The 223,121-nt window shown below is 66.0% G+C and carries 215 protein-coding genes, 1 tRNA gene and 2 riboswitches (2 of these 218 cut by a window edge); of the genes, 93 read left to right on the forward strand and 123 right to left on the reverse strand.

Annotated elements, in window-relative coordinates; translation table 11 throughout:
- Positions 1-488, reverse strand: partial view of a hypothetical protein gene (locus KKQ75_RS09010; protein WP_213361669.1) — the 5' portion only. It extends 58 nt beyond the left edge of the window; only the first 488 of its 546 coding nucleotides appear in the window; its start codon is at positions 486-488; the stop codon falls past the left edge of the window.
- Between the two features lie 353 nt (positions 489-841).
- Here KKQ75_RS09010 and KKQ75_RS09015 point away from each other — a divergent pair, with 353 nt between their 5' ends.
- The 4 genes from KKQ75_RS09015 to KKQ75_RS09030 all read left to right on the forward strand — a co-directional run bounded on the left by KKQ75_RS09015 (position 842) and on the right by KKQ75_RS09030 (position 3,963).
- On the forward strand, positions 842-1,309 hold the full coding sequence (locus tag KKQ75_RS09015) for a Spy/CpxP family protein refolding chaperone (RefSeq protein ID WP_213361671.1): 468 nt from the start codon (positions 842-844) through the stop codon (positions 1,307-1,309).
- 26 nt (positions 1,310-1,335) lie between these two features.
- Positions 1,336-1,857: a cytochrome b gene (locus KKQ75_RS09020; RefSeq protein WP_213361672.1), complete on the forward strand. Its 522-nt coding sequence runs from the start codon at positions 1,336-1,338 to the stop codon at positions 1,855-1,857.
- Positions 1,858-1,885: 28 nt separating this feature from the next.
- On the forward strand, positions 1,886-2,587 hold the full coding sequence (locus KKQ75_RS09025) for a response regulator transcription factor (protein ID WP_213361674.1): 702 nt from the start codon (positions 1,886-1,888) through the stop codon (positions 2,585-2,587).
- A 62-nt stretch (positions 2,588-2,649) separates the two neighbouring features.
- Positions 2,650-3,963, forward strand: coding sequence for a HAMP domain-containing sensor histidine kinase (locus tag KKQ75_RS09030; protein ID WP_250131050.1), 1,314 nt, complete (start codon positions 2,650-2,652; stop codon positions 3,961-3,963).
- 17 nt (positions 3,964-3,980) lie between these two features.
- On the opposite strand, the gene KKQ75_RS09035 is transcribed toward KKQ75_RS09030, so the two are convergent.
- The 5 genes from KKQ75_RS09035 to KKQ75_RS09055 form a co-directional block, all read right to left on the reverse strand.
- Positions 3,981-4,283, reverse strand: coding sequence for a helix-turn-helix domain-containing protein (locus tag KKQ75_RS09035; RefSeq protein ID WP_213361681.1), 303 nt, complete (start codon positions 4,281-4,283; stop codon positions 3,981-3,983).
- Positions 4,267-4,587, reverse strand: coding sequence for a type II toxin-antitoxin system RelE/ParE family toxin (locus KKQ75_RS09040; RefSeq protein ID WP_213361683.1), 321 nt, complete (start codon positions 4,585-4,587; stop codon positions 4,267-4,269). Before KKQ75_RS09040 ends, KKQ75_RS09035 begins: the two co-directional genes overlap by 17 nt.
- Before the next feature lie 217 nt (positions 4,588-4,804).
- Positions 4,805-6,283: a glutamate synthase subunit beta gene (locus KKQ75_RS09045; RefSeq protein ID WP_213361686.1), complete on the reverse strand. Its 1,479-nt coding sequence runs from the start codon at positions 6,281-6,283 to the stop codon at positions 4,805-4,807.
- A gap of 47 nt (positions 6,284-6,330) precedes the next feature.
- Positions 6,331-11,277: a glutamate synthase-related protein gene (locus KKQ75_RS09050; RefSeq protein WP_250131051.1), complete on the reverse strand. Its 4,947-nt coding sequence runs from the start codon at positions 11,275-11,277 to the stop codon at positions 6,331-6,333.
- Positions 11,278-11,484: 207 nt separating this feature from the next.
- Positions 11,485-12,183, reverse strand: coding sequence for a transposase (locus KKQ75_RS09055; protein ID WP_213361688.1), 699 nt, complete (start codon positions 12,181-12,183; stop codon positions 11,485-11,487).
- Between the two features lie 68 nt (positions 12,184-12,251).
- Between KKQ75_RS09055 and KKQ75_RS09060 the strand changes: the two genes are divergently transcribed.
- Genes KKQ75_RS09060 through KKQ75_RS09070 form a run of 3 tightly spaced genes read left to right on the forward strand, consistent with a single transcriptional unit; the run spans position 12,252 to position 15,033 of the window.
- Positions 12,252-13,358, forward strand: coding sequence for a diacylglycerol/lipid kinase family protein (locus tag KKQ75_RS09060; RefSeq protein ID WP_213361689.1), 1,107 nt, complete (start codon positions 12,252-12,254; stop codon positions 13,356-13,358).
- Entirely contained in the window at positions 13,355-14,200 is an 846-nt protein-coding gene (locus KKQ75_RS09065) for a metallophosphoesterase family protein (RefSeq protein WP_213361690.1), read from the forward strand. The genes KKQ75_RS09060 and KKQ75_RS09065 overlap by 4 nt, the downstream gene beginning before the upstream one ends.
- Positions 14,197-15,033, forward strand: a complete 837-nt coding sequence (locus KKQ75_RS09070) for a phosphatase PAP2 family protein (protein WP_213361691.1) — start codon at positions 14,197-14,199, stop codon at positions 15,031-15,033. The genes KKQ75_RS09065 and KKQ75_RS09070 overlap by 4 nt, the downstream gene beginning before the upstream one ends.
- Before the next feature lie 113 nt (positions 15,034-15,146).
- On the opposite strand, the gene KKQ75_RS09075 is transcribed toward KKQ75_RS09070, so the two are convergent.
- Positions 15,147-17,189: a sigma-54-dependent Fis family transcriptional regulator gene (locus KKQ75_RS09075; protein ID WP_213361692.1), complete on the reverse strand. Its 2,043-nt coding sequence runs from the start codon at positions 17,187-17,189 to the stop codon at positions 15,147-15,149.
- 328 nt (positions 17,190-17,517) lie between these two features.
- Here KKQ75_RS09075 and exaC point away from each other — a divergent pair, with 328 nt between their 5' ends.
- Both exaC and KKQ75_RS09085 read left to right on the forward strand, forming a co-directional pair.
- Positions 17,518-19,038: an acetaldehyde dehydrogenase ExaC gene (gene exaC, locus KKQ75_RS09080; RefSeq protein ID WP_213361694.1), complete on the forward strand. Its 1,521-nt coding sequence runs from the start codon at positions 17,518-17,520 to the stop codon at positions 19,036-19,038.
- 52 nt (positions 19,039-19,090) lie between these two features.
- The gene (locus tag KKQ75_RS09085) at positions 19,091-20,239 is read left to right on the forward strand and encodes an iron-containing alcohol dehydrogenase (protein WP_213361696.1); all 1,149 of its coding nucleotides are present in this window, start codon (positions 19,091-19,093) and stop codon (positions 20,237-20,239) included.
- 128 nt (positions 20,240-20,367) lie between these two features.
- Here the strand turns inward: KKQ75_RS09085 and KKQ75_RS09090 are convergent, their stop codons facing one another.
- The 6 genes from KKQ75_RS09090 to KKQ75_RS09115 are packed head-to-tail and all read right to left on the reverse strand — an operon-like array spanning position 20,368 to position 25,036.
- Positions 20,368-21,111, reverse strand: a complete 744-nt coding sequence (locus KKQ75_RS09090) for a lysophospholipid acyltransferase family protein (protein ID WP_213361697.1) — start codon at positions 21,109-21,111, stop codon at positions 20,368-20,370.
- Positions 21,112-21,132: 21 nt separating this feature from the next.
- On the reverse strand, positions 21,133-22,449 hold the full coding sequence (locus KKQ75_RS09095; RefSeq protein ID WP_213361698.1) for a dihydroorotase: 1,317 nt from the start codon (positions 22,447-22,449) through the stop codon (positions 21,133-21,135).
- Between the two features lie 12 nt (positions 22,450-22,461).
- Entirely contained in the window at positions 22,462-23,427 is a 966-nt protein-coding gene (locus tag KKQ75_RS09100) for an aspartate carbamoyltransferase catalytic subunit (protein ID WP_213361699.1), read from the reverse strand.
- A 33-nt stretch (positions 23,428-23,460) separates the two neighbouring features.
- A complete protein-coding gene (gene pyrR, locus KKQ75_RS09105; protein WP_213361701.1) occupies positions 23,461-23,979 on the reverse strand; it encodes a bifunctional pyr operon transcriptional regulator/uracil phosphoribosyltransferase PyrR in 519 nt (172 codons plus the stop codon).
- On the reverse strand, positions 23,976-24,440 hold the full coding sequence (gene ruvX / locus KKQ75_RS09110) for a Holliday junction resolvase RuvX (protein WP_213361704.1): 465 nt from the start codon (positions 24,438-24,440) through the stop codon (positions 23,976-23,978). The genes pyrR and ruvX overlap by 4 nt, the downstream gene beginning before the upstream one ends.
- Complete coding sequence (locus tag KKQ75_RS09115; RefSeq protein ID WP_213361705.1) at positions 24,440-25,036, reverse strand: YqgE/AlgH family protein; 597 nt, start codon at positions 25,034-25,036, stop codon at positions 24,440-24,442. The genes ruvX and KKQ75_RS09115 overlap by 1 nt, the downstream gene beginning before the upstream one ends.
- Positions 25,037-25,113: 77 nt before the next feature.
- Here KKQ75_RS09115 and KKQ75_RS09125 point away from each other — a divergent pair, with 77 nt between their 5' ends.
- Positions 25,114-26,712: a cryptochrome/photolyase family protein gene (locus KKQ75_RS09125; protein WP_250131052.1), complete on the forward strand. Its 1,599-nt coding sequence runs from the start codon at positions 25,114-25,116 to the stop codon at positions 26,710-26,712.
- A 118-nt stretch (positions 26,713-26,830) separates the two neighbouring features.
- On the opposite strand, the gene KKQ75_RS13145 is transcribed toward KKQ75_RS09125, so the two are convergent.
- Positions 26,831-28,579 carry a hypothetical protein gene (locus KKQ75_RS13145; protein ID WP_213361707.1) on the reverse strand — a complete coding sequence of 583 codons (1,749 nt, stop codon included), beginning with the start codon at positions 28,577-28,579 and terminating at the stop codon, positions 26,831-26,833.
- A 95-nt stretch (positions 28,580-28,674) separates the two neighbouring features.
- Positions 28,675-28,839 carry a rubredoxin gene (locus KKQ75_RS09135; RefSeq protein WP_213362749.1) on the reverse strand — a complete coding sequence of 55 codons (165 nt, stop codon included), beginning with the start codon at positions 28,837-28,839 and terminating at the stop codon, positions 28,675-28,677.
- Between the two features lie 218 nt (positions 28,840-29,057).
- Here KKQ75_RS09135 and hemL point away from each other — a divergent pair, with 218 nt between their 5' ends.
- The 4 genes from hemL to KKQ75_RS09155 all read left to right on the forward strand — a co-directional run bounded on the left by hemL (position 29,058) and on the right by KKQ75_RS09155 (position 33,916).
- Positions 29,058-30,353: a glutamate-1-semialdehyde 2,1-aminomutase gene (hemL, locus tag KKQ75_RS09140; RefSeq protein ID WP_213361709.1), complete on the forward strand. Its 1,296-nt coding sequence runs from the start codon at positions 29,058-29,060 to the stop codon at positions 30,351-30,353.
- A 55-nt stretch (positions 30,354-30,408) separates the two neighbouring features.
- On the forward strand, positions 30,409-31,329 hold the full coding sequence (locus tag KKQ75_RS09145; RefSeq protein ID WP_213361710.1) for an acyltransferase: 921 nt from the start codon (positions 30,409-30,411) through the stop codon (positions 31,327-31,329).
- 21 nt (positions 31,330-31,350) lie between these two features.
- Positions 31,351-32,553 carry an MFS transporter gene (locus tag KKQ75_RS09150; RefSeq protein WP_250131053.1) on the forward strand — a complete coding sequence of 401 codons (1,203 nt, stop codon included), beginning with the start codon at positions 31,351-31,353 and terminating at the stop codon, positions 32,551-32,553.
- 190 nt (positions 32,554-32,743) lie between these two features.
- Positions 32,744-33,916, forward strand: coding sequence for a c-type cytochrome (locus KKQ75_RS09155; RefSeq protein ID WP_250131054.1), 1,173 nt, complete (start codon positions 32,744-32,746; stop codon positions 33,914-33,916).
- Between the two features lie 220 nt (positions 33,917-34,136).
- Here the strand turns inward: KKQ75_RS09155 and KKQ75_RS09160 are convergent, their stop codons facing one another.
- The 5 genes from KKQ75_RS09160 to dusB form a co-directional block, all read right to left on the reverse strand.
- The gene (locus KKQ75_RS09160; RefSeq protein ID WP_213361711.1) at positions 34,137-36,254 is read right to left on the reverse strand and encodes a TonB-dependent copper receptor; all 2,118 of its coding nucleotides are present in this window, start codon (positions 36,252-36,254) and stop codon (positions 34,137-34,139) included.
- 91 nt (positions 36,255-36,345) lie between these two features.
- Positions 36,346-36,696 (reverse strand): DUF2946 family protein, encoded by a 351-nt coding sequence (locus KKQ75_RS09165; protein WP_213361712.1) that lies wholly within the window; start codon positions 36,694-36,696, stop codon positions 36,346-36,348.
- 177 nt (positions 36,697-36,873) lie between these two features.
- Positions 36,874-38,463: a bifunctional phosphoribosylaminoimidazolecarboxamide formyltransferase/IMP cyclohydrolase gene (gene purH / locus KKQ75_RS09170; RefSeq protein ID WP_213361713.1), complete on the reverse strand. Its 1,590-nt coding sequence runs from the start codon at positions 38,461-38,463 to the stop codon at positions 36,874-36,876.
- Positions 38,464-38,507: 44 nt separating this feature from the next.
- Positions 38,508-38,759 carry a helix-turn-helix domain-containing protein gene (locus KKQ75_RS09175; RefSeq protein ID WP_213361714.1) on the reverse strand — a complete coding sequence of 84 codons (252 nt, stop codon included), beginning with the start codon at positions 38,757-38,759 and terminating at the stop codon, positions 38,508-38,510.
- Positions 38,760-38,801: 42 nt separating this feature from the next.
- Positions 38,802-39,845, reverse strand: a complete 1,044-nt coding sequence (gene dusB, locus KKQ75_RS09180) for a tRNA dihydrouridine synthase DusB (protein WP_213361716.1) — start codon at positions 39,843-39,845, stop codon at positions 38,802-38,804.
- A gap of 176 nt (positions 39,846-40,021) precedes the next feature.
- Here dusB and KKQ75_RS09185 point away from each other — a divergent pair, with 176 nt between their 5' ends.
- Positions 40,022-40,516 (forward strand): YqaA family protein, encoded by a 495-nt coding sequence (locus KKQ75_RS09185; RefSeq protein WP_213361717.1) that lies wholly within the window; start codon positions 40,022-40,024, stop codon positions 40,514-40,516.
- Positions 40,517-40,612: 96 nt separating this feature from the next.
- On the opposite strand, the gene KKQ75_RS09190 is transcribed toward KKQ75_RS09185, so the two are convergent.
- The 5 genes from KKQ75_RS09190 to KKQ75_RS09210 form a co-directional block, all read right to left on the reverse strand.
- Complete coding sequence (locus KKQ75_RS09190; RefSeq protein WP_213361718.1) at positions 40,613-40,837, reverse strand: glycine zipper 2TM domain-containing protein; 225 nt, start codon at positions 40,835-40,837, stop codon at positions 40,613-40,615.
- A gap of 228 nt (positions 40,838-41,065) precedes the next feature.
- Positions 41,066-42,778 carry an AAA family ATPase gene (locus KKQ75_RS09195; protein ID WP_213361720.1) on the reverse strand — a complete coding sequence of 571 codons (1,713 nt, stop codon included), beginning with the start codon at positions 42,776-42,778 and terminating at the stop codon, positions 41,066-41,068.
- 65 nt (positions 42,779-42,843) lie between these two features.
- Positions 42,844-43,197, reverse strand: coding sequence for a hypothetical protein (locus KKQ75_RS09200; RefSeq protein WP_213361721.1), 354 nt, complete (start codon positions 43,195-43,197; stop codon positions 42,844-42,846).
- Positions 43,198-43,215: 18 nt separating this feature from the next.
- The gene (locus KKQ75_RS09205; RefSeq protein ID WP_213361722.1) at positions 43,216-44,541 is read right to left on the reverse strand and encodes an NAD(P)/FAD-dependent oxidoreductase; all 1,326 of its coding nucleotides are present in this window, start codon (positions 44,539-44,541) and stop codon (positions 43,216-43,218) included.
- Between the two features lie 53 nt (positions 44,542-44,594).
- On the reverse strand, positions 44,595-45,296 hold the full coding sequence (locus KKQ75_RS09210) for a class I SAM-dependent methyltransferase (RefSeq protein WP_213361724.1): 702 nt from the start codon (positions 45,294-45,296) through the stop codon (positions 44,595-44,597).
- Between the two features lie 158 nt (positions 45,297-45,454).
- Positions 45,455-45,560: riboswitch (glycine riboswitch) on the forward strand.
- A gap of 12 nt (positions 45,561-45,572) precedes the next feature.
- Positions 45,573-45,684, forward strand: a riboswitch (glycine riboswitch).
- 53 nt (positions 45,685-45,737) lie between these two features.
- Between KKQ75_RS09210 and gcvT the strand changes: the two genes are divergently transcribed.
- The 9 genes from gcvT (at position 45,738) to KKQ75_RS09255 (ending at position 56,714) form a co-directional block, all read left to right on the forward strand.
- Positions 45,738-46,859, forward strand: coding sequence for a glycine cleavage system aminomethyltransferase GcvT (gene gcvT / locus KKQ75_RS09215; RefSeq protein WP_213361726.1), 1,122 nt, complete (start codon positions 45,738-45,740; stop codon positions 46,857-46,859).
- A 76-nt stretch (positions 46,860-46,935) separates the two neighbouring features.
- Complete coding sequence (gcvH, locus tag KKQ75_RS09220; protein ID WP_213361728.1) at positions 46,936-47,307, forward strand: glycine cleavage system protein GcvH; 372 nt, start codon at positions 46,936-46,938, stop codon at positions 47,305-47,307.
- An 82-nt stretch (positions 47,308-47,389) separates the two neighbouring features.
- Positions 47,390-50,281, forward strand: a complete 2,892-nt coding sequence (gene gcvP, locus KKQ75_RS09225; protein WP_213361731.1) for an aminomethyl-transferring glycine dehydrogenase — start codon at positions 47,390-47,392, stop codon at positions 50,279-50,281.
- 225 nt (positions 50,282-50,506) lie between these two features.
- A complete protein-coding gene (locus tag KKQ75_RS09230; protein WP_213361734.1) occupies positions 50,507-53,452 on the forward strand; it encodes a monovalent cation/H+ antiporter subunit A in 2,946 nt (981 codons plus the stop codon).
- Positions 53,452-53,796, forward strand: a complete 345-nt coding sequence (locus KKQ75_RS09235) for a Na+/H+ antiporter subunit C (protein ID WP_213361736.1) — start codon at positions 53,452-53,454, stop codon at positions 53,794-53,796. The genes KKQ75_RS09230 and KKQ75_RS09235 overlap by 1 nt, the downstream gene beginning before the upstream one ends.
- Positions 53,793-55,586: a monovalent cation/H+ antiporter subunit D gene (locus KKQ75_RS09240; RefSeq protein WP_250131055.1), complete on the forward strand. Its 1,794-nt coding sequence runs from the start codon at positions 53,793-53,795 to the stop codon at positions 55,584-55,586. The genes KKQ75_RS09235 and KKQ75_RS09240 overlap by 4 nt, the downstream gene beginning before the upstream one ends.
- Positions 55,583-56,074: a Na+/H+ antiporter subunit E gene (locus KKQ75_RS09245; RefSeq protein ID WP_213361737.1), complete on the forward strand. Its 492-nt coding sequence runs from the start codon at positions 55,583-55,585 to the stop codon at positions 56,072-56,074. Before KKQ75_RS09240 ends, KKQ75_RS09245 begins: the two co-directional genes overlap by 4 nt.
- Complete coding sequence (locus KKQ75_RS09250) at positions 56,071-56,349, forward strand: K+/H+ antiporter subunit F (protein ID WP_213361740.1); 279 nt, start codon at positions 56,071-56,073, stop codon at positions 56,347-56,349. The genes KKQ75_RS09245 and KKQ75_RS09250 overlap by 4 nt, the downstream gene beginning before the upstream one ends.
- On the forward strand, positions 56,346-56,714 hold the full coding sequence (locus KKQ75_RS09255) for a Na+/H+ antiporter subunit G (RefSeq protein WP_213361742.1): 369 nt from the start codon (positions 56,346-56,348) through the stop codon (positions 56,712-56,714). The genes KKQ75_RS09250 and KKQ75_RS09255 overlap by 4 nt, the downstream gene beginning before the upstream one ends.
- 46 nt (positions 56,715-56,760) lie before the next feature.
- Here KKQ75_RS09255 and gshA (KKQ75_RS09260) read toward each other — a convergent pair whose 3' ends face one another.
- The 8 genes from gshA (KKQ75_RS09260) to KKQ75_RS09295 all read right to left on the reverse strand — a co-directional run bounded on the left by gshA (KKQ75_RS09260) (position 56,761) and on the right by KKQ75_RS09295 (position 67,957).
- The gene (gene gshA / locus KKQ75_RS09260; RefSeq protein ID WP_213361743.1) at positions 56,761-58,305 is read right to left on the reverse strand and encodes a glutamate--cysteine ligase; all 1,545 of its coding nucleotides are present in this window, start codon (positions 58,303-58,305) and stop codon (positions 56,761-56,763) included.
- 211 nt (positions 58,306-58,516) lie between these two features.
- A complete protein-coding gene (locus KKQ75_RS09265; RefSeq protein WP_284069728.1) occupies positions 58,517-59,860 on the reverse strand; it encodes a TIGR03862 family flavoprotein in 1,344 nt (447 codons plus the stop codon).
- 160 nt (positions 59,861-60,020) lie between these two features.
- Positions 60,021-61,400, reverse strand: coding sequence for a TolC family protein (locus tag KKQ75_RS09270; RefSeq protein WP_213361744.1), 1,380 nt, complete (start codon positions 61,398-61,400; stop codon positions 60,021-60,023).
- Positions 61,401-61,404: 4 nt separating this feature from the next.
- Positions 61,405-61,839 carry a thioredoxin TrxC gene (gene trxC, locus KKQ75_RS09275; RefSeq protein WP_213361745.1) on the reverse strand — a complete coding sequence of 145 codons (435 nt, stop codon included), beginning with the start codon at positions 61,837-61,839 and terminating at the stop codon, positions 61,405-61,407.
- Between the two features lie 28 nt (positions 61,840-61,867).
- On the reverse strand, positions 61,868-62,077 hold the full coding sequence (locus KKQ75_RS09280; RefSeq protein ID WP_213361746.1) for a YgaP family membrane protein: 210 nt from the start codon (positions 62,075-62,077) through the stop codon (positions 61,868-61,870).
- Positions 62,078-62,121: 44 nt separating this feature from the next.
- Positions 62,122-63,411: an NAD(P)/FAD-dependent oxidoreductase gene (locus KKQ75_RS09285; protein WP_213361747.1), complete on the reverse strand. Its 1,290-nt coding sequence runs from the start codon at positions 63,409-63,411 to the stop codon at positions 62,122-62,124.
- Positions 63,412-63,438: 27 nt separating this feature from the next.
- Complete coding sequence (locus KKQ75_RS09290; RefSeq protein ID WP_213361750.1) at positions 63,439-66,846, reverse strand: efflux RND transporter permease subunit; 3,408 nt, start codon at positions 66,844-66,846, stop codon at positions 63,439-63,441.
- Between the two features lie 19 nt (positions 66,847-66,865).
- Complete coding sequence (locus KKQ75_RS09295; protein WP_213361751.1) at positions 66,866-67,957, reverse strand: efflux RND transporter periplasmic adaptor subunit; 1,092 nt, start codon at positions 67,955-67,957, stop codon at positions 66,866-66,868.
- Between the two features lie 187 nt (positions 67,958-68,144).
- On the opposite strand from KKQ75_RS09295, the gene KKQ75_RS09300 reads away from it, so the two are divergent.
- The 5 genes from KKQ75_RS09300 (at position 68,145) to KKQ75_RS09320 (ending at position 72,869) form a co-directional block, all read left to right on the forward strand.
- On the forward strand, positions 68,145-68,522 hold the full coding sequence (locus tag KKQ75_RS09300; protein ID WP_213361753.1) for an ArsR/SmtB family transcription factor: 378 nt from the start codon (positions 68,145-68,147) through the stop codon (positions 68,520-68,522).
- A 73-nt stretch (positions 68,523-68,595) separates the two neighbouring features.
- Entirely contained in the window at positions 68,596-69,597 is a 1,002-nt protein-coding gene (moaA, locus tag KKQ75_RS09305; protein ID WP_213361755.1) for a GTP 3',8-cyclase MoaA, read from the forward strand.
- 1 nt (position 69,598) lies between these two features.
- Positions 69,599-70,279, forward strand: coding sequence for a carbonic anhydrase (locus KKQ75_RS09310; RefSeq protein WP_213361756.1), 681 nt, complete (start codon positions 69,599-69,601; stop codon positions 70,277-70,279).
- A complete protein-coding gene (locus KKQ75_RS09315) occupies positions 70,276-72,192 on the forward strand; it encodes a type IV pili methyl-accepting chemotaxis transducer N-terminal domain-containing protein (RefSeq protein ID WP_213361758.1) in 1,917 nt (638 codons plus the stop codon). Before KKQ75_RS09310 ends, KKQ75_RS09315 begins: the two co-directional genes overlap by 4 nt.
- 2 nt (positions 72,193-72,194) lie before the next feature.
- Positions 72,195-72,869 carry a response regulator gene (locus KKQ75_RS09320; RefSeq protein WP_213362754.1) on the forward strand — a complete coding sequence of 225 codons (675 nt, stop codon included), beginning with the start codon at positions 72,195-72,197 and terminating at the stop codon, positions 72,867-72,869.
- Positions 72,870-72,973: 104 nt separating this feature from the next.
- On the opposite strand, the gene KKQ75_RS09325 is transcribed toward KKQ75_RS09320, so the two are convergent.
- The 13 genes from KKQ75_RS09325 to KKQ75_RS09385 form a co-directional block, all read right to left on the reverse strand.
- Positions 72,974-73,795, reverse strand: a complete 822-nt coding sequence (locus KKQ75_RS09325; RefSeq protein ID WP_213361760.1) for a TOBE domain-containing protein — start codon at positions 73,793-73,795, stop codon at positions 72,974-72,976.
- A 28-nt stretch (positions 73,796-73,823) separates the two neighbouring features.
- Positions 73,824-74,348, reverse strand: a complete 525-nt coding sequence (locus tag KKQ75_RS09330) for a nitrogen fixation protein NifQ (protein WP_213361763.1) — start codon at positions 74,346-74,348, stop codon at positions 73,824-73,826.
- Entirely contained in the window at positions 74,311-75,081 is a 771-nt protein-coding gene (locus KKQ75_RS09335; protein ID WP_213361765.1) for an ATP-binding cassette domain-containing protein, read from the reverse strand. The genes KKQ75_RS09330 and KKQ75_RS09335 overlap by 38 nt, the downstream gene beginning before the upstream one ends.
- 4 nt (positions 75,082-75,085) lie before the next feature.
- Positions 75,086-75,763 carry a molybdate ABC transporter permease subunit gene (modB, locus tag KKQ75_RS09340; RefSeq protein ID WP_213361766.1) on the reverse strand — a complete coding sequence of 226 codons (678 nt, stop codon included), beginning with the start codon at positions 75,761-75,763 and terminating at the stop codon, positions 75,086-75,088.
- A gap of 24 nt (positions 75,764-75,787) precedes the next feature.
- Positions 75,788-76,549 carry a molybdate ABC transporter substrate-binding protein gene (gene modA, locus KKQ75_RS09345; RefSeq protein ID WP_213361767.1) on the reverse strand — a complete coding sequence of 254 codons (762 nt, stop codon included), beginning with the start codon at positions 76,547-76,549 and terminating at the stop codon, positions 75,788-75,790.
- Between the two features lie 94 nt (positions 76,550-76,643).
- Positions 76,644-77,204 (reverse strand): carbonate dehydratase, encoded by a 561-nt coding sequence (locus KKQ75_RS09350; protein ID WP_213361770.1) that lies wholly within the window; start codon positions 77,202-77,204, stop codon positions 76,644-76,646.
- A 325-nt stretch (positions 77,205-77,529) separates the two neighbouring features.
- Positions 77,530-78,219 (reverse strand): respiratory nitrate reductase subunit gamma, encoded by a 690-nt coding sequence (narI, locus tag KKQ75_RS09355; RefSeq protein WP_213361772.1) that lies wholly within the window; start codon positions 78,217-78,219, stop codon positions 77,530-77,532.
- A gap of 17 nt (positions 78,220-78,236) precedes the next feature.
- Positions 78,237-78,896 (reverse strand): nitrate reductase molybdenum cofactor assembly chaperone, encoded by a 660-nt coding sequence (gene narJ / locus KKQ75_RS09360; protein ID WP_213361775.1) that lies wholly within the window; start codon positions 78,894-78,896, stop codon positions 78,237-78,239.
- 10 nt (positions 78,897-78,906) lie between these two features.
- Entirely contained in the window at positions 78,907-80,457 is a 1,551-nt protein-coding gene (gene narH, locus KKQ75_RS09365; protein WP_213361777.1) for a nitrate reductase subunit beta, read from the reverse strand.
- Positions 80,458-80,518: 61 nt separating this feature from the next.
- Positions 80,519-84,208 (reverse strand): nitrate reductase subunit alpha, encoded by a 3,690-nt coding sequence (locus tag KKQ75_RS09370; protein WP_213361778.1) that lies wholly within the window; start codon positions 84,206-84,208, stop codon positions 80,519-80,521.
- 154 nt (positions 84,209-84,362) lie between these two features.
- Entirely contained in the window at positions 84,363-85,748 is a 1,386-nt protein-coding gene (locus KKQ75_RS09375) for a NarK family nitrate/nitrite MFS transporter (protein WP_213361779.1), read from the reverse strand.
- A gap of 59 nt (positions 85,749-85,807) precedes the next feature.
- Positions 85,808-87,055 (reverse strand): MFS transporter, encoded by a 1,248-nt coding sequence (locus KKQ75_RS09380; RefSeq protein ID WP_213361782.1) that lies wholly within the window; start codon positions 87,053-87,055, stop codon positions 85,808-85,810.
- A gap of 258 nt (positions 87,056-87,313) precedes the next feature.
- Positions 87,314-87,634 carry a DUF1840 domain-containing protein gene (locus KKQ75_RS09385; protein WP_213361784.1) on the reverse strand — a complete coding sequence of 107 codons (321 nt, stop codon included), beginning with the start codon at positions 87,632-87,634 and terminating at the stop codon, positions 87,314-87,316.
- A 257-nt stretch (positions 87,635-87,891) separates the two neighbouring features.
- Here KKQ75_RS09385 and KKQ75_RS09390 point away from each other — a divergent pair, with 257 nt between their 5' ends.
- From KKQ75_RS09390 to KKQ75_RS09415, 6 genes are all read left to right on the forward strand, one after another.
- Positions 87,892-88,269, forward strand: coding sequence for an ArsR/SmtB family transcription factor (locus tag KKQ75_RS09390; RefSeq protein WP_213361786.1), 378 nt, complete (start codon positions 87,892-87,894; stop codon positions 88,267-88,269).
- A gap of 43 nt (positions 88,270-88,312) precedes the next feature.
- Positions 88,313-88,840 carry an arsenate reductase ArsC gene (locus KKQ75_RS09395; RefSeq protein ID WP_213361788.1) on the forward strand — a complete coding sequence of 176 codons (528 nt, stop codon included), beginning with the start codon at positions 88,313-88,315 and terminating at the stop codon, positions 88,838-88,840.
- Entirely contained in the window at positions 88,837-89,910 is a 1,074-nt protein-coding gene (gene arsB, locus KKQ75_RS09400; RefSeq protein ID WP_213361789.1) for an ACR3 family arsenite efflux transporter, read from the forward strand. The genes KKQ75_RS09395 and arsB overlap by 4 nt, the downstream gene beginning before the upstream one ends.
- A 90-nt stretch (positions 89,911-90,000) precedes the next feature.
- Positions 90,001-91,005: a permease gene (locus KKQ75_RS09405; RefSeq protein ID WP_213361791.1), complete on the forward strand. Its 1,005-nt coding sequence runs from the start codon at positions 90,001-90,003 to the stop codon at positions 91,003-91,005.
- Positions 91,006-91,032: 27 nt separating this feature from the next.
- A complete protein-coding gene (locus KKQ75_RS09410) occupies positions 91,033-91,275 on the forward strand; it encodes a thioredoxin family protein (RefSeq protein ID WP_213361792.1) in 243 nt (80 codons plus the stop codon).
- A 148-nt stretch (positions 91,276-91,423) separates the two neighbouring features.
- Positions 91,424-91,741, forward strand: a complete 318-nt coding sequence (locus KKQ75_RS09415; RefSeq protein WP_213361794.1) for a DMT family transporter — start codon at positions 91,424-91,426, stop codon at positions 91,739-91,741.
- A gap of 38 nt (positions 91,742-91,779) precedes the next feature.
- Here KKQ75_RS09415 and KKQ75_RS09420 read toward each other — a convergent pair whose 3' ends face one another.
- From KKQ75_RS09420 to KKQ75_RS09440, 5 genes are read right to left on the reverse strand one after another with little or no spacing between them, the layout of a single operon-like run.
- Positions 91,780-92,433: a hypothetical protein gene (locus tag KKQ75_RS09420; protein ID WP_213361797.1), complete on the reverse strand. Its 654-nt coding sequence runs from the start codon at positions 92,431-92,433 to the stop codon at positions 91,780-91,782.
- The gene (locus KKQ75_RS09425; RefSeq protein WP_213361798.1) at positions 92,430-93,146 is read right to left on the reverse strand and encodes an SCO family protein; all 717 of its coding nucleotides are present in this window, start codon (positions 93,144-93,146) and stop codon (positions 92,430-92,432) included. The genes KKQ75_RS09420 and KKQ75_RS09425 overlap by 4 nt, the downstream gene beginning before the upstream one ends.
- Positions 93,147-93,159: 13 nt before the next feature.
- Positions 93,160-93,774 (reverse strand): c-type cytochrome, encoded by a 615-nt coding sequence (locus KKQ75_RS09430; protein WP_250131056.1) that lies wholly within the window; start codon positions 93,772-93,774, stop codon positions 93,160-93,162.
- Between the two features lie 11 nt (positions 93,775-93,785).
- Positions 93,786-94,391 (reverse strand): cbb3-type cytochrome c oxidase subunit II, encoded by a 606-nt coding sequence (locus KKQ75_RS09435; RefSeq protein WP_213361799.1) that lies wholly within the window; start codon positions 94,389-94,391, stop codon positions 93,786-93,788.
- Positions 94,388-96,034: a cbb3-type cytochrome c oxidase subunit I gene (locus tag KKQ75_RS09440; RefSeq protein WP_213361803.1), complete on the reverse strand. Its 1,647-nt coding sequence runs from the start codon at positions 96,032-96,034 to the stop codon at positions 94,388-94,390. Before KKQ75_RS09440 ends, KKQ75_RS09435 begins: the two co-directional genes overlap by 4 nt.
- A gap of 202 nt (positions 96,035-96,236) precedes the next feature.
- Here KKQ75_RS09440 and KKQ75_RS09445 point away from each other — a divergent pair, with 202 nt between their 5' ends.
- Positions 96,237-96,998, forward strand: coding sequence for a Crp/Fnr family transcriptional regulator (locus KKQ75_RS09445; protein ID WP_213361804.1), 762 nt, complete (start codon positions 96,237-96,239; stop codon positions 96,996-96,998).
- On the opposite strand, the gene KKQ75_RS09450 is transcribed toward KKQ75_RS09445, so the two are convergent.
- The 25 genes from KKQ75_RS09450 to rplN form a co-directional block, all read right to left on the reverse strand.
- Positions 96,941-97,618, reverse strand: a complete 678-nt coding sequence (locus tag KKQ75_RS09450; RefSeq protein WP_250131057.1) for a uracil-DNA glycosylase family protein — start codon at positions 97,616-97,618, stop codon at positions 96,941-96,943. The two genes, KKQ75_RS09445 and KKQ75_RS09450, sit on opposite strands and share 58 nt — an antisense overlap.
- A 60-nt stretch (positions 97,619-97,678) precedes the next feature.
- A complete protein-coding gene (locus tag KKQ75_RS09455) occupies positions 97,679-98,389 on the reverse strand; it encodes an ABC transporter ATP-binding protein (protein ID WP_213361805.1) in 711 nt (236 codons plus the stop codon).
- 2 nt (positions 98,390-98,391) lie between these two features.
- Positions 98,392-99,594, reverse strand: coding sequence for an ABC transporter permease (locus KKQ75_RS09460; protein WP_213361807.1), 1,203 nt, complete (start codon positions 99,592-99,594; stop codon positions 98,392-98,394).
- Positions 99,591-100,745, reverse strand: a complete 1,155-nt coding sequence (locus tag KKQ75_RS09465; protein ID WP_213361808.1) for an efflux RND transporter periplasmic adaptor subunit — start codon at positions 100,743-100,745, stop codon at positions 99,591-99,593. The genes KKQ75_RS09460 and KKQ75_RS09465 overlap by 4 nt, the downstream gene beginning before the upstream one ends.
- A complete protein-coding gene (locus tag KKQ75_RS09470; protein ID WP_213361810.1) occupies positions 100,736-101,404 on the reverse strand; it encodes a TetR/AcrR family transcriptional regulator in 669 nt (222 codons plus the stop codon). Before KKQ75_RS09470 ends, KKQ75_RS09465 begins: the two co-directional genes overlap by 10 nt.
- Before the next feature lie 2 nt (positions 101,405-101,406).
- The gene (locus KKQ75_RS09475) at positions 101,407-101,886 is read right to left on the reverse strand and encodes a hypothetical protein (RefSeq protein ID WP_250131058.1); all 480 of its coding nucleotides are present in this window, start codon (positions 101,884-101,886) and stop codon (positions 101,407-101,409) included.
- A 201-nt stretch (positions 101,887-102,087) separates the two neighbouring features.
- Positions 102,088-102,164, reverse strand: a tRNA-Met gene (locus tag KKQ75_RS09480).
- A 24-nt stretch (positions 102,165-102,188) separates the two neighbouring features.
- Entirely contained in the window at positions 102,189-102,590 is a 402-nt protein-coding gene (rplQ, locus tag KKQ75_RS09485) for a 50S ribosomal protein L17 (RefSeq protein WP_213361811.1), read from the reverse strand.
- A gap of 118 nt (positions 102,591-102,708) precedes the next feature.
- Positions 102,709-103,698 (reverse strand): DNA-directed RNA polymerase subunit alpha, encoded by a 990-nt coding sequence (locus KKQ75_RS09490; RefSeq protein WP_213361813.1) that lies wholly within the window; start codon positions 103,696-103,698, stop codon positions 102,709-102,711.
- A 149-nt stretch (positions 103,699-103,847) separates the two neighbouring features.
- A complete protein-coding gene (gene rpsD / locus KKQ75_RS09495) occupies positions 103,848-104,471 on the reverse strand; it encodes a 30S ribosomal protein S4 (protein ID WP_213361815.1) in 624 nt (207 codons plus the stop codon).
- Positions 104,472-104,566: 95 nt separating this feature from the next.
- A complete protein-coding gene (gene rpsK / locus KKQ75_RS09500; RefSeq protein WP_091812826.1) occupies positions 104,567-104,965 on the reverse strand; it encodes a 30S ribosomal protein S11 in 399 nt (132 codons plus the stop codon).
- A 19-nt stretch (positions 104,966-104,984) separates the two neighbouring features.
- On the reverse strand, positions 104,985-105,350 hold the full coding sequence (gene rpsM, locus KKQ75_RS09505) for a 30S ribosomal protein S13 (RefSeq protein ID WP_091812825.1): 366 nt from the start codon (positions 105,348-105,350) through the stop codon (positions 104,985-104,987).
- A gap of 22 nt (positions 105,351-105,372) precedes the next feature.
- Complete coding sequence (gene rpmJ / locus KKQ75_RS09510) at positions 105,373-105,486, reverse strand: 50S ribosomal protein L36 (protein WP_076342701.1); 114 nt, start codon at positions 105,484-105,486, stop codon at positions 105,373-105,375.
- A gap of 18 nt (positions 105,487-105,504) precedes the next feature.
- Positions 105,505-105,723 (reverse strand): translation initiation factor IF-1, encoded by a 219-nt coding sequence (gene infA, locus KKQ75_RS09515; RefSeq protein WP_091812823.1) that lies wholly within the window; start codon positions 105,721-105,723, stop codon positions 105,505-105,507.
- A gap of 6 nt (positions 105,724-105,729) precedes the next feature.
- Positions 105,730-107,040 (reverse strand): preprotein translocase subunit SecY, encoded by a 1,311-nt coding sequence (gene secY / locus KKQ75_RS09520; RefSeq protein ID WP_213361817.1) that lies wholly within the window; start codon positions 107,038-107,040, stop codon positions 105,730-105,732.
- 28 nt (positions 107,041-107,068) lie between these two features.
- Entirely contained in the window at positions 107,069-107,500 is a 432-nt protein-coding gene (gene rplO / locus KKQ75_RS09525) for a 50S ribosomal protein L15 (protein WP_213361822.1), read from the reverse strand.
- A 9-nt stretch (positions 107,501-107,509) separates the two neighbouring features.
- Positions 107,510-107,692: a 50S ribosomal protein L30 gene (gene rpmD, locus KKQ75_RS09530; RefSeq protein WP_091812817.1), complete on the reverse strand. Its 183-nt coding sequence runs from the start codon at positions 107,690-107,692 to the stop codon at positions 107,510-107,512.
- A gap of 11 nt (positions 107,693-107,703) precedes the next feature.
- Positions 107,704-108,225 (reverse strand): 30S ribosomal protein S5, encoded by a 522-nt coding sequence (gene rpsE / locus KKQ75_RS09535; protein ID WP_091812816.1) that lies wholly within the window; start codon positions 108,223-108,225, stop codon positions 107,704-107,706.
- A 15-nt stretch (positions 108,226-108,240) separates the two neighbouring features.
- On the reverse strand, positions 108,241-108,606 hold the full coding sequence (gene rplR, locus KKQ75_RS09540) for a 50S ribosomal protein L18 (RefSeq protein WP_091812814.1): 366 nt from the start codon (positions 108,604-108,606) through the stop codon (positions 108,241-108,243).
- 11 nt (positions 108,607-108,617) lie between these two features.
- Positions 108,618-109,151, reverse strand: coding sequence for a 50S ribosomal protein L6 (rplF, locus tag KKQ75_RS09545; RefSeq protein ID WP_213361823.1), 534 nt, complete (start codon positions 109,149-109,151; stop codon positions 108,618-108,620).
- A gap of 22 nt (positions 109,152-109,173) precedes the next feature.
- Complete coding sequence (rpsH, locus tag KKQ75_RS09550; protein ID WP_091812810.1) at positions 109,174-109,569, reverse strand: 30S ribosomal protein S8; 396 nt, start codon at positions 109,567-109,569, stop codon at positions 109,174-109,176.
- 18 nt (positions 109,570-109,587) lie between these two features.
- On the reverse strand, positions 109,588-109,893 hold the full coding sequence (rpsN, locus tag KKQ75_RS09555; RefSeq protein ID WP_213361826.1) for a 30S ribosomal protein S14: 306 nt from the start codon (positions 109,891-109,893) through the stop codon (positions 109,588-109,590).
- 8 nt (positions 109,894-109,901) lie between these two features.
- On the reverse strand, positions 109,902-110,441 hold the full coding sequence (gene rplE, locus KKQ75_RS09560) for a 50S ribosomal protein L5 (protein ID WP_213361828.1): 540 nt from the start codon (positions 110,439-110,441) through the stop codon (positions 109,902-109,904).
- 2 nt (positions 110,442-110,443) lie between these two features.
- Positions 110,444-110,764 carry a 50S ribosomal protein L24 gene (gene rplX / locus KKQ75_RS09565; RefSeq protein WP_213361829.1) on the reverse strand — a complete coding sequence of 107 codons (321 nt, stop codon included), beginning with the start codon at positions 110,762-110,764 and terminating at the stop codon, positions 110,444-110,446.
- Positions 110,765-110,777: 13 nt separating this feature from the next.
- Positions 110,778-111,146, reverse strand: a complete 369-nt coding sequence (gene rplN, locus KKQ75_RS09570; protein ID WP_213361830.1) for a 50S ribosomal protein L14 — start codon at positions 111,144-111,146, stop codon at positions 110,778-110,780.
- A gap of 415 nt (positions 111,147-111,561) precedes the next feature.
- Here rplN and proC point away from each other — a divergent pair, with 415 nt between their 5' ends.
- The gene (proC, locus tag KKQ75_RS09575) at positions 111,562-112,395 is read left to right on the forward strand and encodes a pyrroline-5-carboxylate reductase (RefSeq protein ID WP_213361833.1); all 834 of its coding nucleotides are present in this window, start codon (positions 111,562-111,564) and stop codon (positions 112,393-112,395) included.
- A 6-nt stretch (positions 112,396-112,401) separates the two neighbouring features.
- Entirely contained in the window at positions 112,402-112,884 is a 483-nt protein-coding gene (locus tag KKQ75_RS09580) for a methyltransferase family protein (protein ID WP_213361835.1), read from the forward strand.
- 4 nt (positions 112,885-112,888) lie between these two features.
- Here the strand turns inward: KKQ75_RS09580 and KKQ75_RS09585 are convergent, their stop codons facing one another.
- The 3 genes from KKQ75_RS09585 to KKQ75_RS09595 form a co-directional block, all read right to left on the reverse strand.
- The gene (locus KKQ75_RS09585; protein WP_213361837.1) at positions 112,889-113,572 is read right to left on the reverse strand and encodes a BON domain-containing protein; all 684 of its coding nucleotides are present in this window, start codon (positions 113,570-113,572) and stop codon (positions 112,889-112,891) included.
- Positions 113,572-114,234 (reverse strand): SIS domain-containing protein, encoded by a 663-nt coding sequence (locus tag KKQ75_RS09590; RefSeq protein ID WP_213361838.1) that lies wholly within the window; start codon positions 114,232-114,234, stop codon positions 113,572-113,574. The genes KKQ75_RS09585 and KKQ75_RS09590 overlap by 1 nt, the downstream gene beginning before the upstream one ends.
- Positions 114,235-114,325: 91 nt before the next feature.
- Positions 114,326-114,736: a YraN family protein gene (locus KKQ75_RS09595; protein ID WP_213361840.1), complete on the reverse strand. Its 411-nt coding sequence runs from the start codon at positions 114,734-114,736 to the stop codon at positions 114,326-114,328.
- A gap of 55 nt (positions 114,737-114,791) precedes the next feature.
- Between KKQ75_RS09595 and rsmI the strand changes: the two genes are divergently transcribed.
- The 9 genes from rsmI (at position 114,792) to KKQ75_RS09640 (ending at position 124,162) form a co-directional block, all read left to right on the forward strand.
- A complete protein-coding gene (gene rsmI / locus KKQ75_RS09600) occupies positions 114,792-115,736 on the forward strand; it encodes a 16S rRNA (cytidine(1402)-2'-O)-methyltransferase (protein WP_213362759.1) in 945 nt (314 codons plus the stop codon).
- On the forward strand, positions 115,733-116,332 hold the full coding sequence (locus KKQ75_RS09605; protein ID WP_213361842.1) for a hypothetical protein: 600 nt from the start codon (positions 115,733-115,735) through the stop codon (positions 116,330-116,332). The genes rsmI and KKQ75_RS09605 overlap by 4 nt, the downstream gene beginning before the upstream one ends.
- Positions 116,333-116,363: 31 nt before the next feature.
- Complete coding sequence (radA, locus tag KKQ75_RS09610; protein WP_213361846.1) at positions 116,364-117,758, forward strand: DNA repair protein RadA; 1,395 nt, start codon at positions 116,364-116,366, stop codon at positions 117,756-117,758.
- A gap of 418 nt (positions 117,759-118,176) precedes the next feature.
- Complete coding sequence (gene proV, locus KKQ75_RS09615; protein WP_213361847.1) at positions 118,177-119,490, forward strand: glycine betaine/L-proline ABC transporter ATP-binding protein ProV; 1,314 nt, start codon at positions 118,177-118,179, stop codon at positions 119,488-119,490.
- A 135-nt stretch (positions 119,491-119,625) separates the two neighbouring features.
- On the forward strand, positions 119,626-120,912 hold the full coding sequence (gene proW / locus KKQ75_RS09620; RefSeq protein WP_213361848.1) for a glycine betaine/L-proline ABC transporter permease ProW: 1,287 nt from the start codon (positions 119,626-119,628) through the stop codon (positions 120,910-120,912).
- Positions 120,913-120,977: 65 nt separating this feature from the next.
- Complete coding sequence (proX, locus tag KKQ75_RS09625) at positions 120,978-121,994, forward strand: glycine betaine/L-proline ABC transporter substrate-binding protein ProX (protein WP_213361850.1); 1,017 nt, start codon at positions 120,978-120,980, stop codon at positions 121,992-121,994.
- Positions 121,995-122,222: 228 nt separating this feature from the next.
- The gene (locus KKQ75_RS09630; protein WP_213361852.1) at positions 122,223-123,158 is read left to right on the forward strand and encodes a branched-chain amino acid transaminase; all 936 of its coding nucleotides are present in this window, start codon (positions 122,223-122,225) and stop codon (positions 123,156-123,158) included.
- 25 nt (positions 123,159-123,183) lie between these two features.
- A complete protein-coding gene (locus tag KKQ75_RS09635) occupies positions 123,184-123,390 on the forward strand; it encodes a zinc-finger domain-containing protein (RefSeq protein ID WP_213361854.1) in 207 nt (68 codons plus the stop codon).
- 16 nt (positions 123,391-123,406) lie between these two features.
- A complete protein-coding gene (locus KKQ75_RS09640; RefSeq protein ID WP_213361855.1) occupies positions 123,407-124,162 on the forward strand; it encodes a glycosyltransferase family 2 protein in 756 nt (251 codons plus the stop codon).
- Between the two features lie 184 nt (positions 124,163-124,346).
- Here the strand turns inward: KKQ75_RS09640 and KKQ75_RS09645 are convergent, their stop codons facing one another.
- The gene (locus KKQ75_RS09645) at positions 124,347-126,017 is read right to left on the reverse strand and encodes an AmpG family muropeptide MFS transporter (protein ID WP_213361856.1); all 1,671 of its coding nucleotides are present in this window, start codon (positions 126,015-126,017) and stop codon (positions 124,347-124,349) included.
- Positions 126,018-126,106: 89 nt separating this feature from the next.
- On the opposite strand from KKQ75_RS09645, the gene KKQ75_RS09650 reads away from it, so the two are divergent.
- Positions 126,107-126,985, forward strand: a complete 879-nt coding sequence (locus KKQ75_RS09650) for a M48 family metallopeptidase (RefSeq protein WP_213361858.1) — start codon at positions 126,107-126,109, stop codon at positions 126,983-126,985.
- 68 nt (positions 126,986-127,053) lie between these two features.
- Here the strand turns inward: KKQ75_RS09650 and KKQ75_RS09655 are convergent, their stop codons facing one another.
- Entirely contained in the window at positions 127,054-127,692 is a 639-nt protein-coding gene (locus tag KKQ75_RS09655) for an MBL fold metallo-hydrolase (RefSeq protein ID WP_213361860.1), read from the reverse strand.
- A gap of 2 nt (positions 127,693-127,694) precedes the next feature.
- Complete coding sequence (locus KKQ75_RS09660) at positions 127,695-128,486, reverse strand: exodeoxyribonuclease III (protein WP_213361863.1); 792 nt, start codon at positions 128,484-128,486, stop codon at positions 127,695-127,697.
- A gap of 44 nt (positions 128,487-128,530) precedes the next feature.
- On the opposite strand from KKQ75_RS09660, the gene pyrE reads away from it, so the two are divergent.
- Positions 128,531-129,229 (forward strand): orotate phosphoribosyltransferase, encoded by a 699-nt coding sequence (gene pyrE, locus KKQ75_RS09665; RefSeq protein WP_213361865.1) that lies wholly within the window; start codon positions 128,531-128,533, stop codon positions 129,227-129,229.
- A gap of 78 nt (positions 129,230-129,307) precedes the next feature.
- Here the strand turns inward: pyrE and KKQ75_RS09670 are convergent, their stop codons facing one another.
- The 13 genes from KKQ75_RS09670 to sucC form a co-directional block, all read right to left on the reverse strand.
- Positions 129,308-130,213 (reverse strand): phosphatidate cytidylyltransferase, encoded by a 906-nt coding sequence (locus tag KKQ75_RS09670; protein ID WP_250131129.1) that lies wholly within the window; start codon positions 130,211-130,213, stop codon positions 129,308-129,310.
- A gap of 83 nt (positions 130,214-130,296) precedes the next feature.
- Positions 130,297-130,986, reverse strand: a complete 690-nt coding sequence (locus KKQ75_RS09675; RefSeq protein ID WP_213361870.1) for a lysophospholipid acyltransferase family protein — start codon at positions 130,984-130,986, stop codon at positions 130,297-130,299.
- 36 nt (positions 130,987-131,022) lie between these two features.
- On the reverse strand, positions 131,023-131,616 hold the full coding sequence (locus KKQ75_RS09680) for a CDP-alcohol phosphatidyltransferase family protein (protein ID WP_213361873.1): 594 nt from the start codon (positions 131,614-131,616) through the stop codon (positions 131,023-131,025).
- A gap of 186 nt (positions 131,617-131,802) precedes the next feature.
- Positions 131,803-132,561 carry a sulfite exporter TauE/SafE family protein gene (locus tag KKQ75_RS09685; protein ID WP_213361877.1) on the reverse strand — a complete coding sequence of 253 codons (759 nt, stop codon included), beginning with the start codon at positions 132,559-132,561 and terminating at the stop codon, positions 131,803-131,805.
- Positions 132,562-132,625: 64 nt separating this feature from the next.
- A complete protein-coding gene (secF, locus tag KKQ75_RS09690; protein ID WP_213361879.1) occupies positions 132,626-133,579 on the reverse strand; it encodes a protein translocase subunit SecF in 954 nt (317 codons plus the stop codon).
- 6 nt (positions 133,580-133,585) lie between these two features.
- Positions 133,586-135,487 (reverse strand): protein translocase subunit SecD, encoded by a 1,902-nt coding sequence (gene secD / locus KKQ75_RS09695; RefSeq protein ID WP_213361881.1) that lies wholly within the window; start codon positions 135,485-135,487, stop codon positions 133,586-133,588.
- Positions 135,488-135,580: 93 nt separating this feature from the next.
- Entirely contained in the window at positions 135,581-135,907 is a 327-nt protein-coding gene (yajC, locus tag KKQ75_RS09700; protein ID WP_213361883.1) for a preprotein translocase subunit YajC, read from the reverse strand.
- A 118-nt stretch (positions 135,908-136,025) separates the two neighbouring features.
- Positions 136,026-137,786: a PglL family O-oligosaccharyltransferase gene (locus tag KKQ75_RS09705; protein WP_213361884.1), complete on the reverse strand. Its 1,761-nt coding sequence runs from the start codon at positions 137,784-137,786 to the stop codon at positions 136,026-136,028.
- Between the two features lie 68 nt (positions 137,787-137,854).
- The gene (locus tag KKQ75_RS09710; protein ID WP_213361887.1) at positions 137,855-138,436 is read right to left on the reverse strand and encodes a pilin; all 582 of its coding nucleotides are present in this window, start codon (positions 138,434-138,436) and stop codon (positions 137,855-137,857) included.
- A 60-nt stretch (positions 138,437-138,496) separates the two neighbouring features.
- Entirely contained in the window at positions 138,497-139,321 is an 825-nt protein-coding gene (locus KKQ75_RS09715) for a 3',5'-cyclic-nucleotide phosphodiesterase (protein ID WP_213361889.1), read from the reverse strand.
- A gap of 154 nt (positions 139,322-139,475) precedes the next feature.
- A complete protein-coding gene (locus tag KKQ75_RS09720) occupies positions 139,476-141,797 on the reverse strand; it encodes a CHASE2 domain-containing protein (protein WP_213361891.1) in 2,322 nt (773 codons plus the stop codon).
- Between the two features lie 241 nt (positions 141,798-142,038).
- Positions 142,039-142,932: a succinate--CoA ligase subunit alpha gene (gene sucD, locus KKQ75_RS09725; RefSeq protein WP_213361896.1), complete on the reverse strand. Its 894-nt coding sequence runs from the start codon at positions 142,930-142,932 to the stop codon at positions 142,039-142,041.
- Between the two features lie 32 nt (positions 142,933-142,964).
- Positions 142,965-144,131, reverse strand: coding sequence for an ADP-forming succinate--CoA ligase subunit beta (sucC, locus tag KKQ75_RS09730; RefSeq protein WP_213361897.1), 1,167 nt, complete (start codon positions 144,129-144,131; stop codon positions 142,965-142,967).
- Between the two features lie 152 nt (positions 144,132-144,283).
- On the opposite strand from sucC, the gene argC reads away from it, so the two are divergent.
- The 6 genes from argC (at position 144,284) to KKQ75_RS09760 (ending at position 154,175) form a co-directional block, all read left to right on the forward strand.
- The gene (argC, locus tag KKQ75_RS09735; protein WP_213362760.1) at positions 144,284-145,195 is read left to right on the forward strand and encodes an N-acetyl-gamma-glutamyl-phosphate reductase; all 912 of its coding nucleotides are present in this window, start codon (positions 144,284-144,286) and stop codon (positions 145,193-145,195) included.
- A 78-nt stretch (positions 145,196-145,273) separates the two neighbouring features.
- Positions 145,274-146,863, forward strand: coding sequence for a chloride channel protein (locus KKQ75_RS09740; RefSeq protein ID WP_213361898.1), 1,590 nt, complete (start codon positions 145,274-145,276; stop codon positions 146,861-146,863).
- Positions 146,860-148,323, forward strand: coding sequence for a Trk system potassium transporter TrkA (gene trkA, locus KKQ75_RS09745; protein ID WP_213361900.1), 1,464 nt, complete (start codon positions 146,860-146,862; stop codon positions 148,321-148,323). Before KKQ75_RS09740 ends, trkA begins: the two co-directional genes overlap by 4 nt.
- Before the next feature lie 7 nt (positions 148,324-148,330).
- Entirely contained in the window at positions 148,331-149,797 is a 1,467-nt protein-coding gene (locus KKQ75_RS09750) for a TrkH family potassium uptake protein (RefSeq protein ID WP_213361901.1), read from the forward strand.
- Between the two features lie 159 nt (positions 149,798-149,956).
- Positions 149,957-151,255, forward strand: coding sequence for a glutamate--cysteine ligase (gshA, locus tag KKQ75_RS09755; RefSeq protein ID WP_213361902.1), 1,299 nt, complete (start codon positions 149,957-149,959; stop codon positions 151,253-151,255).
- 73 nt (positions 151,256-151,328) lie between these two features.
- Positions 151,329-154,175, forward strand: a complete 2,847-nt coding sequence (locus tag KKQ75_RS09760) for a cation-translocating P-type ATPase (protein WP_213361904.1) — start codon at positions 151,329-151,331, stop codon at positions 154,173-154,175.
- Positions 154,176-154,275: 100 nt separating this feature from the next.
- On the opposite strand, the gene fumC is transcribed toward KKQ75_RS09760, so the two are convergent.
- On the reverse strand, positions 154,276-155,709 hold the full coding sequence (gene fumC / locus KKQ75_RS09765; RefSeq protein WP_213361906.1) for a class II fumarate hydratase: 1,434 nt from the start codon (positions 155,707-155,709) through the stop codon (positions 154,276-154,278).
- Positions 155,710-155,791: 82 nt separating this feature from the next.
- Here fumC and KKQ75_RS09770 point away from each other — a divergent pair, with 82 nt between their 5' ends.
- The 4 genes from KKQ75_RS09770 (at position 155,792) to ahpF (ending at position 159,054) form a co-directional block, all read left to right on the forward strand.
- Entirely contained in the window at positions 155,792-156,088 is a 297-nt protein-coding gene (locus tag KKQ75_RS09770) for a toxin-antitoxin system TumE family protein (protein ID WP_213361909.1), read from the forward strand.
- Complete coding sequence (locus KKQ75_RS09775; RefSeq protein WP_213361911.1) at positions 156,085-156,459, forward strand: HTH domain-containing protein; 375 nt, start codon at positions 156,085-156,087, stop codon at positions 156,457-156,459. The genes KKQ75_RS09770 and KKQ75_RS09775 overlap by 4 nt, the downstream gene beginning before the upstream one ends.
- A 282-nt stretch (positions 156,460-156,741) precedes the next feature.
- Positions 156,742-157,308 (forward strand): alkyl hydroperoxide reductase subunit C, encoded by a 567-nt coding sequence (gene ahpC, locus KKQ75_RS09780; protein WP_213361915.1) that lies wholly within the window; start codon positions 156,742-156,744, stop codon positions 157,306-157,308.
- Positions 157,309-157,494: 186 nt separating this feature from the next.
- Positions 157,495-159,054, forward strand: a complete 1,560-nt coding sequence (gene ahpF, locus KKQ75_RS09785) for an alkyl hydroperoxide reductase subunit F (RefSeq protein ID WP_213361916.1) — start codon at positions 157,495-157,497, stop codon at positions 159,052-159,054.
- 136 nt (positions 159,055-159,190) lie between these two features.
- Here ahpF and KKQ75_RS09790 read toward each other — a convergent pair whose 3' ends face one another.
- Entirely contained in the window at positions 159,191-159,745 is a 555-nt protein-coding gene (locus tag KKQ75_RS09790; protein ID WP_213362761.1) for an adenine phosphoribosyltransferase, read from the reverse strand.
- A 299-nt stretch (positions 159,746-160,044) separates the two neighbouring features.
- Here KKQ75_RS09790 and KKQ75_RS09795 point away from each other — a divergent pair, with 299 nt between their 5' ends.
- A complete protein-coding gene (locus KKQ75_RS09795; RefSeq protein ID WP_250131059.1) occupies positions 160,045-161,124 on the forward strand; it encodes a L,D-transpeptidase family protein in 1,080 nt (359 codons plus the stop codon).
- Positions 161,125-161,137: 13 nt separating this feature from the next.
- Complete coding sequence (locus tag KKQ75_RS13090; RefSeq protein WP_250131060.1) at positions 161,138-162,073, forward strand: M23 family metallopeptidase; 936 nt, start codon at positions 161,138-161,140, stop codon at positions 162,071-162,073.
- 60 nt (positions 162,074-162,133) lie between these two features.
- Here KKQ75_RS13090 and KKQ75_RS09805 read toward each other — a convergent pair whose 3' ends face one another.
- On the reverse strand, positions 162,134-164,125 hold the full coding sequence (locus KKQ75_RS09805; RefSeq protein WP_213361920.1) for a monovalent cation:proton antiporter family protein: 1,992 nt from the start codon (positions 164,123-164,125) through the stop codon (positions 162,134-162,136).
- A 183-nt stretch (positions 164,126-164,308) separates the two neighbouring features.
- Between KKQ75_RS09805 and KKQ75_RS09810 the strand changes: the two genes are divergently transcribed.
- From KKQ75_RS09810 to arsC, 3 genes are all read left to right on the forward strand, one after another.
- Positions 164,309-164,698 (forward strand): BLUF domain-containing protein, encoded by a 390-nt coding sequence (locus tag KKQ75_RS09810; protein ID WP_213361921.1) that lies wholly within the window; start codon positions 164,309-164,311, stop codon positions 164,696-164,698.
- 40 nt (positions 164,699-164,738) lie between these two features.
- Complete coding sequence (locus tag KKQ75_RS09815) at positions 164,739-165,653, forward strand: LysR family transcriptional regulator (RefSeq protein ID WP_213361922.1); 915 nt, start codon at positions 164,739-164,741, stop codon at positions 165,651-165,653.
- A 140-nt stretch (positions 165,654-165,793) separates the two neighbouring features.
- Positions 165,794-166,222 carry an arsenate reductase (glutaredoxin) gene (arsC, locus tag KKQ75_RS09820; RefSeq protein ID WP_213361924.1) on the forward strand — a complete coding sequence of 143 codons (429 nt, stop codon included), beginning with the start codon at positions 165,794-165,796 and terminating at the stop codon, positions 166,220-166,222.
- A 12-nt stretch (positions 166,223-166,234) separates the two neighbouring features.
- On the opposite strand, the gene KKQ75_RS09825 is transcribed toward arsC, so the two are convergent.
- Together KKQ75_RS09825 and KKQ75_RS09830 are read right to left on the reverse strand one after the other, a co-directional pair.
- Positions 166,235-166,582, reverse strand: coding sequence for a phage holin family protein (locus tag KKQ75_RS09825; protein ID WP_213361925.1), 348 nt, complete (start codon positions 166,580-166,582; stop codon positions 166,235-166,237).
- Positions 166,583-166,618: 36 nt separating this feature from the next.
- Positions 166,619-168,334 carry a long-chain-fatty-acid--CoA ligase gene (locus KKQ75_RS09830; protein ID WP_284069735.1) on the reverse strand — a complete coding sequence of 572 codons (1,716 nt, stop codon included), beginning with the start codon at positions 168,332-168,334 and terminating at the stop codon, positions 166,619-166,621.
- 267 nt (positions 168,335-168,601) lie between these two features.
- Between KKQ75_RS09830 and KKQ75_RS09835 the strand changes: the two genes are divergently transcribed.
- Positions 168,602-169,615 (forward strand): hydrogen peroxide-inducible genes activator, encoded by a 1,014-nt coding sequence (locus KKQ75_RS09835; RefSeq protein ID WP_213361927.1) that lies wholly within the window; start codon positions 168,602-168,604, stop codon positions 169,613-169,615.
- 142 nt (positions 169,616-169,757) lie between these two features.
- On the forward strand, positions 169,758-170,639 hold the full coding sequence (gene ubiA, locus KKQ75_RS09840) for a 4-hydroxybenzoate octaprenyltransferase (RefSeq protein ID WP_213361932.1): 882 nt from the start codon (positions 169,758-169,760) through the stop codon (positions 170,637-170,639).
- Positions 170,640-170,651: 12 nt separating this feature from the next.
- Here ubiA and KKQ75_RS09845 read toward each other — a convergent pair whose 3' ends face one another.
- The 4 genes from KKQ75_RS09845 to KKQ75_RS09860 all read right to left on the reverse strand — a co-directional run bounded on the left by KKQ75_RS09845 (position 170,652) and on the right by KKQ75_RS09860 (position 175,793).
- The gene (locus KKQ75_RS09845) at positions 170,652-171,299 is read right to left on the reverse strand and encodes a LysE family translocator (protein ID WP_213361934.1); all 648 of its coding nucleotides are present in this window, start codon (positions 171,297-171,299) and stop codon (positions 170,652-170,654) included.
- 54 nt (positions 171,300-171,353) lie between these two features.
- Positions 171,354-172,094, reverse strand: coding sequence for a class I SAM-dependent methyltransferase (locus tag KKQ75_RS09850; protein ID WP_213361936.1), 741 nt, complete (start codon positions 172,092-172,094; stop codon positions 171,354-171,356).
- Positions 172,091-174,403: an NADP-dependent malic enzyme gene (locus KKQ75_RS09855; protein WP_213361941.1), complete on the reverse strand. Its 2,313-nt coding sequence runs from the start codon at positions 174,401-174,403 to the stop codon at positions 172,091-172,093. The genes KKQ75_RS09850 and KKQ75_RS09855 overlap by 4 nt, the downstream gene beginning before the upstream one ends.
- A 172-nt stretch (positions 174,404-174,575) precedes the next feature.
- Positions 174,576-175,793 (reverse strand): lytic murein transglycosylase, encoded by a 1,218-nt coding sequence (locus KKQ75_RS09860; RefSeq protein WP_213362763.1) that lies wholly within the window; start codon positions 175,791-175,793, stop codon positions 174,576-174,578.
- A 244-nt stretch (positions 175,794-176,037) separates the two neighbouring features.
- Here KKQ75_RS09860 and KKQ75_RS09865 point away from each other — a divergent pair, with 244 nt between their 5' ends.
- From KKQ75_RS09865 to KKQ75_RS09885, 5 genes are read left to right on the forward strand one after another with little or no spacing between them, the layout of a single operon-like run.
- Positions 176,038-177,057, forward strand: coding sequence for a KpsF/GutQ family sugar-phosphate isomerase (locus tag KKQ75_RS09865; RefSeq protein ID WP_213361945.1), 1,020 nt, complete (start codon positions 176,038-176,040; stop codon positions 177,055-177,057).
- A 1-nt stretch (position 177,058) separates the two neighbouring features.
- Positions 177,059-177,625, forward strand: a complete 567-nt coding sequence (locus tag KKQ75_RS09870; protein WP_213361947.1) for a KdsC family phosphatase — start codon at positions 177,059-177,061, stop codon at positions 177,623-177,625.
- Positions 177,622-178,329, forward strand: coding sequence for an LPS export ABC transporter periplasmic protein LptC (gene lptC, locus KKQ75_RS09875; RefSeq protein ID WP_213361948.1), 708 nt, complete (start codon positions 177,622-177,624; stop codon positions 178,327-178,329). The genes KKQ75_RS09870 and lptC overlap by 4 nt, the downstream gene beginning before the upstream one ends.
- A 17-nt stretch (positions 178,330-178,346) precedes the next feature.
- Positions 178,347-179,249 (forward strand): SDR family oxidoreductase, encoded by a 903-nt coding sequence (locus KKQ75_RS09880; protein WP_213361949.1) that lies wholly within the window; start codon positions 178,347-178,349, stop codon positions 179,247-179,249.
- A complete protein-coding gene (locus tag KKQ75_RS09885; RefSeq protein ID WP_213361950.1) occupies positions 179,246-179,863 on the forward strand; it encodes a chorismate--pyruvate lyase family protein in 618 nt (205 codons plus the stop codon). The genes KKQ75_RS09880 and KKQ75_RS09885 overlap by 4 nt, the downstream gene beginning before the upstream one ends.
- Before the next feature lie 73 nt (positions 179,864-179,936).
- Here the strand turns inward: KKQ75_RS09885 and KKQ75_RS09890 are convergent, their stop codons facing one another.
- The gene (locus KKQ75_RS09890; RefSeq protein ID WP_213361954.1) at positions 179,937-180,443 is read right to left on the reverse strand and encodes an RNA recognition motif domain-containing protein; all 507 of its coding nucleotides are present in this window, start codon (positions 180,441-180,443) and stop codon (positions 179,937-179,939) included.
- Between KKQ75_RS09890 and KKQ75_RS09895 the strand changes: the two genes are divergently transcribed.
- The 4 genes from KKQ75_RS09895 (at position 180,442) to metW (ending at position 183,205) form a co-directional block, all read left to right on the forward strand.
- Positions 180,442-180,672, forward strand: coding sequence for a hypothetical protein (locus KKQ75_RS09895; protein ID WP_213361956.1), 231 nt, complete (start codon positions 180,442-180,444; stop codon positions 180,670-180,672). The genes KKQ75_RS09890 and KKQ75_RS09895 overlap by 2 nt on opposite strands.
- Positions 180,673-180,756: 84 nt before the next feature.
- Complete coding sequence (locus KKQ75_RS09900) at positions 180,757-181,314, forward strand: TMEM165/GDT1 family protein (protein WP_213361958.1); 558 nt, start codon at positions 180,757-180,759, stop codon at positions 181,312-181,314.
- Positions 181,315-181,469: 155 nt separating this feature from the next.
- A complete protein-coding gene (gene metX, locus KKQ75_RS09905; protein ID WP_213361965.1) occupies positions 181,470-182,621 on the forward strand; it encodes a homoserine O-succinyltransferase MetX in 1,152 nt (383 codons plus the stop codon).
- Entirely contained in the window at positions 182,618-183,205 is a 588-nt protein-coding gene (gene metW / locus KKQ75_RS09910) for a methionine biosynthesis protein MetW (RefSeq protein WP_213361967.1), read from the forward strand. Before metX ends, metW begins: the two co-directional genes overlap by 4 nt.
- Before the next feature lie 83 nt (positions 183,206-183,288).
- Here the strand turns inward: metW and KKQ75_RS09915 are convergent, their stop codons facing one another.
- A complete protein-coding gene (locus KKQ75_RS09915) occupies positions 183,289-183,549 on the reverse strand; it encodes a DUF2061 domain-containing protein (protein ID WP_213361968.1) in 261 nt (86 codons plus the stop codon).
- A gap of 267 nt (positions 183,550-183,816) precedes the next feature.
- Here KKQ75_RS09915 and KKQ75_RS09920 point away from each other — a divergent pair, with 267 nt between their 5' ends.
- Entirely contained in the window at positions 183,817-184,086 is a 270-nt protein-coding gene (locus KKQ75_RS09920) for a GlsB/YeaQ/YmgE family stress response membrane protein (RefSeq protein WP_213361969.1), read from the forward strand.
- Between the two features lie 153 nt (positions 184,087-184,239).
- The gene (locus KKQ75_RS09925) at positions 184,240-185,433 is read left to right on the forward strand and encodes an AI-2E family transporter (RefSeq protein ID WP_213361971.1); all 1,194 of its coding nucleotides are present in this window, start codon (positions 184,240-184,242) and stop codon (positions 185,431-185,433) included.
- A gap of 54 nt (positions 185,434-185,487) precedes the next feature.
- Here KKQ75_RS09925 and KKQ75_RS09930 read toward each other — a convergent pair whose 3' ends face one another.
- Together KKQ75_RS09930 and KKQ75_RS09935 are read right to left on the reverse strand one after the other, a co-directional pair.
- A complete protein-coding gene (locus KKQ75_RS09930) occupies positions 185,488-185,901 on the reverse strand; it encodes a rhodanese-like domain-containing protein (RefSeq protein WP_349772154.1) in 414 nt (137 codons plus the stop codon).
- Between the two features lie 17 nt (positions 185,902-185,918).
- Complete coding sequence (locus KKQ75_RS09935; RefSeq protein ID WP_213361973.1) at positions 185,919-187,424, reverse strand: CHASE3 domain-containing protein; 1,506 nt, start codon at positions 187,422-187,424, stop codon at positions 185,919-185,921.
- A gap of 259 nt (positions 187,425-187,683) precedes the next feature.
- Here KKQ75_RS09935 and KKQ75_RS09940 point away from each other — a divergent pair, with 259 nt between their 5' ends.
- Both KKQ75_RS09940 and KKQ75_RS09945 read left to right on the forward strand, forming a co-directional pair.
- Entirely contained in the window at positions 187,684-187,851 is a 168-nt protein-coding gene (locus KKQ75_RS09940) for a DUF3149 domain-containing protein (RefSeq protein WP_213361975.1), read from the forward strand.
- A 157-nt stretch (positions 187,852-188,008) separates the two neighbouring features.
- Positions 188,009-188,230: a YdcH family protein gene (locus KKQ75_RS09945; protein WP_213361976.1), complete on the forward strand. Its 222-nt coding sequence runs from the start codon at positions 188,009-188,011 to the stop codon at positions 188,228-188,230.
- Between the two features lie 49 nt (positions 188,231-188,279).
- Here the strand turns inward: KKQ75_RS09945 and KKQ75_RS09950 are convergent, their stop codons facing one another.
- Positions 188,280-189,050 carry a 16S rRNA (uracil(1498)-N(3))-methyltransferase gene (locus tag KKQ75_RS09950; protein WP_213361978.1) on the reverse strand — a complete coding sequence of 257 codons (771 nt, stop codon included), beginning with the start codon at positions 189,048-189,050 and terminating at the stop codon, positions 188,280-188,282.
- Positions 189,051-189,078: 28 nt separating this feature from the next.
- A complete protein-coding gene (locus tag KKQ75_RS09955) occupies positions 189,079-190,167 on the reverse strand; it encodes an aminoglycoside phosphotransferase family protein (protein WP_213361979.1) in 1,089 nt (362 codons plus the stop codon).
- 311 nt (positions 190,168-190,478) lie between these two features.
- Here KKQ75_RS09955 and KKQ75_RS09960 point away from each other — a divergent pair, with 311 nt between their 5' ends.
- The 3 genes from KKQ75_RS09960 to rsmA are packed head-to-tail and all read left to right on the forward strand — an operon-like array spanning position 190,479 to position 194,835.
- Positions 190,479-192,917, forward strand: coding sequence for an LPS-assembly protein LptD (locus KKQ75_RS09960; RefSeq protein ID WP_213361980.1), 2,439 nt, complete (start codon positions 190,479-190,481; stop codon positions 192,915-192,917).
- A 14-nt stretch (positions 192,918-192,931) separates the two neighbouring features.
- Positions 192,932-193,996: a peptidylprolyl isomerase gene (locus tag KKQ75_RS09965; protein WP_213361981.1), complete on the forward strand. Its 1,065-nt coding sequence runs from the start codon at positions 192,932-192,934 to the stop codon at positions 193,994-193,996.
- Positions 193,997-194,052: 56 nt separating this feature from the next.
- A complete protein-coding gene (rsmA, locus tag KKQ75_RS09970; protein WP_213362765.1) occupies positions 194,053-194,835 on the forward strand; it encodes a 16S rRNA (adenine(1518)-N(6)/adenine(1519)-N(6))-dimethyltransferase RsmA in 783 nt (260 codons plus the stop codon).
- A gap of 67 nt (positions 194,836-194,902) precedes the next feature.
- Here rsmA and KKQ75_RS09975 read toward each other — a convergent pair whose 3' ends face one another.
- The gene (locus tag KKQ75_RS09975; RefSeq protein WP_213361982.1) at positions 194,903-195,685 is read right to left on the reverse strand and encodes an amino acid ABC transporter ATP-binding protein; all 783 of its coding nucleotides are present in this window, start codon (positions 195,683-195,685) and stop codon (positions 194,903-194,905) included.
- Positions 195,666-196,319: an amino acid ABC transporter permease gene (locus KKQ75_RS09980; protein WP_213361984.1), complete on the reverse strand. Its 654-nt coding sequence runs from the start codon at positions 196,317-196,319 to the stop codon at positions 195,666-195,668. The genes KKQ75_RS09975 and KKQ75_RS09980 overlap by 20 nt, the downstream gene beginning before the upstream one ends.
- 276 nt (positions 196,320-196,595) lie before the next feature.
- Here KKQ75_RS09980 and KKQ75_RS09985 point away from each other — a divergent pair, with 276 nt between their 5' ends.
- Positions 196,596-197,174: a TetR/AcrR family transcriptional regulator gene (locus tag KKQ75_RS09985; protein ID WP_213361985.1), complete on the forward strand. Its 579-nt coding sequence runs from the start codon at positions 196,596-196,598 to the stop codon at positions 197,172-197,174.
- 43 nt (positions 197,175-197,217) lie between these two features.
- Here the strand turns inward: KKQ75_RS09985 and KKQ75_RS09990 are convergent, their stop codons facing one another.
- The 6 genes from KKQ75_RS09990 to KKQ75_RS10015 form a co-directional block, all read right to left on the reverse strand.
- Positions 197,218-198,042 (reverse strand): amino acid ABC transporter substrate-binding protein, encoded by an 825-nt coding sequence (locus KKQ75_RS09990; RefSeq protein WP_213361986.1) that lies wholly within the window; start codon positions 198,040-198,042, stop codon positions 197,218-197,220.
- 214 nt (positions 198,043-198,256) lie between these two features.
- Positions 198,257-199,777, reverse strand: a complete 1,521-nt coding sequence (locus KKQ75_RS09995) for an acetyl-CoA hydrolase/transferase family protein (RefSeq protein ID WP_213361988.1) — start codon at positions 199,775-199,777, stop codon at positions 198,257-198,259.
- 333 nt (positions 199,778-200,110) lie between these two features.
- The gene (dnaN, locus tag KKQ75_RS10000) at positions 200,111-201,217 is read right to left on the reverse strand and encodes a DNA polymerase III subunit beta (protein WP_213361992.1); all 1,107 of its coding nucleotides are present in this window, start codon (positions 201,215-201,217) and stop codon (positions 200,111-200,113) included.
- Between the two features lie 172 nt (positions 201,218-201,389).
- On the reverse strand, positions 201,390-202,865 hold the full coding sequence (locus KKQ75_RS10005) for an efflux transporter outer membrane subunit (RefSeq protein ID WP_213361995.1): 1,476 nt from the start codon (positions 202,863-202,865) through the stop codon (positions 201,390-201,392).
- 8 nt (positions 202,866-202,873) lie between these two features.
- The gene (locus KKQ75_RS10010) at positions 202,874-204,817 is read right to left on the reverse strand and encodes a MacB family efflux pump subunit (protein WP_213362767.1); all 1,944 of its coding nucleotides are present in this window, start codon (positions 204,815-204,817) and stop codon (positions 202,874-202,876) included.
- A gap of 146 nt (positions 204,818-204,963) precedes the next feature.
- Positions 204,964-206,169: an efflux RND transporter periplasmic adaptor subunit gene (locus KKQ75_RS10015; protein WP_213361997.1), complete on the reverse strand. Its 1,206-nt coding sequence runs from the start codon at positions 206,167-206,169 to the stop codon at positions 204,964-204,966.
- Between the two features lie 320 nt (positions 206,170-206,489).
- Here KKQ75_RS10015 and minC point away from each other — a divergent pair, with 320 nt between their 5' ends.
- The 4 genes from minC to KKQ75_RS10035 are packed head-to-tail and all read left to right on the forward strand — an operon-like array spanning position 206,490 to position 208,695.
- Positions 206,490-207,254 carry a septum site-determining protein MinC gene (gene minC, locus KKQ75_RS10020; protein WP_213361999.1) on the forward strand — a complete coding sequence of 255 codons (765 nt, stop codon included), beginning with the start codon at positions 206,490-206,492 and terminating at the stop codon, positions 207,252-207,254.
- 47 nt (positions 207,255-207,301) lie between these two features.
- On the forward strand, positions 207,302-208,117 hold the full coding sequence (gene minD, locus KKQ75_RS10025) for a septum site-determining protein MinD (protein ID WP_091812675.1): 816 nt from the start codon (positions 207,302-207,304) through the stop codon (positions 208,115-208,117).
- 3 nt (positions 208,118-208,120) lie between these two features.
- Positions 208,121-208,384: a cell division topological specificity factor MinE gene (gene minE / locus KKQ75_RS10030; protein WP_213362001.1), complete on the forward strand. Its 264-nt coding sequence runs from the start codon at positions 208,121-208,123 to the stop codon at positions 208,382-208,384.
- Complete coding sequence (locus KKQ75_RS10035; RefSeq protein WP_284069729.1) at positions 208,384-208,695, forward strand: monooxygenase; 312 nt, start codon at positions 208,384-208,386, stop codon at positions 208,693-208,695. The genes minE and KKQ75_RS10035 overlap by 1 nt, the downstream gene beginning before the upstream one ends.
- Positions 208,696-208,786: 91 nt before the next feature.
- On the opposite strand, the gene KKQ75_RS10040 is transcribed toward KKQ75_RS10035, so the two are convergent.
- From KKQ75_RS10040 to KKQ75_RS10050, 3 genes are all read right to left on the reverse strand, one after another.
- Positions 208,787-210,343 carry an acyl-CoA synthetase gene (locus tag KKQ75_RS10040; protein ID WP_213362003.1) on the reverse strand — a complete coding sequence of 519 codons (1,557 nt, stop codon included), beginning with the start codon at positions 210,341-210,343 and terminating at the stop codon, positions 208,787-208,789.
- Between the two features lie 106 nt (positions 210,344-210,449).
- Positions 210,450-211,643 (reverse strand): thiolase family protein, encoded by a 1,194-nt coding sequence (locus tag KKQ75_RS10045; RefSeq protein WP_213362004.1) that lies wholly within the window; start codon positions 211,641-211,643, stop codon positions 210,450-210,452.
- 38 nt (positions 211,644-211,681) lie between these two features.
- Complete coding sequence (locus tag KKQ75_RS10050; RefSeq protein WP_213362005.1) at positions 211,682-212,833, reverse strand: acyl-CoA dehydrogenase family protein; 1,152 nt, start codon at positions 212,831-212,833, stop codon at positions 211,682-211,684.
- A gap of 209 nt (positions 212,834-213,042) precedes the next feature.
- Between KKQ75_RS10050 and KKQ75_RS10055 the strand changes: the two genes are divergently transcribed.
- The gene (locus KKQ75_RS10055; protein ID WP_213362006.1) at positions 213,043-214,062 is read left to right on the forward strand and encodes an AraC family transcriptional regulator; all 1,020 of its coding nucleotides are present in this window, start codon (positions 213,043-213,045) and stop codon (positions 214,060-214,062) included.
- Positions 214,063-214,145: 83 nt separating this feature from the next.
- The gene (locus KKQ75_RS10060; RefSeq protein ID WP_250131063.1) at positions 214,146-214,979 is read left to right on the forward strand and encodes a DUF3883 domain-containing protein; all 834 of its coding nucleotides are present in this window, start codon (positions 214,146-214,148) and stop codon (positions 214,977-214,979) included.
- Between the two features lie 89 nt (positions 214,980-215,068).
- Here the strand turns inward: KKQ75_RS10060 and mnmE are convergent, their stop codons facing one another.
- Positions 215,069-216,463, reverse strand: a complete 1,395-nt coding sequence (gene mnmE, locus KKQ75_RS10065; protein ID WP_213362007.1) for a tRNA uridine-5-carboxymethylaminomethyl(34) synthesis GTPase MnmE — start codon at positions 216,461-216,463, stop codon at positions 215,069-215,071.
- Positions 216,464-216,732: 269 nt separating this feature from the next.
- On the opposite strand from mnmE, the gene KKQ75_RS10070 reads away from it, so the two are divergent.
- The 4 genes from KKQ75_RS10070 to KKQ75_RS10085 all read left to right on the forward strand — a co-directional run bounded on the left by KKQ75_RS10070 (position 216,733) and on the right by KKQ75_RS10085 (position 222,655).
- Positions 216,733-218,382, forward strand: coding sequence for a GMC family oxidoreductase (locus KKQ75_RS10070; protein ID WP_213362008.1), 1,650 nt, complete (start codon positions 216,733-216,735; stop codon positions 218,380-218,382).
- Positions 218,366-221,041, forward strand: a complete 2,676-nt coding sequence (locus KKQ75_RS10075) for a flavin-containing monooxygenase (protein ID WP_213362009.1) — start codon at positions 218,366-218,368, stop codon at positions 221,039-221,041. Before KKQ75_RS10070 ends, KKQ75_RS10075 begins: the two co-directional genes overlap by 17 nt.
- 46 nt (positions 221,042-221,087) lie before the next feature.
- Positions 221,088-221,873, forward strand: coding sequence for an SDR family oxidoreductase (locus tag KKQ75_RS10080; RefSeq protein WP_213362010.1), 786 nt, complete (start codon positions 221,088-221,090; stop codon positions 221,871-221,873).
- 107 nt (positions 221,874-221,980) lie between these two features.
- A complete protein-coding gene (locus KKQ75_RS10085) occupies positions 221,981-222,655 on the forward strand; it encodes a DUF938 domain-containing protein (RefSeq protein ID WP_213362011.1) in 675 nt (224 codons plus the stop codon).
- Between the two features lie 90 nt (positions 222,656-222,745).
- On the opposite strand, the gene yidC is transcribed toward KKQ75_RS10085, so the two are convergent.
- On the reverse strand, positions 222,746-223,121 hold the end of the coding sequence (gene yidC / locus KKQ75_RS10090) for a membrane protein insertase YidC (RefSeq protein WP_213362012.1). It continues 1,265 nt past the right edge of the window; only the last 376 of its 1,641 coding nucleotides appear in the window; its start codon lies beyond the right edge, outside the window; its stop codon occupies positions 222,746-222,748.

Consider the following 223,121-nt stretch of genomic DNA (forward strand, 5'->3'; position numbering starts at 1 on the left):
TTGCCGCCTTTCCATTGCAAGGGGCGCCAGCAAACCTCTGCCTCGGCACGCGAACGGAACTGCGTCTGACCGCACAGCGGCCCGCCTACGCCCAGCCAGACGCGCGCGGTTTGCCCGCTTCGCTCCAGGTAAACGCCCGACACGCCGTGGGTGAAGGCCTGCTTGGCAGAGCCGGCCGCATCGCTGACATAGACGCTGACGGAAGCTCCGCCGGATCCCCCGGAGAAGTGCGAAGCCGCACCATCGCAGTCGAACTCGCCTTCATTGATCACGTAGTCCGCCCGGCCATCGCCGGTGATGTCGGCAGTCTGCAGCAGGCGCGGTGAGCGCTCCGGACGCCCTCCCACGTCCTTGCACTGGGCTCGCATGTCGGCAATGTGGGCCTTGACAGGGGCTGGCAGAGCGGGAGCCGCCATGGCCGCGGAAGCGCCCAGTCCCAGCCCCCATACCGTCAACAACAACCCGCTCGCCCATTGATTTTTGCGCATGAGCATCTCCTTGGAAATAAATTGTTTGAATTATATTGGCACTACTGTGTAAATTGAACGGGCGTTTTTCGTCATATAGATAGACATAAAGATCAAGGTCTTCTGACGTTTTCCGGAGTAACCGCTCTCTGGATTCCATCTGGGCCCCTTCTCGCCGCTGAGCCCGCCCAAGGCCGGCCAGCTGGTCACGGTGCGCTAGGACGGGTTGCCCGGCGCCCGTCCGGTGACGGTGAATTTCCGCTGACGGATTGCGCTGAAATATAACGAAACACAGCGAAACCCCGCCGAGATGACCGCGGCGGGATGCCCCGGCACCATGGAAGCATGTTCCACCCTCTCCTGAAGGAGCTTCCATGAAACCCTGGATCAAACGCATCGTGCTGGGCTTTGCCGGCATCACCCTCGTCGTTGGCGGCCTGACGGCCTGCGGCGTTTCCCGCTATCACGGCACGGGCAGCATGAGCGAGGCCGACGCCACCGCCTGGCGAGCCAAGCAGATCGAACGTGTGGCCGATCGCCTGGATCTGGATGCCGCGCAGAAAGCCAAGCTCGCCGCCCTGGGCGAAATGATGGCGCTGCAGCGCAAGGCCCTGCGCGGCAATGCGGACAACCCGCGTGCCGAATTCCAGGCGCTGATTGCCGGCCCGAAGTTCGACCGCACCGCGGCCCAGAATCTGGTGCAGCAAAAGACCGACGCCATCCGCGCCGGCAGCCCGCAGGTGATTGCCGCCATGGGCGACTTCTATGACAGCCTGCGCCCCGAGCAGCAGCAGAAGGTGCGCGATTTCATGCAGAAGCAGAAGCGCTTTCGCCGCATGTAAGGCAGGGCATCATGGAAAACGCAAGCATGCAACGCCATAGTTCCCGCATCATCGCCCTGCACTGGCTCACGCTGGCGCTGCTCGGCGGTGCCTTCGTCCTCGGCAAGGCCGTCACGCAGGCTCGCGAAAGCGGCAGTGTCACCTTGACCGATTACCAGTGGCATCTGGTGGCGGGCCTGCTGGTGCTGGCCGCCACTGCGCTGCGCCTGTTCTTTCGCCGGCGCGACGGCGTGCCGGCTCCGGCGCTGCAGCCGCGTCTGTACCAGGCGCTGACGCGCTGGGTGCATCGTGGCCTGTACGCAGTGCTGATCCTGGTGCCGCTGAGCGGCATGGCCACGGTGCGCAGCAGCGCCATCGGCCAGGCCCTGTCTGCCGGCAATGCCGCGCTGCTGCCGGCCAGCCTGCAAAGGGTGACCATGCTGGGTGTGCACAAGACGCTGATCGGCGTGCTGGTGCTGCTGGTGACGCTGCATGTGCTGGCGGCGCTCAAGCACCAGTTCGTCAATCGCGACCGCCTGCTGGCTCGCATGGGGCTGGGACGTCCCTGAGCGTGTGTGCGGTGTCACAATGAGCGCCATGGCACGCATCCTGCTGATCGATGACGATACGGATCTGGGGCCGCCGCTGGCGGCCTATTTCCGTCGCTTCGGCCTGGAGCTGGTGCAGGCATTTGCGCCCTCCGAAGGGCTTGGCTTGCTGCGTTCCGGCGGCTTCGATGCTGCCATTCTCGACGTGATGCTGCCGGAAATGGACGGTTTCGAACTGTGCCGCACCATCCGGCGCGAGAGCGATCTGCCGATCGTGATGCTGACGGCACGCGGTGATGTGATGGACAGGGTGGTCGGGCTGGAGCTGGGGGCGGATGACTATCTGCCCAAGCCGTTCGAGCCGCGCGAACTGGTGGCGCGCTTGCAGACCGTGCTGCGGCGCCTGCGTGTACCCGCGCCCGCTTCGGCTGCTTTGGAGGGTCCGTTGCGTTTCGAGGGGCTGGAAGTCGATCCCGTCACACGCACGGCAAAACGTCAGGGCGAGCCGCTGGAACTGACCAGTACCGAGTTCGACCTGCTTTTGCTGCTGGCCCGCGCGCCGGCGAAAGTGCACAGCCGGGACGATATCCTGGCCGCGCTGCGCGGACACGATGCCGACCTGTACACCCGCGCGGTGGACATCGTGGTGAGCCGCCTGCGCAAGAAGCTGGAACCGCTCGACTGCATTCGTACTGTGCGTCATGCAGGCTATTCGCTGGCGCTGCCACCCTTGCCGCAGGTGTCGCCATGAAATCTGCCTCGCCTGCTCCCGGCGCGACATCCGCAACTCCTCCTTCTTCAGGCCCCTCAAACGTGTCCGGTCGCCCCTGGCTGCGCTGGCGCCACTCGCTGCGGCTGCGGCTGGTATTGCTGTTCCTGCTGCTCGGTCTGGCCATTGCCGCCGTGTTTGTCAGCGGTATCCGCAAGGGCTTCAACCAGGGCTGGGAGAACGCCGTGCGCCCGCTGGCGATGGACTATGTGGATCGCCTTGCGGCAGAGATCGGCAGCCCGCCCGACGTGGTGCGTGCGCAGGCGCTGGCGCAGAAGTTGCCGATCGCCATCCATATCAGCGGGCCGGTCACCAATTGGGATTCCCAGCCCCAGCGCGAACGCCGTTTCGGGCCGCGCAACGAGCGCGATGCCTCGCTGTTCACGCGGCAGACGGCGGACGGGCATCGCATCGTGTTCCGACTGAGTTTCCCCGGAGCACGGGCAGATGGGCCGCCGCCGATCCTCTGGTACACCCTCGCGGCGCTGCTGCTGCTGACGGCGCTGGCCTACTGGCGCGTGCATCGCATGCTGCTGCCGCTGCAGGGCATCAGCGCGGGAGCAAGGCGCTTCGGTACGGGCGATTTCGCTACACCGATTGCCACCGGAAACGGGCGCGGCGCTGACGAACTGACAACCCTGGCGCAAGATGTGAACGGCATGGCTGACAACCTGCGCCACATGCTGGACGCGCGACGCGACCTGTTGCTCGCGGTGAGTCATGAACTGCGCAGCCCGCTGACCCGCGCGCGGCTCAATATGGAATTGCTGCCCGAGCCGGATGATGCCGAAGCGCGCGCCGCACACAGCGCGCTGTTGCGCGATCTCGCCCTGATGCGCGACCTGATCCAGGATCTTCTGGAGAGCGAGCGCCTGTCCAATCCCCATGCGCTGCTGCAGCGCGAACCCACCGATCTGGCGCTACTGGCCCGCAGTGCAGTGGCCGAAATGGCACGTGCACAGCCGGCCGCGGCGGCAATTGCAGTCAACGCCGACTCACAGCTGCCGCTACTCGATCTGGATCGCACCCGCATGCAGCTGCTGCTGCGCAACCTGCTGGACAATGCGCTGCGGCACAGTCCGCCTGGCACGGCGCCGACTGTATCGATTTCGCGCGACGAGGGCCACAAAGTCGTGCTGGAAGTGCGCGACTACGGCAATGGCGTGCCCGAGACGCAATTGCCGCATCTGGCACAGGCCTTCTACCGCCCCGATAGCGCACGACAGCGCAGCAGCGGTGGCGTCGGACTTGGGCTCTATCTCTGTCGGCTGGTGGCGGAGGCACACGGCGGACAGTTTGCGATACGCAATGCAAACCCCGGGCTGGCCGTGCGCATCACCCTGCCGATCAACTCCTGAGCGGCAGGCTGCCGTCGTCAGAGGATGGCCTGCAAGCCCTTGTCGGCAATGATGTTCAGCAGCTTGAGGGCCGGGCCGGAGGGATGGGTTTCGCCTTGCTCCCACTTGCGCACCGTCGATGCAGAGGTATGCAGATGGAGCGCAAATACGGGCTGGCTGAATTTCAATGTTTCGCGCAAGCGCTTGATGTCGGCCGCGCCAAACTGCCGAACAGGAGCCGGACAAATCGCGTCGAACTCTCGCATGGTTACCTTGTCGATCGCTCCCGCTTGCTGCAACGCGGCCAGGTCGCCACGCAGCGATTCAATGATCTTGCTCACAATGCACCTCCAACAACACGCCTGCCTTGAGCGCTTTCGTCAACGCTTCCGCAGAGAGCTCCAGAAACACCTTGCCGGCAAACTGCAGCGCCTTGCGCTCCTCCTGCGTCACGTTTGCCTTGTCGCTCTTGAAAAGAAAGCCCCCAAGATCCGCATCCACCAAACCAAGCTCCATCTCCTCCACGGCCCTGCACAGCGCCGTATCCGGGAGCCTCTCGCTCGATTGCCATCGTGCAAAGTCTTTTCTTTTGAGGACAGCAATCTGCCTGCCAGAAGTGTACCCGATACGGGTATATTTATCCATTGGCTGAATTCCAGGTAAAGATGACTCGGGCCGGGATCGATTCGTCGTGCACTACTCCCAGCGGCACACGATTGGGGCCTTTTTCGACCGAAATTCTAGAACCAATATATTACTTTTATTTTCTCTACCCCTTCCATCAGCACGCCACTCAACAAAAAAAGGGCCGCGTACCAACGCGGCCCGAAGGAGGGATGCAATGAAGAAACCAAATCAATAATCAGCGCGGCAGGTCGCTCGAACCCATCAGGTACTGGTCGATGGCTCGCGCAGCCTGGCGGCCTTCGCGGATCGCCCACACCACCAGCGACTGGCCACGGCGCGCATCACCCGCAGCAAACACGCCCTTGACGTTGGTGGCGTAGCCGCCCTCTTCCTCGGTCGTGGCCTTGGCATTGCCGCGCGCATCGAGCGCCACGCCAAAGGATTGCAGCAGCGACGCCACCGGATTCACGAAGCCCATGGCCAACAGCACCAGATCGGCCTTGAGCACCTGCTCGCTGCCGGGCACTTCGGTCATCTTGCCGTCGGTCCAGTCCAGGCGCACGGTCTTGACTGCCACCACGCGGCCCTTGTCCTTGCCGGTGCCGGCGATGAATTCCTTGGTGGCGATGGCAAATTCGCGCGTGCAACCTTCGTCGTGGCTGGAGCTGGTGCGCAGCTTGATCGGCCAGTAGGGCCAGGTCAGCGGGCGGTTTTCTTCCACCGGCGGCTGGGCCAGCAGTTCGAACTGGGTGACGCTGGCGGCGCCGTGGCGGTTGCTGGTGCCCACGCAGTCGCTGCCGGTGTCGCCGCCGCCGATCACGATCACGTGCTTGCCATCGGCGCGCAGTTGCTTGGCCAGTTTGTCGCCGGCGTTGACCTTGTTCTGCTGCGGCAGGAATTCCATGGCGAAATGCACGCCGTCCAGCTCGCGGCCCGGCACGGGCAGGTCGCGGCTCTGCTCGGAACCGGCGGCGATCAGCACCGCGTCATAGTCCTTCTGCAGTTGCCTGGCGCTGACGGTTTCCTTGGCCCAGTTGGTGACCTTGCTGTCCTTGGGCCAGTCGCCCACCACCACGCCGCGGCGGAATTCCACGCCCTCGGCCTGCATCTGCTCGATGCGGCGGTCGATGTGGGATTTTTCCATCTTGAAGTCGGGGATGCCGTAGCGCAGCAGGCCACCGACGCGGTCGTTCTTCTCGAACACCGTCACCTTGTGGCCGGCGCGCGCCAGTTGCTGGGCCGCGGCCAGACCAGCCGGGCCGGAGCCGACGATGGCGACTTTCTTGCCCGTCTTGTGCGCAGCCGGTTGCGGCTTGACCCAGCCTTTTTCCCAGGCCTTGTCGATGATGGCGTGCTCGATCGACTTGATGCCGACCGGCGCTGCATCGATGTTCAGCGTGCAGGCTGCTTCGCACGGCGCCGGGCAGATGCGGCCGGTGAAGTCCGGGAAGTTGTTGGTGCTGTGCAGCACCTCGATGGCCGCCTGCCAGTCGCCTTCATAGACCAGATTGTTGAAATCCGGAATGATGTTGTTGACCGGGCAGCCGTTGTTGCAGAACGGCGTGCCGCAGTCCATGCAGCGCGCTGCCTGGACCTTGGCCTGCTTGTCGTCCAGACCGATGACGAATTCCTTGTAGTGCTTGAGGCGTTCGGCCACGGGCTTGTAGCCCTCTTCCAGACGCTCATACTCCATGAAGCCGGTGATTTTTCCCATGATCGTGTTCCGTTATAGCTAGTGACTGTTCAGGGTCGGTTCAGGATTCAGTTCGCCTTTTTGGCGACGGGCTTATTGACGGCAGCAGGCTTGGCTGCGGCTTTCGCCGTGCGCTTGGGCGCTGCAGCGGCTGCCTTCGCGGCCACCGGCTTGGCGGCATCGGCCTTGGCCGTAGCCGTCTGGCCCGGCGCACGGCGCACGGCAGTCTTGCGGGTCGCTTTCGGCGGCTCGACTTCGGTGTGGATGGCCGCAGAAGCCGACACCAGCGAGTCGTCCGGGATACCGCCCTTGCCGGCGTCGGTCTTGCCCTTGGCGTGGATCTCGGCCAACGCGCGCTTGTACTCGGTCGGGAACACCTTCACGAATTTCGGCAGGCTGGCTTCCCAGTTCTCGAGCAGGTCGCGGGCGCGGCGGCTGCCGGTCCAGCGGCTGTGGTCCAACAGCAGTTTTTTCAGCTGTTCTTCGTCGCTCTGGCCGCGGTGCCATACGCCCACATCGACCGTAGCCTTCTGCTGTGCGGCGCTCAGCACCGGCTCCAGCGTCACCATGGCGGTGTTGCAGCGGCTGGCGAACTGGCCGTCCTCGTCATAGACGTAGGCCACGCCGCCGCTCATGCCGGCCGCGAAGTTGCGGCCGGTCTTGCCCAGCACGGCAACAGTGCCGCCGGTCATGTATTCGCAGCCATGGTCGCCCGTGCCTTCCACCACCGCAGTCGCACCAGACAGGCGCACGGCAAAGCGCTCGCCCGCCACGCCGGCAAAGTAGGCTTCACCCGTGGTGGCACCGTACAGCACGGTGTTGCCCACGATGATGTTCTCGGCCGCCACGCCCGGGAATTCCAGGCTCGGGCGCACCACCACACGGCCGCCGGAGAGGCCCTTGCCGGTGTAGTCGTTGGCTTCGCCGATCAGGCTCAGCGTGATGCCCTTGCACAGGAAGGCGCCGAAGCTCTGGCCGCCCGTACCCTCGAGCTGGATGTGGATGGTGTCATCCGGCAGGCCCTCGGGGTGCACCTTGGTCACCGCGCCGGACAGCATGGCGCCGACGGTGCGGTTCACGTTGCGGGCGTGCTCGATGAACTTGACCTTCTCGCCCTTCTCGATGGCAGGCTTGCACTTGCGGATCAGGGTTTGATCGAGTGCTTTCTCCAGACCGTGCTCCTGCGTTTCGGCGTGCAGGCGGGCCACTTCGGCCGGCACCTGCGGCTGGGCGAACAGGCGGCTGAAATCCAGGCCGCTGGCCTTCCAGTGTGTCAGGCCCTGCTGCATGTCGAGCAGGTCGCTGCGGCCCACCAGGTCTTCGAACTTGCGGATGCCGAGCTGGGCCATGATCTGGCGCACTTCCTCGGCCACAAAGAAGAAGTAGTTGACCACATGCTCGGGCTTGCCGCTGAACTTGGCGCGCAGCACCGGGTCCTGCGTGGCCACGCCCACCGGGCAGGTGTTGAGGTGGCACTTGCGCATCATGATGCAGCCTTCCACCACCAGCGGCGCGGTGGCAAAGCCCACTTCGTCGGCGCCCAGCAGCGCAGCAATCGCCACGTCGCGGCCGGTCTTCATCTGGCCGTCGGCCTGCACGCGCACACGGCCGCGCAGGCGGTTCAGCACCAGCGTCTGCTGGGTTTCGGCCAGGCCGATTTCCCAGGGGCCGCCAGCGTGCTTGATGGAGCTCCAGGGCGAAGCGCCGGTACCGCCGTCGTGGCCGGCGATCACCAGATGGTCGGCCTTGCACTTGGTCACGCCGGCAGCAATCGTGCCCACGCCCACTTCGCTCACCAGCTTCACGCTGATGTCGGCATGCGGCGCCACGTTCTTCAGGTCGTGAATCAGCTGGGCCAGATCCTCGATCGAGTAGATGTCGTGGTGCGGCGGCGGCGAAATCAGGCCGACGCCCGGCACGCTGTGGCGCAGGAAGCCGATGTAGTCGCTCACCTTGCCGCCCGGCAGCTGGCCACCCTCGCCCGGCTTGGCGCCCTGGGCCATCTTGATCTGAATCTGGTCGGCGCTGCTCAGGTATTCGGCCGTGACGCCGAAACGGCCCGACGCCACCTGCTTGATCTTGCTGCGCAGGCTGTCGCCGGCCTGCACCGCGATGTCGGCCTCGACCTTGTCTTCACCGATGATGGCGCCGAGCGTGGTGGCCTGCTTGATCGGAATGCCCTTGAGCTCGTTGCGGTAACGCGCCGGGTCCTCGCCGCCCTCGCCGGTGTTGCTCTTGCCGCCAATGCGGTTCATGGCCAGCGCCAGCGTGGCATGCGCCTCGGTGGAGATGGAACCCAGCGACATGGCGCCAGTGGCAAAGCGCTTGACGATCTCGGCCGCGGGTTCCACTTCTTCCACGGCAATCGCCTTGGACGGATCAAACTTGAACTCGAACAGGCCGCGCAGCGTCATGTGGCGCTTGTTCTGGTCGTTGATGATCTGCGCGTATTCCTTGTAGGTGTTGAAGTTGTTGGCGCGCGTGCTGTGCTGCAGCTTGGCGATGGCGTCCGGCGTCCACATGTGCTCTTCGCCCCGGACACGCCAGGCGTATTCGCCGCCAGCCTGCAGCTGGCTGGCCAGCACCGGATCCTTGCCGAAGGCAGCCTTGTGCATGCGCAGGGCTTCCTCGGCGATCTCGAACACGCTGATGCCTTCCACGCGGCTGGCGGTGCCGGTGAAGTACTTCTGCACCGTCTCGGTGTTCAGGCCGATGGCCTCGAACAGCTGGGCGCCGCAGTAGCTCATATAGGTGCTCACGCCCATCTTGGACATGATCTTGGACAGACCCTTGCCAATCGCCTTGATGTAGTTGTAGATGGCCTTCTCGGCGCTCAGCTCGCCCGGCAGCTCCTTGTGGATGCTCTGCAGGGTTTCCATCGCCAGGTAGGGGTGCACGGCTTCGGCGCCATAGCCGGCCAGCACGGCGAAGTGGTGCACTTCGCGGGCGGAGCCGGTTTCCACCACCAGGCCGGTGGTGGTGCGCAGACCTTCACGCACCAGATGCTGGTGAATGGCGGACAGCGCCAGCAGCGCCGGCACGGCCACGCGATCGGCGCCGATGGCGCGGTCGCTGATGATCAGGATGTTGTGCTGGCCCTGCACAGTGTTGTTGCCGGCCTTGATGGCATCGACCGCTTCGGCGCACAGCGAGGCCAGCTTGGCTTCGACGCCCGCGGGGCCCCAGGCCACCGGGTAGGTGATGTCCAGCGTGTAGCTGCGGAACTTGCCCTGGGTCTCGTCGGCAATGGCGCGCAGGCGGGCCATGTCGTCAAAATCCAGGATCGGCTGGCTCACCTCCAGGCGCAGCGGCGGGTTCACCTGGTTGATGTCCAGCAGGTTGGGCTTGGGACCGATGAAGCTGACCAGCGACATCACAATCGCCTCGCGGATCGGGTCGATCGGCGGGTTGGTCACTTGCGCGAACAGCTGTTTGAAGTAGTTGTACAGCGGCTTGCTGCGGTCGGACAGCACGGCCAGCGGGCTGTCGTTGCCCATGGAGCCGATGCCTTCCTCGCCGTTGGCGGCCATGGGCGCCATCAGGAACTTGATGTCTTCCTGGCTGTAGCCGAAGGCCTGCTGCGCATCGAGCAACGACACACCGACGTTGGTCTGGCCACGCACTACCTTCTGCAGCGGCAGGTCGGCCAGGCGGATGCGCAGGTTCTCGATCCACTGCTTGTAGGGCTTGCTGTTGGCCAGTTGCGCCTTCAGTTCCTCGTCGTCGATCATGCGGCCCTGGTCCAGGTCGATCAGGAACATCTTGCCGGGTTGCAGGCGCCACTTCTTGACGATCTTGTGGTCGGGCACCGGCAGCACGCCGGATTCGGAGCCCATGATGACGAAGCCGTCATCGGTCACGCAGTAGCGCGCGGGACGCAGGCCGTTGCGGTCCAGCGTGGCGCCGATCTGGCGGCCGTCGGTGAACACCAGCGAGGCCGGGCCGTCCCAGGGCTCGAGCATGGCGGCGTGGTATTCGTAGAAGGCACGGCGGCGCGGATCCATGGTGGTGTGCTGTTCCCACGGCTCGGGAATCATCATCATCACGGCCTGGCTGATCGGGTAGCCAGCCATGGTCAGCAGTTCCAGGCAGTTGTCGAAAGTGGCGGTGTCGGACTGGCCGGCAAAGCTGATCGGGTACAGCTTCTGCAGGTCTTCGCCCAGCACCGGCGAGGACATCACGCCTTCGCGCGCCAGCATCCAGTTGTAGTTGCCCTTGACGGTGTTGATCTCGCCGTTGTGCGCCACGTAGCGGTAGGGGTGCGACAGCGGCCACTCGGGGAAGGTGTTGGTGGAGAAGCGCTGGTGCACCAGGCCCAGGGCGGAGACGCAGCGCTCGTCGTTCAGGTCGTCGTAGTACTGTCCCACCTGGTCGGCCAGCAGCAGGCCCTTGTACACCACGGTGCGGCTGCTCATGCTGGGCACATAGTATTCCTTGCTGTGCTTGAGCTTGAGGCCCTGGATGTTGGCACTGGCGGTCTTGCGGATCACGTACAGCTTGCGCTCGAGCGCGTCCTGCACGATGGTATCGGGGCCGCGGCCGACGAAGACCTGGCGGATCACCGGCTCCTTCTCGCGCACGGCGGGCGACATGGGCATGTCGCGGTTGGTCGGCACGTCGCGCCAGCCCAGCAGCACCTGGCCTTCGGCCTTGATGGCGCGCTCCATCTCCTGCTCGCAGGCCAGGCGGCTGGCGTGCTCCTTGGGCAGGAAGATCATGCCGACGCCGTATTCGCCGACCGGGGGCAGCTCCACGCCCTGCTTGGCCATCTCTTCACGGTACAGCGCATCGGGAATCTGGATCAGGATGCCGGCGCCGTCGCCCATCAGCTTGTCGGCACCGACGGCACCGCGATGGTCGAGGTTTTCCAGGATCTTGAGCGCCTGGGTGACGATGGCATGGCTCTTCTCGCCGCGGATGTGGGCCACGAAGCCGACGCCGCACGCATCATGCTCGTTGGATGCGCAGTACAGGCCGTTCTGTTCCAGATGGTTTTTTTCTGCTGTAGAGGTCATAGGAAAGTCCCGTTCAGAAAGTGGGTGGATCGGGGATCCATTTACAGATCGAAGAATACGGCAAAACCCTCTACCGTGCATCAGGAATAATTGGGGTCAGATTCCTATTCATTTCCATCCATGAAATTGTCGCCAATTAATTGGGGACATATTCAAATTGCTGTTTTTCAAGGACGATTGTGGATAGAAGCAACGATTCCGGCCCCTTCAGGTGGCGCTCACAGGCTTGGTGCGCGGTCTTCCTGCGTGTGACTTTTGCAATCTTCTGCCAGTCAATTGTTGCAGCTTCATGACGAAATCGTCCGAACCCCAGGCCCAGCCGCCCAGGGCGGCCTCCTCGAAGCGCGCGCAATCCTGTCCCGCCTCATGGCTGTGGAGCAGGTTGCGGTAGGCGCTTTCGCGCGCAAACGGCGTATTGCCCAGCTGCCAGATCTGTGCTGGGGGCGTGACCATGCGTTCGCTGCGCTCACCGGTGTAGTGAGCGCTGCTGCTCCAGGGATAGGCCTCGGGGCTGCGCGCGAGATGCTCGCGTACCGGCAGGCTGTCCAGGCAGGCCATGGCGTGCAGCAGCAGGTCCGGATCGACCACGGTATTGCGATAGCGCCCTTCCCAGAGCGTGCCGCTGCGCAGGTGGCGGTTGTTGAAGGCGCGTACGTAGGCGCGGCCCACGTCCTGCATCATGCGCGGCAGGCTCTCGGCATCCGGCGGCGTGGCCAGCAGTTGCAACTGGCCGGGCAGCAGCACCCAGGCATGCAGTCCTACACGGTGTCGCGCACTCGCCTCGCGCAGCAATTGCAGCATGCGCTCATAATCAGGCTCATCCAGAAAAATGGCCTGGCGGTTGTTACCCCGCTGGATGACGTGATGCGGATAGCCCGCCACACTCAGCCTTGCCAATCGCGCCATGCCTGTCACTCCGTTTCTGGGATGTTTTGCCACAAGAACAAGATAAAGTGTATCGCCCGGGTCTGCCCATGACACCTGTTCCCGACGCTCCCTTGCTGGTTCTGTTCAATGCAGGCGCAGGGCGCCATGCAGAGGACGATGCCGCGCGGCCCATTCGTGCCGCACTGGGGGCGTCCGGGCGCGCATTTCGCCTGATCGCGCTGGAGCCGGGCCGCACGCTGCCGCAGCAGATCCGTGCCGCCGTGCAGCAGGCCTGCGAGCAGGGCGCCATCGTGGTGGCCGCCGGCGGCGATGGCACCATCAGCACGGTGGCGCATGAGGTGGCCGGCAGCGGCTGCCTCCTGGGCGTGATTCCGCAGGGCACCTTCAACTATTTCTGCCGCGCGTATGGCATTTCTTCAGATCCCGCAGAAGCCGTGCAGCAAATGCTGGACGGCATCGTGCACGCCGTACAGGCTGGGCGGGTGAATGGCCGGCTGTTTCTGGTGAATGCGAGCGTGGGGCTGTATCCGCTGGTGCTGGAAGACCGCGAGCGCTTCAAGGCCACGCTGGGCCGCAGCCGTTTCGTTGCCGCGCTGGCGGCGCTCTACACCCTGCTGCGCCGCCCGGTGCAACTGACGCTGCGCCTGAGCGGCGAAGGCCATGACACCGTGCGCAGGACGCCCACCCTGTTCGTCGCCAACAATGCGCTGCAGCTGCAGCAAACCGGCCTGCTGGACAGCGAAGATGGGGGCGAGCCCGAGCTGCCGGCCGAACTCGACGGCCGCCTGCGCGCCGTGCTGCTGGCGCCGGTCAGCACGCCGCGCCTGTTCGGACTGGCCCTGCGCGGCGCCTTCGGAACGCTGGGCGAAGCCGACGATGCGGTGCTGCACTTTCCGTTCCAGCAACTCGACGTACAGGCGCGCGGCTATCTGGGCGGACGCCGCATCAAGGTGGCGACCGATGGCGAGGTGCACTGGATGCGCGCGCCGCTGCGCTTCGAGGTGGAGCGTGACGCACTGCAACTGATCGTGCCGACGCCGCTGCGCGCGCCGGTGGACGAGGAGCCGACCTCCCTGCTGGCCGACCTGATTCCCCAAGGCCTGTTGCAGCCGGCAGCGGCAGCAGTACAGGCCGCTAGCGGCTTGAGTCTGGCCAGCACGCCACCCCAACCCTCTGCCGGAGGCGGCGCATGAGCAGCCTGCTGCAGATCTCCGACACCCACTTCGGCACCGAACAGCCCGCCGTGCTGCAGGCCCTGCGCGCATTGGCCGAAGCCGAGCAGGTGCAGCATGTGCTGCTCGCCGGCGACATCACCATGCGCGCCCGGCGCGGCCAGTTCGCGGCCGCCCGCGCCTTCATGGACAGCCTGCCGGTGCAGACGCGCATGGCCCTGCCCGGCAACCATGACATCTCGCTGTGGTTGCCCTGGCGCCGCTTTCTGTGGCCCTATCGCCTCTTCCAGAAGTATTTCCCCACCGCCTTTGATGCCGACGGCGTGATCCACTGGGATCTGGGCCCCATCCAGCTGATCGGCGTGCGCACCACGCGGCGTTACCGGCATATCCAGGGTGAGGCTTCGCAGGCACAGATCGCCAACGTCAGCCGGCGTCTGCGCGCACTGCCCGACACGGCGCTCAAGCTGGTGGCCGTCCACCAGCCGGCGCTGGTGATCGAAGAAGAGGAGCGCAAAAACCTGTTGCGTGGCGCCGCGCACGCCAATGCGACCTGGCGCGCCGCCGGGGCACTGGGTGTGCTCGGCGGCCACATCCATGAACCGTATGTGGAGCTGATCCCGCCCGGGCCGGACGATGCGCCCGGCGCGCTCTGGGCCCTACAATCCGGCACGGCTGTTTCCGACCGCATCCGCGACAACTACCCGAATTCCGTGAATCTGCTCCGCCCTGCCACCGCCGCCCCGCAAGGCCATCTGCACAATCCCCTGCAACTGCTGGAGCCGCAATGGCAGGTCGAGCGCTGGGACTTCGACGCCAGCCTGCAGGCCTTTACCTGCGTTGCCACCACCTGGCTGCGATGAACAGCGCCCTGCCGCCCAACAGCCCCGATGCCCTGGCCACGCAGAGCGCGTTCTGGACCTCGGTGGCCCTGCAATGGGGACAGGCGCCGGGCATGGTATTCATTCTCTGGCTGCTGCTGGTGGCCGCCACCGCCTTGCCCCTCTGCGCATTCATGCAACGCGACAGCGCCATCCGCAGGCCGCTGCATGCACCGCTGGGCAGTGCCGCCATCGTCTGGATGGTGCTGGCCGCCACACTCTGGAGCGCCCTGGCCTGGCAGGTGACGCACGACGGGCCGGTCACGCGGCTGGACACCGCTCTTGCCCATACGCTCAGCCTGCACGTGCATCCGGCGCTGTTGACGTTGTTCGGTACGGTGAGCCATCTGGCGGATACCCCGGTGCTGACGGCCGCCTGCATTGTCGGTGCCGTACTCCTCGCCTGGCGCGGCGAGCGGAAGATGGCGGCGGGCTGGGTCTGGGCCATCGCAGGCAATGCCCTGCTCAACGTGATGCTCAAGCAATGGGTGGGCCGCGTGCGGCCCTCGCATGTGGAGGGCTACACCATGGCGGGCGGCCTGAGCTTTCCGAGCGGCCACAGTTCGGGTTCGCTGGTGGCCTACGGCATGCTGGCGTGGATGCTGCTGCACCTGCACCCCGGCTGGCCCTGCCGGCTACGCGTTGCCGTGCTCACCGCTGCTGCGCTGGCAGTGGCCGCCGTGGGCTACAGCCGCATCGGGCTGCAGGTGCACTATCTGACCGATGTGCTGGGCGGCTGGCTTTCCGGGAGCCTGTGGCTGGCAGGCAGCATGGGACTGGTGCGGGCGCTGGAGCGGCGCGAGAGGGCCGCCTGATCTGGGCGCCGTTCGTCCAAGCGTCTCGCACGTGTGTCAGCCAGGGATTGCGGGCGGAATGTTCGTGCGCTTGCTGTAACGCAGTCCACACGCGCCTGCCAGCGCCCCTTCGCTCACGCCCCGTCCGGGCGCTTTCGCATAATCCTTCGGTAAAAGGTATTGCGGCTGATGCCGAGCCGGCGCGCTGCGAGCGAGAGATTGCCCTCTGCCTCGCGCAAAGCCTGCTCCATCACGTCACGCGTGTACTGCGCCAGCGGCACGCAACCCGCGCGCAGGCGAGATAATTCGCCCTCCTCGATGACTGGCGTTCGTGTTGTGGCAAAACCCGGGTCGGCGCTCCGGCGATGTCCGTATGGCATATCCTGTGGCGCGCCAGCGCCCGGGGCCTGCCGCGCCTCCTGCAGCTCCTGCACCAGATCGTCCGGCAGGTGCTCCATGCCGATCACGCAGGCATCATCGAGCAGCGCCACCGTGGTGCGCAGCGTGTTGTCGAGCTGGCGCAGATTGCCTGGCCAGGGATGCTGGCGCAGCACGCGCGCCAGCTCCGGATCCAGTTCGATCGCACGATGCGGCGCATGCCGTTGCAGCATGCGCTGCACCAGCACATCCCAGTCGCTGCGCTGGCGCAGCGCCGGCAGATGCAGGGTCAATCCATTCAGGCGCCAGTACAGGTCGGCACGGAAACGCCCTGCAGCCACCTCTTCCTTCAGGTCGCGGTGCGTGGCACACACCAGCGCAAAATCCACCGCCACCGGCTGGCCACCCCCCAGCGGCACTACCTGACGCTCCTGCAACACGCGCAGCAGCCGCGTCTGCATGGCCAGCGGCATATCGCCGATCTCGTCCAGAAACAGCGTGCCTCGGTGCGCCTGGCGAATGCTTCCCGGCGCGCCCTCGCGCCGCGCACCGGTGTAGGCGCCAGGAGCATAGCCGAACAGCTCGGCCTCGATCAGATTTTCCGGCAAGGCCGCGCAATTCACCGCCACAAAGGCCTGCTCACGCCGCTGGCTGCTGGCGTGGATGGCCTTGGCCAGCACCTCCTTGCCCGAACCGGATTCGCCATGCAGCAGCACGGCAATCGGCTTGTCCAGCACCTTGCGCGCCTTCTCCAGCACGCCGTGCCAGGCTGCATCGCCGGTATCCAGCGCCTGCAACGCATCCGGCTCGCGGCTGATGCTGCGGCTCGGCATATCCAGCGTGGCCGCACGCGACCAGCCCTGTTCCACCCGCACATGCAGCACCGGCACCGCAGGCGCGCTCAGGCAGCGCAGCCGCAAGGGCGCCGGGCTGCGATGGCTGGCGCGCAGCAAGTGTTCGCGGTCCGCGTCCACCACCTGCTCCAGCCGCACCCGACCCAGCTGACTGGCACGCAGGTTGAGCAATGCCAGCGCCGCCTGGTTGGCACCCACCAGCACGCCTTCTTCCGACAGTGCCAGCACACCCTCGGCCAGCGTGCCGATGCCTTCGGCCAGCGGATGCACGTGCAGCCGCATGTGCCGCCCGTGGCAGGCGTCGAACAGGCGGTTCTCGATCATCTGGGTGGCCGCACGCACCATGCTGAAGGTGTGCGGATGCCGGCTGCTGCGCTCGCCGGACATGTTGAGCACGCCCAGCACACTGCCATCGGGCGCCACCACGGGCGCCGCTGCGCAGGTCAGAAAAGTGTTGCACTCCAGAAAGTGCTCCGCCCCGTGCACCACCACCGGCACGCCTTCTGCCAGCGCAGTTCCCACCGCATTGGTGCCGCGGTACTGCTCGTGCCAGCTCGCTCCAGGCATCAGTGCCACGCGCTCGGCCCGCGTCATGAAACCGGGATCGCCCAGCGCATGCAGCAGCAGGCCATCGGCATCGGCCAGCAGCAGCACGCTGCCGCTGCCGCGCGTCTGTCCGTGCAGGTATTCCATCACCGGGCGCGCGTGGGCCAGCAGCTCATGCTGGCGTTCGGTAGCACGCTCCACCTCGAAGCGCGAGAGATGCGGCACGTGCGGGCGCATGCCGAAGGCATCCACGCCAGCCGCGAGGCTGCGCCGCCACGAACGCGACACGTGCGCCAGCGATGCGGGCAGCAGATCCTCGGGCTGCGCATCGCGCGCGTACAGCGCGTGGCGGGCCCGGCGCAACAGGGCGTCTGATTCGACAGTGCCAAGTGCGGTCATGGCTGTCTCCTTGTGCAGGACGGTACGGATCCTGCTTTTTCTGTCATTGAGCAGTCGATGCTAGCACGCAAGGCCTCGGCGCCGTGTTGGCGTTTGCACTGTGCCAAAACGGAACACCTGGTACACCGGGGACACGTCCGGGCTGGTACAGATGGCACACCCTGGCGCAACCACCGGGTACTCCGGAGCACCACAAACAGCCATCCAGGCCGCCAGATCTCCGGACAAACCCGCAGGTCCGCGAAGTTGGCACATCGCTTGCAAGAAGCAGGTCCACGGCGCAACTGCCGCCGTTGCAAACCACAACCGACATCCAAGGAGACACCCCATGATCTATCCCGCACCCGGCCAGGCAGGCGCCCCGCTGCAATTCAAGGCCAAGTACGACAACTTCATCAACGGCCAGTGGACGCCGCCGGTGAAAGGCGAATATTTCGACAACATCACCCCGATCAACGGCCAGGCCTACTGCCAGGCGGCCCGCTCCACCGCCGAAGACATCGAGCGCGCCCTCGACGCCGCCCATGCCGCAGCCGACGCCTGGGGCAAGACTTCCGCCACCGAGCGCAGCAACATCCTGCTGAAGATCGCCGACCGCATCGAGGCCAACCTGGAAAAGCTGGCCTACGCCGAAACCGTGGACAACGGCAAGCCGATCCGCGAGACGCTGAACGCCGACATTCCTCTCGCGGCGGATCACTTCCGCTATTTCGCCGGTGCCCTGCGTGCGCAGGAAGGCCACATGTCGGAAATCGATGCCACCACCGTCGCCTACCACTACCAGGAACCCCTGGGCGTGGTCGGCCAGATCATTCCGTGGAACTTCCCGATCCTGATGGCCGCCTGGAAACTCGCGCCAGCCCTCGGCGCTGGCAACTGCGTGGTGCTCAAGCCCGCAGAATCCACGCCGACCAGCATTCTGGTGCTGACCGAGCTGATTGCCGACCTGCTGCCGCCGGGCGTGCTCAACGTGGTGAACGGTCTCGGCCGCGAAGCCGGCATGCCGCTGGCGACCAGCAACCGCATCGCCAAGATCGCCTTCACCGGCTCCACCGCCACCGGCCGCGTGATTGCCCAGGCCGCTGCCAACAACCTGATTCCGGCCACACTGGAACTGGGGGGCAAATCGCCCAACATCTTCTTTGCCGACATCATGGACAAGGACGATGCCTTTCTCGACAAGGCGATCGAAGGCCTGGTGCTGTTCGCCTTCAACCAGGGCGAAGTCTGCACCTGCCCGTCACGCGCCGTGATCCAGGAGTCCATCTACGACCGCTTCATCGAGCGCTGCCTGCAGCGTGTGGCAGCGATCAAGCAGGGCAACCCGCTGGATACCGAAACCATGCTGGGCGCACAGGCCAGCCAGGTCCAGCTCGAGAAGATCAGCTCCTACCTGGAACTGGGCAAGCAGGAAGGCGCGCAGGTGCTGATCGGCGGCGCTCCGGCCAAGCTCGAAGGCGACCTGGCCGGCGGCTACTACGTGCAGCCCACGCTGTTCAAGGGCCACAACAAGATGCGCATCTTCCAGGAAGAAATCTTCGGCCCCGTGCTGGCCGTGACCACTTTCAAGGACGAGGCCGAGGCGCTGGAAATCGCCAACGACTCGCTGTACGGACTGGGCGCCGGCGTGTGGAGCCGCAACGGCAACGTGGCCTACCGCATGGGCCGCGGCATCAAGGCCGGCCGCGTCTGGACCAATTGCTACCACGCCTATCCGGCGCACGCTGCCTTTGGCGGCTACAAGGAATCGGGGATCGGCCGTGAGAACCACAAGATGATGCTCGACCACTACCAGCAGACCAAGAACCTGCTGGTGAGCTACAGCGAAAACAAGCTGGGCTTTTTCTGATCCCCTGCAGTACCTTCCCTCTGGCCTATTTACTACCTACAAGGAGACTCCCATGTCCGTATCCCATTTCTTCATGCCCGTGCAGAACATCATTGGCCCCGGCGCGCTCGACGAAGCGCTGCAGATCGTCGGCAAAATGGGCTTTCGCAAGGCCCTGATCGTCACCGACCCGGGTCTGAGCAAGATCGGTGTGGCCAACACCGTGTCCGACAAGCTGGCGGCGCAAGGCATTCCTGCCACCGTGTTCGATGGCGCCCAGCCCAACCCGACCGTGAGCAACGTGAATGCCGGGCTGGAAGCGCTCAAGACAGCACAGGCCGATCTGGTCGTGTCGCTTGGCGGCGGTTCCTCGCATGACTGCGCCAAGGGCATCGCGCTGGTTGCCGCCAACGGCGGCAAAATCGAGGACTACGAAGGCGTGGACAAGTCCGCCAAGCCGCAACTGCCGCTGCTGGCGGTCAACACCACGGCCGGCACCGCCTCGGAGATGACGCGCTTCACCATCATCACCGACGAGACACGCCACGTGAAAATGGCCATCGTCGACAAGCACGTTACGCCCTTCCTGTCGGTGAACGACTCCGGCATGATGGAAGGCATGCCGGCCGCGCTGACGGCTGCCACCGGCATGGACGCGCTGACGCACGCCGTCGAATCCTATGTCTCGACCGCAGCCACGCCGCTCACCGACGCCTGCGCCGTCAAGGCGATCGAGCTGATCGCGCGTTACCTCCCCACCGCCGTGAGCGAGCCCAATAACCAGGAGGCGCGCGAGAAGATGGCCTATGCGCAGTTCCTGGCAGGCATGGCCTTCAACAATGCCTCGCTCGGCTACGTGCACGCCATGGCGCACCAGCTCGGCGGTTTCTACGATCTGCCGCACGGCGTCTGCAACGCACTGCTGCTGCCGCATGTCGAGGCCTTCAACATGGGCGCAGCCTCCGGCAAGCTCAATGAAGTGGGTGCCATCCTGCAGGCCAACAACCCGCAGCTGGCCGGCCTGGACCCCGTGGCTGCCATCAAGAAGCTGGCCGATATCGTCGGCATTCCGAAGTCGCTGGAGGAGCTGGGTGTGAAGCGCGAGGACTTCGACGTGCTGGCCGAGAACGCGCTCAAGGATGTGTGCGGCCTGACCAACCCGGTGCAGGCCAGCCACGCCGAAATCGTCGGCATCTTTGCGGCGGCCTTCGGTCCGCGCTGAGCCGAGTACCGGCTCCTGTTACCCTGGCCTGAGAGGCCAGGGCTTGTGCCCCGTTGCGGTGCCTGATGGCATGGCGCACGGGGCTTTTTTGCAGAAACAGCATGGCCCGGCCCCCGAGCGCCGCTGGCTCAGCGCCGCAGTTCCGCCACGGTTTGCCGCAAGTCCTGCGCCCACTGCTGCCGACTGCGCCCCTTTGCGCGCTCGGGTTCGCCAAAGGTCACCCGCGCCACCACGCCTTCGGCACGTACCGTGCGCCAGAGCGACTCGAGCAGCGTGTCGTCCCCGATATAGCAAGGCGCCTGGTTCAGCCGGCCCTGCGCATCCAGAAACTGCAGCGCCACCGGCTGCACCGGCGCATCCACGCTGATGGCCGCCTGCAGGAGGTTGGCATGGAATGGCAGCAGATCGATGCCTTCGCTGGTCGTGCCCTCGGGGAAGAAGGCCAGCACATCGCCCTGCTGCAGGCGCTCCGCCATGGTGTGCAGCACCCGGTGTGCATCCCGGCGCGAGGTGCGCTCCAGATACAGCGTATCGGCCGAATCGGCCAGCCGGCCGATCACCGGCCAGCGCTTCACTTCCGACTTGGAGATGAAGCGGCAGAAGCGGATCGCGTGGATGGTCGGGATGTCGACCCAGGAGATGTGGTTGGCCACCAGCATCAGGCCGTCCGGCCCTGCCTCGGCCGGCGTGCCGCGCACCTGCAGCGTGATGCCGCAGCGGCGCACCGCCTCGGCCGCCCAGCGCTGTACGGTGGCGCGGCGCTCGGCCTCGCCCAGGCGCGGGAAGCGCGCGTAGACGATCCAGAAGCCTGCCAGGATATGGGCCACCAGGCGCACGAGACGCCCCAGGCCACGCCAGGTACTGGTTTGCATAGACAGGTCGAGAAGACTGGATCAGGCCGGCTGTGCCGCCCGCTGGCTGGCCTCGAAGGCGATCTGCCCGTCCACTACGGTGGCGCGCACACGGCCCTGCAGACGCATGCCCTCGAACGGCGTGTACTTGCCCTGGCTGAGCAGCTCGTCCGGCGTTACCTCCCATTCGGCAGCCGGATCCCAGATGCACAGGTCGGCCACGCCACCAGCCACGATCTGGCCGGCACTGGCCGCCAGGGTGCCCAGGGAATCACCCAGCACGCCTGCGGCGCGGCTGGTGACCGTGGCAATGGCCTGCAGCAGCGGTACGCCGTCTTCCTGCGCCCATTTCAGCGCCAGCGCCAGCAGCAGCTCCACGCCGGTGGCACCGGGCTCGGCCTCGGCAAACGGCAGCACCTTGTGGTCCTCGTCGATGGGGTTGTGGTCGCTCACCAGCGCGTCGATGGTGCCATCGGCCAGCGCGGCACGCAGCGCGGCACGGTCGCCCTGCTGGCGCAGCGGCGGGTTCAGGCGCGCGCGGCTGTCGAAGTAGCCCATGTCCACATCGGTCAGGTGCAGCGAGTTGATGCTCACGTCGCAGCTCAGCGGCAGGCCGGCGGCCTTGGCCTGGCGCACCAGTTCCACCGCCGCGGCGCTGGACAGACGGCACAGGTGCACGCGCGCGCCGGTCACCTTCATCATTTCGACGATGGTCATGATGGCGATGGTTTCGGCCAGAACCGGCACGCCGGACAGGCCCATGCGCTGCGCCAGCGCGCCGCTGGCGGCCACGCCGCCGCCCAGCCAGGCGTCCTCGGGGCGCAGCCAAACGGTAAAGCCGAACGTGCTCGCGTACTGCAGCGCACGCTGCAGCACCTGGGTGTTGCGGATGGTGACATCGGCCTGCGAGAAGCCGACGCAGCCCGACTCGGTCAGCTCGACCATCTCGGTCAGGACTTCACCCTTGAGCTGGCGCGTCAAGGCCCCGAGCGGGAACACCCGCGCCTGGCGCAGCCGTGCTGCACGGAAACGCAGCATTTCCACCAGGCCGGATTCATCCAGCACCGGTTCGGTATCGGGCGGGCACACCAGGCTGGTGACGCCCCCGGCTACGGCCGCATGCATCTCGCTCTCGAGCATGCGCGCGTGTTCCTGTCCCGGCTCGCGCAGACGCACGGCCAGATCGACCAGCCCCGGCAGCACGTAGCAGCCGCTGGCGTCGAGCGTGCGTTGCGGCACGAAATCGGCCGGCACCGTGCCGACGGCGATGATGCGGCCGGCCGCAATGGCGATATCGGCCTGCTGGTCAGAACCATCGGCCGGGTTGAGCAGGCGTGCGCCCTGGATCAGTGTCTTCATGTCGGTTCTCCCTCAGGCGTCATGGCTGGCAACGATGCTCATCACGGCCATGCGCACCGCGATGCCGAAGGTCACCTGCGGCAGGATCACGCTGTGCTTGCCATCGGCCACGGCGGAGTCGATCTCCACGCCGCGGTTGATCGGGCCCGGGTGCATCACGATGGCATCGGGCCTGGCATGGCGCTGCAGCTTCTCGGGCGTGAGGCCGAAGCTCTTGAAGTATTCCTGGCTGCTCGGCAGCAGCGCGCCACTCATGCGCTCGTTCTGCAGGCGCAACATGATCACCACGTCGCAATCCTGGATGCCCTCTTCCAGGTTGTTGAACACGCGCACGCCCATCGGGCCGAAGCTGTCCGGCGCCAGCGTCTGCGGCCCCACCACGCGCACTTCCGGGCAACCCAGGATGTTGAGCGCATGGATGTCGCTGCGCGCCACGCGCGAGTGCAGCACGTCGCCCACGATGGCCACGCGCAGCTTGGTGAAATCGCCCTTGTAGTGGCGGATGGTGAACATGTCGAGCAGGCCCTGCGTCGGGTGCGCATGGCGGCCGTCGCCGGCGTTGATCACGTGCACGTGCGGTGCCACGTTCTGCGCGATCAGGTAGGGCGCGCCGCTTTCGCTATGGCGCACCACGAAGATGTCGGCCGCCATCGCGCTCAGGTTGGCAATGGTGTCCAGCAGGCTCTCGCCCTTGGCGGTGGAGGAGCGCGCGATGTCGAGGTTGAATACGTCCGCGCTCAGGCGCTTGGCCGCGATCTCGAAAGTGGTGCGCGTGCGCGTGCTGTTCTCGAAGAACAGGTTGAACACGCTCTTGCCGCGCAGCAGCGGCACCTTCTTGACCTCGCGGTCGCTCACGCTGACAAACTGCGCGGCGGTGTCGAGAATGTGGGTGAGGATGTCGCGCGAAAGGCCTTCGGGCGACAGCAGATGGATCAGCTCGCCGTTCTTGTTGAGCTGCGGGTTGCGGGACGGGCGCATCGGAAGAGGCTCCTGGAGACTTTGCGGAATGCTTTATTTGCTGGGCTTGAGACGGAAGCTGAAGCTGCCATCGTCGGCACGTGCCAGCGCCAGCGACTGGCCGGGCGCGAGCTGCAGGCGGGCGGCGGCAATATCGGCCTCGACGGGCAGCTGGCGACCACCACGGTCGACCAGCACGGCCAGCTTCACGCTGGCGGGGCGGCCGTAGTCGAAAATTTCGTTGAGCGCCGCGCGCACCGTGCGGCCGGTGTAGAGCACGTCGTCCAGCACGATGATGTGGGCGCCGTCCACCTCGAACGGCATCTGCGTCTGCGCCGTCACCGCCAGGCCGCGCTTGGCAAAGTCATCGCGGTGCATGGCGGTGGAGATGGTGCCGACCGGGCCCAGGCCCCAGTCCTGCTGCAGGCGCTGCGCCAGCCAGGCGCCGCCGGAGGTGATGCCGGCAAACTGCGTTTCGGGCGTGCGGATGCGCTCGATCTGGCGTGCCAGGGTCTGGTACAGGGCTTCGGCGTCGAGCATCAGGGCGCCGGTGGCGGGGGTGGAATCGGTCATGGCAGGGTGTTGAAAAACTGTTCGAGGATGATACAGGCGGCCGTCGCGTCAGCATCGGCCGCGCCGCTGGCAAGCGCCTCGGTGGTGCTGTAGCGCTCGTCCACCGTGTAGACCGGCAACTTGAAGCGTTGCGACAGCTGGCGGCCGAAGTTGGTGGCGCGGCGCGTGTTCTCGTGCGCGGCGCCGTCGGGATGGTAGGGAATGCCGATCACCAGTGCCTGCGGCTGCCACTCGGCGATCAGGGCGGCCACGGCAGCAAAGCGGGCGTCGCCGGTGGCGGCGATGCTCTTGCCTGGAGTGGCGCGGCCCAGCATGCGGTTGCCGGTGGCCACGCCGGTGCGCTTCTTGCCGTAGTCCAGTGCCAGAAAGCTCTGGAACGGCTGCGGATCGACCAGCGGCGGCTGGCCCGGCACCTGGAACAGGTCGTCCACCGTCACGCCATGGATCAGGGGCTGCGCCATCAGGCCCTCCCCGCAGCAGAAGACAGCATGCCGGGATGGATGCCGAGCAGTTCCATCGCCTTCTCATAGCGCTGCGACACCGGGGTGTCGAACATCACGGCGTGCGACGCGGGCACGGTGAGCCAGCTGTTGCGCTTGAGCTCATCTTCCAGCTGGCCGCCATCCCAGGCGGAATAGCCCAGCGTGACCAGCAGGCGCTCGGGGCCGCGGCCTTCGGAGAGTTCCTGCAGGATGTCGCGCGAGGTGGTGAGCTGCAGGCCGTCGGCCATGGTCATGGACGAGTCGTAGGCGGAGAGTTTGGATTCTGGGTCTTCCACGCGCGGGTGCAGCACGAAGCCACGCTCGGTCTGCACCGGCCCGCCCCAGAGGATGGAACTTCCCTGCAGATCCTGGCGCCCCAGCGGCATGGCCACCTGCTCGAACAGGTCGTCGAGCAGCAGATCGGCCGGCTTGTTGATGACCAGACCGAGCGCGCCATGGGCGCCGTGCTCGCAGATGTAGACCACGCTTTGCGCGAACAGGTCATCCTCCATGCCCGGCATGGCGATCAGGAAATGCTGCGCCAAATCCAGCGTTGAGGCAGAATCGGAAGACATGCCGTCATTCTAGAGGCTTCGCGTCGGCCGTGCGTGCCCGGCGCCGGCTTCCGGCCCCCTTCTCCTGCGGATTTCCGATGCACGCTCCCGAACAGTTCGATGCCGGCCTGATGTGGTTCCGCCGCGACCTGCGCTGCCAGGACAACGCGGCGCTGTTTCACGCCCTGCGCAGCTGCCGGCGGGTGTATTGCGTGTTCGTGTTCGACAGCGAATTGCTCGACCCACTGCCGCGGGCGGATCGGCGGGTGGAGTTTATCCACCACAGTGTGCGAGCGCTGGATGCGGAGTTGCGGGAGCTGGCTGCTGCCAGCTTGGGGTCGGGCACCGGCGCTGGCCCGGGGATGGCCGCGGGTGCTGCAGGCGCAAACGGCACGGGCAGTGCCGGAACCGTCCCCGATCCGACTGATTCGAGCGCCCCCGGACAGCCGGCACACGGCCTGATCGTGCTGCACGGCCCCGCGCGCACCCTGCTGCCCGAACTGGCGCAGGCGCTGCACGTGCAGGCCGTGTTCACCAACCACGACTACGAACCCGCCGCGATTGCGCGCGACAACCAGGTGCGCGGCGGCCTGGCCAACGCCGGCATTTCGCTGCGCACCACCAAGGACCATGTGGTGTTCGAACGGGACGAGGTGCTGAGCCCCAGCGGCACGCCGCACGCGCAGTTCTCCAGCTATTGCGCGCAATGGCTGGCACAGCTCACGCCCTTCCACCTTCGTGCCTACGAAGTCGAGGCCCATGCCGCGCATCTGGCGCCCCGCCCGGCCGCCTGGCGCCAGCCCCTGCCCAGCCTGCAGGACCTGGGCTTTCATGCCACCAACCTGAGGCAGCTTGCGCTCTATCCCGGCAGCGCCGGCGCGCAGGCGCAGTGGCAGGAATTTGCCGCCCGCATGGACCACTATCACCTCACCCGCGACTACCCGGCTGTGCGCGGGCCGAGCTATCTGGGCGTGCACCTGCGCTTCGGCACGCTCGGCATCCGCGAAGTGGCGCGGCTGGCCTGGGAGCGCTACCGCCAGGGCGACCCCGGCGCCACCAAATGGCTGGTGGAACTGGTCTGGCGCGAGTTCTACATCCAGCTGCTGGCGCATTTTCCGCATGTGGTGGAGCATGCCTTCCAGAAGGACATGGACCGCCTGCCCTGGGACCATGGCGCGCATGGCCGCAAGCTGTTTGCCGCCTGGTGCGCCGGCCAGACCGGTTTTCCGCTGGTGGATGCCGGCATGCGCCAGTTGCACGCTACCGGCTACATGCACAACCGGCTGCGCATGGTGGCAGCCAGCTTTCTCACGCGCCAGCTCGGTGTGGACTGGCGCTGGGGCGAGCGCCACTTTGCCGAGCATCTCAACGACTACGAACTGGCCAGCAACAACGGCAACTGGCAATGGGCGGCAGGCACCGGCTGCGACGCGCAATCGTGGTTCCGCATCTTCAACCCGACGGCGCAAAGCCTGCAGTACGACGCGCAAGGCAAGTTCCTGCGGCGTTACCTGCCGGAACTGGCGCGATTGCCGGATGAGGAAATCCACGCGCCGGAGCGCGCGTCGCCGATCGAGCTGGAGGCGGCGGGGATTACGCTGGGGGTGGACTATCCCGCGCCTATTGTGGATCTGGGGGAAGCGCGGCGGGCGGCGTTGCAGCGGCATGCGGCCTTGCGGCAGGAGCGACGACGCTGAACATGGACCAGCAGACACCGTGGGCCGAGGCAGTGGCCCTCACGAGATTTCCGGACTAGGCAGGCGTCATTCAGACAATGCTGCGCGCCGGGCAGCGCGGGCTCCGTCAGACCCGGTTTCAGGCTGACTCGGCCAGACTGTTCCGGAAACCGTTCTCCAGCCCCTGCACCGCCTGTTGCAAGGGCTGCAGCCGATCCGGCGCCTCGACATCCCGCACCCGCAACAGCGCACGTTCCGACAGCGCAACCTGCACCAGCGGCAGCAGCGAGGCAGCCCCGGCCTCGCGAGCGGATTGCTGCAAGCCCTGCAACAAGCGCAGACATTCACTGCTGGCCCCCGCATTGTCCGGCCGCGCCTCCCACTGCTTGAGCACGGCCTGCACCTGCTGCACCTGCGCCAGCCCGCTGGCAAGAAAGGCACGCCATTCCTCGCCCTGTTTCTGCTCGGGCAAGGCCTGCACATCCACGGCGGTTACTCCCAGCGCCGGTTCCGGCAAGGGCAGCACCACCCGTTCGCGGTCGGGCGCCTGCGCCAGCGCGGCCAACTGCTCCAGCAGCGCCCCCGGCACCGGCCGCACGAAATCCACCGCCACCTGATGCAGCTCATGCCCCAGCACCGTGGCGGCCTGATGCAGCAGCTCGGCCTCTTCCCCGCGCGCCATGCGCACCTGCAGCGCCACCAATGCCCGCTCGATGGCATGGCCCAGCGTGGCCAGTTCATCCAGCCCGATCTGGGCGGAAGCACGCGCCAGCTGCGCCGATAAACCCAGCGCCGAGGCGGGCACCGGATGCGCCGGCTGGCGCGCCCAGCGGTTGAGTTGCTGCACCAACTCGCGCGACCAGGCATCGGCCGACTGCAGATAGGCGTTGTACATGTCCTGCGGCATGCGCAACTCGCCCAGCGTCTTGACGGCGTCCTCCGGCAGACCCTGCGCAGATTCCGCCAGCAGCGCACGCGCCTGCGCGGTATCCACCCGCACCACCACCGGCGGCTGCGGCAGCACGCCATAGGCATCCGCCAGCGCCCGCGCCAGCGGCTGTTCGCCCTCCGGCAGCAACGGCACGCCTTGGGCCAGCAGAAACAGCATGTCCTGCGCCAGCGCCTCCAGCTGCGCCGCATCTGCGGGCTGGCCGCGACGCGCCCGCGCATGCTGCGCCACCATCCCGGAAACGGCACGCTGCAGCAAGCGATCCCATTCCAGCGCCCCTGCCGCGCGCAACTGCAGCACGGCAGCCAGCAACTGCCAGCAGGTCGTCAGAGAAGCCCCACCAGCCACTGCCGCCTGCGCTCCGGCCACATTCGCCAGCGCCAGCAGCGCCTGCGGCTCCTGTTCGCGGAACACGCGCAGGGCACACTCGTAGAGATCGCCCGCCTCCACCGCCGGCAGCAAGGTCGCAGATACCGGCTTCCACGGAAACGGATGCCAGCGCCACAGATCCGCCGGCTCGCAGCGGTCCAGCCTCGCCAGCGCCGCCACCGGCTGGTACACCGGGAACAGCGCGCGCGCATCCTCGGGGCAGGCATTGCGGGTATGATCCACATAGCTGCGCAGCGCCACGCTGGCCTGCTGGATCAGGCTGGCGTTGTCCATGGTGCGCAGTTCGGGCTGCGCGGCCACGCGCGCCACGGCACGCTCCATGGCACGTACCAGCCGGGCCGGGGCCGGGCGTCCGGCCTGTTCCATGGCTTGCACCGCCTGGCCCAGCCGCTCCGCCGCCAGCACCCAGGCATCGGCCTGTTCGGCCCCCTCCCCCAGCCAGGACGGCAGTGCCGATTGCACTCCATCAAACAGGCGTGCCAGCACGCCGCGTTGGGGAGTCTGCCAGCTGGCTGGCGCTTGGGGGGAAGCCGGGTCGTTCTGCGTCATGGAAGGTGCTTTCGCTCACGCGGTCGGATCGGATTGCCGGCCGCAGCCGGCGCGGACAGGCCGGGCTCCCGCGCCCTGCCTGCAATGGCACAGTGTCAGAACTGCGCCATCTGGAAATCGGCCTTGCCGGCGCCGCATTCCGGACAGGTCCAGTCGACGGGCACGTCTTCCCAGCGGGTGCCGGGGGCAATGCCATGTTCGGGGTCGCCGGCCTCTTCGTCGTAGATCCAGCCGCAGATCAGGCACATCCAGGTCTTCATTTCGGGCACAACTCGTCTCCGCAATCAGGCAAATAAAAACCGATTCTATCCAGTCTCTCCATGCGAAGGGAGATGGCGCATGCCCCTCTTAAGAAGCCGGTCAGGCTACCCGAATACCTGCCAGCGCGGTAAACTCGCTGCTTTGCAGCCCCCTGGCTGCCCTTGCCCTTTCATTGCCATCGGCGGCCCCATGCGCGGCGCCCCGGCCCCGGAAAACGATGCAAACCTCCACTCCTGACCAGAACCAGATCCTGTTCGAGCGCGCCCAGCGCGTGATTCCCGGTGGCGTGAACTCGCCCGTACGCGCCTTCCGCGCCGTCGGCGGCACGCCGCGCTTCGTGCAGCGCGCCCAGGGCGCCTATTTCTGGGATGCCAACGACCAGCGCTATATCGACTACATCGGCTCCTGGGGCCCGATGATCCTGGGCCACGGCCACCCCGCCGTGCTCGAGGCGGTGCAGAAGGCCGTGCTGGAAGGCTTCTCCTTCGGTGCGCCGACCGAGCGCGAGATCGAGCTGGCCGAGGAAATCATCAAGATCATGCCCAGCGTGGAGATGGTGCGTCTGGTCTCTTCCGGCACCGAAGCCGGCATGAGCGCCATCCGTCTGGCCCGTGGCGCTACCGGCCGCAACCGCATCATCAAGTTCGAAGGCTGCTACCACGGCCATGCCGATGCCCTGCTGGTGAAGGCCGGCTCGGGTCTGGCCACCTTCGGCGCGGCCACCAGTGCCGGCGTGCCCGAAGCCGTGGTGCAGGACACCGTGGTGCTCGAGTACAACAACCTGCAGCAGCTGGAAGAGGCCTTTGCCCTGCACGGCAGCGAGCTGGCCTGCGTGATCATGGAACCGATTGCCGGCAACATGAACTTCGTGCGCCCGACCCAGGCCTTTGCCCAGCGCATCCGCGAACTGTGCACGCAGCACGGTGCTCTGCTCATCATCGACGAGGTGATGACGGGCTTCCGCGTGGCGCTGCATGGCGCCCAGTCGGTGCTCGGCGTGGAGCCGGACATCACCGTAATGGGCAAGGTGATCGGCGGCGGCATGCCGCTGGCGGCCTTCGGCGGCAAGCGCGCCGTAATGGAACACATCTCCCCGCTGGGCGGCGTGTACCAGGCCGGCACCCTGTCCGGCAACCCGGTCGCCACCGCCTGCGGCCTGGCCACGCTGCGCGAAATCCAGAAACCCGGCTTCTACGAGGCGCTCTCGGCCAAGACGCAGCGCCTGATGCAGGGCCTGCAGGCTGCGGCCGATGCGGCCGGCCTGCCCTTCTGCACCGACAGCCAGGGCGGCATGTTCGGCTTCTTCCTGATGAACGAACTGCCGCAGAACTACCAGCAGGTAATGAAGACCGACGGCGCCCGCTTCAACAAGCTGTTCCACGGCCTGCTCGATGGCGGCGTCTACATCGCTCCCGCGCTGTACGAAGCCGGTTTCGTCAGCGCCGCCCATACCGACGCCGATATCGACCAGTCCATCGCCGTCGCCGCCGAGGTGTTCCGCACCCTGGCCTGATTGCCGTGCCGGCCCGGTGGCCGGCCTGCTGTTTCCTTACTGACTGACGAAGTCCATGTCTGCAATCTACACGGTGCTGGCCAGCCTGCTGGTGGCCCTTAATACCCTGGCCGGCGCGCTGCTGATGCTGCCGTTCGCCCTGCTCAAGTTCCTGCTGCCGTTCAAGCCCGTGCGCGCGCTGTGCGACCACGCGCTCAACAGCATCGCTACCGGCTGGGTCAGCGTCAACGGCGCCTGGATCAATGCCATCAACCGCACGCGCTGGAAAGTCTCCGGCCTGGACGGGCTGAACACCAAATCCTGGTATCTGGTCATCAGCAACCACCAGAGCTGGGTCGACATTCTGGTGCTGCAGACCATCCTGAACCGCCGCGCGCCCTTCCTGAAGTTCTTCATCAAGCATGAACTGATCTACGTGCCCGTGATCGGTCTGGTGTGGTGGGCGCTGGACTTTCCGTTCATGAAACGCGGCGGCGCCGCCACCGTGCAGCAGGATCTGGAAAACGCCCGCAAGGCCTGCGAAAAGTTCCGCCTGATCCCCACATCGCTGATCAGCTTTGCCGAAGGCACGCGCTTCACGCCCGAAAAGCATGCGGCGCAAAAGTCGCCCTACAAGCACCTGCTCAAGCCCAAGAGCGGCGGCGTGGGCATGGCACTGGAAACCATGGGCGACATGTTCACCCAGGTGCTGGACGTGACCATTGCCTATCCCAACGGCGTGCCCACCTTCGGCGACGTGCTGGCCGGCCGCCTGAGCGAGGTGGTGGTGCAGGTGCAGCAGCTGCCGGTGCCGCACAACCTGCGCCCGGCGCCGGATCAGCCGATCTCCCCCATCGGCCTGCAGCGCTGGATCCAGCGCATCTGGAAGGCCAAGGACGCGCAGCTCGAGCAGATCCTGCATGGCGGCGCACCTGCCGCAGCCGAAGCCCCCGCCGACTCCGACCTGCCGCCCCCATCCCGCCCCGAAGCGGCCTGAGCGTCCGCGTTCCGCAGTTCCATGTCCCGTTCCCCGGCATCCTCCTCCGCATCCCCCGCCGATGCGAATCCGGGGCCCATGCTGCTGCTCACCTTCGGCCTGATCGGCGTTTTCGCCTTTGTGCAGGTCTATTCGGTGCAGGCCATCCTGCCGCTGCTGGTGCGCGATTTCCAGGCCAGCGCGGTGCAGGTGGGCACCACCGTGGGCGCCACCGTGCTGGCCGTGGCACTCACGGCGCCATTCACCGGCATGCTGTCGGATGCGCTCGGGCGCAAGCCCATCATCGTGGGTTCGGTGTTCTTCCTTGCCCTCCCGACGGCGCTGATGTATTTCGTGACGGACATCCAGTGGATGGTGGTGCTGCGCTTTCTGCAGGGCCTGGCGGTGCCTGGCATCACCGTGGTCACCATTGCGTACATCGGCGAGGAATTTCGCGCCCGTGCCATGGCACGCGCCATGTCGGTGTATGTGGCGGGCACGGTGCTGGGCGGTTTCCTGGGCCGCTTCCTGCTCGGCCACCTGAGCGCCGTGATGCACTGGCAGCAGGCCTTTGTCCTGATGGCGCTGATGAATCTGCTGGGTGCCGTGCTGGTCTGGCGCATCCTGCCCGCATCACGCCATTTCGTCGCCAACCCGCAGGTACGCAGCGGCCTGCAGATGCTGGGCCGGCACCTGCGCAACCGCTCGGTGCTCACCGCCTGCGCGCTCGGCGTGTGCGTGCTGTTCGCGCTGGTGGGCTGCTTCACCTACATCAACCTGTACCTGGCCGATGCGCCCTACCACCTCGACACGGCAGCGCTGGGCAATATCTTCGCCGTGTACCTGCTGGGGGTGGTGGTGACGCCGATTGCCGGGCGCCTGCTGCCGCGGCTGGGTTTTCGCCGCACCATCCTGCTGGCACTGGGCACCTCGCTGCTCGGGCTGTGGCTCACCCTGCTGCCCGGCGTGCCGCTGATCGTGCTGGCTCTGGCCATCATGTCCAGCGGCATCTTCATCACCCAATCTGCCACCATCAGCTTCATCGCACACAAGGTGGAAACGGGGCGCTCGCTCGCCTCGGGGCTGTACTACATGGCCTATTACAGCGGCGGCTTTCTCGGCGCCTGGCTGTGCGGGCTGGCCTATGCGCAGGGCCACTGGCGCGGTGCCGTGGCCGCCGTCAGCGTGGCGCTGCTGGGCGCACTGCTGGCCGGCTACCGACTGCTGCCGCCCAAGGCAGCCTGAGCGCCCGGAACGCCCGAAAGCGCCCGTAGCACGCCGCTTCCTGCGCCGGCACACCACGTCCGGCTGGACACAATCCGGGCATGCCCTTACTATCGAAATGGTGTTCGATGCGATAATTTACAAAAAGATAAATCACTAACGGGCAGGGACAGAGCACGTAGTTTTTCCCTTGAACACAGGAGTAGTATTGATGTCGACCCGTTTCTATCTGGCCCCCACCCTGATGGCCGTGGCTGCCATGCTGGCCGCATGTGGCCAATCCGAATCCCCCGCACCGACCACGCAAGCCGCCAGTGCGGCTGCCGAGACGGCGTCGGCCGCAGCGCAAACCGCATCTGCGGCGGCCTCCACCAGCGTGGCTGCAGCTTCTGCCGCTGCATCGGCCCCCGCTGCCGCACCGCAGGTGGTCAACGGCGAAATGGCCATGAAGCCGGCTGCCGCCTACGATCCCGCCAGCCTGCCTGACGACGCCTACGGCAAGATGGTCAAGTACGGCAAGGAGCTCACCGAGCGCACCTACGCCCACATCGGCCCCGAGGTGAAGGACGTGAAGATGCGCTATGCAGGCAACAACCTGTCCTGCACCTCCTGCCACCAGGCTTCGGCCACCAAGCCGTTTGCCATGTCCTGGGTCGGCTCGCACTCCACCTTCCCGCAGTACCGCGGCCGTGAAGACACCATCAGCACCATCGAGGAGCGCGTGAACGGCTGCATGGAGCGCAGCATGAACGGCAAGTCCCTGCCCTTCGACAGCAAGGAGATGAAGGCTTTCGCGACCTACATCCACTTCCTGTCCAAGGATGTGCCGGTGGGCACCAAGGTGGTTGGTCAGGGCCTGATGAAGTACACCCCGCCCAACCGCAAGGTCGACCTGGTGGCCGGCGAGGCCATCTACAAGCAGACCTGCGCCGTCTGCCATGGCCCGGAAGGCCAGGGCGTGCGTGCTGCACCGGCCAAGCCGGGCGAGCCGGCCGGCTACACCTTCCCGCCGCTGTGGGGCAAGGACACCTTCAACAACGGCGCCGGCATGAACCGCATGCTGACGGCCGCCGCCTTCATACGCGCCAACATGCCGCAGGGCACGGCCCACGACAAGCCCCAGCTCACCGAAGAGCAGGCATTTGACGTGGCCGGCTACGTGCTGAGCAAGCCGCGCCCGATCAAGGCCGGTCTGGACAAGGACTTCCCGGCCCGCTGGAACAAGCCGGTCGACGCCGCCTTCCCGCCCTATGTGACAGGCGCCACGGCTGAAGACCACCGCTTCGGTCCGTTCCAGCCGCTGCAGGAGAAGATGAAGGAGCTGAAGGACGAGCTGAAGAAGAAGTCCGACGAAGCCAAGGCGCAGAAGGTCGCGGCACGCTGATCTTCCTCTGACGCTCCGGCCGCACCCGCAGGCGGCCGGCCTTCAGGCCATGCCCAGCATCCCGAAGGACTGACGCGCAGCCGCAGCGACGATGGCGCTGCGGCTTTTTGCTGGTGCGCCCAGCACGGGCGCTCCAGCAAAAAAGGAAGCCCGAAGGCTTCCTCGCACTGTACGCGGCGGGCCGGCGTACAGCTGTGACGATCGGTGACCGCGATTGCCGTCAGTCCAGCGCCACCGTGGTCTTCAGCCAGAAGTTGCGGCCGGGCTCGTTGATGCGGCCGGTCTGGATGTAGCCCGGGATCATGCTGCCGGAACGCGACAGGTGTTCGGCATAGGTCTTGTCGAACACGTTGTCCACGCCGGCAATCACGCGCACGCGCTTGTTGACCTTGTAGCTGCCGTTGAGCGACAGGGTGCCGAAGCCCGGCGTGGCCGTTGCCACGTCCTGGCCGGCGATGTTGCCCTTGCCCGGATCGACGCGGTCCTGACGCGCCACCAGGCGCCACAGGGCGCCGGCGCTCCAGGTGCCATTGCTCCAGTTCAGGCCCAGCTTGCCTTCCAGCGGCGGCATCTGTGCCAGCGGCGTACCGTCCGTGCGGTTCTTGCCGCGCACATGGGCGACGCTGGCATCCAGCTTCCACTGGGGCGTGAGCGCATAGCTGAGCGCTGCTTCCAGCCCGTAGCTGCGAGCGTCGATATTGCGCACCACGGCGGGGTTGCCCGCCGGCTTGCCAAAGCGCGCCGAGGTGTTGAAGGCATCGATCAGGATGTAGTCATCGATGTGGTTGTAGAAGGCCGACAGGCTGGTGCTCAGACGGTCATTCTTCCAGTTCACGCCCACATCCAGCTGGGTGGTTTTTTCCGGGCGGGTGTTGAAGGCGCTGTTGCTGGTTTCGCTCTGGCGGTTGCCGCCCACGGTTTCCCAGAAATCCGGGAAGCGCTGCACATGGCCCAGACCGGCGTAGACCGTGCCATTGCTCTGGTCGAAGTCACGCTCCCAGCGCACAAAGCCGCTGGGCAGGGTGTCGTCGCGCTGGAGGCCGCGCGTGGCCAGGCCGGGCGTCATGCGCTGGTCGGTGGCATCCCACCAGTCCACGCGCGCACCACCGATCAGGCGCTGCTTGTCGTCCAGATTGTGGTGCACTTCACCAAACAGGCCGATCTGGCGGAACTTGCCGTCCTCCGTGCGCGGCATGGACTCGTAAGCGCTGCCGGCCAGCATCCCCTTGGACATGCGCAGGGTGTGCTGGTTTTCCTGCATATCCACGCCGGTGATCACGCGGGTGGAGTCGACCGGCTGCAGCGTCACGGCCACGCGGCCACCGATGGTTTCGCGATCCGGATTGCTCACGGCGCGCATGGCCGCGGGGGTAGCCGGGCGCATGCTGAAGTTGTCCATCACGTGATCCACGTAGTTGCGGTAGGCGTTGGCCTCGATCTTGCGCACCAGCGGGGAGATGTTGCGCTTCTCGAAACGCAGGCCGATGTTCTCGCGGTCGAACTTGGTGCCGTCCATCATGCGATCGGCGTAGGCGGCCTCGCCGTCGCTGCGGCCATAGGTCAATTCGTACAGCGTGTTGGCGTCGGGCGTCAGGCCCAGCGCCACCCGGCCGCTCCAGCGTTCGTAGGAGGAATGCACGGGGTTGCCGCTGCCGTCCTTGTAGTCATCCGAACGGGTGTGGGTGCCGGTGCCGCGCACATACAGGTCGGGCGTGGCGTAGTTCACATCGCCCATCACGTCGCGGCGGCCGAAGCTGCCGACGGTGCCGCTCAGGTTGGCCTTGAGGCCGGGCTGCTCGGGGCGTGCTTCACGGTCGCGCTCGAACAGCACGGTGCCGGCCGAGTTGCCGGGGCCGTGCAGCACGGTCTGCGGGCCCTTGAGCACGGTCAGGCGGTCATAGGAATCGGGGAAGACGTAGGCGGTGGGCGGGTCCATGCGGCCGCCGCAGCCGCCGAGGATGTGCTCGCCGTCCAGCAGCACGTTCAGGCGCGAGCCGGCCATGCCGCGCAGCACCGGGTCGCCATCGGTGCCGCCCTTGCGGATCACGGAGAAGCCGGGGACGGTCTTGAGGATGTCCGCACCGTCCTGGGCCGGGATCGGCTGGCGCGCCTTGCGTGGATCGGTGACGATGGCGAGCGGCTTGCTGGCACCAGTGCCGGCGCCAGTCACGACAACGCGGTAGTCGGTGCCTTCGCCGTCCGGGGCCGCGGGCGTCGCCTGGGCGACTTGCACGGGGGCGGATGCATCCTGCACCGGTTCGGCAGCAACAGCAGGCAGCGCCAGCACGGCGCAGGCAACGGGAGTCAGGGCGAAGGAAAGAAAAGTACGGGAATCCATGAGAACAACTTCCTGAAGAGGGGCAAGCCGAGACAGGCCCCGGATACAGCACGGCCGGGGAGCAGTCAGAGCGGAAAAAAGAGGGAGAACTTCAGGAAAGCTGCGGCGGAGCCCGCGCCAGTGGTAAGCCCACCGGCGGCCCGCTGGCTGGCCACCATTGCGGGGCCGGAAGAGGTGCAAACGTGATGGCCGACAGCGCAGGGAGCGGCGAGGCGATCTCCGGCAGCAGCGGCAGGAAGGCCGCCGCCGCACAAACCACGCACTGCGACTGGGCAGCGGGAACCGGATCCGGCTCGTCGCCGCCCTGGGCATCTGCCGCCACCCAGGTGATGCCGGTCGGCGTACAGACCGCCAGCAGATCGGCCTGCCCCGCCATGCCCACCTGGTGCTGCAGGCTCTGCATGCCCATGGCCAGTTGCAGCAAGGCTGCGAACAGGGCCATCAGCCACGCAGGGCGCGAACGACGGAGGGATTGCAGGCGGGACAGTTTCACTGGATCGCAATTATAGAAACAAAGCGGTACAAGTTGTCACACCGTATGACACGCCCATGAAAAAGGGAAGCCCGAAAGCTTCCCCTCACGATCAGAGCTTGATCCGTCTCAAGCCGGCATGGCGGATCAGTGGCGGAAATGACGCACGCCGCTGAACACCATCACCACGCCGCGCTCGTCGGCGGCATCGATCACTTCCTGGTCACGCATGGAGCCGCCCGGCTGGATCACACAGGTGGCACCGTGGTCGATCACCACGTCCAGGCCGTCACGGAACGGGAAGAAGGCGTCGCTGGCCACGGCCGTGCCCTGCAAGCTCAGGCCGGCGTGCTCGGCCTTGATGGAGGCGATGCGGGCGGAATCCAGGCGGCTCATCTGGCCGGCGCCCACGCCCATGGTCATGCCGTCCTTGCAGAACACGATGGCGTTGCTCTTGACGTACTGCGCCACCTTCCAGGCGAACAGCAGGTCCTCGATCTGCTGCGGCGTGGGCTGCAGCTTGGTCACCACTTTCAGGTCGGCCGCTGTCAGCTCGTGGTTGTCGGACGTCTGCAGCAGCAGGCCGCCGCCAACGCGCTTCATGTCCATGCTGTTGGCCACGCGCGCCACGCCTTCGGGCAGCGCGATCTTCATCAGGCGCACATTGGTCTTGGGCTTGAACACTTCCAGCGCCTCGGGCGTGAAGTCAGGGGCCATCAGCACTTCGACGAACTGCTTGACGATCAACTCGGCCGCAGCCTTGTCCAGCGTGCGGTTCAGGGCGATGATGCCGCCGAAGGCGCTGGTCGGGTCGGTCTGGAAGGCCTTGCTGTAGGCATCTGCGCCGTCCTTGCCCACGGCCACGCCGCAGGGGTTGGCATGCTTGACGATCACGCAGGCCGGCACGTCGAACTGCTTGACGCATTCCCAGGCCGCATCGGCATCGGCGATGTTGTTGTAGCTCAGTTCCTTGCCCTGCAGCTGCTCGCCGGTGACGATGGAGCCGGGCACCGGGTACAGGTCGCGGTACCAGGCGGCCTGCTGGTGGCTGTTCTCGCCATAGCGCAGATCCTGCAGCTTGACGAACATGCCGTTGGCCTGGGCCGGGAACTGGCCGCGCTCGGGCGTGCCGTCCACCTTGGCTTCGTCGAAACTGATGGCCGACAGGTAGTCGCTGATGGCGCCATCGTACTGGGCGATGCGGTTGAAGGCGGCGACGGACAGAGCGAATTTGGTGGGCAGGCTGACCTTGCCGTTTTGCTTCAGCTCGGCGATCACTTTTTCGTACTGGCCGGCGTCGGTCAGCACGGCCACGTCCTTCCAGTTCTTGGCAGCGGAGCGCACCATGGCCGGGCCGCCGATGTCGATGTTCTCGATCGCATCTGCCAGCGTGCAGCCGGGCTTGGCCACGGTGGCCTCGAACGGGTACAGGTTCACGCACAGGATGTCGATGGTGGGGATGGCGTGCTCGCCCAGCGCGGCCATGTGCTCGGGCAGGTCGCGGCGCGCCAGCAGGCCGCCGTGGATCTTGGGATGCAGCGTCTTGACGCGGCCGTCCAGCATCTCGGGAAAGCCGGTGTGGTCGGCCACTTCGGTCACGGGCAGGCCCTGCTCGGCCAGCAGCTTGGCGGTGCCGCCGGTGGAAAGCAGCTTCACGCCCAGGGCGTTCAGTTCCTTGGCAAGTTCGACGATGCCGGTCTTGTCGGACACGGACAGCAGTGCGGTCAGAGTGGTCATCAGGAGATCCTCGGTTTTTTCTTGAAAATGGGAAACAGGGGCGATCAGGAACGCACGCTGGTAGTGAGCATGCCATGCTCCACCAGCTTCTTGCGCAGGGTGTTGCGGTTCAGGCCCAGCCACTGGGCGGCGCGGCTCTGGTTGTTGCGCGTCTGCTCCATCACCAGTTCGAGCATGGGCTTTTCGACCACGCGCAGCAGCATGTCGTACATATTGCTGGGCTCAATGCCCTGCAGGTCATCCAGATAGAGCTGCAGGTTGCTGCGTACGCACTCTTCCAGTTTTTCATGTGCCATGGTATTCGCGATTTCTTTCTTCTTGACTAAATTTTATGCAGTTTAAGCCGCCTGGCGCCAGTTTTCCACCGGGCCGAAAGCCCGATTGACAGGGGTCAAAAACTCCTGCTGCTGTTCCAGCCGGGCGAACCACGCATCCACCTGCTGCCATTGCTGTTCGGCCTGCTCGACGCGGTTGATGGCCTGGCGCAGCTCCTCGCCGCCCGGCAGCGCCGCCACATACCAGCCGATGTGCTTGCGCGCGCTGCGCACGCCCGACCATTCGCCATACAGGCCGTAGTGCTCGTGCAAATGCTCCCGCAGCGCCTCGCGCACCTCGGCCACGCGCGGGGGCGGCAGCTCCTCGCCCGTGGCCAGGAAGTGCGCGATCTCGCGGAAGATCCACGGACGGCCCATGGCGGCACGGCCGACCATCACGGCATCGGCGCCGGTCTGTGCCAGCACACGGGCCGCCTTGTGCGGACTGTCGATATCGCCATTGGCGACCACGGGAATGCGCACGGCGGCCTTCACGGCGGCAATGGTGTCGTACTCGGCCTCGCCCTTGTAGCCCTGCTCGCGCGTGCGACCATGCACGGTCAGCAGCGCCACGCCGGCCTGCTCGGCGGCGCGGGCGATGCTGACGGCGTTGCGGTGATCCCGGGCCCAGCCGGTGCGCATTTTCAGCGTCACCGGCACCTGGTGCGGCGCGCAGGCTTGTACCACGGCCTCGACGATCCCGATGGCCAGTGTTTCGTTCTGCATCAGCGCCGAGCCGGCCCACTTGTTGCAGACCTTCTTGGCCGGGCAGCCCATGTTGATGTCGATGATCTGTGCGCCCCGCTCGATGTTGTAACGCGCCGCCTCGGCCATCTCGGCAGCCTCGACGCCGGCAATCTGGACGGCAATCGGCCCCGGCTCGCCGCTGTGGTCAGCACGGCGCGAGGTTTTCAGGCTGTTCCAGAGTTCCTTTTTCGAGGTGACCATTTCGCTCACGGCATGGCCGGCACCGAAGCGCCGGCACAGCTGGCGGAACGGCCGGTCCGTCACTCCCGCCATGGGGGCGACGAACACGGGGTTCGGCAGGGAGAACTGGGCCAGTTGCATGGTGAAAGCGTCAGCAGCGGCCACAGGGGCCGGCAGGGGAAGTGGTGCCGAAAACGGCGGAAATGCGTTGCGCCAGCCGCTTGCGGGAAACGGCTGGAAATCAATGTGGATACGGGAAGGCCGCTATTGTACACCTGCCCATTTTTTATGCAAGATCGCGCCGTATACTGCGCGCCATGGAAGCCTTCTTTGCCTCGCTGCTGCAGGCGCTGGCGCTGCCCCGGTACGGGCTGAGCACGGTGTTTGTAGTGGCTTTTGTCTCTGCCACGCTGCTGCCGCTGGGGTCGGAACCGGCGGTGTTCGGGCTGGTAGAGCTCAATCCCGACCTGTTCTGGCCAGCCATCCTCGTGGCCACCGCCGGCAACACGCTGGGTGGCGCGGTGAGCTGGTGGATGGGCCTGGGCGCGCACAAGGCGGTGGACAAGGCGCGCCATTCCAGCACCGATGTGCGTGCGCTGCGCTGGCTGGAGCGGCTCGGGCCCAAGGCCTGCTTCTTCGCCTGGTTGCCGGTGATCGGCGACCCGCTGTGCGCCGTGGCGGGCTGGCTCAAGCTGCCGTTCTGGCCCTGCATGGGCTGGATGGCGGCGGGCAAGTTCCTGCGCTACCTGACCATGACGGCGCTGCTGATGTGGGCGGTGCCGGAAAGCTGGATGCACCGGCTGATGTTCTGAGGCACCGATGCGAGGACAAGGCAAAACCCCCGGGACCGTTTCCGGTCGCGGGGGCAGCGAAATTGCGGGAGCCTGAAGCCGGCCCGTCGTGCAGGCTTACTTGGTGCGGCGACCCACTTCGTGTCCGATCACGCCACCGACGGCCGCACCGCCCAGCGTATTGAGCGCACTGCCGTCGCCCACTTGCGAGCCAACGGCAGCACCGGCGCCAGCGCCGATCACAGCCCCTTTTTCTGCACGGGACAGGTTGTCCCAAGTGGAACAGCCGCTGGCCAGGGCAGCCAACGAAGCCAGGGACAGGATTGCGAGAGTTTTGCGCATGAGGGTTCTCCTTTGGGTATCACGGCCCGGCCTGGCACGCTGGATGGCGAGCCGCACCGGTACAGCCCCATCATAGGAAGCGGTGCGGGCCGCCGTGCAACAAGAAGTGTGCGTACGGGATGCAGGCGCTGCCTGTCCGTTCGCCTGCTTGCTGCGGGCAAACGCCGCAGCTGCCAGCGGCAAGCATGCCGGCAGCGACATACATCCCGCGACGGCTGATGCGATTGCTTACACGGCGGCGGCCTGCGGGCCGAATCCGATGGCCCGCAGGGCACCCTCGGCCCGCAAACGGGGCCAGTCCGCCAGCACCGTGCTGTCCACCCGCACGGCGTGGGCCATCTCATCCGGAGCCAGTGGTTCGAGCGCCTGCAGCTGTCCCTCCAGCACCTGCGCATCCGCTTCGGAAGCGTCATCGCCCTGCTGCTGGCGCTGGTGGATGCGCTGCCGCAGCACGGCTTCGGGCGCCTCGAAGGCCAGGATGCCGAACGGCACACCCGCCTGCTGCGCCAGCACACGGAACTGGTCGCGCAGTTCGCGCCGGATGAAGGTGGCATCCACCAGTACCGGGAAACCGGATGCCAGCACGCTCAGCCCCTGCTGCGCCAGATGCGCAAAGGTGCGGCGCGAGGCCTCGGGCGTGTAAATGTCCTCGGCCAGCTCGCGGCTGGACGCTTCCGGGCGCAGCCCGAACAGACGCTTGCGCTCCACGTCGGCACGCAGGCGGATCAGCCCGGTTTCGGCGATCAGGCCCTGCGTCTGCGTGCTCTTGCCCGAGCCGGACAGGCCCATGGTGATCCACAGGTAGCGCGGGCGCGGCTGCGTGCATTGGCGCGCGAGGCGCAGATAGCCATGCAGCTCGGCCTCGGCCTGTGCGCGCGCTTCGCCATCGGCCTGTCCCAGCCGCAGCGAGGCCACCTTGGCACGCACCAGTGCGCGGTAGGTCATGAAATACGGCAGCAACTCCAGCCCCGCATAGTCCCCCGTCTGCTCCAGCCAGCCGTTGAGCACGCGCCAGGCCAGATCGGCGCGTTCGCGGTGCAGCAGGTCCATCACCAGAAAGGCGATGTCGGCCATCACATCCACCCAGCGCAGCGCCGGGTCGAACTCGATGGCGTCGAACAGCAGCGGCTGCCCGTCATGCAGCATCAGGTTGCCCAGATGCAGGTCGCCATGGCATTCGCGCACCCAGCCCTGCTCCAGCCGGCGCGCCAGCAAGGGGCGCAGGCGCCGCTGTTCGTCGCGCGTCCAGCGCAGCAGCGCGCGCAGGTCCGTGCGTGTGACTATGGCGGCCTCCTGGCGCACATGGACTGGCGCCTTGCCCTGTGCACCGAAGGAGGAGGCGGCATTCGCCGTCTCGACCGCTCCTGCTCCTGCTCCTGCCGGCAAGACACGCCGCAAGGTGACAAAGTTCTCTGCCACCGCGCGCAGGATCGCCTGCGGCTGGCCGTGGCTGTCCAGCGGCGTGGCCCGGCCCGCCTGCGCGTGCAGTGCTGCCACCTGCCGCGCCAGAGCATCGACCAGCTGCGGCGTCAGCGCGTCGCGCTGCACCAGGCGGCTCAGCAACTGCTCCTGCGGAAAGCGGCGCATGCGCACCGCATGGTCCAGCAGGGGGCCGGTGCCGCCCAGCTCAGGCGCCTGCGGCGTGCCGGTGATGGGCACCACGTCCAGATACAGCTGCGGCGCGGTGCGCCGGTTGATGCGCAGCTCCTCCTCGCAGCAGCCCTGGCGCAGCGCGCGCGTGCCGAAGTCCAGAAAGTCCAGCCGCAGCGGCTTCTTGATCTTCCAGGCCAGATCGTCGGCCAGCAGCACCCAGGAGATATGCGTCTCGATGCACTGCACCTGCCCGGGATGCGCGCTGCGGCGGCGCATTTGTTCCAGCAGGGCCTGCACCATGCGGGTGGCCTGTGCCAGATCCAGCTCGCGGGAAACGGGGTCAGTCATGAAAATGCGTCCGGCAAAAAAAGAACAGGCAGCCGAGGGGGCTGCCTGTCCATTGTGCCAGCGCCTCAGGCCAGCGAGTTTCTGCCGCCTCCGCGCAGCAGCGTGAGCAGCGGCCACAGGAAGGCAAATGCACCGGCCGCCCAGGCCACGCCGATCATCAGCAGGTTGCCCCAGTCGATCCAGTAGCCCATGTCGGCAAACGACGCCTTGGTCCAGGCCGGCGTGACGACGAAGATGAAGGCGCCGAACAGCAGCGCCAGCCAGAAGGCCAGCGAGAAGTTGCGGCCCCAGGCCGCGCGCGGGCGGCGCAGCGCCGGCAGCATGAGCACGGCCCAGATCACCGCGCTGGCAATCAGCCAGGGCAGGATGGTCATGCCCAGTTCCCACAGGATATTCAGAGTCAGCCAGATTTCATACATGATGTGTTCTCCTCCCGATCAGACGCGGCCCTTGAGCACCGCCACATAGGCAGGCTTGAGCAGGCGGTATTTCATGAGCCAGGCCATGTAGCTTTCCTGCAGCGGCTCGATCATGGGCAGGGACGGGATCAGCTTGCCGTCGTAGTCGAACTCGATCAGCATGGCCGAGCCCTCGCGCACCAGCATCGGGCAGGAGGTGTAGCCGTCGAACACCTGGTCGGGGGCCTGGCCGGCAATGGCGCGCGCCAGGTGGTTGGCCACCAGCGGTGCGCTTTTCTTGACGGTGGCAGCCGTCTTGCCGCGCGGCGTGCCGTTCACGTCGCCGATGCCGAACACATTGGGGTAGCGCTTGTGCTGCAGCGTGGCCTTGTCCACTTCCAGCCAGCCGCCGCCGGCCATCGGGCCTTCCTTCCAGGCCAGGTCGCTGTTCTTGACACAGTCCGGCGCACGCATGGGCGGAACGGCGTGCAGGAAATCATAGGCCTGCTCGACGCGGCCGGCCGGCGTTTCGAAGTACGCCTTGCGGCCGCCGATATCGACGCCCACCAGCTTGCTTTCGTAATCGGTCCTGACACCGAGTTTTTCCCAGCGCGCCAGCACGTTGTCGTTGACGGCCTTGACACCGAAGATGTTCTTCACGCCGGACTTGAACATCACCTGCGACTGCTCCAGCTTGCCGGCGCGCTTGAGACGGTCGCACACCATGAAGGTCATCTTCAGCGGGGCGCCGGCGCATTTGAGCGCGGTGGCGGGCAGCGTCATGACGGCCTGGCCGCCCTTGGAGACGTATTCCTGCATGGCCTTCCAGGTCGCTTCGGCGGCCTGCGGGCTCGGGTAGACACTGGCCAGGCCGTTGCTGCCGATGGCGTTCAGGTCCATGCCCTCGATCAGGTTCCAGTCCATCACCAGGCCGGTGGCCACCACCAGATAGTCGTACTTGATCTTCTGGCCGCCAGCGGTGGTGATGGTGTTGGCGGGCGCGTCGATCTCGGCCACCATCTCCTTCACCCAGGTGATGCCGGAGGGGTGGAAATCGGCATTGCGGTCGCGCACCTTCTCGATCGGCCAGACGCCCGAAGCCACCAGCGTGTAGCCCGGCTGGTAGTTGTGCTCTTCCTTGCCGTCCACGATGGTGATCTTCGCGCCGTCGAGCATGCTGCTCAGGCGGTTGGCCATGGCAATGCCGCCCAGGCCGCTGCCCAGGATGACGATATGCGCATTGGTCTTGATCTTGCTTGCGGCCAGTGCCGGCTGCGTGATGCTGGCTGCACCGGCCACTACCGAGCCTGCGCCCAGGGCCTGCAGCAGCTTGCGGCGGCTTTGGTTGGATACCTTGTTATCCATCGTCTTCACCCTTTCCTCTTCTCAAAACCTCATGCTGCCGGTGCCGGAGCCTTTCAGCGCCGGCGCAGCAGCGTCACGTGCATGGGGCGCACGAAGCGGGCCCCCTCCTCGGTCATGTGCGGCCCGAAAAGGGCCTGCACCCTGATGCGTGTGGCTTCGTCGAAGCGCCGGTCGGCATAGGTCACGTCGACCATGCGGCGCTCGAAATCGGCAAAATCCCGGTACGCCACCGGCACGTCGAAATACACATCGCTCACCCGGTCCCAGCGGCCGTTGGCGGCCGCCTTGTCCACCAGCGCCTGCGCGGCGGCGCGCACCGTGCCCTCGTCATTGAATACGCGCACCAGCTCGTTCAGGTCGCCGGCATAGACCGGCTCGGAGACATACCAGTAGCCGCCCGGCTTGAGCACACGCTCGATCTCCGCCATCGCCTCGTCCATCCGCTCCAGCGGCACGTGGTGCAGCGACTTGAGCATGATGGCCAGATCGAAGCTGGCATCCGGCGCAGGAATCGCCTGCGCGCCGGCCTCGACAAACTCCAGCCGCTCGGCCGGATTGGCCATGTTGGCCGCATGCTGGATTCGGTCCACCTCCAGCCCGGTGACATGACATTGCGGATACTGCCGCAGCAGGTCGCGCGACAGCCGCGCATTGCCGCAACCCAGTTCGATGATGCGCTGCGCCTGCAGCGGCACCAGTTCATTCAGCAGGATCAGTTCGTTGGTGAGCTGGCGGGGAGAGGACATACCGTTCATGCACTGCCTGCCGCAAACCCGTTTTGTAAAGGGTTTACAGCTTTGATTTCAATAAGTTACATTATATTGACAAATGAAATATGGAGTCTGGGGTTAACCCTTGTTCGCTGTTTTTCATGGAGCGTTCTGCCGCAAACTGGTCTGAACTTTTTATAATTCCGCCATTGTCAGGAGAGCGCCAGTCCCCTAGCGGGCAGGCCGCCGAAGGCGCGCGGACGCAAGATCCGCCAGAAACGCTCAGGTACCGAGGACTGACAGCCACTTTCCGCAAGGAGAGTGTGTCGTGCTGGAGAGTGCGGAGCGTTGCCACGGCAATGCCTGCCACCGAAGGAGCAAGCGGCCGATCGCGGTGGCGAATCTCTCAGGTAAAGTGGACAGCGCGGCCCCGCAGCGGGTGTCGGCCCGTTGCTGCCTGTCCTATTTCCTTGAAAGCGAGACGCCATGGCCTCTGACGACCTGTACCTCACCCCGCTCAACGCGCTGCACCTCGAACTCGGCGCCCGCATGGTGCCTTTTGCCGGCTACAGCATGCCGGTGCAATATGCCGGCCTGATGGCCGAACACCAGCACACCCGCACTGCCGCCAGCCTGTTCGACGTATCGCACATGGGCCAGTTGCGCCTGTCCGGCCCCGACGCCGCAGCCGCGTTCGAAAGGCTGATGCCGGTGGACGTGCAGGGCCTGGGCGTGAACAAGCAGCGCTACGGTCTGCTGCTCAACGAGGCCGGCGGCATTCTGGACGACCTGATGTTCGTCAACACCGGCGAGGACCTGTTCGTGATCGTGAACGGTGCCTGCAAGGTGAACGATCTGGCCCACATGCAGGCGAAGATCGGCGATCGCTGCACCATCACCCCCATGCCCGACCATGCACTGCTGGCACTGCAGGGCCCGCAGGCGGTGGACGTGCTCAAGCGCCTGGCGCCCGGCGTGGAAAGCCTGGTGTTCATGACCGGCGGCAACTTTGCCTGGGGCGAGGTGCCGCTGTTCGTCACGCGCAGCGGCTACACCGGCGAGGACGGATTCGAGATTTCCCTGCACAAGGACCAGGCCGAGGCCTTTGCCCGCGCCCTGCTGGCCGAGCCCGAAGTCAAGCCCGCGGGCCTGGGCGCACGCAACTCGCTGCGCCTGGAAGCCGGCCTGTGCCTGTACGGCAATGACCTGGACGAAACCACCACGCCGGTCGAGGCTGCCATCAACTGGGCGATGCAGAAGGTGCGCCGCACCGGCGGCGAGCGCGCGGGCGGTTTTCCGGGTGCCGATTTCGTGCTGGCCCAGCTCGACGGCCGCCTGCCCACCGAGCGCCTGCGCGTCGGCCTGATCGCCAGGGAGCGCGTGCCGGTGCGTGAGCCGGCCGAGCTGCAGAACATGGACGGCCAGAAGGTCGGCCAGGTCACCAGCGGCCTGCTCAGCCCCACGCTCAACCAGCCCATCGCCATGGGCTACGTCAAGCCCGACTATGCGGCCGAAGGCACCGAACTGTTTGCCATGGTGCGCGGCAAGCCGGTGCCCATGACCGTGACCCGGATGCCGTTCGTGCCGACGCGTTACTACCGCGGCTGATTCCTGCGGCGCGGCCGGCAGTCCGGCAGCGCCAACCCCTTTCTTTATTAAATTGACACTCACCGGAGCTTTTTGCATGTCCATCAAGTACACCCCCGACCACGAATGGATCCAGATCGACGGCGACATCGCCACTGTCGGCATCACCCAGCACGCCCAGGACGCCCTGGGTGACGTGGTGTTCGTCGAACTGCCCGAAGTGGGCAAGAGCTACGCCCAGCAGGACGTGGCCGGCGTGGTCGAATCCGTCAAGGCCGCCGCCGATGTCTACATGCCGGTCAGCGGCGAAGTCACCGAAGTGAACACCGCACTGCAGGACGATCCGTCCGCCATCAACAGCGATCCGCTGGGTGCCGGCTGGTTCTTCAAGGTCAAGCTGTCCGACGCCAGCCAGCTCGACGCGCTGCTGGACAGCACCGCCTACGACGAACTGCTGAAGTCCGCCTGATCCGGCCCTGCGCCCTTCCCGGCGACCCGCCCCTTGCTTCGGGCGTGGTCGCTGCCGTGCATTGAGTCTCCTGGAGCCACGCATGTCCCAGTCCACCCTCTCCTCCCTCGAAAACGCCGGCGAGTTCATCGCCCGCCACATCGGCATCACACCGCAAGACGAGCAGCACATGCTGTCCGTCATCGGCGAGGCCTCGCGCCAGGCGCTGATCGACTCCATCGTGCCGCGCAGCATTGCGCGCACCAGCGCCATGCAGTTGCCACCTGCCACCACCGAGGCCGCGGCTCTGGCCGAACTCAAGGCGATCGCGCAGAAGAACCAGATCTTCAAGAGTTTCATTGGCCAAGGCTATTACGGCACCCATATTCCGGGCGTGATCCTGCGCAACATCCTGGAGAACCCGGCCTGGTACACCGCCTACACCCCCTACCAGGCCGAGATCAGCCAGGGCCGCATGGAGGCGCTGGTCAACTTCCAGACCATGATCACCGACCTGACCGGCATGCCGATCGCCAACGCCTCCATGCTGGACGAGGCCACTGCCGCCGCCGAGGCGATGACGCTGGCCAAGCGCTCGGTCAAGGCCAAGGGCAACGTGATGATCGTGTCCGGCGACGTGCACCCGCAGACCATCGAGGTGCTGCAGACGCGCGCGGCGCCGCTGGGCCTGCAGGTCCAGCTGGTGCAGTCGCACGAGGAATGGGTGCAGGCACTGGCACAGGACGACTACTTCGCCGCGCTGGTGCAATACCCCGCCAGCAGCGGCTGGGTGCATGACTGGAGTGCCGACGTTGCCACCGTGCATGGCAAGCAGGCGGCCTTCATCATGGCAGCCGACCTGCTGGCGCTGGCCCTGCTCAAGTCGCCGGGCGAGATGGATGCCGACATCGTGGTCGGTACCACGCAGCGCTTCGGCATGCCCATGGGCGCAGGCGGCCCGCACGCCGGCTATCTGGCCTGCCGCGATGCCTACAAGCGCTCCATGCCCGGCCGCCTGGTCGGCGTCAGCGTGGATGCGCACGACAACCCGGCCTACCGCCTGGCGCTGCAGACGCGCGAACAGCACATCCGCCGCGAGAAGGCCACCTCCAACATCTGTACCGCGCAGGTGCTGCCGGCCGTCATCGCCAGCATGTACGCGGTCTACCACGGCCCGCAGGGCCTCAAGCGCATTGCCGAGCGCGTGGCGCGCTACACCGCCATCCTCAAGGCCGGCCTGCAGCAGCTGGGCTACAGCGCCTTCCACCAGGACAGCGCCTTCGACACCCTGTGCCTGAAGACCGATGACCAGACCGCCGCCATCGCGGAAAAGGCACGCCAGCATGGCGCCAACCTGCGCACCGCCTGGGGCGACTACCTCTGCATCTCGCTGGACGAAACCACCACGCGCGAGGACCTGACCCTGCTGTGGACCATCTTCGCCAAAGACGGTCAGGCGTTGCCCACGGTGGAGGCCCTGGAAGCCGGCACGCCCGATCTGATCCCCGCCGCCCTGCGCCGCAACAGCGCCTACCTGCAGCACCCGGTGTTCAACCGCTATCACTCCGAAACCGGCATGCTGCGCTACCTGCGCGCACTGGCCGACAAGGACCTGGCGCTGGACCGCAGCATGATCCCGCTCGGTTCCTGCACCATGAAGCTGAACGCCACCAGCGAGATGATCCCGATCACCTGGCCCGAATTCGCCAATCTGCACCCGTTCGCCCCGGCCGAGCAACTCGCCGGCTACGCCGAACTGGACCAGCAACTGCGCCAGTGGCTGTCGCAGGCCACCGGCTATGCCGACGTGAGCCTGCAGCCCAACGCCGGCTCGCAGGGCGAATACGCCGGCCTGCTGGCCATCAAGGCCTGGCATGAAGCGCAGGGTCAGGGCCACCGCAACATCTGCCTGATCCCGTCCTCTGCCCACGGCACCAACCCTGCCAGCGCCATGATGACCGGCATGCAGGTGGTGGTGACGGCCTGCGACAGCAACGGCAACGTCGATCTGGACGATCTGCGCGCCAAGTGCGAGCAGCACAGCGCCAATCTGGCCTGCGTGATGATCACCTACCCGAGCACGCACGGCGTGTTCGAGACCCAGGTGAAGGAACTGTGCGCGCTGGTGCACCAGCATGGCGGCCGCGTCTATGTGGACGGCGCCAACATGAACGCGCTGGTCGGCGTGGCTGCTCCGGGCGAGTTCGGCGGTGACGTGAGCCACCTGAACCTGCACAAGACCTTCTGCATCCCGCACGGCGGCGGCGGTCCGGGCGTCGGCCCGGTGTGCGTGGTGGAAGACCTGGTGCCCTACCTGCCCGGCCACGCTACCGCCGGTGTGCACAGTGGCGTGGGTGCCGTCTCTGCCGCGCCCTATGGCAACGCGGCCGTGCTGCCAATCAGCTGGATGTACATCCGCATGATGGGCCCGGACGGCCTGACGCATGCCACCGAGGCCGCCATCCTGAGCGCCAACTACATCAGCAAGCGCCTGCAGGACCACTACCCCACGCTGTACGCCAGCGCCAACGGCCATGTGGCGCATGAGTGCATTCTGGATCTGCGCGATCTGAAGGACACCAGCGGCGTGATGGCCGAGGACGTGGCCAAGCGCCTGATGGACTACGGCTTCCACGCCCCCACGCTGAGCTTCCCGGTGCCCAACACGCTGATGGTGGAGCCGACCGAAAGCGAAACGCGCGAGGAGCTGGATCGCTTCATCGATGCCATGATCGCCATCCGCGAGGAAATCCGCCAGATCGAGCGCGGCGAGTGGCCGCAGGACGACAACCCGCTGAAGAATGCACCGCACACGGCCAGGACCCTGATGGATGCCGAGTGGAAGCACCCGTACAGCCGCGAGGAAGGCGCCGCCATCCATCCGGGCAGCGGCGTGACCCTGGGCAACAAGTACTGGCCGCCGGTTGGCCGCGTGGACAACGTTTACGGCGACCGCAACCTGTTCTGCAGCTGCATTCCGCTGTCGGACTACTGAGCCCTGCCCGGCACGCCCTGCGGCGGTGCCGGCTTTGACGGCCTGCGGGAGCCCATCCTGCAGGCCGTTTTTCATGGCCGGGAAAATCGCAGGTTTTATGCCGGAAAATCCGGCTTCATGACGATTTTTCATTAGAATCAAAGCTATACCTTCCGCAACTCATAAGGCGGATGGCCCCATCCCGGGCGCTTCTGCCCACCCCATCGCGATTTCCTTTCAGCCTGCATGACCTTGCTGTTCCTGCTCGCGCTGCCCTTCATCGGCAGCGCCGTGGCGGCCCTGCTGCCCACGCACGCCCGTACCGCCGCTGCCAGCTGGGCCGCGCTGGTGGCGCTGGCTGCCCTCGTGCAGGTCGGTCTGCTCTACCCGGACATCGCCGCGGGCGAGGTGCTGCGCGAGGAGCTGCGCTGGCTGCCGTCGATCGGCGTCAACTTCGTGGTACGGGTGGACGGCTTTGCCTGGATGTTCGCCCTGCTGGTCACCGGCATCGGCATGCTGGTCGCCGTGTATGCGCGCTACTACATGTCGCGCGATGATCCGGTTCCGCGCTTCTTCTCCTTTTTCCTCGCCTTCATGGGCGCCATGCTGGGCGTGGTGCTGTCGGGCAATATCGTGCAGCTGGTGTTCTTCTGGGAGCTGACCAGCCTGTTCTCCTTCCTGCTGATCGGCTACTGGCACCACCGCAAGGATGCCCGGCGCGGCGCCCGCATGGCGCTGACGGTGACCGGCACCGGCGGCCTGGCGCTGCTGGCCGGCGTGCTGCTGCTCGGCCATGTGGTGGGCAGCTACGATCTGGATGCCGTGCTGGCCGCAGGCGCGCGCGTGCAGTCGCATACGCTGTACAAGCCGCTGCTGGTGCTGATCCTGCTGGGGGCGCTGAGCAAGAGCGCGCAGTTCCCCTTCCACTTCTGGCTGCCGCGCGCCATGGCGGCCCCCACGCCGGTATCGGCCTATCTGCACTCTGCCACCATGGTGAAGGCCGGTGTGTTCCTGCTGGCGCGCTTCTGGCCGGTGCTGGCCGGCACCGAGCCCTGGTTCTGGCTGGTTACGTCGGCCGGCCTCGCCACGCTGCTGCTGGGCGCGTATCTGGCCATGTTCCAGAACGACCTGAAAGGCCTGCTGGCCTACTCCACCGTCAGCCACCTGGGCCTGATCACGCTGCTGCTCGGGCTGAACAGCGCGCTGGCGGCCGTGGCGGCGGTGTTCCACATCATCAACCACGCCACCTTCAAGGCCTCGCTGTTCATGGCCGCGGGCATCGTGGACCACGAAAGCGGCACGCGCGATATCCGGCGCCTGTCGGGCCTGCGCCATGCCATGCCGGTCACCGCCACGCTGGCGCTGGTGGCCAGCGCCGCCATGGCCGGGGTGCCGCTGCTCAACGGCTTTCTGTCCAAGGAAATGTTCTTTGCCGAGACGGTCTACATCCAATCGCTGCCCTGGGTCGAGCTGGCGCTGCCGCTGGCCGCGATGGTGGCCTCGATGTTTGCCACCGCCTATTCGCTGCGCTTTGTGGTCGATGTGTTCTTCGGCCCGGCGGCCACGCGATTGCCGCGCGAGCCGCACGAGCCGGTGCGCTGGATGCGCGTGCCGATCGAGCTGCTGGTGCTGCTGTGCCTGGCCGTGGGCATGGCCCCGGCCGCCGTCATCGGCCCGCTGCTGCACATGGCGGCGCAGCCGGTGGTGGGCGGACCGATGCCTGCCTACAGCCTGGCGCTGTGGCATGGCCTGAACGCGCCGCTGATGATGAGCCTGATCGCCATGAGCGGCGGCACGGCGATCTGGTTCCTGCTGCGCAAGCCGCTGCGCGACAAGCGCTGGAAGCGCATTCCGCTGTTCGGCCGCTTCGACGGCCAGCGCAGCTTCGAGGCAGTGCTGGCCCTGCTGGCGCTGGGCGCGCGCAAGGTGCAGCGCACCCTGTACACGCGCCGGCTGCAGCCGCAGATGCTGCTGCTGGTGCTGGTGGGCATGGCGGCCATCACGGCCTCGCTCTGGTCTTCCGGCCTGAGCTGGGGCAACCGCCCGCGCGTGCCGCTTGGCTGGGATTTTGTGCTGATCTGGGTGGTGGGCGCGGCCTGCGCCATCGGCGCGGCGACGCAGGCAAAGTTCCACCGGCTGGCCGCGCTGCTGATGCTGGGCGGTGCCGGCCTGGCCACCAGCCTGACCTTTGTCTGGTTCTCGGCACCGGATCTGGCGCTGACGCAGCTGGCAGTCGAGGTCGTCACCACCATCCTGTTCCTGCTCGGCCTGCGCTGGATGCCCAAGCGCCAGCCGCTGGGCGACCGCACTCCGCTGCGCGCCCGCCTGCGCCGTGGCCGCGACCTGGTGCTGTCGGTACTGGCCGGACTGGGACTTGCCGGCCTGGCCTATGCGCTGATGACACGCCCCGCCCCCTACAGCATTTCGCCTTTCTTCCTGGAACGCGCACTGCCCGAAGGCGGCGGCACCAACGTGGTGAACGTGATGCTGGTCGATTTCCGTGCCTTCGATACCATGGGCGAGATCGTGGTGCTGGGCATCGTGGCGCTCACCGTCTATGCCTTGCTGCGGCGCTTCCGCCCGCCGCTGGAAAGCCTGCAGGCGCCCGCCCAGCAGCGCGCCACCCCGCTCGATCTGCAGACCGACCTGGTCAACCCGCGCAAAGCGCATGACACGGCCGTGGGTTACCTGCTGGTGCCAGCCGTGCTCTCGCGCCTGCTGCTGCCGGTCACGGCCATGCTGGCCGTGCACCTGTTCATGCGCGGGCACAACGAGCCGGGTGGCGGCTTCGTCGCCGGTCTGGTCATGGCGATCGGCTTCATCACGCAGTACATGATGGCCGGCACGCATTGGGTCGAGGCCCGCTTCAACCTGCAATTGCGCCGCTGGATCGCCGTCGGCCTGTCGCTGGTGCTGCTCACCGGACTGGGTTCGCTGCTGTTCGGCTACCCCTTCCTGACCACGCACACCGCGCACTTCGAGCTGCCGCTGCTCGGCGCCATGCACCTGCCGAGCGCGCTGTTCTTCGACCTTGGCGTGTTCTCGGTGGTGCTGGGCGCCACGCTGCTGATCCTGACGGCACTGGCCCACCAGTCGATCCGTCGCCAGCGCAAGCCGGTACGCGATCCGGGCGCCACCTCCGAATCAGTGGACGACGCCGTGCGCGCCGCAGCACGCGAGGAGGGCCGCTGATGGAAATCCTGATGGCCATCGTGATCGGCATCCTGGCCGGCTCCGGCACCTGGCTGGTGCTGCGCCCGCGGACCTTCCAGGTCATCATCGGCCTGTCGCTGCTGTCGTATGCGGTGAACCTGTTCATCTTCGTGTCGGGCAGCCTGTCGATCGCGCGCGAGCCCATCGTGCTGTCCTGGCTGCAGCCCACGCTCGAGAACTACACCGATCCCATGCCGCAGGCGCTGGTGCTGACCGCCATCGTGATCGGCTTTGCCACCACCGCGCTGTTCCTGGTGCTGCTGCTGGCTGCGCGCGGCCTGTCCGATACCGACCACGTCGACGGCGAGGAGGACGAGGCATGAACGGCTGGATCGATACCCTGATGCCGCATCTGGTCGCCGCGCCCATCCTGCTGCCCATGCTCACGGCCACGCTGATGCTGATGCTGGCACGCCGCATGCCGCAGAGCCAGCGCCTGCTGGGCGTGCTCTCCACCGCGCTCGGCCTGGGCGTGGCCATCGTGCTGCTGGCTTGGGTGAAGGAGAGCGGCGGCACCGGCGCCGTCGGTGTCTACCTGCCGGGCAACTGGCCGGTGCCCTTCGGCATCGTGCTGGCGGCCGACCGGCTCACCGCCATGATGCTGCTGATCACCGCCATCGTGGCCTCGGCCTCGCTGCTGTTCTCGACCGCAGGCTGGGACAAGGCGGGCGTGCATTTCCACCCGCTGTTCCAGTTGCAGCTGATGGGCCTGAACGGTGCCTTCCTCACGGCCGACCTGTTCAACCTGTTCGTGTTCTTCGAGATCATGCTGACGGCCTCCTACGGCCTGCTGCTGCATGGCACCGGCTGGCCGCGCGTGCGCTCGGGCCTGCACTACGTGGCGCTGAACCTGATGGCCTCGCTGATGTTCCTGCTGGGCGCGGCGCTGCTGTACGGCATCACCGGCACGCTCAACCTGGCCGACATGGCAACAAAGATCCCGCAGATTCCGACTACCGACCGCGGCCTGCTGCATGCCGGCGCCGCCATCCTGGCCGTGGCCTTTCTGACCAAGGCCGCCGTCTGGCCGCTCAACTTCTGGCTCACCCCGGCCTATGCCGCTGCCAGCCCGCCGGTGGCTGCGCTGTTTGCGCTGATGACCAAGGTCGGCCTGTACGCGCTGCTGCGGCTGTGGACGCTGCTGTTCCCGCCTACCGCGGAAGGCTCGGCCATGTTCGGCAGCGAGGTGCTGGTGTGGGGCGGCCTGCTCACGCTGGGTTTCGGCGCCATCGGCATGCTGGCCTCGCAGCAGATCGGCCGGCTGGCCGGTTTTTCGGTGCTGGTGTCCTCGGGCACGCTGCTGGCGGCCTTCGGCTTCGGCCATTCCACGCTCACCGGCGCGGCACTGTACTACCTGATGAGTTCCACGCTGGCGCTGTGCGCGCTGTTCCTGATCACCGATCTGGTCGAGCGCTCGCGCGAGGCGGATGAGCCGCTGCCGCCGGCCGATCTGGACGACGAGCCGCTGCCCTTCCCGATCGACATGCTGCTGCACGAGCAGGACACCAACCTGGACGAGCAGGAAGACGCGCTGATCGGCCGCGCCATTCCGGCCGCGATGGCCTTTCTGGGCGCGGCCTTCATCGCCTGCGCACTGCTGATCGCCGGGCTGCCGCCGCTGTCCGGCTTCATCGGCAAGGTCGCCATGCTGACCGCCCTGTTCAACCCCTATGGCCTGACTGAAAGCGTGGCCAGCATCCGCCCGGCCGGCTGGGCGCTGTTGATCCTGCTGGTGCTGTCCGGCCTGCTGGCGCTGATTGCGTTCAGCCGCGCCGGCATCCGTTTCTTCTGGGCGCCGCAGGACCGGCCGGCCCCGCGCCTGCGCGTGATCGAGTCGCTGCCGATCTCCTTCCTGCTGCTGCTCTGCCTGCTGCTGGTGGTGCGCGCCGAGCCGGTGCTGGGCTATACCCACCGCACCGCGCATGGGCTGCACCAGCCGGATGGCTATGTCGATGCCGTGATGGCGGCCACGGTGCGTCCGGCGCCCGGGCCGCTCAAGCCGCCGCCGTCCTCCTTGGCCGTACCGGCACCCGCCGCGGCTGCGCTGCAGACACCGGCCCGGCCTCATGCTCCCGCGCCGGCCCCGGCTGCGGCCGGGAGGAGCCTGCCATGATGCGCCGCCTGTTTCCCGCTCCCCTGCTGTCGGCCGCCCTGGTCGTGCTGTGGCTGCTGCTGAACGAGCCGCTGTCCATCGGGCACACCGTGCTGGCGCTGCTGTTCGGCCTGCTGCTGCCGCCGCTGTTTGCCTCGCTGCGGCCGCAGCGCCCGCGCATCCGCCGCCCGCTGCGGGTGCTGCAGCTGATCCTGGTGGTGGGGCGTGACGTGCTGCTGTCCAACCTGCAGGTCGGCAGCGGCGTGCTGCGCCTGCGCCGGCGCCAGCCACAAAGCGCCTTTGTCACCATTCCGCTGGAACTGCGCGACCCCACCGCCCTCGCAGCGCTGGCCATGATCACCACCGTGGTGCCCGGCACCGTCTGGTGCGAGCTGGCGCGCGACGCCAGCGCCGTGCGCCTGCATGTATGGGACGTGCAGGACGAAGCCGCCTTCATCGCCCACTACAAGAGCACCTACGAGGCGCCCCTGCTGGAGATCTACCAATGAGCCCCGTGCTGCACATCGCCCTGATTTTTGCGCTGGCCTGCTTCGGCATCGCCGCCGTGCTCACGCTGTGGCGCCTGCTCGTCGGCCCCTCGGCGCAGGACCGCGTGCTGGCGCTGGACTACCTGTACTGCATCGCCATCCTGGCCGTGCTGGTGCTCGGCATCCGCAACACCAGCGCCATGTATTTCGAGGCGGCGCTGCTGATTGCGCTCACGGGCTTCGTCAGCTCGGCCGCCATGGCCAAGTTCCTGCTGCGCGGCGAGGTGATCGAATGAACGTCACGCTGCCGCTGTGGGCCGAGTGGACGCTGGCCGTGCTGCTGGTCATCAGCGGCATCTCGGCATTGCTGGCTGCCTGGGGCGTGCTGCGGCTGAAGGATTTTTTCCAGCGCATGCACCCGCCCGCGCTGGGCTTTACCGCCGCCTCCTGGAGCGCGGCGCTGGCCTCGGCGATCTATTTCAGCATCGTGCAGGAAGGCCTGGCGCTGCGCAGCTGGATCATCGTGGTGGTGCTGTCCATCACCGTGCCCATCACCACCGTGCTGCTGGCGCGTGCTGCCATGTTCCGGCGGCGCCAGCAGGCCGATCCGGCCATGCCGCCGCCGCTGGTGCCGAAAAATCCGCCCGCTGACGCGCCCTGAGACGATTCGGGCCGCAGGGGCCGTGCCGCCTGCGCCGACCGGTTCGTCAGGCGCCCGCCGCCGAGCCGGGCGTGAGCCGGTCGGGCGAAACGTAATAGGCGCGGTACTGCTCGAACGGCATTTCGTCCACGGCTTCGATTTCCTTTTGCGCCTCGGTGGATTCTGCCGCCAGCGCGGCAAAACGTGCCTGCTCGGCCACCGGATAGGGCAGCGCCATCAGCGCCTCGCGTGCGGCTGCCGAACGCTGGCGCACGAAGCCCACGAAAGACTTGCCCTCCCCGGCCGCAATATCCTGCAGCACGCGCGCCGAGGGCAGGCTGGCAGGATCGTCCATGCGCGCCTGGGCCATGGCCAGCGCCTCGGCATAGCGCGTGCCGCCCTTGATGGCATCCAGATGCCGTGCCACCGGCGCCAGTTCCGCCATCACTTCGGCGGCCCAGTCCACCAGCAGCACCTCGGCACCATTGCGCTCCAGCCGCAGGCCGGGCTCGCGGCCGCGTTCGGCTGTCAGGTGCTGGTTGTGCTTGAGCGCGGCGATCTCTTCCGGCGTGTCGGGCGGACTGTCGCTGAGCAGCGCATGCAGCAGGAACAAGTCGAGGAAACGCATGGTTTCGGCGTCGATGCCCACGTCCAGGAACGGGTTCAGGTCCATCAGGCGCACTTCCACGTACTGCACGCCACGCTCGCGCAGTGCATGCAGCGGGCGCTCGCCGGCGGCGATCACGCGCTTGGGACGGATGGTGCCGTAGAACTCGTTCTCGATCTGCAGCAGGCTGGTGTCGAGCTGATTGTAGTCACCGCCCAGATTGCGCAGGCCGATCGCCTCGTAGGGCGGATAGGGCTTGGTGAGCGCCTCGTGCAGTGAGGCAGCGTAGCCTTCCAGCCCGTTGTAGCTCACCGCCAGCGAGGACTGGGCATCGCTCTGGTAGCCCAGACGCCCCATGCGCAGCGAGGTGGCATGGGGGCGGTACATGGTCTTGCCGGCCAGCACTTCCAGCTGATGCTGGCGCCCGTCGACGAAGCTGGAGCACACCGAGGGCGAGGCGCCGAACAGGTACAGCAGCAGGAAGGCGTTGCGGCGGAAATTGCGGATCAGGCCGAAGTAGCCGGCATTGTCCAGGCCGGGCAGCGACCAGTTGTAGTGGATGCCGGAAATCATCTGCATGCGGCGGCCATAGCGGTGGCCCAGGCCCATGCGATACACGCTCTTGGCACGGCCCACGTTGGAATTGCCGTAGCGGCCCAGCGGAATGGTTTCGTCGGTGGGCAGGCCGCAGGGCATGCTGGCCACCCACAGCATTTCGTCGCCGCGGCGCGCCAGCACGCGGTACACCTCCTGGTGGATGCGAACGAGTTCGTCCAGACAGGCTTCGGCACTGCCGTGCACGCCGGTGACAAGCTCCAGCTGCGATTCGCTGAAGTCGGTGGTGATATTGGGGTGGGTGAGCGGCGATCCCAGCTCCTGCGGATGAGGCGTGAGCGCCAGCTTGCCGTCGGGATGCGTGCGCAGGCTTTCCTTTTCCACGCCGCGCAGCATGCCGGCCAGGCGGTCCGCCGTGATCGTGTTCAACCGTTGTTCGAGTGCACCCATGTAGATTCCTATGTTTCGCGGCCGCGCCTGCACCGCCTGTGTCCGCTCCTGCCGGACCGGGTTGTTCCGTCTGCCGCGCCACTGCGGAGCGCCAGGTTTGGCCGGGCCGGGAACGGCTCGCAGCGAAACGGGTCAGTGATTGTCGCGGAATTTTGTGGCGGTTGCCGGCTACCGCGGCTTTTGCCAGAGCCGGAGCGCGGGTTGTTTGATTTCAGGCAGCCTCCCGCTCCAGCAGGCCCTGGGCCGCCACCACGCCGCTGGCCAGGCAGGCCGTGAGCAGATAGCCGCCCGTGGGCGCCTCCCAATCGAGCATTTCGCCAGCGCAGGCCAGTTGCGGCAGGGCACGCACGCGCAGTTGCGCGTCCAGCGCCTCGAAGCAGACGCCGCCGGCGCTGCTGATGGCCTCCTCCACCGGACGCGCCGCCGCCAAGGGCAGCGGCAGGGCCTTGATGGCCTGCGCCAGCCGCTCGGGATCGTGCATGGCGGCCTTGTCCAGCAGCTCGTACAGCAGCGCCGCCTTGATGCCCTGCAGGCCCAGCCGGCTCTTGAGATGGCCGGACAGGCTCTTGCTGCCGCGCGGATGGCGCACGGCGGCCAGTACCTGCTCCAAGCTGTGGTCGGGCAGCAGGTCGATGCGCAGTTCGGCCGGCTGGCTGCTGCGCAGGATGGCATCGCGCAACAGGTGGCTGGCTGCGTAGACCACGCTGCCCTCGATGCCGGTTTCGGTGGCGACGAATTCGCCGCGGCGGTGGAAGCGGCCGCCCTGACCGTCGTCGCAGTCGATGGCGACCGCCTTGAAAGGCTGGCCGGCAAAGCGTTCGCGAAAATGGCGCGACCAGCCGCCGGGAGCGGCATCGGCGGGTGCCGTGCCCTGCTCCGCCTGGCGGGCCGTGGTCGGCGCCACATCAAAGCCGCAATTGGCGGGCAACAGCGGCGCCAGGGCGATGTCCCGCTCCTGCAGCAGCTTCACCCAGCGGCCGTCCGAACCGAGACGCGGCCAACTGGCCCCACCCAGCGCCAGCAACACACGCCCGGCCGGTACGCTGCGCTCGCCATTGGCGGTCTGGAAGCACAGCGCCAGCGCCTCGCCGGGCTGCGGCGGCCGGGCAAAGCCCAGCCAGCGGTGCCGCATATGAAATTGCACCGGCACGCCGGAGGCCGGATGGCGCAGGCGCTGCATCCAGGCACGCAGCAGCGGCGCGGCCTTCATCTCCTTGGGGAACACGCGCCCGGAGGTGCCGACAAAGGTCTCCACGCCCAGCCCCCCGGCCCAGGCGCGTACCGCTTCGGCATCGAAGGCACGCAGCAGCGGCTCGACCTGAGGCTGGCGCCGGCCGTAACGCGCGGCAAAGGCGGCAAAGGGTTCGGAATGGGTCAGGTTGAGGCCGCCCTTGCCGGCCAGCAGGAATTTGCGTCCGGCCGAGGGCATGGCATCGAACACATGCACCGGCACGCCGGCCGCGGACAGGCGCTCGGCCGCCATCAGGCCGGCCGGACCGGCGCCGATGATGGCGACCGGCAGAGGGGAGGATTCGGGAATGGGAGTGGAAGTCACACGGGGTGCCGTTGGAATGGGAATGCGCTGCCGCCCGGCACTGCCAGGGAAGTCATCTCCCGAATGATACGCCTAGCGCCTGCCAGTGGGCCCGGAAATGCAAGGGGACTCTGCACGAGTCCCCTCTGCCCGGTCGCGCCAGGCGCGAATGCGGCGACCCTTACGGCGCCGTCACCGGCTTGAGCGTGGCGTTGACGCGGCGCAGCTCGCCTTCGTCGAGCTGGCTGGTCATGGCGGCCAGGCGCAGCTGGTTCATCACCGCCGAAACGCGGGCCTCGGCCAGCGATTGTGCGGTGTTGGCGTGATCGGTCTGCGCATTCAGGACGTTGAGCGTGGTGCGGTCGCCCACGGCACGGCCCAGATAGGTTGCATCCAGGCGCAAAGCCGACGCCTTGAGCGCCTCTTCCAGTGCGCGCACGCGGGCGGCATCGGCCTCGCGCGCGCTCCACAGCAGGCGCGCCTGCTGGCCGACGGTGGTCTGGGCCTGTTGCAGATCCGCCTCGGCCTTGTCGGCCAGGGCGATCGCTTCGCGTTCCTTGGCGCTGCGCATGCCGCCGGTATAGAGCGGAATGTTCACCTGCACGCCCACCATGTAGTTGGTGTTGCGGTTGCTGGCCTGGCCGAAGTCGCCACTGCCCCAGACACGGTCCTTGCCGGCCTGCGCCACCAGATCGACTGTCACGGAAGACAGCGCATCGTGCTTGCGTACTTCCTGCCGCGCGATTTCGGCGGCGATCTGCTGCATGCGCAGCTGCGGGTTGTCGCCCTGCACCGATTGCAGCCATTGCTCCAGCGCCTTGTCGCTCACCAGCGTGGGCACGCGCGTGGGCAGCATGGCCGTAGGATGGGCCACACCGGTGCTGTCGGCCAGGATCCGGCGCTTGTTGTCCAGATCGAGGTCAGCCGCGACCTTCTGTGCCTTCAGGCCGGCCAGCGCGGCATCGGCCTCGTGGCTGTCGGTGACGGCCACGTCGCCCAGGCGGAAGCGCTCGTGTGCCTCGTCGGCCGAGCGCTGCACCGCCTGCAGCTGGTGCGCCAGGATGCGCTGGCGTTCCTGCGCCAGCGCCACGTCGAAGTAGCGCTGGGCGGTGCGCAGCATCAGGTCCATCTGCGCTGCCTGCCAGCCGCTGTCGCCCAGATCGGCCTGCAGCTTCAATTGGGCGCTGCCGGCCGAGCGGCCGCGGTTGTACAGCGGCTGCTGCGCCTGCACGCCCCAGCGTGTCATCTTGCCGCCGGTGACCGAGGTGGCAAAGTTCACCCCCGTCATCTGGGGCTGGCCCGGCATGGAAAACGCCGCACCATTCATCTCGGTTTCGCTGGTGGCAGCGCCTGCCGTGCCGCTGAGCATGACGTTGGGCTTCCACAGCGCCGAGGCCTGGTCGCGCTTGGTCTGGCTGGCGGCATGGTTCAGGCGCGCGCTGGCCAGTTCGCGGTCATGGCCCTGCACGCCGTTCCAGGCTTCGAGCAGGTCGACCGTGGTGGCCTGGGCGCCACCGGCCAGGGCTGCCAGCATCAGGGCCAGCAAAGTCTGTCTACGCATGAATTTATCCCTTGTGCCGCGCCAGCGATCCCTCGATCCAGCGCTGCAGGTCGGCCGCGCTCATGGCGCCGCTCTTGCGCTCCACCTCCCGGCCGCCCACATAGAGGGCGAGCGTGGGAATGCTGCGGATGCCGAGCACCGCACCGGTGTGCTGGTTGGCCTCGGTATCGAGCTTGGCGAAACGCACGCGCGGCATGCGTGCCGCGGCCTGTTCAAACTGCGGTGCCATCATGCGGCAGGGGCCGCACCATGGCGCCCAGAAATCCACCACCACCGGCATTTCGGTGCCAGACACGAAGGCCTGGAAATTGGCGTCGGTGAGCGCCACCGGATGGCGCGGCAACAGCTCCGCCTTGCAGCGGCCGCAGTTGACTTCCTTGTCCAGATCGGTTTCGGCGACGCGGTTCTTCGCGCCGCAGGCTGCACAGACGATTTGCATGATGGACTCCTTTGCGGAAAAAGCGCTCTCAGTTGCCAGGGCGGGCACCCAGCTTGCGCAGAATGGTTTCCAGCATGCACCACTTGGTGAAGCCGCTCTGCAGCAGGTTGGCGCCGACGAAGGCGGTGAACCACAGCCAGTTGGTGCTGTGGAAGATCGGGCTGCCCTGCACGCCCAGTGCCAGGGACAGCAGGATGAAGGTACCGCCGATCATACGGACGAGTTGCCAGGATGTCATGATGAGTTCTCCTTGAGGATGGATAGTAAGAAAACCGGAAGGCCTCAGACCGGACCGGAGGGCTTGTTCAGCCGCACGATGCCCAGGATCTTCAGCACGTATTTTTCGTAGATGGGCTCGGTGTTGCCCGATTTCATCTTGCTGATGAAGTACTTTTCGAAGGCGATCTTGCCCAGGTGCACCCACTTGCCTTTCTTGAACCAGTTGACGTTGCGCGGCGGGATCTGCGGCAACGCCACGAAGGCGGCGCCGGTGTCGCCCATGTCGGCCAGGCAGATGGCGTTCCAGGTGGCGGTGGCCTCGGCCTTCTCGCCTTTCAGGTCGGCGGCGATGTTCTCGGTGATGGCGCTGATCATGGTCTCGATCATGTAGCCGGTCTTGGGTGCGCCGGTGGCAACCGGCGTCACTTCCACCGGCGGAATCGCCACGCAGACGCCAGCCGAGAAGATATTGGGGTATTTCTTGCTGCGCTGGTGCTCGTCGATCAGCACGAAACCGCGCGGGTTGCACAGCTCGGGCACGGCGGCCACGGCATCCACGCCCTTGAAGGCCGGCAGCATCATGGACAGCTTGAACGGCACCTCATGCTGCTTCACCAGCGCACCGTTGTCGTCGAGCTGGTCCACGAACAGCTTGCCTTCTTCCACACGCGTGGTCTTGGCGTTGGTGATCCACTTGATGTCCTGGCTGCGCAGTTCGCTCTCGAGCATGCTCTTGCTGTCGCCCACGCCGCCCAGGCCGAGGTGGCCGATGTAGGGCTCGCTGGTGACATAGGTGATCGGCACCTTGTGGCGCAGCTTGCGCTTGCGCAGATCGGCCGCCACGATGAAGGCAAACTCGTAGGCCGGGCCGAAGCAGCTGGCGCCGGGCATGGCGCCGATCACGACCGGGCCCGGGTTCTGCAGGAATTTTTCGTAATCGGCCCAGAACTGCTCGGCGTGGTTCACCGTGCAGATGGAATGCGTGTAGCCGCCGTTGGGGCCGGAGCCGGGCACTTCCTCGAAGGCCAGGCGCGGGCCGGTGGTGATGACCAGGTAGTCGTAATCCACCGTCTGGCCGTTTTCCAGCGTCAGCTTGTTGCCGGGGGCGTCGATCGCCGTGACCGGGCTGGCAATGAAATCGATGCCCTTGCGCTTGAGCAGGGGCGCGATCTCCAGAATGATGTCCTCGCGCTTGCGCCAGCCCACCGCCACCCAGGGGTTGGACGGCACGAAGTGGAAGTAGTCGACCGCGCTGATGACGGTGACCTTGTGTTGCGCCGGCAATGCCGCACGCAGGTCGTAGGCGGCGGGCATGCCGCCGATGCCGGCGCCCATGATGACGATGTGGGCCATGGTTTGTCTCCTCAGTAGCCTCTGCAGTTAATGCGGCACAGCCTCTGTCGGGCCATTGCTCGCGGGGACCGGCCCGCCGTTGTCCAGCCCGTTGCCGGGCTGTCCGTACTGCTTGCGGTAGGCCATGTAGTACAGCATCGGAATCACCACCAGCGTCAGAATGGTGGAGACGAAGATGCCGAAGATCAGGGAGATGGCCAGGCCGTTGAAGATCGGGTCATCCAGGATGAAGAAGGCGCCGATCATGGCGGCCAGGCCGGTCAGCATGATGGGCTGGGCGCGCGTGATGGCCGACTTGACGATGGCTTCCTCGAAGGGCACGCCCTCCTTCAGCTGCAGGTTGATGAAGTCCACCAGCAGGATGGAGTTGCGCACGATGATGCCAGCCAGCGCGATCATGCCGATCATGCTGGTGGCCGTGTACTGCGCGCCGAGCAGCGCGTGGCCCGGCATCACGCCGATGATGGTCAGCGGGATCGGCGCCATGATGATCAGCGGCACCAGGTAGGAGCCGAACTGCGCCACCACCAGCAGGTAGATCAGGATCAGGCCGACGGCATAGGCGGCGCCCATGTCGCGGAAGGTTTCGTAGGTGATCTGCCACTCGCCGTCCCACTTGACGGCGTAGTTGCGGTACGGGTCCTGCGGCTGCTTGATGAAGTATTCATCCAGCTTGCCACCGTTGGGCGCCTGGATCTTGTCGAGCTCGCCGCGCATCTTGAACATGCCGTAGAGCGGGCTGTCCACCTCGCCGGCCATGTCACCCATGACGAAGCTGACCGGCAGCAGGTCCTTGTGGATGGAAGGCTGCTCGCGCACGCTGTCGCTCACGGTCACCAGTTCGCGGATCGGCACCAGCGTGCCGGCGCCGGTGCGCACGGACAGCTGCAGCAGCGCGTCCAGGCTGCCCATGGCCTCGGCCGGCAACTGGATCTGCGTCGGCACGGCATAGCGGCTCTGGTCGTGCAGGAAGGTGGCGGCGTCGCCCGACAGGCCGGTACGCAGCGTGGCCACGATGGCCTGCTGCGGCACGCCGAGCTGGGCCGCCTTGCGGCGATCGACGATCAGCTCGACCTTGGGAGCGGCTGCCGTGTTGGTAGTGTCCACGTCAACCACGTTGGCGGTGTTCTCGAACACCTTGCGCAGCGCGTTCGCCACCTGCTGGCGGCCTTCGGCCTCGGGGCCATAGACCTCGGCCACGATGGGCGACATCACCGGCGGGCCGGGCGGCACTTCCACCACTTTCACGTTGGCGCCGTGGCGCTTGCCGATTTCCTGCAGGCCGGGCCGCACACGCGTGGCAATGGCGTGGCTCTGGTCCTTGCGGTGCTTGGCGTCGACCAGGTTGACCTGGATATCGCCCATTTCGCTGGCGGTGCGCAGATAGTACTGGCGCACCAGGCCGTTGAAGTTGATCGGCGAAGCAGTGCCGGCATAGGCCTGGTAGTTCTTCACCTCGGGGATGGTGGCCAGATGCGCGCCCAGTTCGTGCATGACGGCAGCGGTCTTCTCCAGCGGCGTGCCGGCAGGCATGTCGACCACCACCTGGAATTCGCTCTTGTTGTCGAAGGGCAGCATCTTCAGCACCACCAGGCCGAACACCGGCAGCAGCACCGACAGCGCGATCAGGCCGGCCACGCCCAGCCCCAGCAGGCGGCGGTTGCGCTTGCCGGACTGCGGGTGCAGCAGCGGATTGAACACCTTGCGGAACAGCGGATCGAGCTTGCCGGCCAGGCCATGGCCGGCGGCCTTGCCATGGTCATCGCCATGCGTGGCCTTCATCCACAGACGCGCCAGCCAAGGGGTGACCATGAAGGCAATGGCCAACGACAGGAGCATGCCCATGCTGGCGTTGATCGGGATCGGGCTCATGTAGGGACCCATCAGGCCGGACACGAAGGCCATGGGCAGCAGCGCGGCGATCACGGTGAAGGTGGCCAGGATGGTGGGGCCGCCCACTTCGTCCACGGCACCGGGAATGATCTCGCGCAGGGACTTGCCCGGGTAGAGCTGCTGGTGGCGGTGGATGTTTTCCACCACCACGATGGCATCGTCCACCAGAATGCCGATGGAGAAGATCAGCGCGAACAGCGACACCCGGTTGAGCGTGAAGCCCCAGGCCCAGGAGGCAAACAGCGTCACGGTCAGCGTCAGCACCACCGCGGTGCCGACGATGGCTGCCTCGCGGCGGCCCAGCGCGATGAACACCAGCGCCACCACCGACAGCGTGGCGAACAGCAGCTTCTGGATCAGCTTGGTGGCCTTGTCGTTGGCGGTTTCGCCGTAATTGCGCGTTTCCTCGACGTAGACATCGGCCGGAATCACGGTGTTCTTGAGCTGGTCGACGCGCGTCATCACGGCGTTGGCCACGTCGATGGCGTTCTCGCCCGGCTTCTTGGTGACGGCGATGGTGACGGCGGGGTATTCGGCACCGCTGCGGGCGCTGGCGCCCTGCCCGGCTGCGGCTGCCGGGGCTGCGCCGGAGGCTTGCGCTGCTGCGGGGGCAGCCTTGGCGCTGTCAACGGCCCTGTCCCCCTGCTGCAGCGGCTCGCCATACCAGACATAGCGCGCCGGCGGCGGTGCGCCGTCGCGGATATTGGCCACGTCTTTCAGGAACACCGGCTTGCCGCCCGGGGCGCCCACCAGCAGGTCGGAGACGTCGTCCGCATTGCGCAGGTAGGGGCCGGATTCGATCGCCACGGCCTGGTTGCCGCTGATCAGGTCGCCCAGCGGCAGGCCGAAGTTGGCGGATTGCAGCGCATTGCGCAGATCGTGCACGGTGAGGCCGGCCGCGGACAGGCGGGCCGGGTCGACTTCGATCATGATGGCATGACCGGGGCCGCCGATGGTCGTGACCTCGCGCGTGCCCGGCACGCGCTTGATGTCTGCCTCGATGCTGTGCGCCACGCGCTCCAGATCGAAGGTGTCGCTGTCGGTGCGCTTGGTGTAGAGCGTGAGGGCCACGATGGGCACGTCATCGATGCCCTTGGGCTTGATGATGGGCGAGAGCACGCCCAGGCCCGGCGGCAGCCAGTCGGCATTGGCGCCAACCGTGTCATACAGGCGCACCAGCGCATCGTTGCGCTTGACGCCCACCTTGAACTGCACCGTGAGCACCGCCACGCCGGGGCGCGACACGCTCATCACGTGCTCCACGCCGGTCATCTGCGACAGCACCTGCTCGGCCGGAGTGGCCACCAGCGATTCCACGTCCTTCACGGCCGCGCCGGGGAAGGGCACGATCACGTTGGCCATGGTGACGTCGATCTGCGGCTCTTCCTCGCGCGGGGTGACCAGCACGGCAAACACGCCGAGCAGGAAGGCCACCAGTGCCAGCAGCGGCGTGATCTGCGCCGACTGGAAGAACGCGGCGATGCGTCCGGAAATGCCCATGCGCGCCGTGGTGGGCGGGGGCGTGGTGTGTTGTTCGCTCATGCCTGCCTCTCTGCCACGCTTACTGCACGCGGGCCGCAGCCTGCGGCTCGGTCACCACACGCTCGCCGGCCTGCAGGCCGGACAGGATCTCGACCTGGTCGCCCGTGGTGCGGCCCAGGCGCACCTGGCGCAGCAGCGGACGGTTTTTGGCGTCGAGCACGTACAGGCCGGTCATTTCGCCGCGGCGCACGATGGACTTGAGCGGCACGCGGATGTTCTGGCCCAGCAGAGCGGAGCCGGATGCAGGCGCCGAGCCACCTTGTGCGGCTGCGGCAGCGGCCGGCACCGGCAGCCAGACGCGGGCGAACATGCCCGGCACGGCGCGGTCCAGCCCGGCCGGCAGGTTGGCGCGCAGCGCCTGCGTGAGCGAGCGCGGATCGACCGCGGGCAGCACCTCGACGCGCGTGGGCGCAATCATGCTGCCGCCGGCATCGGGCAATTCGACCTGGGCCTTGGCCTGATCGACCTTGCCGATGACGGAGGACGGCACCGAAGCCGTCACGCGCAGGGAGGCCGGATCGTAGATGGTGAGCAGCGGGCGGCCCGGCATGGCCATGTCGCCCAGTTCGATGGAGAGTTGCGAGATGATGCCGGCATAGGGCGCCTTGACGACGTAGAAGCCGGATTGCGTGGTGGCGGCAGCGGCGGCGGCCGTCAGCGCGTTGACCTGGGCGGCGGCGGCACGGTAGCCGGCCTCGGCCTGCTCCAGCGCGGCCTTGCTGATGTAGTTCTTGGCGGCGAGCTGGCGCTTGCGTTCCAGATCCTTGGCAGCCACATCGAGCTGGGCGCGGGCGGCGCCGATCTGCGCCTGGCTCGCGGTGGCAGCCTGGTTGGCGGCGCGGGCGTCGATGCGCAGCAGCAACTGGCCGGCAGCCACGCGCTGGCCGGCACGCACCGGCAGCTCGACCACGGCACCGGGCACCTGGGCCGCCAGCGTGGTCTGGCGCAGCGACTCGACCGTGCCTTCGTAGCTGCTCATGCTGCCGTTGGCAGCGCTGGAAACGGCCACGCTGGGCAGGGGCGCCGCCAGCGCAACAGGACCGACACCGGCACCCAGGGCCGCGACGGCCAGCCAGCCGCCAACGCGGCGCAGAATGGATTGAGGCTTCATGGCAAACACACCTATCTTGTTCGAGTGGGGCGACATGGCGGCCCGAAGGCGAACACCACGCAGCAGCACGGCAAGGCCGCGCAGACAATTTACATTATACGTATTTGTGTGAATACGCAAATTCTTAATTGCGCAATCAATTGAATAGTTGTACAGTGCCAACTCTCCAACCGCATTTCCTGCCCGCATGACTTCCGACGGATTGCTTCAGCATCTGCCCGCGCAAGCGCTGGAACACATCGCCAGCTACTTCCGCACCCTGTCAGAAACCACCCGCCTGCGCATTCTCAATGTGCTGCGCAGTGGCCCCTGCAGTGTGGGAGAAATTGCCGAAAAAGTCGAATCCAGCCCGGCCAATGTCTCGCGCCACCTGCTGCTGCTGGCGCAGCAGGGCCTGGTCACGCGCGAGAGCCGGGGCAACAGCGTGTTCTACAGCGTGGCCGATTCTTCCGTCTTCGCCCTGTGCGATCTGGTGTGCAACCAGGTGGCGCAGCGCTGGGAGGCGCATGACAGCCAGCGCGAGGCGTTCGACAAGGCCCGCAAGCAGGCAAAGAAGCGCGGCTGATCCACCAAAATAACTAGCCCCCTCCCCCCACCCGCCAAGTGGCAAACCGGCCCGGTTTTTCTATAAACAGGGCATGGAAGTTTCCGCCCCCGCCTCTCCCGTCCTGTCTGACCCCTTCGGCCGCACCGTGGACTACCTGCGCGTGTCGGTCACCGACCGCTGCGACCTGCGCTGCACCTACTGCATGCCGCGGCGCTTTCGCGGTTTCGAGCAGCCCGGGCACTGGCTGACGCTGGAAGAGATCACGCGCGTGGTAGCCGCCTTCAGCCGCATGGGCACGCGCCGCGTGCGCCTGACCGGCGGCGAGCCGCTGCTGCGCAAGGGGCTGCCGGAGCTGGCGGCCAACATCGCCGCCCTGTCGGGCATCGAGGACCTGTCGCTCACCACCAATGGCACGCAGCTCGGCCGCCAGGCCCTGCTGCTGCGCTCGGCCGGCGTGCAGCGCCTGAACGTGAGCCTGGATTCGCTGCGCCACGAGTGCGTGCAGCACATCACCGGCAACGACTGCCTGGACCATGTGCTGGACGGCCTGCGCGCCGCCCAGCGTGCCGGCTTTGAACGCATCAAGATCAACATGGTGCCGATTGCAGGCGTGAACGAGCACGATATCGAGCCGATGGTGGCCTTCTGCATGGAGCACGGCTTCGTGCTGCGCCTGATCGAGGCGATGCCGGTAGGTGAACAGGGGCGGCAGACGCAAGGCGTGCCGCTGGGGCCGCTGCTGGAGGATCTGCAGCAGCGCTTCGGCCTGGTACGCTGCACCATGCCCCTGGGCGGCGGCCCGGCCCGCTACTGGACCAGCCCCGGCACCGGCTTCACGCTCGGCCTGATCACGCCGCTGTCGCAGCACTTCTGCGAAACCTGCAACCGCGTGCGCCTGTCGGTAGACGGCACGCTGTATCTCTGCCTGGGGCAGGAGGACAAGTTCGAACTGCGCCCGCTGCTGCGCGCCGGCTGCAGCGATGCCGAGCTGGAGCATGCCATCCGCCAGGCCATCACGCTCAAGCCCGAGCGACACGACTTTCTGGCGCGGCCGGAAAAGATCGTGCGCTTCATGTCCATGACCGGAGGCTGAGATGAAACACTCGATCGACCATCTGCTCGAAGGCTTCAAGCGCTTCCAGCACCAGCATTTCGGCGACGATGGCGGCATTTTCGACACCCTGCGCGACGGCCAGCACCCCAGCACGCTGGTAATCGGCTGCTGCGATTCGCGCGTGCATCCACCGATGCTGATGGATTCCGCGCCGGGCGATGTGTTTACCGTGCGCAATGTGGCCAATCTGGTGCCGCCCAACGAGCCGGACAACCCGCATGCCAGCGTGGCGGCGGCGCTGGAGTTTGCCGTGCTCAGCCTGGAGGTGCAGCACGTGATCGTGCTGGGCCATTCGAGTTGCGGCGGCATCCGCGCGCTGATGCAGCGCAGCACCCTGCCGGACAGCGCGCTCGGGCGCTGGCTGCGCATTGCCGAGCCGGCGCGGCGCTTTGTGTGCACGCACCACGCGGGCGTCTCGCAGGAGAAGCAACTGGCGCTGGCCGAACGCGCTGCCGTGCTGGTATCGCTGGAAAACCTGCTCTCTTACCCCTGGGTGGCCGAGCGCGTGCAGCAGTGCACGCTCACGCTGCACGGCTGGTATTTCGACATGCACAGCGGCTCGCTCTGGGGCTATGACACCGATGCGCGCCAGTTCCTGCCGCTGGTCTGCCCGCTGGAGCGCGCCCGTGAAGCACAGCGGCGCACTATGATCGCAGCATGAACCTCGACCAGCTCCCCAGCCGCCACAGCCTGAGCACCAAACTGCTGGTGCTCTCGGTGCTGTGGCTGGTGGTCGCCATGGTGTCCATCGGCTTCACGCTGCTGCTGTCGTGGAAGCTGGAAGGGGGCGCCGCCGCCATCAACGATGCCGGCAGCCTGCGCATGCGCACCTACCGCACCGTGATGCTGCTGAGCCAGAACGAATCTCCCGCGGTGGTGGAGGAGCAGCGTCGCCTGTTCCAGACCACGCTCGACCGCCTGATCGCCGGCGACCCGGCACGGCCGCTGTTCCTGCCCGACACGCCCGAGGTGCATGCGCAGGCCGCCTGGATCCGCGAGCACTGGCAACTGCGCATGGTGCCCTTGTTGCAGCCCGGACAGCTGCAAAGCAACGGCGCCCAGCTGCTGGACCGCGAGGCCGATGCCTTCGTCGACGGCATCGATCGTCTGGTGCGGCTGATCGAGATCGACAATGCGCGCAACACCTCCATGCTGCGCGTATTCCAGCTGGTGCTGATCGGCATGGCCACGGTGGGCGCGCTGAGCATGATGTACCTGCTCTACATCCTGGTGATCCTGCCGGTGAACCAGTTGCACCAGGGCATGCAGCGCCTGAGCCAGGGCGACCTGGGCAGCCGCGTGGATCTGGACCGGCAGGACGAATTCGGCGCGCTGTCGGACGGCTTCAACCAGATGGCGGACCGCCTGCAGGGGCTGGTGCAGACCATGGAGCAGCAGGTACGCGACAAGACACGGGAACTGGAATCGAACAACCGGCAGCTCACGGCGCTGTACCAGGTGACGGCATTCCTGCACCAGTCGCAGGATCTGGAGCAGACCTGCGAGGGCTTTCTGCAGCAGGTGATGCAGCTGACCGGCGCCAGCGCCGGCGCCGTGCGCCTGCTCGACAGCGAACGCGGCAAGATCGACGCGGTGGTGCAGATCGGCCTGCCCGACACCCTGCTCACGCAACAGGAATGCTCGCGCGTGAATGCCTGCTACTGCGGCCAGAGCGTGCAGACCGGCGAAACCGTGCTGCGCCGTATCGACCGCATGGAGCACACGGTGCCGCTGCTTCCCAGCCTGCCCTGCCAGAATGCGGGGTTTGACGCGGTCTCGGTGTTCCAGATCCGTGCCAGCCAGCAGGATCTGGGCATCTTCACGCTGTTCTTCCGCGATGGCGAGCAGCCGGGCGAGGAAGCCCGGCAGCTGCTGGAAGCATTGGGCAGCCATCTGGGCGTAGCCATCGCCAATACGCGCCTGGCCGCCCGCGACCGACAACTCGCCGTGATGGAAGAGCGCAACCTGATGGCCCAGGGCCTGCACGACAGCATTGCGCAGTCGCTCTCCTTCCTCAACCTGCAGGTGCAGATGCTGGAAGCGGCGGTGGCCGCCGGCGAGCAGGAGCAGGCGCGGGAGAACCTCGCCTTCATCCGCGCCGGCGTGCAGGAAAGCTACGACGACGTGCGCGAACTGCTGCTCAACTTCCGCGTGCGCATCAGCAAGGAGGAATTGCCGGAGGCGGTGCAGACCCTGCTGTCGCGCTTCGAGGCGCAGACCGGGGTGCACACCTCGCTCGACATGGGCGGCGACGGATTGCCGCTGGATCCGCAGCAGCAGTTGCAGGTGATCTTCATCCTGCAGGAGGCGCTGTCGAACGTGCGCAAGCATGCACAGGCCGACAGCGTGGCCGTTACCATCCGTAACGACGACGATTTCGTCATGAGCATCGCCGACAATGGCCGCGGCATCGATGCGGACGAGATGGAGGCGCGCCGCGAGCGCCACGTGGGCCTGTCCATCATGCAGGAGCGTGCCCGCCGCATCCACGCCAGCGTTACCATTACCCGGCAGGCAGCAGGCGGCACCCTGGTGTCGCTGCTGCTGCCCCAGAAAGAACGGATAGCGACATGATCATGCCCGCAGACACCCCGCCGCTGCGCATTCTGCTGGTGGACGACCATACCCTGTTCCGCAGCGGACTCAAGGCCCTGCTGCAGCGCCAGGGCGATTTCGAGGTTGTGGGCGAGGCTGGCGACGGGTTGGAAGGCGTGAAGCTCGCCGAACAGCTCAAACCCGATGCCGTGCTGCTCGACCTGGACATGCCCATCATGCACGGGCGCGATGCGCTGGCGCAGATTCTCAGTTCGCAGCCGGAACTGGCGGTGCTGATGCTGACCGTCTCGGAAGATGGCGAGGATCTGGCCGAATGCATGCGTCTGGGCGCGCGTGGCTACCTGCTCAAGAACATCCATGCCGATTTTCTGCTGGGCAGCATCCGCCGTGCGGTGGAAGGCGACAGCGTGCTCTCGCCCGAGATGACGGCCAAGCTGGTGCAGCGCCTGCGTGCGCCGGCGCCCGTGCAGCAGCCGTCCGAGTACGAATCTCTCACCCCGCGCGAGCGCGAGACGCTGGCCTGGCTGGCACAAGGCGCCAGCAACAAGCAGATCGCGCGCACGCTGGATGTGGCCGAAAGCACCATCAAGGTGCACGTGCAGAACATTTTGCGCAAGCTGGGCCTGCAGAGCCGGGTGCAGGCGGCGGTGTATGCCGTCGAGCATGGCTTCGACAAGACGGATCGGGGTGGCTGAGGCGAGTTGAACGCACCCACGCCAGCCTGACGCTGCGCCCGCCGTGCATTCCGGCACCCCTGTCCAGTGCAGCCAGCAGGATCCAAAACAAGGCAGCAGGACGCTTACACCGGCACTGCCAGAATCACGCTGGACGCCTTGAACAACGCCGTGGCACGCTGCCCTTCGGCCAGCTCCAGTGCATCGGCGCTGCCCTGGGTGATGATGGCGGCGATGGAGCGGCCCTCGCCCAGATCCAGCACCACCTCGGTATTGACGGCCCCGGGATGCACGCGGCTGATGCTGCCCGTCAGACGGTTGCGCGCGGAAAAGCGCACATCCTCCACTTCGGTGGCCAGCAGCACGGAGGAGGACTTGACCAGTGCAATGGCCGGGCCACCCGTCTGCAGGCCCAGGCTGACCACGCTGTCGTGCGTGACCACGGCGACGATCTGGTGGCCGCCGCCGATGTCGATGACCACCTCGTCGTTGACGGCACCGGTGTGGATGCTGTGGACCGTGCCGGTGAACTGGTTGCGTGCGCTGGTTTTCATGGCCATTTTCCTCATGAGCAAATAGTCGTCCGCCATGCCGGCGGCCTGGCGGGAGAGCAAGGCGAGAAACTTCTGGTGTTCTGCCTCGATCTGGCGAAAGTTGTCCACCAGCTGGAGGCCACGCTGCGTGAGGCGCGTGCCGCCGCCGCCCTTGCCGCCGCTGCTGCGTTCGAGCAGGGGCTCGCCGGCGAGCTGGTTCATGTGATCGATGGTGTCCCAGGCGCCCTTGTAGCTCACGCCGATGGCCTTGGCGGCCTGGGTGATGGAGCCGGTGCTGGCGATCGCTTCGAGCAGCGCCACCTGGCGGGTGCCGCCGAGCAACTCGCCCTGCACGGTCATGCTGAGCTGGCCTTGCAGGTCGATCGGGGGACTGGTGGGGGGGGTCTGAGACATGCTGAATGCTCCGCGCAGAGGGTTCCGCTCAGGCCGGCTGGTCCAGCCAGCGCCATAGCCAGGCCTTGTCGGGCAGCTGTCCGGCAAGAGGCAGGCCGGGGAAGTGTGCCTGCAACAGCGCCAGCAAGGCCTGCGGACTGGCAATACCTGCATCTTGCCAGAGTTCACTCTCGCCGGCGCTGACCATGGCCAATGCGCGGGCCAGCGCTTCGCTGTGCACGGGATCGGCATCCGGCGCGGCACAGGCCTGCAGGCACCGGGCCAGCCGGTGCTTGCGCGGCGGCACCTGGGCCTGCAGCAGGCGGTAGTGTGGTTCGGGCAAGGCCTGCAGTGGGGACAATTCGGGGAACAGGGTGTGCAGCATGGCGAGCAGCTCGGCCTGTGGCAGGCCCAGCGTCCACGCATACAGCGGCAGGTCGCCCTGCTGTGCGGCGCGCATCACGTGCATCACCACGCGCTCCGCCGGCTCCTGGCGCTCCTGCGCCAGCTGGTCGGCCAGGGTAAAGCGCTGGCCGTCAGGCCGCAGCAACAGGGGCGAGACGCATGCCGCCATGTGCCACCTCCTCCGGCACCGGGTCCCGGTGCTCCGTGCGTTGCGCTCCTGCCGGCGCGTGGGCGAATTCCTCGCGCAACACCCGGCCGTCCTGCAGATGGATGATGTGATCGCCCAGCTGGCGCGCATCCTCTGGGTCGTGCGTGATCAGCACCATGGGCAGTTGCAGGCGTTGCTGCAAACCGTTCAGTTCGTCGCGCAGGGTCTGGCGCAGCGCCGGGTCGAGCGCGGAAAACGGCTCGTCCAGCAGCAGCGCACCGGGTTGCGCCGCCAGTGCGCGCGCCAGGGCCACGCGCTGGCGCTGGCCACCGGAAAGCTGGTGCGGCATCTGCTCGGCCAGCGGGTCGATGTGCAGCGCCTCCAGCCACTGGTCCACCTCGGGCTGGCGCGCACGCGGGCGCGGATTGCGCCAGCCGCGCTGCAGGCCGAAGCCGATGTTCTGGCGCACCGTCAGATGCGGGAACAGCGCGTAGTCCTGGAACACATAACCCACGTGGCGCTGCTGCGGCGTCAGGTTGATGCCCTGCGCCGCATCAAACAAGGTGCGCCCCGCCACGCGCACATGGCCGGCATCGGGTTGCAGCAGGCCGGCAATGGCCTTGAGCGCGAGCGTCTTGCCCGCACCCGAGTTGCCCAGCAGCACCACGCGGCGATGTTCGGAGCGCCACTGCAGCTGCAAATGGAAGCGCCGCTCGCCGGAATGCAGCACCTTGTCAATCGCGATATCGAACATGCGCTCACCCCTCCCGCGAAGCAATGCGCCCGGGCGCCAACTTGCCGGCGGCCAACAGGATGGCCACGCAGGTGACGGAAATGATCAGCACCAGCAGGTTGGCCACATCGTCCTGCCCGGCCTGCACCGCTTCGTACACGGCGATGGACAGGGTCTGCGTCTGGCCGGGAATGCTGCCCGCGACCATCAGCGTGGCGCCGAACTCGCCCATGGCACGGGCAAAGGCCAGCAGCACGCCGGCCAGAATGCCGCGCCAGGCCAGCGGCAGCGTCACGCGCCAGAGCACGCCCCACTCGCTCACGCCGAGCACGCGCGCAGCCTGCTCCAGCCGGCCATCCACCGCCTCGAAGGCGGCGCGCGCCGGCTTGAATACCAGCGGGAATGCCACCACGCTGGCCGCAATCACCGCGCCCTGCCAGGTAAAGATCAGGTGGATGCCGAAAGTGTCCTGCAGCCAGCCACCGAGCCAGCCCTTGCGGCCGAGCAGCACCAGCAGGTAGTAGCCCAGCACCGTGGGCGGCATCACCATGGGCAGCGTGAGCACGGTATCGAGCAGCTCGCGCCCCGGAAAGCGCTTGCGCGCCAGCAGGTAGCCCACCGCCACACCCAGCACCAGATCAAGCAGCGTGGCCAGCCCCGCTACCTTGAGCGAGAGCGTGAGCGCGGAGGCGACCTGATCCATGGGGGCTGCAGCCTGTGACGCTGTTCAGGGCTTGCTGAAGCCGTAGCGCTGCAGAATGGCCTGTCCCTGCGGCGATAGCACGTAGCGGGCAAAGCGCTTGGCCTCGACCTGCTGCTGGCTACTGCCGATGGTGGCGATCGGGTAGCTCACCGGCTTGCTGGTGGGCACGGTGAATACGGTGCGTACCTTCTGCGGCATGATGGCTGCATCGGTGGCGTAGACGAAGCCGGCCTCGACCTCGCCGCGCGCCACATAGTCGAGCGACTGGCGCACGCTTTGCGTGTTGATCACCTTGGGCTGCAGCGGCGTCCACTGGCCGGCGGTTTCCAGTGCCTGCTTGCTGTAGCGGCCGACCGGCACGCTGTCCGGATTACCCACTGCGATGCGCTTGACCTCGGCACGGCGCAGGTCGGCCAGCGTGCGCAGCGGCAGCTTGCTGTCGGCCGGCACGATCAGCACCAGGGTGTTGCGGGCAAAGTCCTGGCGGGTGCCGGGTTGCAGCAGGTTTTGCTGCTGGGCCTTGTCCATCGTCTCCTGATCGGCCGAGGCGAACACGTCCACCGGCGCGCCCTTGGCGATCTGCTGCAGCAGCGGACCCGAGGCCGCGAAGTTGAAGCGCACCTTGGCATCAGGGTACTGCTTTTCGTATGCCTGGCCGATGTCCTTGAAGGCGTTGGTCAGGCTGGCTGCGGCGGAGACGGTGATGTCGGCGGCGTGTGCGGCGGCACCGGCGCCCAGCAGGGCCACGATGGCCACTGCGCGGAAAACAGGACGGAAAGGGGTCATGCGAGGCTCTCTGTGTGGAAAGGGGATTTCGTTATGTAGGCGACTATATCACGCATGCCCCGATGCGCTTATCCGTCGAAGTGCTTAGGGATGATCAGAATTCGTTCTGGATCGCCTTGTAGCCCTGCACCAGCGCATTATTGGTACGCGCCACGTCCTCGGAAAACTCGCTGGCATCCGCCGGCACCTGCGGCAGCGAGGCCAGGTCGGTATCCGGACCGATGCGCTCGGTGGAGTGCACATAGAAGCCCGGCGGCAGGTGCACGCCATCCACCACCGCGTTGTAGCGCACCACACAGCCGTCATCGACGGTGCAGTTGAACAGCACGCTGTTGAAGCCGATGAACACGCCATTGCCCACCGTGCAGGGGCCGTGCACGATGGCGCGGTGTGCGATGGAGGTGCGCTGTCCGATGGTCACCGCGGCACCGGATTTGGAGTGGATCACCACACCATCCTGGATGTTGGAATGGGCGCCGATCACCAGCGGTTCGATCTCGCCGCTGGCGTTCATCTCGTCGGCGCGAATCACGGCGTAGGGGCCGATAAATACATTCTCTTCCACGACCACCTTGCCGCACAGGATGGCGGTGGGGTCGACGAAGGCGCTGGGGTGGATCTGCGGCAGATCGCCGCGGGGGTTCTTGCGGATCATGGGGTACTTCCTTTGCTTGCTGAATGGGGCCGGTGCCGGATTGCGGGCGTGACGAGGCACGCCGAAGGCATCCGGGCCCGGCGGATTGAAAAACGGAAAATTCAGGGAGCGCCGGCACAGGCGGCGCACAGGCCGTGCGCGAACGCAGGGGGGCGCAGAAGCGCCGCAAAGAATTGCTGGATCGTGCTGAAAAACTGCATGGCAACGCGCTGAGCTTAGCGCGCCTGCAGAAACTGCGTCGCCGGTAATGGCAAAACGCGGCAGACAAAAAAGGCCGCCCAAAAGGCGGCCAAGAGGTGAACCGAAGTCTAGTTATGCACTGCAGTTACACGCGGCGCGGACGCACCAGCTGCCACGCACGCCCCAGATACGTCACGCTCGCAAATCCGCTCCACACGTGCACCAGACGGGTGAACGGGAAGATCACGAACAGCGTCATGCCCATGAACAGGTGCAGCTTGAACACCCAGGAAGCATCGGCGATGAAGCTGGCGGCATCCCCCTGGAAGGTAACGACATGCTGCGCCCAGCTCATCAGCAACACCATCTGGTGGCCATCGAGGTGCCCGGCAGACACGGCAATGGTCGACAGGCCCAGCAGCAGCGTGACCAGAATCCAGATCATGACCAGCTTGTCACGCCAGGTGGTGTTGGCCGCCAGGCGCTCGTTGCCGAAACGGCGCGCCAGCAGCATCAACACCCCGATCAGGCACATCACGCCAAAAATACCGCCCATGACCATGGCAAAGACCTGCTTCTGGCCGTGGGTGATGCCCAGCGTGTCCCACACGATCACCGGCGTCAGCAGGCCGACCAGATGGCCGAAGAACAGACCCAGGATGCCGACGTGGAACAGGATGTTGGCCATGCGCAGGTTGCCGCGGTACAGCACCTGGCTGGATTCCGACTTCCACGAATACTGCTCGCGGTCGAAGCGGATCAGGCTGCCCAGCAGGAAGATGGTCAGCGCGATGTACGGATAGATTCCGAAAACGAATTGGTGCAGATAGCTCATGAGGATTCTCCCGGCTCTCAGCAGGCGGCCGCCGGGGCGGGCCGCTGCGCGTAAAAGTTGATCGGTGCCACGGCAGGCAGGGACGGCTTGAGCAGCGGCTCGACGCCATCCACGCCGGGGCCGAAGGTTTCCATGGCTTCATCCATGTCGCGCACGGGCGGCACGGTGAGCGGCAGCGGCGCCACGGGCGAGAGGCTGACCACCGCCTGCAGCACGCCGGCGTATTCCGAGCCGTTGCCTTGCAGCTTGCCGGCCACGTAGTGCAGCACGTGCACCGCATCGCCCAGCAGGCGCGTGGCCTCGTCCGGCTCGCACTGGGCGAGGAATTCCAGGAACAGCGGCACATAGTCCGGCAGCTCTTCGCACACCGGCTCGAAGCCGTGCGCCTTGTACTCTTCCATCAGGTCCACCATGGCCTGGCCGCGAGCGCGGTCCTCGCCATGGATGTGCTCGAATAGGTGCAGCGAGTGCGAAGGATTGCGGTCGAAGGTGGCCACATAGGCCTCCTGCAGCGTGATCAGCTCGGTGCCCTGCAGCCGCGCCAGCAGCGGCTCGACCGCGGCCAGCAGCGCCGGCCGGGTGGACAGCGCGCTTCTGATCTCAGGCAAAGCTTCGATCAGTTCCTGTTCGGGATAACACAACAATGCCGAACATGCCTGGTAATGCAAAGATGTCATCACCTTCTCCTTATTTCTCGCGGTTGGCCTTGAGCTGCTTGCGCATGTCGTGGAACACGATGGGCGACGCCTTCTTGCGGCCGAACAGGCTTTCCTGGCTGGTGCCGGTGGAGCAGCCGTTGCCGAAGGTAAAGCCGCAGGCCGCCTTCTCGTCGAAGGTGTTTTCCACCACTTCCTTGTGCGAGGTGGGGATGACGAAGCGGTCCTCGTAGTTGGCGATGGCCATGATCTGGTACATCTCTTCCACCTGCGCGCCGCTCAGGTGCGTGCCGGCCAGCGTGCTCTCGTCGGTGACTTTCTCCACGCTCTTCTTGCGCATGTAGCGGCGCATGGCGACCATGGTTTCCAGCGCCTGGATCACCGGTTCTTCCTTGCCGGCCGTGAGCAGGTTGGCCAGGTACTGAATCGGGATGCGCAGGTCCTTCACGTCGGGGATGATGCCGTTCTCGCCGATCAGGCCGTTTTCCATGGCGCTCTGAATCGGGGACAGCGGCGGGATGTACCACACCATCGGCAGCGTGCGGTATTCCGGGTGCAGCGGGAAGGCCACCTTCCATTCCATCGCCATCTTGTAGACGGGGGATTTCTTCGCGGCGTCCAGCCAGGCTTCGGGGATGCCCTGCTTGCGCGCTTCCTCGATGATGGCGGGGTCGTGCGGGTTCAGGAACAGGTCGAGCTGGGCCTGGTACAGGTCCTGTTCGTCCTGCATGCTGGCAGCGGCTTCGATCTTGTCGGCGTCATACAGCAGCACGCCCAGATAGCGGATGCGGCCCACGCAGGTTTCGGAGCACACGGTGGGCTGGCCGGCCTCGATGCGCGGATAGCAGAAGATGCATTTCTCGGCCTTGCCGCTGGTCCAGTTGTAGTAGATCTTCTTGTACGGGCAGCCGCTGATGCACATGCGCCAGCCGCGACACTTGTCCTGGTCGATCAGCACGATGCCGTCGTCCTCGCGCTTGTAGATCGAGCCGCTCGGGCAGGAAGCCACGCAGGTGGGGTTGAGGCAGTGCTCGCACAGGCGCGGCAGGTACATCATGAAGGTGTTCTCGAAGGCCGAGTACATATCCTTCTGGATGCCTTCGAACAGCGCGTCCTTGGCGCGCTTGTGGAACTCGCCGCCCAGGTCGTCTTCCCAGTTCGGGCCCCACTCGATCTTGTCCATCTTCTTGCCGGTCAGCACCGAGACGGGGCGCGCCGTGGGCGGCGTCTTCATCTCGGGGGCGTTCTGCAGGTGCTCGTAGTCGTAAGTGAACGGCTCGTAGTACTCGTCGATCTGCGGCAGGTTGGGATTGGCGAAGATGTTGGACAGGATCTTGGCCTTGCCGCCCTGCTTGGGCTGCAGCTTGCCGGCCTCATCCAGCACCCAGCCGCCTTTCCATTGCTCCTGGTCTTCCCAGTTCTTCGGAAAGCCGATGCCGGGCTTGGTTTCCACGTTGTTGAACCAGGCGTATTCCACGCCGTCGCGGCTGGTCCAGACGTTCTTGCAGGTGACCGAGCAGGTGTGGCAACCGATGCACTTGTCCAGGTTCAGCACCATGCCGATTTGCGCTCTGATTTTCATGGCAGATTTCTCCAGAATTCTTGCTGTGGGCAGCGGGCGGATCGCGCCGCCCGCAGGTGCCTTACTTGGGCTGGTCCATCCAGTCCACGTTCTTCATCTTGCGCACCACCACGAACTCGTCGCGGTTGGCGCCCACGGTGCCGTAGTAGTTAAAGCCGTAGCTGTACTGGGCATAGCCGCCAATCATGTGGGTCGGCTTGGTCACGGCGCGCGTCACCGAGTTGTGGATGCCGCCGCGCTTGCCGCTCATCTCGGCGCCGGGCACGTTCACGATCTTTTCCTGCGCGTGGTACATCAGCGTCATGCCCTGCGGAATGCGCTGGCTGACCACGGCGCGGGCCGTGAGCGTGCCGTTGACGTTGAATACCTCGATCCAGTCGTTGTCGACGATGCCGGCCGCCTGCGCGTCCTTCTCGCTGATCCATACGTGCGGGCCGCCGCGCGAGAGCGTGAGCATGCGCAGGTTGTCGCTGTAGGTGCTGTGAATGCCCCACTTCTGGTGCGGCGTCAGGAAGTTCAGCAGGATTTCGGTGTTGCCGTTGGGCTTGTGCTTGTGCACCGCCGCCGTGGTCTTCAGGTCGACCGGGGGCTTGTACAGGCACAGGCTTTCGCCGAAGGCGCGCATCCACTGGTGATCCTGGTAGAACTGCTGGCGGCCGGTCAGGGTGCGCCACGGGATCAGCTCGTGCACGTTGGTGTAGCCGGCGTTGTAGCTCACCTCTTCGCTTTCCAGGCCGGACCAGATCGGCGAGGAAATGATCTTGCGCGGCTGCGCCTGGATGTCGCGGAAGGTGATGTGGTCATGCTCGCGCGGAATCGCCAAGTGCGTATGGTCGCGCCCGGTGATCTTGCTCAGCGACTCCCAGGCCTTGACGGCGACGTGGCCGTTGGTTTCCGGCGCCAGCGTCAGAATCATCTCGGCGGCGTCGATGGCGGTATCGAGTTTGGGCTGGCCCTTGGCCACGCCGTCCTGCACCACCTTGTTCATGCCGCGCAGTTTTTCGATCTCGTGGCCGGTTTTCCAGGCCATGCCCTTGCCGCCGTTGCCCACTTTTTCCATCAGCGGGCCGATGGAGGTAAACTTCTGGTAGATCTGGTGGTAGTCGCGCTCGACCACCGTCATCGCCGGCATGGTCTTGCCGGGAATGGGCTCGCATTCGCCCTTCTTCCAGTCGCGCGGGTCGAACGGCTGGCCCAGTTCCTGCGGGGAGTCGTGCATCAGCGGGGTGAGCACCAGGTCCTTCTGCACGCCCAGGTAGTCGCCGCCGACTTCGCTGATCGCCTTGGCAAAGCCCTTGTAGATCTCCCAGTCGGTCTTGCTCTGCCACAGCGGCTGCACGGCCTCGCTCAGCGGGTGGATGAAGGGGTGCATGTCGGACGTGTTCAGGTCGTCCTTTTCGTACCAGGTGGCCGTGGGCAGCACGATGTCGCCGTACAGGCAGGTGGTGCTCATGCGGAAGTCCAGCACCACCAGCAGGTCCAGCTTGCCTTCGGCGGCAGGGCGCACGGTGATTTCGCTCGGGGTGATGCAGTGCGCCTCGTCGCTCATCACGGCGTTCTGCGTGCCCAGCAGGTACTTCAGGAAGTACTCGTGGCCCTTGCCGGAAGAACCCAGGATGTTGGAACGCCACACGAAAAGGTTGCGCGGGAAGTTCTTCGGGTTGTCCGGGTCGTTGCAGGCCATGTCGATGGAGCCGTTCTTCAGGCCCTCGACCGTGTAGGCCACCGGGTCCTGACCGGCATCGGCCGCCTGGCGCGTGATGTCCAGCGGGTTGGTGGTGAGCTGCGGCGCCGACGGCAGCCAGCCCATGCGCTCGGCCTTGGCGTTGTAGTCGATCAGCGACAGGCTGGCCATGGAGCCGTCGGCCGTCGGGCAGAGGATCTCGTTCACGCCAAGCTTTTCGTGGCGCCACTGGCTGGTGTGGGCGTAGAAGAAGCTGGTGCCGTTCATCTGGCGCGCCGGGCGGTTCCAGTCGGCGCCGAAGGCCAACGGGGCCCAGCCGCTTTGCGGGCGCAGCTTTTCCTGGCCCACGTAGTGGCACCAGCCACCGCCGCTCTGGCCGATGGCACCGCACAGCATCAGCATGTTGATGATGCCGCGGTAGGTCATGTCCATGTGGTACCAGTGGTTCAGGCCGGCACCGACGATCACCATGCTCTTGCCCTGGGTCTGGTCGGCGTTCTGCGCAAACTCGCGCGCCACCTGGATCACCATTTCGGGCTTCACGCCGGTGTGCTTCTGCTGCCAGGCCGGGGTGTAGGGCACGTCATCCATGTAGCTCGTGGCCACGTTGCCGCCGCCCAGGCCGCGGTCGATGCCGTAGTTGGCGGCCATCAGGTCGAACACGGTGGCGACCAGTGCGCTGCTGCCATCGGCCAGCGTGATGCGCTTGGCCGGCACGTTGCGCGTGAGCAGCTCGTCGTGCTCGGCGCCGAAATACGGGAAGCCGACGCCGACCACTTCATCCTGCTTGCCCAGCAGGGTGAGTTGTGCCTTCACCTCGCGGCCGCTGCCGCCGTCGCGGTGCTCCAGATTCCACTTGCCGGTCTTGCCCTCGGGCTGGCCCCAGCGGAAGCCGATGGAACCGTTGGGCGCCACGATGTCGCCGGTCAGCTCGTCGATCTGCAGCGTTTTCCAGTCGGGGTTGTTGTCCTCGCCCAGGTTGTTGGCGAGCTGGCTGGCGCGCAGGAAGTACTCCGGCACATGGCGGCCGTCCTTTTCGACCAGACGCACCAGCATCGGCATGTCGGTCAGGCGACGGATGTAGTCGGTGAAGTATTCGCTCGGCTTCTCGAGGTGGAATTCCTTGAAGATGACGTGGCCCATGGCCATGGCCAGCGCTGCATCGGTGCCCTGCTTGGGCGCCAGCCAGATGTCGCCGAACTTGGCCATTTCGCCAAAGTCGCTGGACACGGCCACGGTCTTGGTGCCCTTGTAGCGCACTTCGGTATAGAAGTGGGCATCGGGCGTACGCGTCATCGGCACGTTGGAACCCCACACCATCAGGTAGGTGGAGTTGTACCAGTCGGCCGATTCGGCCACGTCGGTCTGCTCGCCCCAGACCTGCGGGCTGGCCGGCGGCAGGTCGCAGTACCAGTCGTAGAAGGACAGCGGCACGCCACCAATCAGGCTCAGGTAGCGGCTGCCGGCAGCGTAGCTCACCATGGACATGGCCGGAATCGGCGAGAAGCCGATCACGCGGTCAGGGCCGTAGTTCTTGATAGTGTAGGCGTTGGCGGCAGCCACCATCTCGTTCACTTCATCCCAGGTTGCGCGCACAAAGCCGCCCTGGCCGCGGCGGGACTTGTATTCCTTCGCCTTCTCGGGGTTCTGGCTGATGCTTTGCCAGGCGTCGATGGCGCCCAGGCTCTTGCGCGCTTCGCGCCACATCTGCATCAGCTTGCCGCGCACCATAGGGTACTTCACGCGCTGGGCCGAGTACACGTACCAACTGTAGGAAGCGCCACGCGGGCAGCCACGCGGCTCGTGGTTGGGCAGGTCCGGGCGGGTGCGGGGGTAGTCGGTCTGCTGGGTTTCCCAGGTGATCAGGCCGTTTTTCACGTACACCTTCCAGCTGCAGGAGCCGGTGCAGTTCACGCCGTGCGTGCTGCGCACGACCTTGTCATGCTGCCAGCGCTGGCGGTACGCGTCTTCCCACTGGCGGTCTTCTTTCACCACCGCGCCGTGGCCGTTGGAGAAGGTGGCTTTCACCTTGCTCATGAATTTCAGTCGGTCGAGAAAATGGCTCATGGTGCCTCCGTTTGCGCCCAGGTGCGGCACCGCGCCGCCTGCCTGGTCCATGGATACAAGTCTAGAAATCCGGGGGGTTTCGAGGTATTCGCCAGTGGGGGCTGGCGGGGGCGGCGTAAGGCGGATGCCGCCTACGCCTTTCGGGGGAGAGGGATCAGCACGGCACCTCGGCGTTCTTGCGCGCGTAGTACCACCAGTTGATCAGCACGCAGCTCACGTAGAACACGATGAAGCCGTACAGCGCCGCTTCCACGCCCCCGGTCAGCTCGATCGAGGTGCCGTAGCTTTTGGGAATGAAGAAGCCACCGTAGGCAGCCAGTGCGGCCGAGAAGCCCAGCACGGCAGCGGCTTCCTTGTTGGCGCTGGCCACGGCCTGCTGCTGCGCTTCGCCGCCCTTGCCGGCGGCCAGGCGCTGGTGCAGCGTGGAGAAGATGGCCGGCACCTGCATGAAGGTGGAGCCGTTGCCGATGCCGGTCAGCGCGAACAGCGCCAGGAAGCAGGCAAAGAAGCCCCAGAAGTTGCCGCCCTGGCCGCCATGCGGCAGGAAGGCCAGCACACCCATCACGCCGGCGATCATGCCAAGGAACACGAACTGCGTGACCTTGGCCCCGCCGATCTTGTCGCTCAGCCAGCCGCCGAAGGGGCGGGACAGACCGCCCACCAGAGCGCCCAGGAAGGCGTACTGCGTGGGATTGACGCCGGCAAACTGGCTCTTGATCAGCAGCGGGAAGCCGGCGGCAAAACCGAGGAAGGAGCCGAAGGTACCCAGATACAGCCAGCACATCAGCCAGTTGTGCTTGCGCGAGAAGATCACGGCCTGATCGGCAAAGGAGGCCTTGGCCGAAGCGATGTCATTCATGCCGAACCAGGCGGCCAGCGAGGACACGATGATGAACGGCACCCAGACGAAACCGGCGTTCTGCAGCCAGATCTGCTTGGTCTGGTCGCCCTTGACCCAGATCTGCGATTCGCCGCCAATGGCGCCGAACACGCCCATGGTGATGATCAGCGGCACCACGAACTGCACCACCGAAACACCCAGGTTGCCCAGGCCGGCATTCAGGCCCAGCGCCGTGCCCTTCTCCGCCTTGGGGAAGAAGAAGCTGATATTGGCCATGCTGGAGCTGAAGTTGCCGCCGCCGAAGCCGCACAGCAGTGCCAGCATCATCATGGTGACGTAGCTGGTGTTGGGGTTCTGCACCGCCAGGCCCAGGCCGATGGCCGGAATCAGCAGACTGGCCGTGGTCAGCGTGGTCCAGAGCCGGCCGCCGAAGATCGGCACCATGAAGGAATAGAAAATGCGCAGCGTCGCGCCCGACAGCGCCGGCACCGCGGCCAGCCAGAACAGCTGGTTGGGCGTGTACTTGAAGCCGATGTTGGGCAGGTTGACCACCGCCACGCTCCACACCTGCCAGATGGCAAACGCGAGCAGCAAGGCGGGGATCGAGATCCAGAGGTTGCGGCGCGCAACGGCGCGGCCCTCCTGTTGCCAGAAGGCGGAATTCTCCGGCTCCCAGCGGGTCAGAACATGTGCACTCATGGTGTTGTCTCCCAGGCCGCACGCGGCGGCCCATCAGGTGAAGAAAGGGATGGAAGGAATCAGGCAGCGGCAGGCAGTGCCTGCTGCTGGCGCGCCAGCGGCTTGAAGGAGAAGTGCATCCACACCAGGCTCACGCACACGCAGCCGTAGAGCAGCATGAAGGCGCTGGTGCGCACGCCGGTGATGTCCAGCAGCGCGCCGAACATGATGGGCAGCAGGAAACCGCCCAGGCCACCGGCCAGACCCACCACGCCGGAGACGGCGCCGATATTGGTGGGGAATTCATCCGCGATGAACTTGAAGACGGAGGCCTTGCCCACGGCCATGGCCACACCAACGCCGAACAGCAGCACGGTGAACATGGTGGCGCTCAGGCCGATGTGGAAGGTCTGCGGACCCTTGGTGGTCTGGATCACGAAATCGGTCTGCGGATAGGACAGGATGAAGAAGGCCACCCAGCAGATCCACATCACGGCCCAGGTCACCTTGTAGGCACCGAACTTGTCGCTCAGCCAGCCGCCCACGGCGCGCAGCACGCCACCGGGCAGGGAGAAGGCAGCAGCCAGGAAGGCGGCGTGCTTCAGGTCAAAGCCGTATTCACCGACGTAGTACTTGGTCATCCACAGCGCCAGCGCCACATAGCCGCCGAACACCACGGAGTAGTACTGGCAGTAGCGCAGCACGGCGGGGTCTTTCATCAGCGCCAGCTGTTCGCCCAGCGTGACCTTGGAAGACACCAGGTGCTTGGGATCGCTGTACGAGAAGAACCAGAACAGGATGGCCGTGACCAGCATGATGGCGGCATACACCGTCGGCACCATCTGCCAGCCCCAGGCGGCGATGATGGAGGGGGCGATCAGCTTGGTCAGCGAAGAACCGGCGTTGCCGGCGCCGAACACGCCCATGGCCATGCCCTGCTGGTCCTTGCGGAACCAGCGCGCCACATAGGGCGTGCCGACCGAGAAGGAACCGCCGGCCAGACCGACGAACAGGCCGATCACCAGAAAGTGCCAGTACTCGGTGGCGTACTGCATGACGAAGATCGGCACCACGCAAGCCAGCATCAGCAGGAACAGCACGATGCGGCCGCCGAAACGGTCGGTCCAGATGCCCAGCGGCACGCGGATCAGCGAGCCCGAAAGCACCGGCGTTGCCGCCAGAATGCCGAACTCGGTCTCGTTCAGACCGAGCTTCTGCTTGATCGGAATGCCGAGCACGGCGAACATCATCCAGATCATGAAGCAGACAGTGAACGCGACCGTGCTGGATGTAAGCACCGCGTACTGCTTGGTGGTTTGGGAAGCCATGGTGGATACCTCGTGGATGGAACAGCTTCCACGATAGGCGTCCGTGCCCTTTGCTTCCATCCACCGCACAGGCGGAGAAGTCCCTGCGGATGGCGGGGGATTGCTCCGCCGAAAGGATTAGGCGGGGTCGTTCTTGCGGGCTGGCGTGTTGCCGGTGCTACAAAAACAGCAAAGGCCTGCCATCACTGGCAAGCCTCTGTTCACGTTCAGTCAGCGCTGCGTCGCTGCATCATGGGCCGCAGCGCTACATGGCCGGGCTTACACGCCCCAGACCACGTCCTTGCCTTCGGCCAGGCTCAGCTTGAGCAGGTTCAGGAAGGGTTCTGCGCGCACATGGAAGGGGATGTCGTCGTAGTTTTCGTCATCATCCTCGTTGCTGTCTTCATCCTTGGGGGCCTGCTGCTTCTCGTGCGAAGCCTTCATGGCCTGCTGCAGGGCGTCGATGGCGTCCTGCATGGCGGCGACCTGGATCACGCCGCGCTCGGACGGCTCACGGCCGAGCGCCGCGAGGACCTTGTCGCCATGGGGTTGCATCATGATGACGTCGGCAGCTGCCTGGGATTTGAACTTGTACAGCATGGTTTTCTCCTCTCACGGGTTGTCGGTCTGATGCAGACATTCTAGGCCCAATGTAGCACGTTCCCGCCACAAGTCGATGACATGCGGCCCGTGCCGCCACCGCCGCGACATCGTCAGCGCCCGTCCGCCCAGAACCAGCAGCGATCCAGACGGAAAAGCGAACATGGCGTCCGACTGTCCATCCCTCTCCGAACCCTTCGGCAGACTGTCACGAAATCTTCATTTTGATATTTCAATAATTGTTGTATAGTCAAACCATGCACACCGAACAAGCTGCCACCCTGCTCGACGCACTGGCCTCCGGCCCGCGACTGGAAATCTTCCGCCTGCTGGTCCGCACCGGCCCACAGGGCCTGGTTGCGGGCGAACTGGCGGCGGCCCTCGGCCTGCCGCCCACCAACCTGTCCTTCCACGCCAAAACGCTGACGCAGGCCGGCCTGCTCAGCGTGGAGCAGGAGGGCCGCTACCAGCGCTACCGCGCCAGCATCCCGCTCATGCTCGATCTGATCGGCTACCTCACCGAAGAGTGCTGTGCTGGCCATCCCGAAGAGTGCGCCGGCATGCGCAAGGCATCCAGCTGTGCGCCCGAACTGCTGCCGCCCCTGTCTACGGAGCGCACCGGCTCGGCCTGCTGAAACGCGTCGACAACACGCCTCTCCCATTGCCCCGGAGTTTTCCATGAACGCCCCTTCCCGCCCCTTCAACGTCCTCGTCCTGTGCACCGGCAACTCCGCCCGCAGCATCCTGGCAGAAGCTCTTTTCAATCGCATCGGCCAGGGCAAGTTCCAGGCTTACAGCGCTGGCAGCCACCCCACCGGCTTTGTCCAGCCGATTGCGCTGGAATTGCTGGAATCGGTCGGCATGCCGACCGAAGGCCTGCGCAGCAAGAATTGGGATGAATTCGCCCGACCCGATGCGCCGCACATGGATTTCATCATCACGGTCTGCGACCGTGCCCACGGCGAAGTCTGCCCGCTCTGGCCGGGTACGCCCGTCAGCGCACACTGGGGCTTCCCCGATCCTGCCGCCGCCAGCGGGGATGAAGCGCACCAGCGCTATGCCTACAACGAAGTGCTGCACGGCCTGAGCAACCGCATCCGCCAGTTCGCCAGCCTGCCGCTGGAAGCGCTGGACGCGCTCGCCATCAAGCGCGAGATGGACCGCATCGGCAGCGAGCCGATCGACACCACGGAGCGCAGCGCATGAACGCCCCTACCACCGTTGCCGCCTGCCCGCCGCCTCCGGCGCAGAGCATGAACCTGTTCGAGCGCTACCTGACGCTCTGGGTGTTTCTGTGCATCATCGCCGGCATTGCGCTGGGCCAGCTGTTTCCCGGCCCGTTCCAGGCCATCGGCCGCATGGAAGTGGCCCGGGTCAATCTGCCGGTCGGCCTGCTGATCTGGGTGATGATCATCCCGATGCTGGTCAAGGTCGACTTTGGCGCGCTGGGCGAAATGCGCCAGCACGTCAAGGGCATCGGCGTGACGCTGTTCGTGAACTGGCTGGTCAAGCCCTTCAGCATGGCCTTTCTGGGCTGGCTGTTCATCCGCAACCTGTTTGCGCCCATGCTGCCGCCGGACCAGATCGACAGCTACATCGCCGGCCTGATCCTGCTGGCCGCCGCACCGTGCACCGCCATGGTGTTCGTCTGGAGCCGGCTGACCAACGGCCATCCGCTGTTCACGCTGTCGCAGGTGGCGCTGAACGACACCATCATGGTGCTGGCGTTTGCGCCACTGGTGGGCCTGCTGCTGGGCATCGCCTCCATCCACGTGCCGTGGGACACGCTGCTAACCTCGGTGGTGCTGTACATCGTGATTCCGGTGATCATCGCCCAGCTCTGGCGCAAGGCGCTGCTGCGCCGCGGCCAGGCGGCGTTCGATGCCGCCATGGCGCGCATCGGGCCCTGGTCCATGGCGGCGTTGCTGGCCACGCTGGTGCTGCTGTTCGCCTTCCAGGGCGAAGCGATCCTGAAGCAGCCGCTGGTGATCGCGCTGCTGGCGGTGCCGATCCTGATCCAGGTGCTGTTCAACTCGGCGCTGGCCTACTGGCTCAACCGCGCCGTCGGCGAAAAGCACAACGTGGCCTGCCCGTCGGCGCTGATCGGTGCCTCCAACTTCTTCGAGCTGGCCGTGGCAGCCGCCATCAGCCTGTTCGGCTTCGAATCAGGCGCGGCGCTGGCCACCGTGGTGGGCGTGCTGATCGAGGTCCCGGTGATGCTGCTGGTGGTGCGGGTGGTGAATGCGAGCAAGGGGTGGTACGAACGGACAACGTGACGCCATCTGTGCCCTGCATTCGCACAGGTGTGATATTCGCTATGATGAAAGTGGATAGTGCTTGGAGCACTCCCCGACGAAAGTAAAAAAATGAACGTGTTCCAGTGGCTCAATGACCAGTTGCTGCGCATGCAGTGGCTGCATGATCTGGTCCGCCTGCTGGTGGAAGACGGCTTCGGCCTGAGCATGGGCAGCCGCATCGGCGGCAGCCTGCATTTCTTCATCTACGACGTCATCAAGATCTTCATCCTGCTGTCGGTGCTGATTTTCGGCATCTCCTGGGTGCAGAGCTACTTCCCGCCCGAGCGCACGCGCAGCATTCTGGGCAACATGCGGGGCGTGCGCGCCAACACCACCGCGGCATTGCTGGGTACCGTCACGCCGTTCTGTTCCTGCTCGTCGATCCCGCTGTTCATCGGCTTTACCGGCGCCGGGCTGCCGCTGGCCGTCACCTTTTCCTTCCTGATTTCCTCGCCGCTGGTCGATCTGGCCTCGGTGATCCTGCTGGCCAGCATCTTCAACTGGCCGATCGCCATCGCCTATGTGGTGGTGGGCCTGGTGCTGGCGGTGATCGGCGGCACGCTGATCGGCCGGGCCGGCATGGAGCGCTACGTGGCCGAGTTCGTGCGCCAGCAGCGCGTGGGCGAAATCGCACTGGAACAGCTCACCCTGAAGGACCGCCTCGCCTTCGCCCGCGAACAGGTCCGGGAAATCGTCAGCCGCGTCTGGCTCTACGTACTGATCGGGGTCGGCATCGGCGCCCTCATCCATAACTGGATCCCGCAGAGCTTCGTCACGGCGCTGCTGGGGCAGGACAAGTGGTGGTCGGTGATCGTCGCCACGCTGATCGGCGTGCCCATGTATGCGGACATTTTCGGCACGCTGCCGATTGCCGAAGCGCTGGTCGGCAAGGGCGTGGGGCTGGGCACGGTGCTGGCCTTCATGATGGCCGTCACCGCGCTCTCGCTGCCATCGCTGATCATGCTGCGCAAGGTGATCGAGCCGCCACTGCTGGCCCTGTTTTTCGTGATCGTGACCGGCGGCATCATGCTGATCGGCTATGTGTTCAACGCCTTTTCCCACCTGCTCCTCTGAGCCTCACCGTTGCAAGGAAACCACCCAATGATCATCAAGGTACTCGGATCCGGTTGCAAGCGCTGCATCACCCTGGGCGACAATGTGGCCGCTGCACTCGCCAACCTGGGCCTGCAGGCGGATATCGTCAAGGTCACCGACTATGCCGATATCGCCGCCCACGGCGTCATGTCCACGCCCGGCCTGGCCATCGACGACAAGGTCGTCTCGGTCGGCAAGGTGCTGACGCCGGCGGAGATCGAGCCGCTGCTGCAGGCTGCGCGCGGCTGAACCGGTCTGATTACGGCCTGCAGCACAGGCTTCCTGCTCCAGGCCCGGTGGCATCCGGGCCTGTGGCATTATTTTTTTCATGGAGGACGACCTCCCCCACGCCATTGTGGGCAACCATGCGGGACGGCCCGGAATGAAGGAGTATTCCATGGCCTGGATCTGGCTCGCTTTCGCCGGCCTGCTTGAAATCGTGTGGGCGGTTGCCATGAAACAATCGGAGGGCTTCACGCGCCTGTGGCCGTCCGTTCTCACCCTGGTCGCCATGGTCGGCAGCGTGCTGCTGCTGGGCCTGGCGATGAAGACCTTGCCGCTGGGCACGGCCTACACGGTTTGGACCGGCATCGGTGCCGTGGGGGCGTTCGTGGTCGGCATCCTGTTCCTGGGTGAGCCGGTTACCGCCATGCGCCTGGTGGCGGCCTCGTTGATCGTGGGGGGACTGGTGCTGATGAAGATGTCGAGCGCCTGAGCCTCCGGCCAAGCCACTTGGCGCCTCCCTCGCCACGCTCAATGGTCTGCCACACCCTGCACCGCCTCCCCGCTGCGCATCATCTGCCGCAGCGCCAACCCGCCCGCCGCCACGGCCAGCACCACCAGGCCCAGGCCGGCGTGCTGCTGGTCATCCTGCAGATAGCTGACGCACAACTGCGACGGCGTCTCCAGATACAGCAGGCCGGCCGTCGCCGTCATCCACGCCAGGTTGCCGGCAAAAAACAGCAGCACCTCGGCATCCATGCGGTACCAGCTCGACGCCAGCAGCCAGCCGGCCAGCCACCAGCTGACGTACTTGAACGCCGCCACCGGCAGCGCCAGCAAGGCCGCATCCAGCATGGACGGCACCATCCACACCACCGTCACCACGGTGACGAAGGTAGCCCCCGTCCAGCCGCGCCAATCCAGCAGTTGTTCCAACCGGCCGGCTCCGCCCTGCATGGGGCGCCGGCGCTGCCACCAGCGCCGCAGGCACCAGCCCGAGGCCATCAGCAGGGGAAACTCCAGCAGCATGTGCAACGCCATGCGGCTTTCCACAAAGTGGCGCAGATCCGGCCAGAACAGCAGCAGCGGCGCCATGGCCAGCAGCACGGACAAGCGGGGCGCCGCGCGGGTGCGCGCCACCAGGGCCGCGATGCCGTCAATCCAGGGGGTGTACTTGGCGCTCATGGCGCTGCCTCCTCGCTCAGCCGGCGGGCATCGGCCAGCGCCTGCGACCAGCCGTCGTAGCCATACAGCCCGCGCAGCCGTCCCTGGCCATCGAGCAGATGGATGGAACCGTTATGCACGAAGCCGCCCATGCCATCCGGAATCACCACCACACCCAGCGAGCGCAGCAGCGCTTCGGCACCAGCCACGCTGCCGGGCACGGCAAAGGTCCACCAGTCCGGATCGGCACGCAGGCTGCCCGCGTAGCTGGCCAGCGCAGCCGGGCTATCGTTCTTCACATCGAAGGACACCGATAGCAGCCGCACGCCGGCATAGGCCGGATCCTGCGCGATTGTGCGTTGCGCCTGCTGGAACTCCGAACCCAGCGCCAGGCAGACCGTCGGGCAGCGGGTGTAGATGAAATCGACCAGGTAGGCCTTTCCGCCCGCATCCGGGTGCGCCCAGGGCAGCACTCCATTCGCCATGGCGGGCACCCCTCTCTCCCCGGTATGGTCAGCTCCAGCGTCAGCCCCAGCCGCCAGCCGCACCGGCACCACCGCCGCCTGCATGCCCCCAGTGCGCGCTGCCACCTGACGTCGCGCCTCGAAGGTCCACACCTCGAAACCCTGCGTGTACCACGTCAGCCAGACCAGCAGCCCCCCTGCCAGCAGAGCGCTCAGCGCCCCGCTCAGGCCGCGCGCGCTGCGTGCCACGGATGCGGGTAGGGCGTCCATGTCCACGTCCCGGTCACTTCATCGGCGCCAGCTCCGCATCGCCCTTGAAGGGCTCCTTGCGGGCCGCGCTCGATTTGCGGATTTCTGCCACCACATCCCCTTTCACGGGCGGGCCGGCATTGCCCCACTGGCTGCGGATATGCGTCAGCACCGCCGCCAGTTCGGCATCCTGCAGCTGGCCGCCAAAGGCCGGCATGGCACCGTTGTAGGTCACACCCTTCACCGTCAGCGGCCCGTTCACACCATGCAGCACGATGGACGCCAGCGTGGCCTCCTTGCCCTGCACCCATTCCGATCCGGCCAGCGGCGGAAACACCCCCGGCACGCCTGCACCGGTCGCCTGGTGGCAGGAAGCACAGCGCGCCGTATAGACCGCAGCCCCGTCCACCGCCGCACCGGCCACCTTGGGCGGCGTCTGCAATTCGGCCAGCACGCGGGCATCGCCCCGCGCCGGCGGCATGCTGTTGATGGGAGCGCGCACGATGTACACCACGCCAAACACCAGCAAACCCGCCACGATGGAACTCACGAACCACGGCACTGCGCCATTGCCCTCGTGCGGCTCGCCATATTCGCGCTGCTGCTGCAGATTGCACTGCATGCCCTGATTGTTGCCTGTTGCCTGCATCTCCACCTCCTTCACGGGCGCGATGCCGGCGCAGCCGCCGGGCTCGCCTCAGCCGGACCGGTGCGGTCCAGCGATTGCAGGTACCTGACCAGCTCCACCGCATCCGGCAGGGCCACCACGACCTGCCCCTTGGGCGCATGTTCCGGCGGCAGCTGCACCACCACATCGCCCTCCTGCACCTTGGCCTTCAACTCGAACAGATAGGGATAGGACGGCATGATGCTGCCCGGCACATAGGCCCGCGGCTGGTACAGATGGCCCAGATGCCACTGCTCGCTCGGCTGGCGCGCGCCGATATTCATCAGATCCGGCCCGGTGCGCATGGTGCCGAGCAGGTGCGGCTTGTCGTAGGCATAGTCGCCCGCCACGGTGGCGCGGCCCCAGCCGCGATCGAAGTCGGGCGCAAAGCCCTTGGGCCGCGGCTGCTGCGTATGGCAATAGACGCAACCGTTGGCGATGTACACCTCGCGCCCGCGCAGCTGCGCATCGTCATACGGCTTCAGGCCCGGCGTGGGCACCGCCTTGTGCACCTGCAGGTAAGGCAGCACCACCAGCGCCGCCGCCGAAAACGCCAGCATCACCATGGCGCCCGAAATCAGCCTGGCTTCGCTTTTCATGCGTACACCCCTTCCACCTTGGCCGCGCGGAACAGCGTCGGCGTTTCGCGTTGCGGCCCCCAGCCCATCACCAGCATGACGAAATGGGCGATGAACACTAGATGCCCGGCCAGCATCAGGCTGCCACCCACGCTGCGCGCCTTCAGATAGGGCAGCGTCACCGCCACCGAGTCCATGAAGCTGCGCGCCGCATCCAGCATGGCCGTGCCCTGCAGCCAGCCGCCAATGGTCAGCGCCCAGAAATAGACCATGAAGCCGGCAAACACCAGCCAGAAATGCGCCGTGATCCAGCCCGCGTACGGCCATTCGCGACCCATGATGCGCGGCATCACGAAATACATCGCGCCAAAGAACACGAAGCTCACAAAGCCGTACATGCCCAGATGCGCATGGCCCACCGTGTAATGCGTGAAGTGCGTCACCACGTTCAGTTCGCGCAACGCACCGAACGAACCCTGCAGCGAGCTCAGCGTGTACATGGCCGCGCCCGCCACCACGAAACGCAGCGTGGGCGAATGCCGCATGGTGGCCCAGCGGCCATGCATGGTCTGCCACTGGTTCACGGTAAAGGCCACCACGGGGATGATCATCATCATGCTCTGCACGATGGACAGCGTCACCACCCAGGCCGGCACCGGCCCGCCGATCAGGTGGTGGCCGCCCACCTGCCCGTAGAAGAAGGCCAGCCCCCAGAAGCCCAGCAGCGACAGGTTGTACGACTGCACCGGCCGCCCGATCACCTTGGGCAGGAAGTAATACACCGCCGCAATCGCCAGCGGCGTGAAGAAGTAGCCCAGCACATTGTGCGCATACCACCAGTTCGTCGTGGCCTGCTGCACGCCGCTGTGCAGGCCCGGAAACTTCGCCACCACCAGCATCACCGGCAGCCAGAACAGCGCCGCACCCATGTACCAGACCGACACATACAGGTGCTTCACCCGCCGGCGCACCAGCGTGAACAGCAGCGGCAAGGCCATCAGCGCACCACCAAGCAGCAGCACAATGTCGATCTGCCAGGGAATTTCCAGCCACTCCAGCCCATCGTTGATGCCGATGGCAATGCTGGTCAGCCCCGCCATCACGGCGATGTTCCACAGCGCCACGCCCACCAGCGCCCAGTTGGCCCCCACCAGCGGCGTCTTGAGCACACGCGGCAGGATGAACATGGCAATGCCGAGCCCTGCCATCGGCGCCCATCCGTAGGCCACGCCGTTCAGGTGCAGGGTGCGGATGCGGCCAAAAGTCAGCCAGGCCTGCTGCGTCAGCCAGTCCGGTTCATGCAGCTTGATCGAGGCTGTCAGCCCCGCCGTCGAGGCCAGCAGCAGCCAGAACACCGCGCAGCAGAACAGCACGAGCACCAGCCGGGCGGTGGAGGCATCGGCCTGGGCCCGATCGGCCAGTTCCTGCGCATCCGGCGGGCAGGGAGCGGCATCACGCGCCGCGTTCACCGTGCCTTGCAGTTCCGCACGCTCGGTGGGAGTGGCTGCAGGATCGTCCACGCGGCCGATCTCGCCGGGCGCGAAAATCACCTCGGCCCCCTGGCTGGTGCGGTCGAACAGGCCCGATCGCTGCGACCAGATGAACAGCATCAGCGCCACGAACGAAATCACGAAGGCCGACAGCAGAAGATAAGCGGTACTCATACAACATCCTTGATGCAGGGAGGGCCGCATGCCCGGTCCGGCCATGCCAACAACTGCTCTCCCTGCAAGCCGTAAGCGTGACAGCCGCCAGGGCTTTCGTCTGTGCGGTAGCGCACAGAACACGGGGCCCATACCACCACGCGCGCACGGGTTTCCCGCGCGTCTGGGGCAAGGCCAGGGAAATTGCTGGCATGCTGCCTCCATGCGCTCCCCCTCTCTGCCCGGCAACTCCACCAGCGACCGCGCCCCGACCCGCGAAGAAGCCTGCGGCAACCTGCTGCTCGCCGGCCTGCCTGCCGATGCCTGGGAACGCTGGCAGCCCTTTCTGGAAGTGGTGGATCTGAACCGCGGCGACGTGCTGTACGACGGCGGCGACCCGATCTCGCACGTGGTGTTTCCCACCACCGCCATCGTCTCGCTGCAATACCTGCTGCAGGATGGCCGCGCCACCGAAATCGCCATCATCGGCCGCCCCGGCATGGTGGGTGTCTCGCGCCTGCGCGGCGGCGAAAACACCCCCAGCCGCGCCGTGGTGCAGTACTCCGGCCAGGCCATGCGGCTGCCTGCCGACTTTCTGGAGCAGGAGTTCACCACCCAGCCCGCCGTGATGCACATGCTGCTGCGCTACATGCAGGCGCTGATCACGCAGATGGCGCAGAACGCCGTCTGCCACCGCCACCACAGCATCGAGCAGCACCTGTGCCGCTGGCTGCTGCTCAACCTGGACCGCATGCACAGCAACGAGCTGCCCGTCACCCACGAAAACATCGCGCAGCTGCTCGGCGTGCGCCGCGAAGGCGTGACCGAGGCCGCCGGCCAGTTGCAGCGCGCCGGCCTGATCGGGCGGCGCCGCGGGCACATCACCGTGCTGGACCGCCCCGGTCTGGAAGCACGTTGCTGCGAATGCTATGCGGTAGTGCGGCGCGAATACGACCGGCTGCTGCCGCCCGTTTCGGTGCCCTGAGCAAGCGCTGCGCGCACCCGCTCGCGCAGCGCGGGCAGCACCTCACCCTCGAACCACGGATTGGCCTTGAACCACGCCACATTGCGCGGTGAGGGATGCGGCAAGGGCAGCATATCCGGCCCGAGCCCCTGCCAGTTGCGCAGGGTATCGGTGACGGACGTGTGCCCATGGCGCTCAAGAAAATGCTGCTGCGCGTAGCCGCCCACCAGCAAGGTCAGCCGGATCTGCGGCATCAACGCCAGCAGCCGCTCGTGCCACAGCGGCGCACAGGCCTTTTGCGGCGGCCGGTCACCACTCGCTCCCCGGCCCGGAAAGCAGAACCCCATCGGCATAATGGCCACTTGCCCGGCATCGTAGAACACCGCCTCGTCGATGCCCATCCATTCCCTCAGGCGTCTGCCACTGGCATCACTCCAGGGAATACCGCTGGTATGTACCTTGGCTCCCGGTGCCTGTCCCACGATCAAGATGCGCGCATCCGCACCCGCCTGCAGCACCGGCCGCGGCTCATGCGGCAAATGATCCGCGCACGCCCGGCACGCGCGCACCTCCTCCAGCAGGCGTTCCAGCGCCGTGTCTGACATGGCCTGTGCGTTCACGGCGATAGGGATGGTCGTCATGCGGAGCATTTTCCAGCAGGCTGCGAAACAGCGCCCCGATTATGGACTCCTCGCTCGCGCCTACTCCAGCGAGCGCCCTTCCCCCGCCTCCTCATGCGTCACCCCGTCCCGGATGTGGTAGATCCGCTTGAAGGTCGGGATGATCTTCTCGTCATGCGTCACCACGATGATGGCGGTCTGGAACTGTTGGGCCATGCTGTTCAGGATGCGGATCACCGCCAGCGCCCGCTCGCTGTCCAGCGGCGCCGTCGGCTCGTCCGCCAGGATCACCGGCGGCCGGTTCACCAGCCCGCGCGCAATCGCCACGCGCTGCTGCTCGCCGCCCGAAAGCTGCGAGGGCATGGCCTTGGCCCGGTGCTGCACATCCAGCGCCGTCAGCAGTTCCAGCGCCCGCTCGCGCGCCTCGCCATTGGCCACCCCCGCCAGCATCGGCAGCAGCGCCACGTTGTCCGTCACGTCCAGAAACGGAATCAGGTACGGCGCCTGAAACACGAAGCCGATCTTGTCGCGCCGCAGCGCACGCAAGTCCTTCACCTTCCAGCCGTTGTCGTAGATCACCTCGTCACCCAGCGTCATGCGCCCCTCGGTCGGGTCGATGATGGCCCCCAGACATTTGAGCAGCGTGCTCTTGCCCGAGCCCGAAGGCCCGATCAGCCCCACCACCTCGCCCGGCGCCACCTGCATGTCCACACGCTTGAGCGCATCCACCGCCGTGTCGCCCTGCCCGTAGCGCTTGCGCAGGCCCTCGATGCGGATACCGAAACCTGCCATCGTCAGCCTCCAATCGCCTCGGCCGGATCGATCTTCAGCGCCAGCCGGATCGACACCAGGCTCGCCAGCGCACAAATCACCATCACCGCCACGAAGCCGATCAGCGTATCCTTCGGCATCAGCAGCACGTACTTCGGAAAGGCCGGTGCCGCAAACGTGGCGCTGATTCGCCCCACTACAAAGCCGATCAGCCCCAACGCCAGCGCCTGCTGCATGATCATCATGGCAATCGTGCGGTTGCGCGTGCCGATCAGTTTCAGCACCGCAATCTCGCGGATCTTGTCCATGGTCAGCGTGTAGATGATGAAGGCCACGATGGCTGCGCTCACGATCGCCAGGATCACCAGGAACATGCCGATCTGGCGTGACGAGGTCGCAATCAGCTTGCCGATCAGGATCTCCTCCATCTCGGCCCGCGTATAGGCATTGAGCCGCTTCCAGCGCCGCACCGCCTGCGCCGTGGCATCGGCATCCGCGCCCGGCTGCAGCGTCACCAGCACCGCGTTGACCGAATTGTTGGCGCTCTGCGAGCCCTGCACCGCCTCCAGCAGCCCCGGCACGCCCGGGCGGTTGAAGGCCGGATTCGCCTCGGTGCGGCGCCGGCTCTGCAGGATCGCATCGTTGTCCTTCAGGAACTGCGCCTCCTGCGCATCCTTGAGCGGAATGAACACCATCGGATCGCCGCTGGACGACACCATACGTCGCGTCAGCCCCACCACCGTGTAGTGGTTGCGCCGGATCTGGATGCGCTGCCCGAGCCGGAAGCCCGAGGCCCGGTCCGCCACCGCCTCATAGTGCCCGCGCGTGATCTGCCGCCCCGCAATCAGGAACGACGGCCAGCCCGGCGTGCCCACCGATCCTGGCGCTATCCCCACCACCATGGCACGCACGTCGCCGCCCTCGTGCCGCACCTGCGTGGTCAGGTAGGTCACGTTCGCCACCGTGCGCACCCCGGGCATGGTGGCAATCGCACGCCACGCATCATCCGGAATGCTGGACGACTCCGCATACGGCCCCAGCGTATCCTTCTGCACCACCCAGATATCGGCGCCGCTGTTGTCCAGCAGCACCTTGCCATCGTCCACCATGCCGCGGTACACACCCGCCATGATCAGCGTCACGCCGATCAGCAGCCCCAGCCCGATGCCGGTGAACAGGAACTTGCCCCAGGCGTGCAGAATGTCACGCCCGGCCAGGCTGATCATGCCTTCACTCCCGGAATGCGTTCGACACGCTTGATGCGGCTGCGCTCGCTCAGCGCACGCTCGCTGTACACCACCACTTCGTCACCGGCTTTGAGGCCCTCCAGCACCTGCACCCGGCCATCCAGATCGGAAGCGCCCAGCCGCACCGGCACAAAGCGCACGCCACTGCCATCCGGCACCCATACGCCGGTCTGCGCATTCAGCTTGCGCACCGCTGCGTTCGGAATCACCGGCTGCGCCGGTTGCTGCGGCAACAGCACCGTCACCTCGGCCAGCTCGCCAATCGGCGGCAGCACCGCAAGCGGCTGGCTGAACACGATCTTGGCCAGCGTCTCCTCCGTCACCTGGTCGGCCAGCGGCTCCACCAGCTGCACCGCGCCCTGCACCGGCTGCCCGCTGCGCGAACGCAGCACGATGCGCGCCGGCAACTGCGCAGCCAGCCCGCCGGCATGCACCTGGTCAAAACGGGTATTGATCCACAGGCTCGCCGGATCGATCAGCTCCAGCACCGCCTGCCCGGCCACCACCGTGGTCCCCGGATCGGCACTGCGCGCCGCCACCAGCCCGGCCACCGGCGCCACCAGCCGCAGATTGCCGCGCTGCGCCTGCAAGGCGGCACGCTCGGCCCGCAGACGGGCAATCTCGCTGCCACTGCTGCTGACCGCCGCATCGGCCACCTGCAACTCCTGCTGCTTGGACTCCGCCAGTTCGCGGCTGCTCGCCTCGGCCATATACAGATCGCGATAGCGCTTGGCCTGCCCGCGCGCAAAGCTCTGACGCGCCTGCGCCTCACGCTGCGCCGCCTCGGCGCGGCGCAAGGCCGCCTCCTGCGCCTGGATGCGCTGGTCCAGATCCACCGGATCCATCTCGCCCAGCAACTGTCCTGCCTGCACCGCATCGCCCGCATGCACCTCCACGCGCTTGAGACGGCCCGCATACGTCGGCCCGATCTTGTAGGTATAGCGCGCCTGCACCGTGCCGATGCCGTACAGCCCCGGCGTGATCGCCCGCGACTCCACCCTGGCCACCGTGGCCGGCACCGGCGCCAGCGGCCCGGAACGCAGCCCGACCCAGGCAAACACCGCAACCAGCACCAGCACCACCAGTGCTAAACCCAGCGTGCGTCCCCGCACCGGCAACTTCAACTGCATTGCAACCCCCGCTCATAAATCGCATACACGCGCGGGGCATAGCGCGCAATGCGCTGCACATCCCCCACCAGAAACGACTGCATCACCAGACCCTGCAAGGTGCCGATGAACAGCAGCGCCGCCGCCTCGGCATCCAGCGTCGCCGGCAACTCCCCCTCGCGCTTGCCCTGCTCCAGCAACTCTTGCAGATGGCCCGCATAGCGCACCAGCAGCGCCTTGGCGATGCGCTTGGCCGGTGTATCCTGCGCGCGCTGCATTTCGCCGAACAGCATGCGCGGCACGCCGGGATACTCGCCGGCAAAATCGGCATGCGCCATGAACATCGCGCGCAGCTTGGCCAGCGGCGTTTCCTGCTGCATGGCAGAGCGCGCAATCCGCGCCAGCAGCAGTCCGCTCACGCGCTCCATCACCGCCTCCCACAGCGCATCCTTGCTGGGAAAGTGGCGGAACAGCGCGCCCTGCGTCAGCTGCATGCGGCGTGCCACGTCGCCCGTACTGATCTCGGCCGGATTCTCCTGTCCCGCCAGCGCAATCACGGCATCGATCGCCTGATTGCGCCGTTCTTCGCTGGGCAGATAACGACCGCGGCGCGCGCGGGCCTCTTCAGCAGCCGCATCCGCCCCGGCAATAGCCGACAAGCTGTCATCCTGCTCCGTCATCGTCAGCCCCTCGGCGAGGAAACCAGCTGCCGCCACGACCACCAGCCGATGCCGCTCCAGATCAGCGCCCGCAGCGGCATAGCCACCAGCGTGCGTTTTTCATGGGCTCCGCCGCCCATTACCAGGAACAGGAAAGCAATCAGCACCAGCACCGAAGCCAGCGCGATCGCCACCGCCAGCCGTGCCGCCCATGGCCGGTGCAGCCACAGTCCGATGCCTGCAAGCACATAGGCAAAGCCCGCCAGAAAGTTGAACCAGAGCACAAAGGGCACGTACTGCCCCGCCGCCTGCCGCCCTGCGCCATCCACGAACAGCACCGCGCCGCCCTCCTTCAGCGTCAGCAAGCCGAACGCCACAGCCACCAGGGCCAGAACGCGCAATCCCCAACCCCTGCTTTCTGTCTGCCGTGCCATGTCCCGCTCCTTTCGGATGTCTGCTCCATGCCAATGAAGGGCAGCCCATCCCACAAAGTAATAGTTCACTCACTATATTCATGCGGAAACTGTTTGGCAAGTGATTTCCATGCTGGCGTAACGGGTGTGCAGGCCAGGGAGCGCGTGGCGCGCAGCCCGCGCTCCCCCGCCCGCCGACAGGCGGACTCCTGCCGCCAATACCCGCTCCATCACCACGCGCACAAACAAAAAACCCGCAGACCTTTCGGTTTGCGGGCTCCTCGTATGTATTGGTTGCGCGAGAAGGATTTGAACCTCCGACCTTTGGGTTATGAGCCCAACGAGCTACCAGACTGCTCCATCGCGCGGCAAGACATTTATTGTATCACCGATTATTCGGCTTTGGAAGCCTCTTCGGAAGAATTTTCTTCCACTTCGGGACGATCCACCAGTTCGACATAGGCCATGGGGGCGTTGTCACCCACGCGGAAGCCCATTTTCAGGATACGCGTGTAGCCACCCGGACGGTTGGCGAAACGGGGACCCAGGTCGTTGAACAGCTTGACGACGCTGTCGCGGTCGCGCAGGCGGTCGAACGCCAGGCGCTTGTTGGCCACGGTGTCCTTCTTGGCCAGCGTGATCATCGGCTCGATGACCTTGCGCAGTTCCTTGGCCTTGGGCAGGGTGGTCTTGATGGCTTCGTGCGCGATGAGGGAGTTCATCATGTTGCGCAGCATCGCCTGGCGATGGGCCGATGTACGGTTCAGTTTGCGGAGTTTCAGTCCGTGACGCATGGTGCTTCCTTTCGATTATTAGCGGACAGCCGTATCAGGTACTGCCCGGGCACACATTGGGGCAAGGCCCCGGGTTGGGCCACGCGCCGGACCAGCCGGCAACGTGGCGAAAAAATGATCAGCGCTTTTCCAGACCTGCGGGCGGCCAGCTTTCCAGCTTCATGCCCAGCGTCAGGCCACGGGAGGCCAGCACTTCCTTGATCTCGTTGAGCGACTTGCGGCCCAGGTTCGGGGTCTTCAGCAGCTCGTTCTCGGTACGCTGGATCAGGTCGCCGATGTAGTAAATGTTCTCGGCCTTCAGGCAGTTGGCCGAACGCACCGTCAGTTCCAGCTCATCGACCGGGCGCAGCAGCACCGGATCGAACTGGGCAGCGCTGCGCGATGCCGGCTGGTCGAACGCGTCCAGCGCGCCGCCTTCCAGCTGTGCGAACACGGCCAGCTGTTCCACCAGGATCTTGGCGGAAGAACGCACGGCGTCTTCAGCGGAGATGGCACCGTTGGTCTCGATCTCGATCACCAGCTTGTCCAGGTCGGTACGCTGCTCGACACGGGCGCTTTCCACGGCGTAGCTCACGCGTTTGACAGGGGAGAAGGACGCGTCCAGCACGATGCGGCCGATGAACTTGAAGGCTTCGTCGTTGTGGCGACGCAGGTTGCCGGGCACATAACCGCGGCCCTTTTCCACCTTCAGCTGCATGTCGATCTTGCCGCCCTGGGACAGGGTGCAGATCACGTGATCGGGGTTGATGATCTCTACGTCATGCGGAACCTGGATGTCGGCGGCGGTCACGACGCCTTCGGTGTCCTTGCGCAGGCTCAGGGTCACTTCGTCGCGGTTGTGCAGCTTGAACACCACACCCTTCAGGTTCAGCAGGATGCCGACCACGTCTTCCTGCACGCCGTCGATGGACGAGTACTCGTGCAGCACGCCGGCAATCGTCACCTCGGTGGGCGCGTAGCCGACCATGGACGACAACAGGACACGGCGCAGGGCGTTGCCCAGGGTGTGACCATAGCCGCGCTCGAACGGCTCCAGCGTCACCTTGGCACGGTTCGCGCTCAGCTGCTCGACGTGAATGTTTTTGGGTTTCAACAGATTGGTTTGCATTCTGACTTCCTCTCAATACCCCCGGCTCGTTACACCGGTAAGGCTGGCGAAGCCCCTGGTGCTTCATGCAAGGTGCACCAGGAACCAGAGTGACGGGCGCGGCAGCGCCGTCCATGGAAAATACGGCCGAAGCCGTATCTCCATGAGGATTAGCGGGAGTAAAGTTCGACGATCAGCGATTCGTTGATGTCGGCGCCGAACTCGTCGCGGTCCGGAGACTTCTTGAACGTGCCTTCGGCCTTGTCGGCGTTCACTTCCACCCATGCCGGGTAGCCCACCTGGCCTGCCAGCTGCAGCGCCTCGATCACGCGGGCCTGCTTGGCAGACTTCTCGCGCACGGAGATCACGTCACCGGCCTTGACCATGTAGGAGGGGATGTTCACCTGCTGGCCGTTCACCAGGATCGCCTTGTGCGACACCAGCTGACGGGCTTCAGCGCGGGTGGAACCGAAACCCATGCGGAACACCACGTTGTCCAGACGGGCTTCCAGCAGGCTCAGCAGGTTGGCACCGGTGTTGCCACGGCGACGCTCGGCTTCGGCAAAGTAGCGGCGGAACTGGCGCTCCAGCACACCGTACATGCGCTTGACCTTCTGCTTCTCGCGCAGCTGCAGACCGAAGTCGGAGGTGCGCTGGCCGGAGGTGCGGCCATGCTGGCCGGGCTTGGCTTCGAATTTGCACTTGTCGCTGATGGAGCGGCGGGCGCTCTTCAGGAACAGGTCGGTGCCTTCACGGCGGGCGAGTTTTGCCTTGGGGCCAAGATAACGTGCCACAGTATTTTCCTTTGATTGTTGCTGCTGCGCTCACAAAAGCGCAGGAGCCGCCAACGCAATGCAGCTGGCGGCAGTGGGCTTGGGTTGAAAAAAAATCAGATGCGACGGCGCTTTTGCGGGCGGCAGCCGTTGTGCGGCACCGGCGTCACGTCGGAGATGGACGTGATTTTAATACCAAGTGCAGCCAGTGCGCGCACGGAAGACTCGCGACCCGGGCCGGGACCCTTGATTTCGACTTCCAGGTTCTTGATGCCCTGTTCCACGGCAGCGCGGCCGGCCACTTCGGAAGCGACCTGTGCAGCGAACGGGGTGGACTTGCGCGAACCCTTGAAACCCTGACCGCCGGAAGAAGCCCAGGACAGGGCGTTGCCCTGGCGGTCAGTGATGGTGATGATGGTGTTGTTGAACGAGGCGTGCACGTGCGCAATGCCATCGGCAATGTTCTTGCGGACCTTCTTGCGGACGCGGGATGCAGCGTTGGACGGTTTAGCCATGGTTACTCTTCGCTCTCAATTATTTCTTCAGGGACTGGGCTGCCTTGCGCGGGCCCTTGCGGGTGCGGGCATTGGTGCGGGTACGCTGACCACGCATCGGCAGGCCACGGCGATGACGGAAACCACGGTAGCAGCCGATGTCCATCAGGCGCTTGATGTTCATCGTGGTTTCGCGGCGCAGGTCACCTTCCAGCGTGAACTGGGCCAGGGCGTCACGGATTTTCTCCAGGTCGCCGTCAGTCAGTTCCTTGATCTTCTTGGAGTACTCGATACCGCAGGCTTCGCAGATCAGGCGGGCGCGGGTGCGGCCGATGCCATAGATCGCCGTCAGGCCGATTTCAGCGTGTTGGTGCGGCGGAATGTTGATACCAGCAATACGTGCCATGTGATTCCTCTAGATGTTTCTATCAGCCTTGACGCTGCTTGTGACGGGGATCGGTGCAGATGATGCGCACCACGCCTTTGCGGCGGATAACCTTGCAATTGCGGCAAATTTTCTTTACCGAAGCTGAGACTTTCATTTCTCTCTCCTTTGTTCTTTACTTGGCGCGGAACACGATGCGCGCTTTGGATAAATCGTACGGGGTCAACTCGACCGTTACCTTGTCGCCTGGCAGGATGCGGATGTAGTGCATCCGCATCTTGCCGGAGATATGGCCCAACACCACATGTCCGTTTTCCAGCTTGACGCGAAATGTCGCATTCGGGAGGTTTTCGACAACCTCACCCTGCATCTGGATCACATCATCTTTAGCCATGATGAGTTAACGAGCTTTGAAGTTGGCCTTTTTCAACAGGGCATCGTATTGCTGCGTCATCAGGTAGTTCTGCACCTGGGCCATGAAGTCCATGGTGACGACAACGATGATCAGCAAGGATGTTCCGCCAAAGTAGAACGGCACGTTGTATTTCAAAATCAGGAATTCCGGCAGCAAGCACACCAGGGTGATGTAGATTGCGCCGACGAACGTCAACCGGAGCAGGATCTTGTCGATGTAGCGTGCGGTATTGTCACCGGGACGGATACCGGGCACGAAAGCACCGCTCTTTTTCAGGTTGTCGGCAGTTTCCCGGCTGTTGAACACGAGGCCGGTGTAGAAAAAGCAGAAGAAAATGATCGCAGCAGCATACAGGGCGATGTAGATCGGCTGACCGGGAGTGAGCGAGGATGCGATATCACGCAGCCAGCGCATGCTCTCGGCACTGCTGAACCAGTTCACCACCGTGGCGGGCAGCAGGATGATCGACGATGCGAAGATCGGCGGAATCACACCGGCCATGTTCAGCTTCAGCGGCAGGTGCGAAGCCTGGCCACCGTAGACCTTGTTGCCCACCTGGCGACGCGCGTAGTTGACCAGGATCTTGCGCTGTCCGCGTTCCACGAACACCACGAAGTAGGTCACCAGCACCACCAGTGCCAGGATGATCAGCGCCACGATGATGCTCATCGCATTGGTGCGGACCAGTTCCATCAGGCCGGCAATCGCGCTCGGCAGACCGGCAGCGATACCTGCAAAGATCAGGATCGAGATGCCGTTGCCCAGGCCACGCTCGGTGATCTGCTCGCCCAGCCACATCAGGAACAGCGTACCGGCGCTCAGGCTGACGACGGCGGTCATGCGGAACATGAAGCCGGGGTCCATCACCAGACCGGGCTGCGATTCCAGCGCCATGGCAATGCCGTAGGACTGGAACAGCGCCAGGGCCAGCGTGCCGTAGCGGGTGTACTGCGTGATCTTGCGCTGTCCGGCCTGGCCCTCTTTCTTGAGCTGCTCGAACGTGGGAACCACGTAGGTCATCAGCTGCATGATGATCGATGCAGAGATGTACGGCATGATCCCGAGTGCGAACACCGTAAAGCGCGACAGGGCGCCACCCGAGAACATGTTGAACAGGTTCAGGATGCCGCCTTGCTGCCCCTGGAACAGCTGGTGCAACTGGTCAGGGTCGATGCCCGGAACGGGGATATGCGCCCCGATCCGGTACACCACCAGGGCCAGCAGCAAGAACACCAGACGGCGACGCAGGTCGCCATACTTGGGAGCACTTGCCTTGTTTGCCAGACTAGTAGCCACGTTACACGCCCTTGTGTGCTTGGGTCAATCAGGCCAGGCTGCCGCCGGCTGCCTCGATGGCGGCCTTGGCACCAGCCGTGGCACCAATGCCGGTCAGCTTGACCGCACGGGTCAGCTCGCCGCTCTTGATGACCTTGACGACCTTGATCATCTGGCCGACCAGACCGGCCTCTTTCAGGGCCAGCATGTCGACTTCATCCAGGCCCAGCTGATCCAGCTCGGACAGGTTGATCTCGGCGTTGTACTTCAGCAGGTGGGACTTGAAGCCGCGCTTGGGCAGACGACGCTGCAGGGGCATCTGGCCGCCTTCGAAGCCGACCTTGTGGTAGCCACCGGAGCGGGATTTCTGGCCCTTGTGGCCACGGCCTGCAGTCTTGCCCAGACCGGAGCCGATGCCGCGACCCACGCGACGCGCTGCGTGCTTGGCGCCTTCGGCAGGCTTGAGGTTGTTGAGTTCCATCTTCAGACCTTACAGAACTTTCACCAGATAGGCGACTTTGTTGATCATGCCGCGCACTGCAGGAGTATCCTCCAGTTCGCTGACGCTGTTGAGCTTGCGCAGGCCCAGACCGCGAATGGTGTCGCGATGGGACTGCTTGGTGCCGATCGGGCTGCGCACCAGCTGCACTTTGACGGTTTGCTTGTCAGACATGTTTCTCTCCATCAGGCGGCGAAGATGTCTTCCACGCTCTTGCCACGCTTGGCGGCCACTTCGGCCGGAGTCGTGGAGTTGCGCAGTGCATCAAACGTGGCACGCACCAGGTTGTACGGGTTGGACGAACCATGGCTCTTGGCCACGATGTCGGTGATGCCCATCACTTCGAACACGGCGCGCATCGGGCCGCCGGCGATGATACCGGTACCCTTGGGAGCCGGCGTCATCATGACGCGGGAAGCGCCGTGGTGACCCATCACGGTGTGGTGGATGGTGCCGTTCTTCAGGGACACCTTCAGCATGCCGCGGCGCGCTTCTTCCATGGCCTTCTGCACGGCCACGGGCACTTCCTTGGACTTGCCCTTGCCCATGCCGACACCACCGTCGCCGTCGCCGACCACGGTCAGGGCTGCGAAGCCCAGGATACGACCACCCTTGACAACCTTGGTCACGCGGTTGACCGCGATCATCTTTTCGCGCAGGCCGTCGTCGCGAGCGTCGTCTTGCGGTTTAGCTTGAATTTTTGCCATTTTCGATTCCAATCCTTAGAACTGCAGGCCGGCTTCGCGGGCAGCGTCGGCCAGAGCCTTGACGCGGCCGTGGTAGGCGAAGCCTGCACGGTCAAAGGCAACCTTCTCGACGCCAGCAGCCTTCGCCTTCTCGGCGATGCGCTTGCCGATCATGGCGGCAGCCGCCACGTTGCCACCCTTGCCGGCAGCGCCCAGTTCCTTGCGGATATCGGCTTCGGCAGTGGACACGGTAGCCAGCACCTTGGTGCCGCAACCGGAAATCAGCGATGCATACATATGCATGTTGGTACGGTTCACGGTCAGACGCGGCACGCCTTGGGCGGCGATGCGGATACGCGTCTGGCGTGCACGGCGAATACGTTGGGCTTTCTTGTTCAACATGATGCCGTTCCTTATTTCTTCTTGGTCTCTTTGATGATGACGCGCTCGTCGGAGTAGCGCACACCCTTGCCCTTGTAGGGCTCGGGCGGACGCGTTGCGCGCACTTCGGCGGCAATCTGGCCAACGACCTGGCGGTCAGCACCTTTGATGACGACTTCGGTCGGCGTCGGGGTGGCCGCGGTAATGCCCTCGGGCATTTCCAGGATCACCGGATGCGAGTAGCCGACGTTCAGGTTGAGCTTGTTGCCCTGGACGGAGGCCTTGTAGCCCACGCCGATCAGGTTCAGCTTCTTCTCGAAGCCCTTGCTCACGCCGACCACCATGTTGTTCACCAGCTGGCGCAGGGTGCCGGACATGGCGTTGGCTTCACGGGATTCGTCAGCCGGCACGAAGGACAGCTTGCCGTCGTTCAGCTCGACCTTGACCAGACGGCTGGCCGCAGCGGACAGCTTGCCGCCAGCGCCCTTGACGTCGATGGTTTCTGCATTGATCGCAACATCCACACCCTGGGGGATGGCGACGGGCATTTTACCTACACGGGACATCTTGTATTTCTCCTCGCTTCGATTACGCCACGTAGCACAGCACTTCGCCGCCGACACCGGCTGCGCGCGCCTTGCGATCGGTCATCACGCCTTGCGGAGTGGTGACGATGGCCACACCCAGACCGTTCATGACCTGCGGCAGGGTCTTGGAACCCTTGTAGACGCGCAGGCCGGGACGGCTGACGCGCTCGATGCGCTCGATCACCGGACGGCCGGCGTAATATTTCAGGGCGATCTCGAGGACGGACTTGCCGTCTTCGGTCTTGACTTGGAAGCCGTCGATATAACCCTCGTCCTGCAGCACCTTGACGATGGCGGTCTTCACCTTGGAAGCCGGCACGTTCACGACGGCCTTGTTGACCATCTGTGCATTGCGGATGCGAGTCAGCAGATCGGCGATGGGATCACTCATGCTCATTCTTGATTCTCCTGCCGATTACCAGCTGGCCTTGGTGACACCGGGGATGCCACCGGCGAAGGCGATTTCACGGATCTTGGCGCGGCCCAGGCCAAACTGGCGGAAGGTACCACGGGGACGGCCGGTCAGTTCGCAACGGTTGCGCTGACGGGTCGGGTTGGCATTGCGGGGCAGCTTCTGCAGAGCCAGACGGGCGGCATCGCGCTCTTCGTCGCTCTTGCTCACGTCGTTGGCAACAGCCTTCAGCTCGGCATGCTTCTTGGCAAACTTGGCAACCAGCTTGGCGCGCTTGAGTTCGCGTTGGATAAGTGCAACTTTAGCCACAGTTCACCTCAGTTCTTGAACGGGAAACGGAAGCCGGCGAGCAGTGCCTTGCACTCTTCGTCGGTCTTGGCCGTGGTGGTGATGCTGATGTTCAGGCCACGCAGCGCATCCACCTTGTCGTATTCGATCTCGGGGAAAATGATCTGCTCTTTCACACCGATGTTGTAGTTGCCGCGGCCATCGAAGGAACGGCCGGAGATACCACGGAAGTCACGCACGCGGGGCAGCGCGATGTTGATGAAGCGATCCAGGAATTCGTACATCTGCACGCCGCGCAGGGTCACCATGCAACCCAGGGGCTGGCCTTCACGGATCTTGAAGCCGGCGATGGCCTTCTTGGCCTTGGTCACGACGGGCTTCTGGCCGGCGATCTTGGTCAGGTCGGCCACGGCGTTGTCCATCACCTTCTTGTCGGCAACGGCTTCACCCACACCCATGTTCAGGGTGATCTTGGTGATGCGCGGAACCTGCATCGGGGACTTGTAGCCGAACTTCTCGGTCAGCGCGGGAGCGACTTTCTCGCGGAATTGGTCTTGCAAACGTGCCATGATCATGCCACCTTGATTTCTGCACCGCTGGACTTGAACACGCGCACCTTGCTGCCGTCTTCCAGGGTCTTGATACCGACGCGGTCGGCCTTGCCGGTAGCCGCATTGAAAATGGCCACGTTGGACTGGTGGATAGGCATGGCCTTTTCCACGATGCCGCCAGCCTCGCCCTTCATGGGGTTGGGCTTGACGTGCTTCTTGACCATGTTGACGCCATCGACCAGCAGGTACGAGTCGTCCTTGCGCAGCGCGACGGTGCCACGCTTGCCCTTGTCACGGCCGGTGATGACAATCACCTCATCGCCTTTGCGAATCTTGTTCATGCCGTCACTCCTCTTACAGCACTTCGGGAGCCAGGGACACGATCTTCATGAAGCGCTCGGTACGCAGTTCACGCGTCACGGGGCCGAAGATGCGGGTGCCAATGGGCTCCATCTTGTTGTTCAGCAACACGGCTGCGTTGCCATCAAACTTGATCAGGGAACCGTCGCCACGGCGAATGCCCTTGGCAGTACGGACCACCACCGCGCTGTAGATCTCGCCTTTCTTGACGCGACCACGCGGAGCAGCTTCTTTCACGCTGACCTTGATAATGTCGCCGACACTGGCGTAGCGACGCTTGGAACCGCCCAGCACCTTGATGCACAGGACAGACTTGGCGCCCGTATTGTCGGCAACCTCTAGACGAGATTCTGTTTGGATCATTTGTAATTCCCAACTTGTACCTGGTTGCGTACCCGCATGCGAATACGCTCCAAAGCCAGTCTTGGGCCCGTCATTCACGCCGCAAAAGGACTCTCACAGCGCTGCAGTTGGGCAGACATATCGCACCCGAAATGATGCGAAGCCTTGTATTGTCGTTGATCAGGATGCATTCGTCAACACCTGCCTGTGCTTTTTTTGCATCAGGCACAAGGAGTTAGCGCTTGCGGCTGGTGCGGCGGGCACCGGGCGCGTGTGCCCGTGCCGCGCCCCCGCGGCGCAGGGACGCTTCGGACAGGGGCTTCGGGCCGGGGAAATACCTTCGACGCGCCATGCTATCGGATAATGCCCTTCACGCGGCAATTGTCCGGACCCTGACCGACAAGCCCCTCCTTCCCACTCTTTCCCGACTGCCACCATGACTACCAGCCCCATTCCGGAACACCTGCAGATTGCCTTCATCGGAGGCGGCAACATGGCCAGCGCCATTCTCGGCGGACTGGTGCGCCAGGGCATGGCTCCGGACCGCATCCGCGTGGTCGAGCCCTTCGCCGAGACGCGCGCGCGCCTGCAGCAGGAATTCGGCGTGCAGGTGCTGGAAGCAGCCGACGCCAGCCTGGCCGAGGCCGACGTGGTGGTCTGGGCCGTGAAGCCGCAGCAGTTCGAGGAAGCCACGCGCCCGGTGGCCGGGCATGTGCGACAGGCCCTGCACCTGAGTGTGGCCGCCGGCATTCCGGCCTCGGCCCTGACGCGCTGGCTGGGTACCGAGCGGCTGGTGCGCGCCATGCCCAACACGCCGGCGCTGGTCGGCCAGGGCATGACCGGGCTGTTTGCCGGCGCCGGCGCCAGCGCCCAGGACCGCGCCGTGATCGACGCGCTGCTGGCACCGACCGGCCAGCGCATGTGGCTGGAGCAGGAAGCCCTGATCGACAGCCTGATGGCGATTTCCGGCTCCGGGCCGGCCTATGTGTTCTATTTCATCGAGGCGCTGGTGCGCGGCGGCGTGGAGCTGGGGTTGACGGCCGAGCAGAGCAAGACGCTGGCCGCTCAGACCTTTGCCGGGGCGGCGGCGCTGGTGCAGGCCTCGCCGGACGCGCCCGAAGTGCTGCGCCAGCGCGTGACCAGCAAGGGCGGCACCACGCACGAAGCCATCACCACCATGCAGCAGCATGGCGTGGAACAGGCCATCGTGGCGGCCATGCATGCCTGCGCGGCACGCGGGCGCGAACTGGCCGAGCAGTTCGGCGGCTGACCGGCCATGGAGGTGCAGCGCCAGCATCCACTGGAATACCGGGTACCGCCACCGGTGGTCGATGCGGCGTGCGCGCTGCTGATGTGGCTGGTGGCACGCGCCACGCCAACCCTGCAGTGGCAATGGGATGGACTCTGGCGCTGGGGGCTGCTGGCGGGGCTGTCACTGGCCGGGGGACTGATCGCGCTGGGCGGCCTGTGGGCGTTCCAGCGCGTGCACACCACCTTCAACCCGCTGCACCCGGAGCGCGCGTCCGCGCTTGTCGAGCAAGGCGTCTACCGCTTCACGCGCAATCCCATGTACCTGGGCATGGCGCTGGTGCTGCTGGGCTGGGCCTGCTGGCTGGCGCACCCGCTGGCCTTTGCCTGCATTCCGCTGGCGCTGGCCTATCTGCAGCGCTTCCAGATCCGGCCGGAAGAGCGCGTGCTGCGTGCACACTTCGGCGCGGCGTATGAGGCGTACAGCCGGCGCGTGCGGCGCTGGCTGTGAACGGTCAGGGCGTGGTGGTGGCGCTGCCCGCGGCCGGGGCCGTGCTCTGCACCGGCGCCGGCACCGTGGTGTTACTGCTCAGGGCACTTTCCGGAACGATTTCGAACACCTTGACCACCTTGAGCACACCGCCGACGTTGCGCGCCGCTTCGGCCGCGGCATCCGATTCACGCTGGGTGACGATGCCCATCAGGTAGACGGTGCCGAGTTCGGTCGTGACCTTGACGGCATTGGAGTTGATCTGGTTGGAGCCGACCAGCGCCGCCTTGACGCGCGTGCTGGTGAGCGCATCGGTGGAGCGCTGGCTCAGCGTAGCCGGCGGGTTGATCAGGATGTCGTTGACGACGCGGCGCACGTTGGGCACGGTGCGGGCGATGTTCTCGGCCAGCTGGCGGTCGGCATCGGTGGTAACCTGGCCGGTGAGCAGCATGACGCGGTTGTAGCTGGTGACGCTGACGCGGCCACGGTCCTTGAGCACTTCCTGGATGCGGTTGCTGCCGCGGGCCTCGATGCCCTCATCCTCCAGCTGGGCGCCGGAGGTGCGGCGATCCAGCGCCAGCCAGGCGCCGCCCACGGCGGTGCCCACCACCAGCGGCACACAGGCGCTCAGCGTGGCGGCCAGGACTCCGGCCAGAACCAGGGTGCGGCCGAGGCGGCCGGTGCGGCGGGACGTGGGGGTCGGTGTCATCAATCGTTCTCCTCTTCATCACCAAGCAGAATGCGGTCGAGCGCGTCGCACACCACGTGCGAGGCGAGCAGGCATTGTTCGAGCAGGCGCAGGCCGCGCGGCTGGGCCAGCAGGACTTCCACGTCCAGTTCTCCCAGCGCATCGGACGGCTCGCCGCCATGCATCCACAGCACGGGCAGATCGCGCGCATGCGCTGCGGCCAGAGCCTGCAGCGCGTAGGGCTGCTGCGCGTCCATGCTGTAGAGCCACAGAGTATCCTCCATCTGCCCGAATTGCTGCAGTTGCGACACCAGGCTTTGTGCAACACCTTGTTGCAGCTGCTCCAGCATGTCCGGCGGCAGGGCCTGCGCGGTGGCGCTGGGGTTGGCAACGGGCCAGCCGATGTCACCCAGCAGCGCCAGCGCCGGCAGCGGCGGGCGTTCGCGCTCCAGCAGGCCACCAAGGCGCGAGGCCAGATAGGGGGGCAGGAAGGCGGTTTCGGCGGCGCCGCAGAGCAGGATCTTGCCGCCGCGCGAGACGGTGTCGGCCAGCAACTGGGCCGCCAGGTCGAGCTGGAACAGGCCTTCCTGCGCCGTCTGCATGCAGGCTTCGGCGTTTTCGGCGAAATGCCGCATCAGGGCGGCATGGGGATCGGGCTGGTCGGGGGCGTCCGGGGATTGCATGTCAGGGATGATAACGCCCGCATGCGCTGGATCAGTGACGCGTGCAGACGAAGCCGCGCAGTCCGGCGTTCTGCAACGCGCACGACTGGAATCAGGAGGCGTCGAAGGCGCCGGGCAGCCAGATCCAGGCACCCTGCCCATAGTGGATTTCGCCATCGCAGGCCATGACGTCGAAGCGGCAGGGCGGCCAGGAGCGCCAGCGCAGCAGGTAGTGCTGGGCGGCGCGGATGATGCGGCGGCGCTTGGTGGCGCCGATGCTGGCGGCCGCACCGCCGTGCTCCGCACCGGAACGCTGGCGCACCTCGACGAACACCAGGGTGCCATCCGTGTCCCGCATAATGGCGTCAATCTCGCCGCCGCCGCGACCCGGCGTGCGGTAATTGCGCTCCAGCAGGACCAGGCCGCGCTGCTGCAGCCAGGCGATGGCGCTGGCTTCGGCGGCATCGCCGAGTTGCTTGCGTGTAGGGCCGGATGCTGTGTCCGGCAGGGCTGGGGCGCTCATAAGGAAGGAATTGCGAGTGTCTGCCACTTCTGCCCCCGTCGGGCCAGCGGGATCGCTGGCGGCCGATTTCGGGCCTGCGCTGCAGGCTGCCACGGCGGCTGCAGGCCGCCAATCATATCCCGCCGGCACGCTTTATCTGGTGGCCACGCCGATCGGCAATCTGGCCGACATCACGCTGCGTGCGCTGCATGTGCTGCAGCTGGCCGATGCCATCGCCTGCGAGGATACGCGCCATACGGCGCTGCTGCTGCGTGCCTACGGGATTGCGGCACCCGCATCGCGCCTGCTGGCGCTGCACCAGCACAATGAGCAGCAAGCGGCGCGGCAGGTGGTGGAGCGCCTGCAGCAAGGGCAGCGCGTGGCCTATGTGAGCGATGCGGGGACGCCGGCGATCAGCGATCCTGGCGCCGTGCTGGTACAGGCGGTGCAGGCCGCTGGCCTGCGCGTGATGCCGCTACCCGGAGCCAGCAGCATCATCACGGCATTGTGTGCGGCGGGCGTGGAAGGCGCGCAGCACAGCAATGGCGTGGCCGGGCTGCAGGGAGGCTGGGTGTTTGCGGGTTTTCTGCCACCCAAGGGGCAGGAGCGCCAGCAGGCGCTGCAGGCGCTGCAGCAGGAGACGCGTCCGGTGGTGCTGCTGGAAGCCCCGCATCGCATTGGCGCACTGGCCAGCGCGCTGGCGCTGCTGGGCGAGCGGCCGGTGACGCTGGCGCGCGAGTTGACCAAGCAGTATGAATCGATCACCACACTGCCGGCACAGGCGCTGGCGGGCTGGCTGGACGAGGCGCCCGAACGCAGCAAGGGCGAATTTGTGCTGGTGGTGCATGCGGCGCCGGCCGCTGCAGCGGATGAGGACGCCATCAGTCCGGAGGCACGGCGCGTGCTGGCCCTGCTGCTGGCGGAGCTGCCGACCAGAAGCGCGGTGCGCCTGGCGGCGGAGATCACCGGCGAGGCGCGCAATGCGCTGTATGCCGAGGCCATCGCGGGCAAGCAGGCATGAGCAGCCCGTACAGCAGTAGCGCCGGCCATGTGGCTACGCCGTTCGGCGAGATTGCGCTTTGGCGCCTGTTGCTGCCCGCCGACCTGAGCCGCGCACGCCAGCGCCAGCATGTGCGCGCCGAGGCGCAGGAACTGCTGATGCGGCACTATCCGGTGGCGTCCTGGCAGCATGCGCACTGGCCGCCGAATGTGCCGACGCCGATTTCGGAGCCGCAGCGCCTGCAGTCGGAGCCGGCGCTGTGGCTGTCATGGAGCTATCTGCAGCCGGCGGCGCCACAGGCGCTGGCTTTGCTGGCGATTGCGCCGTTTCCTGTCGGGATCGACCTGAGCGCGGGGCACCTGCTGGACCTGGCGGGCTGGGATGCGGTGCTGCAACTGTATGGCGGCATTGCGGCGCCACCGGATCCGCTGGATTGCGCACGGCTGTGGACGCGCATCGAGGCGGCCGAGAAGTGCGTGCGTACGGGGCTGCGCGAATGGAGCGTGGAAGTGCAGGCGCAGCGCAGCCGCTGCGAGCTGGTGGAGCTGCCGCTGGCCAGCACCGATCTGGCGGCAACCCTGGCCTGGCTGCCGCCGCGGCCCCGGCCGGCCGGCTGAGGGTGCCGATCCTGCCCCCTACAATGCCGCCATGGCAGCCCCCAAATCCCAATTTACCTGCAATGCCTGCGGCGCGGCCAGTCCGCGCTGGCTGGGCAAATGTCCCGCCTGTGGCGCCTGGAACAGCCTGGAAGAGACCGTGCTCAATCCGGCCCAGGGCATCGTCGGCAAGAACCGGCTGAGCGGCCAGCACCAGGCGCTGGCCGGTGCCAGCGAAGTGGCCACCCTGGCCGACATCAAGGCGGAGGACGTGGCGCGCACGCCGACCGGCATCGGCGAGCTGGATCGCGTGCTGGGCGGGGGTGTGGTGGATGGCGGGGTGACGCTGATCGGCGGTGATCCGGGCATTGGCAAATCGACGCTGCTGCTGCAGGCACTCGATGCGCTGCAGTTGCAGGGGCTGCAGACGCTGTATGTCACGGGCGAGGAGAGCGCAGCCCAGGTGGCCCTGCGTTCGCGCCGGCTCGGGCTGGAAGGCTCGCAGGTGCGGGTGCTGGCCGAGATCCAGCTGGAGAAAATCCTGGCCACGCTGCAGGCCGAGCAGCCGCAGGTGGCAGTGATCGACTCGATCCAGACCGTATACAGCGATGCGCTGAGCAGCGCGCCGGGCAGCGTGGCGCAGGTGCGCGAGTGTGCGGCGCACCTGACGCGCTTTGCCAAGGCCAGCGGCACGGCGGTGGTGCTGGTGGGCCATGTGACCAAGGACGGGCAACTGGCCGGGCCGCGTGTGCTGGAGCATATCGTCGATACCGTGCTCTACTTCGAGGGCGATACGCACAGCGCCTACCGCCTGATCCGCGCCTTCAAGAACCGTTTTGGCGCCGTCAATGAAATGGGCGTTTTTGCCATGACGGAAAAGGGACTCAAGGGCGTGAGCAATCCGAGCGCGATTTTCCTGAGCACGCATGGCGAGCCGGTGCCGGGCAGCTGCGTGCTGGTGACGCTGGAAGGCAGCAGGCCGCTGCTGGTGGAAATCCAGGCGCTGGTGGATGGCGCGGGACCGAGTCCGCGCCGGCTGAGCGTGGGTCTGGAGCGCGATCGTCTGGCCATGCTGCTGGCGGTGCTGCACCGGCACGGAGGCGTGGCCAGTGGTGATCAGGACGTGTTCGTGAACGCCGTGGGCGGCGTGCGCATCAGCGAGCCGGCCGCCGATCTGGCCGTGCTGCTGGCGATTACCAGCAGCCTGCGCGGCAAGGCGCTGCCGAAAGGGTTCTTTGCGTTTGGCGAGGTGGGTCTGGCAGGCGAGGTGCGGCCGGCGCCGCGCGGGCAGGAACGCTTGAAGGAAGCGGCCAAGCTGGGCTTCTCGGTGGCCATCGTGCCCAAGGCCAACATGCCGAAAAAGCCGGGCAAGGAGTTCGAAGGGCTGACCATCCACGCCGTAGAGCGGGTGGAGCAGGCGATGGAGCTGGTGCGGCAGTTACAGTAAGTGGCGTTGCCAAGGGAGATGACGGGGCGCAAACCCGGTCGCCCGGACGAATTTTCACCATCGTCCGTCAATTCACCGACAACTTCATTGATCCGACAGCATTTCGTCAGATTTGCATTTCTAAGGAAATGCCGTTAGACTGCCGCCTTTCCGTTTTTTGGCGCTGCCGCCGGTGGCGCCTGTTTGCGAAAAAACATCCCTCGTTGGTCGTCCGCACCGCCTGTGTCGTGACGGCAAGGACTTGCTGGGAGCATCGCGCCTCCCACATCGCCCGCCCGGGGTTCGCCATTCGTGCAGTGGCGCACAACCCCATCCCTACAACCAGGCAGTCGGCTTTGTCCGGCCTGTTGTCGGCGTCCCAGGCGTCTTCATTTCATTCACAACAGTGCCCGCCGCCTGCCTCTGCAGAGAGGAAAGCATGGCAAGAAAAATCGAGATCGAGCATCTGTTCAAGGTCTTTGGCGACGACCCCGCCAAGGCGCTGGAGCTGGTGCGCCAGGGTCTGACCAAGCAGCAGATCGTCGAGCAGACCGGTGCCTCCATCGGCGTGTTCGACGCCAGCTTCACCATCGAGGCCGGTGAAATCTTCGTCATCATGGGGCTGTCCGGCTCGGGCAAGTCCACGCTGGTGCGCATGCTCAACCGCCTGATCGAGCCCACTTCCGGCCGTATTCTGGTCGATGGCGAGGATATCGGTGCCTACAACGAACCGCAGTTGCGCGCCTTCCGCCGTAAGGACATCAGCATGGTGTTCCAGTCCTTCGCGCTGCTGCCGCACCTGACGGTGCTGGAGAACACCGCTTTCGGTCTGGAGCTGGCCGGGGTGGACAAGGCAGCGCGCAACGAACAGGCACGCCTCGCGCTGGCGCAGGTGGGCCTGGACGTATGGGCCAACAGCTATCCGGATGAGCTTTCCGGCGGCATGCAGCAGCGCGTGGGCCTGGCCCGGGCGCTGGCGGCCGATCCGTCCATCCTGCTGATGGACGAGGCTTTTTCCGCGCTGGATCCGATCATCCGCAGCGAGATGCAGGGCGAGCTGCTGCGCCTGCAGCAGGAGAAGCAGCGCACCATCGTGTTCATCTCGCACGATCTGGACGAGGCCATGCGCATCGGCGACCGCATTGCCATCATGAAGGACGGCATGGTGGTGCAGGTGGGCAGCCCGGAAGACATTCTGCGCAATCCGGCCAACGACTATGTGCGCAGCTTCATCAGCGGCGTGGATGCGTCGGCGGTGTTCAAGGCCGGCGACATCGCACGCAAGCTGCAGGTGGAAGTGGCTGTGAGCCCCCTGCGCGGCTGCCGGCCGGCGCTGCAGCGCCTGTCCGAACACGATCGCGACTGGGCCTGCGTGGTCGATCCCTCCTACACCTACCAGGGCATGGTGTCGGCCGACTCGCTGCGCGCGGCGCTGCACGGGCACGAAGGCCCGCTCGGCTTGCAGCATGCGCTGGTACCGGGCATCACGCCGGTGGACAGCAGTTTCCCGGTGCGCGAGCTGTACGGCCGCATGCTGGAAACGCCCAGCCCGTTGCCGGTGGTGGACGAGCGTGGCCGCTACGTGGGCAGCATCAGCAAGAACACGCTGCTGCGTTTTCTCGATCCGGAGACCGATATCGCGGGCAATCCGCTGCCGCAAGGCGAAACCGCCGAAGCTGCGGCGCCGGATCAGCTGCCGGCCCTGGCATTGGCTGCCGAGGCCCCTCGCCCCGCAGCCACCCCCGCGGCCTGAACCCGTTCGTTTTTCAGGATGCGCTGCAGCGTCAACATCAAGCCTGAGGCCCCGCCGCGCACCCTGCCCTTTTCCCGCATGCTTTCTGCGGCAGCGCCCCTTGCGCGCCGCCGCTGACCGATCAGGAGCAATTCCATGAGCACAGAGTCCACGCAGGACCTTTCGCGCCCGGCCGATTCCGGCGCCGGCACGGACAATCCCTATGAAACCACCGCCGCCAGCAGCAATGACAACTGGCTCAACGGCCCCGATGCCGTCACGGCCAACGAAGCCTTGCAGGCCCCCGTCACCGACGCGGCCGATGCCGGCGACCCCTACGCCCTGAGCGGCGCCAGCGACAGCAACGACAACTGGCTGAACGGCCCCGATGCGGTGGTCACCAATGAAGCATTGGGAGATGCCACTGCCGCCGGCGCCGATACCGGTGTCGCCGCGCTCGACACTGCCGGCAGCGAAGGCCTGTCCTTCAACCAGCTGTTCGACGGCAGCCTGCCGGTGCAGGACTGGATCAACCAGGGACTGGACTGGTTCGTGGCGCATTTCCGCCCTGCTTTCCAGGCCCTGCGCGGCCCGGTGGACGGCATCCTGAGCGGCGTGGAAGCCGCCCTGCTGTACCCTTCCACCCCCGTGATGATCGCCCTGCTGTCGCTGCTCGCCTGGCAGCTGGCCGGCGCGCGCCTCGCCATCGGCACGCTGGTCTCGCTGCTGGTGCTTGCCGTGCTCGGCATCTGGCCCGAGACCATGGTCACGCTGTCGCTGGTGCTGACCTCGCTGTTCTTCTGCATCGTGATCGGCCTGCCGCTGGGCATCTGGCTCGCCAACAGCGACCGGGCCGAGCGCTTCGTGCGCCCGGTGCTGGACGCCATGCAGACCACCCCCGCCTTCGTCTATCTGGTGCCGGTGGTGATGCTGTTCGGCATCGGCAACGTGCCCGGCGTGATCGTCACCATCATCTTTGCCCTGGCTCCACTGGTGCGCCTGACTTCGCTCGGCATCCGCCAGGTGCGCCCGGATCTGGTCGAGGCGGCCCGTGCCTACGGCGCCTCGCCCTGGCAGATGCTGACCAAGGTGCAGATGCCGCTGGCCATGCCGTCCATCATGGCCGGCATCAACCAGTCGCTGATGCTGAGCCTGTCGATGGTGGTGATCGCCTCCATGATCGCCGTGGGCGGCCTGGGCCTGATGGTGCTGCGCGGCATCGGCCGCCTGGACATGGGCCTGGCCACCGTGGGTGGCTTGGGCATCGTGATTCTGGCCATTCTGCTGGACCGCATCACGCAGGCCATGGGCCAGAGCGACCGCAAGAGCCTGCGCTGGTACCAGCGCGGCCCGGTCGGGCTGCTGCGCCGCCTGCTGCAGCCGCGCGCCCAGGCCAAGGGTGCCCCGGCCGCTGTTCAGCCGCTGTCTCACGTCGCTGTCTGACCTCCACTCCCGCCCCGGTGACGCGCCGCGTCACCCGGCCCTGTCGATTCTCCGAAAGGAACCCCATGACCCTGCTTCCCTCCGCCCTCCGTTTTCCCCGCGCCCTGCTCTGCGCCAGCCTGATCGGCCTGGCCGCCTTCAACGCCCACGCCAGCGACGAACAACCCGGCAAGGGCATCCGCATCCAGCCGCTGCAAAGCCCGATCGCCGAAGAAACCTTCCAGACCCAGCTGGTGGTGAAGGCGCTGGAGAAGCTCGGCTACCAGGTCCAGCCCATCAAGGAAGTGGACTACACCGCCGCCCACCTGGCCATCGCCAACGGCGACGCCACCTTCATGGCCGACCACTGGGACCGCCTGCACGAAGACTTCTACCAGAACGCAGGTGGCGACAGCAAGCTCTGGCGCGACAACACCTATTCCGCCGGCGCCCTGCAGGGCTACCTGGTCGACCGCAAGACCGCCGAGCAGCACAAGATCACCAACATCGAGCAGATGAAGGACCCCGCCATTGCCAAGCTGTTCGACACCGACGGCGACGGCAAGGCCAACCTGACCGGCTGCAACCCCGGCTGGGGCTGCGAAAAAGCCATCGAGAAGCACCTGGACAAATTCCAGCTGCGCGGCCACATCCAGCACGTGCAGGGCAACTACTCCGCGCTGATCGCCGACACCATCACGCGCTACCAGCAGGGCAAGCCCATCTTCTATTACACCTGGACGCCCTACTGGGTGAGCAATGTGCTCAAGCCGGGCAAGGACGTGGTGTGGCTGCAGGTGCCCACCAGCCAAGATGTCGGCGCCGACAGCACCGCCCTGCCCAACGGCAAGGACTACGGCTTCATCGTGAACAACCAGCGCATCATGGCCAACCGCCAGTTCATCGAGCAGAACCCCGCGGCGGCCAAGCTGTTCAGCGTGATGAAGCTGCCGATTGCCGCGATCAACGCCCAGAACAAGGCCATGAACGATGGCGCCAACAAGCAGGCCGACATCGACAAGCATGTGGCCGGCTGGATCAAGGCGCACCAGCGCCTGTTCGATGGCTGGATCGCCGAGGCGCGCGCTGCTGGCAAACGCTGATGATTGCTGCCGCGCGGCGGCGCCTTTGCCAGGCGTCGACCGCTGCTCCGCAGCGCCATGCGGCAAGCGCAGCCAGGCTCGGCAAACACCCATGAGGCAGCCCTCGCTCCGCGCACAGGCTGCAACCAGCCGAAAATAGGCGTAAACTTCCTGTTTGTCTGAATAATTGCAAGCGGCAGCTCAAGGGGGATCTGCCGCTTTCTGCTGCCAATCGAAGAGGAGATCTGCATGAGCGCACCCACCGCACTGTCCGACCGCGACGGAAAAATCTGGATGGACGGCCAGATGGTCGAGTGGCGCGATGCCAAGGTCCACGTGCTGACGCACACCCTGCACTACGGCTGCGGCGCCTTCGAAGGCGTGCGTGCCTACAAGACGGACAAAGGCCCGGCCATCTTCCGCCTGCAGGAGCACACCCAGCGCCTGTTCAACAGCGCCAAGATCCTGCGCATCCCCATGCCCTTCTCGCAGGAAGAAGTGAACGAGGCACAACGTGCCGTGGTGCGCGAGAACAATCTGGACAGCGGCTACCTGCGCCCGCTGGTGTGGCTGGGCTCCGAGAAGCTGGGCGTTTCGCCCAAGGGCGCCAAAACCCACGTGATGGTCGCCGCCTGGCCCTGGGGCGCCTACCTGGGCGAAGACGGCATGGCCATCGGCATCCGCGTCAAGACCAGCAGCTTCACGCGCCACCACGTCAACATCACCATGACGCAGGCCAAGACGGTCAGCAACTACACCAACTCCATCCTGGCCAATATGGAAGCCACCGACGACGGCTACGACGAAGCCCTGCTGCTGGACAGCGCCGGTTTCGTGAGCGAAGGCTCGGGCGAGAACGTGTTCCTGGTGAAGGACGGCGTGGTCTACACCCCCGACCTGTCCGCCGGCGCCCTCAACGGCATCACACGCAACACCATCACCCACATCTGCAAGGACCTGGGCGTCGAACTGGTGCAAAAGCGCATCACGCGCGACGAGTGCTACATTGCCGATGAGATGTTCTTCACCGGCACTGCCGCCGAAGTCACGCCCATCCGCGAACTGGACCGCGTGCAGATCGGCGAAGGTCGCCGCGGCCCGGTCACCGAAAAGATCCAGACTGCGTTCTTCGACATCGTGAACGGACGCAACCCCAAGTACGCCCACTGGCTCACCCTCGTTTAATGCTTCAAGCCCAGGAACCACTCCCATGACAGCCATCGTCGAACTCAAGGCCAGCGACCTCAACCCGCAGGGCGGCGTATTCTGCCCCAACCCCCTGGCCGACATGAAACTCTGGAACAGCCATCCCAAGGTCTACCTGAACGTGGCCGCGCAGCATGGCGAAGCCAAGTGCCCGTATTGCGGCACGGTGTATCGCCTGAAGGAAGGCGAAGTCGTGGCGCACGGCCACTGATACTGTTCCCTGCTGCATGCTGCTGTCCGCCTACCTGATCACGCTGAACGAGTCCGAACACCTGGCCGAAGTGCTGGAACGCCTGCAGGGCGTGGACGAGATCGTGGTGGTGGACTCCGGCTCCACCGACGGCACGCAGGACATTGCGCGCCGCTTCGGTGCGCGCGTGGTGCACCAGGACTGGCTCGGCTTCGCCAGACAGAAGGCCCATGCCATGAGCCTGTGCCAGGGTGAGTGGGTGCTGTCCATGGATGGTGACGAGGTGCTGCAGCCTGGGGCCATCGACCATATCCGTACCCTCATCGCCAGCACGCCGATGAACGGCTTCACCATCCCGCGCCACGAAGTCTTTATGGGCAGGCCCATGACCAGCAGCCGGCCCGACCAGATGATGCGCCTGTACCGCAAGGACAAGGCCGAATGGGATCTGGTGCGGCTGGTGCACGAGCATGTGGAGGTGCAGCAGCCCACCGGCCGCATCGGGCCGCACATGATCCACTACGGCAACGACACCGTATCCAAGGCGCTGGGCAAGATCAACAGCTATTCCAGCCTGAAGGCGCAGCAGAAGCTCAATGCCGGCAAGCGCGGCTCGGTCGCGAAAATGCTGCTGTCCCCGCTGGGATACTTCACGCGCTACATGCTGGTGCGGCACTTCTGGAAGGAAGGGCTGCCCGGGCTGGTGTATGCCGGCCTGCAGGCAGGCTATGCTTATCTGAGTGAGGCCAAGCTGCTGGAACTGCAACGCAAACAGCACGCCAGGGGCACCTAAGGCAGCAAACAGACCGTCAAGCTGGCCAGCGCTTGCCGTGCACCGCACGGCATCGTTGAAACGCCGCCATGCCTGTACGGGCTTGCATCTCCCTTGGAGGCACCCTTGGGTCCACTGATGCGCGCGAAGAACGGACGGCGCCCAATGCGCGCCCCTCCCCTGCGCCCGCAAGATCTGCCAGCCTTCAGGCCTCTTTCGCCTGCACCGGCAACACCCGGCTGGCCAGCCATACCAGCACCACTACCGGCAAGCCCAGCAAAGCCGTCGTCACGAAGAAAGTGTCATACCCATAGTGGTTGACGAAGGTGCCCGAGAAGCCCGCAATGAACTTGGGCAGCAACAGCATGATGGAGCTGAACAGCGCGTACTGCGTTGCCGAGTAGCTGATGCTGGTCAGGCCTGACAGGTAGGCAATGAAGGCGGCCGAAGCGATGCCGCCGGCCAGGTTGTCTGCCGTGATCACCAGCGTCAGCGCACGAGGAATCTCAAACGCGTAGCCGAACACGCTGAACTGCCACACGTCCTGCGCCACCCCGGGCATGGTGCTCAGCCAGGCAAACAGCAGGTTGCTCAGCGCCGACAGCACCGCACCCAGCATCAGCACGCGCATCACGCCGATACGCAGCGCCAGCACGCCGCCGATGAAGGTGCCCAGCAGCGTGAAGAAGATGCCGAACACGCCGCTGACCAGTGCCACCTGTTCCTTGCTGAACTGCATGTCCACATAGAAGGGGTTGGCCATGATGCCCATCACCACGTCGCTGATGCGGTAGATGCTGATCAGCGCCAGGATCAGCAGCGCATGCCAGCGGTAGCGCTGGAAGAAGTCCACGAAGGGCGCGACGAACGAGGCCTGCACGCGCGCCAGCCCGCGTTGCGCGCTGCTGCCGGCAGCCGGACGCAGGCGCGGACTCTTGCCGGCAAAGGTCACTGCCGTGAGCGCCGCTGCCAGAAGCACCACCAGCGTCAGCAGATGGCCGCCGGTGGCCGCCTGCAAGGGCTTGATCCACTCTGCCTTGGCCGCCTGCGCCACCGACACCACCACAAACGCCACCCAGCCCAGAAAGGCCGCAATGCCCGTCAGCGCCACACCCTGCCCGGCCACCTGCTGCAGGGCACGCTCGTACACCGGATCATGGGCCTTGCCGTCGGCATCCCGGTTGCGCTCCGCCGGTTCGGACGAGAACAGCACGGTGATCACCCCCACCAGCATGGCCGCGGCCATGGACAGGTAGCCCACCGTCCAGCCCTGGTTGTTGTAGCCGGGGCCAGCCGGCGCATAGGTGCGCTCGGCCCAGGCGGCCAGGCTCAGCACACCGGCTCCGGCACAGATCATGGCCAGCCGGTAGCCGGTCTGGTAGTTGGCGGCCAGCACGGCCTGCCTTTCAATAGTCGCCGATTCGATGCGGAAGGCATCGAGCGCAATGTCCTGCGTGGCCGAGGCGAAGGCCACCAGCAGCGCCAGCTTGGCCAGCGTTTCCACGCCCTGCTCGGCCGGGTTGTACAGTGCCATGCCGACCAGGCCGCCCATGATGGTGAGCTGCGCCACCAGCAGCCAGCTGCGGCGCCGTCCCAGCCAGCGCGTCAGCAGCGGAATCGGCAACCGGTCTACCAGCGGCGCCCACACCCACTTGAAGCCGTAGGCCAGCGCCACCCAGCCGAGGAAGCTGATGGTGGCGCGGTCGATGCCCGCTTCGCGCAGGCGAAAGCTCAGCGTGCCCAGCACCAGCAGCAGCGGCAGGCCGGCGGAAAAGCCCAACGCCAGCATGCGCAGGCTGGCCGGTTCGAGATAGACGCGCAGCGACTGGGCCCAGGTGAGCTTGGGAGAAGACGTAACGGAAGGGGAATCGGCCATCGGGTTCTTTCTGTACCGCTGTCGTCACAGCTGCAAGGGTTTGCAAACTGCCTGCAATTTCGGCGGGCTCGCGCTATTATCCGCGCACTATGTGCCTGTTCTGCATCTCGCGCCATTCCGCCTGGAGCCAGGGCTCCAGCCCCTCTTCCCCGCAACGCCGCCTGTTCCTGCGCGGCGGTTCGGCTGCGGCCGCCGCTGCCGGGCTGGCTGCCGCCGTGCCGGCACAGGCGCAGGTGGACGTGGGCAAATCCTCGGCCTGGCGCCAGCTGATTCCTGCGGACCAGATCGAGCAGGCAGCCACCTCGCAATACAACCAGATGCGCTCGCAGGCGCGCAGCAAGCGGGTGCTGCGTCCGGCCAGCGATCCGCAGCTGCAGCAACTGCAGAAGATCGCCGAGCGCATCATTCCGCACGCGCCGCGCTGGAACGAGCGCGCCCGCGACTGGAAGTGGGAAATCAGCCTGATCGACAGCCCGGACCTGAACGCCTTCTGCATGCCCGGCGGCAAGATCGCCTTCTTCACCGGCATTCTGGACCGGCTCAAGCTCTCGTCGGACGAAGCCGCCGTGATCATGGGCCACGAAATGGCGCATGCCCTGCGCGAACATGCGCGCGAGCGCCTGGCCAAGACCAGCGCCACCAACATGGGTCTGTCGATTGCCTCGCAGCTGTTCGGCCTGGGCGATCTGGGGCAGGCGGCGGCCAATATCGGCACCGAACTGCTGGCGCTGCGCTACAGCCGCAGCGACGAAACCGAGGCTGATGTGGTCGGGCTGGAGCTGTCGGCACGCGGCGCCTTCAATCCGCGTGCCGGTGTGTCCCTGTGGAACAAGATGATTGCCGCCAACGGACGCGGCAACATGGCCTTCCTGTCCTCGCATCCCAGCGGGCCGGACCGCATCCGGCAGCTGCAGGCGACGATCCCCAAGGTAGAGAACCTGTACCGTCAGGCGGGCGGCAAGGGCTGAAGCACGGCTGCTGTCCCGCTCTGGCCACTTGTGGTCAGGCGGCTGGCATGGGAAGCTGCGAAGCCTGATCAGGTTCCGGCGACAAACGGATTGCTCACCCGCTCGCGCCCGAAGCTGCTCTCCGGGCCGTGGCCGGGGATGAACACCGTGTCGTTCCCCATCGGCCACAGGCGCTGCGTGATACTGGCGATCAGGGTGTCGTAGTCACCGCCCGGAAAATCCGTGCGGCCAATCGACCCGGCAAACAGCACGTCGCCCACAAAGGCGCGATTGGCCTCGGGCGAGTAGAACACCACATGCCCCGGCGTGTGCCCCGGGCAGTGGCGCACCTGCAGCGTGCTGTTGCCCACCTGCACCGTATCGCCATCGTGCAGCCAGCGCGTCGGGGTGAAGGTGGCGGCCGGAGGAAAGCCATAGTTCACTGCGGTGGCCGGCAGCGCATCAATCCAGTACTGGTCACCCTCGTGCGGGCCGATGATGGGCAGATCCAGCTTGCCGGACAGTTCGGCCGTGCCTGCGCAATGGTCCACATGGCAGTGCGTCAGCAGGATCTGCCTGAGCGTGATGCCCTGCTTTTGGGCAAAGGCCAGCAGGCGCGGCAGGTCGCCGCCCGGATCGACCACCGCTCCTTCCATGGTCTGGTCGCACCAGAGGATGGAGCAGTTCTGCTGGAACGGCGTGACGGGAATGGTGTGGTAGTGCAGCATGGTCAGAGTGTGAAATCGTAGTCGATCGTGATCGGTGCATGGTCGGAGAACTTCTCGCCCTTGTAGATGGACTCGACCTGTGCATGCGCGGCCAGCGCCGGCGTAGCCAGATGGTAATCCAGACGCCAGCCCACGTTCTTGGCATAGGCCTGGCCGCGGTTGCTCCACCAGGTGTAGCACTCGTCCGTGGCCTCGGGCTTGAGCTGGCGATAGACATCGACGATGCCCGCCTCGCCCAGCAGGCGCGTCATCCAGGCGCGTTCCTCGGGCAGGAAACCGCTGTTCTTGCGGTTGCCCTTCCAGTTCTTCAGGTCGATCTCGTTGTGCGCGATGTTCACGTCGCCGCACAGGATGAACTCCCGGTCGCGCTTGAGTTCGAGCAGGTAGGGGAACATCTCGTCCAGGAAGCGGTACTTGGCCGCCTGGCGCTCCTCGCCCGAGGAACCACTCGGGAAATAGCAGCTGATGATGGACAGCTTGCGCGCCGGCGTATCGAAGCGCAGTTCGATGTAGCGGCCCTCGGCATCGAACTCGGCCGAGCCGAAGCCCACGCGCACATCGCTGGGCGCGTGGCGCGTGTAGATGCCCACGCCCGAATAGCCCTTCTTCTCGGCAAAATGGAAATAGCCCTGCAGTTCGGCCAGCACTTCGAAGCGGCCCACGATATCGGCCTGCTGTGCCTTCACTTCCTGAACACACATACAATCAGGAGCATGCGCAGCCAGCCAGGGCTCCAGGCCCTTGGTGGTGGCCGAACGGATGCCATTGAGATTCAAACTGGTCAAACGGAACACTGCGCGCTACTCCCTCGATTCACTGATTTTCTGTCTGCCCAACCATGAGCCAAGCCGCCCCCACTCCCGCCCCGATCGACCATCTGGCCGAAGATTTCGTTGCCTTTGCGGTGGACAGCGGCGTGCTGCGCTTTGGCAGCTTCATCACCAAGGCCGGCCGCCAGTCGCCCTACTTCTTCAACGCAGGGCTGTTCAACGACGGCGCCATGCTGGGCCGGCTGGCCCAATTCTATGCGCAGCGCATCCTGTCCAGCGGCATCCAATACGACATGCTGTTCGGCCCGGCCTACAAGGGCATCCCGCTGGTGGCCGCGGTGGCGGTCGAACTGGCTCGCCTGGGCCACAACAAGCCCTTTGCCTACAACCGCAAGGAAGCCAAGGACCATGGCGAAGGCGGCAGTCTGGTGGGCGCGCCGCTGCAGGGCCGCGTGCTGATCGTGGACGATGTGATGTCGGCCGGCACCGCAGTGCGCGAGTCGATTGCGCTGATCCAGGCTGCCGGCGCCATCCCGGCTGCCGTGGCCGTGGCGCTGGATCGCCAGGAAATGGCCACCGAAAACGGCCAGGACGTGCCCTACAGCGCCGTGCAATATGTGCGCGAGCAGCTCGGCATGCAGGTCTGCGCGATTGCCACGCTGGACGACCTGCTGGGCTATCTGGCGCACCTGCCGCAAGGCGGCACCAGCATGGCCGAGCACCATGCGCAAGTGCTGGCCTATCGCGAGCGCTACGGCGTGCGCTGAGTTCGCTGCCTCCGCTGAGCCCCCACAGGATCTCGCTCTCAGCGCCTCCCGGCGCTGAATGTGCCCGGCTGCAGCCGATCAGGCCTTCCAGAAATAGCGCACCACGTGGAAAAACACCGGTGCCGCAAAGCAGATCGAATCCACCCGGTCCAGCATGCCGCCATGGCCCTGGATCAGGTTGCCCCAGTCCTTCACGCCGCGGTCGCGCTTGATGGCGGACATCACCAGTCCGCCCAGAAAGCCCATGGTGCAGATCAGCAGCCCGATCAGGCCGGCCTGCCAGGGCGTGAACGGCGTCAGTGGATAGAGTGCCACGGCCAGCAGGCTGGCACTGGCGATGCCGCCCACGGTGCCCACCACCGTCTTGGACGGTGACAGCGCCGGCAGAATCTTGCGCTTGCCCAGCAGCTTGCCCCAGATGTACTGCAGCACGTCGCTGGCCTGCACCACGCCGATCAGGAACACCAGCAGCAGGATGTTGGTGGAATAGCCCTCGATGCGCAGGTTCATCAGCGCCGGCACGTGCGACAGGCAGAACACGCTGATCATCACCGCCCACTGGATCTTGGAGGTGCGTTCCAGGAAGCGCGCCGTCTCGCCTCCCAGGCTGGCCAGGATCGGCAGCAACAGAAAGCCGTAGACCGGAATGAAGATCGAGAACATGCCGTACCAGTCGGTCAGCACGAACCAGTACTGCAGCGGCAGCAGCAGGTAGAAGCAGGCCACCAGCACGCCGTAGTCGCTGCGCCGGCTGTAGACCAGCGCCAGAAACTCGCGCAAGGCCACGAAGGACACCAGGAAGAACAGCACGATGGTGCCCACGCGCCCGAACAGGAAGGCCAGCAACAGCACCAGCGACATGATCCACCAGGCATCGATGCGCGCATTGAGGTTGTCGATGGTGGCGCTGGGCTGGCCGTGCAGGCGGTACTTGAGCGTGCGGCCCACGAGGCTGGCCACCAGCAGCACGGCGAACAGCACCATGAACACGTGGCCGGCCTCGGCCTGGAAACGCTGCGCATGCTGCGCCACACCGTCTGCAACCTGGCGCGAGGTATCGAACAGGCTCATGCTTTTTCTCCGCTGGATGTGGTGGGGGCGGCCTGCCGTTCAGGTGCATGCAGGACCGCCAGGGCCAGCAAGGCATCGCTGGTGCGCTTGAGGAACGAGGCCTTGCCCTCCCCTTCCTGCAAAGCCACCGGCTGACCGATATTCACATGGCACAGCAAGGGCACCGGAATCAGCTTGCCCTTGGGCAGCACCCGGTTGATGTTCTCCAGCCAGACCGGAATGAATTCCGTGCCCGGATGGTTGAGCGCCAGGTGGTAAATGCCGCTCTTGAACGGCTGCATCACGATGTCGTCATCCATCTTGCGCGTGCCTTCGGGAAAGATGATCAGCGACTCGCCGCGCATCAGCGCCTCGCCCATGGCGTCGATGGCCGCGCGCGGATCGTGTCCTTGCCGGTCGATCAGCAGGCCGTTGAACACCTTGTGCATCAGAAAGCGCCGCAGCGCTCCCTTGCCCCAGTAGTCGGCCCCTGCCACCGGGCGCACCTTCAGGCGCCAGCGCTTGGGCAGGGCCGCCCACACCAGCACGAAATCGCCGTGGCTGTTGTGGTTGGCGTAGTACACCTTGCCGCGCGGCGAAAACGCCAGTTCGTGCGGGCGCTTGGGCGTCACGCCCGTCACCAGCGAAGCGAAGAAGATCAGAACGGTATCGATGATCCGTACCAGCAGGTTTTGCAGGAGCTCCATGGCGACTGCCTTTCCGTGAAAAATCGGGATGCTGTCTCAGGCCAGTCCGCGTTGCAGGCGTCGCCAGCAGGTGAAGGCCAGCAGCGCCGCCAGCACCCACATGAAGGGCAGACTCCAGGCACCCAGGCTGCCTGTCACGGCATACCACAGCCCCAGCGCGCCAAACACGAACGCGCGATCGCTCTTGCCCACCGGTCCGTCATAGCGCCTGCCGTTGCCGTGCACCTGACCCAGGATGCCCACGGTTTCCGTCAGCGCGGCCAGAAAGATCACCACCCCCACCGCCAGTGCGCCCTGCGGCACCAGCAGGGCAAACGGCAGATACAGCATGGCGTCGGCCACGATGTCGGTCACCTCGTTCAGATAGCCGCCCAGCCGCGATTGCTGGCCGAACTCACGCGCCAGCATGCCGTCAATGGCATTGAGCGCCATGCGCAGGAAGAACCACAAGGGAAGCAGATAAAACAGCGCCGCCCGTTCCGTAAACAGGTACAGGGCCAGCCCCAGCAGCATGGACAGCGCGCAGGCCAGCAACGTGACCTGATTGGCCGTGATGCCGGCCGCATGCAGGCCGCGCACCATGGGGCGCAGCAGGTTCTGGAACTTGGGCTTGAGGGCGTAGATGCTCATGATCACGGGATCACGCAACCACCCGGGTAGATGGATGGGCGTGGAGAATGCAATGCGCAAGCAGCGATCCGCTTCCCCTTTCAAACCCTTCCACGGGGAATGAAAAGCAGGAAAGATTGCGAGAATCTGCCGCTTGTCAGAATTTGATTTACAAAACCCGGGATATTACACGATGCCGACCTGCTTTCAGACCAGAAAGGCGTCGTACCCCGTCTTGAGAACCAGCGCCAGCACCACCACGATGAAGGCCTTGCGCACAAAGCCCGCGCCATGGCGCAGCGCCAGCCACGAACCTAGAAAACTCCCTGCCACATTGGCGACCGCCATCGCCAGCCCCAGCTGCCACCAGACATGGCCCTTGCTGGCAAACAGCGCAATGGCAGCGATGTTCGTGCTCACGTTGATCAGCTTGGCCCCGGCCGAGGCATGCAGGAAGTCGTAGCCCAGCACGCGCACCAGCAGGAACACCAGGAAGCTGCCCGTGCCCGGCCCGAAGAAGCCATCGTAGATCCCTAGCCCCAGTCCGATCAGGCTGGCAGCCAGGATTTCATGCCTGCCGCCCCAACGCGGCTGATGCCGGGTGCCCAGGTCCTTGCGCGCCAGCGTGTAGAACAGGATGGCCACCAGCACCAGCGGCAGCGCCTTGCGCAGCAGCTCGGGCGACACCATGGTCACCGCCCAGGCCCCCACCCACGAGCCGGCAAAGCCCGCAGCAGCAGCCGGCAGCATCGCCTGCCAGGGCATGGTCACGCGCCGGGCAAAACGCCAGGTGGCAAAGCTGGTGCCCCATACCGAGGCCGACTTGTTGGTGCCCAGCAGCGTGGCCGGCACGGCGTTGGGAAAGGTGGCAAACAGGGCCGGCAGCAGGATCAGCCCGCCGCCGCCCACGATGGCATCCACGCAGCCGGCAAACAGCGAGGCGGTTATGACGATGAACCAATCCATCAGCGGCCTTCACTCAGCAGAAACAGAAACAGCCCCGCGAACGGGGCTGTGAGGCAGGCCATGGTCAGACCACGGCGCCGGCGTTTTCGTCGGTCGGGTCGTTTTCCTTGCGCGTCGGGCCCTTGATCAGGTCCTCGCGCTTGATGCCGAGCCACATCGCAATGGCTGCTGCCACGAACACCGAGGAGTAAATGCCGAACAAAATGCCGATGGTCAGCGCCACGGCAAAGTAGTGCAGCGTCTCGCCCCCGAAGATCAGCATGGACAGCACCATCAGCTGCGTCGAGCCGTGCGTGATGATGGTCCGGCTGATGGTGCTGGTGATGGCGTGGTTGATCACCTCCTGCGTGTTCAGCTTGCGGTAGCGGCGGAAGGTTTCACGGATCCGGTCGAAAATGATCACCGACTCGTTCACCGAATAGCCCAGCACCGCCAGCACCGCCGCCAGCACCGCCAGCGAGAATTCCCACTGGAAGAAGGCGAAGAAGCCGAGAATGATGATCACGTCGTGCAGGTTGGCGATGATGGCCGAGACCGCGTACTTCCACTCGAAGCGGATCGCCAGGTAGAGGATGATGCCGCCGATCACGAAGGCCAGCGCCTTCAGGCCGTTGGTCACCAGCTCCTGCCCCACCTGCGGGCCGACGAATTCCACGCGGCGCAGCGCCACGTCCGGGCTGGCCGCCTTGAGTTCGGCCATCACCTTCTCGCTCTGTTCGGCCGAGGTCACGCCCTGCTTGAGCGGCAGGCGGATCATCACGTCGCGCGAGGAGCCGAAGTTCTGCACCAGCACGTCCTGGTAGCCGAGCTTGGACACCGAGGCACGCACTTTCTCGATCTGCGCCGGCTGGCTGTAGGCCACTTCCATCACGGTACCGCCGGTGAACTCTACCGACAGGTGCAGGCCGCGCGTAACCAGGAAGAACACCGCCAGCGCAAACGTCACCACGGAGATGATGTTGAACACCAGCGCATGGCGCATGAAGGGGATGTCTTTTTTGATGCGGAAGAATTCCATGGCCGCTTACTCCTTGCCCACGCGCTTGTCCATCACCGAAGCCAGCGAGGCCGTCGGGCCGGTGGCACCGGCTTTCCACACCGTGCCGATCGACACGCTCTTGAGCTTGCGCTGGCGGCCATACCAGAGGTTGACCAGCCCGCGCGAGAAGAACACCGAGGAGAACATCGAGGTGACGATGCCCAGGCAGTGCACCACGGCAAAACCGCGCACCGGGCCGGTACCCCAGGCCAGCAGCGCCAGGCCGGCGATCAGCGAGGTGACGTTGGAGTCCAGAATCGTGGCCCAGGCGTGGTCGTAGCCGGCATGAATGGCCGCCTGCGGCGACACCCCGTTGCGCAGCTCCTCGCGCACGCGCTCGTTGATCAGCACGTTCGAGTCGATCGCCATGCCCAGTGCCAGCGCCATGGCCGCCATGCCCGGAAGCGTCAGCGTGGCCTGCAGCATGGACAGCACCGCCACCAGCAGCAGCAAGTTCAGGCCCAGCGCCAGCGCGGAGAACACGCCGAACAGGTGGTAGTACAGAATCATGAACAGCACCACGCCCAGGAAGCCCCAGGTCACGCTCTTGAAGCCCTTGGCGATGTTCTCGGCACCCAGGCTAGGGCCGATGGTGCGCTCTTCCACGATTTCCATCGGCGCCGCCAGCGAGCCGGCGCGCAGCAGCAGCGCGGTATCGGCCGCTTCCTGCGTGGTCATGCGGCCGCTGATCTGCACGCGGCCGCCGCCGATCTCGCTGCGGATCACCGGCGCCGTCACGACCTCGCCCTTGCCCTTTTCGAACAGCAGGATGGCCATGCGCTTGCCGACGTTGTCGCGCGTGATGTTCTTGAAGATGGTCGAGCCCTTGCCGTCCAGCGTCAGGTTGACCGTGGGCTCCTGCGTCTGGCTGTCGAAGCCGGGCTGGGCATCGGTCAGGTTCTCGCCGGTCAGGATGACCTGCTTCTTGACGATCTCGGTGCGGCCTTCGCGATCCGGGAATTTCTCGGCGCCGAAGGGCACAGGGCCGTTGCCCGCAGCGGCAGCGGCCGCCTCGGTGCTGTCATCGACCATGCGCACTTCCAGCGTGGCCGTGCGGCCCAGGATTTCCTTGGCCTTGGCCGTGTCCTGCACGCCGGGCAGCTGCACCACCACGCGGTCCAGGCCCTGCTGCTGGATCACCGGCTCGGCCACGCCCAGCTCGTTGATGCGGTTGTGCAGCGTCAGGATGTTCTGCTTGAGTGCCTGCTCCTGGAACTTGACCAGGGACGGCGGCTTGTAGCTGGTGACCAGTTTCGTGTCGGTCTGCACCACATCCATCTCGGGCATGGTGTCCTGGATGGCGTAGCGCGCCTTCTCGGCAGTGGCCGCATCGGCAAAGGTTGTTTCGACCGTGTCACCCACGCGGGCGATGTCCTCGTAGCGCAGCGTCTTCTCGCGCATCAGCGTGCGCACGTCGCCGGCGATGGCATCCAGACGCTTGGTCACGGCCGTCTTCATGTCGACCTGCAGCATGAAGTGCACGCCGCCGCGCAGGTCCAGACCCAGGTACATGGGGGCGGCATGCAGCGCTGTCAGCCACTCGGGCGAGCGCGACACCAGGTTCAGCGCCACGGTGTAGGAGGGGTTGGCCGGATCGGGGTTGAGCGCTTTCTCGACCACGTCACGCGCCTTGATCTGCGTGTCGGTGCTGTTGAAGCGCACCTTGAGCGAATTCTGCTCGAGCGCGTTCAGGTCGGGCGTGAGCTGGGCGGCGGCCAGGGCAGCGGTTACCTGCTGCTGCACATTGGCATCGACCTTGGCGACCGACTTGGCGGGCGACACCTGCACGGCCGGCGCCTCGCCGAAAAAGTTGGGCAGGGTGTAGATCAACCCCACCAGCAGGGCCACCAGCATGATGGCGTGTTTCCAGACCGGGTAACGGTTCATGGCTTGCGTCTTTCAACAAACGGCAGGCCGGACACCGCGGTCCGCACCTGCCGGGAGCGCCCGGCCACACGACCCGGCGCCATTCGCGGGAAATTACTTGATGGTGCCCTTGGGCAGGACCTGCACCACGGCAGACTTCTGCAGCTGCACTTCGACGCCGTTGGCCACCTGCACGTCGACATTGCCTTCGCGCACGCGCGTGACCTTGCCGAGAATGCCGCCGGCCGTCACGACTTCGTCGCCGGCTGCCAGGGCTTCGACCATGGCGCGATGTTCCTTCTGCTTCTTCATCTGCGGACGGATCATCACGAAGTACAGCACGGCGAACATCGCGATCATCGGCAGGAAGGACATGATGGACGACATCGGATCGCCGGAGGCGCCGCCGGCGGCCTGGGCGTAGGCATTGGAAATGAACACGGATTGGACTCCTGTTAGGGGGTGAATTGGCACGGTGGCGGCACAGGCTGCGCCCCGACCGCGTCCTGGGTCAACGAACTATTGTAATTGGTGCGCCGCACACGCGCATGGAAAGCCGCTAGCGCTGCTCATGCTCCCACTGCCGGTATTCGAGCGGATAGACCTCGCGGAAGTGGGCCTGCGCCTCGTCGGCCTCGGCATCGCGCCCGAGCAGGCGCAGCGCCTCGATGATGCGCTGGACCACGCGCGCCTCCGGGCTGAAGTGCATCAGCCGCCGTGCTTCCGCCAGCTGGACCTCGGCATTCTGTTCGGTGAGCGGGATGGTGCTGATGCCGGCAAAGCGCACCGCGTTCTGGTACAGCGGCGTGCGGCTGGCCTGCGCGTGCGTGTTGCTGGCAAACGGCCAGACGCGCTCCTCGGGCGCAGTGTAGAGCTGGGTCACGCGCACGAAGTCGAAGCTGGCATAGAACAGGCCCAGCAGCATCAGCACGGCCACCAGATGTTGCCCCCTGAGCCAGTAGCGCGTCTGCTCCTCCGCCTGTCTTGCGGAGCCAGTGCCGGCGCCGGCCCACAACACCCCCAGCGCCAGCCCGCAGGCCAGCTGGAACGGCGCATACCAGAGCGGGTATTCGAGCAGGCTGTGCACGGCGATGGCCGCCAGCACGCCCCACGCCAGCTGGCGTGCAGGCGAGTTTTCGGCCCAGGGACGTGCACGCAGGGCCCAGAACAGCACCACCGCGCAGAACAGCACGGCCACCGGCACCCCCAGTTCCACCGCCAGGTGCAGCGGCAGGTTGTGGGCGTTGTCCAGCATGTCGCAAAAGCGCATGCCGGGATAGCTGGCCTGGTAATGGGCGTAATCCAGCTCGCCCCAGCCCCAGCCGGTGAGCGGCTTCTGCGCGATCAGCTGCAGCACGTTGCCCCAGAGCACGGTGCGGCTGATGCAGGCGCGACTGTCCTTGCCCTCCAGCCGCAGCAGGATGTCGGTCATGCCGGCCAGATGCGGCATTACGTAGCCCGCCGCCAGATAGCACAGCACCAGCGCCACCAGCCACAGCAGCACGGCAGTGCGCGAAGGCTGCCCGGCATGGCGCGCGGCGGGCGGACGGCGCAAGTCCCACCAGGCCAGCAGCACCAGCAGCACGGCCAGTTGCACCAGCCCGGTGCGCGACAGTGTCAGCGCCATGCAGATCGCCAGCGGCAGCATCAGCAGCCAGGCCAGCAGCGTGCCCGCATGGCGCCCCAGCCAGCGCCCGGCCAGCTGCTGCAGCGCGCCGCACTGCCACAGGTACCAGAGCGACCAGAGCGCGATATTCATCAGGGTGGCGTACTGGTTGCGCTGGCGCAGGTTGCCATAGACCTGCCCCACGGTCGCGTGGTTGACCAGCTCTCCCAGCCAGGCGGTGTGCTGGAAATACTGCAGCAGGCCGATGCCGGCATTGAGCAGTCCGGCCAGCAGCCAGGCCCAGGCGATCAGGCGCACGCCACCGGCCAGCGGCAGGGCACAGCCTTCTGACGCTGCGGCGTGGTCATCCTGTGCCATGCGCGCGCCCACCGCAGCGGCGGCGCCGATCATGAGCACGCCAAGGGCCAGCAACTGCCAGGCCCGGTCGAACAGCAGGCCTCCCAGGGCGGCCACCAGCACGAAGGCGCTGGCATACACCGCCATGGCATTGCCACGCCATGCGGGGAAGGCGAGGAACAGCAGGCTGATGCACATCCATCCGGTCAGCAGCGGGATGGCGGGCGTCATGGCACCGCCGGCGACCGGATTGAGCCAGGGAATGCTGGCACAGATCAAGAAAAACGCCGCATGAAAGGCGGCGTTGCTGGTCTCCGGGACCGGCCGGGAAAGGGAGCGTTCAGAAACGGTAGACATGCGGGCCACGGACTAGTTCGGAGCAGTCCGCATTATGCCGCGCGCGCTCCGGTTTGCCCATGGCCTGTTCAGCGGCACTGCGCCGGCAGCAGTTCCGCGCGCACGGCGTTGTCCGGCGGGGACACCTGGTCGGCCGCCGCCATGCCGCTGGCCACGGTGTTGGTCTGGCCCACGCAGGCCCAGTCGATGGCGCCGCTGCTGCCATCGGCCAGCGCGGTGGCCAGGGGCGTTGCCGCACCGGCCTCGGCTCCTGCACGCACCAGCGGCACCAGCTGCACGCGGTTGTTGCTGCCAACCCCTGCGGCCTCGCGGTAGACCACGGTGATGATGCCGCTGCTGGCACCGTCGAGCTGCGCGCAGTCGGCATTGCCGATGCAGACACGCTCCACATACTTGGCATTGGCACCGGTTTCGCCAGCCTGCTGGTTCCAGCTGTTGCTCACGCGCGTCAGGTCGTCCTGCGAACTGGCGCCCTCGGACGCAATGCGCTGCTTGGCCGCCTCGGCCAGAGCCAGCCCTTCGGTGATGCGGGTGCGGCTCACATGGTCCTGGTAGGACGACAGCGCCAGCGTGGCGGCAATGCCCACGATGGCAACCACCACCATCAGTTCGATCAAGGTAAATCCGCGTTGGCGATTCTTTGCGTGCATGCACAGGCTCCTGCCGGAAGCCCGCCGGCCGCCGTCTGCTGCCACGCTTCTTCCGGAAAACTAGATATTTAGTACTATATCATTATCTATGCCGGATGCAGGCACTCCGTTAAAGCGGAAAGTCTGTCCTTGCTGCAGCAGGTGCAGACGGCACTGCTTGCGCCCTGCAACTTCGCGCAGCGGCTCCAGCTCGCGCAGGATGGCGTTCTGGTCGCCGGGCTTGATATGGCTCAGGAACAGTTCCAGCGCCCCTGCATCGAGCGCCTCCAGATCCTCGGCCAGCGCTGCCGCCGTCAGGTGCCCGCTCAGATCGGCAAAGGACTGGTCGGCATTGGAAAACGTGGTTTCCGTCACCAGCCAGCGCACCGGCGTGCCTGCCGCACGCAAGGCGTTGAGGCGCTGCCACAGTGCGGGGTTGCGTCCGGTATCCCCGGTAAAGGCCCAGTGCGCTCCGCCATGCGAGACCGCATAGCCCACGGCAGGCACCGAATGCAAGGCCGGCAGCACCTCGATCACCCGCCCCTGGCTCCACTCCAGCCGCTCGCCCGTGCGTACCGGCACCAGGGTGATGGCGGGTTGCGCGGGCGTCGGCAGCACGGTGAAGTCGGGCCAGATCTGCTGGTTGAACAGGTGTTCGTGCATGGCCTTCAATACTTCGGGCAGCGCGTACACGCGGATCGGCCCGCGTCCCTGCTGCATGCGCTGACGCACCGCCGTATCGGCGAGCAGCGGCAGCGCGGCGATATGGTCCAGGTGCGCATGGGTGATGAAGACATGGTCGATGCGCTGCTGCACCGACAGGGGCAAATCGAACAGGCCGGTGCCGGCATCGATCAGCGTGTCGTCATCAATCAGGAAGCAGGTCGTCCGCGCCCGGACATCCATGCCGCCAGCGCATCCCAGCACCGTAATCTGCATTTCATGGCCCCATGCATTGCATAATCCACCGCCCTGCTGCCGACGGTAGCGCAGCAGGAGTCAGACGGTCATTTCTGCATTGTCCGTGAGGCCACGCCCGTGCGGCTGTTCCGCCGTCCTGTCATCCTGCCCGATCCGTGAGATATCGCACATCTGCCGGCCTCTTGAGGTCCTGCTGCAGGGTCACGCCATCCCAGTCCGGTGCCGGCGGCTGCTTCAGGAAGGCGTCGATGCGTTCGCGGTACACACCGTACAGCACACGCCCCGGCGCCAGGCCCTGCAGCTTTGCGAGCAGGGTGCTGCAGCGCGGCCAGTCCTGCATGCGGTAGGCCTCGCGGAACTGGTGCCACAGACCCAGTTCGCGTTGCTGATCGGCATCGAGCTGCGCATCTTCGGTAAAAGGCGCATAGATGTTCGCCGCCTGCGCCTTGCCGCTGACCCGGATGCAATCCAGCCACTGCCAGTGGCATTGCGCCACCTGCTGCACCGTCTGCTCACCCACCACCATCGGCACGCCATAGATCCCCGCCAGCGGCTCCAGCCGTGCGGCAAGGTTGACCGCATCGCCGATCACCGTATAGCTGCGCCGCATTTCCGAACCCATGTCGCCCACACTCATCATGCCTGTGTTGATGCCGATGCTGGCCCCAAGGGGGGCCAGGCCGGCCGCTTCGCGTTCGGAGTTGAAGCGCTGCAGCATCACGCCCAGTTCGATGCCCGTCTTGACCGCATGCCATGCGTGGTCGGGATCCGCCACGGGTGCGCCCCAGAACACCATCACGCAATCGCCCATGTACTTGTCGATGGTGCCCTGATTCGGCCCGATCACGTCTGCCATGCGGTTGAAGATGTCGTTCAGCAGCGCCTGCAGTGCCTGCGGGTCCATGGATTCGGACAGCGGCGTGAACTGTTCCAGGTCACAGAACATCACCGTCAGCTCGCGCGAGATGGCCTGCGTGGTGTACTGCTCGGGCTGGCTGGCCATGCGCGCGACCAGCTCCGAAGGCACGTAGTGCCCGAACAGTTCCACCAGCTGGCGCTTGGTGCGCCGCTCCACAAAGTACCCCACGCTGGTATGCAGCACGTAGGTGAGCAGGATGGTCAGCAGAATCGAGGCCAGCGGCAGCATCAAGCCCTGTCGCTGGAAGAGTTGCAGGTGGAAAGCCACGAACACGGCCGCCACACCCAGGCTCCAGAGCAGCGCCCCCACCATGCCGACACGCGCCATGACCAGCAACAGCAGGCCGACGGCGACGACCATGGCCACCGTCGCATAGCCGCGACTGTAGTCGGGCGTCTGCAGAAAGTCGCCATCGAGCATGGCAGACAGCACGCTGGCATGCACCTCCACCCCCGGATACGAGGTGGAGACCGGCGTGGCGCGCAGGTCGCGCAGGCCGGGTGCCGTGGTTCCCACAAGAACCAGCTTGTGGCGCAACTCGCCTTCCGCCAGCCTGCCTTCGAGCACGTCACCGGCCGACACATAACGGTAGCGTGCACCGGGCACCCCGCTGCCCTTGCGGAACGGCACCAGGAAACGCCCCCCCACTGCCGTCGGCAGCGTCAGGCTGCGTCCATCCTGCTGCAGCTGCAGGCCGATCATGCGCGCTCGCGACCCCTTCCCCTCCTGCTGCAGGGGCACGATGCGGGCACTGTCCACCTGCATGGCCATCATCAGCATCTCCAGCGCCAGCGCGGGATAGTAGGCCGTCACCCTGTTTTCCACACGGCGGGCCAGCAGCGGAATGCTGCGAAGCACACCGTCACTGTCGATCTCTGCGTTGATGAAGCCGCCGTGACCGACGGCACGCACCAGTTCCGGCAGGTTGCCCGCATAGCCCTGCATCAGCGGCACCCGTGTGAATTCGACCGGCTCGCCCGGCAACTGCTCGACGACCAGGGGCCGCGGCAGGCTCCCGGTTTCCATTACCGGCGGACGGTCCGAATAGTAGTATCCCAGCGCCACGGGCTGGCCGGCCAGCGCTTTCACCAGAAGGCCGTCCCGGTCCAGCCGCGCTTCCAGCTCCTTCACATGCTCCTCGAGCACGGGGCCTGACAGGCGCTGCTCCCGCAGCCAGGTGCCGAGGCGTGCAATGGTATCGTCACGCTCGGGCTCGGCAAACAGCACGTCGTAGCCCACCACCGCCACCTGCTGGCGGTGCAGCAATTCTTCGCTCAGTGTGGCCAGCACGCTGCGCGACCAGGGCCAGCGCCCATACTGCAGCAGGCTGCGTTCGTCGATGTCGACGATGACGATGCGTTCATCCAGCGTGGCCGGTGCCCGGCCATGCATGAGCAGCACGTCATTCACCTGCTGCTCCAGCCGCGTCACCATCCCGTACTGCACGATGCCGATGGCGTGCGGCAGCATCACCAGCAAGGGCAGAAGGCCCAGCAGCACGCGCCGCCAGGCACCCGCCCGCCAGAACTCGAGGCTGCGCATGGCCCAGCGCCTGCCCTGCGACTGTCCGGTTCCGGAAGATGCCTGATGTACCACCCGACGCTGCCCCTGTTGCTGACTCTTTCCCCTTCGAATGTACCGGAATGCAGCGGCCATTCCCGTGCGCACCGTTGCGGCGCGCACAAAAAAACCGCTGCGCCGTGAGGAGCAGCGGTTGGGTGCGCCAGCAGGCATCCGGCCCGCGCGCCCGTACAGGCGCCGCAGACCGGCCGGCTGCGTCAGATCAGAGCAGGCCCTTGAGCAGCTTGCCCATCTCGGACGGGTTGCGCGTGATGGTGAAACCGCACTCTTCCATGATGGCGAGCTTGGCTTCGGCCGTGTCGGCACCGCCGGAGATCAGCGCACCGGCATGGCCCATGCGCTTGCCGGGAGGCGCAGTCACGCCCGCGATGAAGCCGACCACCGGCTTCTTCATGTTTTCCTTGCACCAGTAGGCGGCTTCGGCCTCGTCCGGGCCACCGATTTCGCCGATCATGATCACGGCATCGGTGTCGGGGTCTTCGTTGAACATGCGCATCACGTCGATGTGCTTGAGGCCGTTGATCGGGTCGCCACCGATACCGACGGCGCTGGACTGGCCGATGCCCAGTTCGGACAGCTGTGCCACGGCTTCATAGGTCAGCGTGCCGGAACGGCTCACCACGCCCACGCGGCCTTTCTTGTGGATGTGGCCGGGCATGATGCCGATCTTGATTTCATCGGGCGTGATGGTGCCGGGGCAGTTGGGGCCCAGCAGCAGCGTGCGCTTGCCGCCGGCGGCTTCCTTGGCCTTCATCTTGTTGCGCACTTCCAGCATGTCGCGGATCGGGATGCCTTCGGTGATGCAGATGGCCAGGTCCAGGTCGGCTTCAACGGCTTCCCAGATGGCGGCGGCAGCGCCTGCCGGCGGCACGTAGATCACGGAAACGGTAGCGCCGGTCTGCTTGGCAGCTTCGCTCACGTTGGCGTAGATCGGGATGCCTTCGAAGTCTTCGCCGGCCTTCTTGGGGTTGACGCCAGCCACGAAGCAGTTCTTGCCGTTTGCGTAGTCGCGGCACATGCGGGTGTGGAACTGGCCGGTCTTGCCAGTGATGCCCTGGGTAATGACCTTGGTGTCTTTGTTGATCAGGATGCTCATGAATGGGGCTCCGGAATGGGTTTCGGGAAGGCTCAGGCCTTGTTGACTTCGGCCACGACCTTCTCGGCGGCTTCGGCCATGGTGTTGGCGGTGATGATCGGCAGACCGGATTCGGCCAGGATCTTCTTGCCGGCGTCTTCGTTGGTGCCCTTCATGCGGACCACCAGCGGCACGGACAGGCCGACCGCCTTGGAAGCAGCCACCACGCCTTCGGCAATGGTGTCGCACTTCATGATGCCGCCGAAGATGTTGACCAGGATGGCCTTCACGTTCTTGTTCTTCAGCATGATCTTGAAGGCTTCGGTCACCTTCTCGGTGGTGGCACCGCCGCCCACGTCGAGGAAGTTGGCCGGCTCGCCGCCGTACAGCTTGATGGTGTCCATGGTGGACATGGCCAGGCCGGCGCCGTTCACCAGGCAGCCGATGTTGCCGTCCAGGCTGATGTAGGCCAGGTCGAACTTGGAAGCCTCGACTTCAGCCGGGTCCTCTTCGTCCAGATCGCGGTAGGCGACGATCTCGGGATGACGGAACAGGGCGTTGCTGTCGAAGTTGAACTTGGCGTCCAGGGCGATGATGTTGCCCTTGCTGTCACGGTTCAGCGGGTTGATCTCGACCAGGGACGCGTCGGTGTCCATGTAGCACTTGTACAGCTTCTGGCAGACGTCGATGAACTGCGCCTTGGAGTCTTCGGGCATGCCCACGCCCTTGGCCAGCTCCTCGCCCTGCTCGGCGGTCAGGCCGGTAGCGGGATCGACGAACACCTTGATGATCTTCTCGGGGGTGGAGTGGGCCACTTCCTCGATGTCCATGCCGCCTTCGCTGGAAGCGATGAAGGCCACCTTCTGGGTGCCGCGGTCGGTCACGCAGGACAGGTAGTATTCCTTCTGGATGTCGGCGCCTTCTTCAATATACAGGCGACGGACCTTCTGGCCTTCGGGGCCGGTCTGGTGCGTCTTGAGCTGCATGCCCAGGATGTCGCCGGCCAGGGCCTTGACGTCGTCGATGGACTTGGCAACCTTCACGCCGCCGCCCTTGCCACGGCCGCCCGCATGGATCTGAGCCTTCACCACCCACACCGGGCCACCCAGCTTCTGGGCCGCTTCAACGGCTTCCTGAACGGTAAATGCGGGAATGCCGCGCGGTACGGGCACTCCGAACTGACGCAAGATCTCCTTGCCTTGGTACTCATGAATCTTCATGCGGTATCTCTCTTGTGAGTGGAAAATGAGCCCGTGAACCGGCCTGTAGGCGACTGTACGGGACGGAAAAAATCCGGCGATAAATGTATCATGTACTACTTACAGCCAGCTTATTCAGCCTAGCAGCTTTCTAGAGGAAAACCCTAATGACCGTGCACAAAATTTTCATCGATGGCGAGGCCGGAACCACCGGTCTGCAGATTCGCGAACGCCTGGCGAACATGCCCGGCATCGAGGTCGTCAGTATCGATCCGGCGCTGCGCAAGGACCCGACCGCCAAGCAGAAGCTGATGGGCGAAGTGGATGTGGTGATCCTGTGCCTGCACGACGATGCGGCACGGGAGTCGGTGGCGCTGATCGACGCCCTGCCCGGCCGCAAGCCGCGCATCATCGATGCGTCCACCGCGCATCGCGTGGATCCGAACTGGGTGTACGGTTTTCCGGAGCTGAACGCCGAGCAGGCCGAGGCGATCCGCAAGGCAGAGCGCGTGGCCAACCCGGGCTGCTATGCCACCGGCGCCATCGCCCTGCTGCGCCCGCTGGTGGATGCCGGCGTGCTGCCGACCGACTATCCGGTGGCGCTGCCCTCGGTGAGCGGCTACAGCGGTGGCGGCCGCCAGATGATCGAGGCCTACGAGGCCGGCGGCGCGCCGCCGTTCGAGCTGTACGCGCTGGGCCTGTCGCACAAGCACATTCCGGAAATCATGGCCTACAGCGGCCTCACGCGCAAGCCGATCTTCGTGCCCAGCGTGGGCAATTTCGACCAGGGCATGCTGGTGCAACTCCCGCTGCACTTCGATCTGCTCAAGGGTGAGCAGACGGTGGAGCATCTGCACGCCGTGTACCGCCGCCACTATGACGGCAGCCAGTACGTGACGGCGCCGGATCCAACGTCCGACAACAAGCTCGATGCCGTGGCCCTGAAAGACACCAACAACCTGGAAATCCGGGTCTATGGCAACGATGGCGCGCAGCAGGCGGTGGCCGTGGCACGTCTGGACAACCTGGGCAAGGGCGCCAGCGGCGCGGCGGTGCAGAATCTGCAGCTGATGCTGGGGCTGTAAGCCTGCGTCAGCGGCGCCGACGGCGCTATGCTTGAGGCTGGCGTCTCGTTGTGTCACGGGCGCCCGCTTTTTCTTGCCATGTCCGATCCGCAGCACCCCATCGAACCCGATATCTGGCAGAACATGCGCCGCGAGCTGTCGCATGGGCGGCTGTGGGTGGACCGGGCCATCGTGCTCTCGTACGCGGCGCTGGCGGGCCTCAGCGTGGTGGTGTTCACCTGGCTGACGGATATCGGCTTTGCCTGGTTTCTCGGCATGTACCACGGTGCCTGGTGGACAGTGCTGATCTGGACGCCGCTGTGCACCATGGGCATTGTCTGGGTCACGCAGCGCTGGTTTGCCAAGGCGGCAGGCTCGGGCATTCCGCAGGTGATGGTGGCGCTGGAGCCGGCCCTGCCTGCCACGCAGCGCAGCATCTTCGTTTCGCTCAAGCTCTCCATTGCCAAGATCGTGCTGGCCTCGGCCGGGGTGATGGCGGGCCTGTCCGTCGGGCGTGAAGGCCCTTCGGTGCAGGTGGCGGCCGGCGTGATGCTGCATGCGCGGCGCTGGCTGCGCAACGATACCGATCTGGGCGTGCATGCGCTGCTGGTGGCCGGCGGCGCCGGGGGTCTAGCCGCCACCTTCAATGCGCCGCTGGCCGGCGTGGTGTTCGCGCTGGAAGAGCTGGGCCGAAAGATGCCGGCGCGCAGCAGCGGTCTGATCATTGCGGTGATCGTGCTGGCCGGTCTGGTCGGCATCACCTTCTTCGGCAACAACCATTTTCTCGGCACTATCAAGGTGCCGCCGCTGGGTCTGTCCATCCTGCTGCCGGGGCTGATGGTGACGCTGGTGTGCGGGCTGCTGGGCGGGCTGTTTGCGCGCCTGATGACGCTGGCGCTGACGGGCACCGGCTGGTCGCTGAACCGCTGGCGCAAGCGGCATCCGCTGCGTTTTGCCGGGGTGCTGGGCCTGATCATCGCGATCCTGGGTCTGGCCACCAACGGGCAGACCTTCGGCGGCGGTGCCGAGTCGGTGCGCGAACTGCTGGCGCAGCAGCAGGAGCCGTCGCCGCTGTTCGTGCCGTTCAAGTTCCTGTCCACCTGGCTCACGGCCTGGTCCGGGGTGCCGGGCGGCATCTTTGCGCCCAGCCTGGCCGTGGGTGCCGGCGTCGGCTATGACGTGGCCCAATACAGCGGCAACATGCCGCTGATGGCACCGCTGGTGGCCATGGGCATGACGGCCTTCCTCGCCGCGGTGACGCAGGCGCCGCTCACCGCCTTCATCATCGTGATGGAAATGGTGGACGGCGGCGCCATGGTACTGAGCCTGATGGCCTCAGCCATGGTGGCCAGCATCGTGTCGCGCAGCATCAGCCGGCCGCTGTATCCGGCGCTGGCCAGTGCCATGTACGGGGCACTGCAGTCGCCGGCCGCAGCGGCCCCTGTACCGAAGGCCACCGACACCACGGATCCCGCTCCGGACCGCGCGGCCAGTGTGGCCGCAGCACATCAGGCCGAAGCAGCCACGCCCGAAACCGCCACCAATCCCCCGTTGCGCACTACACTCGAAGCAGCAGGGGACGACCCCCGGCATCCGGCCAGCCCCGAGCCGCCCACGGCGGAGCAGCGGCAGCCGCCTACCGCACCGCCCGTGAAGGGGCCTGATTCACAGCCGGACTTGTTCCCATGAAAATCATCATTCTCGGCGCCGGGCGCGTCGGCGAGAGCGTGGCCGAGCACCTGGTCTCGGAACGCAACGACATCACCGTGATCGACAACGATCCGGAACTGCTGGGCAAGCTGCAGGAGCGCTTCGACCTGCGCGGCATTCTGGGCGACGGTTCGCAGCCCTCGGTGCTGGCCGATGCCGGCGCCGACGATGCCGACCTGCTGCTGGCCTGTGCGGCCGACGATGCCGTCAACCTGACGGTGTGCAAGACCGCCTTCATGCGCTTTCATACGCCGCACCGCATCGCGCGGCTGCGCTCGACCGAGTGGTCCAAGCACATGGAACTGCTGGGCGAAGACGGCTTTGCCGTGAGCAACGTGATCTGCCCCGAAGCCTCGGTGACGCGCTATATCCAGAAGCTGGTGGAATATCCCGAGGCGATGCAGGTGCGCGATTTTGCGCATGGCATGGCCTCCATGGTGTCGGTGCGCGCCACCGCAGGGGCGCCCATGGTGGGCCAGCCCATCCGCCGTTTTTCCGAGCTGCTGCCCGACGCCAGCATGCACGTGATGGCGATCTACCGCCGCTTTGCCAACGAGCCCGACCGCTTCGTGCCCTGCAGGCCCGACAGCGTGATCCTGCCGGGGGACGAGGTGTTCTTCTTCGTGGCGCGCGACGACATCCGAGCCGTGCTCAAGTCGGTCCACAGCACCAGCCCGCCGGTGCGCCGCGTGGTGATTGCCGGCGGCGGCAACGTGGGCCTGCACCTGGCGCGCGTGCTGCAGAAGCACGTGCACCTCAAGCTGATCGACAGCAACCGCGCGCGCTGCGAATACCTGGCCACGCAGCTGGACGAATCGGTACTGATCCTGCACGGCGACAGCACCGACGAGGACCTGCTGAGCGACGAGAACATCCACGAGGTGGATTTCTTCGTGGCCTCGACCAACGACGACGAGAACAACATCATGGGCGGCCTGCTGGCCAAGCAGCTGGGCGCCACGCGCGTGCTCTCGCTGGTGAACCGGCGCAGCTACGCCGACCTGGTACACGGCACGCAGATCGACATTGCCCTGGCGCCGGCGCAGGCCATGATGGGCGAACTGCTGACCCATATCCGCCAGGGCGATGTGTATGCCGTGCACAGCGCGCGCCGCGGCAATGCCGAGGCGATCGAGCTGGCGGCCCATGGCGACCGCCGCACCTCGCGCGTGGTGGGCCGCACCGTGGGCCAGATCCCCATGCCGGAGGATGTACGCATCGGCCTGATCGTGCGCGGCCTGCCCGACCTGCACACCGGCCGGCCGGACGACGATGCCTCCGCCGTGAACGACCCGGACAGCGCATACGCGCCCTTCGTGCTGTCCGTGACGGATGACACCGTGATCCAGCCCGGCGACCATGTGCTGCTGTTCGTGCCGCACCGCCGTCTGGTGCCCGCCGTGGAAAAGCTGTTCCGGGTGAAGCCGACCTTCTTCTGAGGCTGCCATGCGCGATGTACTTCCTGTCCTGCGGCTGCTTGGCATGCTGATCATGTTCTTCTCGGGCGCCATGCTGCTGCCCGTGGGTGCCTCTGCCCTGTTCGACGACGGATTGCTGTGGGTGCACATGCAGGCGGTCAGTCTGACCTGGCTGTCGGGGGGCGCTCTCTGGCTGGCGACGCGCTCGGCCAGCGACGAACTGCAGCCGCGCCACGGCGTGCTGCTGGTGGTGCTGACCTGGAGCATGCTGCCGCTGTTCGCCACGCTGCCGCTGCTGCTCGGCATGCAGGCGCTGGGCCAGCCCATGTCGTTCACGCATGCGTTCTACGAAGCCACGTCGGGGCTGACCACCACCGGCGGCACGGTGATGTCGGGGGTGGACAAGCTGCCCGTTTCCATCAACCTGTGGCGTTGCTTCCTGCAGTGGCTGGGCGGCATGGGCATCCTGATTCTGGTGGTGGCGGTGCTGCCCTTCCTGGGCATGGGCGGCAGCCAGCTGTTCCGCGCCGAGTCGCCCGGGCCGATGAAGGAAACCAAGCTCACGCCGCGCATCGCCGAAACGGCCAAGGGCCTGTGGCTGGTGTATGCCACCATCTCGGTGCTGTGCGCCTTCGGCTACTGGCTGGCAGGCATGACACCGGTGGATGCGGTGCTGCACATGTTCACCACCGTGAGTCTGGGCGGGCTGACGCCGCATGATGCGAGCTTTGCCTACTTCGACTCGGCCGCGATCGAGACCGTGGCCATCATCACCATGCTGGTGTGCAGCGCCAACTTTGCGCTGTATTTCTCCTCCATCAGCAAGAAGCGCAGCGACATCATCTGGAAGAACCCCGAGCTGCGCATCACGCTGATCTGCCTGGTCGGCGGCGGCCTGCTGGTGTCCTTCGTGATCTGGCTGGAGGGGCATTACGAGCCGCTCAAGGCGCTGCGCTACGGCATGTTCCACACCGTGTCGATCGCCACCACCACCGGCTATGGCACCACCAACTTCGAGCTGTGGCCGCCGTTTGCGCCGATGTTCATGCTGCTGCTGTCGAGCTTCGCCACCAGCGCCGGATCGACCGGAGGCGGCATCAAGACGCTGCGTGTGCTGGTGCTGTTCCAGCAGGCGCGGCACGAGTTGAAGCGCATGGTGCACCCGCGTCTGGTGCAGCCGCCGCGCATCGGGCAGAACCGCATTCCCGACCATATCGTGCGCGCCGTGGTGGCCTACACCGTGCTGTACGTGGCCACGGTGCTGGTCATGACGCTGCTGATGCTGGCCAGCGAACTGGATCTGGTGTCGGCCTTTGCCGCCACGCTGGCGAGCATCAACTGTACCGGGCTGGGACTGGCCAAGGTGGGGCCGACCTCCAACTACGCGGCGCTGACCGACTTCCAGATCTGGGTCTGCAGCGCCGGCATGATCCTGGGGCGGCTGGAGCTGCTGAGCTTCTTCGCGCTGCTGCTGCCCTCCTACTGGAAGCGCTGAATTTCCTTCAGCCTCCCCCTTATGGGCGGTATCTTGGATTCCGGGCCTGCCGCCCCCATCTGGCAGGCTCGCGCGCGACATGGCATCTGCCCGGACCCAACCGGCTTTCATGACACCGGTTCGCGGTAAGATGACCCTTCCCACTGAACAGGATCCCCCATGGTTCCCCACCTCGTGACTGCCCTGACCGGCCCCATCAACGAGCTAGAGCAACGCATCATCGACTCCATGCCGGCCACCGAGCGCTGGTTCCGCCTGGAGTGGATGGAGCATACCCCGCCGTTCTACTGTTCGGTGGATATCCGCAATGCCGGCTTCAAGCTGGCGCCGGTGGACACCAATCTGTACCCCGACGGCTGGAACAACCTGAGCGAGCCGATGCTGCCGCTGGCCGTGCAGGCGGCCATGGCGGCGATCGAGAAGATCTGCCCCGAAGCGCGCAACCTGCTGCTGATTCCGGAGAACCACCGCCAGAACAACACCTTCTATCTGTGCAACATCGAGCAGCTGGTGCGGATTTTCCGCATGGCTGGGCTGAACGTGCGCGTGGGCTCTATCGACCCGGACATCAAGGAGCCGACCGAGATTGCCCTGCCCAACGGCGGCAGCGTGCTGCTCGAGCCGGTGATCCGCAGCGAGCGCCGGCTGGGGCTGAAGGGCTTCGACCCCTGCACCATTCTGGTCAACAACGACCTGAGCAGCGGTGCCCCGGGCATCCTCGAAGACCTGCACGAGCAGTACCTGCTGCCGCCGCTGCACGCCGGCTGGCATGTGCGCCTGAAGAGCCGGCATTTTGCCAGCTACGAGGAAGTGACCAAGCGCTTCAGCAAGATGCTGGGCATCGACCCCTGGCTGATCAATCCCATGTACAACCAGTGCGGCGAGGTGGATTTTGCCAGCAGCACCGGGCTGGACTGCCTGCGCAACAATGCCGATGCGCTGCTGGGCCGCATCCGGCGCAAGTACAAGGAATACGGCATCCAGGAAAAGCCCTTCGTGGTGGTGAAGGCCGACAACGGCACCTCCGGCCTGGGCATCACCACGGTGCGCGACATGCACGACCTGGATGTGCTGGAAGAGCGCGTGCGCAAGACGGTGCCGCTGCGCCAGGGCGGCCAGCCGATCAGCAACGTGATCATCCAGGAAGGCATCCTGACGCACGAGCGCATCAACGATGCCGTGGCCGAGCCGGTGGTGTACATGCTGGACCGCTACGTGGTGGGCGGCTTCTACCGCGTGCATGCGCACCGCGGCATCGACGAGAACCTGAACGCGCCCGGCGCACGCTACGTGCCGCTGGCGTTCGACGACAGCAACCTGCTGCCGGAGCCGGGCAAGAAACCCGGTGCCAGCGCACCCAACCGCTTCTACATGTACGGCGTGGTGGCGCGGCTGGCGATGCTGGCGGCCAGTTACGAGCTGGAAGCCACCGATCCCATGCTCGAGGAGCTGGGCTGACATGCCGGGCTTGCGTCATGGCCTGCAAGCCGGCTGGCAGCTCCCCCGCAAAAACCAAGGAGTGCCCTGACCGATGCCGACCGACGCGCAGACGCCCGCCCCCGCCGATCCGCCCTTGCGGCAGGACGACCCGAGCCTGCTGCCTGCCGATGCCGTACTGCAGCACGCCGGCACCGACTGCGAGCGCGGTCTTGACAGCGCCGAAGCGGCGCGCCGGCTGGAGCAGGATGGCCCCAACGCACTGGCCACGGTGGCGCCGGTTCCGGGCTGGCGCAGGTTCCTGCAGCAGTTCCATGATCCGCTGATCTACCTGCTGCTCGCAGCCATCCTGATCACGCTGGGGGCCTGGGCCATCGAGGGCTACCAGGGCTGGCCGGTGGATGCGGTGGTGATTGCTGCCGTGGTGCTGGTGAATGCGCTGATCGGCTATGTGCAGGAGGCCAAGGCCGAGAACGCGGCGGCAGCGCTGGCGCGCATGACCGAGGTGACGGCAGGCGTGCTGCGCGACGGCGCTGTAACGCGCGTGCCCAGCCAGCAACTGGTGAAGGGCGACATCCTGGTGCTGGCCGAAGGCGATGCCGTGGGCGCCGACGCGCGCCTGCTGCAGGCCAATGCGCTGCGCGTGCAGGAGGCCTCGCTCACCGGGGAAAGCGAGGCGGTGCTGAAGGATGCGGCGGTGCTGCAGGCGCCGACCTCGCTGGGCGACCGGCTGAACATGGTCTACAAGGGCACGGCAGTGGCGGGCGGTACCGGTCTGGCCGTGGTCACCGCCACCGGCATGGACACCGAAATGGGTGCCATCGCCCATATGCTCGCCACCGGGAAGGAAGACGACACCCCCTTGCAGAAAGAGGTGCGCTATATCGGCCGCATGCTGGGCATAGCCGTGATCGTGATTGCCGTTGCGGTGATCGGCACGCTGTTGTGGGTGGGCCATGTGGACTCGCTGCAGGGCGTGGTGACGGCGCTGCTGTTTGGCGTTTCGCTGGCGGTGGCGGCGGTGCCCGAGGGGTTGCCCGCCATCCTCTCGCTGGTGCTGGCGCTGGGCGTGCAGCGCATGGCGGAGCACAAGGCAATCGTGAAGAAGCTGTCTTCGGTGGAGACGCTGGGCTCGGCCTCGGTGATCTGCACGGACAAGACCGGCACGCTGACCAAGTCCGAAATGACGGTGGAGCGCGTGATCAGCGCATCCGGAGAAAGCCATGTGACGGGCGTGGGCTATACGCCGGACGGACAAATACAGCATGCAGGCGCTGTGCTGGAGCAGGGGCCGTTGCATTCCGAACATCGCGCGGTGCTGACCGGCGGGTCGCTCGCCAGCAATGCCACGCTGCGTGACTGCGGCGAGGGCATCTGGGAGATCCAGGGGGATCCGACCGAAGCGGCGCTGCTGGTGGCCGAGCGCAAGCTGGGCGTGGAGGGTGCGCGCAGCGGGCGCTTCGAGCGCGTGGCCGAGATTCCGTTCGACTCCGAACGCAAGCTGATGTCGGTGATCGTGCGCGACAAGCAGCACGACCACATCCTGCTGGTGACCAAGGGCGCGCCCGATGTGCTGTTGCAGCGCTGCACGCACCAGCGCGTAGGCAACGAGGTGCAGCCGCTGGACGACGGCGCCGTGGAGCAAGCCCAGCGCGATATAGAAGCGATGTCGGGCGATGCGCTGCGCACGCTGGCGGTGGGCTACCGTGTGCTGCCGGGCGATGCCGCGGCACAGCCCTCACCCGAACTGGAGCAGGACCTGGTGCTGGCCGGCATGGTCGGTATCATCGACCCGCCGCGCCCCGAGGCGGCGCAGGCCATTGCCGAGGCGCGCGCCGCCGGCGTGCGCGTGATCATGATCACCGGCGACCATCCGCGCACCGCGCAGCGCATTGCCACCGATCTGGGCATCATCGAGGCAGGCGAGACGGTGCTGACCGGCGATGCGCTGGACGAGCTGCTGTCGCTCGGCGATGCAGCAATTGCCAAGGCGGTGCGCAGCACCTCCGTCTATGCGCGCGTGGCGCCGGAACACAAGCTGCGCATCGTGCAGGCGCTGCAGGCCGACGGCCATATCGTGGCCATGACGGGGGACGGCGTGAACGATGCGCCCGCGCTCAAGTCGGCCGATATCGGCGTGGCCATGGGCGTGACCGGCACCGAGGTGACCAAGGAAGCGGCGCGCATGATCCTGGCCGACGACAACTTCGCCACCATCGTGCAGGCGGTACGCGAGGGGCGGGGGATTTTCAGCAATATCCGCAAGTTTCTGCGCTACCTGCTGTCGTCCAACATGGGCGAGGTGCTGACGGTGTTTCTGGGCGTGGTGGGGGCCGGCGTGATCGGGCTGACGGCTGCCGATGGCCATGGCCCGGCGGGCGCGCTGGTGCTGCCGCTGCTGGCCACGCAGATCCTGTGGATCAACCTGATCACCGATTCGGCGCCGGCGCTGGCGCTGGGCATGGACCCGCCGAGCGCCAACACCATGCACCGGCCGCCGCGCAAGTTGGGCGATCGCGTGATCGATGGCGCCATGTGGTCGGGCGTGATCCAGACCGGGCTGGTGATGGCGCTGGCCACGCTGCTGACCATCGACCTGTTCCTGCCGGGCGGCCTGCTGCCCGGCGAGCACGACCTGACCACGGCGCGCACGGCCGGATTTACCGTGCTGGTGCTGGCGCAGCTGTTCAATTGCTTCAACGTGCGCTCGGAAGACACCAGCGCCTTCCGCGGGCTGGGCAGCAATCCGTGGGTGTGGGGCGCGGTGCTGCTCTCGGTGTTGCTGCAGGTGGCGGTGGTGCATGTGTCGTGGCTGAATACCGCGTTTGGCACGGCGCCGCTGACGCCGGAGCATTGGGCGCTGTGCGCGGCCATGGCGAGTACGGTGCTGTGGCATGGGGAGTTGCGCAAGCTGGTGCGCAGGGGGATGCGGAATCGGTGACCTTGCCTGCCAAAGTTGCAGCGGTCCGTCGCTGCCATGGTCAACGTGATGGACACCGCCCCTTGGTTGACCAACAGAGCAGCAAGCACCGTCGCCGCAGTTACCCCGGCGAAACGCCTCGAAGTGTCGGCCGATCCTGGTGCGGCTTTGCCATCGCCATCGGATCCATCCACGCATCGAACTGCTCCGGCGTGACCAGCCCCAGCTCCAGCGCCGCTGCCCGCAGGGTCATGCCCCGAGCCAGCGCATGCTTGGCAATGCGTGCCGCGGCGTCATAGCCGATGTGCGGGTTCAGAGCAGTCACCAGCATCAGGTTGCGCTCCAGATGCTCCCGGATGCGCGCCCGGTCCGGCTCGATGCCGGCGGCGCAGTAGCGCTCGAAGGCCAAGCTGGCATCAGCCAGCAACGCAATGCTCTCCAGCACGTTGTGCACCATCACCGGCTTGTACACATTGAGCTGGAAATTGCCCTGCGTGCCGGCGAAGGCCACCGCCGCATCGTTGCCGAATACCTGCGCGCACACCATGGTCAGCGCCTCGCACTGCGTGGGATTGACCTTGCCCGGCATGATGGACGAGCCTGGCTCGTTCTCGGGAATGCGCAACTCGCCGATGCCGCAGCGCGGGCCGCTGGCGAGCCAGCGCACGTCGTTGGCCATCTTGAACAACGCTCCTGCCAGCGTGCGCAGGCTGGCGGAGCAGTCCACCAGCGCATCGTGCGCGGACAGCGCGGCAAACTTGTTGTCGGCCGCATGGAAGGGCTGGCCGGTGATGCTCGCAATATGCGCGGCGCAGGTTTCGCCAAAGCGCGGATGCGCGTTCAAACCCGTGCCCACCGCCGTGCCGCCGATCGCCAGCGCGTGCAAGCCGCCCAGCGAACGCTCCACGCCCGCCAGCGCCTGTTCGATTTGCGCCACCCAGCTCCCGATCTCCTGTCCCAGCGTGATCGGGGTGGCGTCCTGCAGGTGCGTGCGGCCGGTCTTGACCACATCGTCAAACATTTGGGCACGCTGCTGCAGCGTCGCGTTAAGCGTGCGCACGACAGGCAGCAGGCGCTGCTGCACTTGCTCCACCACGGCGATATGCATGGCGGTGGGAAAGGTGTCGTTGGACGACTGTCCGCGGTTGACATGGTCGTTGGGATGCACCGGCGTTTTGCTGCCCAGCTCGCCTCCCAGCTGCTCGATGGCGCGATTGGCGATCACCTCGTTGGCATTCATGTTGGATTGTGTGCCGGAGCCGGTCTGGAAGACGACCAAGGGGAAATGGGCGTCGAGGGTGCCATCCATGACCTCCTGTGCGGCGGCATCAATGGCCTGGGCCAAATCGGCTGGCAGTTCGCCCAGTTCGGCATTGGCGCGCGCGGCGGCCTGCTTGAGGATGCCCAGAGCGCGCACCATCGGGCGCGTCCAGCGGAAACGGTCGGTGCCGATGGGGAAATGCTCCAGCGAGCGCTGGGTCTGGGCGCCCCAGTAGCGATCGACAGGGACTTCAACGGGACCCATGGAGTCGTGTTCGGTGCGGCTGGTTGGCACGATGACCTCCTTGTACAGTCATGTTCTACGTGGACCTCAGGCAACGTGTTGCCCGCCAGATTCAGCCATGATAATATAGATCATGGCTGATCAAAAGGTGATTGACGATGTTCATTACATCTCCCGCAAGCGTGGCAACGGCCAGTTACGCCGCGAGGTGTGGATAGACCAGCAAGGCAAAATCACCCGCTACAACCTCGCCTACATCAATCAGGCCTTGCATGCGGGAGACAATGGGCGCGTTGTGGGTTATGACAACCAGCACGGTTACCACCACCGCCATTACTTCGGCCAGGTCACGCCGGTGGAATTTGTCAGTTTCGAGGATACCGAAGAACGGTTCAAGGCCGACTGGCTGGCCTTGAGGAGTACAGCATGAGTGAAGTCACCATCAAGACAGCAGGCGAAAGCGAATTTTTCCGCCGCGGCAAACGGCTGAGCAAACTTGCCGATGCTGGTCAGCCCTTGCCTGCACAGCATGTGGTGAGCTTTGAAGACCCTGCCGACATGCTCAGCCTGCTGACGCCCGCCAAGCTGGAGCTACTGCGCAGCGTCAAGGAGGCTCCCGCCTCCATCACCATCATCGCTGCCCGGCTGCAGCGTGATCGGAGCGCCGTCAAGCGGGATGTGGACCAGTTGGAGAGCGCCGGACTGGTGATTGTGGAAACGAAGACTTTGCCGGGGCATGGGCGCATGAAAGAAGTGCGGCCCGTGGCGCGCTCGTTTCGGCTGGAGGCGTTGGTGGCTTGAATCCGCCCATCTCACTCAGATGCACTCGACACCCAGAACTTGAGCCGCCAGGAGAAGCTGCTCTTCGCAATAAACAAGCACCACCATCATAATAGTCTGTAGCTATTGAGTTGTTAGAACAATCCAAACCCCAAATCGCCCACCCTGCGTTACCATAACCCTGTGTTCGGAAACGGCAACTGCCTCTCTGTCACACACCTGCCTCCCGGCCGGTGCACCATGAAGCCGGCTGCTGCCGCTTCCGTTCCATTTCCACCTGCAATCCATCCAAGGAGATAAGCGATGTCCCTGATCAACACCACCGTGCTGCCGTTCAAAGCCCAGGCCTTCCAGGCCGGCAAGGGCTTCTTCCAGGTTTCCAACGAAGACCTGAAGGGCAAGTGGTCTCTGGTCGTGTTCTACCCGGCCGACTTCACCTTCGTGTGCCCGACCGAGCTGGAAGACCTGGCCGACAAGTACGAAGAGTTCAAGCAGCTGGGCGTGGAAGTCTATGCCGTGTCCACCGACACGCACTTCTCCCACAAGGCCTGGGCCGACACCTCCGACGCCATCAAGAAGGTCAAGTACCCGATGATCGGCGACCCGACCGGCACCATCACCCGCAACTTCGGCGTGATGATCGAGGAAGAAGGCCTGGCGCTGCGCGGTTCCTTCCTGATCAACCCCGAAGGCCAGATCAAGCTGTGCGAAATCCATGACAACGGCATCGGCCGCGACGCCGGCGAAATGCTGCGCAAGGCCAAGGCTGCCAAGTACGTGGCCGAGCACCCGGGCGAAGTCTGCCCCGCCAAGTGGAACGAAGGCGCCGAGACGCTGAAGCCCTCTCTGGACCTGGTCGGCAAGATCTAATCTGCCCCAGGATGATGGCTCGCTGCGGGCCATCCCCAGCCGCCAGACGGCGACGCAGCCCGGCTTGCTGCGCCGTCTGGCCTTTTTTTACCCGAAACGTGCCCACGAAGACTGCTTTGAACAATGTCTGACCACAAGGCCCGACATTCTTGACACCAGTTTTTTGCCCAAGGAGAGGAGAACATCATGCTCGACCAGGAACTCGCCACCCAACTGAAAGCCTATCTGGAACGCGTCACGCAGCCGTTCGAGCTGGTGGCTTCGCTGGATGACAGCCAGTCCTCCGCCGAACTGCGCGGCCTGCTGGAGCAGATCCAGGGCATGAGCGACAAGATCACGCTGCGCACCGACGGCAGCGATGCGCGCAAGCCCTCGTTCACGCTGCAACGTGTGGGCACCAGCACGCAACTGCGCTTTGCCGCCATTCCGCTCGGCCACGAATTCACCTCGCTGGTGCTGGCCCTGCTGTGGACCGGCGGCCATCCGCCCAAGGTCGAAGAAGACACGCTGCAGCAGATCCGCGCCCTGCCCGGCCAGTACGATTTCGAGTGCTACATGAGCCTGAGCTGCCACAGCTGCCCGGAGACGGTGCAGTCGCTCAGCCTGATGGCCATCCAGAACCCCAACATCAAGGTCACCATCATCGACGGCGCGCTCTACCAGAAGGAAGTGGAAGAGCGTCAGGTGATGGGCGTGCCCACGGTCTACCTCAACGGCGAGATGCTGGCCAATGGCCGCATGACAGTGGAGGAGCTGCTGGCCAAGGTGGACAGCGGCGCTGCCGCGCGCGATGCCGAAAAGCTCAATGCGAAAGAGGCCTTCGACGTGTTGGTAGTAGGCGGCGGCCCGGCCGGCGCCGCAGCCGCCATTTATGCGGCGCGCAAGGGCATCCGCACCGGCGTGGTGGCCGAGCGCTTCGGCGGCCAGGTGATGGATACACTGGCGATCGAGAACTTCATCTCCGTGAAAGCCACCGACGGCCCCAAACTCGGTGCCGCGCTGGAAGAGCACGTGAAGGACTATGACGTGGACATCATGGCGCTGCAGCGCGCCAGTGCCCTCAAGCCCGCAACCGAAGGCAGTCTGGCCGAAGTCACGCTGGAGAATGGCGCCGTGCTCAAGGCCAAATCGGTGATTCTGGCCACCGGCGCCCGCTGGCGCGAGATGAACATCCCCGGCGAAACCGAGTACAAGACCAAGGGCGTGGCGTTCTGCCCGCATTGCGACGGCCCGCTGTTCAAGGGCAAGAAGGTGGCGGTGATCGGCGGCGGCAACTCCGGCGTCGAGGCGGCCATCGACCTGGCGGGCGTGGTCGAGCACGTGACGCTGTTCGAATTCATGCCCGAACTGAAGGCCGATGCCGTGCTGCAGAAGAAGCTCTACAGCCTGCCCAACGTGACGGTGCTGAAGAACGTGCAGACCACCGAAGTGGTGGGTGATGGCCAGAAAGTGACTGCGCTGCGCTACAAAGACCGCGCGACCGAGGAAGCGCACGAACTGGAACTGGCCGGCATCTTCGTGCAGATCGGCCTGCTGCCCAACACCGACTTCCTCAAGGGCACGATCGAACTCAACCGCATGGGCGAGATCGTGGTGGATGCCCGAGGCGCCACCAGTGTGCCGGGCGTATTTGCCGCCGGTGACTGCACCACGGTGCCGTACAAGCAGATCATCATCGCCATGGGCGAGGGTGCCAAGGCGTCGCTGAGCGCGTTCGATCACCTGATCCGCAGTACGGCGCACTGATCGCACTGCTGAATGCGGCGCGGGGCGCATCAACGGCCCCGCACGTCAGAAGAAAAAATGCCCCGGCCGCTGGCTACCAGCTCCGGGGCATTCTGCATGGAAAGGCAGCGCGATCAGGCGTCCGTTCCGCCCGCGCTCAGTGTCCGTTGAACTCCACCAGCGTGAACAGCTTCAGTCCCGACTCCCGCAGGCGCTGGCTGCCCCCCAGTTCGGGCAGGTCGACAATGGCCGCGCCCTCCATCACCGTGGCACCCAGCTTCTCCAGCAGGCGCTTGCCGGCCAGCATGGTGCCGCCGGTGGCGATCAGGTCGTCCACGAGCAGCACGCGGTCACCCTGCTTGACCGCGTCGGTGTGCAGTTCGACCGTGGCACTGCCATATTCCAGTTCGTAGGTTTCCTCCACCGTGGTGAAAGGCAGCTTGCCCTTCTTGCGCACCGGGATAAAGCCGACGTTGAGCTCATAAGCCACCACCGAGCCGAGGATGAAGCCACGCGCATCCAGCCCCGCCACCACATCGGGACGCATACCCGGATCCATGTAGCGGTGCACGAAGGCATCGATCAGCACACGGAATACCTTGGGGTTCTGCAGCAACGGCGTGATATCGCGGAACTGCACGCCCGGCGCCGGCCAGTTGGGTACGGTACGGATATGGCTGCGCAGATAGTCCTGCACGTTGTAGCTGCTCATTGGCATGGTCATCACTCCCCTTGTTTCGGCATGCTCGGGCCGCATGCGCACAGTGTACCGGCTCGGCACGGCCGGAGACAGCTGCGGGGCGGTTTTCCGGCCTGCTGCACGCCTGTCCACCGAATGATGGAGGTCGGCAAGCACGCAGGATGTCCTGCACAAGGGGCGATGCGCTGCCCCGGAGGTGCGGCCGGTTCCTACAGGATGTGCCGCCGGGAGGTTTGCACAATCAGGAGCATCGATGGCGCTGCTGCCCTGCGCGCGGTGCCAGTTCCGGGAACCGACAAGAAGGAGTTTTCATGCCGAATGCCACCCCCGCTTCCAGCCGCCGCCGCTTCCTGCTGCATGGAGCTGCCGTGCCCGCTACGCTGGCCGCCACCACGCTTCCCGCCTGGGCCGCCACCGCTGCAGCCAAACCGGCCACGCCACCCGCCAGTGCCGCCAGTGCAGCCGCCACCACAGGCAAGAGCGCCGATTCGCTGGCCTTCGATGCCTTCAATGCCGCCACCGATACTCCGCTGCTCAAACAGGGCAGCAAGGGGGCGGCCGTGGCGCGCGCGCAGATCCTGCTGGATCGCGCCTGGTTCTCCACCGGCGAGACCGACGGTCATTTCGGGCGCAACATGCACCGCATCGTGAGCGCTTTCCAGCAGGCACGCCGCCTGAAGGTGAGCGGCCAGATCGATGCCGAGACCTGGAAGGCGCTGCGCACGGACAGCGCGGCCCCGCTCACGCGCTACACCATTACTGCGCAGGATGCGGCCGGCCCCTTCACACGCATTCCACGCAGGATGTCGGACAAGGCCAGGCTCAAGGCGCTCAATTACCAGTCGCTCGAAGAAGCCCTTGGCGAAAAATTCCACGCCAACCCGCGCTTCCTGGCCGCCCTCAATCCCGGCAAGGCGTTCAAGGCCGGCACCGAGATCGTGGTGCCGAATGTGCTGGACACGCCCGCACCCGCCAAGGCCGGCTCGATCCGCATCGACAAGTCGGCCTACACCCTGTTCCTCACCGGAGAGGACGGCAGCAGCATCGTGGCCGCCTTCCCGGTCACCATCGGCGGCACCAGCGATCCGCTGCCGGTCGGCACCATGGACATCCGCAACGAGGTGAAAAACCCCGACTACATGTACAACCCCAAGCTGCTCAAGAAGGCCAACCAGAACGACGAAAAGGCGCGCATCGCCCCCGGCCCCAACAGCCCGGTGGGCAACCTGTGGCTGGGCCTGAGCAAGCCGCACTGGGGCATCCACGGCACTCCGGAGCCGGGCAAGATCGGCCATATGGAAAGCAATGGCTGCGTGCGCATGACCAACTGGGACGTGGCGCGCGTGGCGCAGCTGGCCGAGCCGGGCTTCAAGGTCGTTGTACGGGCCTGAGACATAATGGGGTATGGCAGAGCAACGACCGACCTCCCCTCCGACCGACTCCGACCATGCTGCCGGCGCCCCGTCCCGGCAGCCTCCGCGCCGCAGCTGGCTGCTCGTCACGCTGCGGCGCACGCTGTTCTGGCTGATCCTGCTGGGCGTGCTGCTGTATGCGGCCCAGATGTGGTGGCTCAAGCGTGGCGGCCAGCCCGATCCGGCCGCAACGCCGGCGTCGGCAGCTTCGGCGGTCGTGATGCCGGCTTCTGCCGCTTCGTCAGCACCGCTGCCGGCGGCAACCGCCAGCGCCGCCTCCGATGCGATGGCGACTGCGGCAGTCCCGCACGCCAGCGCGGCCACCCCCGGCATGGACAGCGCAGCACCACCTGCCAGTTCCCCCGCCGCGGCCATGCCGGCCGCTTCCGCCGGCACCCCTGAGTCACCCGGCGGTGTCGACGGCGTCAACTACGTACCAGCCTCGGCAGCGGGCGCCCCGTCCGTCTCCCCGGTCACCGAGTCCGAGATCGCCGAGCTGGCTGCACGCAAGCTGCTGCTGCCGGTGGATGGCATCAGGCCGTCGCAACTGACCGACACCTACACCCAGTCACGTGGCAGCGGCCGCCTGCATGAGGCCATCGACATCATGGCACCCGCCGGCACTCCGGTGCGCGCCGTGGAGGACGGCCGCATCGTCAAGCTGTTCACGAGCGAGGCCGGCGGACTCACCCTCTACCAGTTCGATCCGTCCGGCCGCTTCGGCTACTACTATGCCCACCTGCAGGGCTATGCCGAAGGCCTGCAGGAAGGCCAGCAAGTGCGGCGTGGCGACGTGATCGGCTACGTGGGCAGCAGCGGCAACGCCAACCCGGCAGCCCCGCACCTGCACTTTGCCGCCTTCAAGCTGGGTCCGGAACGCAACTGGTGGCGCGGTGCCTACCTGAACCCCTACCGGCTCTGGCGCTGAACCCTGCCTGAACCGGCTTTGCTGACGATGTGGCATCTGCGGAGCCATTGCCGCTCCCGCTCAGTGGCTCAGTGCATCCTCCACCTCGGCCAGGTCCACCTGCTTGCCACTGAGCACCAGCGTGTCGCCCGGCTCCAGGATCAGGTCGCCGCGCGGTGACAGCGAGGTGCCGGTGGAGCGGCGCACGCTCACCAGATGCACGTTGAACCTGTCCAGCAAGGGGCGCAGGTCGTCCACGGTCTGGCCCAGGCATTGCAGCCCTTCCGGCAGCACCAGGGTTTCCAGCTTCTCGTATTCGCTGTCGTCTTCCTGCAGCTCCTCGTTCGCGCCGCGGAAGTAGCCGCGCAGCAGGCGATAGCGCTGCTCGCGCTGCTGCTGCACCGTGCGCAGTACACGCCGCATCGGGATGCCCACCAGCGCCAGCGCATGGCCGGCCAGCATCAGGCTGCCCTCGATGGCCTCGGGCACCACCTCGGTCGCGCCGGCCGCACGCAGCGCATCCAGATTGCGGTCATCCTGCGTGCGCACCACCACCGGCACCTGCGGCGCCAGCTTGCGCAGCTGGTCCAGCACATGCAGCGCCAGCGGCACATCCAGAAAGGTCAGCACCACGGCGCTGGCACGCGACAGACCCGCCGCCGTCAGCGCCTGCGCGCGCGAGGCATCGCCATACACCACCGCCTCGCCGGCCGCACTGGCCTTGCGCACACGGTCCGGGTCCAGATCCAGCGCGATATGCGGAATCGCCTCCTTGTCCAGCATGCGCGCCAGGCTCTGCCCGGTACGGCCATAGCCGCAGATGATCACATGGCCCTTCTGGCCCATGCTCTGGCGTGCGATCGAGGTCATCTGCAGCGACTCGCTCATCCATTCGCTCGCCGCCAGCCGCAGCACGATGTCCTTGCTGTACATGATGATGAAGGGCGTGGCGATCATCGACAGCACCATGCTGGCCAGGATGGCATTGAACAGCGGCGCCGGCAGCAGCTTGTTGTGCAGCGACAGGTTCAGCAGCACGAAACCGAACTCACCCGCCTGCGCCAGATACAGGCCGGTGCGCAAGGCCACGCCATTGCTGGCTCCCAGCACATAGGCCAGCCCCCACACCACAAGCAGCTTGAACAGCACCGGCACCGTGATCAGCACCAGCACCCATTCCCAGTGGCGCACGATCTCGTGCCAGTCCAGCATCATGCCGATGGTGATGAAGAACAGGCCCAGCAGCAGGTCGTGGAAGGGCTTGATGTCCGACTCCACCTGGTACTTGTAGGGCGTTTCGGAAATCAGCATGCCTGCGATGAAGGCACCCAGCGCCAGGCTGAGACCGGCCTGCTCGGTCAGCCAGGCCAGGCCCAGCGTGATCAGCAGGATGTTGAGCATGAACAGCTCGCTGCTCTTGCGCCGCGCCACGGTGAACAACCAGGGCTTCATTACGTGCTGGCCGCCGGTGAGCAGCAGCGTAATCAGCGCCACCGCCTTCAGCAGCGCAAACAGCAGTTCCATGCCCAGATCGTCGTCATTGGCGGCCAGCGCCGGAATCAGCACCAGCAGCGGCACCACGGCCAGATCCTGGAACAGCAGCACGCCCATCACGCGCTTGCCGTATTCGGTGTCGAGCTCCAGCCGCTCGGCCATCAGCTTTACCACGATGGCGGTGCTGCTCATGGCCAGCACGCCCGACAGCGCCACCGCACCCTGCCAGGACAGGCGCCACAGCTCGGGCATGATCCAGCGGATGCCCAGAATGATCAGCGTGCTCAGCAGCATGGTGGCCAGCACCTGCAACAGGCCCAGACCGAACACGTGGCGCTTCATGGTGCGCAGCTTGGGCAGGCTGAACTCCAGCCCGATCACGAACATCAGGAACACCACGCCGAACTCGGCCAGATGCTGGATGCGCTCGCTGCGCTGCACCATGCCCAGCATGTGCGGGCCGATCACCGCACCCACCGCCAGGTAGCCCAGCATGGGGGGCAGCTTGAAGCTGCGGAAGATCACCACACCGAGGACCGCCGCCAGCAGGAAGAAAAGAGTGAGTTCAAGCGACGTCATCTTGAAAGTGTACTGGCAGAGCCGGCGCAGAACCTCCGGCGCAGCAGCCTGTCCACACGGAAAACCGGCCGGCGTCGGTTATTTCCCACTCTGAGCCAGATCAAACACAGGCTGATCCCGATTGGCGTTGTCCGGGGATTTGCCGATAATGGCGCTTCCCCCAATTTTCACCCTGCCGGCACCATGCCCCTGTTTGAAATCCTCTACGTCAGCACCCTGGCGCCGGGACACACGGCATCCGTGGTGGCCCCCATCCTCAAGGTGGCGCGCGAGCGCAACCAGCAGCAGGACGTGACCGGCCTGCTGGTCTTCAACGGCGCGCGCTTCTGCCAGCAGCTCGAAGGGCCGCGCGAACAGGTGCTGGCCATCATGCGCTCGATCGAAAAGGACGAGCGTCACTGCGACATCATCATGCTGCTGCAGCGCGAGCTGCCGGAGCGCCGCTTCGCCGATTTCCGCCTGGGCTACGCCACCGTGAGCGAAGACGATCCCTTCGAGCAGTTGCAGGAGCATTCCGCAGACACCTGCATGCAGCAATTCCTGCAGATGGAGAAAGCGCTCGATCTGGGCTGAGGCGGCTCTTGGCCGGCCTGTCCCGCTATGATCGTTCATCGTGGACAAGTTCAAGCAGATCGAAACCTTCGTCTCCGTGGCCCAGCGCGGCAGCCTGACGGCAGCGGCCCAGGCCGAGGGCGTGGCACCGGCCATGATCGGCCGCCGCCTGGATGCGCTGGAGGCGCGCCTGCGCGTGAAGCTGCTAGTGCGCACCACGCGCCGCCTCTCCCTTACGCATGAGGGCACGGCCTTTCTGGAGGAAAGCATCCGCATTCTGGCCGACGTGGCCAACATGGAAGCCGCCGTCAGCGCCGGCAGCGTGCGCGCCAGCGGCCAGTTGCGCATCACCGCGCCCGCCGGCTTCGGCCGCCGCCACGTGGCACCGCTGGTGCCGCTGTTTCACGAGCTGCACCCCGATGTGCGCATCTCGCTCAACCTGAGCGACCGCGTGGTCGACCTGGCTGCCGAAGGCTTCGACTGCGGCGTGCGCGTGGGCGACCTGCCCGACTCCTCGCTGGTCAGCACGCGCCTGGCCGACAACCGCCGCCTGTGCGTGGCCACGCCCGGGTATCTGCGCCGCCACGGCACACCGCGCCACCCGCGCGAGCTGCTGGACAGCGAACGCTACCAGTGCCTGACACTCAGCAGCGAAGCCTCGCAGACACGCGGCTGGGCCTTTCTGGAAAACGACGAACTGCTCCACATCAAGCCCGGCGGCCCGCTCGACTGCAGTGACGGCCAGGTGCTGCACGCCTGGTGCCTGGGCGGACACGGCATTGCCTGGCGCAGCACCTGGGAAGTGGCCAACGACATCGCCAGCGGGCGGCTGGTTTCGCTGCTGGACGAGTTTGCCGCCCCGCCCAACGGCATCTACGCCGTCTTCGCGCAGCGCAAGCACCTGCCGCTGCGCCTGCGCCTGTGGATCGACTATCTCAAAGGCCGGTACGGCGATCCGGGATACTGGGAGCAATAAGGCGCCCGCATAAGGATGTCGGCGGGCCACTGCAGCCAAGGGCCGCTGCCGCATCCGGTCTTGCACTCCTGCCCACGCGGCTTGGCCCGCTCCATGCCACAATCCCGCGCATCCCAACCGAGATTTTCCGGAGCCCCCGCATGAGCACCACCATCTACCACAATCCCAAGTGCGGCACTTCGCGCAACGTGCTGGGCCTGATCCGCAATGCCGGCATCGAGCCCACCGTGATCGAATACCTCAAGACCCCGCCGGATCATGCCGCCCTGCGCGCCCTGCTGCAGCAACTGCAACTGCCCGCGCGCGCCATCCTGCGCGAAAAGGGCACGCCCTATGCCGAACTCGATCTGGGCAACCCGAAGTGGAGCGAGGAAGAACTGATCGACTTCATCGTGCAGCACCCGATCCTGCTGCAGCGCCCGGTCGTCGTCACGCCCAAGGGTGCCGCCCTGTGCCGCCCCTCGGAGAAAGTGCTGGAGATTCTGGACCAGCCCCAGCGCGGCGCCTTCAGCAAGGAAGACGGCGAGCCGGTGGTGGATGCCGGCGGCCAGCTGGTGAAAAAGGGCTGAACTCAGAACGGGTCAGAGCACCCGTTCCACCACCGCATCAATCACCAGGCCGATCAGTGAATAGACGATCGCCCCCAGCACGGCCACCCAGAAGCCCGCCACGCTGAAGCCCGCCAGCACGCTGCCGGCAAACCAGAACAGCAGCGCGTTGATCACCAGCAGGAACAGGCCCAGCGTGATCACCGTGACCGGCAGCGTCAGCACCACGAGCACGGGACGCACCAGCAGGTTGAGCAAGCCGATCACCACGGCGGCCAGCAGGGCCGAGCCGAAGCTGCTCACGGAAATGCCGCCGACCAGATTGGCCACCAGCATCAGGGCGGCTGCGTAGAGCAGCCATTTCACAATCATCTTGACCATGGGATCAGCATAACAGGGAATCGTGGCGCGGCGATGTCAGGCCGCCTGGGCCTCGGTCTGCATCTTCTTCATTTCCTCGTCGCGCAGCTCGCGGCGCAGGATCTTGCCGATCGGCGTCTTGGGCAGCGTTTCGCGGAACTCGATGGTCTTGGGCCGCTTGTAGCCGGTGAGGTCCTCGCGGCAGTGCTCGCGGATGTCCTCCTCGCTGACATTGCTGCCCGGCTTGCGCACCACATACAGCTTGACCGATTCACCGGAATTCTCGTCCGGCAAACCCACGGCCGCGCATTCCAGCACGCCCGGCACCGAGGCCACCACATCTTCCACCTCGTTCGGGTAGACGTTGAAACCGCTCACCAGAATCATGTCCTTCTTGCGGTCGACGATGGTGAAGTAGCCTCGCTTGTCCATCACGGCGATGTCGCCGGTCTTGAAGTAGCCGTCGGGCGTGAGGGACTTGGCGGTTTCGTCCGGGCGGCGCCAGTAGCCGGCCATCACCTGCGGCCCCTTGATGGCGATCTCGCCGCGGTCGCCCAGGTCGAACACCTCGTTGCCGTTGTCGTCCACCAGCTTCATCATGGTGCTTGGCACCGGCACGCCGATGGAGCCGGTAAATGCCGTGTTGGTCACCGGGTTGCAGCTGGCCACGGGGCTGGTTTCGGACAGGCCGTAGCCTTCGCAGATCGGGCAGCCGGTCTTTTCCAGCCAGAGCTTGGCGACGGCGCCCTGCACCGACATGCCGCCACCCACGGTGATGCGCAGGTGCTTCCAGTCCACCTGGTCGAAATCGGGGTGGTGCGCCAGCCCGTTGAACAGCGTATTCACACCCGGGAAGCTGTGGAAGATGTGCTGCTTCAGTTCCTTGATCACCGAGCCCAGGTCACGCGGGTTGGGCAGCAGGATGTTCTTGCCGCCCAGCTTGGAGCACAGCAGCATGTTCACCGTGAAGGCGAAGATATGGTAGAGCGGCAGCGCGCAGACAAATCCCAGCTGGTGGTGCGCCGGGCGCTGCGACAGGCCAGGCTGGTACCAGGCCTCGCACTGCAGCACGTTGGCCACGATGTTGCGGTGCAGCAGCACCGCGCCCTTGGCCACGCCCGTGGTGCCGCCGGTGTACTGCAGCACGGCAATATCATTCAGGCCCAGTTGTACCGGCTGGTACTGCTTGGCCGGATACTTGTTCAGAGCCTCGTTGAAGCGCACCGAGCCGGGCAGGTTGTAGGCCGGCACCAGCTTCTTCACGTGGCGCACCACGTAGTTCATCACCAGGCCCTTCACCATTCCCATGCGGTCGCCCATGGCCGCCACCACCACGTGCTTGACGTCGGTGCGCGCCACGCAGGCCTCCAGCGTATGGGCAAAGTTCTCGACGATGAAGATGGCCTTGGCACCGGAGTCCTTGAGCTGGTGCTCCAGCTCGCGCGCCGTATAGAGGGGATTGACGTTCACCAGCACCATACCGGCGCGGATAATGGCCATGGCCGCGATCGGGTACTGCAGGATGTTGGGCATCATCACCGCCACGCGGTCGCCGCGCTGCAGCCCGATCTTCTGCAGATACACCGCGATCGACTTGCTGGCCTGATCCAGCTCGCCGTAGCTCATGTCGCGGCCCATCATGGTGAAGGAGGTGCGATCGCGGAACTGTGTGAAGGTCTGCTCCAGCAACTCCACCAGCGACTCGTAGCCGCCCATGTCGATGTCCACGGCAACGCCGGGGGGATATTCAGCCAGCCAGGGGCGGCTGTCGATAAATTCGCTCATGCAATGTCTTCCTCGTGCCCCGCTGGCTGACTGCGGCAGCGTGTGGCTATTATCTGTTTGACCGTACCGAATAGCACGATCGTTCGGTGTGGAGTTATATCTTACTATCAGCTTACCTGAAACAATCATGTGTCATAGCATGGCAGATCAGGGGTTTTTCCTAGGGTGATCTGTGGCACCCATACCGCATCTGCGGGATGCAGGCCGGCGCCACGGGTTTGATACCATGCCGGCACCCTTTCTTCCATTGCTGCCATGACGCTCACCGAACTCAAGTACATCGTTGCCGTTGCGCGCGAGCGCCATTTCGGCCGTGCCGCCGAAGCCTGCTTCGTGGCCCAGCCGACGCTGTCGGTGGCCGTCAAGAAGCTGGAGGAAGAACTCGACGTGAAGCTGTTCGAGCGCAGCGCCAGCGAAGTCACCCTCACGCCGCTGGGCGAGGAAGTGGTGCGTCAGGCCCAGGTGGTGCTGGAACAGTCCAACCTGATCCGCGACATCGCCAAGCGCGGCAAGGATCCGCTCGCCGGGCCGTTGCGCCTGGGCATCATCTACACCATCGGCCCCTACCTGCTGCCCGACCTGGTGCGGCAGAACATGCAGCTCACGCCGCAGATGCCGCTGATGCTGCAGGAAAACTTCACCAGCAAGCTGCTGGAGATGCTGCGCTCGGGCGAGATCGACTGCGCCATCCTGGCCGAGCCGTTTCCCGATTCCGGCCTGGCGCAGGCCGCGCTCTATGACGAACCCTTCTGGGCCGCGGTACCATCCACCCATCCGCTGGCCGCGCAATCCAGCGTCAGTGCGGAGGCTCTGCGCAAGGAAAACCTGCTGCTGCTCGGTACCGGCCATTGCTTCCGCGACCATGTGCTCGAGGTCTGCCCCGAGTTCGCGCGCTTCTCCAGCCATGCCGATGGCATCCAGAAGAGCTTCGAGGGCTCTTCGCTGGAAACCATCAAGCACATGGTGGCCGCCGGCATGGGCGTGACGCTGGTGCCGGCGCTGAGCGTGCCGCCCGAGGTGCTGCAGCCGGCCGCTGCCGCACCCCGTGGCAAGATGGCGCCCGCGGCCCGCCACGCACGGCCCGACGCCCTGTTCAGCCCGCACAGCGATGCGCCCTTCGTGCGCTACATCCCGTTCGAGCCTGATGACGTGCCGACACGCCGCGTGGTGCTGGCCTGGCGACGCAGCTTCACGCGCTACGAGGCCATTGCCGCCCTGCGCAACGCGGTCTATGCCTGCGCGCTGCCGGGCGTGCAGCGGCTGTCCTGAAGGGTTCTGTGGACATCTGCCACGGACCGCCGGGCATCTCCTTCGACGGCCGGCAGATGGTACGGCAGCTTCCGAGCGCTCTTCTCTGCTGTTCCTGGTGCCGCGCTAGCCTGTCACAGCCGGCTTTTACAATCGCGGGGTCATGCAAGAACGTCTCCGTCTTTATCTCGACCTGATCCGCTGGGATCGCCCCGCCGGCTGGCTGCTGCTGCTCTGGCCCACCCTGGCCGCCCTGTGGCTGGCGGCCCGCGGCTTTCCGGGCTGGCACCTGATCATCGTCTTCACCCTGGGCACCATCCTGATGCGCAGCGCCGGCTGCTGCATCAACGACGTGGCCGACCGCGAATTCGACCGTCACGTCAAGCGCACTGCCAACCGTCCCATCACCAGCGGCCACATCAGCGTGCGCGAGGCACTGGGCGTGGGTGGCGTGCTGGCGCTGGTGTCCTTCCTGCTGGTGCTGACCACCAATTGGCTGACCGTGCTGTGGTCCATTCCCGCGCTGGCCGTCACCATCCTGTATCCCTATACCAAGCGCTTCTTCTCCATTCCGCAGGCGGTGCTGGGTATGGCCTTCAGCATGGGCCTGCCCATGGCCTATGCCGCCGTGCAGAACCAGATTCCGCCGGTGGTGTGGTGGATGCTGCTGGCCAACCTGTGCTGGGTGCTGGCCTACGACACCGAATACGCCATGGTCGACCGCGATGATGACCTGAAAATCGGCATCAAGACCTCGGCCATTACCTTCGGCCGCTTCGACGTGGCGGCCATCATGGCCTTCTACCTGGCGCACAAGGCGATCTGGTGGACCATCTTCTGGCAGCACGCCGATCTGGGCGCCACGCTGGCCACGCCCGGCTGGCGCCACGCCGCCTGGCTGCTCACGCTGCTGCTGGCACTGGCGCAGGTGGGCTGGCACTACCTGCTGATCCGCACGCGTGAGCGCGGCCCGTGCTTCCTGGCCTTCCGGCAGAACCACTGGGTCGGATTCGTCGTCTTCCTGGGGGCGCTGGCGCTGGCTTGACCGGTTACAGCGTCAGGCCGGACGCGTGCGCTGCGTGAACAGCAAGGCCACGCCCAGCGCCACGAACACACCGCCGAACACATGGTTCTGCCAGCGCACCGCGCGCGGCGTGGTCAGCACGCGGCGCAGCAGACGTCCGCTCAGCGCATAGCCGTGCATCACCACGATGTCGATGCTGCACATGGTCAGCGCCATGATGGCCAGCTGCTGCCCGATGGGCCGGTGGGCGTCCAGAAACTGCGGCAGCACCGCCACCATGAACACGATGCCCTTGGGATTGGTCGCGTTGGTGAGCATGCCGGTCATGAAGCGCTTCTTCCAATTGCCCTGCCCCTCGGCCACGGCCTGCTGCACCACGTCGCCTTCGAGCATGCCGTGCGTGTTGCGCCACTGCTTGATGCCGAGGTACATCAGGTACAGCGCGCCGAGCACCTTCAGCACGGTGAAGGCCGTGGCGGAGGCCAGCAGCACCGAGCCCACACCCAGCCCCGCCACCAGCAGGATCACCAGCAGGCCGGTCTGCAGGCCTGCAATGGTGGCGCTGGTGCGACGCACGCCATAGACGCTGCCATGGCTGATGGACAGGATGGCACCCGATCCCGGCGAAAGCGCAATCAGCCAGCACGCCACCATGAAGGCGAACCACAGTTTCATGTCCATGTCGAAATCCTCGTGTCTGCTTGTGCCGTGGAATGTGGTTCTGGCGCCGACGCGTCAGGCGCCGCCGGGCTTGCGCGCCAGCATCAGCGTGTTGGCAAACAGCGATCCGCTCACCACGCGCCCCGGCAGCACCTCCAGCCCGTGCCGGCCCAGCAATCCGGCCCAGTCGTCGGCGGTGCGGCAGTATAACGAACTGTCGGCATGTCCGCGTGCTCGGAAGATGATGCGGTCGACCAGCTGGCTGAGGCGAAAGGGCAGGCCGGCCGCGTGATCACCAATGCGCAGCACCAGCTGCCCGCCCGGCGCCAGGCAATCATGCACGCGCCGCAGCACCGCCTCCTGCCCTGCATGCGGCAGATAGTGCAGCACGTCCAGCAGCACCACGACGTCGGCCGCACCGAAGGCGGCCTGTGCGATGTCGCCCTGGTCGACGCGGGCGCGCAACTCATGGCCGGCCAGCGCCGCCTGCGCGCGCTCCACGTCGCGCGGCATCAGTTCCAGCCCGTGCACCCGGCAACCCTGCGGGGGCGGCGCCCAGTGCGCCGGCCAGTGCGGTGCGTGCGCAAGCCCGTCCACCGCCAGCAGCAGGCTGGCCAGCAGGCCCTGCCCGCAGCCCAGATCGAGCACGCGCGAACCGGGCCGGATCCAGCCCCGCGCCAGCACCGTGGCAAAGGCCGGATCATGGCGCAGCTTGCCGCGCGCGAAATGCCAGGCGAAGCGCCCCGCAGGCCGGTAGCGCTCGCTGGCTGCATGCCAGAGCGCGTGCGGCAGGCGGTGCGTCGCCCCGCCCGTCACTTGCGGCGGGCCTGGGCGTTGACCACGGCCAGCGCGGTCTGGTTCAGCACGCGGCGCATGGTGGAGGACGGCGTCAGGATGTGCGCGCTGGCCGCAGCGCCGAGCAGCATCGGGCCGATTGTCAGGCCGTTGCCGCCGGTGATCTTGAGCACGTTGAACAGGATGTTGGCCGCATCCAGGTTCGGGCAGATCAGCAGGTTGGCCGCGCCCTCCATGGCGTTGCCGGGCAGCATGTGGCGTCGCAGCTCGGGATTCATGGCGCAATCGCCCTGCATCTCGCCCTCGGCCTGGATCTCGGGTGCCAGCTCGCGGAACAGCTCGTAGGCGTGGCGCATCTTGACAGCGCTGGCGCGCTTGCTGGTGCCGAAGTTGGAATGCGACAGGAAGGCCACGTGCGGCGTGATGCCGAAGCGCTTCACTTCCTGCGCGGCCAGCAGCGCAATCTGCGCCAGCTCCTCGGCCGTGGGATCTTCGTTGACATAGGTGTCGGCGATGAACAGCGTCTGCTTCTCGAGCATGAGCGCGTTGAGCGCGGCAAACTTCTGGCCGGGCTGCGTGCCGATGACGTTGTGCACCGCCTCGAGGTGCTTGTCGTAGTTGCCGATCAGGCCGCAGATCATGGCATCGGCGTCGCCCAGCCTGACGGCCAGGGCGCCGATGATGGTGTTGCTGCGGCGCACGGCGATCTTGGCTGCATCGGGCGAAATACCGTCGCGCGCCATGCACTGGTGGTAGGTTTCCCAGTAGGCGCGGAAACGCGGATCGTTCTCGGGATCGATCACCTCGAAGCCGCCATCGACGTGCACGTGCAGGCCCAGCTTCTGGATACGCGCCTCGATGATATCGGGACGGCCCACCAGGATCGGCTCGGCAATGCCGTCGTCGTAGGCCTGCTGGGCGGCGCGCAGCACGCGCTCGTCCTCGCCCTCGGTGTAGACCACGCGCTTGCGGCCGGCCGGCACCTCGCGCGCCAGCGCAAACACCGGACGCATGAACAGGCCGGTATGCGACACGAAGGTGCCCAGGCTGTCCACGTAAGCCGTCATGTCCTCAATCGGTCGCGTGGCCACGCCGGAGGCCGCCGCGGCACGCGCCACCGCCGGCGCAATACGCAGGATCAGGCGGGAATCGAAGGGCTTGGGAATGATGTATTCGGGACCGAACTTCAGGTCCTGGCCCACGTAGGCAGCCGCCACCTCGTCGCTGATCTCCATCTTGGCCAGCGCGGCGATCTCGTGCACGCAGGCAACCTTCATCTCCTCGGTGATGGTGGTGGCGCCGCAATCGAGCGCACCGCGGAAGATGTAGGGGAAGCACAGCACGTTGTTGACCTGGTTCGGATAGTCCGAACGGCCGGTGGCGATGATGCAGTCCGGGCGCGCGGCCTTGGCCAGTTCGGGCTTGATCTCGGGATCGGGGTTGGCCAGTGCCAGGATGATGGGCTGCGTGCCCATGGTCTTGACCATTTCGGGCGTCAGCACGTTGGAGGTGGAGCAACCCAGGAACACGTCGGCATCGCGCACCACGTCGGCCAGCGTGCGGTCGCCGTTGTCCTTCTGCGCGTAGCGCTGCTTGGAAGCATCCAGGCCGCCCGGGCGGCCGTCATAGATCAGGCCCTTGGAGTCGCACACGAACACGTTCTCGCGCTTCACGCCCAGCGCCACCATCAGGTCCAGGCAGGCGATGGCCGCCGCACCGGCGCCGGAAGCCGCCAGCTTGATGCTGCCGATATCCTTGCCCACCAGTTCCAGGCCGTTGATCAGGGCGGAAGAGGAAATGATGGCCGTGCCGTGCTGGTCGTCGTGGAAGACCGGGATCTTCATGCGCTCGCGCAGCTTCTGCTCGATGTAGAAGCACTCGGGCGCCTTGATGTCCTCGAGGTTGACGCCGCCAAGCGTGGGCTCGAGCGCCGCGATCATGTCGACCAGCTTGTCGGGATCGCGCTCGTCCAGTTCGATGTCGAACACGTCGATGCCGGCGAACTTCTTGAACAGGCAGCCCTTGCCTTCCATCACCGGCTTGCCGGCCAGCGGGCCGATATCGCCCAGGCCCAGCACGGCGGTGCCGTTGGTGATCACGCCGACCAGGTTGCCGCGTGCGGTGTATTCGGCTGCCAGCGAGGGATCGGCCTGGATGTCCAGGCAGGGATAGGCCACGCCGGGAGAGTAGGCGAGCGACAGGTCACGCTGGTTCACCAGCGGCTTGGTGGGGGTGACGGAAATCTTGCCGCGCACCGGCTGGCGGTGGTAGTCGCGTGCCGCTTCGCGCAGGGCGGCCTGGGAGGTGGAAATCGTGCTTTCAGTGCTCATGGTGGTTCCTGTCGTCGGTGTGCCTGACTGCCGCGCCCGACAACGCGACGGCCTGCCTCCCTGAGAGGCATGGTTTTTTCTACGTGAAATAATACATAATTATCTGGTGCCCGAGGGGGTGCTGTAAAGGCAACGCAACATCCGTACCTACCCGTACAACAGCCCCCCGCCTTCAGCGTGCGGCGCGCAGGGCGGCCAGCAGCTTCTGCCCGGCCCGGCCGCTGGCCTGCATGCCCAGGCGCCCCTGCTCGGCGCGGATGGCGGCGCGCGTCTTCTCGCCGATCAGGCCGTCCGGCGTGCCGATGTCGTGCCCGCGCGCGAGCAGCAGCGTCTGCAGTTCGCGGTTTTCGGCACGGCTCAGGCCGGGGTCGTCGGTGGGCCAGGGCGTGACGAAGCCGGTCCGGCTTTTCTCGCCCGTCACCAGCGTGGAGAGCTGGGCAATCGCCAGCGCGTAGTTCTCGCTGGCGTTGTAGGTGTACAGGGTGTCGAAATTCCTGCCGACCAGGAAGGCCGGGCCGTTGGCGCCGGCCGGCAGCAGCAGGCCTGCCTGCGGCAGCGTTTGCGGCAGGGGCGCACCGTCGGCCAGGCGCACGCCTTGCGCCTGCCAGTGCGCCAGGGCCCGCTTGTTGCGGCGCCCCGCCTGGCTGGTGTCGAATCCCGCAGGCAGCTTCACCTCGTAGCCCCAGGGCTCGCCCGTGCGGTAGCCGGCCTTGCGCAGAAAGTTGGCGGTGGAAGCCAGGGCATCGGGCACGCTGCTGACGATGTCGCGACGGCCATCGCCGTCAAAATCGACCGCGGTGCGCAAAAAGGTGCTCGGCATGAACTGGGTCTGGCCAAAGGCGCCGGCCCAGGAGCCCGTCAGCTTCTCGGCCGGCACATGGCCCCCCTGCAGGATGCGCAGCACATTGGCAAATTCGGTGCGGAAATAGGGCTGGCGGCGGCCAAAGCAGGACAGCGTGGACAGCGACTGCACCAGCGGCCGGCCGCCCATGATCTGGCCGAAGTTGCTCTCCACGCCCCACACGCCCATCACCATGGCCGGCTCCACGCCATACTGCTGCTCGATCTGGCGCAGCGTGGGCAGCCACTGGCGGTAGGCGGCGCGGCCATCGGCCACGCGCTCGGCATCCACCAGCACCGCGATGTAGTCCCATACCGGCATGGTGAATTCGGGCTGGCGGTTGAGCAGGGGCAGCACCGTGGCGTCGGGCTCCAGGCCGCGTGTGTGCTGTGCATAGATGGCGGGGTCGATGCCGCGGAAATCGGACGTGCCCTGCAGACGGGCCAGGCAGGCCTGGAATTCGGCCGTACTCAGCACCGGGGGCGGCGTCTGTGCGGCCACCGGCAGGGCAGCCAGCAGCCAGGCGCCGGCTCCCAGCAGGCCGGCCATGCCGCGATGTGCGGAAGAACGCCGGGGCAGGCGATGGGCAGGGGACAACTTCATGGGCTCACTCTCCACAACAACAGGCGAGCGCCCATCATACCGGGCCAAGGTGAAACGTCGGTGCAGCGGGCTTCCGCAATCCGCACCGTGCCCGCTCTGCCTGTCACCCCACACCCGCCTGCTTTTTCGCCTGGCTTGCTGCATCCCGTCACGTGCAGGGTCCACCCGCCCCCCGTACAATCGCGTGATCATGGATCAAGACCCGACCTCCGCATCCTCGTTCGACAGCGCCCGCGCGCTGCAACTGGCCCAGCAGGCCCTCGCCACCGAGGCGCAGGCACTGCAGCAATGCGCGCTGCGCCTGCAGCAGCAACCCGGCACCGGCGCCGACTTCGCCCGCGCGGTTTCCACCATCCTGGCGGCCCGCGGCCGCGTGGTGGTGATGGGCATGGGCAAGAGCGGCCATGTGGGCCGCAAGATCGCAGCCACCCTGGCCTCCACCGGCACCGCCGCCCTGTTCGTGCATCCGGGCGAAGCCAGCCACGGCGACCTGGGCATGGTGCGCGAGGTCGACGTGGTGCTGGCCATCAGCAACAGCGGCGAAAGCGAGGAACTTTCCCGCATCCTGCCCGTACTCAAACGCCAGGGCGTGCCGCTGATCGCCATGACCGGCAAGCCGCAATCCAGCCTGGCCCGCCATGCCGACATCGTGCTCGACAGCGGCGTCGAAAAGGAGGCTTGCCCGCTCAACCTCGCCCCTACCGCCAGCACCACTGTGCAGATGGCGCTGGGCGATGCGCTGGCCGTGGCCCTGCTCGATGCGCGTGGTTTCCGCGCGGAGGACTTTGCCCGTTCGCACCCCGGCGGCGCGCTGGGCCGCCGCCTGCTCACCACGGTGGCCGACGTGATGCGCGCCGGCGACGCGGCACCCTCCGTGCCTATGGATGCCGATTTCAGCCGCGTCATGCGCGAGATGAGCGCCAAGGGCCTGGGCGCCACGCTGGTGGTCGATGGCGATGCGCGCGTGGTCGGCATCTTCACCGATGGCGACCTGCGCCGCCTGCTCGAAAGCGGCACCGACCTGCGCCAGCTGCGCGCCGAGCAGCTGATGCACGCCAGGCCGCGCAGCATCCGCCCCGATGCCCTCGCTGCCGACGCCGCCCACCTGATGGAGCAGTACCGCATCAACAGCCTGCCCGTCACCGATGCCGAAGGCCACCTCGTCGGCGCCCTGAACACGCACGACCTGATGCTGGCCAAGGTGATCTGACATGCAAGCCCCGGCCCTGACCTTCGATCCCGAACTGCTGCTGGCCGCGCAAGGCATCCGCGTGGTGTTCTTCGACGTGGACGGCGTGCTGACCGATGGCGGCCTGCTCTACACCGAGAGCGGCGAAACCATCAAGCGCTTCAACACGCTTGATGGCCACGGCCTGAAGCTGCTGCAGAAAGGCGGCATCACCCCGGCCATCATCACCGGGCGCGACTCCGCCCCTCTGCGCACCCGCCTGCAGGCCCTCGGCGTGCAGCATGCCGTGTACGGGACCGAAGACAAGCTGCCCGCGGCCGAGCGCCTGCTTGCCGGACTGGGCCTGGACTGGTCGCAGGCCGCAGCCATCGGCGATGACTGGCCCGACCTGCCCATGCTCATCCGTGCCGCCTTTGCCGCCGCCCCGGCCAACGCCCACCCCGAAGTCAGCGCCCGCGCACGCTATGTGACGCGCGCCAGCGGCGGCGCCGGCGCCGTGCGCGAGCTGTGCGACCTGCTGCTGCAGGCACAGGGCCGTTACGCCGACCTGCTGGCGCCCTACCTGCCCGGCGCGAAAGATCCGGCATGAGCACGCCCCAGCCTTCTTCCACCGAATCGGGCCTGCAACTGGCCGGTGCCCTGCGTCCGCTGCCCGCCGCCGGCAGCTCCACGCCCGAGCGCCTGCCCGACCGGATCTGGCGCCGCGCGGTCGACTTCATGCCGGCGATCCTGGTGCTGCTGCTGGTGCTGGCCACCGCCTGGCTGGTGCGCAGCATGCCTGCAGCCGAAGAGCCCAAGCCGGCCCCGCCGCCGAACGAGCCCGACTACTACATGAAGGATTTCCGCCTGCGCAACTTCAATCCGCAAGGCGTGCTGCAGACCGAGATCCAGGGCGCCTTCGGCGACCACCTGCCGGGCAACGACACCATCCGCACCCAGCAGCTGCGCAGCTACAGCCTGGACGCCAGCGGCGTGGAAACGCGCGCGACGGCCGACCGCTCCGTGTCCGACAGCAAGGGCAAGGACATCCAGCTCTACGACAACGTCAAGGTCGTGCGCACCGATCCGCGTCCCGACAAGGACGGGCAACCCCGGGTGCCCACCATTCTCGAGAGCGACTACCTGCACGTGATCAACCAGCAGGAGTCCATCCGCACCGATCGCCCGGTGCGCATCACGCAGGGCAAGGACGTGATCAACGGCAACGGCCTGGAATACACCGCCGAAAGCAAGGTGCTGCGCATCGATGGCCGCGTGCGGGCGCAGATCCAGCCCGCGCCGGCACGGCCGTAAGCAGGGGCCGGTACGCCGTGACTGCTTCCGGGGCTTCGCTCGTCTTCATCACCGGCGCCTCCAGCGGTATTGGCCAGGCACTGGCACAGCGCTATTACGCCGATGGCTGGCGGCTGGCGCTGGTGGCACGCCGCAGCGAGGCGCTGGCGGACTGGGTGCACGCACAGCAGCTGGACAGCACGCGCGTCGCGGTCTACGGAGCCGACGTGCGCGAGCCCGACAGCATCATCGGTGCCGCACGTGCCTGTGTGGCGCAGCAGGGCCTGCCGGATGTGGTGATTGCCAACGCCGGCATCAGCCACGGCATGGACAGCGCCGAGCGCGCCGACCTGGATGTGATGCAGCAGATTTTCGCCACCAACGTGCAGGGCATGGCGGCCACCTTCCATCCGTTCATTGCCCCGATGCGTGCCCGCGGCAGCGGGCGTCTGGTGGGCATCGCCAGCGTGGCCGGCATCCGCGGCCTGCCCGGGCATGGCGCGTACAGCGCCAGCAAGGCGGCCGCCATCACCTATTGCGAGAGCCTGCGTGGCGATCTGCGCGGCAGCGGCGTGCAGGTACTGACCCTGCTGCCGGGCTATATCGCCACGCCGATGACGGCCGGCGACCATTTCAGCCTGCCCTTTCTGCTTGGCGCCGAGGAGTTTGCCCGGCGCGCCCAGCGGGCCATTGCCGCCGGAAGCAGCTACCGCGTGATTCCGTGGCAGATGGGGGTTGCTGCCCGGCTGCTGCGCCTTCTGCCCAATCCCGTCTTCGACCGCCTGTTCGCCGGCCGGCCGCGCAAGCCTCGGCTGGCAGCAGCCGCGGCGGCTGCACCTGCTGCACCTGCTGCACCTGCTGTAAACGCCCGATCATCCTGCCCGCCGGCGTCCAGGCACGCCTCCGCAACGTCCGACCCGACGCCACCTCCCTCCGCATGAGCGCCGATTCCGCCCTCCCGACCCCCAATCCGCTGCAGCTCCGCAGCCAGCGGCGCCGCCCGGTGCCCGCCGGCATGCGCCGCTGGCTGCAGGCCGAAGGCTCGCTCACACGCCATCTCACGCGCGCCAGCGGCCGGGTACGGGTGCAGGTACTGCAGCAGGGCAGTGACGCGCTCTGGCCGGAAGAAATCGCCGCCTTGCAGCGCCAGCCCTTCCAGCAGGCCGGCAGCAGCCACGTGCGCACCGTGCTGCTGTGGTGCGGCCCTCCCGGGGCGGAGCGCCCCGCCGTGCTGGCGCGATCGGCCGTGCTGGCGCCGCAATCGCGCCTGCGCTGGCGCGGCTTGCGCGGCCTGGGCGACAAACCGCTGGCCCAGCTCCTGTTCGATACGCCCCATATCCACCGCAGCCCGCTGCGCTGGCGTCACGATGCTGCCCACGGCCCGGCCGCACGCCATGTGCTGCAGCTGTGGCAGCGGCATGCGCCCGGGCATGCCGCCATGCTGCCCCGGCAGGGCATCTGGCGCCGCAGCTCGGTGTTCGACATCGGTGGTGCACGCATCCTGGTCACGGAGTGGTTCGCCCCCGAGGTCTTCGGCTGGCCCGCGCCCAAATGACAAAACCCTGCCCCGGGCAGTGCCCGCAGCAGGGTTCGGGAGGCAGACAGGGCTGGATCAGCCCTGCATGCGATCAATAGTTGTTGTTGTCGTCGTAGTTGTTGCGACGACCGCCGTCACGACGGCCACCGCCGTAGGGGCTGCGGAAACCGTCGCTGTTGCCGCCGCCGAAGTCACGGCCACCGCCGTAACCGCCGCCGCCTTCGCGACCACCACCGTAGCCACCTTCACGGCCGCCACCGTAACCGCCCTCGCGGCCACCGCCGTAACCGCCTTCACGACGGCCACCACCGTAGCCACCGCCGCCACCGAAGCTGCGCGGGGGACGAGGCTCCATCGGACGGGCCTCGTTCACCACCAGGGCGCGGCCGCCCATGTCCTTGCCATGCAGGCCGTTGATGGCCGCCTGGGCTTCGGCATCGCTGCCCATTTCGACGAAACCAAAGCCTTTGGAACGACCGGTGTCGCGCTCCATCATGACCTTGGCGCTGGTCACGGCGCCGTACTGGCCGAATTGCTGCTGCAGGTCGTTGTCGCGCACAGCGTAGGGCAGGTTGCCCACATAAAGTTTATTGCCCATGAACGGACTCTTTCAGAAAAACAAAAAATACAAGCGATGTCCGTTTTGGGCAGACGAAAGGGAAATCATCAACCTCATTCACGCAAAGCAATCACCGCAAACATGCACCCTGCGCGGCACTGACACGCCGCAACGGGATACCCGGAGCATTATGGGGCAGTTATGTGTATTTTTGGTGTCAGCAAATACCGACACTCCCGGTATTTACCCTGAAATACTGCAAGATTGATGCAGCGCAGACATTGCACAGCTTCCTGCGATAATCGCGGCCGCTGCGGCCTGCGGCATTCCCCACCTTCCCTCCCGCATTTCCATGGAAGCCTTCCTCGTATCAACCGGCCTGGTCGCCCTGGCCGAAATGGGCGACAAGACCCAGCTGCTGTCGCTCGTGCTCGCCGCCCGTTTCCGCAAGCCCTGGCCCATCGTCTGGGGCATTCTGGTGGCCACGCTGGTCAACCATGCCATGGCCGGTGCCGTCGGCAGTTTCATCACCACCCTGCTCTCGCCCGAGGTGCTGCGCTGGGTGCTGGCCGCGTCCTTCCTGGCCATGGCGGTGTGGATGCTGATTCCGGACAAGCTGGACGAGGACGAGCAGCCCAAATCCCCGAAATACGGCGTGTTTGCCACCACCGTGGTGCTGTTCTTCCTGGCCGAGATGGGCGACAAGACGCAGATCGCCACCGTGGCGCTGGCGGCGCGCTACCAGGAGCTGGCCTCTGTGGTGGCCGGCACCACGCTGGGCATGATGATCGCCAACGTGCCGGTGGTGTTCCTGGGCGAGCGCATCACACGGCTGGTGCCGCTGCACTGGGTGCACCGTATCTGCGCCGTGATCTTCGTCGGTCTGGCGGTAGCGGCGCTGCTCTGGTAGTCAAACAACCCTGCGCGTGACAGTGTTCACACGGCCGCGCTATACTGACCTTATTGCGCCGATTTGCTTCCAGCTTGCGGGCGCGTAACAAATGCCGCTAAAACGGAGCCAGACACCCGGTTTCCGTCCTTTGCGGTACCGGGTTTGCTTTTTCCATGTCGTTCATCGCCACCCCCCAATCCATGTACTTTGCAGAGCCGCTGGCGCTGCAAAGCGGCGCCAGCCTGCGCGGCTACACGCTGGCCTACGAAACCTACGGCACGCTCAATGCCGACAAGTCCAACGCCGTGCTGATCTGCCACGCGCTCAATGCCTCGCACCACGTGGCCGGCCATTACGCCGACGAGCCGGGCAATGTCGGCTGGTGGGACAACATGATCGGCCCGGGCAAGCCGGTGGACACGAATCGCTTCTTCGTCATCGGCATCAACAACATCGGCTCCTGCTTCGGCAGCACCGGCCCGCGCGACGCCAATCCCGATGCCCCGGCCGACAGCCGCCGCAAGCAGTACGGCGCCGACTTCCCGGTCGTCACGGTCGAAGACTGGGTCAACGCGCAGGCGCGCCTGCTCGACCAGCTCGGCATCACGCAACTGGCCGCGGTGATGGGCGGCAGCCTGGGCGGCATGCAGACACTGAGCTGGACGCTGCAATACCCCGAGCGTGTGCGCCATGCCGTGGTGATCGCCAGCGCACCGAATCTCTCCGCCGAGAACATCGCCTTCAACGAAGTGGCGCGCCGCGCCATCGTGACCGACCCCGAATTCCACGACGGCCATTTCTACGAGCACGGCGTGGTGCCCGCGCGCGGCCTGCGCATCGCGCGCATGATCGGCCACATCACCTACCTGAGTGATGACGTGATGAACAGCAAGTTCGGCCGCGAACTGCGCGAGGCCGTCACCCACAACAGCACCGGCTACAAGTATTCAACGCAGGATGTAGAGTTCCAGATCGAGAGCTACCTGCGCTACCAGGGCGACAAGTTCAGCACCTACTTCGATGCCAACACCTACCTGCTGATCACGCGTGCGCTCGACTATTTCGATCCGGCGCAGCAGTTCGGCGGCGACCTGTCGCGCACCATGGCGCAGGCCAGGGCCGATTTTCTGGTCGTGAGCTTCAGCACCGACTGGCGCTTCTCGCCGGCACGCAGCCGCGAGATCGTCAAAGCCCTGCTCGACAACCGGCGCCACGTGAGCTATGCGGAGATCGACGCCCCGCACGGGCACGACGCCTTCCTGCTGGATGACCCGCGCTACCTGAACCTGGTACGCGCCTACTTCGACAACAAGGTGGCAGCATGAGCGGAGGACAAGTCGCCATTGAAGCCATTGCGCAACTGGTACCACAAGGCGCGCATGTACTGGACCTGGGCTGCGGGGATGGCGCCCTGCTGGCCTGGCTGCAGCAGCACCGGGGCTGCACCGGTTACGGGGTGGAGATCAACGATGCCAACCTGCTGGCCTGCGCCCGCCGCGGCGTGGACGTGCTGCAACTCAACCTCGACGAGGGCCTGAGCATCTTTGCCGACAACAGCTTCGACGTGGTGCTGCAGATCGACACGCTGCAGCACTTGCGCAACGCCGAAACCATGCTGCGCGAGACCGTGCGCGTGGGCCGCATGGGCATTGTCGCCTTCCCCAATTTCGCCCACTGGCCGAACCGCCTGTCCATCCTGCGCGGCCGCATGCCGGTGAACAAGCGCCTGCCTTACGAGTGGTACAACACGCCCAACATCCGCGTCGGCACCTATGCCGATTTCGGTGTGCTGGCGGCCCGCTGCGGGCTGCGCGTGCAGGACCGCTTCGGCCTGCACGAGGGGCAGATCATCCGCAGCCTGCCCAATCTGCGCGCCAGCACGGCGGTGTATAAGGTGACGCGCGGCTGAGCCAGGGCTTTCAGGCGCTGGCCCGGCCGGTTCAAACCTGCTGCTGCAATCCAGATTGCCACGCATCGCAGCACAGCAGGCCTTCAGAGCGGCGCCAGGGTTGCCGAAGGGGTGGATGCAGCTGCAGCCGCTGCCTTGTCCCGTCGCTGCCAGGCCTTTTCGTGCAGGAAGAAGGCAAAAGCCTGCACCGTCGGCTCCAGCAGACTGAGCGTGAGTGCGGCAATCAGGTTGCCGGTCACGGCATAGGCCACGCCTGCCGCCACCAGGACGTGGATCACGTAGTAGCTCATGGTCTTGTAAAGCGTGCGTTGGTGCGGGCGCAGCCACTGCCTGATATGTGCCATGGATATTTCTCCCGAGTCGTTTTCGATTTATCAATGATAACGATTCTCAACAACAGCATGATTGCAAATGCCTATGCCGTCAGTAGGGTGCGGCCATGGCCGCAGGCTCGGAGCGCGTGGCGGCGCACTCCTACACGGGTTCGGCCCGGCTGCCCACAGCCGGTTGCCCCTGTTTGAAAAACAATGCAGTCAACCCCAGCCGAAAGCCGCAGTGGCCGCCGGCAGAGCGGGCCGGTATCAACTGCAAGCTTTTCAAGGAGAAACATCATGGGATTTCTGATCTGGATCATCGTAGGTGGTGTGGTGGGCTGGCTGGCCAGCTTGGTGATGCGTACCGATGCGCAGCAGGGTCTGTTCCTGAACATCGTGGTCGGCATCGTGGGCGCCCTGCTGGGCGGGTGGCTGATTTCGCCGCTGCTCGGTGTGGGCACCATCAATGAGAGCCCCTTGAGCATCGGCGCCATCGTGGTGTCGCTGATCGGCGCCATCATCCTGCTGGCGATCGTGAATCTGGTGCGTCGCGGCAGCGTGCGCTGATCACCCGGCGCGACCCCAGCCCGTCCTGACAAGGCGGCCGGCGCCACCTCTGGCAACAGGGTGGCGTCATTTTTTTCATGCCGCGCTGCCGGCTCGCCCGCTACCGCCGGGCATGGCTTCACGGCATACTGTGAGAGCACTTTTTTCCGCATCATGCCCGACCAGCCTCCTCCCCTCTCCGCAGCACCGGCGGCGCCTCCCGTCCCGGCAAAACCCGATCCGGCAGACTCGCTTGATGCGGACACGGTCGGCGGCGCATCGAGACGCCGCCTGCTGATCTGGACGCTGATTCTGCTCAACGTCACGCTGGTGATCTTCCTGCTGAAGTGGGCCGATGCCTTCTTCATGCCTCTGGTGGCGGGCATCTTCCTCTCGTACACGCTCGGTCCCATCGTCGACTTCCTGCAGTTGCGCCTGCGCCTGCCGCGTGCGCTGGGCAGTGCGGTGGCCATTCTGGCCTTCATGGGCGTGATCGGCGGAATCGGCTATGCCGTTTGGTGGCAGGCGATCGACCTGGCCGAGTCCATGCCCGAATCGATCAACCGGGTCACGCGCAGCGTGCGCCAGGTGCAAGTCGACCGCAGCAGCTCGCTCTCCAAGCTGAACCAGGCGGCGCAGGCGGTGGACAACGCACTCAAGAGCGCATCGCCTGCCCCGCGCGGCTCGCAGTCGGCCGCGGCGCAGGCCGCGCCGGCGCCGGAGCGCGTCTCCTCGTTGCTGATGCAGCGCGCGTTGCGCGTGGTTGGCGGCATGGGTACGCTGGGTTCTGTGCTGCTGCTGGCCTATTTCCTGCTCACTGCCGGCGACAGCTTCCGGCGCAAGACCGTGCGCGTGGTCAGCAAGCGCTGGCAGCACAAGCGGGTGACGGTGGAGCTGCTGGATGACATCCACTCCTCGGTGCAGCAATACCTCGGCTCGCTGGTGATGGTCAACCTGCTGCTGGGCCTGCTGACCTACGTGACGCTGCTGGCCCAGGGCTTTCGCAATGCCGAGATCTGGGCCACGCTGGCCGGCATCCTGCACGTGATTCCCTACGTCGGCCCCCTGCTGACCGCCATCGGCGTGTTCATTGCCGGCGTGCAGCAATGGGGGGCCATCGTGCCGGCCGCGCTGGCGGCGGGCTCCACGCTGGTGGTGGCCGCACTGGTCGGATCGGTGGCCTATGCCTGGATCCTGGGACGCATTGCCAACATCAACCACTCCGCGCAGTTCATCGCGCTGCTGTTCTTTGGCTGGCTGTGGGGGGCGCTGGGGCTGTTGATCGCCATTCCGCTGGTGGTGGTGATCAAGGTGATTGCGGCCCGCGTGGATGCGCTGCACCCGGTGGCCGAGTTCCTGCGCGAGTAACGGAGGCGCCCCGGACAGGCTGGCGCGCGGGCACTGTGCGCAGCAGACCGGCTTTTACTTCTGGATCCAGGGCAGACCACGAAAACGCCAGCCACCCCGATGGCCGCGCTGTTGCGCACCATCCAGATCGCCCTCGAAACCTTCGAGCACGTTGTAGCAGCCCCCCAGCCCCAGCTCGGTAGCGCGCTGCGCGGCTCCGACGGAGCGGACACCGCTGCGGCAGATGAACAGCAGGCGCTGTCCGGGATGCTGCTGCGCAATCGCCAGTACCTGGGCATCAAAATCGGGATTGGGCACCATGCCGGGATAGATGCGCCAGCACAGGGGCACCGCTCCTGGCACCATGCCGACCCAGTCGCGCTCGGCGTCGGTGCGCACGTCCACCAGCACGCCCTGCCCCTGCTGCTGCCAGGTGTAGGCCTGTTCGGGTTCGATGTCGCCGGCGTATTGGGTGGGAGTGGTCTGCATGCGGGGGTCCTCGGGAATCATCCGAGTGTAGCCGGCGAAACCACCTCCCGCGTTTCGCCTCCGGACGTATCCACGATCAGTGCCGGGGCACCCGCATCGGGACGGGATGGCGCGGCGGCGGGGCGCGGTGCGGGCTGATGGCGCCGCTGCGGCAGCGACCCCTCGATGCGCGTGCCGCGTCCGGCCGCCGAAACAATGCGCAGGCTGCCCTGCATGGCCTCCAGCCGGTGCCGCATGCCGGACAGGCCGTAGCTGGCATTGGCCTTCTCGTTCACGTCGAAGCCGATGCCGTCATCCAGCACCTGCAGCAGCGCGTAGTCCTTCTTGTCGTGCAGCATCACGCGCACATGGCTGGCGCGTGCGTACTTGCTGATGTTGGTGAGCGCCTCCTGCATCACGCGGAACACCACCAGCTGCGCCTCGGGCGCCAGCTCCACCGGCTCGATGTCGGTTTCCACGCTGATCTCGGTGCGATCGGAAAATTCGCGCGCGTAGTTTTCCAGCGTGGCACGCAGGCCCAGGTGCGCCAGCGAGGACGGCTGCAGCTCCTCGATCAACTGGCGCTTGAAGGCCACGCCGGCGTTGAGCGACTCCACCAGATGCTGCAGGCGCTGGGCGATCTTCTCGTCGTCCACGCCAAGCTGCCCCAGACGCGACTTGATGCGCGCCGTATCGAGCTTGGCCGCCGTGAGCAGCGCGCCCATCTCGTCGTGCAGCTCCTGCGCCATGCGGCCGCGCTCGGCCTCCTGCACCTTCATCACATGCGTGGTCAGTTCGGACAGCTGGTGCGTGCGCTCGCGCACTTCGGTGTCGAGCTGGTCGCGCTCCTGCTGGATGGCCTGGCGACGCTCTTCCTGGATATGGTCGATGCGGCGCGACTGGCGCACCAGCAGGTAGAACGCGGCCGCACCCAGCAGGATCACCGCCAGCACCACCAGACGGGCCGCCAGCAGGTTGCGCTGCAGGGCCAGCCTGCTTTCCGCCAGGGCGCGGTCATTGGCCTGGCGCAGGCGCTCGATGCCGGTACGGGCGGTATCCATGTAGGTTTGTCCGGCATCGGTGTTGAAGGCGGTGAGCCAGTCCACGTCGCCGCTGGCACTCTGGCGCATGCGCACGGTCACCTCCATCTCGGCGATGCGGCGCGAGATGGGCCTGGAAATGCCGGCAAACTCGTTCAACTGCTGCTGTGAATCGACGTAGAAGCTGCGTGCCTTGTCCAGCGCCGGATCGATGCGCGAGACCGCCAACTGGTAGGGGCCGAGATAGCGCTTGTCGCCCGAAATCAGGTAGCCGCGCTGCAGGGTCTCGGCATCGATCACGGCGGTGCGCAGATTGTTCAGCGCGACCCGTTGCTGCTCCAGACGGTCCACCTGGTCGAGATGGTCACGCGAGTTCATGTAGCCGAACTCGTTCAGCAGCAGCACCAGAGCCACCACCAGCATGGCCCAGAACATGGCATGGGGCCGGGAAAAGTGGCGCAAGGCCTTGCCGAGGCGGGTTTCGGAGCGTGCTGCAGCTATCATGCAACCAATTGTGCATGGCCTGCGTGCGCTTTTCTTGTAGGAAACCGGCGCATCTTCACTCTCTGAAGCAAGCCCTGCATGCCGCCCATTCCCGAGTTGCCCCCTGCCCGACTGGCTGCAGCGTCATGTCGAAGTCATCAAATCGTGGCATAAATGACGGTTGGCTGACCTATCCTGGGGGTGATTGACATACGTCAAACGTTCCAAGCCGCAGATCAGGCCCAATGGCCCATGTTTGTAAACTGAATGGGAGAGTTCCATGGATGTGCTCATGCGCGAACTGTTTGCCACCGACATCGGCTTGCTGACCATTTTCACCATCGGCTTCATCGTGGTGATGGCTGCCTGGCTGTTCTTCTTCGTCCGCAAGAACGTGGCACGCGACGAGGCCGCACACGCCAAGGACACCCCGAAACTGCGCAACTGAGTGCAGCATTGAACGGATGGTTCTGGCGGCCCGGGTGCTCGCCGCACGGGGCTGGCTCGCTTATACTGGAGGCATGAAGGCCGGTTACCTGCCGTAACACGAAGGCAGCAGGGTCCGGCCGGATCAGTGCCCATACCCACTCCAAGAGGACCATCCCATGTTTCCCGAATACCGCGACCTGATTTCCCAGCTCAAGAGTGAAGACGCCCACTTCGAACGTCTGTTCGAAAAGCACAACGAGCTGGACCACCGCATCAAGAACATGGAAGCGCACATCGAGCACGCGACCCACGAAGAAATCGAGGTTCTGAAGAAGCAGAAGCTGATGATCAAGGACGAGCTCTACCAGATCCTGCGCAAGGCAGACGGCAAGGCCTGAGCCTGACCTACCCCCGTTCCATGCCCGCCCCGTGCGGGCATTGCTGTTTTCAGCCCTGGCGCAGCGTCAGGCAGGCCAGCGCGGCCAGCGGTGCGGTTTCGGCACGCAGCACATGACGCCCCAGCGACAGCGGCCGGAAACCCCGGGCCAGCGCCAGCGCTTCTTCCCCCGCACTCAGGCCGCCTTCGGGACCGGACAGCAGGTAGATGTCGTCCGGCAGGGCTTCCTGCATCAGCACCGCCAGCGGCTGGCTGCCTTCGCTCAGGGACAGTATCCAGCGTGCTGCCTTGCTGTCCGCGCCCTGCACGGCCTCGGCCAGCGTGCTGACGGGGTGCAGCTCGGGCACACGATTGCGCCCCGATTGCTCGCAGGCCGCCACGACCACCGCCTGCCAGTGTGCCTGCTTCTTTTCGGCACGCTCGCCCTTGAGGCGCAGCACGCTGCGCTCGGTCATCAGCGGACGGATGCTGGCCACGCCCAGTTCGGCAGCCTTTTCCACCAGCCAGTCCATGCGTTCGTTGGCCGGCACGCCGCTGAGCAGGTGCACGCGCGGGCCCGCATCTGCCTGCTCCACCTGCCGGGCACCGACGCGGACTTCCACTTCGCTGCGCCCCATGCGCGTGATGACGGCCTCGAAGCTGCCATCTGCATAGTCCGGACGCGCTTGCCCCGGCGGCAACTGGGCCGCCAGGCCCCCATGGAACAGCGTCAGCGCATCACCCGGCTGCATGCGCAGCACCTGCACATGGCGCGCCGCACCCGCGGGCAGGCTGAGCGTATCGCCTTCGGCCAGCGGGACAGGACAGTGGAAGCGCGGCATGGTCAGCAGTTTTCCTGGAGCAGGCGCATCACATGCGGCCAAAGGCATAGCCCGTCACATCCTGCGTGCCCTCGACATCGTCCACCAGCTTGAGCAGCGGCGCCAGCTCGCGGTAGCGGCGCGCGGTGCTGCGGATGTAGTGGATAAAGCGCGGCGCGTCGGCCAGGTATTTGTCCTTGCCGTCGCGCAGCGTCAGACGCGCGAAGATGCCGGCCACTTTCAGGTGGCGCTGCAGCGCCATCCATTCCACGGCGCGGTAGAAGGCACCGAAGTCGGCATGCCAGTCCTCGAAATCCATCAGGCCGGCCTTGCGCGCGCGCTCCCAGTAGCGGATGGTCACGTCCAGCACCAGGTCTTCTTCCCAGCTGATGAAGGCATCGCGCATCAGGCTGGCGATGTCGTAGGTAACGGGGCCGTAGACCGCATCCTGGAAGTCGAGCACGCCCAGGGGCGCACCGGGTGCATCCCCCAGCATCAGATTGCGCGGCATGAAGTCGCGGTGCACATAGACCTGCGGCGCAGCCAGGTTGCGCTGCACGATCAGGTCGAAGGCGGATTGCAGCACCTGCTGCTGCTCCGGCGTGAGCGGGTGCTGGCGGTGCTGCGCGATGTACCAGTCCGGGAACAGCTGCAGCTCGCGGCGCAGCAGCGCCTCGTCATAGGGCGGCAGCACCGCGGGGCGCGAGGCCTGCTGCCAGGGCAGCAGCACGTCCAGCGCACGCAGATAGAGCGGCTGCGCCGCCTCGGGGCGGGCCGGATCCAGCGCGCTCATCATGGTGGCATCGCCCAGATCGGTCAGCAGCATGAAGCCGTTGGCTTCGTCCCACTCCAGCACGCGCGGGGCGTGCAGGCCGGCCGCCTCCATCAGGCGCGCCACATGCACGAAAGGATGGCAGTTTTCCTTCTCCGGCGGGGCATCCATGATGATGCGCGCCGGCTGTCCCGCGGCGCCGAGAATGCGCAGGTAGCGGCGGAAGCTGGCGTCGGCACTGGCGATCTGCAGCGTCTGCGGCTGCAGGCCGTGGCGCGGTGCGAGCTGCGCCAGCCAGGCATCGAAAAGGGAAGCACGGACGGGATCCGCCCAGGTGACGGGCGAGGGAGAAGACGCGAGGGACATGGAGCGACAGGCAGGAAAGGAAACGGCCACGCCAACCCGGCCGGGCATGGCCTGAAACTGCCATTGTATGCAGCGATGCCGCCTGCGCGGGGTTTTGCAGCGCTTGTGCGGCGTTACAAGCCAGTACTCTGCAACATTTCGGCAAGGCCATTCGCTGCAATCTCCGGGTTTGACTGGCAAAATGGCAGGATTTGCAGGAGTCCGGAGCAATCCGGCCCTGGCAGGCTGAGGCGCCAGCATGGCCGCGCAGCCTTCCCCGTCACTACAGGAAACGCGTGGTTTTGCTTCAGCACTCGTCCCAGCCTTCCGGCATGGTTCTCCCGGCCCGCGGCCGCAGCCTGGCAGCGCGCCCGGCCGGCGGCCGGCGCACCCTCACGCCCGTGGCTGCCGGCGCCGTGCTGCTGTGTGCCAGTCTGGCCGCGGCCCCGGTGCAGGCCCAGCCCGACGCCGCCCTGCCCGGCACGCAGAGCGCCCCGCTGGCCCTGCAATCCAGCCCCTGGCTCGATGAAAAAGTGCCTGCGGCAGCGGCCGGACAAAACATCTCCATCATCCATGCCGACCGCATCGACGGCCAGGTGGATCTCGAACTCACCGCTACCGGAGATGCCGAACTGCGCCAGCCCGGCAGCGTGATCCGCAGCGACACGCTGCACTACCACCAGCCCAGCGATACCGTCACGGCCACCGGCAAGGTCTATATCAACCGAGAAGGCAACATCTACCGCGGCGACCGGCTGCAGTTGCAGATGGACTCGTTCCAGGGCAGCTTCGACAACGTCAGTTACTCCATCCTCCAGACCGGCGGTACCGGCACGGCCAGCAAGATCGAGTTTCTCGACGACAAGCACAGCGTGGCGCACGACGGCATCTACACCACCTGCCGCGCTGAGCCGCGCAAGGATGGCAAGTCCAACCCGGCCTGGTACGTGCGCGGCAAGCGCCTGATCATCGATGCCGAACAGGACGAAGGCTACGTGGAAAACGGCGCGCTGGTGTTCTACAACGTCCCCATCCTGCCCTTGCCGGGCGGCGTCGGCTTTCCGCTATCGGACAAGCGACGCTCCGGCCTGCTGCCGCCCACGCTCTCCTTCAGCAGCACCAGCGGCGTGGAGTACGCGCAACCGTATTACGTAGACATCGCGCCCAACCGCGACGCCACGCTGACGCCCACCATCATCAGCAAGCGCGGCATCGACCTGTACGGCCAGTTCCGCTACCTCGAGAACAGCTACAGCGGCCAGATCGATGCCAGCTACATGCCGAAGGACCGCCTGCGCGAGGACAGCGCCCGCTGGCGCTACCAGCTGGCGCACACCCAGGCGATTCCCACCACCAACTGGGGGAATTTCAACCTGAACCTGAACATGCGCCGCGTCAGCGACGACAACTACTGGCGCGATTTCCGCGACATGACCAGCAGCTATACCGACCTGACGGAGCGGGTGCTGCCCAGTACCGCCACGCTCAGCTGGGGCCTGGGCAACTGGTCGGCCTACGTCACGCACCAGCGCTGGCAGACGCTGCAGCAGCCCGATACCATCGTGCCGCCCTTCGACAAGCTGCCGCAGGCGCATGCGCGCTATGCCCGCAGCGACCTGAACGGCTTCGATCTGGCGCTGGATCTGGATGTGACGCGCTTCAAGTCGCGCCCGGAGTTGACCGGCTTTCCCAACGGCACGCGCAGCTATGCCGTTGGCCAGCTGAGCTACCCCTGGATCCGCCCCTGGGGCTACGTGACACCCACGCTGCAGCTGCACGCCACACAGTACAACACCGACGCCCCCATGGCCAACAGCGCCACCAGTGCGAGCCGCGTGCTGCCGACCTTCACGGTGGACAGCGGCCTGACCTTCGAACGCAACACCACGCTGTTCGACCGCAAGGTGCAGCAGACGCTGGAACCGCGCCTGTTCTATGCCTATACGCCGTACAAGGACCAGGGTTTCCTGCCGGTGTACGACAGCTCGCTCAAGGATTTCAATCTCGCCAGCATCTTCAGCGCCAACCCGTTCTCGGGCGACGACCGCATCGCCGATGCGCAGGCGGTCACGGCCGGCCTGACCAGCCGCCTGTACGACGCCGACAACGGCGCCGAACTGGCCCGCTTCACGGTGGCCGGACGCAAGCAGTTCAAGACACGCCAGGTCACGCTCAACGCGGCGGACCAGCCGAACGAATTCTCCTTCAGCAACCTGCTGTTCGACGGCAACATCCAGTGGAACCCCAGGTGGAATGCGCGCGCCAGCGTGCAGTGGGACCCGGAAAGCCGGCGCAGCATCCGCAGCGTGGTCGGTGCCAGCTATTCGCCCGGTCCGTACCGCACCATCTCGGCCAACTATCGCCTGCAGCGCGGCGTATCCGAGCAGGTGGATGTGGGCTGGCAATGGCCGCTGAACGACCTGTGGGGTGACAAGGGCGAAGACCGCGGCCCCGGCCTGGGCCAGGGTCCTGGCCGCTGGTACTCGGTCGGCCGCGTCTACTACTCGCTGCCCGACAGGCGCGTGGTGGACTCGATTCTCGGCCTCGAATACGATGCCTGCTGCTGGATCGGCCGCATCGCCCTGCGCCGCCAGCAGACACAGGCAACGCCGGTGGTCAAGATGGACAACAAGATCATGTTCCAGCTCGAATTCGTCGGCCTGTCGCGCATCGGCTCCAGCCCGATCCGCACTTTCCGCGAGAATGTTCCCAATTACATGCTGCTGCGCGACCGCACGCTGGAGCGCAGCCGCTTTACCGAATACAACTGAAAGGTGATGGCACGATGAAATCCACCCTGAAGCAATCCCGCTCCGGCTCTCTGGCTCTCGCCCTGCTGCTCGGCCTGTCGGCCGCCGCGCTGCCTGCACAGGCCCAGACGGCCGGCAAGAAGGCCCGCGCCGCCAAGGCTGCAGCCACACAGAATGCGCCGGCCAGCTCCAGCCGCAGCGGCGACTACATTGTCGCCATCGTCAACAGCGAGCCGGTCACCAACCACGAAGTCAACCGCCGCGCCGGCATGCTGGCCCAGCAATTGCGCGCCAACAAGGTGGCGGTGCCCGACCGTGCCACCCTGCTGCGCCGCGCCCTGAATGACGAGATCCTGCAGAAGGCCGCCACCTTCTCCGCCCGCAACAGCGGCATGACCGTGGGCGACGAGGAACTGCGCCAGATCGAGGCCAACCTGGCCCGCGACCGCAAGATGAGCGTGGACGAGTTCCGCAAGCGCATCATCGCCGAGCGCGGCATCACCGCCAGCCAGTACCGCCAGAGCCTGCTCGACCAGATCCTGCTCGAGCGCGTGCGCGACGCCCGCATCAACGCCGAAGTGGCCCGCATCAGCGACGTCGAGGCCCTGCAGCTGCTGCGCGACGAGCAGCGCAAGACCGGTGCCACGCTCATGGCCGAGCAAAGCCATGCCCGCCACATCCTGCTGCGCCCGGCACCAAACCTGAGCGAACAGCAGGCGCTGGCCCGCCTGGCGGCGGTGCGCGCCAGCATCGCCTCCGGCAAGACCGACTTCGCCAGCGCCGCGCGCGAGCTCTCGCAGGACGGCAGCGCCAGCGCCGGCGGCGACCTGGGCTGGGCGCCGGCCGGCCAGTTCGTGCCCGAGTTCGAGCAGCAGCTCGACCGCCTCAAGCCCGGCCAGATGAGCCAGCCCTTCATGTCGCGCTTCGGTGCGCATCTGGTGCAGCTGATCGAACGCCGTACCGAACCCATGAACGAAGCCCAGCAGATCGCCGTGGCCCGCGCCGCGCTGCGTGAGCGCAAGGCCGCCCAGGCCCTGCAGCAGTGGGAAAACGAGATCCGCAACCGCGCCTATATCGAAATGCGCGCGGAGCCGCGTTGAGCACGCCGCGCCGCACTCCGTCCCGCCCGCCGCAGGGCGTGCGCAAGCCGCGCGCGGTGGCCGGTGGTGGCGGCCATGTGGCACGCAAGCGTTTCGGCCAGAACTTTCTGCAGGACCAGGGCATCATCGACGGCATCGTGCGGGCCATCGACCCGCAGCCGGACGAGCGCCTGGTCGAGATCGGCCCCGGCCTGGCAGCGCTGACGCAGCCACTGGTCGAGCGTACCGGCCGCATGACGGTGATCGAGCTGGACCGCGATCTGGCGGCGCGCCTGCGCCTGCATCCGCAACTCGACGTGATCGAATCCGACGTGCTCAAGGTGGATTTCACCCTGCTTGCGGCGGAGCGCGACTGGCCGAAACTGCGCATCGTCGGCAACCTGCCCTACAACATTTCCACCCCCATCCTGTTCCACCTGCTGGACCATGTGGACGTGGTGCAGGACCAGCACTTCATGCTGCAGAAGGAGGTGATCGACCGCATGGTGGCCACGCCCGCCCACGGTGATTACAGCCGCCTGAGCGTGATGCTGCAATGGCGCTACGCCATGGAGCAGGTGCTGTTCGTGCCGCCCGAAAGTTTCGATCCGCCCCCCAAAGTGAACAGCGCCGTGGTGCGCATGGTGCCGCTGGCCGCGCCGCCGGAGCTGGATGTGCCCCGGTTTGGCTCGCTGGTGCAATCGGCCTTCAGCCAGCGCCGCAAGCTGCTGCGCCATACGCTGGGGCACTGGCTGGAAGACAAGAAATTTTCCGGTGAATTCGACCTGCAGCGCCGGGCCGAGGAAGTACCGGTGGAAGAGTATGTGCTGCTGGCGCAGCACGCCTCGCTGCGCGATTGACTGAACGTACACGCCAGCGTTCACGCCCCAGGGCTTTGGTTGCAGCTTTCGCTGCCGTCCTCACCGATCAGAGCATATGCTGCAGGAATGCCTGCGCGCGCGGATGCTGCGGGCTGGCAAAGAAATCCTGCGCCGGCCGGTCTTCCACGATCACGCCCTGGTCCATGAACAGCACGCGGTGCGCCACTTCGCGCGCAAACGCCATCTCGTGCGTCACCACCAGCATGGTCATGTGCTCGGCCGCCAGTTGGCGCACGGTGCGCAGCACCTCGCCGGTCAGCTCCGGATCGAGCGCGCTGGTAGGTTCGTCGAACAGCATGATTTCCGGCTCCATGGCCAGCGCGCGGGCAATCGCCACGCGCTGCTTCTGGCCGCCGGAAAGGCGCCCGGGATAGGCATCGCGCTTGTCCTGCAGGCCGACCTTGCGCAGCAGTTCCTCGGCCTTGGGCACGATCTGCGCACTGCTTGTGCCCTTCACCGTCATCGGCGCCTCGATCAGGTTCTCCAGCACCGTCATGTGCGGGAACAGGTTGAAGTGCTGAAACACCATGCCGGTGCGCGCGCACAGGCGGCGCACCGAACGCTCGTCGGCATAGCGCGCATGGCCGGCGGCATCGTTCTGCACCAGGGTTTCGCCGGCGATCTCGATACCGCCGCGCTCGATGGTTTCCAGATGGTTGATGCAGCGCAGCAGCGTGGACTTGCCCGAACCGGAGGAGCCGAGGATGGCGATCACCTCGCCCGGCGCCACCTGCAGCGACACGCCGCGCAGCACGGCATTGCTGCCGAAGCGCTTGTGCACCTCGTGCAGGCGCAGGGCGGGTGCGGGATTACTGGTCCTGTCGGGCATAGTGTCGCTCCATGCGCTGGAACACCCAGGTGAGCACCAGTGTCATGATCAGGTAGAAGGCCGCCGCCACGAGGAAGGGGGTGACGGTGAATTCGCGCTGCACGATGTTGCGCGCGGCACGCAGCAAATCATTCAGGGCCAGCACGTAGATCAGCGCCGTGTCCTTGACCAGCGTGATGGTCTCGTTGCTCATGGGCGGCAGGATGTGGCGCACCATCTGCGGCAGCACGATGCGGCGCATGGTCTGACTGTAGCTCATGCCGAGCGACTTGGCCGCCTCGTACTGGCCCTTGTCCACGCTCTGGATGCCGGCGCGGAATATCTCTGCGAAATAGGCCGCGAAGTTGAGCGAAAACGCCACCACCGCCGACGGAAAATCGGGCAGCCTGATGCCGATCACCGGCACGAAGGGCAGCGCAAAGTAGATGAACAGCAGCTGCAGCATCAGCGGCGTGCCGCGCATCAGCCAGATGTAGCCGCTCACGGCCTGCCGTACCGCCGCCCAGCGCGACAGGCGCAGCAGCGCCAGCGCCAGCCCGAGCGGGATGGACAGCAGCAGCGTGATGAAGAACAGTTTGAGCGTGGTGCCGGCCCCTTCCATCAGGGGGGGCAGCATCGCGATGAGGGAATCCATGGGGTGCTATTGGGCAGGGAAGCGGGCAATGAACCCGGCAACCTGAAATGATAGCCTGATTCGCGCCTGCGGAGTTTGATTTTCCGCCGGTTCCGGTCATCGCTGCGCGGCCTTCCCTATCGGGAACACATGCAGCACTCCCATTCTCCCAAGCGAGTATGCCGGCCGGCATAGCCACCGGAAAACCGGTCGATATACTCAATCAGTGTGTGGAGAATTTCACGCGAGAGCACACGGTTCCAGCATTCAGACCACCAGAGATTGGAGACACCATTCATGTCGCAGCCCAGTATGCGCGATCGCATGATTGCATGCGCTGCCCAGGTTGTGGCGCGTAGGGGCGTGCCGGGCACTTCCTTCGCGGAGGTGCTGCTGCTGACCGGAGCCTCCCGCGGCTCCATTTACCACCATTTTCCCGGCGGCAAGCAGGAACTGATCGAGGCGGCGCTGGACTGGTTCGCCGACCAGCTCGAGAACGCCCTGAACGAGCTGCGCGCCAGTACGCCGGCGGCCATGCTGGAGCAACTGGTCCTGCTCTGGCGCAACAAGCTGCTGAGCAACGATTGCGAGGCCGGCTGCGCCATTGCCGCCGCGGTGCTTTCGAATGCCGGCATGCAGTTGGACGAAGTCAACCGCCTCGCCTTTGCCCGCCTGCACGCGGCCGTGGTACGAGCCATGAAACGCTCGGGCATGGCTGCGCCGGAGGAGTTCGTCATGCTGTTCCTGTCCACCGTGCAGGGTGCCATCGTGCTGTGCCGGGCGGAAATGCGGATCGATCCGTACGACATCGCCATGGCGCAACTGCAGCGCCTGTTTGCGCTCGATTCCGCCAGCGCCGCTACGGCCACGCGTTGATGGCAGGCGGCCTCCTTCCTGCAGAGGCCGCCGTGCTTCCCCTTTATTTCTTGGCTTCCTCGAACCACTTGGCGTAGATCTTCTGCGCCGTGCCGTCGGTCTTCATCGCGTCGAGCGCATTGTCCAGCTTGGCCAGCAGCTCGGTGTCTTCCTTGCGCAGGCCCACGCCGTAGTCCTCGCTGCCGAAGTTCTCTTCCAGCACCCGGTATTCGCCCGGCTTCTTGCTGGTGTAGTAGCGGCCCACCACCTCGTCCGCCACCACGGCATCGAGGCGCCCGGTGTTCAGGTCCATCAGCGCGGCGACGTTGTCACCGAACTTCTTGATTTCCTTCATCGACTTGGCCAGATCGGCTTCCTTGGCCACGGCATCGACGGCGCTGCTGCCATCCTGCACACCCACCACCTTGCCGGACAGGTCCGCCTTGGCCTGCACCGGCGACTTGGCGGTCACGATGATGATCTGGTGGTTCTGCATGTAGGGCTTGGTGAAGGCGACGTTCTTCTTGCGCTCTTCGGTGATGGTCATGCCGTTCCACAGCATGTCCACGCGCTTGCCGTTGAGTTCGGCCTCCTTGGCGCTCCAGTCAATCGGCTTGAATTCCATCTCGATGCCCAGGCGCTTGCCGGCCTCGCGTGCCATGTCGATGTCGTAGCCGACCAGCTCGCCCTTCTCGTCACGGAAGCCCATGGGCGGGAAGTTGTCGTCCAGGCCCACCACCACCTTGGTGTAGCTGGCAGCGGCGGCGGCGCCGGCACTGGCAGCAGCGCTGGCGGCCTGCTCGGGCGCGGACTTGCTGCAGCCCCACAGCAGGGCGGAAGCGGCGATCAGGGAAAGGGCGGTGCGGGTTGCGAAAGTACGTCGTTGCATGTTACGGCTCGTTGCAGGTAAAGATAGGTCGATGATAACGCGCCCAGCACAGCAGTTCTGCCCCGGAGTGACCGGGGCCGGCGCAAGCGCAAGAAAAAAGGACAGGCGCAGACATTGTCCGCCCTGCCCTTTTCTGGATCTGCCGCAGCGCCCCACGAGGCGCGGCAGGCAGCGGATGCCGGAAGCCTTGCTACACTCCCGGATTCCAGCCGGATCAGCCGCGCTTCATCGTGCCGGTTTCCTCGAACTGCTGGTGCCAGGACAGCGCCTCGGTCAGGATGTGCGGCGTGTGCTTGCCGGGCGACTCGCGCAGGGCGCGCTCGTAGTAGTCGGTGAGCTGGTCCTTGAAGCTCGGATGCGCGCACTTCTCGATCACCAGTTTGGCGCGCGCCTTGGGCGCCAGGCCGCGCAGGTCGGCCAGGCCCTGCTCCGTCACCAGCACCTGCACGTCGTGCTCGGTGTGGTCCACGTGGCTTACCATGGGCACGATGCAGGAGATGTTGCCGCCCTTGGCAGTGGACGGCGTCATGAACACCGAGATGTAGGCGTTGCGCGCAAAGTCGCCGGAACCGCCGATGCCGTTCATGATGCGCGTGCCCATGATGTGCGTGGAGTTCACGTTGCCGTAGATGTCGGCCTCGATCATGCCGTTCATGGCCAGAATGCCCAGGCGGCGGATCAGCTCGGGGTGGTTGGAAATTTCCTGCGGGCGCAGCAGGATGCGGCTGCGCAGGGCCTCGATGTTTTCCTCGAAATACTTCAGGCCGTTCTCGCTCAGGCTGATGGCCGTGGCGGACGCGTGGCGCAGCTTGCCGGAGGCGATCATGTCCAGCATGCCGTCCTGCAGCACTTCGGTGTAGGCCGTCATGTTGTTGAACGGGCCCTTGTTCAGGCCTGCCAGCACGGCGTTGGCGATGTTGCCCACGCCGGATTGCAGCGGCAGCAGGCTGGAGGGCAGGCGGCCCAGCTTCACCTCGTGCTGGAAGAACTCCAGCAGGTGGGCAGCGATCTGCTCGGATTCGGCATCGGGCGCGCTGAAGGCGGTGTTGCGGTCGCTGTGGTCGGTTTCCACCACCGCCACCACCTTGGCCGGATCCACGCGCAGATAGGGCGTGCCGATGCGGTTGTCGCTGTGCGTCATCGGGATCGGCAGGCGATGCGGCGGCACCTGGGTGCCGTAGTAGATGTCGTGCATGCCCTGCAGCGCCATGCTCTGGCGGCTGTTGACTTCCAGGATGATCTTGTCGGCCTGGTCCAGCCAGGTCTTGTTGTTGCCGATGGAGGTGGAGGGCACCAGCGAGCCGTCTTCGAGCACGGCCGTCACTTCGACCACGGCCACGTTCAGCTTGCCATAGAAGCCGAACCACACGTACTGCGCCACGTGCGACAGGTGGATGTCGGCGTACTGCATGGTGCCTTCGTTGATCTTGGTACGGCAGATCGGGTCGGACTGGTAGGGCAGGCGCATCTCGATGCCGTTGACCTTGGCCAGCGCGCCGTCCAGTTCGGGCGCGGTGGAGGCACCGGTCCAGACGCCGACGCGGAAGTTTTCGCCGCGGGCATGGGCCGCCTCGATGCGCTTGGCCAGCTCGATCGGCACCAGCTTGGGTGCGCCGGAGCCGGTGAAGCCGCTCATGCCGATGTTGTCGCCGGGCATGATGTGGGCAGCGGCCTGCTCGGCGCTCATGATTTTCTGACGGAAGGCGGGATGGAGTACGCGGGATTCGGTAGACATGGAAGACCTGAATGGGAGAGAAAACAGCCATGCATCCTCCCGTCCATGTGATACCGAAACTGGGAAGGATGCGCACGCAAGGCGGCAAGGTGATCAACCGCCGTGCCCGGCCCCGCGCTGTGCACGCAGGAGCGACAGGACACGGATCAGTACCGCCATGACGCTAACCCCTGAACCGGGTAAGTTCAGGGTAAACCCTAGATTTTGCGCTATTCTACAAACAGTTTCACGACAAAAGGAAGCCAAATCCCGTCGTTTTCAGGGATAAATGTCCCGGATGCGACAATTAAACGTCATGCTGCATTGCAGCATGACGCCTGCCACCCATGCGTATCAGATGCGCATGGGCATCACGACGTACTTGAACTGCTCGTTCTCGGGGATGGTGACCAGCGCGGAGCTGTTGCTGTCCTGCAGGGCCACGCTGACCATGTCCTGGCCCATGTTGCCCAGGGCATCCATCAGGTAGGTGACGTTGAAGCCGATCTCGATCGGATCGCCGCTGTAGTCGATGTCGAGCTCGTCCACGGCCTCTTCCTGCTCGGCGTTGTTGCAGGCCACACGCAGGGTGTTGGCATCGAAGTTGAGGCGCACGCCCTTGAACTTCTCGCTGGTCAGGATGGCGGTACGCTGCAGCGCCGCCAGCAGCGGCGCGCGGCCCAGCGTGACCTGGTTGCGGTGGTCCTTGGGGATGACGCGGTTGTAGTCGGGGAATTTGCCCTCGACCAGCTTGGTGACGAATTCCATGCCGCCAAAGCCGAACTTGGCCTGGTTGTTGGCGAACTGCATCTCGATGGCGCCTTCGGCGTCGGACAGCAGGCGTTGCAGCTCGAGCACGGTCTTGCGCGGCAGGATCACTTCCTGCTTGGGCACCTCCACATCCAGCGTGGCGCTGGTGAAGGCCAGGCGGTGGCCGTCGGTGGCGACCAGGCTGAGCTTCTTGCCTTCGGCCACGAACAGGATGCCGTTGAGGTAGTAGCGGATGTCATGCACGGCCATGGCGAAAGACACCTGCGACAGCAGCTGCTTGAGCACCTTCTGCGGCACGCTGAAGGAGGGACCGAAGCTGGCCGCTTCCTGCACCAGCGGGAAGTCTTCGGCCGGCAGGGTCTGCAGCGTGAACTTGCTCTTGCCGCCTTTCAGGATCAGGCGGTTCTGGCTGGATTCGAGGCTGACGATCTGGTCGGCCGGCATGGTGCGCAGGATGTCGATCAGCTTGCGCGCGCCGACCGTGGTGCTGAAGTCGCCGTCATCGCCGCCAAGCTGGGCGGTGGTGCGGATCTGGATTTCCAGATCGCTGGTGATGAGCTGGATCATCTCGCCATGCTTGCGCAGCAGCACGTTGGCCAGGATCGGCAGCGTGTGGCGGCGTTCGACGATGCCGGCCACCGATTGCAGGGCAGTGAGGACCTGGGCCTGGGGTGCTTTCAAGACTTGCATGGTGTTGGGATGTCTCTGTGTGTCAATGGACGGATGCGGCGCCGCATGCGAAAAACCGGTGCACCTTCTGCGGGCACAGGCCGGCAAATGTGCCTGTTATTGTAGTGTAGGCTTGCGCGCTCCACGCCTGACCGGACGCAAGCCGGCGCAATGGCAGGGAAAACCAGCGCCGTCAGGCGCCGATGGTGGCAGTCTCCGCCGGCTGCGTGCGCAGGGGCGCCTGTTCCAGCGGCACCGGCGCCAGCAGCGGGCTGCCGCCCAGCGCCTGGTACAGCGTGACCAGGTTCACCAGCCGCGCCAGTTGCACGTCCTGCAGCGCCAGCGCGGCGCTGCGGCGCGTTTCCTGCGCATCCAGCCAGAACTTGAGCGGCACGGCGCCGGCGCGGTAGCGTACTTCCATCAGCTGCTCGGCCCGTTCGGCCTGGGCCAGCGCCTGCTGCAGCTGCGCGGCCTGCTGCTGCAGGTTGGTGCGGCCGGACAGGGCATTCTCCACGTCGGCAAAGGCCTGGTACAGCGTCTGGCGGAAGCCGAGCACGGCCTGCTCGTAGCTGTTCTGCGCAATGGACGTATTGCGCTGCATCTCGCCTGCCTTCAGGAACGGCAGGATCAGGCCGGCGCCCAGTGTGCCGACCGGATTGCTCAGCAGTTGCGACAGCGCATTGCTGCTGCCGCCCAGGCTGCCGGTGAGGCTGAGCGTGGGGTAGTAGCTCTTGCGCACGGCATCGACGTTGGCCAGCGAGGAACGCAGGCGCAGTTCGGCCGCCTGCAGGTCGGGGCGGCGGCCGAGCAGCTCGGCCGGCACACCGGCCGGAACCACGGGCAGGTGCGCCAGATTGGGCAGGCGCGGCTTGCCGGCCTCGGGCGGCAGCTGGCCCGGCGGCTGGTCGAACAGGATGGCCAGGGCATTGCGCAACTCGGTGCCCTGCTGCTCCAGCTGGTGGATGGCAGCCTGCTGGCTGGCCTGCGACTGGCGTGCCTGCGCCAGATCCAGCCCCGAGATGGCGCCCGCGCGGTATTGCACTTCGGCCAGCTGCAGCGTCTTGCCGGCACGCGCCAGGCTCTGGCGCTGGCTGGCCAGCTTGTTCTCGTTCACGGCGAGCTGCCACCAGGTCCTGGCAACTGTGGCGACCAGCGCATGGGCTGCCGCCTGGCGGTCCTGCTCGGTGGCAACGGCTTCCCAGTCGGCCATGCGCTGCTGCGTGGCGAGCTTGCCCCACAGATCGGCCTCCCAGCTTACGCCCAGGCTGGCGCTGTAGTTGCGGTTGGTGCCGCCATCGCCATCCAGCGGGCGGCTGGCATTGGTGTTGACACTGGCACTGGGCGTGGGCAGGCGGTTGTCGGCGGCATTGCCGGCCTGCAGCTGGGCATTGCGCACCTTGTACGCCGCCTGTGCCAGGTTGGCATTGCGCTGCAATGCCAGTTCGACCAGACGGTCCAGCTGCGGATCGCCGAAGGCCTGCCACCAGCGGTCCGGCAAGGCCTGGCCTGGGGTGGCGCCGCGGGCGTGCTGCCACTGCGCCGGCACCTGCACTGCCGGAGTGGGCGTTGCGGTGCTGGCACAGCCGGCCAGGACGCCGGCTGCAGCGAGGGCCGCCAGGCCACGCTGCAGTGCCGGACGGAAAACGGGAACAGGACGAAGGGAAGCCATGCGAGTGCTCATTGTCGGGTCAGGGCATCCACCGGATCGAGCTGGGCCGCGCGCTTGGCCGGCAGATAGCCGAACAGCACGCCGATCAGGGTGGAACAGGAGAAGGCAGCGATGATGGAAGCCACCGAGAACACCATGCTGAAGTTGCCGCCGCTGAGATAGTCGAACGCCCAGCCGATCAGCAGCGCCAGCGCAATGCCCAGCACGCCGCCGATCAGGCAGACCAGCACCGCCTCGATCAGGAACTGCTTGAGGATATCGCCCTGGCGCGCTCCCACGGCCATGCGCACGCCGATTTCCTGCGTGCGCTCGGTGACCGACACCAGCATGATGTTCATCACCCCGATGCCGCCCACCACCAGCGAGATCAGCGCAATGGCGGACACCAGCAGCGTCATGGTGGCCGTGGTCTTTTCCACGGTCTGCCGAATGCTGTCGGAGTTCATGGTGAAGAAGTCCTGCTTGCCGTGGCGCTGCGTCAGCATCTGCGTGATGCCGGATTCGGCCGCCGTGCTGTCGGCGTCGTCGCGTACGCGCACCGTGATGGAACGCAGGTGGCTGGTACCCATCAGCCGGCCCATCACCGTGGTGTAGGGCAGCCAGACGTTCAGCGCATCGGGGTTGCCGAAGGGGCTCTCCTTCTTCTCCGTCACGCCGATCACGCGCACTGGCACGGTGCCGATCAGCAGCACCTTGCCCACGGCATGCTCGCCCGGCTGGAAGAAGGCCTCGTAGGTATTGGAATCGATCACCGCATCCTGGGTCTGGCGCCGGACACTGTCCTCGTCAAACAGCGCGCCATCAGCCACCGTGTAGCCGCGCACGCGGAAGAACTGCTCGCCCACGCCATTGATGGTGGCCGTCTTGTCGAGGTTGCCGCGCCGCAGCGTGCGCGTGGTGCTGACGTTGGGCGAGACGCTGTCGACATAGCGCAGCCGCAGCATGGCCTGCGCATCGGAAGGCACCAGGGTGCGAATGCGGCCGGAGGTGCGGTCCCCAAAGCCGGAGCCCGGCATGATGTCGATGGTGTTGGTGCCCATGCCGCTGATGTCGCTGAGGATCTTCTGGCGCGAGCCCTCGCCCAGCGCCACCACCGAGACCACCGAGGCAATGCCGATGATGATGCCGAGCATGGTGAGCAGCGTGCGCATCTTGTGGCCGATCATGGCGCGCACGGCCATCTGCGCCGCCTCGCCGAAGCGGCCCCAAGCGGCGGCCCAGCTGTTCTTCTGCTGCGGCACGTCGGAGTCGTCCTTGACGGCCAGCTCGGTATTGGCGCCGGGATTGAGCCGGTCGGAGACGATGCGCCCGTCGCTGAGCTCGACGATGCGCTGGGCGTGTGCCGCCACGCTCGCGTCGTGCGTGACCAGGATGACGGTATGGCCGTCGGCGTGCAGTTCCTTGAGGATGTTCATCACCTCGTGGCCACTGGCCTGGTCGAGCGCGCCGGTGGGCTCGTCGGCCAGGATCACATCGCCGCCATTCATCAGCGCGCGCGCGATGGAGACGCGCTGCTGCTGGCCGCCGGAGAGCTGGCCCGGCTTGTTGCCCAGGCGTTCGGCCAGGCCGAGCCGGGTCAGCAGGCGGCGCGCGCGTTCGTGGCGTTCCGCAGGAGGCACGCCGGCGTAGATGGCAGGAATCTCCACGTTGCCGACGGCGTGCAGGTCGCCCATCAGATGGTAGCGCTGGAAGATGAAGCCGAAGTGCTCGCGCCGCAGGCGCGCCAGCTCGTCCGGATCCATGCGGCCGGTTTCCCGGCCCTCGACCTGGTAACTGCCGCGCGTGGGCCGGTCCAGACAGCCGAGGATGTTCATCAGCGTGGACTTGCCCGAACCGGAAGCGCCGATGATGGCCACCATCTCGCCGGCATGGATGTCGAGGTTCACGTCCTGCAGCACGGCGACCACATCGTCGCCGGCCGGGTATTCGCGCACCACATTGCGCACGCGCATGAGCGGCTCTCCCGACCGGACGGGAGGCGGCACTGGCGCACCCTCGACGCCCTGGGCCACGGTCGGCTCCACGTCGCGCGTCAGCAGCGGATGGCCTTCCAGGGCCTCCGGGGAGGCGGTTTGCAATGCGTCGCCCGGCGCCATCATCAGAACATCCTCGGGCCGCGCAGCTGGCCGCTGGCCTTGCCGCCGCTGGCATCACCCACCACCACCTGCTCGCCCTCCTTCAGGCCCGAAACCACCTCGGCCTGCACGCGGTTGTTCAGGCCGATCTTCACCTGGCGCTCCTGCACGGTCTGCGCGCCCTTGGCGCCGGTGGCCACACGCACCGTATACGTGCGCTCCTGGCCCTTGACGCGCTTGCCCAGCGCGCCGGCCGGGATCGCCAGCACGTTCTTCGCCTGCTGCAGCACGATGGTGACCTGTGCCGTCATCTGGATGCGCAGCTTGCCGTCGGCGTTGGGGGCATCGAGCAGGCCGTTGTAGTACACGGCATTGCTGCTGGTGCTCGCCGTGGCCTTGCCCTCGTAGCTGGTCATGTCGATCGGGCCGGGCTCGACGCTGCGCAGCGTGGCCGGGTAGTTGCGGTCCGGCTCGCCGAGAATGGTGAAGTAGGCGCTCATGCCGGGCTTGACGCGCGGCACGTCGGCCTCGGAAATCTGCGCCTGGATGGTCATGGTGTCGAGCTGGGCCACCTTGACGATGGTGGGCGCCGTCTGGTTGGCGTTCACCGTCTGGCCTTCTTCGGTGACGATGGCCACCACCGTGCCCGTGGTAGGCGAAGTGATGCGGGTGTAGCCGACGTTGGCCTGGGCCGTCTGTGCGCGCACCGCATACTGGGCGATCTGGGCATCGGCCGCCTTCAGGTCGGCCTGGGCCACGGCGAGGGTCTGCTGGGCCGCCTGGTAGTCGGCCTTGCTGGCAGCGTCGCGCTCGTACATGTACTTCTGGCGCGTGAACTCGGCACGCGCCTTCACCAGCGCCGCCTCGCGTGCACCGCGCTGGGCCCGCGCCGACGTGAGTGCCGCCTGGGCATCCTTCAGGTTGTTCTGCTGCGTGGTGGCGTCGATATCGGCAATATGCTGCCCCACCTGCACCACGTCACCGAGCTTGACGTGCAGTTTCTTGACCTGGCCGGACGCCTGCGAACCCACGTTCACCAGACGGGCCGCCTGGATGGTGCCGGAGGCGAGTACCGCATCCTCGATGTCGCCGCGCTCCACCGGCGCGGTGATGAGCGGGGGCGCCGGCGGCTTGGCAAACCATTGCGCATAAACAAGCCAGCCTGCCAGTGCCAGCAGCACCAGTGCCAGCACCGTCCACCAGGGATGAGCCTTGATTTTTTTCCACATGTTGTCGTGCGTGTGTTGTTCGAATCGGATGAGGCAGCCACAGTTGCTGCGGGAGCGCGGCGCATGCATGCGCCTCCATGGCTGACCCGTACCATGCCAGGAAGTTCCCCGCCAGCCTGCGCCGGAGCACCTGCGGCCTGCCTGCTGCATTGTTGCACGCGGCACGGGCGCAGCGCCATTTTCCGGGGAATGTCGTCAGCGATTGTGCCGCCTGCACCGCTTCGATACGCGCTGATACAGGATGTTGCGTTACGCGCGGTACACTTTGGCATTTGCAGGCGACACTGCCTGCTACCGCCGATCTGTCTCAAACGCCACCCATGTCCGTCGAAACGCCGGCCCAGAGCCGCACCAGCTTTGAATTCAAGAGCGCCTTCCTGTCCGTGGTGGCCCTCGCCCTCAAGACCGCCGATACCGGCGCGCTCGCTTCCGACCTGGCCGCCCAGCTGGCCAACGACCCCGACTTCTTCGACAACGATGCCCTGCTGATCGATCTGGCTACCGTGCGCGAGAGCGATGCGGAAATCGATTTCGCGGCCATCGTGGCGCTGCTGCGCCAGTACCGCACGCTGCCAGTGGCGGTGCGCGGCGGCAGCGAGCAGCAGATGGCGGCGGCGCTGGCGGCCGGCCTGGCGGCGGCGCCCGAGGAACTGCCAGTGCGCGCGGCGGCCCCGGTGGCGGCCGCGCCCGCCCCCGAGGTGCGCGAAGTGGTGCGCGAGGTGGAAGTGGTGCGTGAAATACCTGCCCCCGCTCCCGGCACCATCGTCATCGACAAGCCGCTGCGCTCGGGCCAGCAGGTGTACGCGCGTGGCGGCGACCTGGTGGTGATGGCCGTGGTCAGCTTTGGCGCGGAAGTGATCGCCGATGGCAACATCCACGTCTATGCCCCGCTGCGCGGCCGCGCCATTGCCGGCGCCCGCGGCAACACCGAGGCCCGCATTTTCAGCACCTGCCTGGAGCCGCAACTGGTCTCCATCGCGGGCATCTACCGCACCACCGAAACCGAACTGCCCGCCGATGTGGCCGGCAAACCGGCGCAGGTGCGGCTCGACGGCGAAAAACTGCTGATCGAGCCCCTGAACTGACACCCTGTACCAACCAAATACGTATTCAACCAGAGGAAACTGCAAACATGGCCAAAATCGTCGTCGTGACTTCCGGCAAGGGTGGCGTGGGCAAGACCACCACCAGTGCCAGCTTCGCTGCCGGCCTCGCCCTGCGCGGGCACAAGACTGCCGTGATCGACTTCGACGTCGGTCTGCGCAACCTGGACCTGATCATGGGCTGCGAACGCCGCGTGGTGTACGACCTGATCAACGTGATCCAGGGCGAAGCCAACCTGACGCAGGCGCTGATCAAGGACAAGCAGTGCGACAACCTGTACGTGCTGGCCGCCAGCCAGACGCGCGACAAGGATGCGCTCAAGCTCGAGGGCGTGGAGAAGGTGCTGAAGGACCTGGACGGCATGGGCTTCGAGTACATCGTGTGCGACTCTCCCGCCGGCATTGAGGGTGGCGCCATGATGGCCATGCACTTTGCCGACGAGGCGCTGGTGGTGACCAACCCCGAAGTCTCCTCGGTGCGCGACTCCGACCGCATCCTGGGCATGCTGGGCAGCAAGACGCGCCGCGCCATCGACGGTGCCGAACCGATCAAGGAGCACCTGCTGATCACGCGCTACAACCCGAACCGCGTGGCGGATGGCCAGATGCTGAGCCTGGAAGACATCCAGGACATCCTGCGCATCAAGCTGATCGGCGTGATCCCGGAATCCGAAGCGGTGCTGCAGGCGTCCAACCAGGGCCTGCCTGCCATCCACTCCAAGGGCACGGACGTGGCCGAGGCCTACTCGGACGTGATCGACCGCTTCCTGGGCCAGGACAAGCCGATGCGCTTTACCGATGCGGAAAAACCGGGCTTCTTCAAACGCCTGTTCGGAGGTCGCTAAGCCATGGCATCTTTCCTGTCCTTCCTGCTCGGCGAAAAGAAGAAGACGGCCAGTGTGGCCAAGGAGCGTCTGCAGATCATCCTGGCGCACGAACGCAGCGGCCGCAGCGCCGCCGAGCCGGACTACCTGCCGGCCCTGCAGCGCGAACTGGTCGAAGTGATCTCCAAGTACGTGAAGATCAACCCCGACGACCTGAAGGTGCAGCTGGATCGCCAGGACAACCTGGAAGTGCTGGAAGTGAAGATCGAACTGCCGGACGCGCGCTGATGCCTACCCTGCTGCAAGTCGATTTTCCGTACCAGGGGCCCTGGGGCGAAGACATGCACACCGCCATGCGCGGGCTGGCCGAATCCATCGCGCAGGAAGCGGGACTGATCTGGAAGATCTGGACCGAAAACCAGCAGACGCAGGAAGCGGGCGGCATCTACCTGTTCTCCGACCGCCAGAGTGCCGAGGCCTATCTGGCCATGCACACGGCGCGGCTCAAGAGCTTTGGCATTCCGCATGTGAATGCCAAGCTGTTTTCGGTGAATGCCGGGCTGTCGGGGATTGACCGGGGGCCCTTGCGCGGGGCCTGAGGCAGGGCTGCCCAACCGGCAGGCAGTATCCTGCCCTTGCGGGACAGGATCCTGTTTGCGGCCGAGTTGCTCTTCGCTGCCTTGAGGGATTTCAGGCAGCGGCAAATTGCTTGCGAAGTTCCCGCTTGAGCAGCTTTCCTGCCGTACTCCGGGGCAGATCATCCACGAAGTGCACGCTCTTGGGCACCTTGAAGTGCGCCATGCGCTCCTTCGCGTAGGCAATCAATTCCTCCTCGGTGGTGCTGAAGCCGTCCTTCAGGCACACGACCGCCGTCACAGCCTCGATCCATCGCTCGTCAGGCAGGGCGATCACCGCCACTTCGGACACGGCAGGATGGGTGAACAGGCACTCTTCCACCTCGCGGCTGGAGACGACGACACCGCCGGTATTGATGATGTCCTTGACGCGGTCGACCACGAACAGGAAGCCGTCCTGGTCGAAATAGCCCATGTCGCCGGAATGGAACCAGCCGCCCTCGAAGGCCTCCTCGGTCTGATCGGGCTTGTCCCAGTAACCGATCATGGCCTGCGGCGAGCGGTGCACGATTTCGCCCATTTTGCCCGGCGGCATGTCCTGCATCTGGTCGTCCACCACGCGGGTTTCCACGTTGAGTACCGGACGGCCGGCGGAGGCGGGCTGAATGGCGTGCTCTTCGGGTGACAGCACGGTCGCCAGTGGGGCGATCTCGCTCTGGCCGTAGCAGTTGAACAGGCGCACGCGCGGCAGACGCTGGCGCAATTCCTCCAGTACCGGAACCGGCATGATGGATGCGCCGTAGTAGCCCTTGTGCAGGCTGGACAGGTCGTGCCTGGCGAAGCCCGGATGGCGCAGCAGCGCGATCCAGACCGTGGGCGGAGCGAAGAAGGAGGTGATGCCGTGCTGCGCGATGGCCTCGAAGCAGGCATCGGGCGTGGGTGCGGGAATCAGCACCGTGGTGGCTCCGACCAGCAGGTGCGGCATCAGGAACACGTGCATCTGCGCAGAGTGGTAGAGCGGCAGCGAGGCCAGCGAGCGGTCGGAGGCCTTCAGCTCGAGCGCGGCGATGCAGCTGGCGTATTCGGCCTGCAGCGAGCGGTGCGTCATCATCGCACCCTTGGGGGCGGCCGTGGTGCCGGAAGTGTAGAGGATCTGGCAGACGGCGTTCTCGTCGATGTCCACGTCCGGCGCCTCGGTCGGGCCGTTGCCCTGGGCCAGGGCCAGCACGTCCAGCTCGCTGCCGCCATGGAAGCTGCCGTAGACGGCGCATGGCAGGCTGGTGCGGACCTGTTCCACGTGGGCCTGCATGCTGACGTCATGGATCAGCGCACGCGCGCCGGACTGCTCGACGATGTAGCGCAGTTCACCTTCGGTGAGCGCGAAGTTGACCGGCACGTGCACCAGGCCGGCGCGGTTGCAGGCGAGCCAGAGCAGCACGTAGGCGTCGGAGTTCTTGCCGTAGGCGGCCACACGGTCGCCGGGCTGCAAGCCCTGCGCCAGCAGCGCATGGGCGACGCGGTTGACGGCCTGATTCAGGTCCTGGTAGGTCCAGCGGCGCTCGCCGAACACCAGTGCCTCCTTGTTCGGGGAGCGGCGCACGGCGCGCTGCAGCGCATCACCCAGGGTATTGCGGATGGTGCGGCGGATGGCGGGGGAAAGGGATTGGGTCATAGGTGTCTCTTTTTTTTATTGCGCTCCATGGCGCTGTGGTTTTGGGCTTGCACTTGGGGCTGTGTATCGGATGGCATCGCCCGGGCTATGTCGCAAGCACCTGCCATCAATCGGGCAGGCGCTCGATGATGGTGGCCGTGGCCATGCCGTGGCCGATGCACATGACCTGCAGGCCGAAGCGGCCATCCACATGGTCCAGCCCGGACAGCATCTTGGCCAGCAGGCCGGCGCCGGTGCCGCCCAGCGGGTGGCCATGGGCAATGGCGCCGCCCCAGGGGTTGAGCCTGTCCATATCGGCATTGAATTCACGCGCCCAGGCCAGCGCCACGCTGGCAAAAGCCTCGTTCACCTCGATCCAGTCCATGTCGGCCAGGCTGAGCCCGGCCTGCCTGAGCGCGGCATGGGTGGCCGGAATCACGCCGGTGAGCTGCAGCACCGGATCGGAGCCGACCACCACGCGGGCGCGAAAACGTGCACGCGGCTTCAGGCCGTGGGCATCGGCCGCGGTGCGGCTGGCCAGCAGCACGGCCGAGGCACCATCGGACATCTGGCTGGCGTTGGCTGCCGTCACCACACCCTCCTCCATGCTGCGGAACACCGGCTGCATGCCGGACATGCGCTCCCGGTCGACCACGGCACGCACGCCTTCGTCATGGTCGAGCTGCATGGCATTGCCGTCCTTGTCCACGCCGGGCAGCGGGGTGATTTCGGCATGCAGGCCGGCCTGGCGCGCGGCATGGGCGCGGCGGTGGCTTTCGATGGCAAAGGCGTCGCAGTCAGCGCGGCTGAGCTGCCAGTGTTCGGCAATGCGTTCGGCGCTTTCGACCTGGTGCGGGATGGCAAAGCGTTCGAGGATGCGCGGATGCAGATTGTCAAATCCGGTGAAATCACGCTGGCCCAGCGTCAGATCCAGGAACATGGGCACGCGGCTCATGCTTTCCACGCCACAGCCGATGGCAAAGTCCAGATCGCCGGCGGCAATCGCCTGCGCCGCAGCATGCACGGCGTACTGGCTGGAGCCGCACATGCGGTTGAGGCTGACGCCGGGAATGGTTTCCGGCAAGCCGGCCAGCAGCACGGCCTGGCGCGCGATGTTGGCGCCCTGCTCGCCGGCCTGGCTGACACAGCCGGCAATCACGTCGCCGATTCTCGCGGCAGGCACGGCGGCGCGCGCCAGCGCCTGTTGCAGCACTCCGGCCAGCAGTTCGTCGGGGCGGGTGTCACGCAGGGCGCCCTTGCGCTTGCCGAAGGGCGTGCGCACGGCGGAGAGGATGACGGGGTCGTTGGGAGAGATGGTCATGGGAATTCCTTGCGGTTGACGTCAGTCGGCTTTCGGCTTCAAGCGCCGCTGGCGAGGGCGCGCTCCATCTCGCGCGCGATGATGCTGCGCTGGATCTCGCTGGTGCCTTCGTAAATCTGCAGCACCTTGGCATCACGGAACAGCTTCTCGACCGGGTATTCGGTGCTGTAGCCCATGCCGCCCAGCACCTGGATCGCCTGCGTGGCGGCCCACATGGCGGCGTCGGAGCTGTAGGCCTTGGCGACAGAGGCCTGCAGCGTGTTGCGCTGGCCCTGGTCGGCCAGCCAGGCCGACTGGTAGGTGAGCAGGCGCGAGGCTTCGAGCCGGATCTGCATCTCTGCCAGATGGTGGGCCACGGCCTGGTGGTCGATCAGGCGCTGGCCCATGGACTTGCGCTCGGTGGCGTAAGGCAGCGCCTCGTCGATGCAGCGCTGCACCAGCCCGAGCCCGAAGGCCGCCACCATGGGGCGGGACTGGTCGAAGGTGCGCATGGCGATGGCAAAGCCCTCGCCTTCGGCGCCCAGACGCTGCTGCGCCGGCACGCGCACGCCATCGAAAAACACTTCGCAGGTGGGTGCGGCGCGCTGGCCGAGCTTGCCCAGCGGCTCGCCCACGGTCAGGCCGGGGCTGTCGCGCTCGACGATGAAGGCGCTGATGCCCTTGTGGCCGGCGGCGGGATCGGTCTTGGCAAACACCACGAAGAAGCTGGCGAGCGAGGCGTTGGAGATCCACATCTTGCTGCCGTTGAGGATGTAGTCGCTGCCGTCGCGGGTGGCGGTGCTGCGGATGCCGGCGGCGTCGGAGCCGGCGCCGGGCTCGGTCAGGGCGAAACTGGCGAATTGGCCGGCTGCGAATCGGGGCAGCCAGGCCTGCTTCTGCTCCGGCGTACCGGCCAGCAGGATGGGCTCGGCCGCGAGCGCATTCACGCACAACGCGGTGCCGATGCCGAGGCAGGCGCGACAGAGCTGCTCGGTGACAAGCGCCACCTCGAGCGCCCCGAGGCCGGCGCCGCCAAACTCGGCGGGCAGGGCGATGTTGAGCAAGCCGAGTTCCAGCGCCTTGGCATGCACCTGCAAGGGAAAGCTCAGCTCGCGATCGTGCTGTGCGGACAAGGGCGCAATCTCCTGGCTGGCGAACTCGCGGGCGAGTTGCTGGATCATGCGCTGTTCATCGGTAAGGGCGAAATGCATCTGGTCAGGGGCAGCCTGCGCTGCCTTGTTCAAGGTCGATATTGACAATGTGCGCCAATGAGAAGCACTGTGTTTCCGCTGGCTGCACACGCTAAGGGTTTTCACTTATACCTGATTTTCTTCAGGAAAACCGGATCAATTCTAGGCACGCTGCCTTTGCATGACAGTGGCCAGTCTGGCCGAAAAGTTTGCATAATCAGCCAACCGTGATGCAAAACTCCCTTCCCACCATCCCCATCGATTTCGTGCGCGATCTGCTGCAAGGCGCGGCACTGGATTCGCACCAGCAGGCGGCCTGTGTGCTGCGTGCCGGCATTGCGCCGGCCTTGCTGCAACAGGCGGGCGCCCGCGTGACCAACCAACAGTTCGCCGGCCTGTATCGCCTGCTGGCCCAGCAGTGCGATGACGAAACCCCCGGCATGTTTGCGCGCCCGCTGCGCGGCGGTACGCTCAAGTTCCTGTGCCTGAGCCTGATCGGTTCACCCAGCCTGGTGACGGCGCTGTACCGGTTCACGCAATACTTCCGGCTGCTGCTGGATGACCTGCTTTTCGTGCTGCGTACGCAGGGCTCGCGTGTTCAGGTGGCACTGGTGCCGCGCACGGAGGCGGTGCGGCAGAACACCTTTGCGCAGAAGATGATGCTCAAGCTGGTGCACGGGGTGGCGTCCTGGCTGGCGGGGCACAAGATCCCGCTGGCGCAGGTCGATTTCACCCACGCGCGGCCGGAACAGGGATCGGAGTATGTCTTTCTCTATCCGGGGCCGCAGCGCTTCGAGCAGCCGGAGATGGCACTCTGGTTCGATCTGGAGCAGTTGCAGACGCCGATCCGGCAGGGGCAGCAATCGGTGTCCGCGTTTCTGGCGCGCGCTCCGGCGGACTGGATGTTCGTCTCCTTTGCCGAGCGCATCGTGAGCCACCGCGTGCGCGAGCATCTGCAGCAGCGGCTGGAGCAGCCCGTCACCATCGCTGCAGTGGCGGATGCGCTGCACTTTTCCGTACGCACGCTGGCGCGCAAGCTGCAGGCGGAAGGCACCAGCTTCCAGGCAGTCAAGGATGAGTTGCGGCGCGACGTGGCGATCCAGCTGCTGACGCAAAGCCGGCTGGCGGTGGCGCAGATCGGGCAGCGCGTGGGATTCGAGGATGCGACCTGCTTTCAGCGGGCGTTCCGGCAGTGGACGGGGAGTGCGCCGGGGGCGTATCGGCGGCGGCCGGCTCAGGCATCCAGGTAAACTCCCATCGCGAGCAGTCGGGGCTCGACATGGCGTCGCGGACGGCTGCGACCCATACGTATTACGATCAACGGAGGCCAACAATGGAATGGACGCGCGAAGAGATAGAGGCCATTGTTGCTGATTACCTTCACATGCTGACGCTCGAATTGAGCGGCCAGGCATACAGCAAGGCGGATCACAGAAGACGGCTCTTGCCTTTGCTCAATAACCGTTCAGAAGCGTCCATCGAGTTCAAGCATGGAAATATCAGTGCGGTTCTGGCAAAACTGGGCATTCCCGGCATCCGGGGATATCTGGCTCGGGCGAACTATCAGAAACTCCTGGCCGAAGTCGTCGAAGAGCGGTTCAGGAAATTGAGCCCGGTGGATGCCGCGGCCTCGGCCGCAGTGCAGTTGCCCGCCACCGCGCCTTCGCATGTGGATTTTTCCAAGGTGCTGGCTGTAGCCCCGAAGGTGTCGCGTCGTGCACAGGAAACGGAGGAGTATTTCGCCTCCGAAGGCGTCAAGAGAGACTATCTTGCACAGGAGAGCCGCAATGCCTCGCTTGGCCTGGCCGGAGAACAGTTCGTTCTCGAATTTGAACACTGGAGATTGATTCGTTCTGGAGCCCCTCGACTTGCGGACAAAGTCGAACATGTTTCCGTGAACAAGGGCGACGGCCTGGGCTACGACATACTATCCTTCGACGAGAGCGGACGCGAGCGATTCATTGAAGTCAAGACCACGACCTTCAACAAGGAAACGCCTTTTTTTGTGTCACGCGGCGAGCTTGGTTTCTCGAAAGCGTTCAGCGACCAGTTTCATCTGTACCGGCTCTTCGAATTTCGCGCATCCCCGAAACTATTCGAGCTGCCCGGTGCACTGAATGACCACTGCATACTCGACCCAGTGACCTACCAGGCGAGTTTTTCCTGATTGGGACACGCGGCCAAAGATCGCTCCAAGCTTGCGGGGCACGCTCTTTGAAGCGTTTTCCTCCTGGATGACGGGCTACTCCCTGTCACTCACTTCCCAATACAAAACTTCCCGAAAATCTCCCCCAGCAAATCATCCGGCGTGAATTCGCCGGTGATCTCGTTGAGCGCGTTCTGCGCCAGGCGCAGCTCTTCGGCCAGGATGTCGAGCGCCGGCATCGGGGTGTTGAGGTGCGCGCTGGCCAGTTCCACATGCCCGGCCACGCGGCGCAGCGCGTGCACATGGCGTTCGCGCGCGATAAACACCCCTTCGGGCGCAGACTGCCAGCCGACGATCTGCAGCAGGCGCTGGCGCAGCGCATCCAGCCCCGCGCCGGTCTTGGCCGACAGCGCCAGATGGGTGTCATCGCCCTCCAGCAGCGGCCCCACGGCATCGGCCTTGTTGGCGATGTGCAGCACCGGCACGGCGGGCGGCAATTGCGCCTTCAGGCGCTCGGCAATCAGGGCATCGGCTGCGTCGTAGTCCGCATCGCCCACGCGCGTCAGGTCGTGCAGAAACAGCACGGCATCGGCCTGGCCGATTTCGTCCCAGGCGCGGTGGATGCCGATTTTCTCCACCTCATCCACCTCGGCCAGGGTGGTGTCGCGCAGGCCGGCCGTGTCGATCACATGCAGCGGCACGCCTTCGATCTGGATGGTCTGCGTCACCTTGTCGCGCGTGGTGCCGGCAATCGGCGTGACGATGGCCAGTTCGGCCCCGGCCAGCGCATTGAGCAGCGAGCTCTTGCCTGCGTTGGGCTGGCCGGCAATCACCACCTTGATGCCCTCGCGCAGCAGCGCGCCCTGTTGCGCCTGCTTCTGGATGCCATGCAGTTGCGCCTCGATGCGCGCCAGCTGGCCCGCCGCATCGGCCTGCTGCAGGAAGTCGATGTCTTCTTCGGGAAAGTCCAGCGTGGCCTCGACCAGCATGCGCAGGTGTACCAGCGCATCGCGCAGGGTGTGCACCTGCTCGCTGAAGGCGCCACTGAGCGAGCGGCTGGCGCTGCGGGCGGCGGTTTCGGTGCTGGCGTCGATCAGGTCGGCCACGGCTTCGGCTTGGGCGAGGTCCAGCTTGCCGTTGAGGAAGGCGCGCTCGGTGAATTCACCCGGGCGCGCCACGCGCAGGCCCAGCGATTCGCCTTGCTGCAGGCAGTGCGCGAGCAGCATCTGCAGCACCACGCTGCCACCGTGGGCCTGCAGTTCCAGCACGTCCTCGCCGGTGTAGCTGTGTGGCGCCGGAAACCACAGCGCCAGGCCGTGGTCGATGGGCTGGCCGTCGGCATCCGGAAACGGCATGTAACTTGCCATGCGCGCGGCCGGCAACTTGCCCAGCAGCTGTTCCACCAGCGGCGCCAGGCCCTTGCCGCTCAGGCGCACGATGCCGACGGCGCCGCGTCCGGGAGCGGTGGCGATGGCGGCAATGGGCTGGGCGTGCTGGGTCAACATGGCGGCAAACGAATCGATGGAGGAACTGAGGGCATTGTAAGTTGGCCCCGCCAGCCACGCCGCTGACGCCGGACGCCGGCAAGTATCCCCCAGCACTACGCCATCGCAACCCTGGTGCGCAAGCCGCCTTGGCGTGAGGGCTTTCCCGCAAATGCCGTGCCGCACTCCCACAGCGCATGGCAGGCAAGGTAGCATGCGCAAAACAAGCGAACGGGCGTGCGATTCTTATCGGGTCGGAGCGCCCGCCCAACGGGAGACAGGCACGCGCCATGGAAACGGATTTTGACTACATCGTGGTCGGCGGCGGCTCGGCCGGTTCGGTGCTGGCCGGGCGCCTGAGCGAGCACGCCGGCACCCGCGTCTGCCTGCTTGAAGCCGGTGGCGGCGGCAGCGGTCCGGCGGTGAACATCCCTTGCGGCGCCGTCACCATGCTGCCCACGCGCTATAACAACTGGGCCTTCGAGAGTGTGCCCCAACCCGGCCTGAACGGCCGCCGTGCCTACCAGCCGCGCGGCAAGTGCCTGGGCGGCTCCTCGGCGATCAACGCGATGATCTACATCCGCGGCCACCGCCACGATTACGACCACTGGGCTGCACTCGGCAACGCCGGCTGGTCGTATGACGATGTGCTGCCCTATTTCATCCTCAGCGAAAACAACGAGCGCTACCGTGACCGCTGGCACGGCAACAGCGGGCCGCTGCACGTGAGCGATCTGCGCAGCGACAGCCCGTTCCATGCACGCTACCTCGAAGCGGCGCGGCAGGCCGGACTGCCGCTGGCGGGCGACTTCAACGGCGCCGAGCAGGAAGGTGTGGGCCTGTACCAGGTCACGCAGAAGGACGGCGAACGCTGGAGCGCGGCGCGTGCCTACCTGCTGCCGCATATCGGACAGCGCGCCAACCTCGCCGTGCACACGCGGGCAGCGGTGCAGCGCATCGTGTTCGAGGGCCGGCGCGCCGTGGGAGTGGACGTGCTGCTGCAGGGCCAGCGCCACCGGCTGCACGCCCGACGCGAGGTGCTGCTGAGCGCAGGCGCCCTGCAATCCCCCCAACTGCTGATGCTGTCCGGCGTAGGCGATGGCGCGCTGCTGCAGCAGCATGGCATCGCCAGCGTGCACCACCTGCCCGGCGTCGGCCGCAATCTGCAGGACCACCTGGACTTCACCTTCGGCTACAACGTGCGCGGCGTGGACAGCTTCGGGTTTTCTTCGCGTGGCAGCTGGCGCATGCTGCGCGAGTTGCTGCAATTCCGCCGGGCGCGGCGCGGCATGCTCACCACCAACTTTGCCGAAGGCGGCGGTTTTCTCAAGTCGCGGCCGGAACTGCCCATCCCCGACCTGCAACTGCATTTCGTCGTTGCGCTGGTCGACAGCCATGCGCGCAAGCTGCACTGGGGGCACGGCCTGTCCTGCCACGTCTGCCTGCTGCGGCCGCAGAGCCGCGGCACCGTCGGCCTGCAGGGTGCCGATCCTGCCTTGCCGCCACGCATCGACCCGGCCTATCTCTCGCATCCGCAAGACCTCGAAGACATGGTGGCCGGCTACCGCATCACCCAGCGGCTGATGCAGGCCCCGGCGCTGGCCGAGCTCTACACGCGCGACATGTTCACCGCCGACGTGCGCGACGACGAAGGCATCCGCGCCATCATCCGCCAGCGCGCGGAAACCATCTACCATCCGGTCGGCACCTGCCGCATGGGCACCGACGCCGACGCCGTGGTCGACGCCGAATTGCGCGTGCACGGCCTGCAGGGTCTGCGCGTGGTCGATGCCTCCATCATGCCTACCCTGATCGGCGGCAATACCAACGCCCCGACCATCATGATTGCCGAAAAGGCTGTGGACCTGATCCGGGGACAGTCGCGGATCCGGCCGGGCGTCCCACACCACGGAGAGAGCGTCCATGCCGGCACCCACTGATCCGTCCGGCGCAGCGTCGTCCCGAACGCATGCGGGCCCGACCGCAGAAACCCTCTCCGCGCTCATCATCGGCAGCGGCTTCGGCGGCCTGGGCATGGCGATCGCGCTGCGCAAGCAGGGCATCAGCGATTTCCTGCTGCTGGAAAAGGCGCACGACGTTGGCGGCGTCTGGCGCGACAACACCTATCCCGGCGCCGCCTGCGACGTGCCCTCGCACCTGTACTCCTTCTCGTTCGAGCCCAATCCAAACTGGTCGCGCCACTTTGCGCAGCAACCGGAAATCCTCGCCTATCTGCAGCACTGCGCCCGCAAGTACCAGGTGCTGCCGCATCTGCGCTTCGGCGCCGAAGTGCGCGAGGCCCGTTTCGACGAGGCTGCACAGCGCTGGCGGGTCACGCTGCAGAATGGCGAAACCCTGCACAGCAGCCTGCTGATCAGCGCCACCGGCCAGCTCAGCCGGCCGCTCCTGCCCCGGATCGAGGGCATCGACACCTTTGGCGGACCGGCCTTCCACTCCGCCCGCTGGAATCACGGTTGCGCGCTGCAGGCCAAGCGCGTGGCCGTGATCGGCACCGGCGCCTCGGCGCTCCAGTTCGTGCCTGCCATTGCCGGCCAGGTGGCGCAGCTATCGGTATTCCAGCGCTCCCCGGCCTACATCCTGCCGCGCCCGGACCACGCCTACAGCGCCGACGCACAGGCCCGCTTCGCTGCCCAGCCCTGGCGCATGCGGCTGCACCGCGCCGGCATCTACCTGCACCATGAAGTCCGCGCCCTGGGCTTCACCCGCTTCCGCAGCCTGCTGCAGCCCGCCGTGGGCCGCCCTTTCCGGCAACTGCTGCGCGAGCAGGTGCCGGATCCCGCGCTGCGCCGGCAACTCACGCCCGACTACCCGATCGGCTGCAAGCGCATCCTGCTTTCCAGCGACTACCTCGCCACACTGGCACGCCCCAACGTGGCCCTGGTGTGTACCCCCATCCGCCGCATCGTGCCCGAAGGCGTGGAAACGGAGGATGGCACGCTCCACCGCGCCGACGTGCTGATCTACGGCACCGGCTTTGCCGCCACCGAATTCCTGGCTCCGATGCGCATCACCGGCCGCGGCGGCATCGACCTGAACACGGTCTGGCAGGACGGCGCCAGCGCCTATCTCGGCATGACGGTGCCGGGCTTCCCCAATTTCTTCATGCTCTACGGGCCCAACACCAACCTGGGCCACAGCTCCATCGTCTACATGCTGGAAAGCCAGATCGCCCACGTGATGCGCTGCCTGAAGGCGCTGCGCGGCAGTGGCGCCAGCGCGATCGAGGTCGATGCCGAGCGCTACCACCAGCATGAGCGGCGCGTGCAGCAGGCCCTGCAGCATACGGCCTGGCAGGGCTGCCAGAGCTGGTACCTGGATGCACGCGGCCGCAACAGCACCAACTGGCCGGGATTCACCCTGGGCTACCGCTGGCGCACGCGCTGGTCCAGTCTGCAGGCCTACCGCTTCACGCAGCCCATTCCCGGCCTGCCGAGCGCCGAGCGCGTGCTGCAGCCGGGCTCACCGCTGGAAGACCTGCATGCCGCCTTCCTGCGCGGCTTTCTGCGCCTGTGCTTTCGCGGGCTGATCGGCCCGCCGCGCGGGATTGACTTCCAGCGCCGCATCATCGCCCTGCTGGGCCCGCTCACGCCCGGCGTGCGCGGCATCCGGCGCGAGCGGGCCAGTCTCGGAGGCATCCCCGCCGAGCGTCTGGCACGACGCGATGGCTTCAGCGGTGACCATCCGGTCCCAGTGCATGATGCAACGCAGAAACCCGCACCCAGGCACGGGCCGTTCGCCGCAGAGGCAACCCCACACGGCGACAGTCCACCCGGCGCATTGCTCTATCTGCACGGCGGCGCCTTCTGCATCGGCGGCCCCGACTCGCACCGCAGCATCGGCAGCCGGCTGGCCGTCTATTCCGGCCTGACCACGTGGATGCTGGACTACCGTCTGGCACCCGAGCACCCCTACCCCGCAGCACTCGAAGATGCACTTGCCGCCTGGCAGGCCCTGCTGGATCAGGGTCTGCAGGCTCAGCAGATCGTGGTGGCGGGCGACTCCGCCGGCGGCATGCTGGCGCTGGCCCTGCTGCTGCGTCTGCGCGCGCAAGGCCAGCCCCTGCCCGCCGGCCTGATGCTGCTCTCCCCCGTCACCGATCCGTCGTTTTCCGGCCCCAGCATGCAGACCCATGCCGCACGTGACCCCATGCTGCATCCCGACTGGCTGCAGCAGGCCGTGCGCTGGTACGCCTGCCCGCCCGAAGCACTCGACCACCGCCCGCTCGAAGCCGGCCTGCAGGACTTTCCGCCCCTGCTGCTGCAGGTCGGCGAGGACGAGGTGCTGCTGTCCGATGCGCAGCGGCTGGCCGAACTGGCCCGGCGCGACGGCGTGCCCTGCCAGTACGAGCAATACGCCGGACGCTGGCACGTGTTCCAGTTGCAGGCCTTTCAGCTCGCCTCGGCGCGGCACGCGCTGCGGCGGCTGGGCGCTTTCGCCCGGGCCGTGGTCCAGCCGTCCGCCAACCAGCCGTCTGCGCCACCTCCCGCTGCCGCAGATTCCCATGACCGCCCTGATGGAGCTCCCCATGCCAGCGTCCCGCCACCCTGCACAGCACCCGGTCCCGCTCCGTCACCATGACGCCCAGTCCGGTGCCTCCACACCCAAGCCCCATCCGGAGCCGTCCATGCCGCCATCGCCAGCCACCCGCCCCTGCCTGTTCATCTCGGGCGCCGCCGCCGGCATCGGTCGCGCCACCACGCGCCTGTTCGCTGCCCGCGGCTGGTTCGTCGGCATGGGCGATATCGACGAAGCCGGCATGGCCGAACTGGTAACCGAACTCGGCGCCGACAAGGCCATGGCGCTGCCGCTGGACGTGCGCAGCCCCGACGACTGGCATGCCGCGCTAGCCGCCTTCCACGCCCGCACCGGCCGGCTCGACCTGCTGGTCAACAACGCCGGCATCCTGATCTCCGGCCCGCTGCAGGACAACACCCTGAGCCGGCACAACGCGCAGATCGACATCAACGTCAAGGGCGTGCTGTATGGCTGCCATGCCGGCTTTGCCTATCTGGCCTCCACGCCGCGCGCGCAAGTCATCAACCTGGCTTCCAGCGCCGCCTTCTACGGCCAGGCCTCGCTCGCCAACTATTCCGCCACCAAGTTCTACGTGCGTGGCCTGACCGAGGCGCTCAACATCGAATGGCAGGACCACGACATCCGCGTGCGCGACATCATGCCGCTGTTCGTGCGCACCGCCATGGTCGACGACATGAACGCGCAAAGCATCCGCCGCCTCGGCGTGCACCTGACGCCTGAGGACGTCGCCGCCGTGATCTGGAAAGCCGCGCAGCACCCCGGCTGGGGCAAGGTGCACTGGCCGGTCGGCGCCCAGGCCTCGCTGCTGTACAAGCTGACCGCAATCACGCCGGACTGGCTGAACCGGCTGGTGGCGCGGCGTATTGCGGTATGAAGCATCCGGGTCGGTAGCTCTGCCATCAAGCCCTCGGTGCCGCCCCCGGTACAGGATGTACGCTTGCACTGCTGGACCCCTCCTGCCCCAACAGGCAGAATGGGCGCATGATGCAGTCCCAGCTCCCCTCCAGCCCCGCCAGCGAGCGCAACAAGCAGCCCATTCTCGAAGTGCTGCACAGCTGGCTCGGCCCCACCGGCCAGGCGCTCGAAATTGCCAGCGGCACCGGCCAGCACATCGTGCACTTCGCGCAGTCCCTGCCCGGCTGGCACTGGCAGCCCAGCGATCTCGACAACTCGCTGTTCGAAGCCATCCGCCAGCGCAGCGCGCAGGCCGGCCTGGACCGCATCTTTCCGCCCGTGCTGCTCGACGTCCGCGCCCCGCACTGGGAGCTGCCCGGCCCGGTTGCCCCCGTGGAGGCCGATCCGCAGGCGGATCCGGATACCCCTGCAGTGCCGCAGTTCGACCTGATCTACTGCGCCAACATGCTGCACATCGCCCCCTGGGAGTGCTGTGCCGGCCTGATGCAGGGCGCAGCCCGCCACCTCGCACAGGACGGCCTGCTCGTCACCTACGGCCCCTATCTGGAAGATGCCATCCCCACCGCCCCGAGCAATCTGGCCTTCGATGCCGACCTGCGCCGGCGCGATCCCGACTGGGGCATCCGCCAGCTGGCCGATGTGGCGCGGGAATCCGAAGCCGCCGGCCTGCAGCTGCAGCAGCGCGTGACCATGCCGGCCAACAATCTGCTGCTGGCGTTTGCCAGACAGGCACCGGGCTGACTCACCGTCGCGCCGGCAACTTGGCGCATGCTCCCAAAGCAAATGGGGCGCCCGCAGGCGCCCCATTTCGCATTCAGACCACAAGCCCGATCAGCTCACGCCGAGTCGCTTGTTGATGAACCACTGCTGGGCAATCGACAGAATGTTGTTCGTCAGCCAGTACAGCACCAGGCCGGCCGGGAAGAAGAAGAACATCACGCTGAACATCAGCGGCATGATCCACATCATCTTGGCCTGCATCGGGTCCGGCGGCGTGGGGTTGAGCCACACCTGCAGCAGGCTGGTGGCCGTCATCAGGATCGGCAGGATGAAGTAGGGATCGGGCGTGGACAGGTCCTTCACCCACAGAATCCAGGGCGCACCGCGCATCTCGACGCTGGACAGCAGCACCCAGTACAGTGCAATGAACACCGGAATCTGCACCATGATCGGCAGGCAGCCACCCAGCGGGTTGACCTTTTCCTCG

The organism is Brachymonas denitrificans (assembly GCF_907163135.1).
GTDB classification, from domain to species: Bacteria; Pseudomonadota; Gammaproteobacteria; order Burkholderiales; family Burkholderiaceae_C; genus Brachymonas; species Brachymonas denitrificans_A.

Coding starts and splice junctions, on each gene's coding strand:
- modB (WP_213361766.1), bottom strand. CDS start 75,763: ATGGATCAGGTCGCCTCCGCGCTCACGCTCTCGCTCAAGGTAGCGGGG.
- KKQ75_RS09585 (WP_213361837.1), bottom strand. CDS start 113,572: ATGACACCGACCCCCACGTCCCGCCGCACCGGCCGCCTCGGCCGCACC.
- KKQ75_RS09935 (WP_213361973.1), bottom strand. CDS start 187,424: ATGATAGCTGCAGCACGCTCCGAAACCCGCCTCGGCAAGGCCTTGCGC.
- KKQ75_RS09650 (WP_213361858.1), top strand. CDS start 126,107: ATGTGCCTGTTCTGCATCTCGCGCCATTCCGCCTGGAGCCAGGGCTCC.
- KKQ75_RS09295 (WP_213361751.1), bottom strand. CDS start 67,957: ATGAAGCCTCAATCCATTCTGCGCCGCGTTGGCGGCTGGCTGGCCGTC.
- KKQ75_RS09865 (WP_213361945.1), top strand. CDS start 176,038: ATGGATCAAGACCCGACCTCCGCATCCTCGTTCGACAGCGCCCGCGCG.
- narH (WP_213361777.1), bottom strand. CDS start 80,457: ATGAAAATCAGAGCGCAAATCGGCATGGTGCTGAACCTGGACAAGTGC.
- gcvH (WP_213361728.1), top strand. CDS start 46,936: ATGTCCATCAAGTACACCCCCGACCACGAATGGATCCAGATCGACGGC.
- KKQ75_RS09715 (WP_213361889.1), bottom strand. CDS start 139,321: ATGGATGTCCGGGCGCGGACGACCTGCTTCCTGATTGATGACGACACG.
- KKQ75_RS09075 (WP_213361692.1), bottom strand. CDS start 17,189: ATGACCGCACTTGGCACTGTCGAATCAGACGCCCTGTTGCGCCGGGCC.
- KKQ75_RS09435 (WP_213361799.1), bottom strand. CDS start 94,391: ATGAAAAGCGAAGCCAGGCTGATTTCGGGCGCCATGGTGATGCTGGCG.
- KKQ75_RS09415 (WP_213361794.1), top strand. CDS start 91,424: ATGGCCTGGATCTGGCTCGCTTTCGCCGGCCTGCTTGAAATCGTGTGG.
- rplF (WP_213361823.1), bottom strand. CDS start 109,151: ATGTCCCGTGTAGGTAAAATGCCCGTCGCCATCCCCCAGGGTGTGGAT.
- KKQ75_RS09950 (WP_213361978.1), bottom strand. CDS start 189,050: ATGCCGCGCTTCCACTGTCCTGTCCCGCTGGCCGAAGGCGATACGCTC.
- KKQ75_RS09290 (WP_213361750.1), bottom strand. CDS start 66,846: ATGAGCGAACAACACACCACGCCCCCGCCCACCACGGCGCGCATGGGC.
- KKQ75_RS09350 (WP_213361770.1), bottom strand. CDS start 77,204: ATGATCCGCAAGAACCCCCGCGGCGATCTGCCGCAGATCCACCCCAGC.
- KKQ75_RS09285 (WP_213361747.1), bottom strand. CDS start 63,411: ATGGCCCACATCGTCATCATGGGCGCCGGCATCGGCGGCATGCCCGCC.
- KKQ75_RS09955 (WP_213361979.1), bottom strand. CDS start 190,167: ATGTCCCTCGCGTCTTCTCCCTCGCCCGTCACCTGGGCGGATCCCGTC.
- KKQ75_RS10035 (WP_284069729.1), top strand. CDS start 208,384: ATGCCTACCCTGCTGCAAGTCGATTTTCCGTACCAGGGGCCCTGGGGC.
- lptC (WP_213361948.1), top strand. CDS start 177,622: ATGAGCACGCCCCAGCCTTCTTCCACCGAATCGGGCCTGCAACTGGCC.
- KKQ75_RS09175 (WP_213361714.1), bottom strand. CDS start 38,759: ATGGCACATGAAAAACTGGAAGAGTGCGTACGCAGCAACCTGCAGCTC.
- KKQ75_RS09335 (WP_213361765.1), bottom strand. CDS start 75,081: ATGTTCGATATCGCGATTGACAAGGTGCTGCATTCCGGCGAGCGGCGC.
- KKQ75_RS09015 (WP_213361671.1), top strand. CDS start 842: ATGAAACCCTGGATCAAACGCATCGTGCTGGGCTTTGCCGGCATCACC.
- secD (WP_213361881.1), bottom strand. CDS start 135,487: ATGAACCGTTACCCGGTCTGGAAACACGCCATCATGCTGGTGGCCCTG.
- KKQ75_RS10010 (WP_213362767.1), bottom strand. CDS start 204,817: ATGCGCGTGCGCAATGTGGTGCGCGAATACCCGGCCGGCGACGATGTG.
- KKQ75_RS09685 (WP_213361877.1), bottom strand. CDS start 132,561: ATGGATTGGTTCATCGTCATAACCGCCTCGCTGTTTGCCGGCTGCGTG.
- metX (WP_213361965.1), top strand. CDS start 181,470: ATGTCGTTCATCGCCACCCCCCAATCCATGTACTTTGCAGAGCCGCTG.
- KKQ75_RS09040 (WP_213361683.1), bottom strand. CDS start 4,587: ATGGATAAATATACCCGTATCGGGTACACTTCTGGCAGGCAGATTGCT.
- KKQ75_RS09595 (WP_213361840.1), bottom strand. CDS start 114,736: ATGAGCGCCCCAGCCCTGCCGGACACAGCATCCGGCCCTACACGCAAG.
- proW (WP_213361848.1), top strand. CDS start 119,626: ATGAGCACAGAGTCCACGCAGGACCTTTCGCGCCCGGCCGATTCCGGC.
- KKQ75_RS09255 (WP_213361742.1), top strand. CDS start 56,346: ATGAACGTCACGCTGCCGCTGTGGGCCGAGTGGACGCTGGCCGTGCTG.
- sucD (WP_213361896.1), bottom strand. CDS start 142,932: ATGAGCATCCTGATCAACAAAGACACCAAGGTCATTACCCAGGGCATC.
- KKQ75_RS09445 (WP_213361804.1), top strand. CDS start 96,237: ATGCGCTCCCCCTCTCTGCCCGGCAACTCCACCAGCGACCGCGCCCCG.
- modA (WP_213361767.1), bottom strand. CDS start 76,549: ATGACCCCTTTCCGTCCTGTTTTCCGCGCAGTGGCCATCGTGGCCCTG.
- hemL (WP_213361709.1), top strand. CDS start 29,058: ATGCAAACCTCCACTCCTGACCAGAACCAGATCCTGTTCGAGCGCGCC.
- minE (WP_213362001.1), top strand. CDS start 208,121: ATGGCATCTTTCCTGTCCTTCCTGCTCGGCGAAAAGAAGAAGACGGCC.
- KKQ75_RS09270 (WP_213361744.1), bottom strand. CDS start 61,400: ATGCGTAGACAGACTTTGCTGGCCCTGATGCTGGCAGCCCTGGCCGGT.
- KKQ75_RS09750 (WP_213361901.1), top strand. CDS start 148,331: ATGCGCGATGTACTTCCTGTCCTGCGGCTGCTTGGCATGCTGATCATG.
- purH (WP_213361713.1), bottom strand. CDS start 38,463: ATGACCACTCTGACCGCACTGCTGTCCGTGTCCGACAAGACCGGCATC.
- KKQ75_RS09315 (WP_213361758.1), top strand. CDS start 70,276: ATGAACCTCGACCAGCTCCCCAGCCGCCACAGCCTGAGCACCAAACTG.
- KKQ75_RS09740 (WP_213361898.1), top strand. CDS start 145,274: ATGTCCGATCCGCAGCACCCCATCGAACCCGATATCTGGCAGAACATG.
- KKQ75_RS09925 (WP_213361971.1), top strand. CDS start 184,240: ATGCCCGACCAGCCTCCTCCCCTCTCCGCAGCACCGGCGGCGCCTCCC.
- KKQ75_RS09065 (WP_213361690.1), top strand. CDS start 13,355: ATGAGCAGCCTGCTGCAGATCTCCGACACCCACTTCGGCACCGAACAG.
- narJ (WP_213361775.1), bottom strand. CDS start 78,896: ATGACATCTTTGCATTACCAGGCATGTTCGGCATTGTTGTGTTATCCC.
- KKQ75_RS09920 (WP_213361969.1), top strand. CDS start 183,817: ATGGGATTTCTGATCTGGATCATCGTAGGTGGTGTGGTGGGCTGGCTG.
- KKQ75_RS09200 (WP_213361721.1), bottom strand. CDS start 43,197: ATGTATGAAATCTGGCTGACTCTGAATATCCTGTGGGAACTGGGCATG.
- exaC (WP_213361694.1), top strand. CDS start 17,518: ATGATCTATCCCGCACCCGGCCAGGCAGGCGCCCCGCTGCAATTCAAG.
- KKQ75_RS09465 (WP_213361808.1), bottom strand. CDS start 100,745: ATGCAGTTGAAGTTGCCGGTGCGGGGACGCACGCTGGGTTTAGCACTG.
- KKQ75_RS09085 (WP_213361696.1), top strand. CDS start 19,091: ATGTCCGTATCCCATTTCTTCATGCCCGTGCAGAACATCATTGGCCCC.
- KKQ75_RS09405 (WP_213361791.1), top strand. CDS start 90,001: ATGAACGTGTTCCAGTGGCTCAATGACCAGTTGCTGCGCATGCAGTGG.
- KKQ75_RS09155 (WP_250131054.1), top strand. CDS start 32,744: ATGTCGACCCGTTTCTATCTGGCCCCCACCCTGATGGCCGTGGCTGCC.
- rpmD (WP_091812817.1), bottom strand. CDS start 107,692: ATGTCTGACAAGCAAACCGTCAAAGTGCAGCTGGTGCGCAGCCCGATC.
- KKQ75_RS09760 (WP_213361904.1), top strand. CDS start 151,329: ATGCCGACCGACGCGCAGACGCCCGCCCCCGCCGATCCGCCCTTGCGG.
- KKQ75_RS09670 (WP_250131129.1), bottom strand. CDS start 130,213: ATGGTGCTGTTCGCCGTGCTGCTGGTGGCCAGCCTCGTGGGCCGCACG.
- rplR (WP_091812814.1), bottom strand. CDS start 108,606: ATGTTGAACAAGAAAGCCCAACGTATTCGCCGTGCACGCCAGACGCGT.
- KKQ75_RS09100 (WP_213361699.1), bottom strand. CDS start 23,427: ATGCGCCCGTCCCGCAACCCGCAGCTCAACAAGAACGGCGAGCTGATC.
- KKQ75_RS09915 (WP_213361968.1), bottom strand. CDS start 183,549: ATGGCACATATCAGGCAGTGGCTGCGCCCGCACCAACGCACGCTTTAC.
- KKQ75_RS09235 (WP_213361736.1), top strand. CDS start 53,452: ATGGAAATCCTGATGGCCATCGTGATCGGCATCCTGGCCGGCTCCGGC.
- rplO (WP_213361822.1), bottom strand. CDS start 107,500: ATGGAACTCAACAACCTCAAGCCTGCCGAAGGCGCCAAGCACGCAGCG.
- KKQ75_RS09960 (WP_213361980.1), top strand. CDS start 190,479: ATGGTTCTCCCGGCCCGCGGCCGCAGCCTGGCAGCGCGCCCGGCCGGC.
- infA (WP_091812823.1), bottom strand. CDS start 105,723: ATGGCTAAAGATGATGTGATCCAGATGCAGGGTGAGGTTGTCGAAAAC.
- KKQ75_RS09370 (WP_213361778.1), bottom strand. CDS start 84,208: ATGAGCCATTTTCTCGACCGACTGAAATTCATGAGCAAGGTGAAAGCC.
- KKQ75_RS09325 (WP_213361760.1), bottom strand. CDS start 73,795: ATGTCTCAGACCCCCCCCACCAGTCCCCCGATCGACCTGCAAGGCCAG.
- KKQ75_RS13145 (WP_213361707.1), bottom strand. CDS start 28,579: ATGACGCAGAACGACCCGGCTTCCCCCCAAGCGCCAGCCAGCTGGCAG.
- KKQ75_RS09045 (WP_213361686.1), bottom strand. CDS start 6,283: ATGGGAAAAATCACCGGCTTCATGGAGTATGAGCGTCTGGAAGAGGGC.
- KKQ75_RS09825 (WP_213361925.1), bottom strand. CDS start 166,582: ATGGTCAAGATGATTGTGAAATGGCTGCTCTACGCAGCCGCCCTGATG.
- KKQ75_RS09055 (WP_213361688.1), bottom strand. CDS start 12,183: ATGGCGCGATTGGCAAGGCTGAGTGTGGCGGGCTATCCGCATCACGTC.
- KKQ75_RS09775 (WP_213361911.1), top strand. CDS start 156,085: ATGAGTGAAGTCACCATCAAGACAGCAGGCGAAAGCGAATTTTTCCGC.
- KKQ75_RS09230 (WP_213361734.1), top strand. CDS start 50,507: ATGACCTTGCTGTTCCTGCTCGCGCTGCCCTTCATCGGCAGCGCCGTG.
- trxC (WP_213361745.1), bottom strand. CDS start 61,839: ATGCAAATCGTCTGTGCAGCCTGCGGCGCGAAGAACCGCGTCGCCGAA.
- KKQ75_RS09210 (WP_213361724.1), bottom strand. CDS start 45,296: ATGAACGGTATGTCCTCTCCCCGCCAGCTCACCAACGAACTGATCCTG.
- KKQ75_RS09630 (WP_213361852.1), top strand. CDS start 122,223: ATGAGCGCACCCACCGCACTGTCCGACCGCGACGGAAAAATCTGGATG.
- KKQ75_RS09975 (WP_213361982.1), bottom strand. CDS start 195,685: ATGCCCGACAGGACCAGTAATCCCGCACCCGCCCTGCGCCTGCACGAG.
- KKQ75_RS09845 (WP_213361934.1), bottom strand. CDS start 171,299: ATGGACATGAAACTGTGGTTCGCCTTCATGGTGGCGTGCTGGCTGATT.
- pyrE (WP_213361865.1), top strand. CDS start 128,531: ATGAGCCAAGCCGCCCCCACTCCCGCCCCGATCGACCATCTGGCCGAA.
- KKQ75_RS09675 (WP_213361870.1), bottom strand. CDS start 130,986: ATGGAGCTCCTGCAAAACCTGCTGGTACGGATCATCGATACCGTTCTG.
- KKQ75_RS09790 (WP_213362761.1), bottom strand. CDS start 159,745: ATGAGCAGCTACAACGTGCAGGACTATCTGCGCAGCCATATCCGTACC.
- KKQ75_RS09025 (WP_213361674.1), top strand. CDS start 1,886: ATGGCACGCATCCTGCTGATCGATGACGATACGGATCTGGGGCCGCCG.
- KKQ75_RS09900 (WP_213361958.1), top strand. CDS start 180,757: ATGGAAGCCTTCCTCGTATCAACCGGCCTGGTCGCCCTGGCCGAAATG.
- KKQ75_RS09705 (WP_213361884.1), bottom strand. CDS start 137,786: ATGTCTACCGTTTCTGAACGCTCCCTTTCCCGGCCGGTCCCGGAGACC.
- KKQ75_RS10005 (WP_213361995.1), bottom strand. CDS start 202,865: ATGGCTTCCCTTCGTCCTGTTCCCGTTTTCCGTCCGGCACTGCAGCGT.
- KKQ75_RS09420 (WP_213361797.1), bottom strand. CDS start 92,433: ATGAGCGCCAAGTACACCCCCTGGATTGACGGCATCGCGGCCCTGGTG.
- gcvT (WP_213361726.1), top strand. CDS start 45,738: ATGGCCTCTGACGACCTGTACCTCACCCCGCTCAACGCGCTGCACCTC.
- KKQ75_RS09990 (WP_213361986.1), bottom strand. CDS start 198,042: ATGCAACGACGTACTTTCGCAACCCGCACCGCCCTTTCCCTGATCGCC.
- pyrR (WP_213361701.1), bottom strand. CDS start 23,979: ATGACCGATTCCACCCCCGCCACCGGCGCCCTGATGCTCGACGCCGAA.
- KKQ75_RS09425 (WP_213361798.1), bottom strand. CDS start 93,146: ATGGACGCCCTACCCGCATCCGTGGCACGCAGCGCGCGCGGCCTGAGC.
- minC (WP_213361999.1), top strand. CDS start 206,490: ATGTCCGTCGAAACGCCGGCCCAGAGCCGCACCAGCTTTGAATTCAAG.
- sucC (WP_213361897.1), bottom strand. CDS start 144,131: ATGAAGATTCATGAGTACCAAGGCAAGGAGATCTTGCGTCAGTTCGGA.
- KKQ75_RS09710 (WP_213361887.1), bottom strand. CDS start 138,436: ATGCACGCAAAGAATCGCCAACGCGGATTTACCTTGATCGAACTGATG.
- proC (WP_213361833.1), top strand. CDS start 111,562: ATGACTACCAGCCCCATTCCGGAACACCTGCAGATTGCCTTCATCGGA.
- moaA (WP_213361755.1), top strand. CDS start 68,596: ATGGAAGTTTCCGCCCCCGCCTCTCCCGTCCTGTCTGACCCCTTCGGC.
- secF (WP_213361879.1), bottom strand. CDS start 133,579: ATGGAATTCTTCCGCATCAAAAAAGACATCCCCTTCATGCGCCATGCG.
- KKQ75_RS09330 (WP_213361763.1), bottom strand. CDS start 74,348: ATGGCGGCATGCGTCTCGCCCCTGTTGCTGCGGCCTGACGGCCAGCGC.
- KKQ75_RS09980 (WP_213361984.1), bottom strand. CDS start 196,319: ATGGATTCCCTCATCGCGATGCTGCCCCCCCTGATGGAAGGGGCCGGC.
- KKQ75_RS09885 (WP_213361950.1), top strand. CDS start 179,246: ATGAGCGCCGATTCCGCCCTCCCGACCCCCAATCCGCTGCAGCTCCGC.
- arsC (WP_213361924.1), top strand. CDS start 165,794: ATGAGCACCACCATCTACCACAATCCCAAGTGCGGCACTTCGCGCAAC.
- rpsH (WP_091812810.1), bottom strand. CDS start 109,569: ATGAGCATGAGTGATCCCATCGCCGATCTGCTGACTCGCATCCGCAAT.
- KKQ75_RS10080 (WP_213362010.1), top strand. CDS start 221,088: ATGCCGCCATCGCCAGCCACCCGCCCCTGCCTGTTCATCTCGGGCGCC.
- KKQ75_RS09855 (WP_213361941.1), bottom strand. CDS start 174,403: ATGAGCACTGAAAGCACGATTTCCACCTCCCAGGCCGCCCTGCGCGAA.
- KKQ75_RS09450 (WP_250131057.1), bottom strand. CDS start 97,618: ATGACGACCATCCCTATCGCCGTGAACGCACAGGCCATGTCAGACACG.
- KKQ75_RS09590 (WP_213361838.1), bottom strand. CDS start 114,234: ATGCAATCCCCGGACGCCCCCGACCAGCCCGATCCCCATGCCGCCCTG.
- KKQ75_RS09430 (WP_250131056.1), bottom strand. CDS start 93,774: ATGCAGGCAACAGGCAACAATCAGGGCATGCAGTGCAATCTGCAGCAG.
- KKQ75_RS09205 (WP_213361722.1), bottom strand. CDS start 44,541: ATGGATAACAAGGTATCCAACCAAAGCCGCCGCAAGCTGCTGCAGGCC.
- KKQ75_RS09965 (WP_213361981.1), top strand. CDS start 192,932: ATGAAATCCACCCTGAAGCAATCCCGCTCCGGCTCTCTGGCTCTCGCC.
- KKQ75_RS09860 (WP_213362763.1), bottom strand. CDS start 175,793: ATGGCCGGCCTGCTGGGAGCCGGCGCCTGGCTGCTGGCTGCCCTGCCG.
- minD (WP_091812675.1), top strand. CDS start 207,302: ATGGCCAAAATCGTCGTCGTGACTTCCGGCAAGGGTGGCGTGGGCAAG.
- rpmJ (WP_076342701.1), bottom strand. CDS start 105,486: ATGAAAGTCTCAGCTTCGGTAAAGAAAATTTGCCGCAATTGCAAGGTT.
- KKQ75_RS09995 (WP_213361988.1), bottom strand. CDS start 199,777: ATGTCTACCGAATCCCGCGTACTCCATCCCGCCTTCCGTCAGAAAATC.
- KKQ75_RS09945 (WP_213361976.1), top strand. CDS start 188,009: ATGTTTCCCGAATACCGCGACCTGATTTCCCAGCTCAAGAGTGAAGAC.
- rplQ (WP_213361811.1), bottom strand. CDS start 102,590: ATGCGTCACGGACTGAAACTCCGCAAACTGAACCGTACATCGGCCCAT.
- KKQ75_RS10045 (WP_213362004.1), bottom strand. CDS start 211,643: ATGACCATCTCTCCCAACGACCCCGTCATCCTCTCCGCCGTGCGCACG.
- KKQ75_RS09185 (WP_213361717.1), top strand. CDS start 40,022: ATGGAAGCCTTCTTTGCCTCGCTGCTGCAGGCGCTGGCGCTGCCCCGG.
- rplX (WP_213361829.1), bottom strand. CDS start 110,764: ATGAACAAGATTCGCAAAGGCGATGAGGTGATTGTCATCACCGGCCGT.
- KKQ75_RS09135 (WP_213362749.1), bottom strand. CDS start 28,839: ATGAAGACCTGGATGTGCCTGATCTGCGGCTGGATCTACGACGAAGAG.
- KKQ75_RS09145 (WP_213361710.1), top strand. CDS start 30,409: ATGTCTGCAATCTACACGGTGCTGGCCAGCCTGCTGGTGGCCCTTAAT.
- KKQ75_RS09460 (WP_213361807.1), bottom strand. CDS start 99,594: ATGATCAGCCTGGCCGGGCGTGACATTCTGCACGCCTGGGGCAAGTTC.
- KKQ75_RS13090 (WP_250131060.1), top strand. CDS start 161,138: ATGGCAGAGCAACGACCGACCTCCCCTCCGACCGACTCCGACCATGCT.
- KKQ75_RS09645 (WP_213361856.1), bottom strand. CDS start 126,017: ATGGCCGATTCCCCTTCCGTTACGTCTTCTCCCAAGCTCACCTGGGCC.
- KKQ75_RS09795 (WP_250131059.1), top strand. CDS start 160,045: ATGCCGAATGCCACCCCCGCTTCCAGCCGCCGCCGCTTCCTGCTGCAT.
- arsB (WP_213361789.1), top strand. CDS start 88,837: ATGAACGCCCCTACCACCGTTGCCGCCTGCCCGCCGCCTCCGGCGCAG.
- gshA (WP_213361743.1), bottom strand. CDS start 58,305: ATGGGTGCACTCGAACAACGGTTGAACACGATCACGGCGGACCGCCTG.
- KKQ75_RS09240 (WP_250131055.1), top strand. CDS start 53,793: ATGAACGGCTGGATCGATACCCTGATGCCGCATCTGGTCGCCGCGCCC.
- KKQ75_RS10070 (WP_213362008.1), top strand. CDS start 216,733: ATGGAAACGGATTTTGACTACATCGTGGTCGGCGGCGGCTCGGCCGGT.
- KKQ75_RS09245 (WP_213361737.1), top strand. CDS start 55,583: ATGATGCGCCGCCTGTTTCCCGCTCCCCTGCTGTCGGCCGCCCTGGTC.
- proX (WP_213361850.1), top strand. CDS start 120,978: ATGACCCTGCTTCCCTCCGCCCTCCGTTTTCCCCGCGCCCTGCTCTGC.
- KKQ75_RS09440 (WP_213361803.1), bottom strand. CDS start 96,034: ATGAGTACCGCTTATCTTCTGCTGTCGGCCTTCGTGATTTCGTTCGTG.
- KKQ75_RS09870 (WP_213361947.1), top strand. CDS start 177,059: ATGCAAGCCCCGGCCCTGACCTTCGATCCCGAACTGCTGCTGGCCGCG.
- KKQ75_RS09940 (WP_213361975.1), top strand. CDS start 187,684: ATGGATGTGCTCATGCGCGAACTGTTTGCCACCGACATCGGCTTGCTG.
- KKQ75_RS09095 (WP_213361698.1), bottom strand. CDS start 22,449: ATGAAGACACTGATCCAGGGCGCACGCCTGCTCAACCCGGCCGATGGT.
- ahpC (WP_213361915.1), top strand. CDS start 156,742: ATGTCCCTGATCAACACCACCGTGCTGCCGTTCAAAGCCCAGGCCTTC.
- KKQ75_RS09930 (WP_349772154.1), bottom strand. CDS start 185,901: ATGCAGACCACTCCCACCCAATACGCCGGCGACATCGAACCCGAACAG.
- rplN (WP_213361830.1), bottom strand. CDS start 111,146: ATGATCCAAACAGAATCTCGTCTAGAGGTTGCCGACAATACGGGCGCC.
- rplE (WP_213361828.1), bottom strand. CDS start 110,441: ATGGCACGTTTGCAAGACCAATTCCGCGAGAAAGTCGCTCCCGCGCTG.
- KKQ75_RS09280 (WP_213361746.1), bottom strand. CDS start 62,077: ATGACATCCTGGCAACTCGTCCGTATGATCGGCGGTACCTTCATCCTG.
- rpsK (WP_091812826.1), bottom strand. CDS start 104,965: ATGGCTAAACCGTCCAACGCTGCATCCCGCGTCCGCAAGAAGGTCCGC.
- KKQ75_RS09395 (WP_213361788.1), top strand. CDS start 88,313: ATGAACGCCCCTTCCCGCCCCTTCAACGTCCTCGTCCTGTGCACCGGC.
- KKQ75_RS09835 (WP_213361927.1), top strand. CDS start 168,602: ATGACGCTCACCGAACTCAAGTACATCGTTGCCGTTGCGCGCGAGCGC.
- KKQ75_RS09720 (WP_213361891.1), bottom strand. CDS start 141,797: ATGCGCAGCCTCGAGTTCTGGCGGGCGGGTGCCTGGCGGCGCGTGCTG.
- KKQ75_RS09375 (WP_213361779.1), bottom strand. CDS start 85,748: ATGAGTGCACATGTTCTGACCCGCTGGGAGCCGGAGAATTCCGCCTTC.
- KKQ75_RS09580 (WP_213361835.1), top strand. CDS start 112,402: ATGGAGGTGCAGCGCCAGCATCCACTGGAATACCGGGTACCGCCACCG.
- KKQ75_RS09410 (WP_213361792.1), top strand. CDS start 91,033: ATGATCATCAAGGTACTCGGATCCGGTTGCAAGCGCTGCATCACCCTG.
- KKQ75_RS10040 (WP_213362003.1), bottom strand. CDS start 210,343: ATGACCCAATCCCTTTCCCCCGCCATCCGCCGCACCATCCGCAATACC.
- gcvP (WP_213361731.1), top strand. CDS start 47,390: ATGTCCCAGTCCACCCTCTCCTCCCTCGAAAACGCCGGCGAGTTCATC.
- KKQ75_RS09195 (WP_213361720.1), bottom strand. CDS start 42,778: ATGACTGACCCCGTTTCCCGCGAGCTGGATCTGGCACAGGCCACCCGC.
- KKQ75_RS09805 (WP_213361920.1), bottom strand. CDS start 164,125: ATGACGTCGCTTGAACTCACTCTTTTCTTCCTGCTGGCGGCGGTCCTC.
- KKQ75_RS09190 (WP_213361718.1), bottom strand. CDS start 40,837: ATGCGCAAAACTCTCGCAATCCTGTCCCTGGCTTCGTTGGCTGCCCTG.
- KKQ75_RS09115 (WP_213361705.1), bottom strand. CDS start 25,036: ATGTCTTCCGATTCTGCCTCAACGCTGGATTTGGCGCAGCATTTCCTG.
- KKQ75_RS09455 (WP_213361805.1), bottom strand. CDS start 98,389: ATGGCAGGTTTCGGTATCCGCATCGAGGGCCTGCGCAAGCGCTACGGG.
- KKQ75_RS09605 (WP_213361842.1), top strand. CDS start 115,733: ATGAGCAGCCCGTACAGCAGTAGCGCCGGCCATGTGGCTACGCCGTTC.
- KKQ75_RS09490 (WP_213361813.1), bottom strand. CDS start 103,698: ATGCAAACCAATCTGTTGAAACCCAAAAACATTCACGTCGAGCAGCTG.
- KKQ75_RS09380 (WP_213361782.1), bottom strand. CDS start 87,055: ATGGCTTCCCAAACCACCAAGCAGTACGCGGTGCTTACATCCAGCACG.
- KKQ75_RS09895 (WP_213361956.1), top strand. CDS start 180,442: ATGAACGGACTCTTTCAGAAAAACAAAAAATACAAGCGATGTCCGTTT.
- rpsM (WP_091812825.1), bottom strand. CDS start 105,350: ATGGCACGTATTGCTGGTATCAACATTCCGCCGCACCAACACGCTGAA.
- KKQ75_RS09390 (WP_213361786.1), top strand. CDS start 87,892: ATGCACACCGAACAAGCTGCCACCCTGCTCGACGCACTGGCCTCCGGC.
- dusB (WP_213361716.1), bottom strand. CDS start 39,845: ATGCAACTGGCCCAGTTCTCCCTGCCGAACCCCGTGTTCGTCGCCCCC.
- KKQ75_RS09165 (WP_213361712.1), bottom strand. CDS start 36,696: ATGGCCCTGTTCGCAGCCTTGCTGCAACTGGCCATGGGCATGCAGAGC.
- KKQ75_RS10015 (WP_213361997.1), bottom strand. CDS start 206,169: ATGTGGAAAAAAATCAAGGCTCATCCCTGGTGGACGGTGCTGGCACTG.
- KKQ75_RS09050 (WP_250131051.1), bottom strand. CDS start 11,277: ATGACCTCTACAGCAGAAAAAAACCATCTGGAACAGAACGGCCTGTAC.
- ahpF (WP_213361916.1), top strand. CDS start 157,495: ATGCTCGACCAGGAACTCGCCACCCAACTGAAAGCCTATCTGGAACGC.
- KKQ75_RS09635 (WP_213361854.1), top strand. CDS start 123,184: ATGACAGCCATCGTCGAACTCAAGGCCAGCGACCTCAACCCGCAGGGC.
- KKQ75_RS09470 (WP_213361810.1), bottom strand. CDS start 101,404: ATGACGGAGCAGGATGACAGCTTGTCGGCTATTGCCGGGGCGGATGCG.
- KKQ75_RS09310 (WP_213361756.1), top strand. CDS start 69,599: ATGAAACACTCGATCGACCATCTGCTCGAAGGCTTCAAGCGCTTCCAG.
- proV (WP_213361847.1), top strand. CDS start 118,177: ATGGCAAGAAAAATCGAGATCGAGCATCTGTTCAAGGTCTTTGGCGAC.
- radA (WP_213361846.1), top strand. CDS start 116,364: ATGGCAGCCCCCAAATCCCAATTTACCTGCAATGCCTGCGGCGCGGCC.
- ruvX (WP_213361704.1), bottom strand. CDS start 24,440: ATGGCGCAGCCCCTGATCCATGGCGTGACGGTGGACGACCTGTTCCAG.
- KKQ75_RS09250 (WP_213361740.1), top strand. CDS start 56,071: ATGAGCCCCGTGCTGCACATCGCCCTGATTTTTGCGCTGGCCTGCTTC.
- KKQ75_RS09680 (WP_213361873.1), bottom strand. CDS start 131,616: ATGAGCATCTACGCCCTCAAGCCCAAGTTCCAGAACCTGCTGCGCCCC.
- KKQ75_RS10060 (WP_250131063.1), top strand. CDS start 214,146: ATGGAATGGACGCGCGAAGAGATAGAGGCCATTGTTGCTGATTACCTT.
- KKQ75_RS09385 (WP_213361784.1), bottom strand. CDS start 87,634: ATGCTGTACAAGTTCAAATCCCAGGCAGCTGCCGACGTCATCATGATG.
- KKQ75_RS09655 (WP_213361860.1), bottom strand. CDS start 127,692: ATGCTGCACTACCACACCATTCCCGTCACGCCGTTCCAGCAGAACTGC.
- KKQ75_RS09125 (WP_250131052.1), top strand. CDS start 25,114: ATGCACGCTCCCGAACAGTTCGATGCCGGCCTGATGTGGTTCCGCCGC.
- KKQ75_RS09985 (WP_213361985.1), top strand. CDS start 196,596: ATGTCGCAGCCCAGTATGCGCGATCGCATGATTGCATGCGCTGCCCAG.
- KKQ75_RS09320 (WP_213362754.1), top strand. CDS start 72,195: ATGCCCGCAGACACCCCGCCGCTGCGCATTCTGCTGGTGGACGACCAT.
- KKQ75_RS10075 (WP_213362009.1), top strand. CDS start 218,366: ATGCCGGCACCCACTGATCCGTCCGGCGCAGCGTCGTCCCGAACGCAT.
- KKQ75_RS09890 (WP_213361954.1), bottom strand. CDS start 180,443: ATGGGCAATAAACTTTATGTGGGCAACCTGCCCTACGCTGTGCGCGAC.
- KKQ75_RS09160 (WP_213361711.1), bottom strand. CDS start 36,254: ATGGATTCCCGTACTTTTCTTTCCTTCGCCCTGACTCCCGTTGCCTGC.
- KKQ75_RS09810 (WP_213361921.1), top strand. CDS start 164,309: ATGCCCCTGTTTGAAATCCTCTACGTCAGCACCCTGGCGCCGGGACAC.
- metW (WP_213361967.1), top strand. CDS start 182,618: ATGAGCGGAGGACAAGTCGCCATTGAAGCCATTGCGCAACTGGTACCA.
- narI (WP_213361772.1), bottom strand. CDS start 78,219: ATGAGCTATCTGCACCAATTCGTTTTCGGAATCTATCCGTACATCGCG.
- KKQ75_RS09150 (WP_250131053.1), top strand. CDS start 31,351: ATGTCCCGTTCCCCGGCATCCTCCTCCGCATCCCCCGCCGATGCGAAT.
- gshA (WP_213361902.1), top strand. CDS start 149,957: ATGGTTCCCCACCTCGTGACTGCCCTGACCGGCCCCATCAACGAGCTA.
- KKQ75_RS09020 (WP_213361672.1), top strand. CDS start 1,336: ATGCAACGCCATAGTTCCCGCATCATCGCCCTGCACTGGCTCACGCTG.
- KKQ75_RS09060 (WP_213361689.1), top strand. CDS start 12,252: ATGACACCTGTTCCCGACGCTCCCTTGCTGGTTCTGTTCAATGCAGGC.
- rpsE (WP_091812816.1), bottom strand. CDS start 108,225: ATGGCAAAAATTCAAGCTAAACCGCAAGACGACGCTCGCGACGACGGC.
- KKQ75_RS09640 (WP_213361855.1), top strand. CDS start 123,407: ATGCTGCTGTCCGCCTACCTGATCACGCTGAACGAGTCCGAACACCTG.
- trkA (WP_213361900.1), top strand. CDS start 146,860: ATGAAAATCATCATTCTCGGCGCCGGGCGCGTCGGCGAGAGCGTGGCC.
- dnaN (WP_213361992.1), bottom strand. CDS start 201,217: ATGCAAGTCTTGAAAGCACCCCAGGCCCAGGTCCTCACTGCCCTGCAA.
- KKQ75_RS09090 (WP_213361697.1), bottom strand. CDS start 21,111: ATGCAAACCAGTACCTGGCGTGGCCTGGGGCGTCTCGTGCGCCTGGTG.
- KKQ75_RS10085 (WP_213362011.1), top strand. CDS start 221,981: ATGATGCAGTCCCAGCTCCCCTCCAGCCCCGCCAGCGAGCGCAACAAG.
- KKQ75_RS10055 (WP_213362006.1), top strand. CDS start 213,043: ATGCAAAACTCCCTTCCCACCATCCCCATCGATTTCGTGCGCGATCTG.
- mnmE (WP_213362007.1), bottom strand. CDS start 216,463: ATGTTGACCCAGCACGCCCAGCCCATTGCCGCCATCGCCACCGCTCCC.
- KKQ75_RS10050 (WP_213362005.1), bottom strand. CDS start 212,833: ATGCATTTCGCCCTTACCGATGAACAGCGCATGATCCAGCAACTCGCC.
- KKQ75_RS09300 (WP_213361753.1), top strand. CDS start 68,145: ATGACTTCCGACGGATTGCTTCAGCATCTGCCCGCGCAAGCGCTGGAA.
- KKQ75_RS09770 (WP_213361909.1), top strand. CDS start 155,792: ATGGCTGATCAAAAGGTGATTGACGATGTTCATTACATCTCCCGCAAG.
- KKQ75_RS09070 (WP_213361691.1), top strand. CDS start 14,197: ATGAACAGCGCCCTGCCGCCCAACAGCCCCGATGCCCTGGCCACGCAG.
- ubiA (WP_213361932.1), top strand. CDS start 169,758: ATGCAAGAACGTCTCCGTCTTTATCTCGACCTGATCCGCTGGGATCGC.